The organism is Thauera chlorobenzoica, assembly GCF_001922305.1.
GTDB classification, from domain to species: Bacteria; Pseudomonadota; Gammaproteobacteria; order Burkholderiales; family Rhodocyclaceae; genus Thauera; species Thauera chlorobenzoica.
Map to the genome: position 1 here is coordinate 2759927 of NZ_CP018839.1, position 223658 is coordinate 2983584.

The following is a 223658-nucleotide window of genomic DNA, read 5'->3' on the forward strand; positions in this document are numbered from 1 at the left end:
TGCGCCCGACCGACTTCAACCGCTTCCAGGACAAGGTCCGCCAGGGGAACGCGCAGCTGTTCTTCTTCGGTTGGAACGCCGACTACCCCGACCCGGAGAACCTGCTGTTCCTGCTCCACGGCCCCCAGGGCAAGGTCAGGTTCAACGGCCAGAACGCGGCCAATTACGAGAACCCCGAATACGACGCGCTGTTCGAGCGCATGAAGGCGATGCCCGACAGCCCGGCCCGGCAGCGGATCATCGAGCGCATGGTCGCGCTGCTGCAGCACGATGCGCCGTGGGTGTTCGGCTTTCACCCGATGTCGTATTCGCTGCAGCACGGCTGGGTGGAGAACCGCAAGCCGGGGGCGATGGTGCGCAACACGATGAAGTACCAGCGTATCGATGTCGAGCGCCGCACCGCTGCGCGTGCGCAGTGGAACCGGCCGGCGCTGTGGCCGCTTGCCTTGCTCGCCTTGTTGCTCGCCGCGCTGGTTGCGCCGGCGCTGATCCACTGGCGGCGGCGCGAGGCGGCGACCGCGGCGCCGGCCGGCGTGGGGGAACGCGGGGGAGGGCGCTGATGCTGGCGTATCTGCTGCGCCGCGTGCTGTATGCGGTCCCGATCCTGATCGGGGTGAATCTGCTGACGTTCGTGCTGTTCTTCGTCGTCAATTCGCCCGACGACATGGCGCGCATGCAGATCGGCGTCAAGCGCGCAACGCCCGAGGCGATCGAGCGTTGGAAGGCCGAGCGCGGCTACGACAAGCCGATGTTCGTCAATGCCGAAGCGCATGGCAGCGCGCGCTTCACCGAAACGATCTTCTTCGACAAGTCGCTGCGCATGTTCGCGCTCGAGTTCGGCCGCGCCGACGACGGCCGCGACATCGGCCAGGAGATCCGCGACCGCATGGGGCCGTCGTTGGCGATCGCGCTGCCGACCTTCGTCCTGAGTCTGGTCGCTTCGATCAGCTTCGCCTTGCTGCTGGTGTTCTTCCGCTCCACCTATCTCGACTTCTGGGGGTGGTGCTGTGCGTGGCGATGATGTCGATCTCGAGCCTGTTCTACATCATCGGCGGGCAGTGGCTGGTGTCGAAGATGTGGGCGCTGGTGCCGATTTCGGGCTACGCGCCGGGGCTGGACGCGGCGCGCTTCCTGGTGCTGCCGGTGCTGATCAGCGTGCTCGCCGGGATCGGCTCGAGTGCGCGCTGGTACCGCACGATCTTCCTCGAGGAGATATCCAAGGACTACGTGCGCACCGCGCGGGCGAAGGGCTTGTCCGAACTCGCGGTGCTGTTCCGCCATGTGCTGCGCAACGCGCTGATCCCGATCCTCACCGGCGTCGTCGTCGTCATTCCGCTGCTGTTCATGGGCAGCCTGCTGGTGGAGTCCTTCTTCGCCATTCCGGGCCTGGGCAGCTACACGATCGATGCGATCAACGCCCAGGACTTCGCCGTGGTGCGGGCGATGGTATTCATCGGCTCGGTGCTGTACATCGTCGGCCTGGTGCTGACCGACCTCTCATATACGCTGGTCGACCCCCGGGTGAGGCTGGAATGAATCCGTCGATGGGCTTCCAGCCGGTGCTGTTGTGGACCGACCTGCTGCTGTTCGTGCTGATCGGCGTTGCGCTGCTGGGCGCGCTGCATGCGCGCCGCCAGCCGCCGCTGCGCGCTGCCTGGCACAAGGTGGGGCGGCGCCCTGCGGGGATGGCGGCGGCGACCGTGCTGCTCGTCTTCGTCGCACTCGGCGTGCTCGACAGCCTGCACTACCGGCCGCAACTGCCGCCGCTGCCCGTGCTCGATCCGGGTGCCGATGCGGCTTCGGCGGCGATCGGAAGCGGGGCGGAAATCGAGGATGGGGAAGAACGCCGGCGTGCGGGGGCACCGCCCGCTGCGGTGTATTCGACCGAGGTGCTGTCGCTCCTCGACGCCCTGCTGGCGCCGCTGCGCGTGCACACCGAGAAGACGTATTCGGCGCCGTTCGCATCGACCCTGTACCAGCGTGAAATCGTGCAGCTGGAAGATGGCCGGCAGATCCGCGACTACCCCCGCCTCGCGCACGGCAGCGCCCATCTCGCCGATCCGGAGGCGGAGCGTGCCGCCGACATCGCCACCCGGATGCTGGCCGCACTGGGCCAGGCGCTGCTCGCCTGGGCCGCGGTCGCCGTGCTGCTCGTCGGTCTGATCCGGCGCGGCAACGGGCTGGGCTGGGGCGAGACCGCGCGCGCCCTGGCCGCAGGGCGCACGGTGCTCGCCTGGCGCGCGGCGCTGCTTACGCTGGGCATCCTCGTGCTCATCGCCACGCTCTGCCTCCATCTTGCGCCGGCCTACCACGTGCTGGGGACCGACAAGGTCGGGCAGGACGTGCTCTACCTCGCGCTCAAGAGCGTGCGCACCGCGCTCGTGATCGGCACCCTGACGACGCTGGTGATGCTGCCCTTCGCGGTGGCGCTGGGAATCGCCGCCGGCTATCTGGGCGGCTGGGTGGATGATGCCGTGCAATATACATACACGGTGCTGAACGCGATTCCCGGCGTGCTGCTGATCGCTGCCGCAGTGCTGATGATGCAGGTCGTCATCGACACTCACCCGCAGTGGTTCGACACCGCCGCCGAGCGCTCGGATGCGCGCCTGCTGGCGCTGTGCCTGATCCTCGGCATCACCAGCTGGACCGGTCTCGCCCGCCTGCTGCGGGGCGAGACGCTGAAGCTGCGCGAGCTGGAGTACGTCCAGGCGGCGCGCGCCTTCGGGGTCGCCACGCCGGCCATCCTGCGCCGCCACATCCTGCCCAACGTCATGCACATCGTGACGATCGCGCTGGTGATGGATTTTTCCGGGCTGGTGCTGGCCGAGGCGGTGCTGTCCTACGTCGGTATCGGAGTCGATCCGACCACGATCAGTTTCGGCACCATGATCAACATGGCGCGCGCCGAGTTGGCACGCGAGCCGATGGTGTGGTGGTCGCTGGCGGCAGCCTTCGTGTTCATGTTCGTGCTGGTGCTGGCGGCGAACCTGTTCGCAGATGTCGTCCGTGATGCGTTCGACCCCCGCCGCTAGCTTCTGTCGGAGCCCCCGCAGAGCGGCGACCCAGAACCACGAGCGGGCACGGCGACTCTCACCGAAGGTGACTGCCCGCAGGCGGCAAGGGCTGCGGGCGGAAAGGCACGCGACCGGCCGATAAAATACATACAGGACATCCCCCGATGAGAGAGTTGAAGTTCGACAACCGCTTCGTCCATGAACTGCCGGGCGATCCGGAAAGCGGGCGCCATGTGCGCCCGGTGCATGAGGCCTGCTACTCCCGCGTCGACCCGCTACCGGTGCGCGCACCGGCGCTGCTGGCCTGGTCGCGCGAGGTCGGCGAGCTGCTCGGCCTCGATGAGACGGATGCGCGCAGCCGCGAGTTCGCCGAAGTATTCGCCGGCAACCGCCTGCTGCCCGGCATGGAGCCGTATGCCGCCTGCTATGGCGGCCACCAGTTCGGCAACTGGGCGGGGCAGCTCGGCGACGGGCGGGCGATCACCCTCGGCGAAGTGATCAACCGGCGCGGCGAGCGCTGGGAACTGCAGCTCAAGGGTGCGGGCCCCACGCCGTATTCGCGCCATGCCGATGGTCGTGCGGTGCTGCGCTCCTCGCTGCGCGAATTCCTCTGCAGCGAGGCGATGCATCACCTGGGGGTGCCGACCACGCGCGCGCTGAGCCTGGTCGGGAGCGGTGAAGAGGTGGTGCGCGACATGCTCTACGACGGTCACCCCCGCCCCGAACCGGGCGCGGTGGTGTGCCGGGTGGCGCCTTCCTTCATCCGTTTCGGCAGCTTCGAGATCTTTGCTTCGCGCGGCGAGGAAAGCGTGCTCGAGCGTCTGATCGACTTCACCATCGCACGCGATTTTTCCGGGTTGGCCGACGACACCGACCCCGCGTCGCGCCGCGTGCGCTGGTTCGAGGAGGTGTGCCGGCGCACCGCGCTGATGGTCGCGCACTGGATGCGGGTCGGCTTCGTGCACGGCGTGATGAACACCGACAACATGTCGATCCTCGGCCTGACGATCGATTATGGCCCCTATGGCTGGATCGACGACTTCGACCCCGACTGGACGCCGAATACCACCGACGCCTTCCACCGCCGCTACCGCTTCGGCGAACAGCCCCGGATCGCGCACTGGAACCTGTGGCAGCTGGCCAATGCGATCTATCCGGTGGTTCGGGATGTGGGCGCGCTCGAGCGCGGGCTCGCACTCTACGCCGAGGCGTACGAGGCCGAGCATCGCCGCCTGATGCGGGAGAAGCTCGGGCTGACACGGTGGCTGGACGGGGAAGAGGGTGGGGCCGGCGGCGCGGACGAAGCGCTGCTGGGCGATCTGCACCGCCTGCTGCGGGAAGGGGAAATGGACATGACCCTCTTTTTCCGCCGCCTGGCCGGGTTCGACCCCGCGGCGGTGCAGCCGGGGCTGTTCGACGACGTCTTCTACGATGCGGCCCGGCGCGAGGCGAGTGCCGGCGAGCTGGAGCGGTGGCTGCAACGCTATGCAGCGAGGGTGGACGGGGAGGGCGTTCCCCAGGCGCTGCGCAGTGAGCGCATGAACCAGGTCAATCCGCTCTATGTGCCGCGCAACTACCTTGCGCAGCAGGCGATCGACGCGGCCGAGGGCGGGGATCTGTCCGTGCTCGAGCAATGGCTCGAGGTGCTCCGCCGGCCTTATGTCGAGCAGCCGGGCGGCGAACGCTTCGCCGGGAAGCGCCCGGACTGGGCGCGGAACAAACCGGGCTGCTCGATGTTGTCGTGCAGTTCCTGAGCGCCGGGCGGCCGATGTCGCATCCGGCGGCCTTTCCGGGTTCGGGCCGGTGGTGCAGGGAGTAGTTCTTTCGGCCTAGGTATTGATGCAAAAACCTGCACAAAGGATCCGCTGGAAGAGGTATCCTTCACATCTATCCCTCGATAAACGGAGAATATTCGTGCCCAGCGCCGCCCTCAGACAGCCCGTCGAAGGCACCTATCATCTGCGCAGGATCGCCCCGCCGGTTTGCGTGCGCGATGCGCTGGCCGAAATGCCTATTCTGCGTGCGGTCGGTTCGGAAACGCTGGATCTGCTCGCCGATGGCGCGGAGTTCGTGTCGGTGACCTCGGGAGGGTCGATCTTCGAGCGCGAGTCCCTGCCGACGGGATTGTTCCTGGTCTATTCGGGGGCTGTCCGCCTGATGGCGCTCGGGCCCGATGGCCGTGCGCGCGCAGTCGAGATCTTCGAGCCCGGCGGCATGTTCGGTGAAATCGGGGTATTTACCGGTCAGCGCTACCGGACATGGACGCAGGCGGTGGGAAGGACGGTGCTCATCCATGTCCCATGCGAGCGTGTCGTGCAGGCGGTGGCGATCGACAATCCGCTCTCTAACCGCATGCTGTCGGCGGTGTGCGCACGGATCCAGCGCCTGGTCGACAGCATCGGGTGCACGTCCTCGGGGGCGGCGGCGGCGAGAGTGGCCTCCTACCTGCTCGAGCTCGATGAGCGCGCTGCGCGTCCGGAAGGGCCGCTGGTGCTGCCTGCGCCGAAGAACACCATCGCTTCCCTGCTCAATCTGACGCCGGAAACCCTGTCCCGGGTATTACGCAACATGAGCGACGAGGGCGTGCTCGTCGTCAGTGGCCGCCGCATCCGCATCCGCAGCCGGGCCCAATTGCGCCGGATGACGACACCCGACCCGGGTGCCGAAACGAACTGAGACGACATACTCCCCTGCATACCCACTTCGCCGGCCCGGGCTAGTCCGAAAGAACTAGTCCGGGCCGGCGAAGTGCTTTCCAGCTCCTGCTTTTGGTGAATGGCTCGCGCAGCGTTGTGCGTCTATCCTGCCGCGCAATGCCCTGGGAAGTCCCGGGCGGCGACAGGAGAGCGGAATCTATGGTTTCTCGCAAACGTCAGCAGTTATCGGTGCTCATCATGAGCACCTTTGCGTTTACGGTCTGTTTTGCAGCCTGGATGTTGTTTGCGGTAATCGGAATTCCGATCAAGGAAATCCTCGCCCTTAACGAAACCCAGTTCGGCCTTCTGGCGGCGACCCCGGTGCTGACCGGCTCGCTGATCCGCCTGCCGCTCGGCATGCTCACCGACAAGTACGGTGGGCGCATCGTGTTCTTCGTGCTGATGTTGTGCACCGTGCTGCCGATCTACATGATCTCGCAGGGCACCGAGTACTGGCATTTCCTTGTTGCCGGCTTGTTCGTCGGTCTGGCCGGCGGTTCCTTCTCGGTGGGGATCGCCTATTGCGCGCGCTGGTTCGAGCGCGAGAACCAGGGCTTTGCGATGGGCATCTTCGGTGCCGGCAACTCGGGGGCGGCGCTGACCAAGTTCGTCGCCCCGGCGATGGTGGTGGCTTTCGGCTGGCAGGTCGTTCCCCAGGTCTATGCGGTGGCGATGCTGATCACCGCTCTCGCGTTCTGGTTTTTCTCCTACGACGATCCGGAGCACCGGGTGCACTCGTCGGTGACCTTCCGCGATCAACTCCGGGTGCTGAAGGACCCCAGGGTGTGGAAATACTGCCAGTACTACTCCATCGTGTTCGGCGGCTACGTCGGGCTCGCGCTGTGGATGACCAAGTACTACGTGGCCGAATTCGGTCTGGGGATCGAGGTCGCGGCCTTGCTCGCGGCGTGTTTCTCGCTGCCGGGTGGCGTGCTGCGCGCCGTCGGCGGCTGGCTGTCGGACAAGTACGGTGCGCACAAGGTGACCTGGTGGGTGATGTGGGTGTCGTGGATCTGCCTGTTCCTGCTGTCCTACCCGCATACCGAATTCAGCGTCCGCACCGTCGATGGCGTGCGCAGCTTCGAGATTCACCACAACGTGTGGTTCTTCACCCTGCTGATGTTCATCGTCGGCGTGGCCTGGGCGTTCGGCAAGGCTTCGGTGTTCAAGTACATCTCCAACGAGTTCCCGCGCGACATCGGCGCGGTGTCGGGCATCGTCGGCCTGGTGGGCGGCATGGGCGGCTTCCTGCTGCCGATCATGTTCGGAGCGCTGCTCGATCTGACCGGCGTGCGCTCCAGCGCCTTCATGCTGCTCTACGGCGTGACCTGGGTGTCGCTGATCTGGATGTATCTCACCGAAGTTCGCCGCACCGACGTGCTGGACGGTCATGAGACCGCTCCGCAGCCGGTCAAGGCCTGAATCAAGCAAAGCAAAGACAACGAGGAGTCGGTTACATGAAAGCAGCGAACGCCGCCACTGCGGTAGCGCCGGTCAGCACCAGTTCGGTCGATATCGCCGACTGGCGCCCGGAGGACGAAGCCTTCTGGCGGGAGAAGGGAGCCCGGATCGCCAACCGCAACCTGTGGATTTCGATCCCCAGCCTGCTGTGCGGCTTCGCCGTGTGGCTGATGTGGGGGATCATCACGGTGCAGATGGCCAATGCCGGCTTCCCGTTCAAACCGGACGAGCTGTTCACCATTGCGGCCATCTCCGGCCTGTCCGGCGCCACGCTGCGTATTCCGGCGTCCTTCTTCATCCGCATCTGCGGCGGGCGCAACACGGTGTGGCTCACGACCGCGCTGCTGATGATTCCCGCTTTCGGCACCGGTGTCGCGCTCCAGGATACGTCTACGCCGCTGTGGGTGTTCCAGCTGCTGGCGCTGCTTTCGGGGATCGGTGGCGGCAACTTCGCCTGCTCGATGTCGAACATCAGCACCTTCTTCCCGAAGCGCCTGCAGGGGACCGCGCTCGGGCTCAATGCCGGCTTGGGCAACTTCGGCGTCACCACCATGCAGTTGCTGATCCCGGCGGTGATGACCGTCGCCCTGTTCGGTGCCTTCGGCGGCGATGCGATCCCGCTGGTGAAGGATTCGGCGACGCTGATCGGCAAGATCGCCGCGGGGACCCCGACCTGGGTCCAGAACGCCGGTTTCGTCTGGCTGCTGCTGCTGGTGCCGCTGGCGGTGATCGGCTGGTTCGGCATGAACAACCTGCTCACGGTGTCGCCCAACATCGGCTCGACCGGCGCGGCGATGAGCAAGATCGTGCTGTTCTACGGCATCGCGCTGGTGGTGTCGGCGATCGGCCTGTACCTCTACCTGCCCGCGCCGAGCGGCTCCGGCCTGCTTTCGGGCAACGGCATGTGGGTGGTGCTGCCGTTGGTGATCGTGGGCACGCTGTATGGCATGAAGGCGGTCGCCAGCGGCGAGATGAAGGCCAACCTGAACAAGCAGTTCGCGATTTTCGGCAACAAGCACACCTGGTCGATGACCGCGCTCTACGTGGTGACCTTCGGCTCCTTCATCGGTTTTTCGATGGCGCTGCCGCTGTCGATCACGGTGATCTTCGGCAACACCCACGTGTTCGACGCCGGCACCCAGGCCTGGGTCCATGCGAAGAACCCGAACGCACCTTCGGCGCTGATGTACGCCTGGATCGGCCCCTTCGTCGGCGCACTGATCCGTCCGGTGGGTGGCTGGATTTCGGACAAGCTGGGCGGTTCGATCGTCACCCAGTGGATTTCGATCGTGCTCGTCATCGCCTCGGCTGCGACCGGCTACGTGATGTTCCTCGCCTATCAGTCGGCGACGCCCGAAGAGCACTTCTTCACGTTCATGGCGCTGTTCGTGGTCCTGTTCGCTGCATCCGGGATCGGTAACGGCTCCACCTTCCGCACCATCGGCTTCGTGTTCGACCAGGATCAGCGCGGCCCGGCGTTGGGCTGGACCTCGGCGGTCGCGGCCTACGGTTCGTTCATCGCTCCGGTGGTCATCGGCGGCCAGATCAAGGCCGGCTCGCCGGAGAATGCGATGTACGGCTTCGCGGTGTTCTATGCCCTGTGCGTGGTCATCAACTGGTGGTTCTACCTGCGCAAGAACGCCTACATCCGCAACCCCTGAACACTTTCCACCCTTCGGATCACCGATCGCCCTTCCGCATCGGAACGACGACTTGAAAGGAGTAAACCATGAGTCATTTTCTCGATCGCCTGAGGTTTTTCGACAAGGTCAAAGACACCTTCTCGAACGGGCATGGCATCGTCACCAATGAAGACCGCAACTGGGAGGATGCCTACCGCAACCGCTGGCGCCATGACAAGGTGGTGCGCTCCACCCACGGTGTGAACTGCACCGGCGGTTGTTCGTGGAAGATCTTCGTGAAGAACGGCCTGGTGTCGTTCGAGATGCAGCAGACCGATTACCCGCGCACCCGTGAGGACCTCCCCAACCACGAACCGCGTGGCTGCCAGCGTGGCGCCTCGTTCTCGTGGTACCTGTATTCGCCGCACCGCATCAAGCACCCGATGATCCGCGGTCGCCTGCTCGATCTGTATCGTGCCGAGCGCAAGGCGGGCCGCGACCCGGTCGAGGCCTGGGAAGCGATCCAGAAGGATCCGGCCAAGCGCGACAAGTACGTGCACGTGCGCGGCCTGGGCGGCTTCGTGCGCACGAGCTGGGACGAGGTCACCGAGATCGTCGCCGCGGCCAACGTGTACACGATCAAGAAGTGGGGCCCGGACCGCATCTACGGCTTCTCGCCGATTCCGGCGATGTCGATGATTTCCTACGCTGCCGGCGCACGTTACCTGTCGCTGATCGGCGGCGCCTGTGGCTCGTTCTACGACTGGTACTGCGACCTGCCGGCGGCATCGCCCCAGGTCTGGGGCGAGCAGACCGACGTGCCGGAAGCGGCTGACTGGTACAACTCGACCTACCTGATCATCACCGGCGCGAACCTGCCGATGACCCGTACCCCGGACGCCCACTTCGCCACCGAAGTGCGCTACAAGGGCGCCAAGATCGTGTCGATGGCCCCGGACTACGCGGAATACGTGAAGTTCGCCGACCTGTGGATGCCGGTCAAGCAGGGCACCGACGCCGCCGCCTTCCTGGCGATGGGCCACGTCGCGCTGAAAGAGTTCTACATCAACAAGCAGGACCCGTACTTCCAGGAATACGCGCGCAAGTACACCGACCTGCCGATGCAGGTCGTCCTGCGCAAGCACGGCGAAGGCTACGTCAGCGACCGCAACCTGCGCGCCTCCGACTTCGACGGCAGCCTCGGCGAAGCCAACAACCCCGAGTGGAAGACCATCGTCTTCGACAAGAAGAGCGGCCGCTATATTGCGCCCAACGGCTCGATCGGTTTCCGCTGGGGTGAGGAAGGCAAGTGGAACCTGCTCGAGAAGGCCGGTGCCGAGCAGGGCGAGACCGAAGCCGAACTGTCGTGCATCGACAGCCGTGACGAGGTCGTCTCGGTGGGCTTCCCGCACTTCGTGCCGGGCGAGAAGGAACTGCTGTACCGCAACGTGCCGGTGCGTCGCCTGAAGCTGGCGAGCGGCGAAGAAGTGTTCGTCACCTCGGTGTTCGACATGCAGATCGCCCAGTACGGTATCGACCGCGGCCTCGGTGGCGGCAACGTCGCCAAGTCCTACGACGACGCCAGCGTCGCCTACACCCCGGCCTGGGCGGCGAAGCAGACCGGCGTCAAGGCCGCCGACCTCGAGCGTACCGGCCGCGAGTTCGCCGACAACGCTTCGAAGACCAAGGGCAGGTCCATGGTCATCATGGGCGCGGCGATCAACCACTGGTACCACAACGATCTTGCCTACCGCTCGATCATGAACCTGCTGCACATGTGCGGTTGCGTCGGTCAGACCGGCGGTGGCTGGGCGCACTACGTGGGTCAGGAAAAGCTGCGCCCGCAGGCCGGCTGGGCGCCGATCGCGTTCGCTCTCGACTGGCAGCGTCCGCCGCGCCACATGAACTCGACCTCCTACTGGTATTTCCACACCGACCAGTGGCGCTACGAGACCATCAACGCCGACGAGCTGCTGTCGCCGGCCGGCCCGAACCGCAACAAGGGTTCGTCGCTCGCCGACTACAACGTCAAGGCGGTGCGCATGGGCTGGCTGCCCTCGGCGCCGCACTTCAACCGCAACCCGATGGAGCTCGCCGCCGAAGCCGAGCGCGCCGGCGCCAGCGACGAGGCGAGCGTGTCGAAGTATGTCGTCGATCAGCTCAAGTCGGGCAAGCTCGATGTCGCCTTCGCCGACCCGGATGCCGAGGAAAACTGGCCGCGCAACCTGATCGTGTGGCGCGCCAACCTCATTGGCACCTCGGCCAAGGGCCACGAGTACTTCCTCAAGCACCTCCTCGGCGCCCAGAACGGCGTCATGCAGGAAGGCGGCGCCGGCAACAACTGCAAGGAAGTGAAGTGGCACGAGCACGGCCCCACCGGCAAGCTCGACCTGATGGTGGATATCAACTTCCGCCTGAACTCGACCGGCGCCTACTCCGACATCATCCTGCCGACGGCGACCTGGTACGAGAAGAACGACCTCAACACCACCGACATGCACCCGTTCATCCACCCGCTGGGTGAGGCGGTGACCCCGGGCTGGGAGTCGAAGTCCGACTGGCAGATCTTCCGCACCCTGGCGAAGACCTTCACCGGCCTTGCGGCCAAGCACCTGGGCACCCGCAAGGACATCGTCGCGCTGCCGATGCAGCACGACTCGGCACAGGAACTGGCCACGCCGATGGGGGTGGGCAAGGACTGGAAGCACGGCGAGTGCGAGCCGATCCCGGGCAAGACGATGCCGCTGATCAAGCTGGTGGAGCGCGATTACAGCCAGATCTACAACAAGTACATCGCGCTCGGCCCGCTGATGGTCAAGCTCGGCAACAACGTCAAGGGCATCGACTGGGATACCACCCAGGAGTACGAAGAGCTCAAGAAGTGCAACTACCCGGTGCAGGTTGAGGGTGTCTCGAAGGGCATGCCTTCGCTCGAAGAAGACATCTACGTCTGCGACTCGGTGATGCGCATGGCGCCGGAGACCAACGGCGAAGTGGCGCACAAGTCGTGGAGTGCGCTGTCGAAGAAGACCGGCATCGACCACCACCACCTGTACGCCGGCCGTCACGAGGACAAGATCACCTTCCGCGACATCGTCGCCCAGCCGCGCAAGATCATCACCGCGCCGACCTGGTCGGGGATCGAGTCCGAGACCGTGTCCTACACCGCCGGGTACACCAACATCCACGAGCACATCCCGTTCCGTACCCTGACCGGCCGTGCCCACTTCTACCAGGACCACGAGTGGTTCCTCGACTTCGGCGAAGGCTTCTGCGCCTACAAGCCGCCGGTCGACCTGAAGGCGCACGAGATGGTGCCCGACAGCGTGAAGAAGAAGCCGCACCTGACCCTGTCGTGGATCACCCCGCACTCCAAGTGGGGCATCCACTCCAGCTACCAGGACAACCTGCGCATGCTCAACCTGTTCCGCGGCGGCCCGTACGTCTGGCTGTCCGAGGACGAGGCGGCGAGCATCGGCATCAAGGACAACGACTGGGTCGAGGCGATCAACGGCAACGGTGCGACGGTGTGCCGTGCGGTGGTGTCGCAGCGCATTCCGCGCGGCATGGCGATCATGTACCACGCCCAGGAAAAGAACGTGAACGTGCCCGGCTCGAACACCACCGGCAAGCGTGGCGGCATCCTGAACTCGGTGACCCGCGTCATCGTCAAGCCGACCAACATGGTCGGCGGCTATGCGCAACTGTCCTACAGCTTCAACTACTACGGCACCGTCGGTTGCCAGCGTGACGAAGTCGTGGTGATCCACAAGATCGAGGACCAGGACATCGACTGGCTGGAGCGTCCGCTGACGCCTGAACGCGAAGCCCAGCGCAACCCGGTGGGTATCGGCAAGAAATAAGGAGCAAGGGTCGAGGTGCGGCGGGGACGCCCCGCTGCACCCCCCTCCGGGAATCCGCAAACGTAAGAGCTTTCGGGTGGGATCGGGCAGTCACGGGAATCCCGGCTGCCGGATGCTCGCCCCAGACTGGAGAAACACATGAAAATCCGCGCGCAATTCGCGATGGTGTTCAACCTCGACAAGTGCATCGGTTGCCACACCTGCTCGGTGACCTGCAAGAACGTGTGGACCAACCGCAAGGGCGTCGAATACGCCTGGTTCAACAACGTCGAGTCCAAGCCCGGCATCGGTTATCCGAAGGAATGGGAAAATCAGGAAAAGTGGAAGGGCGGCTGGACCAAGGTCAACGGCAAGCTCGAACTGAAGGCCGGCGGCCGGCTGAGGAAGATCGTGCAGATCTTCGCCAACCCCAACCTGCCGCAGATCGACGACTACTACGAGCCCTTCACCTACGACTACGCCCGTCTGCAAAACGCGCCGCTGTCCGAAGCGGCGCCGACCGCGCGCCCGGTGTCGCAGATCACCGGCGAGAAGATGGACAAGATCACCTGGGGGCCGAACTGGGAAGACGACCTCGCTGGTGAATTCGCCTCCCGTGCGCGTGACAAGAACTTCTCCAACATGGAGAAGGAAATGTACAAGCAGTTCGAGAACACCTTCCACCTCTACCTGCCGCGGATCTGCAACCACTGCATGAACCCGGCCTGTGTGGCTTCGTGCCCGTCGGGCGCGCTCTACAAGCGCGAGGAAGACGGTATCGTGCTCGCCGACCAGGACCGCTGCCGCGGCTGGCGGATGTGCATCTCCGGTTGCCCGTACAAGAAGGTGTTCTTCAACTGGGAATCGTCGAAGGCCGAGAAGTGCGTGGGCTGCTATCCGCGCGTCGAGAACGGTCTGCCGACGGTGTGCTCGGAGTCCTGCGTCGGCCGCATCCGCTACAACGGCATCATCCTCTACGATGCCGACAAGATCTCCGCCGCGGCCGGCACGGACAAGACCACCGACCTCTATCAGCAGCACCTGAGCATGTTCGTCGACCCGTTCGACCCGAAGGTCATCGAGCAGGCGAAGAAGGACGGGATCAGCGACGACTGGATCCTCGCCGCGCAGAAGTCGCCGATCTACAAGATGGCCGTGCAGTGGAAGATCGCCTTCCCGCTCCACCCCGAGTACCGCACCCTGCCGATGATCTGGTACGTGCCGCCGCTGTCGCCGGTGCAGTCGCAGATCGACCAGAAGTCGCTGCCGACCGAAGCCGACGGCGTCATCCCGAAAGCCTCCGCGATGCGCCTGCCGGTGCAGTACCTGGCCAACCTGCTGACTGCCGGCGAGGAAAAGCCGATCGTCGATGCGCTCAACCGCATGATCGCGATGCGTTCCTACCAGCGCTCGGTCCACGTCGAAGGCAAGGCCGATACCCGTGCGCTCGACGCGATCGGCATGACCGAGGGCATGGCGAAGGAAATGTACCGCTACCTCGCGATCGCCAACTACGAAGACCGCTTCGTCATCCCGACCTCGAAGGAAGAGATGCGCCTGGACGACTACTACGGATTCCAGGGCCAGGTCGGCTTCAGCTTCGGCAACGAGTCTTCGGTCGGTATCTCGCCGAACTCGCTGTTCCCCGAGCGCCGCAAGGACACGGTCGAGTCGCGCCTGATGGCTCCCAATGCCACCGAGCACGACGTCACCGGCGAGCACTACTGAAAAAGGAGTTGCAGCGATGCAAACCTACAAACTGCTGGCCGTACTGCTCGACTATCCGGGCGGCGAGATCATCGATGACCTGCGCAGCGCCGCCGCCGAGAAGGGCGGTGCGCTCGGGCTGGTCGAGTCGATCGACCGCGATCGGCTGTTTTCGGCCGGTGAGCATGCGCGTATCGCGGGCTTCATCGATTGGGCACTGGCCCAGGATCAGACCGAGCTCGAGGGCAGCTACGTCAAGACCTTCGATCTGACCCCCGAGCACAGCCTGCATCTGACCCACCATGTTTTCGGCGACGACAAGAACCGTGGTCCGGCGCTGATCGACCTGTCGGAGTACTACAAGTCGTTCGGTCTGCAGCACGACGAGCACGAAATTCCCGATTATCTGCCGATGATGCTGGAGTTCGTCTCGCAACTCGAGGAAACCGAGGCGCGGGTCTTCCTGACCGACGCCGTCAAGGTCTTCAACGTGCTGGCGTCCAACCTGGAAAAGGCGGAGAGCCCGTACGCCGCGCTCGTCCGCGTCATCGAAAACCACAGCTCGCTCGCCAAACTGGCAGCCTGAGGAGAGCAACATGTCTTTGACCAAACTGATTTTCGGGGTCTATCCCTATATCTGTCTGACCGTGTTCGTGATCGGCAGCTGGATCCGTTACGACAACGAGCAATACACCTGGAAGACCGACTCGTCGATGCTGCTGTCGAAGTCGGGCATGCTGGTGGCGAGCAACCTGTTCCACGTCGGCATCCTGATGATCTTCCTTGGCCACTTCGCCGGTCTGGTGCTGCCGCACGGCCTGTGGCTGGCGCTCGGCGTGTCCGACCTGACCCACCAGTGGATCGCGATCTGGGCCGGCCTGGTGTTCGGTACGATGTGCCTGCTCGGCGGCAGCTTCCTGTGGTATCGCCGCATGTACAACCCGCGCATCCGTCTCAACAGCCGCCGCAGCGACGTGTTCGTGATCACCTGGCTGATGATCACCCTGATCCTGGGGCTGAGCACGATTCCGTTCTCGATCGGTCATGCCAACAATGGTGATCCGGCGGTGATGCTGGCGCTGGCCGAGTGGGTCAAGAGCGTGCTGCTGCTGAACCCGCAGCCCGAGCTGATGGAGGTGGTCGATCCGATCTTCCGCGCCCACATCTTCTTCGGCATGACGGTGTTCCTGGTCTTCCCCTTCACCCGCCTGGTGCACATCCTGACCGCGCCGTTCAACTATCTGGGTCGCGCCTACCAGATCGTCCGGACCAAGCGTCGCGTCGAAGCACGTCAGTCCTGACCTTCCGCGCAGGCAGGGCAAGGCGCGCGGCGGATTTACCGTCGCGCGTCTTGCCTTTCGGGCTGTTTGGCCCTAGCTTGCGCGAATGAATTCGACTCAATCTACTTTGATGTTGCTGCGCGGCTCCGGGCTGTCGGTCAAGATTACGGCGATCCTGCTCGGTTTCTTCCTGGCCGCGCTGACCGCAATCGGACTGACGCTGTTTATTTCCTGGCACCTGGAAGGGGCCGCGGCGGCGATCAACGACGCGGGCAGCCTGCGCATGCGCATGTACCGGCTCGCCCACCATCTGGCCCGCACCGACGAGCTCGGCCAGATCCCTTCGGCGACGTTTGCCGTCGACCTCCGGCAGCGGGTGGACGAATTCGAAAACGTACTCGTCAATCTGCGCGCAGGCGACCCCAAACGCCCGCTCTTCCTGCCCCGGGACGACGGCATCCCGGAGGATGTCGAGCGTTTGTACGAAGACTGGCGGAAGCGCCTGCGCCCGATCCTCGAGGATGTCGTGAATACGCCGACACCGGCGATGCTTCACGCGAAGGCGCTTGACTTCGACGCCCAGGTCGCGGCCGCGGTGGCCACGATCGATGACATCGTGCTGCGCATGGAACACAGCTACGGGCGCAACACCAACATCCTGCGCGCGTCCCAGGTGGGGCTTGTGGTGCTGGCGGTGATCGGCACTTTCGTGCTGCTGCGCTTTTTCTTCCTGACCGTGATCCGGCCGCTTTACGAACTCCAGGTGGGCGTCAAGCGGATGGAAAAAGAAGATTTCGATGCGCGCGTGCCGGTGCTCGCCAATGATGAATTCGGCGAATTGTCCGTGGGCTTCAACCAGATGGCGGCACACCTCCAGGACCTCTATGCCACGCTCGAAGAGCGTGTGGATGCGAAGACGCGGAGCCTCGAAAGCCGGAATCGCGAGCTCAGGATCCTGTACGACATCGTCGGTTTCCTGCGTGAGCCCAACGACGTCGATTCCTTGTGCCGAGGCTTCCTCGAGCGCGTGCAGAAAACCATGGGAGCGACCGCGGGTTCGGCGCGCCTGCTCGATCTGGAGTCGCGCAATCTGTGCATGATCGTGCACGATGGCCTTGCGGATGATTTTCTCGACCGCGAGGAAGTGCTCGCGTGCGGCGAGTGCGCCTGCGGAGAAGTGGTGCAGGGGGGGCGTTCGTTGGCGCTGGATGTGCGTGAGGGAAGCCTCGACCTGACGCGCGACGCGTGCGCCCGCGCTGGGTTTCAGACCGTCTCGGCAACGTCGATCACGGCCAACAAGCGCCCGCTGGGGGTGTTCAACCTGTTTTTCGCGACCCCGACCTCGATCAGCGAACAGGATTCGCAGCTGCTCGAAACCCTCGGGCAGCAGCTGGGTATCGCGATCGAGAACCAGCGCCTTCATGCGCGTGAGCGCGAACTGGCGGTCTCCGAAGAGCGCAACCTGCTCGCACGCGAACTGCACGACTCGATCGCCCAGGGGCTGGCCTTCCTCAACCTGCAGGTGCAGATGCTGGAGCGCGCGCTGGCCGAAGACAAGGAACAGGATGTCCGCAATACGGTCGACATGTTGCGGCGCGGCATCCAGGAGAGCTACGAGGATGTGCGGGAACTGCTGGTGCACTTCCGCACCCGCGTCGAGCAGCAGGATCTGGATGCCGCGATCGCGGCGGCGCTGAGGCGGCTCGCCGAACAAACCGGCGTTGCCACCGATCTCGAGGTCCAGGGCGATGGTGCGCCGCTCGACCCCGAAGCCGAGACCCAGGTTCTGTACATCGTCCAGGAAGCGCTGTCCAATGTGCGCAAACACGCCAATGCGAGCTCGGTGTCGGTCAGCCTGCGTCGCGGGCGGCACGGGCTGTCGGTGACGGTGCGCGATGACGGGGTCGGCTTCGTCGAAGGGCAGGCGGTCAATGATGGTGGTGAAGCCCATATTGGCCTGCAGATCATGCGCGAGCGCGCGCTGCGGATCGGCGGCCACTTTGCCGTGCGCTCGTCGCCGGGGCGCGGAACCGAGCTGCGGCTGCAGCTGCCCAGGACCAACAACAAGGTAGCAGCATGAAGGCAAGCGCGATTCGTGTCCTCCTGGTCGATGACCATACGCTTTTTCGCAGCGGGATCCGCTCGTTGCTGCAGAGCTACCCGGAATTCGAGGTGGTGGGCGAAGCGGGCGATGGCCGTGAAGGCATCCACCTGGCCGCGCAGTTCCGGCCCGAAGTCGTGCTGCTCGATCTGAACATGCCCGGTCTGTCGGGGTGCGAGACGGCACGGCTGATCCTCGAGGAATCGCCCGAATCACGGGTGCTGATGCTGACCGTGTCCGAAGATGCCGACGACCTGATCGATACCCTGCGTGTCGGCGCCTGCGGCTATCTGCTGAAGAACATCCAGGCCGAGACACTGGTGTCCGCGATCAATACCGCGGCTCAGGGAGAATCGGTGGTGTCGCCACAGATGATGGGCAAGCTGCTCAACGGAGTGCGCGGCGCCGTCGCTCAGGAGCCGCGAGGGAGCGCGCGGATCGGGCGCATTGCTGCGGGCGCAGCGCAAGCGGCGGGGGTCGAAGGCGGGGATCTCGACAAGCTGTCGCCGCGCGAACGTGAAATCCTGCAGTACGTCGCCCGCGGTCAGAGCAACAAGGAAATCGCCCGTGCCCTCGACGTGGCTGAAAGCACGGTCAAGATCCACGTTCAGAACATGCTGCGCAAGCTCAATCTGAGCAGCCGGGTGCAGGCTGCCGTCTATGCGGTGGAAAACGGACTGGCGCAAACCCCCGATCTCTGACGGCTCCCGCCCGCTCTGCGCGTGGCTGCAGTGCGCAACCCCGGCGCACGGGCATTCAACGCAAGTGCGTGACCACTTCGTGAAACACGCCTTCGAGTTCCTTCAGCTCCTGGCGGTGACGATCGGCAATGCGGGCGACCAGAGCCTCTCCGGCCGTGGTCAGGTGCACTTCGACCGCGCGGCGATCTTCACGCCCCGGCCGGCGTTCCACCAGGCCAAGCTTTTCACAGCGGGAAATGAGTGACACCACGCCGTGCTGGTGCGCCTGCAGGCGCTCGGCCAGTTCCCCGACCTGAGCCCAATCGCGGCCGGGAAAGCCCTTGATCTGCAGCAGCAGCAGATACTGCAGGTTGGTGATGCCGTGGCGGCGGGTCAGCAGTTCGGAAAAACGCAGGAACTTGCGCAACTGATAGCGAAAGTCGGCGAGCGTTTCGAATTCTGCTTTTTCGAGTGGAATTTCCATGATGTCGAAATTTTAATCGTAGGGGGCCGGCTTGCGAAGCCGTCCTTGCATTTACATGGGTGAAGTCTAATATCAGAGTGTGATGTATCTATCTTGGGCGGTGCCTTACCGGGTTTCCGGCGGTACACCAAGAGCCGATTGGCGCAAGGAGGGCGTGATCATGAACCTGATGCAATTTCCGCAGATGCTGGTTTCAACTCACGCCGGCTGGGACGAGATCGAGCGTCGCCGGCCGGAGATGGGCACGATGTTCCTGCGCCTGGTGCTGCCGCTGTCCCTGCTGCCGCCGCTGATGATCCTGTACGCATCCACCGGCGTCGGTGCGAGCGTGTTTCCCGATGCCAGCCATGAAAACTGGCTGCTGGCGGCGATGCTTTTTTTTGTCGTCGAGCATCTTAGCGTCCCCCTGATGGCCGGATCGATCCGCGAGGCCGCGATCGCCAAGGGGGCAAGCGGTAATCTGCATGATGCCTACATGGTGGCGTCGATCTCTCCGGTGCCGCTGTGGCTGTCGTCGCTGGCGCTGTTTTTCGACCAGCCCTGGCTGGTGGTGATGTTCGCGCTGCTGGCACTGGCGGCATCGGGGGTGTTGGTTCATCACGGGGTCCGGCGTCTGCTGCGGGTGCGCGAGGACGTCGATGCCACCGATATGGCGGTGCAGGTGACCAGCCTCGGTGTGCTGGCGTGGCTGCTGCTGCTTGCCGTCGGTGTGCTGCCGTTGTGGCTGCTGTAAGGCTCAGGCCTTGACCCGCATCAGGCGCTGCTTTTCGCGCTCCCAGTCCTTTTTCTTCTCGTCTTCGCGCTTGTCGTGCAGCTTCTTGCCCTTGGCAAGCCCGATCTCCAGCTTGATGCGGCCCTTGACGTAGTGCAGGTCGAGCGGGACCAGGGTATAGCCCGCCCGTTCGACCTTGCCGATCAGGCGGGCAATTTCCTTTTTGTGTAGCAACAGCTTGCGGGTTCGCGTCGGATCGTGGCTGACATGGCTCGATGCCGTGGCCAGTGGCGTGATGTGCATGCCGAACAGGAAAATTTCCTCGTTGCGGATGATGACGTAGGATTCCTTGATGTTCGCACGGCCGGCGCGGATGGCCTTGACCTCCCAGCCCTCGAGGACGATGCCGGCTTCGTGCCTTCCCTCGATGGAGTAGTCGTGGTGGGCCTTGCGGTTCTCGATGATGCTCATGATGTGGAAATCCTTCGGACGCGGTGCGTGCCCTGCGGACGGGCATGCCTGCATGCGGTAGAATCGCGCATTTTAACAGCTCGGATGCGCCCTCGTTCTGTCCGATGCACACACCGCTCGACGATTGTTTCATGGCCGATGTCAAGAAGCTGGTACTGATCGAATTTACCCCCACGCAGATGTTCGAGCTTGTCGACCACTGCGAGGACTATCCCTCGTTTCTGCCTTGGTGCGGCGGCACCGAGGTCCGCGCGCGAACCGATACACTGACCGCGGCCACCATCCACATCAACTATCACGGGATCAAGGCGCATTTCAGTACGGAGAACACCAAACGTTACCCGACCGAAATGAAGCTGCGCCTCACCGATGGGCCCTTCACCCACCTTGACGGGCACTGGCTATTCACCCCGCTCGGCGATACCGCCTGCAAGATCGAGTTCAGCCTGCACTACCAGTTTTCCAGCAAGCTGCTCGAAAAAGTGCTGGGGCCGGTGTTCAATCACATCGCCAATACCTTCGTCGATTCCTTCGTCAAGCGCGCCGGGCAGATTTACGGAAGGGGATGAGGATGAGCACGATGGTCGATGTCGAAGTGGTGTATGCGCTGCCGCAGCGCCAGGAACTGGTGCAGGTCCGGGTACCCGAAGGTTCGACCGTGCACGATGCGATCGCGGCCTCCGGCCTGCTCGACAGGTATCCGGACATCGAACTCGAGCGGCGGAACAAGCTTGGCATTTTTTCCCGGCTGGTCAGGGCGGACGCCGAGGTGCGCGACCGTGACCGGGTCGAGATCTACCGTCCCCTGATCGCTGATCCGAAGGCAGTGCGCAAGAAACGGGCGGACGAAGGCAAGGTGATGAAAAAAGGCGGCGGCTCCGCCGAGGGCGAGAGCTGAACTCTGCGCGGCAGCGCGCAAGACCGCGCTGGAAAGCGCGCGCTCGGACCATCGGCGATCTCCGGATCGGGTCGCTTACATGGTGATGGGGGCCTCTGTATAATGCGGATTTGGTCGAAAGGAAAAAAACCATGCGAGTGATCCAGAAGGCGCTGACCTTCGATGACGTCCTTCTCGTTCCTGCCCACTCCACGGTTCTTCCGCGCGATGTGAGCCTGCAGAGCCAGGTCACGCGCCGCATCCGCCTCAACATTCCGCTGGTGTCCGCCGCGATGGACACCGTTACCGAAAGCCGCCTGGCCATCGCTCTGGCACAGGAGGGCGGCATCGGGGTGATGCACAAGAACCTGACCCCGGCCGAGCAGGCCGCCGAGGTGCACAAGGTCAAGCGCCACGAGTCCGGCATTCTCAAGGATCCGATCACGATCGCCCCGACGATGACGGTCGGCGAGGCGATTGCGTTGCAGCGTCAGCACCGCTTTTCCGGCGTGCCGGTGGTAGCCGGGGGAAAAGTGGTGGGGATCGTTACCAACCGTGACACCCGCTTCGAGACCCGGCTGGACCAGCAGGTGTCGGCGGTGATGACGCCGCAGGACCGCCTGGTCACCGTGCGCGAAGGGGCGAGCCTGGATGAGGCGCGGGAACTGCTCCGCGTGCATCGTCTCGAGCGCGTGCTGGTCCTGAACGATGCCGGAGAGTTGTGCGGGCTGATTACCGTCAAGGACATGATGAAGGCCACCGAGCACCCGCTTGCGGCCAAGGACGAGCAGGGCCGGCTGCGGGTGGCGGCCGCGATCGGGGTCGGCGAAGGCACCGAAGAGCGCGCCGAACGCCTCGCCGATGCGGGCGTCGACATGATCGTGGTTGATACCGCGCACGGCCATTCGCAAGGTGTGCTCGATCGCGTGAACTGGGTCAAGAAACGCTTCCCGCAGATCGAGGTCGTCGGCGGCAACATCGCCACTGCAAATGCCGCACGCGCGCTGGTCGATGTCGGCGCCGACGGGGTCAAGGTCGGCATCGGCCCGGGCTCGATCTGCACCACGCGCATCGTCGCCGGGGTCGGCGTGCCGCAGATCACCGCAATCGACAACGTGGCCAACGCGCTGGCCGGTAGCGGTGTGCCGATGATCGCCGACGGCGGCATCCGCTTCTCGGGCGACATCGCCAAGGCGATCGCAGCGGGGGCCGACGTGGTCATGCTGGGTGGCCTGTTCGCCGGCACCGAGGAAGCGCCGGGCGAGACCGTGCTGTTCCAGGGGCGTTCCTACAAGGCCTACCGTGGCATGGGCTCGCTCGGGGCGATGCAGAAAGGGGCGGCCGACCGTTACTTCCAGGACGAGAACACCGGCAACATCGACAAGCTCGTGCCTGAGGGGATCGAAGGTCGGGTTCCCTACAAGGGAGCGGTCACCGCCGTGATCCATCAACTCATCGGCGGGTTGCGCGCCTCCATGGGCTACCTCGGCAGTGCCGACATCCCGACCCTGCACGCGCGCGCCGAGTTCGTCGAAATCAGCTCGGCAGGCATGCGCGAATCCCACGTCCATGACGTGCAGATCACCAAGGAAGCGCCCAACTACCAGATCAGCTGATCGGCGCTGACCGCAACGACGGGCGGCTGTCACAGGCCGCCTTTCCTTTTTTCGACGCTGGAGACCTTCGCGCTCATGGCTCACCAGAAAATCCTCATCCTCGACTTCGGCTCCCAGGTCTCCCAGCTCATCGCCCGCCGGGTGCGCGAGCAGCAGGTGTATTGCGAACTGCATCCCTTCGATGTGTCCGACGAATTCGTGCGCGCTTTCGGCGCCCAGGGTGTGATCCTGTCCGGCGGGCCGAACTCGGTCTATGAAGCCGAAGACTGGCGCGCACCGCAGGCGGTGTTCGAACTTGGCGTGCCGGTGCTGGGCATCTGCTACGGCATGCAGACCATGGCCTCGCAACTCGGCGGCAAGGTCGAAAGCTCGGCTACGCGCGAGTTCGGCTACGCCGAGCTGCGCGCGCGCGGACACTCGAAGCTGTTCGAGGGCATCGAGGACCGCAGCAACGCCGAAGGCCATGGCCTGCTCGACGTGTGGATGAGCCACGGCGACAAGGTCACCGGGCTGCCGCCAGGCTTCAAGGTCATCGGCAGCAACGAATCCACCCCGATCGCGGCGATGGCCGACGAGGCGCGCGGCTTCTACGGCGTGCAGTTCCACCCCGAAGTCACGCACACGATCAAGGGCAAGGAGATGATCGCCCGCTTCGTGCACGACATCTGCGGCTGCGGCTGCGACTGGAACATGCCCGACTACATCGAGGAGGCGGTGCACAAGATCCGCGAGCAGGTGGGCGACGAGGACGTCATCCTCGGCCTGTCGGGCGGCGTCGATTCTTCCGTGGCGGCCGCCCTGATCCACCGCGCGATCGGCGACCAGCTCACCTGCGTGTTCGTCGATCACGGCCTGCTGCGCCTCAATGAAGGCCGGATGGTCATGGAGATGTTCGCCGGCCGGCTCCACGCCAAGGTGGTCCATGTCGATGCCTCCGGGCAGTTCATGGGGCACCTGAAGGGCGTCACCGACCCCGAGCAGAAGCGCAAGATCATCGGTCGCGAGTTCGTCGAGGTGTTCCAGGCCGAGGCCAGGAAGCTTCCGAACGCGAAGTGGCTCGCCCAGGGCACGATCTACCCCGATGTGATCGAGTCCGGCGGTGCCAAGAGCAAGAAGGCGCACACGATCAAGAGCCACCACAACGTCGGCGGCCTGCCCGAGACCCTCGGCCTGAAGCTGCTTGAGCCGCTACGCGACCTGTTCAAGGACGAAGTCCGGGAACTCGGGGTGGCGCTCGGCCTGCCGCACGACATGGTCTATCGCCATCCCTTCCCCGGCCCCGGTCTGGGGGTGCGCATCCTCGGCGAAGTGAAGCACGAATACGCCGACCTGCTGCGCCGCGCCGACGCGATCTTCATCGACGAACTGCGCGCCGCGGACTGGTACGACAAGACCAGCCAGGCCTTCGCCGTGTTCCTGCCGGTCAAGAGCGTGGGCGTGATGGGCGACGGTCGCACCTACGAATACGTCGTCGCGCTGCGCGCGGTGGAAACCCAGGACTTCATGACCGCGCACTGGGCGGAGCTGCCGCACAGTCTGCTGGGCAAGGTCAGCAACCGGATCATCAATGAAGTCCGCGGCATCAACCGCGTGGTGTACGACATCTCGGGCAAACCGCCGGCGACGATCGAGTGGGAGTGAGGTGGATTGAGATTGCCGTTATTAATCAACGAGATAGGCGTTTCTGTTGATAATTGCATGGCGACATCAACGGCGTATTGAGCGTCCGGAAGCTTTTGAAAATAAACAGCATTTTCACTACGTCCCGACAGTCTGCAGGTTGTCAAGGTCCGTCTTTTTGACGGTAAATCTGACGGCAAAGTCTGCCTTTGCCGCGCAGGAACCGGTTCGAGTCGTTCCCGGCTCGATGTCCGGTTACGCCATATTCACTGCGCAGTAAATATGTCCATGAGGCCACATCCTTTCCAGGATCGCCCCATTTGCTGAACAGTAATGCGCCAGTGGGGGCTTCATTCTTGGATCTGAAACAACATCCTGCAGTCCGAGTCGCAGCCAATGGATTTCGGCCTTGTCGATCGAACTTCGTCGCCTGAGACGAAGATCGCGCTGTTCCGGTCGCTGTTCCGCGGCCGCGAGGATGTGTACGCGCGGCGATTCGAGAGCCGGAGTACGGGCAAGTCCGGGTACGCTCCGGCCTGCGCCAATGAGTGGGTGCGCGGGGTCTGCGAGAAGCCGCGCATCAAGTGCGCCGCGTGTCCTCATCGCCGACTCCTTCCGCTGACCGACGATGTCATCCGCTGGCACCTGTCCGGCTGCGACCCTGCGGGCGAGCCCTTCGTCGCGGGTGTCTATCCGCTGTTCCCGGACGAAACCTGCGCCTTCCTCGCCGTCGATTTCGACAAGGCCGATTGGTGCGAGGATGTGAAGGCCTTTCTCGAAATCTGTCGTCGCGTGCACCTGCCGGCCGCGCTCGAGCGCTCCCGGTCCGGCCGGGGTGGACATCTCTGGCTGTTCTTCGAAGAAGCCCTTCCCGCGGCGCTGGCCCGACGACTCGGGTCCTGCCTGTTGACGGAAACGATGGAACGCCGCCCGGACGTCGGACTGGATTCCTACGACCGCCTGTTCCCGAATCAAGACATCCTGCCGCAAGGCGGATTCGGCAACCTGATCGCCCTGCCGTTGCAGAAGGGACCGCGCGAACAGGGCAACAGCGTCTTTGTCGATGACCTTCTCGAGCCTTGGTAAGCGCTCCACGAACCCCATCCTTACGTAGCCCCGGGTGAGTCCGCATGCTTCGGCTTCCGTTTTCCAGGGAGCACGAGCATGTCGGAGCGCAGCACGTTTTGGTTGTCGCACCTGTCGGCGATCGAGGCCGAGGGCATCACCACGAAGGCCTACGCCGAACGCGAAGGCCTGTCGCCGCAGGCGCTCTACCAATGGCGCAAGCGCCTGGTGGCCGGCGGACGGCCCAGCCGCGCCAAGCTTAGTGGATTCGTCCCGATCCAGATCGAACCTTCAGTGACGGCCCGCGCGGGCTGCACGGTGGTGATCGACGCGCAGCTGCGGGTCGAGTGCGCGACGTTGCCTGGCGTCGACTGGCTGGCCGCACTGTCGGCGGCGCTTGCCGAGCGGGGGCACTGATGCACCCGGGGCACAGCATCGGCGCGGTGTTTCTGTACCGGCCAGCGATTGACTTCCGCAAATCCATCGGCGGGCTGTCGGCGCTGGTCGAGCAGGAACTGGGGCTGAACCCGTTCGGCGAAGCGCTGTACCTGTTCATCAACCGCCGCCGCGACAAGCTCAAGGCGCTGTACTGGCACCGCAACGGCTTCTGCCTCTGGTACAAGCGGCTCGAAGCCGAGCGCTTCGCCTGGCCGGCGGCCGAGGCGAGCTCGCCCACCTGCACGCTGACGATGAAGGAGCTCGAGTGGCTGCTCGAAGGCTTCGATTTGTGGGCAGCAAAGCCACATAAAACGCTGCATTACCAATCAGTTACGTAGCGTGATCGGGTATAATTTCGGCATGCCACAGCGTACCGCCGCCCCTCGTTCGAATGCCACTGTCGGCGTGTGCGCGTCTGTCCTTCCCGCGCAGTTGCCCGACGATCCGGCGGTGCTCAAAGCCTTGTTGCTGGCACAGCAGCGTGCCTTCGAGACGCAACTCGCCGCCCAACTTACGGCCCAGTTCGAGACGCTTCGACTCGCGCAGGAAGCCACCATCAAGGCGCACGAGGCCGACCTCCAGAAAGTCGTCCATACCCGCGAAGTCGAACTCCAGAAAGCGTTCGATGCGCGTGAGATCGAGCTTCAGAAAGCGTTCGATGCCCGCGAGGCCGAACTGCAAAAAGCCTTCGAGGCCCGCATCCTCGAGCTCTACGAGCAGTTGCGCCTGGCGCGTCGGCGCATGTTCGGGCCCAGCAGCGAATCGCACGCGGGCCAGGGCTGGCTCTTCGACGAGGCCGAAGCGCTGGCCGCATCCGCGCCCGAGGCGGGCGACACCGCGACCTTGCCGCCGCCGGCCACCGAGCCGGCTGGCCAGACGCTCGCCGACACCGGCAAGAAGAAGGCGCGCGGCAAGCGCAAGCCCTTGCCGATCGAGCTGCCGCGCATCGACGTCGTCCACGACGTCCCCGAGGCCGAGCGCACCTGCGCCTGCGGCACGCCCATGGTCGAGATCGGCCAGGACGTCAGCGAACAGCTCGATATCGTGCCGATGCAGGTGCGTGTGCTGCGCCACATCAAGAAGCGCTACGGTTGCCCCAAGGGCGATCAGGCGCCGGTCAGCGCCCGCGCCCCGGCGCAGGTGCTGCCCAAGAGCAACGCGAGCAACGACCTGCTGGCGATGCTGCTCGTCACCAAGTACGTCGATGGGCTGCCGCTGGCGCGTTTCGAGTACGTGCTCGCCCGCGCAGGCGTGCTCGTGCCGCGCCAGACCCTGGCGCGCTGGGTGATCGGCACCGCGCAGGCGCTGCAGCCGATCGCCAACCTGATGCGCGACGTGCTGCTCGGGCATGACGTCATCCACATGGACGAAACCCCGGTCCAGGTGCTCAAGGAGCCTGGCCGGGCGGCGACCAGCAAGAGCCAGATGTGGGTCCAGCGCGGTGGCCCGCCGGGTAGGCCGGTGATTCTCTTCGAGTACGATCCGAGCCGCGCGCAGGCGGTGCCCTTGCGCCTGCTCGAAGGCTGGAAGGGGCATCTGATGGCCGACGGGCTCGAGAGCTACGGCGCAATTGCCTTCACCGAAGGGGTGACCCGGCTCGGTTGCTGGGTCCATGCACGCCGCCGTTTCGTCGACGCCGGCAAGGTGCTGCCCGAGGGCAAGCGCGGTCGTGCCCACGAAGCGCTGGCCCTGATCGGCAAGCTCTACGCCATCGAGAAGGAGGCGCGCGAACTGAGCGACGTCGAGCGTCTGGCGCTACGCCAGAGCCGAAGCCGTGCCGTCATCGGTGAGCTTCGCGGTTGGCTCGATCAGGTGCTCCCCACCGTGCCGCCCACCTCGGTGCTCGGCGGTGCCCTGGGCTACCTGCATCGGCAGTGGCCGCGACTGACGCGCTACCTCGAACGGGGCGATCTGCCGATCGACAACAACCCCGCCGAAAACGCCATCCGCCCCTTCGTCGTTGGGAGGAATTATGCGCGGTCGTCGATTATGCAAGCCCTTCGGCCTCGAGTGCTGTCCTCTACGGAGGGTCGCGTGCTCTGCTTTGCATAATTTCAGAGGCTTTCGAGGAACTTGAGGACGGCGTCAGTCGGACGATAGCGTTGGCGTTTCCCCGCCCCGGGCGGCGCGATGGTGGCCAGCGCACGCTCCTTCATGGCGAGATCGGCCTCGACGTATCCGTGAGTCGTGACTGGGCTTTCGTGCCCCAGCCACAGGGCGATGACAGTGAGATCGACGCCAGCCTGTAGCAAGTGCATTGCGGTCGTATGGCGCAATGTGTGTGGCGAGATGCGGCGACCTTGTAGTTGAGGACATCGTTCTGTCGCTTCACTGACCGCGAGGGCAAGCCGTTCAGCCACATTCGTGCGTGTCATCGGCAGGCCCTTGCGGGTCGGTACGAGTGGGTGCTCGGCCTTCAGATCCGCATACGCCAACCAACGTCGGATTTCGGCAGCTGTCTCTTTCCAGAGTGGGACGGTTCGTTGCTTGCGGCCTTTGCCATGCAGGCGCACCGATGAAGTGGTTGCGAGGGTGACGTCGGCGACCCGGATGCCGATCATTTCGGAGACGCGGGCGCCGGTGTTGTAGAGCAGCGTGAGCATCATCCGATCGCGCAGACCGCACCAGGTCGTGATGTCTGGCGCAGCGAGGAGCGCTTGAACCTCGTCGCGGGAGAGAAACCCGAGGAGGGGTTTCTCGAAACGCTTCATTGGGATCGCCAGGATCTGCTGCATGAGCTGCAAGGCTGGTGGGCATTGCAGCGCGACGTAATGGGCAAAGGCGCGAACGGCGGCCAACCGTGCATTGCGGCTGCGCACCGTATTACGACGCTCCGTTTCCAGATAGGTCAGAAAGTCGAGGGTCAGCGTCGAATCGAAGTCGTTCAGCGTTAGCTTCGCCGGCGGCGTTCCCCTTTCTCTTTCGGCATAGCCGAACAGCAACCGGAAGGTGTCGCGGTAGGCGGCAATCGTTCGCGGGCTGGCATTCTTCTGCTGTAACAACCGTTCGGCAAAGAACCGCTGGAGCAAGGAGGCGAATTCGGCGGGGTCGGTGAGCAAGGCGTTCATTGCGGTGCTCCCTCTGCGTAACGCTCGAAACGTTCAGCGGCGATGGCCATCAGTTCGGGAATGCCAGTGAAGTACCAGTAGGTATCGCTGACCTTCGCATGACCGATGTAGGTAGAGAGTGCCAGGACCGCTCGATCGACATCGATGCCTTGCTGGTAGAAGCGCAGCGTGGCACGCACGACGAAGGTGTGCCGCAAGTCGTGCAGTCGATGATGGGGATAGTCGCCACGAGGCTGCCAACCCAGTTGCCGGCACAGCGTCTGCAGTGCGTAGCGGATGGCTGCCTGATTGACCGCGTGGCCGTCGTCGCGCACAAAGAACCGGTCGCACAGCGGCCTGGGGAAGTGCGCCTCACGCAAGCTGGCGTACGCACGCAGGGCCTCGCAGACACTGGGGTGGAGCGGTACCAGACGCTGTTGATGGAACTTCGCTTCCCGGACGTGAAGAACGCCCGTGTCGAGGTCGATGTCACTGCGGCTCAACGCCAACGCCTCGGAGATACGCAGACCGCAACTTGCAAGCAAGCCAAAGACACAGCGGGAGGTGGCTGGCCGCATCCCACCCGGTGGAGGCAGGCCCTTGGCCGCCTCGAGCAGTGCAATCAACTCCGCCTCGCTATAGATGTGAGGGACCAAGCGCCGATGAGCCGGACCGAAGAGCGATTGCGGCGGAATCTCGGTGCGCGGATCGAGTTGCAGGCAGTATCGCGCGAAGCCCCGCAGCACCTCGATTCGACGCCCCCAGCTGAGTGGACTGGGGCGGCGAGAACGCTGGGCCCATTCGATCGCAAGGGCCACGGTCAGGTACTCTGCCGTTCCGAGCCCGTCGGCAAAGCGGGCAAACGAGATGAGCTGGGTTTCATCGATACTGAGCGCGAACCCATGACGGCGCCGATAGGCCAGGTACGCCTCGACTCGCGAGATCCAGGACACGGCGGCACTCATGATGTGCACCCCGGCCACGGCATCGCCACGGCACGTAGGCCAACCAGATCGACGCGGGCGTAGACACGTGCCGTATCGAGACTTTGGTGGCGCAGCAGATCGGCAATCTCCTTGATGGAGGCTCCCGCGCGATGCAAACGGGTCGCGGCCGTGCGCCGAAGAACATGGGTATTGCAGAACCGATCGCGCAGACCGCAGCGAACGAAGGCGCGGTTCATCGCATTGCGGATCGCCGGCACACCCAGAGGTCTATCGAACGGTGCACGATGCCGTACGAATAGCGCGCGATTCTGACTCTGCGTCGGCCGCCCCTCGCGCAGGTAGCGCGCAATCGCTTCACCGGTGACTGCGGGTAGCGGCAACTGCTGCACGCGTTTGCTCTTGGTGCCGCTGATCGTCAGCGTTGCCTGGCGCCAGTCCAAGGACTCCAGAGTGAGGTAGGTCACCTCCTGTCCGCGTAGCCCCAGATCAAGCAGGCAGCGCGCAATTGCGTAGTCGCGCAATCCGACTGGATCAGTGAGATCGAACGTGGCCAGGAAGGCTTCAAGTTCGGCGTCCGACAGGACTTTGGGCAAGGTGGTGCGTTGCCAATCCGCGACTCTTGGCAAGGCTGCAGCCAGCCCGGCGGTCGAGTCACCGAGCAGAGCCCGATAACGAAAGTAGCTGCGAAGGCTGTTGCATGCCGTCCGCAGCGATGCCGGCTGCAAGTGCGTGCTGAGTTCCGCGAAGAACTCATCCAACTGCACGCTGGCAATCTGCGACACCGTCGCTGCCCGGCTTCCGAACGCCCGAACCAGAAAGCAACCGACGATGTGTAGGCGTCGGTCGCAGGTGACGGGCGCGAGGCCGCAGGTGCTCGAGAGATACTGACCAAAGCGCTCCAGTTCAACCGTCACTGGATCTGTGAGCACAGCGGGCTGACTGGCCGGCAACAGCTTCAGGAGGTGGCGTAGCGCTGCCCCAGAACTCGCAACCGAGGCATAGCAGGGGACTGGACAGACACAGGTCGGCAGGTGATCGCGCAAGAAGCGCTCGACGAGCGACACAGCCTCCGGTGCCGACCATGCGATCGCGTCGCACGCCATCCAATGACAGAAATGGGCGAGGCAGCCGACGTAGCCGCGAATGGTGCGCTCGCCGTAGCGCTGGCCGCGCAGCGCTACGATGTACGGGTCAATGAGGTGACCGAGCGGGCCAGCGTCCAGCCAGTCGCGGCGAACCAGGGTCGCCAGGCACGGATCAGTGGGCATGATGTGCTCCTGTGGTGTTTGGGAACCACAGAGAACACGATCTTTTATGGCAAGTCGAAATGCGCCAGACAGCCCTACAAGCCCAGCCTATGTCAGGCGCAGACGGTATCTACAACCGAACCTTGCATAATCGAGGGCCGCGCATAATTCCTCTTATGCAAAGGTTGGCATAACATCAAGGCTTGGCTCTTCTCGGACACCCAGGCCGGCGCGCGTGCCAGCGTGCTCATCTACTCCCTGATCGAGACCGCCAAAGCCAACAACGTCGAGCCGTATCTGTGGCTGCGCCACGTGCTGCGCGCCTTGCCCACCGCCACCACCGTCGAACACTTCGAGGCCCTCCTGCCCTGGAATCTCAAGGCTGAGGAGTTGATCACAGCGTAGCGAGACGGGGAAGAATGGGGTTCGTGGAGCGCTTACGAGCCTTGGGCGGACCAGTGGGCGTTTCTTGCCAGCGCGCGGAGGATCGGCCGGGCTCAAGTCGAAGGCATAGTCCAGGACGCGGAGCGCCGCGGCCGCGTCCTCGGTGCGCGTCTACCGCCACCGGACGACGAAGAAGCACCGTGGACAGCACCGCCATCGCGCCGTAGCAGGGAAGCGCCGATCGTGGGTGAGCTACCGGAGGTGCTGGAGCTGGTGCTCGGCAATCAGATCTACATCGCCAAGGAAGGGCTGCATCCGGCGCTCCGGAACCGGCTGCTTCGCCTGGCGGCGTTTCAGAATCCGGAGTTCTACAAAGCGCAGGCCATGCGCCTGTCCACCTACGGCAAGCCGCGCGTCATCGCCTGTGCCGAAGATCATCCGCATCACATCGGTTTGCCGCGAGGCTGTCTCGACGATGTCTGCGCGACGCTGACCGATCTGCGCATTCGAATTGCCATGCGCGACGAGCGCCACGCGGGACGGCCTCTGCAGGTCCGCTTCGAGGGCGAGCTCCGACCCGAGCAAGAGACGGCAGCAGAGGCGCTGCTGGCGCACGACACCGGCGTGCTGGCCGCTACGACAGCGTTCGGAAAAACCGTGGTCGCGGCCTGGCTCATCGCAAGACGCAGCGTCAACACGCTCGTGCTCGTGCATCGACGGCAACTGCTCGACCAGTGGATCGAACGGCTCTCGACGTTCCTCGGCGTGCCGGCGAAGGCGATCGGCCGCATTGGCGGGGGACGAAGCCGACCGAACGGGCAGATCGACGTGGCCATCATTCAGAGCCTCGTCAGGGAAGGTGTCGTCGACGATCGCGTGGGCGAGTATGGCCACGTGATCATCGACGAGTGCCATCACCTGTCGGCGCCGGGCTTCGAGCAGGTGGCGCGCCAGGTCAAGGCGCGATATGTCCTGGGGTTGTCGGCGACCGTTGCCCGCAAGGACGGCCACCATCCGATCATCTTCATGCAATGCGGGCCGGTTCGCCATCGCGTGGATGCGAAAACGCAGGCGGCGAGGCGGCCGTTCGACCATTTCGTCATCGTGCAACCGACGGCATTCCAGCCAACCAGGGAAGCCGTCCCCGACAAGCGCGTCGAGTTCCAGTCCCTGTACCAGCAACTGATCGATGACGAGCGCCGCAGCCGTCGCATCTGCGAGGACGTCACCGAGTCGGTGCGCGGCGGCCGCTCGCCCCTCGTGCTGACGGAGCGCAACGATCACCTCGAACGCCTCGAGCAGGGCCTCGCGCCGAGCATCCCTCATCTGGTGGCGCTGCGTGCGGGGATGGGAAGGAAGCAGCGGCAAGCGATCGCCGACCGGCTGGCGGCCATTCCACCCGAGGAGGGCAGGGTCATCCTGGCAACGGGAAAATACGTGGGGGAAGGATTCGACGATCCGCGCCTGGACACGTTGTTTCTGACGCTTCCGGTGTCATGGCGCGGCACCGTCGCCCAGTATGCCGGCCGGCTGCACCGGCTTTACGACGGCAAGCGCGAGGTGCGCATCTACGACTACGCAGATCTCCACGTACCCATGCTGGCGCGGATGTTCGACCGGCGTTGCCGCTGCTACGAGGCGATCGGCTACACGGTTCGCTTGCCGGCGAGCGCCATCCTGGGATGGCCTGCCGATGTGCCGCTTCCTTCCGATCCGCTCTGGAAACGCGACTACTCGGGCAGCGTAAAGAGGCTCGTCCGCGACGGCGTCGACTTTCCGCTGGCAAGCCTGTTTCTCCACGCGGCGCGGACGGTGCCTTCGGAAGCCGAGGGAGCAGACCGGGCGCGCAGTGCATCCGAAGCGTTTCTCTACCGGCGCCTGGAAACCCTGCCCGAAACCAAGGGACGTTTCCGTCTCAACGTTCCGCTGCCGATCGCGTTCGATCTAAACCTGGATTGGCTGAAGGACAGGCCGCAGGAGGTCAGATTGTTCCGCTTGACAGGTTCTGTAACACGGAACATTATTGTGCATGATCCACTCGTTCGCATGTCCCGACACCGAGGCACTTTTCCACAGCCAAGTGGTGGCCCGGTTCAAGAACATCGAGCGGGTGGCGAGGCGTAAGCTGCTCCAACTGCATGCGGCCACCGAACTGGCGAGCTTGAGGATTCCTCCGGGCAACCAGCTCGAAGCCCTCAAGGGCGACCGCAAGGGGCAGCACAGCATCCGGATCAACGATCAGTGGCGCGTGTGCTTCGTCTGGCGCAAGGACGGCGCGCACCAGGTCGAGATCGTGGACTACCACTAGGAGCGGAACATGGCGAAATTGCTTGACGAAATCCACCCCGGCGAAATCCTGCTGGAGGAATTCATGAAGCCGATGGGCATCACGGCCCGTCAGCTTGCGGCCGACATCGACGTTTCTCCGAGCCGGATCAGCGAGCTTGTCCACGGCCGCCGGCCGATCACGGCCAACACCGCTCTGCGCCTCGGCTTGTACTTTGGCATGGAGCCGCGATTCTGGATGAACCTCCAGGCGGAGTACGACGTGCGGATCGCGGTGCGTGAGCTTCGAGACAAGATCATGCCGCGCATCCGGGTTTTCCACCCCGCCGCAGCGTGAGTCACCATTGTGCCGATGCCGCAGAGACCGTCGATGCAGTTCGATGCCACGAGCCGTTCAGTCCTCGGCCTTTGTCAGTTGGAACTTTCCTTTCCTGGTCGCAAGCGGGCCTTTACTTCGACGGCAGAAATGACGGTAGACGATTGGATGGGTGAGCGAGAAGCCAGATTTCACGCGGGTTTCGGGCCCTCGGAAATGATCGAGTGGGAGTAGAAGTAGAGCAAATTTATTATAAATCAATTGCTTGTGTTTGTTTTTGAATGATTCCTGCGTAATCATCAACAAGCAAGGTTTATATGGAAAGTCCCGCTCAGAAGAAGTAACGGTACCGGCATCGGTAGCGAAGTCCACTTTGGTAAGGCACCCGCTGAGAGTAACCGTGGTGCCGCCATTGGTGGCGAACCAGCACCTCTCTGGTATGACGTTTGCTCACATGCTGCAGAGGTGCTCGCGAGCGCCATGTCCGGAAAACATCTACACATTCCGGACATGCTGCTGCCATTCAAATGATCGGCCGTAGTTGATTCCCCGCGCGGCTTCGGCGGGCAGCTGTTAGCGGTTTGGCCGGACACGTTGCTGAAAGAGGTCGTCGCGCATGAACAAATCGAGAAAGCCGGGCGGCACCAGAACAACCCCACCCAAGGAACCGAAACTTTCCCGGACTCAGCTCCCGCCGGAAATCTCCGCCATTGAATGGCAGCAGCGGCTGCGCCGCCAGTTTGGCCGCGAGCAGGGATTCGGACTGGAGAATATCGGCGCGGAGCCGTTCTTTTCCGAGTTCCGCGTCAGCAACCCGCAGTCGAAGAGCAGCTATCGCGTAGCGATTCGCGGCAAACTGCCCGGCGACAACTATTGCGCCTGCCCGGACTATGCGACCAACGAGCTGGGCACGTGCAAGCACATCGAGTTCGTGCTCGCGAAACTCGAGAAGAAACGCGGCGCCAAAGCGGCCTTCGCGCGCGGCTACCAGCCGCCGTTCTCGGAGTTGTACCTGCGCAACGACGGTGGACGCGCGATCCATTTTCGCTCCGGCACGGATTGCCCGCCGGCCATCTCGAAGGCGGCCGGGCGGTTGTTCGACATGGTGCGCGACGGGATGCTGCCGCCGGAAAAGTTTGGTGCGCTGGAGCGTTTCGTCGCCGCCGTGGCCAAGAGCGGCCACGAGCTGCGCGCCTATGATGATGCCCTCGATTTCATCGCCGGCCGGCGCGATGCCGAGCGGCGCGGGAAGGCATTGGACGAACTCTTTCGCGACGGCAGCGACGATCCGCAGCTGAACAAGCTGCTCAAGGTGCCGCTCTACCCGTACCAGGCCGAAGGCGCCTTGTTCGCGGTGCGGGCGGGCAGGGCTCTGATCGGTGACGAGATGGGCCTGGGCAAGACCATCCAGGCGATCGCCGCGGCCGAGATTCTGGCGCGGCATTTCGGCGTGTCGAAGGTGCTGGTGATCTGCCCGACCTCGCTCAAGTACCAGTGGCAAAGCGAGATCGCGCGCTTTGCCGGGCGCGATTCACGGGTCATATCGGGCGGGCGCGCGCAGCGACAGAAGGACTATGCGCTGGACGAGTTCTGCAAGATCACCAACTATGAAAAGCTTCAGCCCGACCTCGATCTGATCGCCGCCTGGGGGCCGGAGCTGGTGATCGTCGACGAGGCGCAGCGGGTCAAGAACTGGAACACCATCGCCGCCCGCGCGCTGAAGCGCATCGACAGCCCCTACGCCGTGGTGCTCACCGGCACGCCGCTGGAAAACAAGCTGGAGGAACTCATCTCCATCGTCCAGTTTGTCGACCAGCACCGCCTGGGGCCGACCTGGAAGCTGCTGCACGAGCATCAGGTCAAGGACGAAGGCGGGCGTGTCACCGGCTATACCGGGCTGGACAAGATCGGCCAGACGCTGGCGCCGATCATGATCCGCCGCCGTAAATCCGAAGTCCTGATGCAGCTGCCGGAGCGCACCGATCAGAATCTGCTGGTGCCGATGACGGAAGCGCAGATGGTCTACCACCAGGAAAACGCCGACGTCGTGACCAAAATCGTGCAGCGCTGGCGCAAGACGAAGTTCCTCTCCGACAAGGACCAGCGACGGCTGACCTGCGCCTTGCAGAACATGCGCATGGCGTGCAACAGCACCTACCTGCTCGACCAGGAGAGCGACCACGGCGTCAAGGCGGATGAACTGGCGGCGCTGTTCGACGGCCTGTTCGAGCAATCCGGGGCCAAGGCGGTGGTGTTCAGCCAGTGGACGCGGACCCACGACATCGTGATCCGCCGGCTCGAAGCACGTGGGCTGGGCTATGTCAGCTTCCACGGCGGGGTGCCCTCGGAGAAGCGGCTGGCGCTGGTGGAGCGTTTCCGCGACGATCCCGCGTGCCGGGTGTTCCTCTCCACCGACGCCGGCGCCACCGGGCTCAACCTGCAACACGCCTCGATCCTGGTGAACATGGATCTGCCGTGGAATCCGGCGCTGCTCGAGCAGCGCATCGCGCGGATCCACCGGATGGGCCAGAAACGGCCGGTGCAGATCATCAATTTCGTCGCCAAGGGCACGATCGAGGAGGGCATGCTGTCGGTGCTGGCCTTCAAGCGCTCGCTGGCGGCGGGCATCCTCGACGGCGGCACAGGCGAGGTCGCGCTGGGCGGCTCGCGTCTGAACCGCTTCATGAAGGAGGTCGAGAACGTCACCGGCCATGTGGGCGAGGGCGAGGCCATGACGCCGGCCGAAGAGGTGGTGGGGGCGGGTGCGGCGGTTCCGGCGGAGTCCGAGGTGGTGATCGCAGGCGAAGTGGAGACAGGCGTCGGCGCTGACGGGACGGCGCCGCCGCAAATGGACGCCGATCCCTGGCGGGCTTTGGCGCAACTTGGCACGCAATTGGTTTCCGCATTGGTGGCGGCGAACGCCCCGGCCGCATCGGCGCATCCGTGGATCGAGCGGGATCCGGCGACCGGCGTGCGCAATCTCAAGCTGCCGCTACCGCCACCCGAAACGGCACGACGACTGGCCGATGCGTTTTCGGTGCTGGCGGACGCGTTGCGGGGGAAGGGGTGAGTGAGGTCGACGAACTGGACACCCCGGAAAGTCGGCTGCTCTCCATGGATCAAGCCGGCGTGTATCGGCTTGATCAGGTGCGCAGGTCATCGAGCAGCACGTCGGCGAGCCCTTCTTCTTCGATCGCCAGCCGTTCTGCGAGCATCGCGCCGGCGAGGGTGTCGTCCCACAGCGCGCTGACGGCGGCATCGTCGAGGGGGCGACCCGGACGCGGTGCGCCGATGACGGCGGCGCGATAGTCGGCTGTCGAGAAGCGCCACGGCCGGGCGTCGTGCTCACGGACCATCTGGTTGCCAATGCGCAGGCCCGGCCAGTCGAAGTCGCCATGGTATTGCAGCATCGCTCCGGCGGCACGCAATTGGGTGAGCAGGACGCGCTGGGCTGCGGCCGGCATGCCGTCGGTGCACACCAGCGGTGCACAGTTCGGCCCCAGCTGGTCGGCGGCGATCGCGAGCAGGTTCGGGTTCTCGCACACGAAGACCGGGCGGCCCACGACGGCCCAGGCCGGCGGCGATCGTACCAGGCTGCGTAGCGAGAAATAGGCCGGTTCGCCCGGTTCGGCCCCCGTCGGCCCGGGAAGGTTGAGGGTCAGCGCAGGCCGCGCCAGCTCATTAACCAGCACGCCGGCCGCGGCCCAGAGGTCCCGTACCCGGTCGGCGTCATCGTCAGGCGCGGCCCCATGGCGCAGGGCCGAGAGGACCAGCGTGGCGACCGGGCTGCCGCTGTCGAGCGCGTGCGCATCACCGAGCGTGGCCACGGCCAGTTGCGCGCGCGGGATGCCTGCTGCGGGCAGCCGTCGCAGCACCCGATCGGCGTCGCGCATGAGGCGAGTGCCGGCCTCGGGCCGGCTGCCACACAAGCGCTTCAAAAGCCCGAGCCCGGCGGATGTCTGAAGCGCCGAACGCAGGCCGGGGTGTTCGCACTCTTCGACCAGCTGTTGCCATTGCGAGCGAATCTGCAGGCGTTGGGCGGTCGTGTCGATGATTGGTCCGTCGAACTGCTCGAGCGCATCGCGCAAGGACGAGGCAAGACCCGCCCGGGTGAGGGCTGCGTCGATCTCTGCCACGTCGATCTGCATCGACCGCACGTGGCGCGCCGGTCGGCCGGAGAGCGCCGCGAGGGCGGCATGCTCGGCTTCGTTCAGCGAGCCCAGACGTAGAACGTCGGCCGGTGCGCCGCGCTCATAGCGTTGGCGCAGCCGCTTGCGCAGCCCAGCCAGGGCTTCGCCGCCCAGCAGTCGTTGCAGGCGGGCATCCATCGTCATTCAGGTGGAAAGCGTCGATCCGGGTCGTCCTCGTGCCGGCGCGCCCGGCCATCCCAGGTCCAGCGCGACACATGCACCGCGTCAATGCTCTCGCGCCGCTGCAACTGGCAGATCGCGACGCCGGGCAGCTCGGCATAACAGGCCCATTCACGCTCGCTGGTGATGACGAAATCGAGGTCGAACTCGCGGATCAGGCCCATGCAATGGGCGCGGGCGGCATCGTCAATGCCCGCAAAGGCTTCGTCGAGCAGCACCAGGCGGGGCGCAAAGGCGTAGCTGGCCTGGCTGTAGAAGCTCGACACGGCGGCGAAGAGCGGCACCGTCAGGCCGAGCGCGCGTTCGCCGCTCGAGGCCGGGCCGGAGAGCGGACGCCACTGCCCGTCCTGCCAGCGCTGGACGCGGAAGCGATGCCAGCGCCGGTAGTCGAGCGCCTGGGCGAGTTGCTCGAGCAGGCTGCCGCCGACCGCGTCGGCCTTCAGGCGTTCGGCGGCGATGCGCTGGTGCAGCATCTCGCCGACCACCCGCCGGTCCTCGGCCGACCACAGGTCGGTGCTGGTGTTGAGCAGGCGCTTGCGGGCGGCCTCCAGGCCCACCGGTGCACCTTCGCCGCCCTCGGGTAGCGGTTGCCACAAGAGGCGGAACTTGACCCCGGTGGACGTCGGGCGCCTGGAGAGCTCCTTGTTGATCGCATCGACCTGCCGCTCGGCTGCCTGCAGGAGCCGCTGGATCTCGGCGGCGATCTCGGCCTGGAGGTGGTTCTCGAGCAGGGTGCGCTCGCGCGCGGTCAACAGCTCGCGGCGCTGGGCGATCTCGGCAGCCAGTCGGGCAGTGAGCTGGTCGGGGCGCTCCGGACGGTTCTGGTAGATGACGCTGACGACCATGCCGTAGTCACTGGTGTCGGCCTGGGCCTGTTGGCCGAGCGCGGTCAGCGCGCGCCCGAGCTCGCCGTAGTCGTGCGAGATCTGGCTCTGGATGCGCGTCCAGGCTTCATCGTCGTCCACCACCTGTGCCAGGGCCTGCTCGGTGCGGCGGGCCAGCGTGAGCGCCGGCTCGATCGTCCACGGCGCACGCAGATCGGGCAGTTCGGCCTCGGGCAGCGCGGCGGAGAGCAGGCCGGTGGCGGCGAAGCCCTGCAGCTGGGTGATGGCGCGTTGGCGGGCCTCGGCGCGTTCCTGCAAGGTGGCGTCGGCGTCGAACACCTTCTGCTCGCCGCGGGCGCGTGCCTCGCCGGCGCTGCGCAGGGCTTCGCCTTCGGCCTTCAAGCGGCGCTCGCCGTCGCTCACGGCAGTGCGCGCCTCGCGCAGCCGCCGTTGCAGCTCATCGACCCGGGCGCCGATCGATTCGCGCAAGGTGGCGAGCCGCACCTGCGCCTCCTCGGCCTGCCGGCGGCGCTCGGCGAGCTGCTCGGCGCGCTGGCGTGCGTCGGCCTCGGTTTCCTGTGTGCGCTCTTGCTGGCGGGCCAGTTCGGTTGCCGCCAGGCGCAGTTCGTGCACGGCCTGGAAAAGCGCATGCAGGGTCTCGCCGAAGTGCAGCAGTGCGGCGCCGACGGCTTCCAGCGCCGCGGCATCGGTGGGCAGGCGCAGGTCGGCCGCGTCGGCTGCCAGCGCATCGCGGCGGCTTTGTAAGGCGTCGATGGCTGCGCGCAGCTGGCGGTCGGCTTCGTCGAGGCGGCTCTTCGCAGTCTGGAACTCGCGCTCGCGGGCGGCGGCGTCGGCGTGGGCGGCGCGCAGGCTCTCGTCGGACGGTGCACCCTGCCATTCGGTGGCCGCCCGCTCCTGCTGCCGCGCGAGCTCGGTCCGCGCGTCGGCGATCCGGCGTGATGCCTCGGCGATCTCGCGCAGCCGAAGGTCGATCTCGGCGAGCCGTCGCGCACGCGCGGCGGCGCGGGCGGCGTAGCCGATGTAGGTGGCCTGCGCCTTGCTCCAGCTCCCGGCCAGGGCGCCGAGGCGAAAGCGGCCGTCGGGTGCGATCCAGCCTTCGGCGCGGCTGTCGTCGTGCGCGGAGCAGGCGATGCCTTCGAGCAGGCGCGTCAGCAGCGCGGCGTCGATGGCGGGCGTGGCCGCGGCGGCGGATGGGGTGAGCCAAGCGGCGAGCGAGGCGCCCTGGCGTGGCCGTTCGATCCATTGGGTATCGTGCAGGGGCGAACCACCGTCGGCTGCCAGTAGGCGGCCATCGGGGGTGACCCAGGCGTCGAGGAGTCCCGCCGCCTCGAGCGCGGCTTCGAGGCCGGCACGTTGGACGGCGTCGACGTGCTCGCGAAAATCGACCAGCTGCCACAGCGGCGCACCGGCACGTTGCCGTCTGGCCTCGGCGTCGCGGGTGTGGGGCGGCGGCGGGGCGGCGTCTTCGCCCTGCGCGAGCCGCTCGTGCTCGGCGCGCAGCGTCGCCTGCTCGTCGTGCAGGATTTTCTGTGCGGCGAGATGCCCGGCGCGCTGCTGCGCCAGGTCGTCGGCGGCGCGCTGCTGGGCGGACGACAAGGCGGCACGGGCCGGGTTGTCACCTTGCAGGTTGGCGACCCACGAGGCCAGCGCGGGCAGCGGCGGCTCAGCCACCTGCAGCACCTGCAGGTTCGCGAAGTGCTGCTGCCAGGCCTCGACGACGTGGTTGCCTTCGGCCTCGACCGCGGCGTCGGCCGCGCTGCGGCGGGTGGCGGCGGCTTCGGCTTCGTCCAGTCGTTCGTCGCGGGCCTGTTGCCGGCTTGCGTGGGTGGCCTCGGCCTGCGCCACCTCGCGCACGCGGCGCTGTACCAGGGCGAGCTGTTCGCGTCGAATGAGCGTTGCCTGGCGCAGGTCCTTGCGGGCGGTGTCGAGGGGCAGGTCGCCGAGCGTCGCCAGCTCGGCGGCCGGGAGCGCCGCCAGCGGACTGACTCGCCACGGCTCGCCGATGCCGCTGGCCAGCGCCGCCGCGGCGACGCCCTCGCGTGCCGTGGCGAGCGACTCTTCGGCCTGTGAGCGGCGCGTGCCGCATTCGTCGAGCGCCCGCTGCTCGCGCGCGAGGCGGGCGGCCGCCTCGGCATTCATGCGCGTGGCGTCGGCGAGGTCGGCGGCCCGCGACTCGGCGTCGCGTTCGACCTGGGCGAGGCGATTCGCGTCCTTCATCGCCGGGTCGGACTGCAACTGGTCGAGCCGGGTGCGGGCGGCGAGCAAGGCGGCGTCGGCGGCATTGAGGCGGCCCTTCGCCTCCTCCGCGGCGTGCTGCGCGGCCTGCCAGGCAGTGCGGGCCTCGTTGAGGCTGCGGCTGGCGGTGTCATGGCCGCTCTGTGCGCTGCGCAGGCCACGGGCCTGCCGCCGCGCGTTGATCGCGGCGTAACGTTGGTAGCGCTGGGTGAACTGGCCGACGGCCTTCGCCAGCGCTTCGTAATCCTGCAGCTCGCGGCGGTACTCCTCGAGCTGGTTGAGCGCGTCGGCGACGTCGGTCAGCAGCTCGGCCGACAGCGGCGGCAGCGCCTCGGTCAGCGCGTCGGAGAGGTTGCCTTCGTCGGGTTTCTTGGACAGTTGCGGCTGGCGCAACTGGACCAGTGTGTCCATCAGGGCCGCATACCGCACGGTGCCGAGCTGGAACAGGCGCTCGTCGACCGCGCGGCGGTAGGCGGCGGTGTCGAAGACCTGGCCGTGCTCGTGCAATGCTTCTTTCAGTCGCTCGCGGGTGAGTACGTTGCGCGCCGAGCTGGTGAGCCACAGGTCTTCGCCGATGCGGCGCTTTTCGAGGACGAAGTACCACGCATCGACCTGCGCCCGCGCCGCCGCCGCCGAGAGCCCGCAGCCCAGCGTCAGATAGTCGGGCTCGCCATCGTCGGTGATGCGGCCGAACTCGATCCAGGCATAGCCGATGCGGCGGTCGAGCTTGCCGAGCAGCAGGTTCCACGCCATCTTCTTGCCGGCGTCGCCATCGGGTTCGATCCGCGAGGGCTTGAGCTGGGCATCGAACAGGAAGGGCAGGGTCAGCGACAGCACCTTGGACTTGCCGGTGCCGTTGTTGCCACGCAGCAGCAGGTGGCCATCACGGAACCAGAATTCCTCGCTGTCGTAGTGGAACAGCTCGACGAGGCCGAGGCGCAAGGGTTGCCAGCGGGCCAGCGTCGGCCGCGGCAGTGCAGGGCGAACGCCGGCCGTCGGGAGATCAGACGGGGTGTCGAGCAGGGTATCCAGTGTGTCCATGGGTCGGGTCTCAGTCCGGCGCCGGGCCGCCCCAAGCCGGACTGCGCCCCATCGGGGGGCAGCGCGGACGCGAAGCGGCAAGCGTGGGGGTACTCATCTCAGTCGAACAGGGTGCCGGTGGCGGCACGTGCAGCCGGTCTGAGCTCGGCCTCGCCGACGGCAAAACGCGCCAGCGCCGGCAAGGGGCGCACTTCCGCGCCGTCGCGTTCGAGCAGTTGAAGACGCTGCAGGCGTTCGAGCGCGGTCGCCGCCAACTCGTGCTCCGAGCCCGCTTCACGCGCGGATTTGCGCCAGAACTTGCCGAAGCGCTGGCGTGCGCCGGCGATGAATGCGGCGACTTCGTCGGTGTCCGCGCGGCCGGTCGTGTGCGCGGCGAGCAGTGCCCCCGGCTCGGAAGGATCGCTCGAGCCGCCCCCCGCGGGGGCCAGGTCGACCTTGGGGCGGCTCGGCGATCGACTTGAGAGGAACTCGGCCACGAGCAGGGTGACATGCGCTTCGGTGCCTTCGGTCGGCATCGCCACGTCGGTCAGCTCGCCGTCCTCGTCGGCCAGCGCCAGGCCCTCGGCGCGCTGTTCGGCGACCAGCCCGGTGGCGTCGCACAGCCGGGTGGCCATCGTGCCGCGCTGGTTCATGAAGTAGGCGCGCTGGTCGGCGTCGAGGCGGTCGAGGTAGATCACCGGATCGTCGAGCAGGCGGCGCGCCAGGTGGTGACGCAGCGCCGTGCGCCGGCCCTCGTCGCTGTCCGGCACCGGCTCTGCGACCAGCGCGGCGAGCCGCGCCTCGAGCGTGGCCGGAGCTTCGTCCGCGGGCCAGGTGGACGGGCCGCGCGATGCCGCGAGCACACCGGCCAGCACCCGCCGTTGCACGTCGTAGAGCGCGTCATGGAGACTGTCCGAGCCTTCGTGGCCGCCGTGTACGAAGCCCTCCTCATCACCGGCCACGCGATGCAGGACGCCGAGCTCGAGCAGCGTGCGGCACACCGCGACCAGTTCCCGCCGCTCGTGCTGCGCCTGGAGCGTGAAGCTGAAGCCCAGCGCGGCCAGCGCGGGGTCCGCGGCGAGGGCGAGCAGCCGGTCGCCGAGCACGCGCAGCGTGATCTGCGGGTCGGCGCGCTCCAGCACCGCGCAGGCCAGGCACAGCAACACATAGCGGCGGCGCTCGTAGCCGGGCAGCCCGCGGGTGGCGTCGTGCACATCGGCCGGGCGCTTGTACAGGCGCGCCGCATCGCGTTCGATATGCAGGGGCCAGCCGGCCTCGCGGACGAACCATTCGCGCAGCGCGTCGGCGTGGCGGCGCACGGCGGCGAATTCCGCGTGTGCCGGCGTCATCAGTGGGGTCAGCAGCAGGGCGCGCAGCGCGGCGGTGAACTCCTCGCGTTGATGGAGGGCCTGCTGCTGGCCGATCGCGGTGCTGTCGGTGCTCATCAGGGAGCGTGCGTGGCGGTGATCGTGATGCGGTGGTCGCGGCCGGCAAAGACGCCGGCATCGGTGACGACTTCGGCCCGGGTGTGCGCCTCCAGCGGCTCGAGGCGAATGCGCAGCAGGCCGTCGCCGGTCTGGCGTTCGACCACGTCATCGGGCGAGGATTGCGCCGTCAGCGCCTCGCCGAGCAGCGACAGGAGCAGCGCGAAGGCGTGCGGATCGAGGTGGCCGATCTCCGACAGGCGCGTCGTTCGACCGGTGGCCAGGCGCGCCCGCGCGGCTTCGACCTGCAGGTGTTCCTCCCGCAACTGGCGCGCGAGCAGGGCGCGCTCCTCGCTGCGCTCGCGCACCTTGGGCAAGGGGCCCCGCGGGGCGGCCTCGCCGTACTCGCGCAGGCGCGGATGGATGGCGAGCGGCGGCGCCTCGGCCCATGGCGTGGTGGCCGGCAGCTCATGGCCGGCACCCGGGTTCAGCGAGAAATGGCGGGCCGGATTGAGGGCGAAGGCGGTGCGCGCCAGGCGGTGCGCGTCGTCGTCGCTGCCGCAGCTCGCGAACCAGCCGGCGAGCACGCGGAAGTCGGCCGAGCGATCGCTGCGCCCGCTGCGCCGCTCATTGAGCGCCGCGACCGCGGCCAGCAGCTGCGGGATCGCCGCGCGTGCCTTCGAGCGCAGCACCTCGGCCTGCGGCGGTTCATGATGCGTGCTGACGAACCAGCCGCGCAGACCTCCCCAGCGTTCGCGCCAGGCCTGCTGGCGTTGCGCGAGCGCGTCGGCCTGCGCTTGTTCATCCCCGGGCGCGGCGTCGCGCGCCTCGCGCTGCGCGGCCGCCCATAGCAGCGAATCGATGCGCGGAGCGAGCTGCGCGATGTGCTGCGCGATCGCGCCGGAGCGCCCGACGAGGTCGCCGATGAAGCGTTCGAGGTAGTCGATCAGCCGCTGCTTGTAGGCCAGCACCGCGGCGGCATCGGCCTGCTGCAGCTCGATGCTGCGCGCCATGCCGGCCATGAAGGCCTGGGCGTTGTCGGCCAGGCCCTCGAACACGCGCACCAGATCGCGCAGGGTTTCGTGCACCTTCGCCGCGTCCGGCGTGGGTGCGCCGGCCAGCGCGAGCAGGGTCTTGAGGCGGCTCGCGATGTCTTCGAGCGCGACCGTCTGCAGTTCGGCCCGCCGGCCGAGCGCCGCGGCGAAGGCTGCGAGCGCGGTCTCGACCGCCTCGCCGCCATGGGACAACCGGTAGAGGAAGCGGGCGCGATAGAAGTCGCTGATGCTGGCGACGCGCGCGGTGTCGGGTTGCGCCTCGAGGTTGCCCCACTCGGCGAGCTGGGCGAGTGCGGCCTGGACCTCCTCGAGCCTCGGCACGCCATCGCTCCACCGGGCTTCGGCCAGCACCTCGTCGGGCCGCATGTGGAGCCTGAACTGGCGTTTTGCCGCGGCGAAGCTCGCCATGATGCTGCGGTAGATGCCGGCCTTGTCCGCACTGACGTGTCGGAACAGGTCGGCCGATGTGTCCGTAAGTGGCATGGGTTGGATTCAAGGGGAACTTCGTTCGATGTTGGCAACAATGCGAGCGGTTGTCGAGTATATGCGTTTGCACTACCGGGCTAGAACGTAGAAGCCGCTTGCGATAGTCCCAAAATGGAACCAGAGTGCCGCTGATGCGAATGATAGCCGTCTCCACCCTTCGAGACTTCTGGAAACTTCATCCGGACGCCGAGCAGCCTCTGAAGGCTTGGTTTGAGGAAGTGACCAAAGCGTCCTGGACCCGGCCATCGGACATCAATGCGCAGTACGGTAGCGCCAGCATCTTCAAGAACCGGCGCGTCGTTTTCAACATCAAAGGCAACGACTACCGGTTGATCGTGGCCATCGCCTACAAGCTGCAGGTTGTCTATGTGAAATTCGTCGGTACCCACAAGGAATACGACGAAGTTGATGACGCAGAAACCGCGGAAATGGTCTGAACGGCCATGGAGGAGCACATGGACATCCGTCCCATTCACACCGAAGTCGATTACAAGGCGACGCTGAAGGAAATTTCGGCCTTGATGGAGTCCGACTCCGATCCGGGCACCCCGGAGGGAGGCCGCCTGGATATCCTGACCACCCTGGTGCAAGCCTATGAAGCCAGGCACTTCCCCATTGGCGCACTGGATCCGGTCGAAGCGATCAAATTCCGGATGGAGCAAGGCGGCCTCTCGGTGAAGGATCTGGAGCCGTTCATCGGCCGGAGCAACCGTGTCTACGAAGTCCTGAACCACAAGCGCCCCTTGACACTGGGCATGATCCGTAGATTGCATCAAGGCCTGGGCATTCCGGCCGAGGTTCTGATTGCGGAGATCGCGGCGGGTTGACTTGATGATGTTGGTGTGAGGGGCATTGGCCTCGACGGTCGCGCCTAGCGAACGGCATGTTGACGGTAGCAGCGGAATGTTCACAAAGTACGGCCCCTGATACCGTCAGGTCATGCTTACTGAACGACCTGCCGGGTGAAGATGGGGGACGCCCGGACCGCAGGGGGCTCGAAATCGCCGCCGATCGTCAGTCCGCTCTGCAATTCTGCCGGCTCGGACGGGAGCGTGCATCGACCGGGGAGGGGGATGGTGGTGAAATACTGGTATGGCGTCCTGCGCGCATCCTTGCGCGTGTGGCTCGATGCGCAAGTCTTCATGCATGCTGCGGCGCTTGCCTTTTTTACCGTGTTCTCGGTGGCGCCGGTGATGATCGTCGCCGTCACCGTGGTCGGACTGGTGCTGGGCGAAAGCGCGGCGGAGGGGCGGATCGCCGAGCAGTTGCAGGCTGCGATCGGCCCCGGAGCCGCCGCCGCGGTCCAGACCGCGGTGGAAAACAGCCGCATCCAGCACAGCGGGTTGCTGCCGAGTCTGGCCGGGGTCGGGGCGATGCTGTTTGGCGCCACCACGGTGTTCTCGCAGATGCAGAATTCGCTCAATGCGATCTGGGGCGTCACGCCCCGGCCCACCCGCAGCAGCTTTTTCATTCATCTGAAAACCCGCCTGCTGTCGCTCGCGGTGGTGCTGGCGATCGGCTTCGTGCTGCTGGTCTCGCTGACCTTGAGCGTGCTGGTCCGGGCTGCGGTGGCGTTCGCCCAAGACTGGCTGCCGGTGCCCGCGCCTGTGGTGCTGGGGCTGGACTGGGGGATCTCGCTCGCGGTGGTGACCTTGCTGTTCGCGACGATCTTTCGCGTTCTGCCCGATGTCGTCCTGGGATGGCGCGACGTGCTGCTCGGCGCTTTCGTCACCGCACTGCTGTTTGCGATCGGCCGCGCCCTGATCGCGCTCTATCTGTCGACTACCGCCACCGCATCGACCTACGGCGCAGCCGGCTCGCTGGTGCTGTTGCTGTTGTGGGTGAACTACTCTTCGCTGATCCTGCTGTTCGGCGCCGCGTTCACGCGCGCGCACATGCAGGCGCGCGGCTGCAGGTTGCGCCCGCGCGCAACCGCGGTATGCGTGCATCATCTTCTTGTTGAAGACTGAGCGGACGGGCGGCGCGCCCGGGCGGGCGGGGACGCTCAGGCGGCTACGGTACTGCAGACCGGGAGCAGGGCCGCGGATTCCAGGGCGACGACCTCTCCGACCATGATCAACGCCGGCGCCTGGATTGCGGCTGCACGCACGGCGGCGGGCAGCTGTGCCAGGGTGCTGCGCACACCGTGCTGCGCCGGCGTGGTGGCGGCGTGGATCACGGCGGCAGGGGTGTCCGCAGGCAGGCCGTGGGCAATCAATTCGCGGCTGATGATCTCCAACGCTCCCAATCCCATGTAGATCACCACTGTCTGCTGTGGGCGGGCGAGTGCGTTCCAGTCCAGATTGACCGTGCCGTCCTTGAGGTGGCCGGTGGCGAATACCAAGGTTTGCGCATGTTCCCGGTGTGTCAGGGGAATGCCGGTTGATGCCGCGGCGCCCGCGGCAGCGGTGACGCCGGGCACGATTTCACAGCCCAGGCCGGCAGCCTGCAGCGCCTGCATTTCCTCTCCGCCGCGTCCGAAAATGAACGGATCTCCGCCCTTCAGGCGCACGACCTGCAGCCCCTCCCGTGCGAACTCTACCAGCAGGGCATTGATGCCGTCCTGGGGCAAAGCGTGGTTGCCGGCTTCCTTTCCGACATACACGCGTCGTGCCTGGGGGGGAATAAGCTCCAGGATGGCGGGGCCGACGAGGTGGTCGTAGACCACCGCTTCGGCATTGGAGATCAACCGGGCAGCCTTGAGTGTGAGAAGGTCGGGATCGCCCGGTCCTGCCCCGACCAGATAGACCTTTCCCGTCCGGGGGGAGAGCGCATGACAGGGCTTGTCCACCGCATCATTGCCCTGGGCGCGGCTGCGGTGAGTCAGGCTGAAGCTGCGCAAAGCGCGCGTGTTGCCGGCCGAAGGTGCTGCATGCGTGGTCGAAAGCGTGCCTGCGTACATGTGGAGTGACTCCGGCAGATCAAAGGGAAAGGCGGGTGCGCCTGAGAAATGTATCGATGGGAAAGACCCTGAGGCAGGAGCGCCCTTTCGACCGAACTTTATCCCCAGTGCCGATATTGAAAATTAACTCAGATCAAGGATTGCAAGGAGGCTGAAAAACCATACTGTCTTCACAGTGTTGAGTGTTGTGTTGTTTCACATCCCGCGTCGCTTAAGGAGAGGGAAATGCAAAACAAGAGCTTGATCGGTAAGACGTTCGCCATGGCGGTTCTGCCGCTGGCGATGGGTAGCGTCTGGGCGCAGAGCGCGCCGCAGATGACTGCCGAAGAGAAGGAGCAGGCGAAGCAGATCTATTTCGAGCGCTGTGCCGGCTGCCATGGCGTGCTGCGCAAGGGGGCGACCGGCAAGAACCTCGAGCCGCACTGGACCAAGACGATGCCCGATGGCACGAAGATGGAAGGCGGCACCCTCAAGCTGGGTACCGATCGTCTTGAGAAGATCATCGCCTACGGCACCGAAGGCGGCATGGTCAACTACGATGACATCCTGACCAAGGAAGAAATCAACCTGATGGCGCGTTACATCCAGAACGAGCCGCCGATCCCGCCCGAGTTCTCGCTGAAGGACATGAAGGACAGCTGGAAGCTGCTGGTTCCGGTTGCCGAGCGCCCGACCAAGCAGATGAACAAGGTCAACCTCAAGAACGTATTCGCGATCACCCTGCGCGACGCGGGCAAGCTGGCCCTGGTCGATGGCGACACCCACAAGATCTGGAAGATCCTCGACACCGGTTACGCGGTGCACATCTCGCGCCTGTCGGCCTCGGGGCGCTATGTGTACACGGTCGGCCGCGATGGCCTGACCACCATCATCGACATGTTCTACGAAGAACCGAAGACGGTCGCCACCGTGCGTCTGGGTTCGGATGCCCGTTCGGTCGATACCTCGAAGTTCAAGGGGTATGAGGACAAGTACCTGATTGGTGGCACCTACTGGCCGCCCCAGTACTCGATCATGGACGGCGAAACCCTCGAGCCGATCAAGATCGTGTCGACCCGTGGCAACACCGTTGATGGCGAGTACCACCCCGAGCCGCGCGTGGCCTCCATTGTGGCCTCGCTGACCAAGCCGGAATGGGTGGTGAACGTCAAGGAAACCGGCCAGATCATGTTGGTGGACTACACCGACATCAAGAACCTGAAGACCACCACGATCGAGTCCGCCAAGTTCCTCCATGACGGTGGCTGGGATGCATCGGGCCGCTACTTCATGGTCGCGGCCAACGCGTCGAACAAGGTCGCCGCGGTCGACACCAAGACGGGCAAGCTCGCCGCCCTGGTCGACACCGCCAAGATCCCGCACCCGGGTCGTGGCGCCAACTTCGTCCATCCGGAATTCGGTCCGGTGTGGTCGACCGGCCACCTGGGTGACGCCGTGGTGTCGCTCATCTCCACCGCTTCCGACGATCCGAAGTTCGCCAAGTACAAGGATCACAACTGGAAGGTCGTCCAGGAGCTGAAGATGCCGGGCGCCGGCAACCTGTTCGTGAAGACCCATCCGAAGTCGAAGAACTTCTGGGCCGACGCGCCGATGAACCCGGAGCGCGAGCTCGCCGAAGCCGTGTTCGTGTTCGATAAGGCCGACCTGAAGAAGGAGCCGGTCCGCCTGGACGTCGCCAAGGATTCAGGCCTGCCCGAGAGCAAGGCGATCCGTCGTGCCGTGCAGCCCGAGTACAACGAAGCGGGCGACGAAGTCTGGATCTCGCTGTGGGGCGGCAAGACCGACCAGTCGGCGATCGTGATCTATGACGACAAGACGCTGAAGGTGAAGAAGGTGATCACCGACCCCGCGATCGTCACTCCGACCGGCAAGTTCAACGTCTACAACACGATGCACGACGTCTACTGATCGGCCTCGTCGATCGTAGCCAGTAAAACCCCCGCGCCCAGGCGCGGGGGCTACGAGGGAAAAGCTCCATGTCAGATCGAAACGGCAACGACTCCAAACAAGAACAGCCCGGCGGATTGTTTGCCCGCCTGCGTCGTCCGTCCAAAATGTCGCTGGGCGGCCTTCTGGCCGCGGGTTTTGTCATCGGCATCCTCTTCTGGGGCGGTTTCAATACTGCGATGGAAGCGACGAACACCGAGAAATTCTGTATTTCGTGCCACGAGATGTATGACAATGTGTATACGGAGTACAAGGAAACGATCCACTACAACAACCGCACCGGAGTGCGCGCGACCTGCCCGGACTGCCACGTCCCCAAGGACTGGACGCACAAGATGATTCGCAAGATTCAGGCTTCGCGCGAAGTGTGGGGAAAGCTGACTGGCACCATCGATACGCGGGAAAAATTCGAGGCCAAGCGGCTGCAGCTTGCACGCAGCGAATGGAAGCGCATGAAGGCGGCCGATTCGCGCGAATGCCGCAACTGCCACAGCTTCGAGAGCATGAACACCGAGGTGCAGAAACAGCGTGCGCGCAAGCAGCATGAGATGGCGTTGGAAGACAAGATGACCTGCATCGACTGCCACAAGGGCATCGCGCATCACAAGCCCAATGGGATGACCGAAGCCGACGAGGAGTAAGATTCCCGTTGGCGAAGCACCGCCCAACCTAAGCACAGTGAGGAAATGACGATGAAGAAAACGATGATTGCCGGCGCCGTGGGCGCACTTCTTGCGATCGGTGCTGGTAGCGCTGTTGCCGCACCGGACTGGGGCAAGGTCGGGGCCAAGGAAATCACGCTTTTCTATCCGGGGGTGTCGCCGCTGGAGTGGATCCAGAAGGGCACCGAGCACGGTGGTGCACGGGCACTGAAGAAGGGTGAGACCTGCGCTGACTGCCATAGCGAAGAAGCCAGCGAGATGGGCAAGAAAATGGCGAGCGGGCAGAAGATCGAGCCCACTCCGATTGCCGGCAAGGCGGCGTTCATCCCGGTCAAGGTCCAGGCCACGCATGATGGCGAAAACCTCTATCTGCGCTTTGCCTGGAAGCAGCCTGCAGCCTCCGGCGCAGCGAAGATGGATGACAAGAACCCGGTCAAGATCGCGTTCATGCTCGAATCCGGCGGCAAGGTCGACCTCGCCGACCAGAGCGGTTGCTGGGCGACCTGTCATCAGGATTCGCGCACGATGCCGGGCGCCGATGACGCCAAGACCAAGTACGTGAAAGGCGGTTCGCTGGCCGAGGGCAAGTTCTACGATCTGTACCAGTGGCGCAGCGGCGAGAACAAGGGCTTCAACGGCCATGTTGCCGACAAGCGTGTGATGGAAGGCGGCAAGGCGCTGGTCAGTGCCGAAGGCAAGCGCGATGGCGACAACTGGTCGGTGGTGTTTACCCGCAAGCTCGCGGGGGGGGAGGGCGACGTCGCGCTCGAAGCGGGCAAGGCCTACAATTTCGGCCTCGCGATCCACGACGACAGTGCAGCGGGCCGCTTCCACCACGTTTCCCTTGGCTACAAGCTCGGCATCGATGCCGACGGGGATGTGAAGGCAGCCAAACAGTAAGCGTCAGCGCCGCCGTACTGTGCTTGTGATCATGGGAGTCCGGGTCAGACCGGATTCCCATTCGTGCTTTCCCGGAGTATGTTTCCTGGGGGTGCCCGCCAGCACCAGACCGAGGAGCCGAGACCATGAATCCAATGAGCCTGCGCACCGTGTCCGTCTGCGCATGGATGGCGCTCCTGTCCGGCCCGTTGCCGGCGGCCGAACGTGAAGTCGTGCTTTTGGGTTACCAGTTTTCTCCAGCGGAGTTGCGGATCAAGCGCGGAGACAAGGTCACTTGGGTCAACCAGGAAAAGCGCGTCAGCCACTCGGTCCTTTTCCTTGGGTCGGGCGAAGAGTCGGAGCGCTTCTTTCCCGGTGAGCGCTGGTCCCGCGTGTTCACGCTTCCCGGGCGTTACGAGTACCGCTGTGGCCCTCATCCCGAAATGCTCGGGGTGGTGATCGTCGAAGAGTGATGCCTCCCGCCCCTCTTCGGGGGCAACCCCTACGTGCGTAGGGTTGATTCGAGTCAAGGTTTCGCCCCGGGCAAACGCTCATCCTGTTTCCGAATGCAAAGCCGTCGGAAAGCAAGATGAAACTGCCTCCTCTCCTCGTTCATGTCGCCGTTTTCATCGGCGCGGCACTGGTTTCGGTCTACTCGGCCGCAGCCGATGCCCGCCTGGCGGAGCCCGATTCCGCCCGCCAGCGGGAGCTCGTCCATATCGTGCGCCAGGATTGCGGCTCCTGTCACGGCCTCACCTTGAACGGGGGGCTGGGGCCGGCGCTCACTGCCACTGCACTTTCCGACAAGCCGCTCGAGGGCCTGGTCGCCACCATCATCGGCGGCCGCCCCGGTACGCCGATGCCGCCGTTTCGCGGCATCGTCACCGAAACCGAAGCGCAGTGGATCGTCGATCAGCTGCGACGCGGCTTTCCGCCCGACACCGGCCTGCCGGCGGCGCAGGCCCTGAACTGAAGCGCGCTCACCTGCCTGCGGCGGCGTTGACCACCCGAGCAACGAATCCCCTGTCCTGACTTCCGGAGTCCGCATGACTGCCCGATCCACCCGTCTGGCGCCTCCCCTGCTGTGGAGCATTCTTCTGCCGGCCATCGTCCTTCTGCTGTCGGCCTGTTCGGCTACGGCGCCGGTGGCGCTGCGCGGCAGCGGTGATCTGGGTGTCGTCATCGAGCGTGCCGACGGCCGGGTCAAGATCATCGAGACGACCGCTCGCAGCGTGCTCGCCACCGTCGATGGATTGGGCGATCTGTCCCACGCCTCGGTGGTCTTCTCGCGCGATGCTCGTCATGCGTTCGTGTTCGGCCGGGATGGCGGGCTGACCAAGGTCGATCTGCTCGAAGCGAAGATCGTCGGCCGCGTGGTGCAGGCGGGCAATGCGATCGGCGGTTCGATTTCGCACGACGGCCGCCTGGTGGTGGTGCAGAACTACGAGCCGGGCGGGATCAAGGCCTTCGATGCGAATACCCTGGAGCTGCTCGCCGATGTGCCCGCGGCCAGCGAGGACGGGCGCCGCTCGAAGGTCGTCGGCCTGGCCGATCTGTCCGGGCAGCGCTTCATCTACTCCCTGTTCGAACTCGGGGAAATCCGCATCACCGACTTTTCCGATCCGCGCAAACCGCTCACGCAGCGTTTCGCCGGCGGCAAGCAGCCCTACGATGCGCTGGTCACGCCCGACGGCCGGCACTACATCGCCGGGCTGTTCGGCGAGGACGGGCTGGCCCTGGTCGATCTGTGGCAACCGGAGCTGGGCAGCCGCAAGATCCTCGCCGGCTACGGCCGCGGCGAGCAGCCACTGCCGGTGTACAAGATGCCCCACCTTCGGGGCTGGTCGGTGGCCGGCGGGCGCGCGTACCTGCCGGCGATCGGGCGCCACGAGGTGCTGGTGGTCGACACCGGGAGCTGGCAGGAAGTCGGCCGGATCGCGGTCAAGAGCCAGCCGGTGTTCGCGATGGCTCGCCCCGACGGGCGCGAGATCTGGGTGAACTTCGCTTTCCCGGACAACGGCTGGGTCCAGGTCATCGACACGCTCACCGGCCAGATCACCCATACCCTGCAGCCCGGGCGCGGCATCCTGCACATGGAGTTCCTCTCCAAGGGGAATGAGGTGTGGATGTCCGCGCGCGACGACAACCGTGTGCTGATCTACGACACCGCCACCAAGAAGCCGGTCGGTGGTTTCGACGCGAGCAGCCCGAGCGGCATCTTCTTCACCACGCGCGCGGCGCGGACGGGGTTCTGATGCCGCGCACCCTGTGTCTGCCCGCGGCGGTCGATGCCACCGCCTTTCGCCTGCTCAACGAATGGCAGCGCGGTTTTCCGCTCGAAGCGCGGCCGTTCGCGCGCATCGCCGAGGCGGTCGACGAAGATGAGGCGAGCGTGATCGCCGCCTATCGCCGGCTCGAGGCGCAGGGCCTGGTCAGCCGGGTCGGCGCCGTGTTCGCGCCGCGCCGCCTGGGGGCCAGCGCGCTGGCGGCGCTGGCGGCGCCGCCCGATCGCCTGGAGGCGGTGGCGGAGCGGGTGAGCCGGGAAGCGGCGATCAACCATAATTATCAGCGCGAGCACCGCTACAACCTGTGGTTCGTGGTCACCGCCGCGTCACAGGCCCATCTGGGCGAAATCATCGGCGGCATCGAGCGCGATACCGGGTGTGCGGTCATCGAGCTGCCGCTCGAGGAGGAGTTCCACATCGATCTCGGTTTCGACCTCAACGCGCAAGAGGCGGGTCGCGAACCCGGTTGCGCCGAGCGCCGGGAGCGGAGGGCGAAAACGGCGCTCCCCGACGAGCCGGGCGCGGGCCGGACCCTGTCCGAAGCCGAGCGCCGGCTGATCGCCACCTTGCAGCGCGGCCTCATGCTCGAGGCGCAGCCTTTTGCGCGTCTGGGGGCTGCGGTGGGGTTCGACGAGGCGGAAACCATCGAGTACATCCGGCAGTGGCAGGCCGAAGGGCTGATCCGCCGCTTCGGTGTCGTCGTGCGTCATCACGAGCTGGGGCTCGAAGCCAACGCGATGTGCGTGTGGGATATCCCCGACGCCGAAGTTTCCGCGCTCGGCCGCCGTCTTGCGGGCGAGGCCGCGGTCACGCTGTGCTACCGTCGCCGCCGCTCCCTGCCGGACTGGCCCTACAACCTGTTCTGCATGATCCACGGCAGTGCACGCGACGAGGTCCTCGCCGAACGCGCGGAACTCGCCCGTCGGCTCGGTCTCGACGCTTACCCCCATGGCGTGCTCTTCAGCTGCCGGCGGTTCAAGCAGACCGGTGCGCAGTACCTCGACAGCAAGGATCTTGCCCATGCCTGAGCCGCAATCCGGCGAATACGACGGGCGGCGGGCGGTGGCCGCCAGGCGTGCGCCCGACGACATCGACCGTCGTCTGATCAACGCCCTGCAGGGCGACTTCCCCCTCGATGAAACGCCGTTCGCACGCGTCGCTGCCGCCCTCGGCCTGTCCGAGGCGGAAGTCATCGGCCGCCTCCAGAGCCTGCTCGACGACCGCGTGCTGACCCGCTTCGGGCCGATGTTCCAGATCGAACGCATGGGCGGCGCCTTCTGCCTGGCGGCGATCGCGGTGTCCGAGGACCGATGGACGAGCGTGGTCGAAGCGGTCAATGCCTTTCCCGAAGTCGCGCACAATTACCGGCGCGAGCACCGCCTCAACATGTGGTTCGTCCTCGCCACCGAAACGCCCGACGGCATTGCCGGGGTCGCACGCCGGATCGAGTCGGCTACCGGACTGGCGGTGAACCTGTTCCCGAAAGAGCGGGAATACTTCGTCGAGATGAAACTGGAGGCCTGATGAACGCGTCCGATCTTTCCATCCTGATCGCCGCAGGCACCGAGGCAACGGCACCCGGCGCGCTCGCCACGGACGAGCTCGACCGTCGGATCGTGCTCGCCACCCAGGGCGGCCTGCCGCTGGCGCCGCGACCCTATGCGCTGGTCGCTGCCAGGCTCGGAATAAACGAGGATCAGGTGCGCGCCCGCCTCACCGCGATGCTCGCCGATGGCCGCATCCGCCGCATCGGTGCGGTGCCCAATCACTACGCGATCGGCTACACCGCGAACGGCATGAGCGTGTGGGACGTCGATGACGCGGTGATCGACGCCGCGGGCGAGCGGGTCGGGGCGCTGGCCTTCGTGACCCACTGCTACCGCCGTCCCCGCCATCTGCCGGACTGGCCCTACAACCTGTTCGCGATGGTCCACGCGGCCAGCCGCGAGGCCGCGCTGGCGCGGGTGGGGGAAATCGCCGCGCTGCTCGAGCGCGATTTCGGTGGCGCCTGCCGCGGCCACGACGTGCTGTTTTCGGCCGGCATCCTGAAAAAAACCGGGCTGCGCATCGGCGCCTGACGCCCTCCTTTCCGGGAGGGGCGCTCGCCCCCGCAGCCCGCTTCGCGCCCCCCTTGACCGGCATCATTTTTCTGCGCGCTCCGCTCGGCTGTAATCGCAGCAACCAGGAGGCTTTCATGTTCCGCATCTCGCACTTCATTCGCGAACTCGACCACCCCACCCCAGCGGGGCCGCGCCGTAATCCGCCCGGGCCGGTGGTGATCTGGAACCTGATCCGGCGCTGCAACCTGACCTGCGAGCACTGCTACTCGATCTCGGCGGACAAGGATTTCGCCGGCGAACTCGGTACCGCCGAAGTGTTCAAGGTGATGGACGAGCTCAAAGTCGCCCGCGTCCCGGTGCTGATCCTCTCCGGCGGCGAGCCCCTGCTGCGCCCGGACATTTTCGACATCGCCCGCCGCGCCAAGGCCATGGGGTTCTACGTCGGCCTGTCTTCGAACGGCACCCTGATCAACGAAACCAACATCGATGCCATCGACGCCATCGGCTTCGACTACGTCGGGGTGAGCCTGGACGGGATCGGCGCCACCCATGACCGCTTTCGCCGCAAGGAAGGCGCTTTCGCCGCCTCGATGCACGGCATCCGCCTGTGCCGCGAACGCGGGATCAAGGTTGGCGTGCGCTACACGATGACCGAAGGCAATGCCCACGACCTGCCCGCACTGCTCCGGCTGGTCGAAGACGAAGGCATCGACAAATTCTACTTCTCGCACCTGAACTACGCCGGACGGGGCAACAAGAACCGCGCCGGCGATGCCCGCCACCGCACCACCCGCGAAGCGATGGAGCGGCTGTTCGAAACCTGCCTCGAGTTGCACCGGCGCGGCATCGACAAGGATTTCGTCACCGGCAACAACGACACCGACGGCCCTTTCCTGCTGCACTGGGTGCAGCGCCGCTTCCCGGAGAAGGCCGCGCACATCGAGGCCAAGCTGCGCCAGTGGGGCGGCAACGCCAGCGGCGTGAACGTGGCCAACATCGACAACCTCGGCATCGTCCACCCGGATACGATGTGGTGGCATGTGCCGCTGGGCGATGTGCGCAAGCGCGCCTTCGGCGAGATCTGGAACGACCTGTCCAACCCCCTGCTCGCCGGCCTGAAGCAGCATCCGCGCAAGCTCGAGGGCCGCTGCGGCGCCTGTCGCTACCTGGAGATCTGCAACGGTAGCTCGCGTGTGCGCGCGGCACAGGTCACCGGTAACCCCTGGGCGGAGGACCCGGCCTGCTACCTTGATGACGACGAGATCGGCGTCAGCGCGCAAGACTACGGCGCCGAACGCGTGCGGACCACGCCCTGGAGCCGCGCGGGCAAGGTGTCGGCATGAAAGCGGCCGCGCCCCTGCTCGCCGGGCTGCTGCTGCTGGGCGGCGGCACGGCCGCGGAGCCTGCCGCCGCTGCGCCGTCGGCGAAGGCGCGGCCCGCCGAGGGCGCCGCTGCCGAGGCACTCCCTGCGGTGGCGCCGTCCCGGGTCGTGGACCTTTACCAGCAGCACTGCGCGGCCTGCCATGCACCCACCCGCTACGGCGCAATGGGGCCGGCGCTGCTCCCCGACAACCTCGCCCGCCTGCGCAAGGCCGAGGCCGTGAAGGTGATCGCCGAGGGCCGCACCGCCACCCAGATGCCGGGCTTCGCCGCACAGCTGAGCAAGGACGAGATCGCTGCGATCACCGACTGGATCTACACCCCGGTGGTCCCTGCGCCGCGCTGGAGCGAGGCCGATATCGCCGCTTCGCGCATCCAGCACGTCGATCCGGCCACGCTCTCCGACAAGCCGGTGTTCGAGGCCGATCCGCTCAACCTCTTCCTCGTGGTGGAGGCGGGCGATCACCACGTCAGCGTCCTCGACGGCGACAAGCTCGAGCCGATCCACCGCTTCCAGTCGCGCTTCGCGCTGCACGGCGGGCCGAAGTTCGCCGCCGACGGACGCTATGTGTTCTTCGCCTCGCGTGACGGCTGGATCACCAAGTTCGACCTGTGGAACCTCAAAGTGGTGGCCGAAGTGCGCGCCGGGATCAACACCCGCAACGTCGCCGCTTCGCCCGACGGTCGTCATGTCGCGGTGGCGAACTACCTGCCGCACAACATCGTGCTGCTCGACGGCGAGCTCAACCTGGTCAAGACGGTCGAGGCGGGTGACCGCGACGGCAAGCAGACTTCGCGGGTCTCGGCCGTCTACGATGCAAGTCCGCGCCAGTCTTTCATCGCCGCGCTGAAGGACGTGCCCGAGGTGTGGGAGATCAGCTACACGAAGGCGGTCGAGGACATCCCCACCGGCTTCATCCACGACTACAAGCAGCGCGAGGGCAGCTTCATCCCCGGCTACCTGAACCCGCGCCGCACGATCCTGGCCGAACCGCTCGACGACTTCTTCTTCACCCAGGATTACTCCGAGCTGATGGGGGCCTCGCGCGCAGGGGTGGGCCAGGTGGTGAATCTGGACGTGCGCAAGAAGATCGCCGACCTGCCGCTGGACGGCATGCCGCATCTGGGCTCGGGGGTGACCTGGGAATGGACCGATGCCGCGGGCAAGGTCCGCACGGTGATGGCCAGCACCAACCTGAAAGCGGCCGAAGTCACCGTGATCGACATGCAGAGCTGGGAAGTGATCCGCCGCATCCGCACCCGCGGCCCCGGCTTTTTCCTGCGCAGCCATCGCAGCAGCCCCTATGCTTTCGTCGATTCGATGATGAGCGCCGAGGCCAGGCACATCCTGCAGGTGATCGACAAGCGCAGCCTCGAAGTGGTCAAGGAGATTGCCGCCCCGCCGGGGCGGACGCTCGCCCACGTCGAATTCACCCGTGACGGCCGCCACGCGCTGGCCAGCCTGTGGGAAGACGAGGGCGCGGTGATCGTCTACGATGCGCACTCGCTGGACGAGATCAAGCGCCTGCCGATGCGCAAGCCGGTCGGCAAGTACAACGTCTGGAACAAGATCACGCGCGAGGAAGGCACCAGCCACTGATGGCGTCCGCCTGTGCCCGCACCCCCAATCGAATGAACGAGACAACACGATGGCCCTGATTCCGCTCGAAGAACCCACGACCAAACGCATTCCGCCCGAGACCTTCTCCCTGTGGGCGCTCGCCTTCCGCCCGCTCTACCTGCTTGCCGCGCTGTTTGCCGCGATTGCGATTCCGGTGTGGGCGATCGCCCATTCGGGCGGAATCGAGCTGCCGATCCCCGGGATGTGGTGGCATGCGCACGAGATGATCTTCGGTTTCGCCGTGGCGGTGATCATCGGTTTCCTGCTCACCGCCGGGCGCAACTGGACCGGGCTCGACACCCCCAGTGGCCGGCCGCTGATGATGCTCGCCGCGCTGTGGCTGGCGGGGCGGCTGGCGATGGCTTTCGGCAGCGGCGCCTGGGTCGCGATCGTCGATCTGGCCTTCCTGCCGGCGGCGGCGGCGGTGCTGCTGCGCGTGCTGGTGAAGGCGAAGAGCACGCGCAACTACTTCGTCGGTGTGCTGCCGGCGATGCTGGCGCTGGCGAACCTGTTCTTCCATCTGGCCGTGCTCGGGGTCATCGATGCCGACCCGCTGACGGCGATGCACCTCGCGCTGGGCCTGATCGTGGTGCTGGAGACGGTCATCGGCGGGCGGGTGATTCCGATGTTCACCTTCAATGGCTTGCGCGGTGTCAAGCAGTGGCGCGACATCCGCCTCGACTGGGCGGCGGCGATCGCTACCGGGGTGGCTCTGTTGCTGTGGGCGCTCGGTGCCGGTGCATGGGCGGGGCCGGTATCGTTGCTGGCGGCGCTGCTGCAGGCGGTGCGCCTGGGCGGGTGGAACCCGTGGGCGACGCGCGGCACGCCGCTGCTGTGGGTGCTGCACCTGGGCTACCTGTGGATTCCGCTCGGCCTGGCGCTCGTTGCGCTGGCGCAGTTCGGCGTCCTGCCGCGCTCGGCCGGCATCCATGCGCTGGCAATCGGGGCGACCGGGGGGCTGATTATCGGCATGATCACCCGCACCGCGCTGGGCCACACCGGGCGCATGCTGGTGGCGGGACCGATGGAAACCGCCGCCTATGCGCTGGTGCTGCTCGCGGCGCTGGTGCGGGTGCTCACCGTCGCCCTGATCCCGGCGGCCCAGGTCGGCGGGGTGCATGCCGCGGCGACGCTGTGGTCGCTCGGCTTCCTGGTCTATCTGTGGCGCTATGGACCGTTCCTGCTGCGTGCCCGGGTCGATGGCAAGGCCGGTTGAACGCATCCGCAGCCGCTCGATCGCACAAATGGAACGGGCCCCGCGGGGCCCGTTCCATTTTCCGGGGCGGGATCGGGGTCAGCCCAGGCTGCGGCGCAGCCGGCCGATGTCCGCAATGTGGATGGTGCGTCCTTCGACCTCGATCAGGCCGGCGTCGGTGAGTTCGTGGAGGATGCGGGAAAAGTGTTCCTGGGTCAGGTTCAGGCGTGAGGCGATCGTGCCCTTGCTGGTCGGCAGGCGGATCGAAACGCGCCCGCCGGCGAGGCTGTCGCCCGCGATCTCTTCCTCACGCAGCAGGTAGCCGATGATGCGTTCCCGTCCGGAGCGCAGGGAATAGCTCTCGACGTCGCCCATCAGGTGATGCAGGCGCTGGGCGAGACCGGCGATGATCTTGCGGCAGAACAACGGGTCGCCGGCCATCTCCTCGAAGAAGATCTGCTTGCCGATGTGGAGCAGGGTGGAGTCGGTCAGGGCCTGGGCCATCACCACGTAGGGGCGGTCCATGAACATCACCGCCTCACCGAAGCTTTGCCCCGGGCGCAGGATGTCGACGACCTTTTCATTGCCTTCCGCAGACGTGAACGCGAGCTTGATCTGGCCGTTCAGGATCAGGTGAAACCCGGAGCAGGCGTCGCCGCGGTGGAACAGGATCTCGCCTTTCCCGGCCTTGACTTCGCGGACACCACGGGCGAAGCGGGCGATGTCCTGGAATCCGAGACCGTTGAACAATGGCGCCTGGGACAGCAGGCGGCACAGGCGTTCGAGTTCGGGTGAGGACAGCGAGGAGGCGGACGGGGTGTCATGCGGCGCCCGCATGCAGGGCGGGGGGCTGCGATCCATCGGCTTAACGGGTGAGCTGGGCATAGAACATCGGCAGGCGGGCCGGCAGCTCGTCGGGTTGGCGGATCACGGCGAAGCCGGCGGGACCGAACAGGTGCGGCAGATAGCTGGCGCCTTCGCGGTCGATGGTGACGCAGAACGGCACGATCCCGCGCCCGCGCGCTTCGACGATCGCCACCCGGGTATCCTCGATGCCGTAGCGGCCGTCGTAGAGGTCGAGGTCGTTCGGTTTGCCGTCGGACAGGATGAGCAGGATGCGGCGGGCCGCCGTCTCCCTTTCCAGCAAGCTGGTGGCGTGGCGGATCGCGGCGCCGAGGCGGGTGTAGTACCCCGGCTTGATCGCCATGATGCGGCCGCGGGCGCGGTCGTCGAAGCGCTGGTCGAAGTCCTTCAGGCGGTGGAAGCGCACGTTGCTGCGCTTGACCGAGGAAAAGCCGCACAGGGCGAAGCGGTCGCCGGTGGCGAGCAAGGCTTCGCCGAACAGCAACAGGGCGTCGCGGATGACGTCGATGACGCGGGCCTCGGACGACACCCAGGCATCGGTCGAGAGCGATAGATCGGCCAGCGCCAGGCAGGCGAGGTCGCGCTCGCGTTTTTCCAGCGACAGGTACAGCTGGTCGGAGGGGTGGTGGCCGCTGGCGCGGTCGGTGGTGGCGCGCACCACCGCATCGATGTCGAGTTCGCTGCCGTCGGTCTGGGCCTTGAGCCAGCGCCGGCCCGGAGTGAGCGCGGCGAACTGGCGGTGCAGGCGGCGTGCGGTACGGCGCAGGTGTTCGGGCAGAGCACTGGGCGCGGCGCGCGGGTCGTGGGGGGAGGGCGCGAGCTCGTTGAGGCGGACGTGGTCCTCGCGCAGCAGGTCTTTGCGGTAGTCCCACTCCGGCAGCGGGATGCCTTCGCCGAGGACGACGTCGTCCTCGGCCGCCGAAGGCAGGTCGAGATCGAAACGCACCTTGGAGGCGACGCGCTCGCCGTCGCGGTTGAGCGTCAGGTGCTCCATGTTGGCGGCGGCATCGGCGGCATTGTCATCGGGCTCGTCGTCGGTGCTGCGCTTGACCTTGATGAATTCCGCAACCGACAACAGGCTTTCGGCGCGAAAGGGAATGATCATGCCGTGCTTCTCGGGCGCATTGTCCTCGCGCTCGACGCGGTGGGCCTGCCGGCTGGTGTCGCGCCCGGGTTTGCTGTTGCCGGCTTCGGCGTTTTCGGCGCCGCTTCCGGCGCCCGTACTGCCGGGCCGGGCGGCGTCGCGAAAGCCGCTCAGCCACAGCAGGACCGGCTGCGCGGCCTTGGCCTTGGGCGGCAGCGGGGGCAGGGCGGCGACGCTGCCCGGGGTCTGCAGGGCCTGGCGCAGCAGGCGCTCGCGCCCGGCTTCGGCCGGCGGCAGCCGGGCTGGATCCGGGCGCTGGCGGAGGAGGGCGTCGACCAGCCGGCGATAGCGCGTTTCGATGCCGGGCCAGCGCCTCAGGGCATGCAGCGTGGCACGCTGGTTGTCGCGCAGCTCGCGTGTGGCTTCAGCATCGAAAGCGCTTCCGGGCACGGCCGGGAGCTCGACATCGGCGGCGTCCTGCTCGGCATGGCCGGCGGCAAGGGCGGCCAGCCACAGGTAAAGATCCCGGTTCAGCGCCCGTTCGGGAAGAGCGTCGATTTCCGGCGGCAGGCGCAGGGTCGACAGATCCATGCGGCCGCGGGCAATCCGTTCGTCGGCGCCGGCGATGCGCTGCAGCAGACTGCGCCGGGCGCCGTGGCCATCGGCGGTGGCAGCGGCCACGCGCAGGCCGGGGTCACCGCCCAGGGCACGAAAGAACACACCGGCGACCTTCTCGACTTCCTTGAGCCTGACCGCGGCCTTGGGGAAGTGGCCGCCGGCGGCGCGGGTGATCAGACGGTGCCACAGCAGGCCTACGGTTTCTTCCATGGTTCAGCGTTCCTTCTGCGCCCGGAATCCGGCTTCGTTCTGGCGGGCGGCCTCGTCCGTAACCCAGGCGAGCAGCGGGCCGTCCGGATTGGTGTTCTGGGTCTGGGCGCAGGCGTCGATGCACTGCCGGCACTGGGTGCAGGTGAACATGTGGCGCTTGATGTTGCGCGGACGCAGGCGCATCGGGCAAACGGCATCACAGGCGGACTGGCGCTCGGGCAGGCAGCGGGCACAGTCGCTTGCACGCTCGCGGCGGAAGCCGACCACCATGGCGTTGCGGTTGGCCATCCAGGCCAGGCTCTGGAACAGCCCGACAGCGCACACGAAGCGGCAGAACAGGTGGCGGGCGAAGAGGAATTCCAGGCTCAGCACCGTGGTCGCAGCGGAGATGAAGATGAACTGGTTGCGGGTGAGTTCGGCGCGGAACAGGTTGCCGTAGACTTCGGCCGGCGGCAGCAGGTAGGTCAGCACCACCACCGCCCACAGGAAGGCGAACCCGACCGCAGCGGGGACGACGACGGCCCACCAGCGCACGTCCACCCGGGTGCGCGAACCGTCCGGCTTCCAGGGCGGCAGGCGGTGGCGTTCCCACACCGAAGGCTTGCCCGAGGCGCGCGCCATCAGCTTGTTGATCGTCTCGACCACCGAGAAGTGCGGGCACAGCCAGCCGCAGTACATGCGCCCCCATTTCCACGCCACCCACAGGACCACGCCGGCCACGGCGAACAGGGGCACGAACAGGCGGACGATGATGTTGATCCCGGCGAGGGTCGCCGACTCGCGCCCGGCGAGGAATTCGTCCAGCCCCAGGCGCCATTCCATGCCGAGCAGCCAGGCGTGATCGGCGTCGAGGTCGTAGCGGAACAGGTCGAATACCGGAGCGAGTACGAAGAGGGCGAAGAATGCGACCTGGACGGCCAGGCGCTGACGTTGGCGACTGCGCGGCTGAGCCGCTTCGGCACGGGCGATGGGGATGACGGCGCGCGTGCGCGCCGGCGCCCGGATGGCGGTGTCGGGCATGGCGGACTCAGGCGTCGTGTTCACGGGGACCGAAGACCGGATAGCGCCAGGCGCGTCCGTTGATGGCGCGTGCGAGCCCCATCATGCCGAGCAGGATCAGGGCGGAGTGGACGAAGGTGAAATACAGCACGCCGATCACCCAGGTCCATGGATTGTCGAAGCCGCCGAGCAGAAAGATGGCGATGCTGATCACCACCAGCAGCAAACCGCCCCAGATGCAGGTCCAGCCGGTCTGGCGCAGGTGGTTGCGGACCAGCGGATCGGGATGGTCGCGGTGTTTGACCCACAGCACCAGCAGGGCGAGGAAGGCGAGGCCGGGAAGCAGGATCAGGTTGGTCAGGAACAGCGCTTCCGCCGCCACCGCGAGCTGCGGGCCGGGCATCAGGTTCTTGAGGGGGTCGGGGCGCTCGATACTCATGATCTCGTGGGAACTGTTGTGCTGGCGCTCGATCCTCGGGCGGCGGAGGCGGCGCGGATTCAGCGACCGAAGGTGGCCGATACCACTTCCATCAGCCCTTCGGCGACTTCGGGATCATCGGTCAGGCTTTCGACAATGCCGACGCGACAGGCCGCGATCGGGTCCATACCATCCTTGATCAGGAGGCTAGCATAGACCAGCAGGCGGGTGCTCGCTGCTTCCTCGAGGTCACGATCCTTCAGCGCGCGCAATGCGCCGGCGATCGCCACCAGGCGTTTGGCGAGGTCGGGGGAGCAGGCGCTCTCTCCGATCAGCACCGCTTCTTCCTGCTCCGGGCGGGGGAAATCGAAGCGCACACTGATGAAGCGCTGCCGGGTCGACGGCTTCATGCCCTTCAGCAGGTTCTGGTAGCCGGGGTTGTAGGAAACCACCAGCATGAAGCTGGGCGGCGCTTCGAGTAGTTCGCCGGTGCGGTCGATCGGCAGAATGCGGCGGTCGTCGGCCAGCGGGTGCAGGACCACGGTGGTGTCCTTGCGTGCCTCGACCACTTCGTCCAGGTAGCAGATGCCGCCTTCGCGCACCGCGCGGGTGAGCGGGCCGTCGCACCACACCGTCCGCCCTTCGCCGATCAGGTGGCGGCCGACGAGGTCGGCCGCGGTCAGGTCGTCATGGCAGGCGACGGTATACAGCGGCAGGCCGAGGCGGGCCGCCATGTGGGTGACGAAGCGCGTCTTGCCGCAACCGGTGGGGCCCTTGATCAGCAGCGGCAGGCGATTCTTCCAGGCGTGCTCGAAGACCTCCACCTCGTCGCCGGCGGCCTGGTAGAAGGGGATGTCGAGGTGCGGCGTGCCGGGCTTCATTGTGCGAGTCCTTTCATGTAAGCGATGGCGATCACCGACCACACCAGGATGATCCAGCCCATGGTGATCGCGCGCCACAGCAGTGGCGCGTTGCGCAGTGCCATGAAATCGAGGATGACGACCGCGCCTTTCCAGAACGAGATCAGCGCCAGGGCGGCGACGACCCAGGTGCCGGTGAGGCCTTGCTCGCCCACGCCCCAGGTGAGGAAGGTGGCAGCGAGCAGCGTCACCCACAGCCAGGTGCTGCGTTGCGGGGTGCCGTGTGTGTTGGTGCTCATGGTCGGTCGCCTCAGTGAATGACGTAAACCAGCGGGAACAGGACCAGCCACACCAGATCCACCATGTGCCAGTAGGCGGCTCCGGTTTCCAGCCCGTTCATGTCGCCCGGGCGGTAGCGGCCCCGGCGGGCGCCGTTCCACATTGCGGTAAGGATCACCAGGCCGAGGATGACGTGCATGAAATGGAAGAAGGTCAGCGACAGGTAGAACATGTGGAACGGGCTGCTCGACAGGCTGATGTCGTGAGCGAAGGCCGCGGCGTACTCGGTGAGCTTGACCGCGATGAAGCCCAGTCCGGTGAAGATGGCCGCGAGCAGCCAGTTCGCTGCGGCGCGCGCGGCCATGCGCTCGGCGGCCTGGACCGCGCGCACGACGAAGTAGCTGGCGGTGAGCAGCAGCACCGTGTTCAGTGCGCCGGCGTTGCGGTTGAGCGCGGCCTGCTCGGCATCGAACAGTTCGAGGTTGTTCGCCCGGGTGAAGGCGTAGGCGGCGAAGAACACCCCGAACGCCAGCAGCTCCGCGAGGATGAAGAACCAGATCGCCAGGTCGCCGGCGAGGCGCGGGCTCTGCGCGTGCTCTGGAGCGTGTGCCGGCTCGGTGCAGTGCACTGGCGGCAGGACTGTATTTGTCTGTTCCATGCGCACCAGTCTAGGGAAGGGGAAAAGCTTTGAACTTGATCGCGGTTAATTGAGAGGCGGTCTCAAGCGGGCGGCACGCATGCGCGTCAGCCAGCAGCGGGTGACGTCGACCATGCGGTTGGCGAAGCCCCATTCGTTGTCGAACCAGATCATCAGGTTGAGCATCCGCGGTCCGACCATCCGCGTCTGCGCGCCGTCGACGATGGCCGAATGAGGGTCGTGGTTGAAGTCGATCGAGGCGTGGGGTTCGTCCGAGTACGCGATCAGCTGACGGTAACAGCCTTCGGCGGCGGCTCGCAGCGCGCGGTTCACCTCGCGCGCATCGATGTCGCGCGACAGCGTGAGCACCATGTCGATTGCCGATACGTTGTGGGTGGGAACCCGGATCGCCTTGGCCTGCACCCGGCCGGCGAGGCCGGGCAGCAGGCGCTCGATGCCACGCGCCAGGCCGGTCGAGACCGGAATGATCGACTGCATCGCCGAGCGGGTGCGGCGCAGGTCGGTGTGATGATAGCCGTCGATCAGCGGCTGGTCGTTCATCGCCGAGTGCAAGGTGGTCAGCAGCGCCTGCTCGACGCCGAACTCGCGTTGCAACAGATCGAGGACCGGCACGACCGCGTTCGTGGTGCATGAGGCATTCGATACCAGGCCCTCGCTGCCTTCGAGGGCCTGGTGGTTGATGCCGTAGACGATGGTCGCATCGACATCGGCGGCGCCGTTGCCCGGATGCGACAGCAGCAGGCGTGGGCAGCCGGCATCGAGAAAGCGTTGCAGTTCGATACGGCTGCCGTACTGGCCGGAACATTCGACGATGAGGTCGGGCTCGTATGCACCCCAGTCGACCGCTTCGGGCGTGGTCGCATGGGTGACGGCGATCGGTTTGCCGTTGATCAGCAGGCAGGCATTGCCTGCAGCAACCGGGGCGGGGAAGCGGCCGTGGGTGGAGTCGAAACGGGTGAGATAGGCGATGCCGGCGAGATCGGCGGGCTCGTTGATCGCGACCACCTCGAATTCATCCGCGACGCCGGCCTCGTGCAGGGCACGCAGGTAGCAACGCCCGATCCGGCCGTAGCCGTTGATGATGAGACGAAAAGGAGGCTCGGCAGCAGGGCGGGCGGATGCGGTGGGGCGGGATGTGGTCACGGTGGGCGGAGGCGAGTGCGACGGGACGAAGCTGTCATTCTATCGCGTGGCGCGCCCTCGCCGACGGTGCGCGCAGAGGTGCAGGCAGGAAGGGGACAAAGGAGAACAGGGGGAAGGGCGCACAGGGGGATGAGGAAAAATAAAAAAGGGCGGCTTTCGCCGCCCCAACCCCTTCCCCTGGTTTACCCAGGAGGCGTTACTTTTTCACGGGCGTGTCAGGAGTTCGCGCCCTTGAGCTCACCCTTCACGAAGAAACTGGCGAGATAGACCAGCAGGCCGATGAAGAACACCACGCCGGCCCATTCACGCATCCAGTAGAACAGCATCACCTGGTCCTGGGCGGCCATGAACGACAGCGGAGTGTCGGACACGCGCTGCAGCCATACCTGCAGGATGCCGGCGGCGGTCAGGAACAGGGTGATGAACACCATGGCGATGGTCATCAGCCAGAACGACCACATTTCCAGCACTTGCGCCTTGCCCGGGTTGGCGGCACGACCGCGCAGGATCGGCATCGCGTAGCTGATGATGGTCAGCACCACCATCACGTAGGCGCCGTAGAAGGCCATGTGACCGTGCGCGGCGGTGATCTGCGAGCCGTGGGTGTAGAAGTTCACCGGAGCCAGGGTGTGGAGGAAGCCCCACACGCCCGCGCCGAGGAAGGCCATCACGCCGGTGCCCAGCGCCCACAGCACGGCAGCCTTGTTCGGATGCTCGCGACGGCGGCGGTTCACCATGTTGAAGGCGAACACGGTCATGGCGAAGAAGGGAATCGGCTCCAGCGCGGAGAAGATCGAACCCCACCACTGCCAGTATTCCGGCGTACCGATCCAGAAGTAGTGGTGACCGGTACCGATCAGGCCGGTGACCAGCGCCAGGGTGATGATCACGTACAGCCACTTCTCGATCACTTCGCGGTCCACGCCGGTGACCTTGATCAGCACGAAGGCAAGCAGCGCAGCCATGATCAGTTCCCACACGCCTTCCACCCAAAGGTGCACCACCCACCACCAGTAGAACTTGTCGCGGACGAGGTTGACCGGGTTGTAGAAGGAGAACAGGAAGAAGATCGCCAGACCCCACAGACCCATCAGCAGCACGATGCTGATCACGGTCTTGCGACCCTTCAGCACGGTCATCGTGATGTTGAACAGGAAGGCCAGGGCGACGACGACGATGCCGATCTTGGTCACCAGCGGCTGCTCGAGGAACTCGCGGCCCATGGTAGCGAGGATGTCGTTACCGGTCGCCGAAGCCAGCGTGGCGTAGTCCACCAGCAGGTAGCCGAGGATGGTGGCAGCGCCCGCGACGAGGAAGACCCAGAACAGCGCCAGGGCCAGCTTCGGGCTGAACAGCTCGGTTTCCGTTTCCTCGGGGATGAGGTAGTACGCCGCCCCCATGAAGCCGAACAGCAGCCACACGATCAGCAGGTTGGTGTGGACCATGCGGGCCACGTTGAATGGAATCTCCGGGAACAGGAAGTCGCCGATGATGTACTGCAGGCCCATGATCAGACCGAAGATGATTTGCCCCACGAACAGCCCGATCGCCGCGATGAAGTAGGGCATGGCGACCGCTTGTGATTTGTATTGCATAAATTGATCCCCTTGTGTCTCCAGATTTGCGGTCAGCCTTCGATGTTCGGCGGCCAGTTGGCGGTGTTGATCTCGGAGGTGTATTTGAGGAACGCTACGATCTGGTCGAGCTCTTCATCGGTGAGGTGGAAGTTCGGCATCTGGCGACGGCCCGGGGCGCCGGTGGGCTGGGACATCATCCATGCCTTGATGAACTCCGGTCCGCGGCGCTTGTAGACGTTGCCGAGTTCCGGGGCGAAGTAGGCGCCTTCACCCAGCAGGGTATGGCAGCCCAGACAGTTGCGTGTTTCCCAGATGTGCTTGCCGGCGGCGACTTCGGGGGTGATGTTGTGCCGGTTGTCGCGATTCGGGAGTTCGCGTTCGGTGTCGAAGGTCAGCGCCACCAACAGGAGGAAGAAGAAGACCGTCCCCCCGTAGAAGATGTTTCGCGCCATGGATTTAGTAAAGATACCGCTCATGGAGTACTCCTCATCACTTGTCTCGTTTTTTCCGAAAAGGTGTCAATCTGTTGCCCGGTTTATGAAGGGGTACCGCTACCTACGGCAACGCCGATGGTAGGCGAATTTTCGGTGCCGGGACGGTATGTAACCATGATTTGTATCAAGTGGGTGGAGTGGAAATGGATGACGAGCGAACAATCATGCATATCGGGGGCGGCTTCGAGGATCGCTCCGTGCATATCCTGCATGCAGCCCGGGAAAGCGTTCCGGTGCGGACAGGGCGGATGAAACGCCGCCTGCTGGCCGCGTTCGCGGCCCTCGGCGCGAGCTTCGTGCTTCCCGGAAGGCTGGCCCGGGCGGTGGACGTGGCGGTGGATGTCGGCCATACGCTGGCCGCCCCCGGGGCGATCAGCGCCCGCGGACGGAGCGAATTCGAGTTCAACCGGGAGCTCGCGCAAGCGGTGGTCCGGGCCTTGCAGCAGCGCCGCTTCGACGTCGCCACCATCAATGCCGACGGACTCGTCCCCACCCTGCAGGCGCGGCCCCGGGCCGCAGGGGGGGCGCGTTTTTTTCTCTCCATCCATCATGACTCGGTCAACGCCGGCGAGCTCCAGCCATGGATCTGGGACGGGCGCCGGCTCGACTTCAGCGATGCTTTCGCGGGACATTCGCTGTTCGTGTCGCGCGCCAACCCGGATACCGCGCGCAGCATCCTGTGCGCACGCACGATCGGGGCCCGCCTGCAGCGCCTGGGCTTCGTTCCGACCCACAAGAACGAGCGCCGCCGCGCCTATGCTGACGAAGAGCATGCGGTGCATTACTACGATGAACTCGCGGTGCTGCGCCATGCTTCGATGGCTGCGGTGCTGTTCGAGGCCGGGGTGATCAAGAACCGCGAGGAGGAATTGCGCCTGCGCGATCCGGTGCTGCAGGCGCGTATGGCCGACGGCATCGCCACCGGGATCGCCGCCTGCCTGCGCAACGGCCTGCCCGCCGACGAGGAGGCGGGGGCGGACCGGGGCCCGCGCTGAGGTGGGGGGGCCTTCCCCGCCGCGCCGGGGGGTGCCGGGATTCACCTGGCGTGACCGGCCGGGAGTGGAAGCGTTGAGCGTGACGGCGCCGCTTTCAGGCCGCGGTGGCCCGCACGCACTCGCGCACCAGGGCCGGGCCGCGATAGACCAGGCCGCTGTAGAGCTGGACCAGCACGGCGCCGGCATCGATCTTGGCGCGCGCACCGGCGCCGTCGAGCACGCCGCCGGCGGCGATGATCGGCACCTCGCCGGCGAGCGCGCCGGCGAGCTGGCGGACGACCGCGGTGGAGGCGTCGAACACCGGCGCGCCCGACAGTCCGCCCTGCTCGTTGCCGTGGGGGAGGCCCTGGACCTTGTCGCGCGCGATCGTGGTGTTGGTGGCGATCACCGCGTCGATGCGGTGACGGCGCAGTGCGTCGGCGATGTTCACGATCTGGGCATCGTCGAGGTCGGGGGCGATCTTGAGGGTGAGCGGCACGTAGCGTCCGTGGGTGTCGGCGAGTCGTGCCTGTGCCACTTTCAGGCGGCCGAGGAGGTCGTCGAGCTCGGACTCGCCCTGGAGTTGGCGCAGGTTCTGGGTGTTGGGCGAGGAAATATTGACGGTGACGTAGCTCGCCTGCGCATAGACCTTGTCGAGGCAGGCAAGGTAGTCGTCGGCGGCGCGCTCGATCGGGGTATCGAAATTCTTGCCGATGTTGATGCCGAGAATGCCGCGGTATTTTGCCGTCCTGACATGGGCAAGGAGGGCATCGACGCCGTGGTTGTTGAAGCCCATGCGATTGATGATGGCGTGCGCTTCGGGCAGGCGGAACATGCGCGGGCGCGGGTTGCCCGGTTGCGGACGCGGGGTCACGGTGCCGATTTCGATGAAGCCGAACCCCATCCGTGCGAGGCCGTCGATGGCTTCGCCGTTCTTGTCGAGGCCGGCGGCAAGGCCGATGCGGTTGGGAAAGCGCAGGCCCATCACCTCGACCGCGGAGGCCGTTTCGGGCTTGCCCGGGGGCAGCAGACGGCCGGCCAGGGCGAGGGCGTGCAAGGTCAGTTCGTGGGCGGTTTCCGCATCGAGCGAAAACAGCAGCGGGCGGGCGATGTCGTAGAGCATCGGCGGATTGTAGCGATTCGGCGAAAGGGTTGCGACTGCCGCTCAGCCCGCGGCAAGCGGTCGCCACTCGCCTTCGCGTAGCGCTTCGAGTCCGCCGAAGCGGGCCTTGTAGGCCATTTTCGGGCTCTGCGCGATCCAGTAGCCGAGATAGACGTGAGGCAGGTGCAAGGCGCGGCAGGCCTCGATCTGCCACAGGATGCCGTAGGTGCCGAACGCCGTGCGCGCCAGATCGGGCTCGTAAAAGGTGTAAACGCTGGAAAGACCGTCGGAGAGACGGTCGATCACGCTCACCATGCGCAGGGTGTCGCCTTCGTGGAATACCACCAGACGGGTATCGACGTGGCTTTGCAGCAGGAAGTGCTCGTACTGCTCGCGGCTGTCCAGGTCCATCCCGCCCCCGGCGTGACGGGCGGCCTGGTAGCGCTGGTAGAGCAGGTAGTGCTCCTCCTCGAACCGAAGGGGCATTTCAGTCGCCTCCAGCCCGGCATGCCGGTTCCAGGCACGGCGCTGGCTGCGGTCGGGATGAAAGTGCTGCACCGGAATGCGCACCGGGACGCAGGCCTGGCAGTGGTCGCAATGCGGGCGATAGGTAAACACGCCGCTGCGCCGAAACCCCCGGCGCACGAGTTCGCTATACACCTGTGGGTCGATCAGGTGCCCGGGCGTGGCAACCTGCGAGCGCGCGCTGCGCTCGGGCAGGTAGGAACAGGCATACGGGGCCGTGGCGTAGAACTGGATCAGCGCATAGGGATAGTCCTGTCGCATGATGTGGGCCTGCGGGCAGTTCCGGTTTCGTTTCGTTCAGGGCCAGGCGAATCCGGCCGCCGCATCTGCCGGCCAGCGGCACGGAGGCGGGCCGAGCGGCGTCCAGTGCGCCAGCGCGCGGCAGAAGTCGGCCCGCGATATTTCCTCGGCGCCCATCGACAGCAGGTGCGAAGTCGTCATCTGACAATCGATCATGCCATATCCGCGCTCCGCGAGCAGGCGGGCGAGATGGGCGAGGGCGACCTTGGAGGCATCCGTTTCGCGGCAGAACATCGATTCGCCGAAGAACACCTTGCCCAGCGCCATGCCATAGAGCCCGCCGACGAGCCTGCCGTCGCGCCAGCATTCGACACTGTGGGCATGGCCTAGTTCGTGCATCCGCTGGTAGGCGGAGCGCATTTCGGGCGTGATCCAGGTCCCCAGCCCGGGGCCGCGCGGTGCGGCACAGGCTTGCATCACGGCGGCAAAAGCGGTGTCGAGGCGGACTTCGAAGGGCTGCCGGCGCAGTGTCCGGCGCAGCGTCCGGCTGATGTGGAGGCGTTCGGGGAGCAGGACCAGGCGTGGGTCCGGGCTCCACCACAGGATCGGCTCTCCGGGACTGAACCAGGGGAAGATGCCGTTGCGGTAGGCGAGGAGGAGCCATTCGGGGGCCAGCGAACCGCCCGCTGCGAGCAGGCCGTTCGGCTCGGCAAGTGCCTGTTCCAGCGGTGGAAAGGCCGGCTTGTCGCCGAGCCAGGGAATCATGTCCGGTCCGGTTGCAGTCGGCGCGCCTCGGGGTGGGCGGCGAGATCGAGTCCGGTGAGCTCATCCTGGAATGTCACCACGTGATCGACATCGAGGCGGATGCCGATGCGTTCGCCAATGGTGTGGTTGTGATGGCTGGGAACCAGCGACAGCACCTTGGCACCGCTGCTCAGGCGCAGCGTGTACAGGATGTCCGCGCCGCGAAAGGCTTTATGCACGATTTCGGCACGCAGCGGGCTGAGGTCGTCGTGGACGATGTCGTCCGGGCGCAGCAGCACATCGACGTCGCTGCCGTGGGTGCAGCCTCCACAGTCTTCGCCGCACACCAGCGGTGCGGTGCTGTTGAGCACGCCGAGCTCGACGCGCACTTCGCGGTCGTTGAGCACACGGCCGCGCAGGAAGCTGCCCTGGCCGATGAAGTCAGCGACGAAGCGGTTGGCCGGGCGGTGGTAGAGGTTGTACGGGGTATCCCACTGCTGGATGCGGCCCTCGTGCATGATGCCGATCTCGTCGGCGACGGCGAACGCTTCGTGCTGGTCGTGGGTGACGAGGATGGCGGTGGTCCGGGTTGCCTTGATGATGTCGCGGACTTCGTAAGACAGGCGTTCACGCAGCTCGACGTCGAGGTTGGAAAAAGGCTCGTCGAGCAGCAGCAGGCTCGGGCGCGGCGCCAGCGCGCGGGCCAGGGCGACGCGCTGCTGCTGTCCTCCGGACATCTCGTGGGGGTATTTGCCGCCCTGGCCGCCCAGCCCGACGAGGCCGAGAAGTTCATCGACGCGCGTCCGGCGGGCGGCGGCGCTTTCCCCGCGCAGGCCGAAGGCGATGTTTTCCGCCACCGAGAGGTGGGGGAACAGGGCGTAGTCCTGGAACACCATGCCGATGCGGCGGCGCTCCGGCGGCTGGGTGTAGGCGACGCTGCTGACGATGCTGCCGTCGAGGCTGATTTCGCCGGCGCGCAGGCGCTCGAAGCCGGCGATGCAGCGCAGCACCGTGGTCTTGCCGCAACCCGAGGGGCCGAGCAGGCAGCCGATGCGGCCGCGGTCGAGCTGCAGCGAGAGCTGGCGGACCACGAGGTGATCGCCGAAGGCGAGATCGATGTCGTTGAGCTGGAGATGTGACATGGGCGGGCTTGCGGCGCAGTGGATTCGTGTCGCCCGGGATTATTGCATCGAGGCGATTCAAATGCGATCAATTATAATTTGCCATCGAAAGGCGGGCGCCTGCCATCCGGCGCGCTCCACGACAACGGAAACGGAATGAATGCAAAGGGGGGGCAGGCCCGAGTGCGCCTGCAGGGGTCGACGCTGACATCGACGGCCGTGGTGATCGCAGCCCTGATCGCCGCACCGGTATTGTCGGTCTTTTCCAACGTCTTCATCGGTGGCACCAGCGCCACCTGGTCGCACCTGGCGGACACGGTACTGGGCGAGTTCCTGTTCAATACCGTGGTGCTGTGCATCGGCGTCGGCCTGGGCGTGGCCTCGATCGGAATCACCACCGCCTGGCTGACGACGATGCTCGATTTTCCCGGGCGGCGCTTTTTCGAATGGGCGCTGGTGTTGCCGCTGGCGGTACCGGCCTACGTGATGGCCTACGTCTATACCGACTTCCTGCAGTACGTCGGGCCGGTGCAGACGTGGCTGCGCGATACCTTCGAGTGGGGACGTGGAGATTACTGGTTTCCGGACGTGCGCACGGTGGGCGGGGCGGTGGCGATGTTCATGTTCGTCCTGTACCCCTACGTATACATGATCGCGCGCGCGGCTTTCCTCGAGCGCGCCGGTGGCATGCTCGAAGCCGGACGCTCGCTCGGGCTCGGCCCCTGGAGGTCGTTCTTCCGCGTCTCGCTGCCGCTGGCGCGGCCCGCCGTGGTTGCCGGCACGGCGCTGGCCCTGATGGAAACCCTGGCCGATTTCGGCACCGTGTCCTATTTCGGGGTGCAGACCTTCACCACCGGGATCTACCGTGCCTGGTTCTCGCTCGGCGACCGTATCGCCGCCGCCCAGCTGTCGGCCGCACTGCTCGCTTTCGTCGTCGTCGTGCTGACGCTCGAACGCATCAGCCGGGGGCGCGCACGCTTCAACAACACCTCGCGCCAGCACAGCCTTCCCGTGCGCCAGCGCCTGCCTTCGGCGCTCGGCCTGCTCGCCGCGTTTGCCTGCTTCATGCCCTTGCTGCTCGGCTTCCTGCTGCCCGGCGCGCTCCTGCTGGAGATGGCGTTTCTCGACGGCGATGCCCAGTTCGGTCCGCGCTTCGTGCACCTGGCGCGCAACAGCTTCGTCCTTGCCGCGCTGACGGCCCTGATCGCGGTGCTGCTTGCGATCGTCCTCGGCTATGCCGCGCGCCTGGCGCGCTCGCGCCTGCCGCAGGCGCTGAACCGGGTGGTCGGGCTGGGCTATGCGGTGCCCGGCTCGGTGATCGCGGTCGGGGTGCTGATTCCGCTGACGCGCCTGGACAACTGGCTTGCCCAGTCCTGGGAGGCGCTGTTCGGCACCAACCCGGGGCTGCTGCTGACCGGCGGCATCGCTGCCCTGTTGTACGCCTACCTGGCGCGCTTTCTCGCCGTGGCACTGCAGACCGTCGAATCCAGCCTGGGCAAGATCACGCCGAGCATGGACGATGCGTCGCGCAGCCTGGGGTTCGGCCGCTGGGCGACGCTGCGCCGGGTGCATGTGCCGATGCTGCGCGGGAGCCTGCTCACCGCCGGCCTGCTGGTGTTCGTCGATGTGATGAAGGAGTTGCCGGCGACGCTGGTGATCCGGCCGTTCAACTTCGACACCCTGGCCACCCAGGCCCACACCCTGGCTTCGGACGAGCGCCTGGCCGAAGCGTCCACCGCGGCGCTGATCATCGTCGCGGTCGGCCTGCTGCCGATGATCCTGATCTCGCGTCAGATCCTCGCCGTCCGGCGCAGGGCCTGAAGCCGCCTGGGGACGGCTTCCCCGGGGGAAGCCGTGTCCGCGCCGAAGCCGGGCCGGGGAGGGCGGCTTCGCGCCGCACTGCCGGTACCGTGCGCCGCCACTGGGTAGACGGGCGGCGCTGGATAAACGGACGGCGTTTCAATCCCGGCGTGTTCACGGAAACGGCCCCCGCATCCGGAAGACGCGGGGGCCGCTGCGCTCGTCGCCCCGCCGCTGCGGGCAGGGCCGATCAGACGCGATGCTCAGCGGTAGCCGGCGCGGTCGTAGACACGCTGGGCTTCGGCCACGGTCGCGGCGAGTTCGCCGATCGGCAGCGTGTCGGCCTTGAATTCACCGAGCTTGTTCAGCGCCGCATTGTCCACCTTGATGCCGGGCACCACCGGCCATTCGTTGTTGCCGTTGGCGAAATAGGTTTGCGCTTCGTCCGAGGCCAGGTACTCGAGGAACTTGACCGCAGCCTCCTTGTTCGGGGCGTGCTTGAGCATGCCGGCGCCGGAAATGTTGATGTGGGTGCCCCAGGTGGCCTGGTTCGGCCACACCGCCTTCACTTTGGCGATCACGGCCTGGTCTTCGGGTTTGTTCGAATTCATCAGGCGGGCAAAATAATAGCTGTTGGCGATCGCCACACCGCATTCCCCGGCCGCAACGGCGCGGATCTGGTCGGTGTCGCCGCCCTTGGGCGCGCGCGCGAAGTTGGCCACTACGCCGCTCGCCCATTTTTCGGTCGCCTCGGCACCGTTGTGCTTGATCATCGCCGCGCCCAGCGACAGGTTGTAGGGGTGGCTGCCGGAGCGGGTGCAGACCTGGCCTTTCAGCGCCGGCTCGGCGAGCTGCTCGTAAGTCTGGACCTGCTCGGCCTTCACCATCTCCGGGTTGAACACGATGATGCGGGCGCGGGTGGAGTAGGAGAACCAGTTGTCGGCACGCAGATGGGCGGGGATGCGGGCTTCCAGCGTGGCCGACTTCACCGCCTGGAAAATGCCGAGTTCATCGGCCTTGGCCAGGCGCGAAGCGTCGACGGTGATGAAGATGTCGGCCGGGCTGTTGGCGCCTTCGGTGCGTACGCGCTCGAGCAGTTCGTCTTCCTTGGCTTCGATGCGATTGATCTTGATGCCGGTCTGCTTGGTGAAGTTGCCGTAGAGCTGCTCGTCCGTCTGGTAATGGCGGGCGGAATAGATGTTGAGCTCGGCAGCGGTGGCGACGCTGGTCAATCCGATGGCGGACAGCAGGGAAGCGAGGACAGCTTTCTTGATCATGGTTGGTAGCCTTTGGCGAGTGATGGCGGGGTGATTTCTGGGCGTTGATATTAACGATAAAGATTTGCAGTTGCAAATAGTTCGCATTCGGTGCAGGATTAATGGGAACTGTTCTCAAATAAGAGGTTTGCATGAATGCACTGCTCGTTGGGGCCGACCGGCTCGGCAACATTCCCGATGTGCTCCGCACCTTCGGCATCCGGATCGCTGCGCATGTGAGCGGGCGCGATACCACCCACCAGCGGCGGAGCGCGCCGCTGCCGGCAGGCATCGGCGTGGTGATCCTGTTTACCGACTTCATCGGCCATAACGTCATGCAGCGCTTCCGCGACGCGGCCAGTCGCGAGGGGGTCATGGTGGTGTGCTGCCGGCGCTCGACCTGCGCGCTGCAGCAGGCGTTGGGAAAGCGTCTGGGCGAGGCATGTGCGGACTGCGCGGCCCCCTGCCGTCGCCGTCAGTGAACGCGGCGCCGGCAGGAGCAGGAAGGATGTGAGAGTGGTGCCGGAGCGCGCCGCGGGCGCGCTCAGTGGGTGCCGAGCAGGGCCCCGGATGCGCTCAAGCTGTGGTCATCCCCGAGCAGGCGGCGGGCGCCGTTGAAGCGCTGCGACCAGTAGCGCGAGGCGATGCTTTCCACCCGGACTTCGCCGCCGGAAGACGGCGCATGGACGAAGCGGCCGTCGCCCAGGTAAATGCCGACGTGCGAAAAGGCACGGCGCATCGTGTTGAAGAACACGAGATCACCGGGCTTGAGTTCCTGGCGGCCGATGCGGTCGCCCAGCGTGGCCATTTCGCGCGCCGTGCGTGGCAGGTCGAGGCCGACCGCGTTGCGGAACGCGTTCAGCACCAGGCCGCTGCAGTCGAGCCCGGTCGAGGGTGAGGTGCCGCCGAAGCGGTAGCGGATCCCGAGGTAGGACAGTGCTTCATCGACAAGCTGCTCGGCGGCGGTGGCGTATTCATCCAGAGCCGAAACTGCGATCGCCGTATCCTGGTTCGCCGGGCCGGCCTGGGTCGCGTGGGCGACGGGGGACAGCAAAAGGGCGAGGGCGAGGAGGAGGGGCCGGGAAAGCATTCGGCGCAATATACGCAAGCGTTTCAAGGATGTAAATGGAAAAAGCGACTTCGAAGCGGGTTCCCTGAATGGACCTTCAGTGTCGGAGCGCGGGAACGCCGGCCCCTCGCCGGTGCGGGGTGTGCCGCAGCGGCGCTGCTGCGCTCAGAGACTCCACTTCTGCCGGGATGCCCGCTCGATGTCCGCAAGCGCCCGCGGGGTCGCTGCGCCGAGCGTCAGCGCGCGCGCCTGGGCGGCGAGGAGGAGCTGGGCGATCGCCCAGGCGTCGCCCAGGGCATGGTGGCGCTGGAAGGTTTCGATGCCGAAGCTGCTCATCCAGTCGGCGAGGCGGGCCGGGCGCGCGAAGCGGTCCTGGAACAGGGCGGGCAGGATGAAGTAGAGATCGATCCACGGCAGCTCGGGAGTGATCCCGAGGTGGGCCTGGAGGGCGCGCTCGAGCATGCTGCGGTTGAAGCCCGCATTGAATGCGATCAGCGGCGAGTTGGCGAACAGGCTGAACAGGCCTGCGAGGGCATCGGCCGGCGCGGGCTGGAGCGGTGCATAGTAGGCGTCCTGGGGATGAATCAGCCCGCCATCGACCGCCAGGCCACCAACCGCCAGCAGGCGGTCGGAATCCAGGTCGAGCCCGGTGGCCTCGGTGTTGACGACCGCATAGCGGGTCTCGAAATGCGGGCGGTCGAGTTCGGGCGGGGGCAGCTGCCGCCATTGCCTGAGCCGGGACTGTGCTTCCGCGCTCAGCGGCGGCTGGTTGCCGCGCGCGGCAATGAGGCGCGACAGCCAGCTCATAGCTGATAGTCCAGCTTGAGCCGCAATTGCAGCTTGCGCGCCTGACGGAACGCTTCCTTCAGGATGCGGCGGTCGAGTTCGTTGAGGGTGTCGGGGTCGATGCGGTTGTCGCCCGGTGCGTCGTGCTCGGTTTCCAGGTGCTGGGCGCGCAGGCGCAGCAGCTGGATGAAGTGGAAACCGTCGATGATCGCGGCCACCTCCTCGGCGCTGACGCCCATCTTCACGCTGGCTTGGCGCAGGCGCTGCACCGTGCTGCTGGAGTCGACCCCGGTGCGTAGCGCGAGGATGCGCGCGACATCGACGAACAGGCGCGCGCCGGATTTCTTGAGGTCGATGCAGCCGTCGTCCTCGAGGACGAAATCGCGGATCCGCCCCAGCGGTGGCATTACCTGCAAGGCGTTGACCGCCATCATCCGCAGGAAGGCGGAATTGCCCTTGACCGTCTTGTTGAGCCAGCTGCGCAGCTGGTCGCCGAGCTGCTCGTTGCCGTACAGGACACGGAAATCGAAGAAGATCGAAGCGTTGAGCAGGGCCTGGGGGTCGGGCTCGCGAATCCAGGCGCCGAAGCGCGATTTCCATTCTGCGGGGGTCAGGCACAGCTCGGGGTTGCTGGCCATGATGTTGCCTTTGCACAGGGGAAAGCCACAGGCGGCCAGATTGTGGTTGACCGTCTTCGCGAACTCGATCAGGCGCCGCCGGATCGGCTCGCCGTCCTGGCGCTCGGGGCTGCGCCAGATAATGCCGTTGTCCTGGTCGGTGGACAGCGTCTGCTCGTGCCGGCCTTCCGAGCCGAACGCGATCCAGCCGAAGTCGATGCCGACCAGATCGTGTTCTTCGAGGGCGAGGCCGATGATGCGCCGGGTCAGGGCGTCGTTGAGTGCGGAGATGAACTGGGTGAGCTGTTCGGCGCCGATGCCCTGGGCGATCAGGTTGAGCGCGAGCTGGCGGATGTCCCGGCTCGCGCGCTGCAGCGCCGCGATGTCGGCGGCGTTTTCGATGCCGGCGCGGATCTGGCGCAGGCTGATGCGCTGCAGGGCGAACAGATCGCGCTCGGACACCACGCCCTTGAGCCGGTTTTCGGTGTCCACGACCAGCAGGTGGCGCACGCCGTGGGTCGCCATCTCGAGTGCCGCATCGTAGGCCGACGCGGTGGCGGCGAGCTGGTGGGGGTTGGCGGTCATCAGTTCGCCGATCGGGCGCGAGAGGTCGAACCCGGCCAGGATCACCCGCGGCAGCAGGTCGCTCTGGGTCAGGACGCCGACCGGATGGCGCTCGTCGTCGACGACGACCATGCATCCGAGGCGCTGCAGGTCCATCTGCTCGAGCGCGCTGCGGGTCGACGTCTCCGGGGTGACGAACACCGGCGCCTTCTTGACCAACTGGCCGAGCGGAGTGGTCATGGTCTGCTGTTCGGCCGCACGCTGGGCGAAGGTGGTCTGCAGCTGCTGACGGGACTGGGTCAGCAGGCTGGCGATGTACTGGGTGCAGAACAGGTGGAACACCGGGCTCATCTGCATCAGCTGGAGGAACTCGTCGGCACTGATCTGGTAGCAGAAGCTGTCTTCGGCCGCGGTGTAGGCGTTGGTCGAGGGCCGACGTGCCGAGATCGCGCCGATCGGAAAGCATTCGCCCGGCCCCAGCGACAGGCTGGCATATTCGGTAACGACGGCGGCACCAGTCTGGCGCGCCTGCACCTTGCCCCGCTGCACGATGTAGAAATGCCTCGGAACGCCCATTTCGGGCGTCAGGATGTCGGCGCCGCGCGGGTGGAAGGCGAGCACCGCATGCTCGGCGAGAAAGGCGAGCGCTTCGGCCTCCATGCGATTGAACGGAGAGAAGTTGCGCAGGAAATCCGTGCTGGCGCCCACCAGCAGATCGGTAGCAAGAGAGCTCATTGGCAGAGGCCGTCTTCAGAGTACTTCGGCGGCATGGTCGGCGAGGCGTGAGCGCTCGCCGCGCTGCAAGGTGATATGGCCGGAATGGGCCCAGCCCTTGAAGCGGTCGACGACGAAGGTCAGGCCGGACGAACCTTCGGTCAGATAAGGGGTGTCGATCTGGGCGATGTTGCCCATGCACACCACCTTGGTGCCGGGGCCGGCGCGGGTGATGAGGGTTTTCATCTGTTTCGGCGTGAGGTTCTGCGCTTCGTCGATGATCAGGAACTTGTTCAGGAAGGTGCGCCCACGCATGAAGTTCAGGCTCTTGATCTTGATCCGGCTGCGGATCAGGTCGCGCGTGGCCGCCCGCCCCCAGTCGCCGCCTTCGCCGGTGGTGCCGTTGAGCACGTCGAGGTTGTCTTCGAGCGCGCCCATCCACGGCGCCATCTTCTCTTCTTCGGTGCCGGGCAGGAAGCCGATGTCCTCGCCTACCGGGACGGTGACGCGGGTCATGATGACTTCGCTGTAGCGCTTCGATTCCAGGGTCTGGGTCAGGCCCGCGGCAAGCGTCAGCAGGGTCTTGCCGGTGCCGGCCTGGCCGAGCAGGGTGACGAAGTCGATCTCCGGGTTCATCAGCAGGTTCAGCGCGCAGTTCTGCTCGCGGTTGCGTGCGGTGATTCCCCAGATGTTGTTCTTGCTGTGGCTGTAATCGACCAGGGTCTCCAGCACCACGCTGCGCCCGTCCTTTTCCTTCACCCAGGCCTGCAGCGGGTTGTCGCCGTCCTGGAAAACGAACTCGTTGACCAGCAGGTCGGGGGTGAGCGGGCCGCTGAGCCGGTAATAGGTGTGGCCTTCCTCCTTCCACGACTCCATGCCGCGGCCGTGGGTATCCCAGAAGTCGGCCGGCAGCTCGAGGGTGCCCGAGTACAGCAGGTCGCTGTCCTCGAGCACCTTGTCGTTGAAGTAATCCTGCGCGGCAAGGCCGAGGGCACGGGCCTTGATGCGCATGTTGATGTCCTTGGAGACGAGGATCACCTCGCGCCCGGGGAACTTGTCGACCAGATGCATCACCACGGCGAGGATCTGGTTGTCGCCGCGCGCAGTGGGCAGGGCCGCGGGCAGGCGCACGTCGATCGCTTCGGTCTGCAGGTGCAGGCGGCCGCTGGCCTGGCCGTGGGAGAGGGTTCCGAGCGCGATCCCATTCTCGATGCCGTCGACGGCCGAACTGACGATCTCGTCGAGCATGCGGCTGGCCTGGCGGGTATTGCGCGCGACTTCGCTGGTGCCCTTCTTGTTGTTGTCCAGTTCCTCCAGCGTCATGATCGGCACGTAGAGGTCGTGCTCCTCGAAGCGGAACAGGCTGGTGGGGTCGTGCATCAGCACGTTGGTGTCGAGGACGAAGAGCTTGCAGGGGGGATGCTTCCCGTGCGTGCCGCGTTTCGCTGTCGAAGCGCTGGCGGAAGTCGGGGCGGAGGCGGTCTTGCGGGTCGCGGGCATGTCGGAGCGGTCCGGTGAGGCAGCCGGGGCTGCGGAAACAGGGAATGCGGTTACAGCGCCTGCGCGGCGGCGAGCACTTCCTCGGCATGGCCGGGCACTTTCACCCCGCGCCACGCGCGGGCGATGTTGCCTTCGGCGTCGATCAGGAAGGTGCTGCGTTCGATGCCGCGCGATTGCTTGCCGTACATGTTCTTCAGCTTCATCACGCCGAAGGCTTCGCAGGCCGTCTCTTCAGGGTCGGAGATCAGCTCGAAAGGCAGCTCGAGCTTGGCCTTGAAACTTTCGTGGCTTTTCAGGCTGTCGCGGCTGACGCCGAACACCGTGCAGCCTGCCGCGCTGAAGGTGGCGTGGAGGCTGCCGAAATCACGTGTTTCGTTGGTACAGCCCGGGGTGTTGTCCTTGGGATAGAAGTAGATCACCAGCTTGCGTCCGCGCAGTGCGGACAGGGTGACGGTGTTGCCGCCGGTGGCGGGAAGACTGAAGTCGGGGGCGGGAGTTGTGCTCAAGTCCGGTCTCTCCTGCGAAGTTATCCTGCGTGGCCTCGGCCGCCGGATTGCCATGCGGGTCGATTTACCCGCAGTGGCAAGAGCGAGGGGCGAGGGCGAACTCGGTCCGTGGCCAGAGTAGCCGAAGCGCATGCGCGCTGACAATGCCCGGCGCCGCGCCGCCGCGGCGGTGCGTGCGCGGAGGCGGGCTGTGGGGGTGGCTGCGGGGGTGCGTCACGCGGCCCGCTCGTGGAGCAGCGCCAAGGCGACGGCGCGGCCTTCGCCGACCAGGATGTTGTAGGTCCGGCAGGCCGCGGCGAAATCCATGAACTCGAAGCCGATGCGCGCCTCGACCAGCGGGCGCAGCAGCTGCGGCTGAGGGAAGCGCTGGCGGCGGCCGGTGCCGACGATCAGGATCTGCGCCCCGAGCCCGGCGGCCGTGGCCAGGTCGGCTTCGGTGAGGCCGGTCAGGTCGCCGCCGGCCGCCGGCGCCCAGTCCGTGACAATGCGGCTGGCGGTGAGCAGGAGGTTGCCCTCGTGGCGTTGCTTGTCGATCATCACGTGGTCGTCGCCGTAACCGGTGACGACGTGGGTGTTGGCGGGGTTGTCGAGGTAGAGCTTCATGGCGCGGATCCGGTCGGTCGGGGAAAGGCCCGGCGGAAAAGTAGGGCGGGAGGGGGAAGAAGGCGAAGGGGGCGAAGGGGGCAATTCAAGGCGGAAGAGGGGGTAATCCAAGGCGAAATTGCCGCAGTGCGGCAGCGGGGCTAAGATAACAATCTTTTGCGGCCGGGGGAAAACCCGGGCGCTCCTTCATTTTTCCATCACTCAGGAAAGACGGCCATGAAAGCGGTGAAGACACTCGAACTCGCAACGGTATCGCCGGAACCGGAGATCATCGCCGAGGCGGGCGCCGCCGCGAATCGTCCGATCCGCAAGTCGGCCAAGCTCGCCGAGGTCTGCTACGACATCCGCGGCCCGGTGCTGACCCGCGCCAAGCAGATGGAGGACGAAGGGCACAAGATCATCAAGCTCAACATCGGCAACCTCGCCGCGTTCGGCTTCGATTCTCCCGAAGAGATCCAGATGGACATGATCCGCAACCTGCCCAACGCGGCGGGTTACTCGGATTCGAAAGGAATCTTCGCCGCGCGCAAGGCGGTGATGCACTACACCCAGGAAAAGGGCATCAAGGGCGTCGATATCGAGGACATCTACATCGGCAACGGCGTCTCCGAGCTGATCGTGATGGCGATGAACGCGCTCCTCGACGCCGGCGACGAAGTGCTCGTGCCGGCGCCCGACTACCCGCTGTGGACCGCGGCGGTGAGCCTCTCCGGGGGCAAGCCGGTGCATTACCTGTGCGACGAAACCCGCGACTGGATGCCCGATCTGGCCGACATGCGCGCCCGGATCACGCCCAATACCCGCGCCATCGTCATCATCAACCCGAACAATCCGACCGGGGCGGTGTATCCGGATGCGGTGCTCAAGGAGATCGTCGCCCTCGCGCGCGAGCACGACCTCATCCTGTACGCCGACGAGGTCTACGACAAGGTGCTGTACGACGGCGTCGAGCACACTTCGCTGGGGGCGCTGTCGGGCGATGTGCTGACCATCATCTTCAACGGCTTGTCGAAAAATTACCGCTCCTGTGGTTACCGCGCCGGCTGGATGGTGGTGTGCGGCGACAAGCGTCGCGCCCACGACTACATCGAAGGCCTCAACATGCTCGCTTCGATGCGCCTGTGCGCCAACGTGCCCGGCCAGTACGCGATCCAGACCGCGCTCGGGGGCTACCAGAGCATCGACGACCTGGTCGCCGAAGGCGGGCGCATGCGCCGCCAGCGCGATCTCGCGTGGGAGCTGATCACCCGGATCCCGGGGGTCAGCTGCGTCAAGCCCAAGGCCACGCTGTACATGTTCCCGCGCCTAGACCCCAAGGTCTATCCGATCGAGGACGACCAGGCCTTCATCGCCGAACTGCTCGAGGAGCAGCGCGTGCTGCTGGTGCAGGGCTCGGGCTTCAACTGGCCGCATCCCGACCACTTCCGGCTGGTCTTCCTGCCGCACGAGGACGACCTGCGCGACGCCATCGAGCGCGTGGCGCGCTTTCTCGAACACTACCGCAAGCGCCACGGCACCTGAGGTCCAGGCCCGAAGCTTGCAGTTCCACTCCACTCCTTACTGAAACCACGGAATTCACTGCATGAAACCGATCAATGTTGGCCTGCTGGGCATCGGTACCGTCGGCGGCGGCACCTTCACCGTTCTCAAACGCAACGCCGAGGAAATCACCCGCCGCGCCGGGCGTCCGATCCGCATCACCACGGTGGCCGACAAGAACCTCGAGCTTGCGCGCCGGGTCACCGGCGGTGAGGTGAAACTCTCCGACGATGCTTTCGCGGTGGTCGCCGACCCCGAGATCGACATCGTCGTCGAGCTGATCGGCGGTTACGGTGTGGCCCGCGAGCTGGTGATGAAGGCGATCGAAAACGGCAAGCACGTGGTCACCGCCAACAAGGCGCTGCTCGCGGTGCATGGCAACGAGATCTTCGCCGCGGCGCAGAAGAAGGGCGTGATGGTGGCCTTCGAGGCCGCGGTCGCCGGTGGCATCCCGATCATCAAGGCGCTGCGCGAAGGTCTCACCGCCAACCGCATCGAATGGCTGGCCGGGATCATCAACGGCACCACCAACTTCATCCTCTCCGAAATGCGCGACAAGGGCCTGCCCTTCGCCGAGGTGCTGAAGGAGGCGCAGGCGCTGGGGTATGCCGAAGCCGACCCGACCTTCGACATCGAGGGCGTCGATGCCGCGCACAAGGCGACGATCATGAGCGCGATCGCCTTTGGCATCCCGATGCAGTTCGACAAGGCCTACATCGAGGGCATCAGCAAGCTCGATGCGGTCGACATCGCCTACGCCGAACAGCTCGGCTACCGCATCAAGCTGCTGGGCATCGCGCGCCGGCGCGACGAAGGCATCGAGCTGCGCGTGCACCCGACGCTGATCCCGGCCAAGCGCCTGATCGCCAACGTCGAAGGGGCGATGAACGCGGTGCTGGTGCAGGCCGACGCGGTCGGCGCGACGCTGTACTATGGCAAGGGCGCCGGCGCCGAGCCGACCGCCTCGGCGGTGATCGCCGACCTCGTCGACGTCACCCGCCTGCACACCGCCGATCCCGAGCACCGCGTGCCGCATCTGGCGTTCCAGCCCGACCAGGTGCAGGACATCCCGGTGCTGCCGATCGAAGATGTGGTCACCTCCTACTACTTGCGCATGCACGTCGAAGACAAGCCCGGCGTGCTTGCCGACATCACCCGCATCCTCGCCGACAGCGGCATCTCGATCGAGGCCCTGATCCAGAAGGAAGCCGCCGAGGGCGAGTCGCACACCGACATCATCCTGCTCACCCACCAGACCGTGGAAGGCAAGGCCAATGCGGCGATTGTCCGGATCGAGGCGCTGCCGGTGGTGCAGGGCAGGGTCACCCGCCTGCGCATGGAAAGCCTTTGAGCGTGCATCGCTGAGCGGGACGATACCGCTGCAACCGGAGCCGCGCCCGAGGGCGCGGTCTTTCGATCTCCGGCGCGTCGCCAGGGCGGCCGCGCCGCAGGCCGGACTTTGAACGGAAACCGTGCGATGAGCACTACGATCGACCAGCTTTTCATCGGCCGCGTCCAGCCCATACTGCCCGAGGGAGGACCGACCGGGATCTACAAGGCGGCGGTTGCCGGCCGGGTGATGCTGACCCCCACCGGACTGCAGGGGGACGAGCAGGGCGACCTGCGCCATCACGGCGGGCCGCACAAGGCGCTGCATCACTACCCGGTGGAGCATTACGCCCTGCTTGTTCAGGAATGGCCGCACTGCGCAGGGCTCGCCGGCGCCGGCGTGCTGGGCGAGAACATCAGCACCCGCGGGCTCACCGAGCACGAAGTGTGCATCGGCGACATCTACCGTATCGGCGAGGCGCGGGTGCAAGTCAGCCAGCCGCGCTCGCCGTGCTGGAAGATCGACCACCGGCTGAACGCCGACAAGGCCTCGCGCTTTGTCGAGGCGGCCGGCATTACCGGCTGGTATTACCGCGTGCTCACGCCTGGCACGATCGCAGCCGGCGACCGGATCGAGCTCGAAGAGCGCCCGAACCCCTGGCTGAGCCTGGCGCATTACTGGGACAGCATCACCGCGCACCGCCCCGATCCAGCCCTTTTCCGCCGCATCGCCGAGGCTCCCGGGCTGGCTCCGGACAAGGCCGAGCGCTGCCGCGAGCGCGCGGCGTGGCTGGAAAAGAACGGAGCCTGAGCGGGCCGCGCTCGTTCAGGAAGGGGTATGCTCTTCAAGCTGGTCGTTTTCATCGGCATCCTGATCATCATCGCCGTGCTCGGCATGCGCGCCCATGCGGTGTCGATCCGCAGTTTCGAGGCGCGGCGGGTGCAGGACGCGCGCTTGCCCGAGGATGCCGGGCCAGGCTGAACCCCAACCGAGGAGGAGAGATCATGCCGGATCATGTTTATAAGCTCGTCGAAATCGTCGGTTCGTCCCATGAAGGCACGGACGCGGCGATCCGCAATGCGATCGAAACCGCGGCCAAGTCGATCCGCCACATCGACTGGTTCGAAGTGGTCGGAACACGTGGCCACATCGTCGATGGCAAGGTCGCGCATTTCCAGGTCACACTGAAGGTCGGTTTCCGCCTCGAGACGGACTGATTGTCTGCCGGGGCGGTCCGGAGGGTCGGCGAGTTCGATAGAATCCGGGGTTTGCGCTCCGGCGCATGTATCGACAATGCCACCCTCGAGGACTGCTCCGTGAAGTACATCTCCACCCGCGGCCATGCCGGCCAGCCCGCCAACCCCGAGTTCTGCGACATCCTGCTCGGCGGACTGGCGCCCGACGGCGGGCTCTACCTGCCCGAAACCTACCCGCAGGTGACGCGCGCCGAGCTCGATGCCTGGCGCAGTCTGTCCTATGCGGAGCTGGCGTTCGCCATCCTGTCGAAGTTCATCACCGATATTCCGCCGGCCGACCTGAAGGCGATCTGCGACAAGACGTATACCGCCGACGTGTATCGCCACGTGCGCCAGGGCGACCGTGCGGCCGACATCACACCGGTGCACTGGCTGGAAGAGGGGCGTCTCGGCCTGCTCGAACTGTCGAATGGTCCCACGCTCGCCTTCAAGGACATGGCGATGCAGCTGCTCGGCAACCTGTTCGAGTACGTGCTGGCCAGGCGCGGCGAAACCATCAACATCCTCGGCGCGACCTCGGGCGACACTGGCTCGGCCGCCGAGTACGCGATGCGCGGCAAGCACGGGGTGCGTGTGTTCATGCTCTCGCCGCACGGGCTGATGAGCCCGTTCCAGCGTGCACAGATGTACTCGCTCCAGGACGAGAACATCTTCAACATCGCCGTCACCGGGATGTTCGACGACGCTCAGGACATCGTCAAGGCGGTCTCCAACGACCACGCCTTCAAGGCGAAGTACAAGATCGGTGCGGTCAACTCGATCAACTGGGCGCGGGTCGCGGCGCAGATCGTGTATTACTTCAAGGGCTATTTCGCGGCGACGAAGAGCAACGACGAGCAGGTCGCGTTCTGCGTGCCTTCGGGCAACTTCGGCAACATCTGCGCCGGCCACATCGCGCGCCGGATGGGCCTGCCGGTGGCGAAGCTGATCCTCGCCACCAACGAGAATGACGTGCTCGACGAGTTCTTCCGCACCGGGGTCTATCGTCCGCGCAAGGCCGCCGAAACCCATGTGACTTCGAGCCCGTCGATGGACATCTCGAAGGCGTCGAACTTCGAGCGCTTCGTCTTCGATCTGCTCGGCCGCGACCCCCAGAAAGTCGCCGCGCTGTGGGCCGAGGTCGATGCCGGGCGGGCGTTCGACCTGTCGGCTTCGCCCGAATTCGCCGCCATCGCCGAGTTCGGTTTCGTTTCCGGCGCCAGCCGCCACGCCGACCGCCTGGCGACGATCCGCAAGGTCTTCGACCAGTACGGGGTGATGATCGACACCCATACCGCCGACGCGCTCAAGGTGGCCTGGCAGCACGAGGCCGGGGTCCCGGTGCTGGTGCTGGAGACCGCGCTCGCGGTGAAATTCGCCGAAACCATCCGCGAGGCGCTGGGGCGCGAACCGGAACGTCCGGCAGATCTCGAAGGTATCGAGAGCCTGCCGCAGCGCGTCGAGGTGATGGCGCCGGATGCGGACGCGGTCAAGCGCTTCATCGTCGACCGCGTCGGCGCGTAACGCCCCGGGCTGGCGCAACCGCGCCGGCCGGGCCGTTCCCGTCCCGCCGCCGGCCCGGAGAAAACTCAGCGCGCCTGTTCGGGCAGCACGATATTGACTTCGAGCACCTCGAAGTTGTCCTGCTTGTCGAGCTGGACCTTGATGTCGTCGGGGTTGACCGCGACATACTTCGAAATCACCTCGATCAGCTCGCGCTGCAGCGCGGGCAGGAAGTCTACGGTCGGGCTGCCGCCTGCGCGTTCGTGGGCGATCAGCAGGGACAGGCGGTTCTTCGCGATTTCTGCGGTCTTCTTCTTTTCGCCGAACAGGCGGGTGAGCAGGGACATCTCACTTGCCTCCGAACAGGCGCTTGATCAGGCCGGGTTTTTCGTAGCTGACGAAGCGCAGCGGGCGGTCTTCGCCGAGGAAGCGGCTGATCACGTCGGCGTAGGCCTCGGCGACATCGGTGCCCTTGAGGTGAATGGCCGGGGTGCCCTGGTTGGAGGCGTGCAGCACCGACTCGGACTCGGGGATGACGCCTATCAGCGGCACCCGCAGCAGTTCCTGCACGTCCTTGTAGGAGAGCATTTCGCCTTCTTCGACGCGCTTGGCCGAGTAGCGGGTGAGTAGCAGGTGCTCCTTGACCGGCTCGCCGCCATCGCGCGCCCGCTTCGATTTGGACTGCAGGATGCCGAGGATGCGGTCGGAGTCGCGCACCGAGGAGACTTCGGGGTTGGTGGTGACGATCGCCTCGTCGGCGAAGGTCAGTGCCATCACCGCCCCACGCTCGATGCCCGCGGGGGAGTCGCACACCACATACTCGAAACCCAGGTGCTCGAGCTCTTCGAGCACTTTCTCGACCCCTTCCTCGGTCAGCGCGTCCTTGTCGCGCGTCTGCGAGGCGGGCAGGACGAACAGGTTGTCGCAGTGCTTGTCCTTGATCAGCGCCTGGTTGAGGCGGGCCTCGCCATTGACGACGTTGACCAGGTCGTACACCACGCGGCGTTCGCAACCCATGATCAGATCGAGGTTGCGCAGGCCGACGTCGAAATCGATGACTGCGGTCTTGAAGCCGCGCAGCGCCAGTCCCGAGGCGAAGGCTGCACTGGTGGTGGTTTTTCCGACGCCACCCTTGCCGGACGTTACGACGATGACTCTCACGGTTTCCCCTTGTGCATGATCTGTGCTTGCGGCTCAGTCGAGCTTGAGCGCTTCGATGTTGAGTGTGTGTTCGACGCCGACCAGCCGCACCAGAGCGGGTTTGCCGGCGAAGTCTTTGGCGATGCCGGACTCGAAGGTGCGATAGACGCCGGCGATCGAGACGAGCTCGGGGCCGAAATCGCTCGTCAGGATGCGTGCCGCCTGGTCGCCCTGGGCGCCGGCGATGGCGCGCCCGCGCAGCGGACCGTAACAGTGGATACTGCCGTCGGCAATGACTTCGGCCCCGGGGCTGACGCCGCCGAGAAGCACGAGGTCGGTGCCGCGGGCGTAGACCTGCTGTCCGGAGCGCAGCGGGCGGTCGACGAACATCGTCGGCGGAGCCGAGGCTGGCGCTGGAGGAGCGGCCGTGGTGGGGGCCGCAGCGGCAGGCTCGGGGGCTGGTTTTGCCGCCGGGGACGTTGTCGAAGCAGGGCGGTCATGTCCCGGCCGTGCGGATAATTGTGCACTGTCGAGCAGGGCGAGCCCGGCCTGACGGGCACTGGCGCAATGAGCTTCGGCGAGCCGGGTGATTCCGATCGGCTGAAGGCGATAGCGCCGCAGCAAGGACTGCAGGCCGGCCCAGTCGATGCGGTCCGGCAGTTCGCCAAGAGTGCCGAAATCGAGGATCACGGGCTCGCCGTTGAAGAAATCCGGCATGCCGCCGAGCATCTTGTGCAGCGCATCGGCGAGCGCGGCGGGTTCAGCTACTTGCAGTACGGCGACGGTTGCGCCCAGGGTCGTGTTGCGGAACTCGATCGGACGGGCGGGCGCGGTAGCGGGCATGGACGGAAAGGGCTTTAAGTTCAGGGGAGTGTACTGATCGGCAGGGGTTCCGGCAAGCCGCGGCCGCCATGCCGCGGCGATCGCCCCGGCGGTGCCCGAGTACGCCCTCCGGGCCGCGCCGTCCGGCGTTCGAGCTGGCGTCAATGGAGGGTCGGCGGATGGAACAGCGCGTCGACGTCGGTGGCGTCGAAACGGTAGCTGTGGTTGGAGAGGTCGTCGTGGACGAGGATCTCGCCGTGCTCGGCGAGGATCGCGCGCACTTCGTCTTCGCCCAGCGCGCGCAACATCGCTGCGACCTTGGCCGGATCGGCAGGCCAGTCGTGGGTGACCGGGCGGGCGTCGAACAGGCGGACGTTTTCCTCCGCGAACAGGCGGCGCAGGATGTCGTGCGCCTCGAGTCCGAGCAGCTCGTCGCTGCGCACGGTGTGGGCGAGCTGGTGCACGCGCGACCAGCCGTCGAGATCCTTCTGGTCGGCGCCCGGCAGCTTCTGCACGAACAGGGCCACTGCGGCCTCCTGGTTGCACGCCAGCCACAAGCCGGCCGGTTGCTGCTCCGACTGGGCGAGGTAGTGCTGGAAAATTTCCGCAATGCTGCCGCCTTCGAGTGGCACCAGGCTCTGGTACGGCTGCGCCAGCCCGGGAATGTCGAGCGATAGCTGCAGGCGGCCGTCGCTGATCAGCTCATCCGGTGCATCTTCGGCGAGCACCCGATCGGCCTTTGCATAACCGCGCAGGTTGAGGGTTTCGGTGCAGTCGACGACGAGCAGGCTGAGCGGACCGTGGCTGCTGAGCTGGACGGTGAGGCGGCCAGGCTGCTTGAGGTTGCCGGCGATGACTGCGGACACCGCGCTCATCTCGCCGAGCAGGCGGGCGACCGGTGCCGGGTAGCCGCGGCCGGCCTGCATGGCCTGCCAGACATCGGTCAGGCGCACGATGGCGCCGCGGATGTCGAGATCTTCGAGCAGGAAGCGCTGAATATAGCTGGAAGGAAGAGGGGCGCTCATGGCTTGTTTCCGGCGAAGACGGCGGCGAAGCGTTCGGGGTCGAGACCGACGACGAGTTCGCCGGTGGCGGCCTCGATCAGCGGGCGGCGGATCAGGCTGGGGTGGGCCTGCATCAGCGCGATCGCCGCTGCTTCGCTGGAGATCGTCTGCTGCTCGGGGGAGAGCCTGCGCCAGGTCGTGCCCCGCTTGTTGACCAGCGCTTCCCAGCCGAGACGTTCGCACCAGCGCTGCAGGGTGGCGGTGTCGATGGCGGATTTCTTGTAGTCGTGGAAGCGGTAGGCGACACCGGCGCCTTCGAACCAGGCGAAGGTTTTTTTCATGGTGTCGCAGTTCTTGATTCCGTGGATCACGGCTTGCATCGCACTCTCCATCTGTTCGCGCCGTCCCTTACTTGCTGCTGCGCGCGCGTGCGAAAGCCTCCGCGAGCGCGCCGCCCGCGGCGGGAGTGCCCTGATCGCGGCGCCTTGCAGGCGGGGTGTGCGGTTTGTCGCTGGTGGCGGGCAGGCGGCCGTCTCCGTTGCGGGGCGGGCGACGGTCGCCGTCGCGGTGCGCTGGTTGACGGGCTTGACCGGCGCCGCGGTCGCGCGTCTCGGGGCGCGCGGCGGCGGGACCTTCGCTGCGGCGCGCTGCGGTGTCGTCGCCCAGGCGCATGGTCAGTGCGATGCGTTTGCGCGCAGCGTCCACCTCCAGCACCTTGACCTTCACCACCTGGCCGGCCTTGACTACGCTGTGCGGGTCCTTGACGAAGGTGTTCGACAGCGCCGAGATGTGCACCAGGCCGTCCTGATGCACGCCGATGTCGACGAAGGCGCCGAAATTGGTGACATTGGTGACCACGCCTTCGAGCAGCATGCCCGGCTGCAGGTCCTTCAGCGTCTCGACGCCGTCGCGGAAGCTGGCGGTGCGGAACTCCGGGCGCGGGTCGCGGCCGGGCTTTTCCAGCTCGGCGAGGATGTCCTGCACGGTGGGCAGGCCGAAGCGCGCGTCGGTGAACTCGGCGGGCTTGAGCGACTTGAGGAAGCTGCCGTTGCCCATCAGCTCACGCACGCTCTTCTGCACCCGGGCGAGGATGCGCTCGACCACCGGATAGGCCTCCGGGTGCACCGAGGACGCATCGAGCGGGTTGTCGCCGCTCGGGATGCGCAGGAAGCCGGCGGCCTGCTCGAAGGTCTTGGGCCCCAGGCGCGGCACGCCCTTGAGCGCATCGCGGCTGCGGAACGGGCCGTGGGCGTCGCGGTAATCGACGATGTTGGCGGCAAGCGTCGAACTGAGGCCGGAGATGCGCGCCAGCAGCGGCACGGAGGCGGTGTTGACGTCGACGCCGACGGCGTTCACGCAGTCCTCGACCACGGCGTCGAGGCTCTTCGCCAGCCGGCCCTGGTTGACGTCGTGTTGGTACTGGCCGACGCCGATCGACTTGGGGTCGATCTTGACCAGCTCGGCGAGCGGGTCCTGCAGGCGGCGGGCGATCGACACCGCGCCGCGCAGGCTGACGTCGACGCCGGGGAACTCGCGCGCGGCGAGTTCGGAGGCGGAATACACCGAGGCGCCCGCTTCCGACACCATGACCTTGGTCAGGCGCAGCTCGGGCTGGCGCTTGAGCAACTCGGCGACGAGCGCATCGGTCTCGCGCGAGGCGGTGCCGTTGCCGATCGCGATCAGCTCGGCGGAGTGCTTCTTCGCCAACGCGGCGATCGTGGCGAGCGCCGATTCGCGGTCGCGGCGCGGCTCGAAGGGGTAGACCGTGGCGGTGTCCACGAGCTTGCCGGTCGCATCGACCACGGCGACCTTGACCCCGGTGCGGATGCCGGGGTCGAGCCCGATCGTGGCGCGCGTGCCGGCGGGCGCGGCGAGCAGCAGGTCCTTCAGGTTGCGGGCGAAGACGCGGATCGCCTCGTCCTCGGCGCGCTCGCGCAGCTCGCCCATCAGTTCGAGTTCGAGGTGGATCGAGATCTTCACGCTCCACGCCCAGCGCACCGTGTCGGCGAGCCAGCGGTCGGCAGGCCGGCCCTGGTTGCGGATGCCGAAGCGGGCGGCGATGCGGCCTTCGCAGGGGTGGGGCGCATCCGCGTCGGCGCGCTCGACCTCCAGCGCCAAGCGCAGCACGCCCTCGTTGCGCCCGCGCAGCAGCGCCAGCGCACGGTGCGAGGGGAGGGTGGTGATCGGCTCCTTGAAGTCGAACCAGTCGCGGAACTTGGCGCCTTCGGCTTCCTTGCCCTCGATTACGCTGGAGCGCACTTCGCCATGCTCGTGCAGATAGCTGCGCAGCTCGCCGAGCAGGGCGGCGTCTTCGGCGAAGGTCTCCATCAGGATCTGGCGCGCGCCGTCGAGCACGCTCTTCACGTCGGCGAAGCCGGCCTCGGCGTTGAGGTAGTTCGCCGCCTCCGTCTCGGGCTCGAGCGTCGGATCGGCGAGCAGCGCTTCGGCGAGCGGGCCGATGCCGGCCTCGCGCGCGATCTGCGCCTTGGTGCGGCGCTTGGGCTTGTAGGGCAGGTAGAGGTCTTCGAGGCGCTGCTTGGTGTCGGCGTCCTCGATCTCGGCGCGCAGTGCGGCGCTGAGCTTGCCCTGTTCCTCGATCGAGGCGAGCACGGTGGCGCGGCGCTCTTCCAGCTCGCGCAGGTAGCCGAGGCGCTCTTCGAGCGTGCGCAGCTGGGTGTCGTCCAGCCCGCCGGTGACTTCCTTGCGGTAGCGCGCGATGAAGGGGACGGTGGCGCCGTCGTCGAGGAGCTGGACGGCGGCGATGACCTGGCGCGGCGAGACGCCGAGCTCGTCGGCGATGCGGTGTTCGATCGGGGGCAGCATCGGATAGGGAGGAAAAGGCAGAAGCGGAGGGCTGGATGGTGCAGCAAGCGCCGGCCAGCGACAAGCATTCGGTACCGCGCGGGGGCGACAGGCCCGCTGACGGCGGACTCCTGCCGGTGCCCCGTGGCGAATGAAAGACGGCTGCGCAGGTGCGGGGGCCGTCCCTTACAGTGCGACCAGGGTCTGTCGCCCCCACCAGCTTTCGCCGGCGTCCACGCGTACCGGTCGGTGGGCGGCCGCGGCCTCGACACAGAGCATGCGGCGAAAACCGTCGGCGGGCAGGTCGGCGATCGTGGCGCTGCGCTCGACCCAGGGGTTCCATACCACGACGTCGCTGAAGCCGTCGGCGTTGACGCCGAGGCTGCGGTCGTATTCGCGCAGCAGCAGCGGGCGCTTGACGTCATGGTAGATGCGGTCGGTTTCGGCTTCGATCAGCAGCACATCGCCGCTGTCGCGCCGGGTACGGCCGGCGTCGACCTGGTCGTGGTAGGTATAGCCGTGCAGGCCTTCGAGGCGGGACTGCTCGACCTCGCGCACGGCCAGATAGGTATGCAGCGCCGCGGTGAATTCGAGCGCTTCGCTGCCGGTGTTCTCGACCTCGAGTTCGAGATCGAGCCGGCTGTCCTCGATCAGGATGCCGAGTTCGGCCCAGAACGGGTACGGCCACAGCGCGCGGGTCGCGTCGCTGTCGCTCAGGGTGAGGGTGACGAGGGCGAAATCCTTTCCGCTGCGCTCGGCTGTGAGCGACCAGCTGATGGTGCGGGCAAAACCGTGCCGGGGCAGCGGACCGAGTTCGGCGAACTGCGGAAAGCACACCGGGACGCCGCCGCGGATCGCCGCGCTGCCGTCGAAGCGGGCCAGCGGGCTGAGATACAGCCGTTCTTCACCGCCGGGCGGGATCCACGACAACACCTGGGCACCGTGCAGGCTGACAATCGCCCGGGCACCGGCGGCGGTGACGAGGTGCAATGCGGGCTGGCCGTGAAAGTCGATATGTTCGATCAGGGAAGGCATGGATCAGTCCTGCAGCGACAGCACGCCGAGTTTGACCGAGCTGTCCTCGGGATCGTTGCTGATCACGAAGCCCAGCTTGTGCACGAACTTCAGCATGCGCTCGTTGTTGGCGAGGAAAACGCCGTTCATGTAGGAAATGCCGCGGCTGCGCGCGGTCTCGATGAGGACGCCCATGAGCTTGCGCGCCAGCCCGCGATGCTGCCAGTCGTCGGCCACCACCACGGCGAACTCGCAGGATTCGCCGTCGGGATTGACCGCGTAGCGGCAGACGCCGATTTCCTTCTCCCGCCCGTCCGCTTCCAGCGTGGCGAGGAAGGCCATCTCCCGGTCGTAGTCGATCTGGGTCAGGCGCGCGACCATTGCCGGCGGCAGCTCGCGCATCGTGTTCATGAAGCGGTAGTACTTCGTTTCGGCCGACAGACCGCGGACGAATTCGATTTCGAGTTCGGCGTCTTCGGGCTTGATCGGGCGGATCGTCACCACCGTGCCGTCGGGCACCGTCCACGTGTTGATCAGGTGCGAAGGGTAGGGGTGGATCGCCATGTGGTCATAGCGATCGGCGGTTGGCGATACGTTGTCGACCATGATCCGGGCATCGACCGCGACGACGCCGTGCTCGTCCACGATCAGCGGGTTGATCTCCATCGCAGTGATCCACGGCAGCTCGCAGACCATTTCCGAGACCCGCAGCAGCACCAGTTCGAGCGCGCCCATGTCGATCGCCGGCATGTTGCGGAATTCGCCCAGGCGTGCCGAGATCCGTGTCGAGCGGATCATGTCCCTGACCAGGAAGCTGTTGAGCGGCGGCAAGGCGACGGCGATGTCGCGGTTGTCCTCGACCAGGTTGCCGCCTTCGCCGAAGGCGATCGCGGGGCCGAACACCGGGTCGCGCTTGACGCTCACCACCAGCTCACGGCCGTTGCGCTTCTGGATCATCGGCTCGATGGCAATGCCGTTGATCTCGGCGTCGGGCCGCACCCGCTTCACCTCGTCGATGATTTCCTGGTAGGTCGAGCGTACCGCGGCGAGGCTGCGGATGTTCAGGCGCACCCCGCCGACTTCGGACTTGTGAGCGATGCTCGGTGAATCGATCTTCATCACGATCGGCAAGCCGATCTCGGCCGACAGCACCATCGCCTCGGCCGCTGAGCGGGCGACCACGGTCTGCGCGATGGGGATGCGGAAGGCGGCCAGCAGCGCCTTCGATTCCATCTCGTTGAGCTTGCTGCGACGCTCGGACAGCGCCATCTCGATCACCAGGCGGGCGCTTTCGATCGACGGCGGCGACAGGTGCGACAGCGAGGACGGCGTCTGCATCAGCAGCTTCTGGTTCTGGTAATAGGCGGAAATGTGGCTGAACAGCTCCACCGCCGGCTCCGGGGTGCGGAAATGGGGGATGCCGGCGGCGGTGAAGCGGTGGCGTGCCTCGCCGACCAGGTCTTCGCCCATCCAGCAGGTGACCACCGGCTTGTCGGCGGTCTTTTCGAGCTCGATGACGACATCGGCAACGCCGGTCGGGTCGCTCACCGCCTGCGGTGTCAGCAATACCAGCACGCCGTCCACGTTCGGCCCTTCGAGGACCGCCTTGAGGGCGTGGCGATAGCGTTCGGGGCCGGCGTCACCGAGGATGTCGACCGGGTTGCCGCGCGACCAGCTTGCGGGCAGCCCGGCATTGAGCTTCTCCAGGGTGGAGTCGGCGAACTCGGCGAGGGGGATGCCGATGTCTGCGGCGCGGTCGGCCGCCATCACGCCCGGCCCGCCACCGTTGGTGATGATCGCCAGGCGGTTGCCGCGCGGGCGGAAGTGCGAGAACAGCGCGTTGGCGGCGGCGAACAGCTGGCCCATGTTGTACAGGCGGATCACGCCGGCGCGGCGCAGCGCGGCGTCGAACACCGCGTCGTCGCCCATCGGCGCGCCGGTGTGGGACAGGATCGCGCGCGAGGCGTCGGGGTGGCGCCCGGCCTTGATCAGCAGCACCGGCTTGACCCGGGCCGCCGCGCGCAGCGCGCTCATGAAGCGGCGGGCGTCGCGCACGCCTTCGACGTAGAGGAAGATGCTCTCGGTGCGCGGGTCGGAGATCATGTATTCGAGCACTTCGCCGAAGTCGATGTCCGACGACGAGCCCAGCGACACCACCGCCGAAAAGCCGACGTTGTTGGGCTTGGCCCAGTCGAGGATCGCCGCGCACAGGCCGCCGGACTGCGAGATCAGGCCGATGCTGCCCTTGAGCGCGCTGGCGTGGGCGAAGGTGGCGTTGAGGCCCAGTTGCGGGCGCATGATGCCCAGGCAGTTGGGGCCGAGCAGGCGGATGCGGTGACGGTGGGCGGCATCGACGACCTGGCGCTCGAGCAGCTCGCCGCGCGGGCCGGCTTCGGAGAAGCCCGCCGACAGCAGGATCGCCGCCTTCACTCCGGCACGGCCGCAGGCGTCGATGATCGCCGGCGCCTTCTCGGCGCGCACCGCGAGCGCGACCAGGTCCAGGCGCTGCGGCACGTCCTCGACCGACTTGTAGCAGGCCACCCCATGCACGCTCTCGTGCTTGGGATTGATCGCGAACAGCTTGCCCTTGTACCCGGCCTCCAGCATGTTGCGGATGAGCACGCTGCCGAGGGCGTTCTCACGTTCGCTGGCGCCGATGATGCCGACGGAGCGGGGCTCGAGCAGCGGGGTGAGGTAGTGCTTGTCTTTCATGGTGTGGCTCTGGATGGGCTCTGGGGATATCGGGCGCAGGCCCGCACGATGACATACGTCCAATTTTTCTTCGAATTTTTCAATAATGCCCGATTATATACTGCAGTGCACAATCGATTGCTGTCCGATTCCGCTCATGTCGCGCGCCGGGGTGCGGAGCGGCCTCGGCTAGAATCGGGGCATTCTCTTCAACGCGAATCCGTCTACAGGGCATTGCACCGATGATCGAGCACCACACTTCCAGTGCGCTCACGCCTTCGGCCTGGGTCACCCGCTTCGCCTCCCTGATCGCGCCCGCCGGACGGGTGCTCGACTACGCCTGCGGCAGTGGCCGCCATGCACGCTGGCTGGCGCAGCACGGTTTCCGCGTCGACGCGGTCGACCGTGACGGCATCGCCCTGCAACTGCTGCAGGGCCTGCCCCGGCTGGAAACGCGAGAACTCGACCTCGAAGGTGAGGACTGGCCTTTCGAGCGCGCCGGCTACGACGGCGTGGTGGTCTGCAATTACCTCTACCGGCCGCGCTTCGATGCCATGCTGGAGCTGCTGCGGCCGGGCGGAGTGCTGATCTACGAAACCTTTATGGCCGGCAACGAGCGCTTTGGCAAGCCGAGCCGCCCCGACTTCCTGCTCCAGCCCAACGAGCTGGTGCATCGCCTGCGGGACAACTGGACCATCGTCGCGTTCGAGCAGGGCGAAATCCGGACCCCGCGCGCCGCGGCCGTGCAGCGGGTGTGCGCGATCAAGGGCAGGGCGCTGGCCGTGCTGCCCTGAGTAACCTTACCCGGTCTGCTCGAGGATGCGCTGTGCCAGCGCCCGGATGCCTTCGGGCCCGAGATCCGTCGTCTCGATACGGGGGGCCTCGCCGTAGCCGAGGTAGTTGCCGTGCTGGGAGCGCCGGTAAAGGGGGTCGTAATGCAGGTCGATGAGTTCGCCGAATAACTCCGGGAGGGCGCCGGCATCGGCCATCGCCTGCCAGCGTGCCAGTGTCTCCCGGCTCTGGAGTTCGCGCAGGCGCAGCAGGTTGTGCTTGAGGGTGGCGATGTCCTCACCCAGATAGGCATAGTCGCGCACCAGGAAGTCGAGGCGGGCATCGCGGCTGGCGTCGATCATGACGCAGGGCGCGCGCCGCATCGTCAGGATCAGCGCCTCGGGCACGAACAGCAGGCCGATCTTGCGGCTTTCGGCTTCCACATAGACCGGGCGCGCCGGATCGATGGCCTGCAGCCGGGTAAACAGCCTCGTCTCGAAATGCTTCTGTGAAGGCTGGGGGCGATCGGGAAGCGCCCCCAGCACCGAACCCTTGTGTGCGGCGAGGTCTTCGAGATCGAGCGTCTGCGCGCCGAGCGCGGCGAGCGCGTCGAGCACCCGGGTCTTGGCGCTGCCGGTCGGGCCGCAGACGATGCGCAGCTGCAACTGCGGGGCGATGCGCTCGGTCTCGGCGATCACGAGGTGGCGGAATGCCTTGTAGCCGCCTTCGAGCTGGCAGGCATCCCAGCCCACCATGCGCAGCCAGGTGGTGAACGAGCCGCTGCGCTGGCCGCCGCGCCAGCAATACACCAGCGGCCGCCAGTTCTTGGGTTTATCCTTCAGGCAGGTCTGCAGGTGGTGGGCGATGTTGGCTGCGACCAGCGCGCCGCCGACGCGCCGTGCCTCGAACGCCGATCGCTGCTTGTAGATCGTGCCGACGACGACGCGCTGCGCGTTGTCGAGCACGGGCAGGTTCACCGCCCCCGGCAGGTGGTCGGTGGCGAATTCCGCGGGCGTGCGCGCATCGATGATCTCGTCAAATCCGGACAGCTGTGCTACGGTCGCGACGCCTTTCTGCATGGTTTTTCCGGGCGCGCGGCGCGTGGCCGGCACAGCCCTTCACTCCTTTCCGACGATGAATGAAATCAAACTGACCCAATTCTCCCACGGCGGCGGATGCGGCTGCAAAATCGCCCCGGGGGTACTCTCCGAGCTGCTGGCGAAAATGCCGCCAGGAGTGGTGCCGCCCGAACTGCTGGTGGGGACCGATACCGCCGACGACGCGGCAGTGTACAAGCTCAACGAGCGCCAGGCGATCGTCGCCACCACCGACTTCTTCACCCCGATCGTGGACAACGCGCGCGACTTCGGCCGCATCGCCGCCACCAACGCCTTGTCCGACGTCTATGCGATGGGCGCCACACCGATCCTGGCGCTGGCCGTGGTGGGCATGCCGCTCGACAAACTGCCGCCCGAAGTCATCGGCGAAATCCTGCAGGGCGGCGCCGAAGTCTGCCGCGCCGCCGGCATCCCGATTGCCGGCGGGCATTCGATCGACGTCCTCGAGCCGATCTACGGCCTGGTCGGGCTGGGCGTCGTCGATCCGGCCCGGGTCCGCACCAATGCCGGCGCACACGCCGGAGACGTGCTGATCCTGTCCAAGCCGCTCGGCATCGGCATCCTGTCGGCGGGGCTCAAGAAAGGCCGGCTCTCCGCCCACGGCTACGCCGAAATGCTGCGCTGGACGACGACCCTCAACCGTGCCGGCGCGCACCTGGCCGACATCGACGGCGTGCATGCGGTGACCGACGTCACCGGCTTCGGCCTCGCCGGCCATCTGCTCGAGATGTGCCGCGGCGCCGGACTCGGCGCGGCGCTGCAGTTCGACCGCCTGCCGGTGATCGCGGAAGCGCTGGCGCTGGTTCAGGCCGGCGTCGCCACCGGCGCCTCGGAGCGGAACTGGGCGAGCTACGGCGAGGCCATCGATCTGGCGGACACGGCGCCCGAGTGGCAGCGCAGGCTGCTCACCGACCCGCAGACTTCGGGCGGGCTGCTGATCGCCTGCGCACCGCAGGCGGTCGACGCGGTGCAGGCGGCGATCCTGGCCGAGCAGGGTGAAGCCGGCGCCGTGATCGGCACGATGGAGGCCGGTCCGGCGCGTGTCGGCATCGCCTGAACGGGGGGCGCGGTCGGTGTATTTTCTACGCGGGGGCGGGCAAGCTTACCTTTCCGCCCTGCGCTTGGCGGTATGCCGCGGCGCGAGCAAGGGCTCAAGCCCCTGCCACACCGTTTCGAGCACGAGCGCCTGGGCCTCGGCGTTGGGATGGATGCCGTCGGCGAGGAACAGCTCGGGTCGATCGGCAAAGCCTTCCAGCAGAAAGGGGACCAGGGCCACGTCTTCGTTCCGGGCGACGTCGGCATAGGTCTGGGCGAAGCGTCGGGTATAGGCCGGGCCGTAGTTCGGCGGCATCTGCATGCCGATCAGCAGGACCCGGGCGCCGCTCTCCCGGGCGGTGGCGATCATCGCCTGCAGGTTGTCGGCGAGCAGCTGCGGGCGCAGCCCGCGCAGGCCGTCGTTGGCGCCGAGTTCGAGGATCAGGATTTCGGGCTGATGCTGTTCGAGGGCTTGCGGCAGCCGAGAGCGCCCGCCGGCCGAGGTTTCGCCCGAGATGCTTGCGTTGACCACCGTGTGGCGGAACCCTTCGTCCTGCAGGCGCGTCTGCAACAAGGCCGGCCATGCCTCTCCGCGGCGCAGGCCGTAGCCGGCCGACAGGCTGTCGCCCCACACCAGGATCGTTGCGGCGTGGGCCGTGCCGGCGAACAACACGATGAAAAAGAAGGTAGCGATGGATCGTAGCAAGGTCGAAGTCTCCATTCCGGTCGTCGAAGTCGACGGCCTGTGCCGTCAGGTCGAGCTGGCCGATGGCCATGGGGATCTGCACATTCTGCAGGATGTCAGCTTTGCCGTCGCGGCGGGCGAGTCGGTGGCGGTGATCGGCGCCTCGGGGTCGGGCAAATCGACGCTGCTGGGATTGCTCGCTGGGCTCGATGTTCCCACGGCCGGTTCGGTGCGCCTCGATGGCATCGACCTGTTCGCGCTCGACGAGGACGCGCGCGCCGCGCTGCGCGGCGAAACGATCGGCTTCGTCTTCCAGTCCTTCCAGCTGTTGCCCGCCCTGACCGCGCTGGAGAACGTGATGCTGCCGCTGGAACTGGCCGGCGCTGCCGACGCGAAGGCGGTGGCGATGCAGTGGCTGGAGCGGGTCGGGCTGGGAGGGCGGCTGCGCCACTACCCGAAGCACCTGTCCGGCGGCGAGCAGCAGCGTGTGGCGCTGGCGCGCGCCTTCGCCCCCGGACCCCGGCTGCTGCTCGCCGACGAGCCGACCGGCAACCTCGATGCCGAAACCGGGCAGGCGATCATCGAACTGATCTTCGCCCTCAATCGCGAGGCGGAGACGACCCTGATCCTGGTGACGCACGACGAGTCGCTCGCGCGCCGCTGCAAGCGGGTGCTGCGCATGAGCGCCGGGCGCCTGGCCGAGACCACGGTACGCTGAGCGCGGCGCGGCAGCCGGGTTGCACCGCGCGCCGGCTGTGCGTCGGTTTCGCCCCGTATCCTGCGGTCGGTGGCGGCGGGCTCAGCTACCGTCGCCGAAGAGGTCGAGGATGCCGTCCAGCCCGCTGTGATCGAGGCAGCAATGGGCGACGTCGCGCAGCACTGGCTTGGGACGGAAGGCGACGCCGAAGCCGGCCGCGCGCAGCATTGGGATGTCGTTGGCGCCATCTCCGGCGGCGATCACCTGGTCCTCGGCGAGGCCGAGTTCATCGCGCACGCGCTGCAGGTGGGCGGCTTTCGCCGCACCGTCGACGATGTCGCCGACGATGCGACCGGTGAGCCGGCCGTTGGCGACTTCGAGCGCGTTGGCGTAGGCGTGATCGAAGCCGAGCCGTGCCTGCAGGCGCTCGGTGAAGTAGGTGAAGCCGCCCGAAACGAGCATGGTGCGAAGCCCCGCCCGCTGCAGGCCCTGGAGCAGGCGTTCGGCGCCGGGGTTGAGCTGCAGGCGCTTTTCGTACACCTCGCCAAGGGCGCTCTCGGGCAGCCCCGCGAGCAGCGCCACGCGGCGGCTCAGCGACTCGCGGAAATCAATCTCGCCCTGCATCGCCGCCTCGGTGATCGCCGCCACCTCGGCCTTCAGCCCCTGCATGTCGGCGATCTCGTCGATGCATTCGATGTTGATCAGGGTCGAATCCATGTCGGTGACGAACAGGCCGAAATCGGCCAGGCGGCGCCCTTCGGGCAGCCAGGCGTGGTCGAGCCGGGCCTCGGCGCAGGCGGCGAGCAGCCCTTCGTGGGGGCGGGCGCCGGAAAGGCGGAAGGAGCGCGGCGTGATCTGCTCGACCGCATGGGCGCCGGTGAGCGTGGCGATGCGCTCGAGCGCGGCGCGGTCGACGTCGCGGGCAAGGACCACCAGGTTCATGCGCTGCGCTCCCGCTGCGGCAGGGCGGTGCGCAACACCGCGGCGGCGTTGCGGATCATCTCTTCGGTGGTGTCCCAGCCGACGCAGGCGTCGGTGACCGAGCAGCCGTACCTGAGCTGGCCGAGGTCGGCCGGAATCGGCTGGTTGCCCGCTTCCAGGTTGCTCTCGACCATCAGGCCGATGATCGACTGGTTGCCTTCGCGGATCTGGTGCATGACGTCCTTCATCACCAGCGGCTGAAGCTCGGGCTTTTTCCACGAGTTGGCGTGCGAGCAGTCGACGACGATGTTCTTCGGCAGCTTGGCCTTGGCGAGCGCCTGTTCGGCGAGTGAGATCGACACCGTGTCGTAGTTCGGCCGCCCGCCGCCGCCGCGCAGCACGACGTGGCCGTAGCGGTTGCCGCGGGTGCGGGTGATTGCCGACTGGCCTTCGCTGTTGATGCCGAGGAAGCTGTGCGGGCTGGCGGCCGAGATGATGGCGTTGATGGCGACGTCGAGATCGCCGTCGGTGGCGTTCTTGAACCCGACCGGGGTGGACAGGCCGGACGCCATCTCGCGGTGGGTCTGCGATTCGGAGGTGCGCGCGCCGATCGCGGTCCACGAGATCAGGTCGCCGTAGTACTGCGGCGCGATCGGGTCGAGCGCTTCGGTGGCGGTGGGCAGGCCGAGCTCGCAGACGTCGAGCAGGAACTTGCGCGCGCGCTCCATGCCGATGTCGATGCGGAAGGAATCGTCCATGAAGGGGTCGTTGATGAAGCCCTTCCAGCCGGTGGACGTGCGCGGCTTCTCGAAATACACCCGCATCACCAGCAGGAGACTGTCGGCGACCTCGTCGGCGAGCGCCTTCAGCCGGCGCGCATAGTCCAGGCCGGCCTCCGGATCGTGGATCGAGCATGGCCCGACCACCACGAACACGCGTGGGTCCTTGTGGTCGAGGATGTCCATCACCGCCTTGCGACCGGCCACCACCGAAGCCGCCGCCCGCTCGGTGAGCGGCACGCGCGCCTTGATTTCGTCCGGCGAGGGCATGTGGTCGAAGGCGACGACGTTGAGGTTTTCGGTCTGGGTGAGCGGCATTGCGGGGACTCCGGTTACGGCCAGGGAAACGGGTAATTGTAACTCCCGCAGCGGGGAGTGGTCGTGGCGATGTGAGCGTCGCGGAACGGCACGAGGGCCGGCGATCGGGCGCGAGGCCGTGAGGTGGGACCGCCCCCGGGGGACGGCCGCGGGCTAGAATTCCGCCAAATTATTCCGAACAGGAGCCTGTCGATGCCCGAACGCTGCGCCTGGTGCGGCAACGATCCGCTCTATGTCGCCTACCACGACACCGAATGGGGCGTGCCCAGCCATGACGATCGCCACCTGTTCGAGATGCTGGTGCTCGAAGGCGCGCAGGCAGGGTTGAGCTGGCTCACCATCCTGAAGAAGCGCGAGCACTACCGGCGTGCGTTCGACGGCTTCGATGCCGAGCGCGTCGCCCGTTACGGGGCGGAGGAGGTCGCCCGCCTGCTCGCCGATCCCGGCATCGTGCGCAACCGGCGGAAGGTGGAGGCGGCCATCGCCAATGCGTGCGCGACGCTGGCGGCGCACGAGCGCTTCGGTTCGCTCGATGCGTTTCTCTGGCGCTTCGTCGACGGCGTGCCGCGCGACGGCCGGCGCAGGATGGCAGCCGACGTCCCCGCCGAGACGACCGAGTCACGGGCGATGAGCGCCGAATTGAAACGGCTGGGGTTCCGCTTCGTCGGACCGACCGTGTGCTACGCCTTCATGCAGGCGGTGGGGATGGTCGATGATCACGTCGAGAGCTGTTTCCGCCACGCCGGGATCCGGTTATGAAGGTTCATCGGAGGGGCCAACCCAGAACAGTGGATTGTGTGCGATTTCCCATAGATAACCGTCAGGATCGGAAAAGTACCCTGCATAGCCACCCCACTCCGTCTTGCTGGCGGTCTTTGTGACCACCGCTCCAGCCGAGGCAGCCTGGGACATTACCTGGTCGACTTCGCGCTCTGAATTTACATTGTGCGCCAGAGCGAACCCAGCGAAGCCCCCCGAGGCTCCATCTACCTGCGCATCTGCCGCTAGAGCATCACGGCCGTACAAGCTCAGCCATGTGCCGTTCAAAGTAAAAAAGGCCACTTCCGGCGGAGAGTCCATTCGAGGAAAGCCAAGACCCCTTTCATAAAACTCAATCGAACGCTGCAAGTCACTCACGCCCAATGTAATCATGCTAATCCGTGGTTTCATGACTCCCTTCCCGCATAACGTAGAGCTGACCGGCGCTGCGCGGCCTCATCGCGCAGCGCCCAGCGACCGAAGGGAGCGAGGTCGAGCGACCTGTTAGCAGGATGTTGATTTAATAGGTTTTCCAGCATCCATGCGGGTTGTGAGGCTGATATAATTACATCTGCATTAAGAAACTGATTATTCTCATGCGCGGCATCGACCATAAACAGAACGCCCTGTTCAGCTACGTCAATATCGAAGACCGCATTGACCGGGATCATCCGTTGCGCCGGATCAAAACGCTGGCCGATATGGTTCTGCGCACGATGTCGCCGCAATTCGATGCGTTGTATGCCGATGGTGGCCGCCCGTCGATTGCACCGGAACGCTTGTTGCGGGCGTCGCTGTTGCAATGTCTGTTTTCGATTCGCTCGGAGCGTGCGCTGGTCGAGCATATCGATTTCAACATGATGTTCCGGTGGTTCGTCGGCATGACGCTGGACGAGCCGGTCTGGGATCACTCGACGTTCAGCGCCAATCGCGAGCGGCTCCTCAAGGAGAGCGTGATGCGCGAGTTCTTCGGTGGCGTGGTGGCGATCGCCGAATGGGCCGAGCTGGTGTCGGACGAGCATTTCAGTGTCGACGGCTCGCTGTTGCGGGCGTGGGCCTCGCACAAGAGCATGATGGCCCGGGACGGCTCCGACGAGCCGCCCGGACCGGATCAGGGACGCAACCCCGAGGTGGACTTTCGCGGCAAGAAGCGCTCGAACAAGACGCACGTCTCGCGCACCGACCCGCAGGCCCTGCTCGCCAGCAAGGGCGGCGGCGTGGCGTACCTGAGCTACACCACGCATGCGTTGGCCGAGAATCGTCACGGTCTGATCGTCGATGTCCACACTACGACCGCCACCGGAACCGCTGAGCGTGAGGCGGCGTTGGTGATGGCCAGGCGCAGCATCAAGCCCGGCAATTCGGCGCACAAGCCGACGCTGGCGGCCGACCGGGGGTACGACACCGCCGAGTTCATCGCCGCGCTCGAGCCGCTGGGCATTGCCCCGCATGTCGCGGCCAAGGTCAAGGGCAGCGCCGTGCCCAATGAGGTGAAGTCGTCCCCCGGTTACGCGGTCAGCCTGCGCCGACGCAAGATGATCGAAGAGGCCTTTGGCTGGGCGAAGGATATCGGCACGCTGCGCCATGCGATGGCGCGTGGGCTGGATCGAATCCGTGCGCATGCGTTGCTCAATTTCTCGGCTTATAACCTGACGAGATTGGGCAATCTGCTGGCGCCGTAATTCGCGGGCGCCCTGGCGCCCTGCGGATGGGAAACGTTGTAGTCGAAAAACCATGTCTTTGCGGCGACAGGAGCGCTGCTGATTTGCGGTAGCACAATCGACGGAAAAGTCAGCTTGAATCGGCATGATCACGGGGAAAGCGGGCGATTTTCAAAGTCGATTTTTCCCCGGGGACTGGAAACCGAAGGTGAACCCGAGATTTTCAACACCCTGTTAGGTCCACTGCTACGCAGTTGCACGCTTGTAGGCATCCACAATCCCCTGGTGGAAATACTTTCTGCATGTCGCCTGCTGTCATGAGGTGGGATTACACAAATGAACGGAGCCCGTCACAGCCATTTCGCTTTCCTGAAGCGCCACCACAGGAAGGCGCTCGTGCCTGCGATCGTGGCGATGCCGAAGGGGTAGCCGTACTGCCACTCGAGCTCGGGCATGTGGGCGAAGTTCATGCCCCAGATGCCGGCGAAGGCGGTGGCGACGGCGAAGATCCCGGCCCAGGCGGCGAGCCGCTTGGCGATCTCGGTCTGGTCGATGGCGACCATCGACAGGTTGACCTGGATTGCGGTGACGATGGTGTCGCGGATGCTGTCGAGCGAGGCGTTGAGCCGGGTCAGGTGGTCGTACACGTCTCGGAAGTAATGCCGGCTGTTGGCGCAGACTTCGGGCACGCGGCCGCTGTGCAGCTTGCCGGCGGCTTCCATCAGCGGCGTCACCGCATGCTTGAGGAGGGTGACCTTGCGTTTCAGGCGATACAGCCGGCGGATGCTGGAGTGCGCCGCGCCCTTGGTGAAAATGCGTTCTTCGAGCGCTTCGAGCTCGGATTCGAGGCCTTCGATGACCGGGAAGTAGCGATCGACGACGGCGTCCATCAAGGCGTAGAACACGTAGCCCGCGCCTTTCGCGAGCATTTTCGGCTCGCGCTCGCAACGGCGGCGCACGTCGAGAAAGCCGCGCTCGCTGCGGTTGCGCACCGACAGGATGTAGTTGGCGCCGACGAACACGTGCACTTCGCCGACTTCGAGGACGCCGTCCTTGTCCTCGATGAGGTGCATCACCGCGAACAGCTCGTTCTCGTATTCCTCGACTTTCGGGCGCTGGTGGCCGTGGTGGGCGTCTTCGACGGCGAGTTCGTGGAGGCCGAACTCCGCTTTCATCTGCGCGAGTTCCTCGGCCGTCGGGTCCTTGAGCGCGACCCAGATGAAGGTGTCGGCGCGCTGCAGGTAGTCGCTGATCGCCGCGACCGGGATGTCTGCGAGCTTGCGCCCGTGCTGGTAGGCGGTGCAGTTGATGAGCATGGCAAGCAGGCCCGGCGAGGACGCCGTCAGTAGGCGCCGGTCGGGGCGTCCGCCGTTTGCGGGCCGGGGGCGGGAGCGATGTCGCGCAGCAGCCGGCCGGGGTTTTCCCGGTCGTCGATGATCAGCATTTCCGCCTGGGCGGCGGTGACCGGACGCGAATACAGGAAACCCTGGGCGAATTCGGCCCCCAGTCCGCGCAGCAGCGCTTCCTGGGCGGGGAGTTCGACGCCCTCGCAGACGACTTCGCGGCCCAGCTTGTGGGCGAGGTTGAGGATGGTTTCGACGAAGCTGCGGTCGGCCGCCCGGTCGTGAACGTGGCGGATGAAGGAGCGGTCGACCTTCAGGGTGTCGATCGGCAGACGGTGCAGGTAGGACAGCGAGGAATAGCCGGTGCCGAAGTCGTCGAGCATCAGTTTGAGCCGGGTGCGCTTGAGGGCGGCCATCAGCTCGATCGCGCGATCACCGTCTTCCATCGCCGCGCTTTCGGTGATCTCGAGCTTCAGGTGGCGCGGGGAAAGTCCGCTCTCGCGCAGGGTGCGGCGGATCTCCGGCAGCAGGTCGGGGTGGGTGAGCTGGCGTGCGGACAGGTTGACGCTGACGGTCAGCGCCGGGCGGCGCGGGAAGGCGAGCTGCCAGCGGCGCATCTGGGCGCATGCGGTGTCGAGCATCCAGCGCCCGATGGGGACGATCAGGCCGCTGTCTTCGGCCAGCGGGATGAATTCGGCGGGGGAAATGAGCCCGCGGTCGGGGTGGTTCCAGCGCACCAGTGCTTCGAAGCCGACCAGCCGGGTGTCGCGCAGACGCACGATCGGCTGGTAATAGGCTTCGAATTGATTGCGCTCGAGCGCACGGCGCAGATCGAGCTCGAGGTCGAGCCGGCGCAGGGCTTCTTCGTGCATGCCGCGGTCGAACATCGCATAGCCGCCGCCGCCCTGGGTCTTGGCCCGGTTCATCGCCAGGCTGGCGTCGCGGAGCATGACGTCCGGGTGGTCGTAGTGGGAATTGTTCAGCGTCATTCCCGCCGACATGCTGGCGAAGACTTCATGTTCGTGCAGGTGGAAAGGCAGGACGCAGCTTTCCTGCAGGCGCTTGATGACCCGCACCGGGGAGGTGGGGTCCTTGATGTCTTCGAGCAGGATGCCGAACTCGTCGCCGCCGAGGCGCGCGATCATGTCGGTCGGCCGGGTGGAGCGGCGCAGCAGGTTGGCGATCTCGATCAGCAGCAGATCGCCGATGCGGTTGCCGAGGCTGTGGTTGATGACGCTGAAGCGGTCGATGCCGCAGTGGATGACGGCGAACTGGAGCTGCTTGTTGCGCTGGGCGCGTTGCATCGCATGATTGACGCGGTCGAGGAACAGGCCGCGGTTGGGCAGGCCGGTCAGTCCATCGACGAAGACTTCCGGCAGCCGGGCTTCGTGCTCCGACAGGTTCACCCCGGTCTCGTGCGCCGAAGCGTAGAACAGCATGTGGTCGGGGTCGAAGCTGACGCTCCACGCCAGGCCGACATAGGTGCCGTCGCTTCTGCGACAGCGGCACGAAAAGCGCACCGTCGACAACTCGTCGCCGATGCGGCACAGGCGGTCGATCATGTCCTCGCGGTCGAGTTCGTGCACGACCTCGATGAACGGGTGCCAGCGCAGTGCGTCCTGACCGAGGCCGAGCACTTCCTGCCATGACTCGCTCATCATCTGGATCACCCAGTTCTCGTCGAGAACCATCAGCAGGGCACCCGGCAGCCTGAAAAACGCACTTTCGACAGGAAAGGCCTGCGGAGGTTTTCGATAAACGGACATCATGGGCAGTTACTCGGTGGTTTTTCCAATGATACGGGGCTGAGCGGGGTTCAGTGAACGTATGTTCATCAAGTCCGGACCGCTTCGAGCAATTCGCGCACCGCCTTCACCCGCTCTTTCAGATCGGGCAGGCCGGCGCGGCGGATAAGTTTTTCCGGGCCCGCCATCCTGGTGTTGCGGTCCTTCTGGACCAGAAAGATCACCTTCACCGGGTCGATCGGGGCGTCCTTGGCGAACTGCACGCTGATCTGCGCCTCCGAGGCGTCGAGCTTGTGCACGCCGAAGGCCTTCACCAGCATGCGCAGGCGGTGGGTCTCGATCAGCGCCAGGGTCTGCGGCGGCAGCTCGCCGAAACGATCGATCAATTCCTCCTGCAAATCGCGCAGCTCGTCCTCGGTGTCGCAGTTGGCCAGGCGCTTGTACAGCGTCAGGCGCTCCTGCACGTCGGGGCAGTAGTCGGTGGGCAGCAGCGCCGGGGTGTGGAGGTTGATCTCCGACACCACCTCGAGTGGCTGGCTCAGGTCGGGCTCCTTGCCCGCCTGCAGGTCCTTCACCGCGCGCTTGAGCATCTCGGTGTACAGGCTGAAGCCGACCTGCTGGATTTCGCCGGACTGGTTTTCGCCCAGCACCTCGCCCGCGCCGCGGATCTCGAGGTCGTGCATCGCGAGGTAGAAGCCGGAGCCGAGCTCGTCCATCATTGCGATCGCTTCGAGGCGCTTCTGCGCCTGCGCCGTGGGCTTGGCGTGGGCGTCGGTGAGCAGGTAGGCGTAGGCCTGGTGGTGGCTGCGTCCGACCCGGCCGCGCAGCTGGTGGAGCTGGGCGAGGCCGAAGCGGTCGGCGCGGTGGATGATGATGGTGTTGGCGGTGGGGATGTTGATGCCGGTCTCGATGATCGTCGAGCACAGCAGCAGGTTGGCGCGCTGCTGGGTGAAGTCGCGCATCACGCGCTCGAGCTCGCGCTCGGGCAGCTGGCCATGGCCGACGACGATGCGCGCCTCGGGCAGCAGCTCCTCGAGCTCATTGCGCATGTTGTCGATGGTGTCGACCTCGTTGTACAGAAAGTACACCTGGCCGCCGCGCTTGAATTCGCGCAGCACCGCCTCGCGGATGATGCCGCGGCTGGCGCGCTGGACGAAGGTCTTGATCGCCAGGCGCTTTTGCGGCGCGGTGGCGATCACCGAGAATTCGCGCAGGCCTTCCATCGCCAGGCCGAGCGTGCGCGGGATCGGGGTGGCGGTCAGGGTCAGGATGTCGACCTCGCTCCTGAGCGCCTTCAGTGCCTCCTTCTGGCGCACGCCGAAGCGATGCTCCTCGTCGATGATGACCAGCCCGAGGCGCTTGAACACCACGTCCTTCTGCAGCAGGCGGTGGGTGCCGATGATGATGTCGACCTTGCCTTCGCCGAGCAGCTGCAGCGCCTCGGCCTGCTCCTTGGCGGACTTGAAGCGCGACAGTTCGGCGAGCTTGATCGGCCAGTCGGCGAAGCGGTCGGCGAAGGTCTGGTAGTGCTGCTCGGCGAGCAGGGTGGTCGGGCACAGCACCACCACCTGCTTGCCGTCGGCCACCGCGATGAAGGCCGCACGCAGCGCCACTTCGGTCTTGCCGAAGCCGACGTCGCCGCACACCAGGCGGTCCATCGGCCGCCCCGACTTCATGTCGGTGACGACAGCGTCGATTGCGGCCTGCTGGTCCGGGGTGGTCTCGAAGCCGAAGCCTTCGGTGAAAGCCTCGAGGTCGTGCTGGCGGAAGTCGAAGCGGTGCCCCGGGCGCGCCGCGCGCTGGGCGTAGAGCGCGAGCAGCTCGGCGGCGGTGTCGCGCACCTGCAGCGCTGCCTTCTTCTTCGCCTTCTCCCATTGCCCGGAGCCGAGCCGGTGCAAGTCCACGCCTTCCGGGTCGGCACCGGCGTAGCGGGTGATCACGTGCAGCTGCGCCACCGGCACGTAGAGCTTGTCGCCGCCGTTGTATTCCAGGTGGAGGAACTCGGTGTCGCCCTCGCCGAGGTTCATGTGGATGAGGCCGAGGTAACGGCCGATGCCGTGCGACACATGTACCACCGGGTCGCCGAGCTTGAGCTCGGAGAGGTCGCGCAGCCAGCCTTCCATGGTCGCCGCCTTGCGGCTGTCGCGGCGACTGCGGCTGCGGGCGGTGGCGGCGTAGAGTTCGGCCTCGGTCAGCACCGCCAGCCTGGCCGCCGGCAGCACGAAGCCGCGCGCGAGCGGAGCGATGCCCAGCGCCACCGGGCTGCCGGTGTTGAGAAAGGCCGCGAAGTCGGTCGTCGGCTCGGGCTTCACGCCGTATTCGGCAAAGAACTCGGCCATCGTTTCGCGCCGGCCGGGCGAGTCGGCGAGGAGCAGGATGCGGCCGCCGGCCTCGTCGATGAAGCTATCGATGAAGGCCTTGAGCCGGTGCAGCGGGTCGGAGGACTTGCGCTCGACGGCGACCTCGGGGGCGGGCAGGGCGAGCGCGGCGGCATCGCGATCGGCGCTGTCCACCGTGCCCGCCGCTTCGCCCGCGGCGGTGCCGCCGCCCGCTCCGGCGCCGTGCCGGGTGTCGCGCTCGGCGCCGATGTCGAGGCGCGGGCGGCGCTTGAGCGCGATGAAGAAGGCTTCGTCGCTGAGAAACAGCTGTTCGGGCGGCAGCACCGGGCGGCTGCGGTCGCCTTTGAGCAGGTCGTGGCGCGAGCGGGTGTCGCGCCAGAACTCGGCAATCGCCGCGGGGACGTCGCGGTGCAGCAATACCGGGGTGTCGGCGGGCAGGTAGTCGAGCAGGGTCGCGGTATCGTCGAAGAACAGCGGCAGGTAGTACTCGATGCCGGCGGGGGCGATGCCGTTGGAAATGTCCTTGTAGACCGCCGCGCGTGTCGGGTCGCCTTCGAAGGTCTCGCGGAAGCGGCTGCGAAAGCGGGTGCGCCCGGCTTCGTCGAGGGGGAATTCGCGCGCCGGCAGCAGGCGGATTTCCTTCGTCGGGTAGACGGTGCGCTGGGTATCGGGGTCGAAAGTCCTGATGCTCTCGACTTCGTCGTCGAACAGGTCGATGCGGAAAGGCAGTGGCGAGCCCATCGGGAACAGGTCGACGAGGCCGCCGCGCACCGAGAATTCGCCGGGGCTGACCACCTGGGTGACGTGGGCGTAGCCAGCGAGTGCCATCTGCGCCTTGAACTGCTCGCCATCCAGCCGCTCGCCCTGCTTGAGGAAGAAGGTGTAGGCGGCGAGATAGCTCGGCGGCGCCATCCGGTAGAGCGCGGTCGAGGCCGGTACCAGCACGACATCGGCTTCGCCGCGGCTCAGCGCGTACAGCGTCGCCAGGCGCTCGGAGATCAGGTCCTGGTGCGGGGAGAAGCTGTCGTAGGGCAGGGTTTCCCAGTCCGGCAGCAGGTGCAGGCGCAAGGCCGGTGCGACCCAGGCGATTTCATCCACCAGGCGCTGGGCATCGAGCGGGTTGGCGGTGACCACCAGCAGCATCCGCCCGCGGGCGGCGAGCTGGGCGATCGCCAACGCGTCGGCAGAGCCGGCCAGCGGCGGTAGCTCGAGGCAGGCGCCGGGCTTGGGCAGGGGCAGGGTGGCGAGGTGGACGAGGAGGGCGTCGAGCGGGCTTGGCATCGGGGGAGTTCATCTGCGGCAAGAGGGCGTTCGCCCGCGGCGCGGGGCTGCGGCGAGGAGCGCAATTATCCCGCAAACCGCGCCTGCGCGCCCTTCGCCACGCGAGGATCGCGGCAATCGAAGCGGCAGCGCGGTTGTTGCCGCGGCAAGGCTGGGGGGGAATTCAGGGGCGACGGTGGATCGCGACCGGAATCCGGCGCGCGCCGAAGGCCTTGTCCACCGCTGCGCCGACTGCGCCGTAGCGCCCCGCGAGTACGGTGCCGCAGTGCGGGCAGGCACCCCGGGCGTCGAGCCGGTAACTGCGGATCTCGTACCAGTCGCGCACGATCAGGGCTTCACCGCAGCCGGTGCAGCGGGTGGTGTCGCCGTCGATGTCGTGCACGTTGCCGGTGTAGACGTGCTGCAGGCCGCTATCGAGGGCGATGCGCCGCGCGCGACGCAAGGTGTCCGGTGGGGTGGGCGGAAGGTCGTCCATCTTGAAATCCGGATGGAAGGCGCTGAAGTGCAGCGGTACGTCGGCGCCGAGTTCCCTGCGCACCCAGTTGGACAAGGCAGTGAGTTCTTCGTCCGAGTCGTTGTGGCCGGGAATCAGCAAGGTGGTGAGCTCGACCCACACATCGGTTTCGTGCCGCAGCCAGCACAGGGTGTCGAGCACCGGCTGCAGGTGGGCGCCACACAGCTTGACGTAGAAGTCGTCGGTGAACCCCTTCAGGTCGACGTTGGCCGCATCCATCCGCGAAAAGAAGTCCCTGCGTGCCAGCTCGGTGATGTAGCCGGCGGTGACCGCGACCGTCTTCAGGCCGGCGGCGTGGCAGGCGTCGGCGACATCGATCGCATACTCGGCGAAGATCACCGGGTCGTTGTAGGTGAAGGCGACGCTGTGGCAGCCCCAGTGCTGTGCGGTGGCGGCGATTTCCTGTGGCGAGGCGGCGTCCATCAGCGTGTCGATATCGCGCGACTTGGAGATGTCCCAGTTCTGGCAGAACTTGCACGCCAGATTGCAGCCGGCGGTGCCGAAGGAGAGGACGCTGCTGCCGGGGTAGAAGTGGTTCAGCGGTTTCTTCTCGATCGGGTCGATGCAGAACCCCGAGCTGCGCCCGTAGGTGGTCAGCAGCATGTCCTCGCCTTCGCGCATGCGCACGAAGCAGGCGCCGCGCTGGCCGGGATGCAGCTTGCAGTAGCGCGGGCACAGGTCGCACTGGTAGCGGCCGTCGTCGAGCGCATGCCAGTAGCGGGCGGGATGGCGGCTGCCGGTGTCGGCGGTCGGCGAGGGGGAAGTCTTCATGGACGGTCGCTCCGGCTCGGGTGGGCGCAGGCGGGAAGGGCGCTCAGGAATGGGCCTGTTCGCTCTCCTTCCATTTCTGCACGTGGTAGCGGGCGGCCATCAGTTCCACCACCTCGCGGTTGGTGGGCAGGCCGGCCTTGTGCTTGAGCGCGTTGAGGAAGGCGCGCGGCTCGGGAAGCTGTTCCCACACCTGGGGCAGGAAGGTGGCGCTGCTGCAGCCCGAGAACAGGATCAGGCCGTCTTCGAAGGGGCGCAGCTGAGCGAGCAGTTCTTCTTCACCGAAAAAGTCGATGAACTCGGGCTCGGACAGCACCGAGACTTCGATCGCAATGCCGTCGAGCTCCTCGCCGGTGAGGGGCGGAAAGCGTGAATCCTTGCTCGCCGCGGCAATGGCGTTGGTCATCACGTCCTCTCCCAGCGGGTGCGAGCGCCGCAGGCTGCCGATGCAGCCGCGCAGCTGGCCGTCCCGGAGCAGGGTGATGAAGGAAGCGCCGCGCTCATGCAGGCGGGTGTCGTCCGGCACCTCGGGAGCGGGGGCGAGCCCGAGACGGTGGGCAATCGCCGCGCGGGCGAGCTTGAGCAGGATGGGGCCGAGGTCAGTGTCGGGCATGGTTGGGGTGCTCCGTGTCGGAAAAGGCGATGCTGGTGTAGCCGACCACCCGCGTCCGGTCACCGGCGGTATCGCCGGAATTGCGCAGGTCGAGCAGCTGGGGTTGAAGGTGATGGCGGCGAGCAGCGAGGACCAGGCCGTTGATTGGGGTGGCGCCGCACGCCTGCTCGTGATCGATGCCGTCGTGCAGGGTAAGGACTGCTTCGACGGTGGCCCGGTCGGTCCACTGGGCCTCGCGGTAAGGATGGTAATGAGACAGGTCGGAGCTGACGACGATCAGGGTTTCCGGCCCGCCCCACAGCGCCTCGAGCAGTTCTGCAACCGCCGCTGCGGGGGCGTCGCCGACCAGCAGCGGGACGATCTCGAAGCGTTCGAGCACCACCTGGAGGAAGGGGAGCTGGACTTCCAGGCAGTGCTCGAGGGCGTGGGGGCGGTCATCGACCTGCACATCCGGCCTGGCCTGCAGCGCCAGCCAGTCCGCCTGCGACAGGGACACTTCCCCCAGCGGCGTGGCAAAAGTCTGAGCCGCGGGCAGGGCGAAGCCGCGCACCGCCATCCGATGGGTGGGGCCGAGCAGCACCACCCGCCGGATGCGCTCGCGCAGCGGCGCGAGCAGGCTGTAGGCGCTCGCCGCGACCGGCCCCGAGTAGATGTAGCCGGCATGGGGGACGATGACGGCCTTGGGCATCGGCGCGGCTTCGAGCGGGACTGCGGTGGCCAGCAGCTCGGCGAGCTGGGTGCGCAGCACGCGCTCGTCGTGCGGATAGAACAAGCCGGCAACCGCGGCCGGGCGAATCGAAGCGGCAGCCATGTGTGCAATTCCTGCCTTCAAGTCTTCGGGGGAAACGACGATGCAATTATAGGATGCCGCTTGCGCGATGCAGGTTCCGCGTCGGGGCGCCATTGTACGCGGTGCTGCAGGGCGAAGCGGTGCCCCCTGATGCAGCCGGACCTGCGCCGGGAGAGGCCGTGCGGGGAACTGACGCGGCGCTCGCTCCCCGGCTAGAATCGGGCCATGCAGACCTTCCATCCTCGTCACTTCGCCATCGTCCCGGCGGCCGGCAGCGGTTCGCGCATGGGGGCGGTGCGCCCCAAGCAGTATCTGCCGCTGCTCGGGCGGCCGTTGATCCACCATGCCCTTGCCACGCTGTGCGCTGCGCCGGCGATCGACAAGGTCTTCGTCGTGCTCTCGGTCGATGATGCCGAGTGGGCGCGACACGACTGGAGCGCGCTCGGCTCCAAGCTGGTGCCGCTGTTCTGCGGCGGGGCGACGCGCGCCGACAGCGTGCTCGGTGGCCTGCGGGCGATCGCCGACGAAGCGGCGCAGAGCGACTGGGTGCTGGTGCACGATGCAGCCCGCCCCTGCCTGGCATCCTGGCACATCGACAAGCTGATCCGCGAGCTGGCTGGCGAGGAGGTCGGCGGACTGCTCGCGGTACCGGTTGCCGATACCCTCAAGCGCGCCGACGAACAGCGCCATGTCGTCGAAACCGTGGCGCGCGACAGCCTGTGGCAGGCGCAGACGCCGCAGATGTTCCGCTACGTGATGCTGCGCCGTGCGCTCGAAACCGCCCGCGAAGTCACCGACGAAGCCAGTGCGATCGAGATGGCGGGGCTGCGTCCGCGCCTGGTGCAGGGCGATGCGACCAACCTGAAAGTGACCTATCCGCTCGATCTTCACCTGGCCGAGTGGATCCTGCACAACCGCCGGGGCTGAACCCATGAACTTTCCTTTCCGCATTGGCCAGGGCTTCGATGTCCATGCCCTGGTTCCGGGGCGCCCGCTGATCATCGGCGGAGTGACGATTCCCTTCGCCTACGGTCTGCTCGGTCATTCCGACGCCGACGTGCTGTTGCATGCGCTCACCGATGCCCTGCTCGGTGCAGCCGGCCTGGGTGACATCGGCCGCCTTTTTCCCGACACCGATCCCGCCCATGCCGGAGCGGACAGCCGGGTGCTGCTGCGCGAAGCCTTTGCCCGCGTGCGCGCGGCCGGCTGGGCGGTCGTCAATATCGACGCCACGGTGATCTGCCAGGCGCCGCGCATCCTGCCGCACGCGGCGGAAATGGCGGCCAACATCGCGGCCGACCTCGGAATCGATGCCGCAGCGGTGAACATCAAGGGCAAGACAACCGAGAAGCTCGGCTTTACCGGCCGTGGTGAAGGCATCGCGGCCCAGGTGGTCGCCATGCTTGGATGCACGGGTGAGCCTTGAACGGACAGACGATGCCCGAGGCGCTTCTGCTTCCGCCCGTCCCGGCCCGTCGGCGGGTGTTCTTTGCGCTGTGGCCCGATCACGCGACCGCGGGGGTATTGCACAGCAGGGCGCAGGCGCTGTGGACGGCCTGCGGCGGGCGCTTGATGCGCCGCGATACCTTGCACCTGACGCTGGCCTTTCTGGGCGAAATTCCCGGTGCGGCGCTCGATCGGCTGCCGCGGGTGGCGGCGCAGCTCGAAGGCACGCCATTTACCCTGGAACTGGACCGGGTGGGGAGTTGGCACGGTCACCGCATCGTGTGGCTGGCGCCGAAAAATATCCCGCCCGCGCTGACGGCGCTGGTCGGGAGGCTCGGTTCGGCCCTGAACGCGGAAGGTTTCGAACTCGAAGCGCGCCCCTTTTCACCCCATGTCACCCTGGTGCGCAATGCCCGTGGCGCACCGCCGGCCACCGAAGCGGAGGCGGTGCACTGGCCCGTTGCCGCCTTTTCCCTGCTGGAGTCGGTCCACCGTTCGGGGGTGGCTGCTTATCGCCTGCTGGGGACTTGGCCGCTGGCCGGGGAATGAACCCCGGGCGGAAAAGACTCCGAAGCGTCGCGCCCCAGACGGTGCAAAAGGAAAACGGGGCGCACAGCGCCCCGTCCATTCTGGGCGTGTTCTGCGAACCGCCCGGTCTCCTGCGCGGAGACATCATTGTCGTGAAAGTGCTTCCATCAGAGAGAGGAATGCATCCTGGTCGATAGAGTCAAACACACCCTCCTGCAAAAAGGGCTGCCACGGCCCTGGATCATCACATGGCTCAGAGCAGGATTGCCGACCCGAGCCGAGCGCCGAGTTCGTTCTCTGGGGTCTTGGTGTAGTCCTTTTCGAAACGGTCGGTGATCAACTGCGCAGTTGGCCCGTCGATGACCGTGTTCAGCATGCCCATGAAGGCGGGCGGAGCGACCAGGATCGCACGCCTGAACGCATTGGCCGCACGTCCCTGGTACAGCTCCTGGGCGATCTGGTGGGCGAATACCTTGGCTTCATGGTGCTTGGGCAGCGTCTGGGGCTGCATCGATCCGCCCCCCGAACCGTTCGCTGCCATGGCGCCAGATCGGTCGGTGACGAGGTCGGCATTTTTCTGTCTGCTCTCGGGATGGATCAGTTCCTTCACCAGCGTCAGCCCCTTGTTGGGGCCGAGGTTCGCGTAGAGCTTCGCCAGGCTGGCGTTGGCAACCAGAATCCAGGTTATGGCCATGTGACACCCTCCATTGCTAGAAAAACCGCACTACCACGACGGGTATGGCGTGGGTGTGGTGGAAGCAGCTGCACTTTCAGCTTAGCCATTCCCCCGCACTCTGCCAATTGCAATTGTTGCCGCATGGTGAGATTTGTTTTTGCTGGCCGGGAATACAACCGACGGGAAAACCAGAAAATTCCCGTCGGCAGGCGCCTGGGGGCGTTCATGCCCTGTCTCCGTGCGGGTAGCGTGTCGCGGCGGCCGGATCGAGCCCGTAGAACAGGCGCAATTGCTTGTAGACGGCGGGGAAGCGGTCGCGCAGCGGGGCCGGGCATTCGAAGAAGGTCTCTGAGACGACGGCGAAGAATTCGCCCGGATCTTCGGCCGCATAGGGATCGATCACGGTCTCCACGCCGCGCTCGACTTCGGCGCAGAACGCATCGAAGGCTTCACCGAACGCCGCAGCCCAGGCGCTGCGCGACATGCCGGCGCGCAGGCGGGGCAACCCGTCGACACCGCCGTTTTCCATGTCGAGCTTATGGGCGAACTCGTGGATGACCACATTCACTCCGGGCGGGTGGGCGCCCTCGTCGAACCAGGCCACCAGCACCGGGCCGCCCTCCCAGGCTTCGCCCAGCACTTCGTCCTCGTATTCGTGGACCACGCCGGCTTCGTCGAACTCGCGCCGCGGGATGACGAAATCGCCGGGGTAGACGACGATGCCGACCCAGCCGGCGTAAGCCTCGAGGCCGATATCGAGTACCAGCAGGCAGGCCTGGAGCGCGATCGACAGCAGGATGTCGTCGTTCAGGTGCAGCCCGCGCGCGCCGTGGAACTGTTTGCACGCAAGGAACTCGAGCGCCAGCGCGCGCAGGCGGGTGCGCTCGGGCGGGGTCAGGAAGTCAAGAAAGGGCAGCGTGCGCTCGACCCTGTCCCACTGTTCAGCGGGGACTTCGGCTGGGTCGCGTCGTTCCAGCCCCAGCCAGCGTTGGATCCATTTCAGCATCGAATGGGGGTTCGTCGTTGTGTACGAGGTGTCGTCTCTGGCTGCGGATGATCGCACAGCAGGCCGCGGGAGAACGCGCCGGTGGCGGGGGCGGGCGGGGGGCGGCCCGATATGGGATAATCCGCCGCCATGGTCTCCGTCACTCATGCCATTTCCCAGGGCGATACCGCGCCCCCGATCGAACTGCTTGCCGCCGGCCTGGACGAAGTCGAGCGGGGCCGCATCGAGGCCGCGCTCGACTGGATCGCGACGCTCTACGAAGGCAAGGCACTCGGCACCGGCGAGTCGACCTGGACCCATGCGATCGGGGCCGCGCTGATCAGCGCCTCGCTGCGCCTGGATGTCGAAACGCGCCTGGCGGCGCTGCTGTTCGCCGTTTGGGACATGCTCGAGCATCCGGGCGAAGAGCTCGGCAAACGCTTCGGGCCGGCGGTGGCCGGGCTGGTGCATGGGCTGCACCGGCTCAACGGCCTGCGCGTGATCACGCGCATGACGGCAACGGCGAGCGCGCCCGAGATCCGCGCCCAGAACGAAGTGCTGCGCAAGATGCTGCTTGCCATGGTCGAGGACATCCGCGTGGTGCTGGTGCGTCTGGCCTCGCGCACCCAGACCTTGCGCTACTACGCCGACCAACCCGCCAACCAGCCCGCCGCAGGCTGCATCGAAATCGCCCGCGAGAGCCTCGACATCTACGCTCCGCTCGCCAACCGGCTCGGCGTGTGGCAGATCAAGTGGGAACTGGAGGACCTGTCCTTCCGCTTCATCGAGCCCGAGACCTACAAGCGCATCGCCAGGATGCTCGACGAGCGCCGGGTCGAGCGCGAACAGTTCATCCACGACGCCATCGAGCGCCTCGCCAACGAGCTTGCCGCGGCCGGGGTCAAGGCTGAAATCAGCGGGCGACCGAAGCACATTTACAGCATCTACAACAAGATGCGCAAGAAGCGGCTCGACTTCTCGCAAGTGTTCGACATCCGCGCCCTGCGCGTGCTCGTCGGCGAGATCAAGGACTGCTACACCGTGCTCGGCGTCGTGCACCAGATCTGGCAGCCGATCCCGAAAGAATTCGACGACTACATCACCAAGCCCAAGGGCAACAACTACCAGTCGCTGCATACCGCGGTGCTCGCCGGCGACGGCCGCGCGCTCGAGGTGCAGATCCGCACCCAGGCCATGCACAAGCACGCCGAACTCGGCGTGGCGGCGCACTGGCGCTACAAGGAAGGCGCCAGGAGCGGTAGCGACTACGACGAGAAGATCGCCCTGCTGCGCAAGCTGCTGTCGTGGCGCGACGAGGTCGCCGATGCCGCGCACTGGGCGGAGCAGTACAAGCGCGCTTCGCTCGACGACACGCTGTACGTGCTCACCCCGCAGGGCAGGGTCGTCGACCTGCCGCGCGGTGCCACCCCCGTGGACTTCGCCTACCGCCTGCACACCGATCTCGGCCACCACTGCCGCGGGGCCAAGATCGACGGCCACCTGGTGCCGCTCAACACTGCGCTGGAAAACGGGCAGACGGTCGAGATCGTTGCCGCCAAGGAAGGCGGGCCGTCGCGCGACTGGCTCGACCCGCGCCAGGCTTACGTGGCGACTTCGCGCGCGCGCTCGAAGATCAGGCAGTATTTCGCCCAGCTCGACGAGGAAGAGCTGCTCGCGCGCGGGCGCAGCTTCGTCACCCGGGAAATGCAGCGCGACGGCCACGCCCAGGCCAACATCGACGGGCTCGCCGAGCGCCTGGGTTTTCGCAACGCCGAAGCGCTGTTTCTCGCCGCCGGCCGTGGCGAAGTCGGCCCGCGTGCGCTGCAGGTGGCCTTGCGCGAAGGCGCTGCACCGCCGGCGGAGCCGGCGGCGGAAACCGGTTTCGTCGTCGGCCGCAGCCGCTCGGGGGACAATTCCGACAAGATCCTGATCGTCGGCGTGGGCAAGCTGATGACTTCGCTGTCGCGCTGCTGCAAGCCTGCGCCCCCCGATGCGATCGAAGGCTTCGTCACCCGCGGGCGCGGGATCTCGATCCATCGCATCGACTGTGGCGATTTCCAGCAGCTCGCCCGGGCCCACCCCGAGCGCGTGATCGCCGCCGAGTGGGGCGAACAGGGCGCGGACAGTCGCGATGCGCTCTACCAGGTCGACATCAACGTTCAGGCCGGCGACCGCCAGGGGCTGCTGCGCGACATTTCCGACGTGCTCTCGCGTGAGAAGCTCAACGTCATCGCGGTCAACTCGCTGACCAAGAAGGGCACGGCCTACATGCGCTTCACCATGGAAGTGCGCGGGATCAAGCAGGTGCAGCGGGCGATCACGCTGATCCGCGAGGTGCCGGGGGTGATCGACGCCCAGCGCCGCTGAGCCCGGTGCCCGCCGCGGCGCGCGGGAGGCGGTGCCGCCTTCCGCTGCGCGGACGAAAAGCTCAGCTGCTTGCCGCGAGTTCCTTGAGCAGGATCAGCTGTGCCGCGCGGCGAATGCTGCGCGGGTTCTTGCGGCGATAGCTGCCGTCGGCCTGCATGTCCCAGGCCTGGCAGTTGTCGCCGAGATAGGGGCGCAGGCCCTCCTTCATCACCCGGCGCTTGAGGCGGGGATCGAGCACCGGGAAGGCGATCTCGATGCGGCGGAAGAAGTTGCGGTCCATCCAGTCCGCGCTCGACAGGTACATCCGGTCTTCGCCGTCGGCGTGGAAGTGGAAGATGCGGTGATGCTCGAGAAAGCGCCCCACCACCGAGCGCACCCGGATGTTGTCCGACAGTCCGGGCACACCCGGGCGCAGTGCGCAGGGGCCGCGGATGATGAGGTCGATCTCCACCCCGGCCTGCGAGGCAGCGTAGAGCGCCTCGATGGTTTCCGGCTCGAGCAGGGCGTTCATCTTCGCCAGGATGCGCCCGCGCCGGCCCCCGCGGGCGATCTCGGCCTCACGCCCGATCGCGGCCACGACCTTGGGCTGCAGCGTGAACGGCGACTGCCACAGGTGGCGCAGCTCGGTCGCCTTGCCCAGGCCGGTGAGCTGCTTGAACACTTCGGCGACGTCCTCGCCGATCTCCTTGTTGCAGGTGAGCAGGCCGAAGTCGGTGTAGAAGCGCGTGGTGCGCGGGTGGTAGTTGCCGGTGCCCATGTGCATGTAGTGGCGCAGGCCGTCCTCTTCGCGGCGCACCACCATCAGCAGCTTGGCGTGGGTCTTGTAGCCGAACACGCCATAGACGACGTGGGCGCCGACTTCCTCGAGGCGGTTGGCGAGGGTGATGTTGGCTTCTTCGTCGAAGCGCGCCATCAGTTCGAGGACGACGGTGACTTCCTTGCCCTTTTGCGCCGCACGGGCCAGATGCTCCATCAGCACCGAGTCGGTGCCGGTGCGGTACACGGTCATCTTGATCGCCAGCACGTGGGGGTCGTCGGCCGCCGCACGCAGCATCTCGATCACCGGCGCGAAGCTCTGGAACGGGTGATGGAGCAGGATGTCCTGGCTGCGGATGGCGGCGAAGATCTGCTGGCGCTTTTCCAGGGCCTTGGGCAGGCCGGGCACGAAAGGCGGGTATTTCAGGTCGGCGCGCTCCACCCAGTCGGGGATCTGCATCAGGCGCACGAGGTTGACGATGCCCGGGGCGCGGTACAGGTCGTCGCCATCGAGGTGAAAGTGCTGCAGCAGGAAGGAGGCCATGTCCACCGAGCAGTTGTCGGCGACCTCGAGCCGCACTGCGCCGCCGAACTGGCGCTGCTGCAGTTCGCCCTTCAGCGAGGCGCGCAGGTCCTTGACTTCTTCCTCGTCGAGAAACAGGTCCGAGTTGCGCGTGACCCGGAACTGGTAGCAGCCCAGTACGTGCATGCCACTGAACAGTTCGCCGACATGGGCGTGCAGCACCGAGGACAGGAAGACGAAGCCGTATTCGTGCTCGCAGATCTCGCGCGGCAGCCGGATCACGCGCGGCAAGGCCCGCGGCGCCTGCACGATGGCGGCACCCGAGTCGCGGCCGAAGGCATCGCGCCCTTCGAGCTCGACGGCGAAGTTCAGGCTCTTGTTGAGCACGCGCGGGAAGGGGTGGGCGGGGTCGAGGCCGATCGGCGTCAGCACCGGCATCACTTCGTTCAGGAAGAACGTGCGGATCCAGGCCCGCTGCGCTTCCGACCACTGGTTGCGGCGCAGGAACACGACGCCTTCCTGCTCCAGTGCGGGCAGGATATCTTCATTGAGCAACTGGTACTGGCGGGCGATGATGGCGTGCACTTCGCGGCTGACGCGCTCGAGCAGCTCGGTCGGAGAAATCCCGTCTTCGCCCGACTTGCGGCTGCCGACGCGGATCTGTTCCTTGATGCCGGAGACCCGGATCTCGAAAAACTCGTCGAGGTTGCTGGAAACGATGCACAGGAAGCGCAGACGTTCGAGCAGTGGCACGGTCGGGTCGGCAGCCTGGGCGAGGACGCGGCGCTGGAACTGGAGCAGCGAAAGCTCGCGGTTGATGAAGTGATCGGCAGGATAGTAGTGGTCGTTTCTCATGGCGGTTCCGGCGTGGGTGGGCGCGAGTCGGCATCAATGATTATGTGACAGTTTTACTGCATGTTCATGACAGCTGCCGCGCACGAATATCGGCCAGGCGTATCGGAGCGGATTCGCGCCCGGCGCTCCTGCTCTGCAGCCGGGCGGGAGGCGGGGGAGCAGGGGGCCGATGGTGCTAAAATCGCCCCCTTCGGCGCCGGCGGCGTCCTCCGAATTGCGATGATGCGAGATCTAATTGCGGCCATCGATCTGGGCTCGAACAGCTTCCGTCTGCAGGTCGGCCGTATCGTCAATGACCAGATCTACCCGCTCGACGGCCTGAAGGAAGCGGTCCGGCTGGCGGCCGGTTTGTCGCCGGACAAGAAGCTCGACCTCGCCGCGCAGCAGCGCGGGGTTGCGGCGCTGCTGCGGTTTCATGAACGCCTGCACGATTTCGCCCCGCAGCGGGTGCGCGCGGTGGCGACCAACACCTTGCGCGTGGCGAAGAACGCCCCCGAGTTCCTGATCCGTGCCGAGGCGGCGCTGGGCTTTCCGATCGAGGTCATCGCCGGGCGCGAGGAAGCGCGGCTGATCTACGTCGGCGTTGCCCATACCCTGCCCGATCCGCACCGCCAGCAACTGATCGTCGACATCGGCGGAGGTTCGACCGAGTTCATCATCGGCAAGAGTTTCGAGCCCGTGCTGCTGGAGTCGCGCTACATGGGCTGTGTCGGCTTCAGCCTGCGTTTTTTCCCGGAAGGGCGGATCGACAAGCGCAGCCTGAGGGACGCCGAGCTCGCCGCGCGGCGCGAGCTGCAGACCATCGTCCAGGCCTACCGCGAGGCCGGCTGGGAAGAGGCGGTGGGTTCCAGCGGAACGGCCAAGGCCTTGCTCGAAATCCTCGAACAGAACGGTTTTTCCAGCGGCGGCATCACCCGCGACGGGCTTGAGAAGCTGAAGGCGGTGCTGCTGCGCGCGGGGCGGCTCGATGCGCTCGAGCTCGCCGGACTCAAGGGCGATCGCATTCCGGTGATCCTGGGCGGACTGTCGATCATGAGCGCGGTGTTCAAGGAGTTCGGCATCGAGCGCATGGTGTTCTCCGAAGGCGCGCTGCGCCTGGGCGTGCTCTACGATCTGCTCGGGCGCTACCACCACCACGATCTGCGCGACGCCACGGTGTCGGCCTTCGTTCGCCGCTACGGCGTCGATCCGCGCCAGGCACAGCAGGTCGCCGACACCGCCTGCCACCTGCTCGGCCAGCTCGAGCCGGAAATGGCCGACCCCGAGCACCTCGACCGCCGCTTCCTGCGCTGGGCTGCCCTCCTTCATGAGATCGGCATTTCAGTGGCGCATTCGAGCTACCACAAGCACAGCGCCTACATCGTCGCCAACGCCGACATGCCGGGTTTTTCACGGATGGACCAGGCCCGCCTGGCGCGCCTCGTGCTGTCCCACCGCGGCAAGCTCGAGCGGGTCTCGTCGATCGACGCCGACAGCGTGGACTGGCTGCTGGTCGCCTGCCTGCGGCTGGCGGTGGTGGTCCATCGTGCCCGCGATGCGCGCGGCATCCCGCCGCTCGAAATGCGCCGCGAGGGCAGGGGGTTTTCGGTGAATACCCCGGCCAGCTGGCTGCAGAAGCTGCCGCTGACGGCCGCGGCGCTCGAGGAAGAGCGCCGCCAGTGGGTCGCGCTCGGGCGCGGACTGTACGTGCGCGCGCTGGGCGCGCGCAGCGCGGCGGCCTGAACCGCAATGAGCACCATGGCCGCGGGCATCGATAACGGGATCGTCATCGACCGTGCCGCGGGGACGGTGCGCCTGGCCGGCGAGTGGACCCTGAGGGCGTTGTCCGTGCGGCTTGCCGCGCTGCGGCGCGAGCTGGCGACGGCGCAGGGCTGTGCGCACTGGTCGCTGTCCGCGGTCGATCGCCTCGACAGCTTCGGCGCCCTTCTGCTGTGGCGCGCCTGGGGGCGGCGATGGCCGGCGCAGGTGGACCTGAGCGAGGCCCACCGCGCCGCCATCGAGCGCGTCGCCCGCGCTGCGGCGCGCCCGCTCGTGCTCGCGTCCGCGTTCACGATCGCGGACGCGGTGGGGATGCTGGGCGCGGCGATCCTCGGCCTGGCAGTCCATCTGCGCGATTTCGTCGCCCTGCTCGGCCAGCTCCTGCTCGATCTGCTGCACCTCGTCCGCCATCCGCGCGAATGGCCGATGCTGGAAATTTCGGCCAACCTCCACAAGGTCGCGGTCAAGGCGATGGCGGTGACCGCGCTGGTGGGCTTTCTGATCGGCGTCGTGCTGTCCTATCTGTCGGCCCTGCAGCTGAAGATGTTCGGCGCTGACACCTTCATCGTCAATATCCTCGGCCTGGGCATCATCCGCGAGCTCGGGCCGGTGCTGGTGTCGGTGCTGGTGGCGGGACGCTCGGGGTCGGCGATGACGGCCCAGCTGGGGGTGATGCGCGTTACCGAGGAAATCGATGCGCTCGCGGCGATGGGCATTTCGCGCTCGCTGCGCCTGGTGCTGCCCAAAGTGATCGCACTGACGCTGGCGATGCCGCTGCTGGTGCTGTGGACCTCGGCGGTGGCGCTGCTCGGGGGCTGGCTGTCGGCCTGGATCGAGCTCGACCTGTCGTTCCGCTACTTCATCGATGCCTTGCCCGATGCGGTGCCGGTGGCGAACCTGTTCATCGGCCTGTCCAAGGGGGCGGTGTTCGGCTTGCTGATCGCCCTCATCGCCTGCCATTTCGGCCTGCGCGTGCAGCCCAACACCGAGAGCCTGTCGGCCAACACCACGGCCTCGGTGGTATCGGCGATCACGGTGGTGATCCTGGTCGATGCGATCTTCGCGATCGCCACCCGTTCGATCGGGATTCCGGGATGAGCGCCGGCCGGCCGCAGGGCGCTCCGGTGGTCTCGCTGCGTGGCGTGGTGACGCGCTTCGGCGCCAACGTGGTGCACCAGGGGCTCGACCTGGACATCGAGGCCGGCGAGATTGTGGCCCTGGTGGGCGGCTCGGGCAGCGGCAAGACGACCTTGCTGCGCCATGTCATCGGCCTCACCCGGCCGGCCGCGGGCGAAGTGCGGCTGTTCGGCGAAGCGCTGCACGCCGGCACGGTGCACGAGCGCATCGCGCGCCAGCGCCGCTGCGGCGTGCTGTTCCAGCAGGGGGCGCTGTTTTCCGCGTTTACCGTGGGCGAAAACATCGCCTTTCCGCTGCGCGAGCTCGGCATCGTGCACGAGGATGAAATCCGCGACCTCGTCGCCCTGAAGCTGGCGATGGTCGAAATGGAGCCCGAGCACGCGCGGCTGATGCCGGCCGAGCTCTCCGGCGGAATGGTCAAGCGCGCGGCCCTCGCCCGTGCGCTGGCGCTCGAGCCCGAGCTGTTGCTGCTCGACGAACCGACTGCGGGTCTGGACCCCGACCGCAGCGCCGCCTTCGTGCGTCTGATCCTGGCGCTGCGCGGCGAACTGGGGCTGACCGTGGTGCTGGTCACGCACGACCTCGATACCCTGGCGGCAATGGCCACCCGGGTGGCGGTGCTGGCCGACAAACACATCCTGAGTTATGCCACGCTGGAAGACACGCTGAAGCTCGAGCATCCGTTCATCGAGCGCTTCTTCCATGGAGAACATGGTCGCCGGGCTCTGGCCCGGGCACAGGGAGGTCGCTGATCATGGAAAACCGAGCCCACGCCCTTGCGGCGGGCCTGTTCGCACTCGTCCTCGGGGCCGCGCTGCTGGGCGCCCTGTGGTGGTTCTCGGACGAGCGCGAGCCGATGCGCGATCTGGTCCTCGTCGCCCGCGGCGACATCAACGGCCTCGGCCCCCAGGCCCGGGTGCGTTACCGCGGGCTGGCGGTCGGGACGGTGAGCGCGGTGCGCATCGACCCGCGCGCCCCGCACGACATCCTGGTCCATGTCCGCGTCGCCGAGGATCTGCCGCTGACCCGGGGAACGCGCGCCACCCTCGGCACGATGGGGGTGACCGGGCTGGCCTACGTCCAGCTCGACGATCGCGGCGAAGACCCGGTGCCGCTCGCCGGCACCGCCGACGCCCCGCCACGGATTGCGCTCGAGCCCGGCCTGCTCGACCGGATCGCGGAGCGGGCGCTCGCGGCAGTGGACCGTTTCGATACGGTCGGCGCCCAGGTTGCGCAAATGTTCGACGCTGAAAATGCCGCCCGTCTGCGCGCGACCCTGCAGCGCCTGGAGTCGGCTGCCGAGGGCATGGACCGCAGCTTTGCCGATGTGCCGGAAACGCTCCGGGCGCTGCGCGCAGTGCTGAGCCCGGCCAACCTCGCCAGCCTGAAGGCGACCCTGGGCAATCTCGAGCAGGCCAGTGCCGAGGCTACGCCGGCGGTGGTCGAGCTGCGCGGGCTGCTGGCCCGCATCGAGCACATGACGGTGCGCCTGGACGAGGCGGCGACGGCCACCAGCAGCGGCCTGATCGATGGCACCTTGCCGCAGCTCAACGCGCTGCTGCGCGAACTGACCGCGACTTCACGCAGGGTCGGGCGCCTGGTCGAGGAGGTGGAGAGCACCCCGCAGGTCCTCCTGACCGGCCGGGCGGCGCGCGAACCGGGGCCGGGAGAGGCCGGCTTCGGTTCGCTCCCACGCTGAGCATTGACATTCGACACGGACAGCAAAAAGCATGATCTCAGGCCTATTTCCAGAATTTCCCCGCCTGCGCGGCATCGTGATCGGTCTTGGGGTGGCCGCCGCGCTGGCCGGCTGCAGCGGCCTGAATCTGAAACCCCCGCCGATGGCCTTCTACGATCTGGGCCTGGGCGCGCCGGCCGGGCTCGATCCGCGCCTTGCGCCGCTGCGCATCGAGGTCGCGGCCCCGCCTTGGCTGGCAAGCAGCGCGCTGCAGTACCGCTTGCAATGGGATGACCCCCTGCGCCGGCGCAGCTACGCCGAAAGCCGCTGGGTCGCCCAGCCTTCCGACATGCTGGCGCTGGCCTTGGAGCGGGCGCTGAAACCCGGCGGCAGCGGTAATCGCTGCCGTTTGCAGATCGAGGTGGACGAATTCGTCCAGGTGTTCGACAGTGCCGAACGCAGCCGGGTGGAGGTGGTGCTGCGCGCCGGGCTGGTGCCGCCACGCAGCGACGAGGCCCTGGCGCAGGGCGAATTCCGCGCTGCCGTGCCGGCGCCGAGCGGCGATGCGGTCGGCGGCGTCGGCGCATTCCGGACCGCGGCGGATCGGCTCGCCGGCGAGCTGGCCGGCTGGATCGCGACGCTTCATCGCGCAGGGTCGCCAGTGGACGCGGACGCGCGCTGCCGGGGCTGAGCGCCGGCAGCGCCGGGGGCGATGGCCGCACATACGACAGGAAAGGAGGAGAGGATGAGCGGGAGCGGAAGTTCGCCCTACGATGTGGGGCTGGAGCGCAATGCCGCCAATTACGTAGCGCTCACGCCGCTGACCTTCATCGAGCGCAGCGCCGCGGTCTATCCGCAGCGGCTCGCCGTGATCCACGGGCGGCGGCGCCATACCTGGGCCGAGAGCTTCGCCCGCTCGCGGCGCCTGGCTTCGGCGCTGAAGCAGCTCGGCGTCGGCCGCAACGATACCGTGGCGGTGATTCTCAACAACACGCCCGAGATGTTTGAATGCCATTTCGGCGTTCCCGCCTGTGGCGCGGTGCTCAACACCATCAACACCCGGCTCGACCCCGAGGCCGTCGCCTTCATCCTCGCCCACGCCGAGGCGAAGGTGCTGCTGGTCGATCGCGAATATTCGCCGGTGGTGAAGAAGGCGCTCGCCCTCGCCGGGCGCAGCGGCCTCGTCGTGATCGATGTCGACGACCCTGAATACGCCGGCCCGGGCGAACGGCTGGGGCGGATCGATTACGAGACGCTGCTCGCCAGCGGCAGCGAGGACTTCGTCTTCGAGCCGCCGGCCGACGAGTGGGATGCGATCTCGCTGAACTACACTTCGGGCACCACCGGCGACCCGAAGGGGGTCGTATACCACCATCGCGGCGCCTATCTCAACGCCTTGTCGAACATCGTCTCGTGGGGCATGCCGCCGCACGCGGTCTACCTGTGGACGCTGCCGATGTTCCATTGCAACGGCTGGTGTTTCGCGTGGTCGATGGCGGCCAACGCGGGCACCAACGTCTGCCTGCGCCGGGTCGATCCGCGCCTGATCTTCGACGCCATCCGCGCGCATCGCGTCACCCACTACTGCGGCGCGCCGATCGTGCATTCGATGCTGGCGAATGCGCCCGCGGCCTGGCGCGAGGGGATCGACCATACCGTGCATGGCCTGGTCGCCGCCGCACCGCCGCCGGCCGCGGTGATCGAGGGCATGGCGAAGATCGGCTTCGATCTCACCCACGTCTATGGCCTGACCGAAACCTATGGTCCGGCGGCGGTGTGCGCCAAGCACGACGAATGGGCCGATCTGGCGCTGTCCGAGCAGGTCGCCCTCAACGGCCGCCAAGGCGTGCGCTACCACGCCCAGGAAGCGATCACGGTGATCGACCCCGACACCATGGAGCAGGTGCCGCGCGACGGCCGGACCATGGGCGAAGTCATGTTCCGCGGCAATCTGGTGATGAAGGGCTACCTGAAGAGCCCGCGGGCGACCGCCGAGTCGTTCCGCGGCGGCTGGTACCACACCGGCGATCTGGGGGTGCTGCAGCCCGACGGCTACGTCAAGATCAAGGACCGCGCCAAGGACATCATCATCTCGGGCGGAGAGAACGTGTCATCGATCGAAATCGAGGACGTGCTCTACCGCCATCCCGCGGTGATGGCCGCGGCGGTGGTCGCGCTGCCCGACGGGAAGTGGGGCGAAGTGCCCTGCGCCTTCGTCGAACTGCGCGACGGGGCCGAAGCGGACGCCGCGGCGCTGCTCGCCCATTGCCGTGCCCACCTGGCCGGGTTCAAGATGCCGAAGAAGGTCGTCTTCGGCGCGTTGCCCAAGACCTCGACCGGCAAGATCCAGAAGTTCATGCTGCGCGAACGGGCGAAGTCGGCGAGCGCGTTCGACTAGCGTTCAAGGGCGAGTGATGCCGAGCCTCCGATGCTGATCGACACCCACGTCCATCTCGATGCAGCCGAGTTCGATGACGATCGCGCGGCGGTGATTGCCGCGGCCCGTGCCGCCGGCGTGGACGGCTTCGTCGTGCCTGCGATCGGGGCCGACAACTTCGATGCGGTGGCGGCGCTGGCTGCGGCCCGCAGCGATACCGCGTGTGCACTCGGCATTCATCCCCTGTACGTGATGCAGGCCCGTGCGGAAGATCTCGATGTGCTCGACCAGCGCCTGGGCGAAGGGCGTGCGCTGGCGGTGGGCGAGATCGGCCTCGACCATTTCGTGCACGAGGCCGATCCGGCACGCCAGCTCGAATTCTTTGTTGCCCAGCTCGGCCTTGCGCGCAAGCATGGCCTGCCGGTGATCCTGCACGTACGCCGCGCGATCGATCCGATTCTCAAGCAGCTGCGCCGCATTGCCGTTCCCGGGGGCATTGCCCATGCCTTCAACGGCAGCCGCCAGCAGGCCGAGATGTTCATTGCCCTCGGCTTCAAGCTCGGCTTTGGTGGTTCGATGACCTTCGCCGGCTCGACGCGGATCCGCGCGCTCGCGGTCAGCCTGCCGCTGGAGGCGATCGTGCTCGAGACCGATGCGCCCGACATCCCGCCGGCCTGGGGGCAAGGGCAGCGCAATACGCCCGCAAACCTGCGGGCCTATGCCGAACTGCTCGCCGGGCTGCGCGGCCTTTCCGTGCAAGAAGTCGTCGCCGCCACCGGGCGCAACGCCAGCGCCGCGCTCGGCGGCTGGAAGCCGTGCTGACCCGGGCTCAGGCCGGAGAAGGGGCTCTGGCGGCCCCCGAGCGTGCGATCAGGTCGGCGATGTCGCGCTTGAGCCGGGCGATGTCGCTGTCGAAGCGATCGTAGATCATCAGCGACACGCCGAATACGTAGGCGTAGAGCAGCATGCAACGGCTGGACGCTTCCTCCATCGGCACCCCGCAGGCGAGGAACAGCTCACGCGCGCAGCGCAGACGGACATCGTCGACTTCGGCGACGATCGCTGCGGCCTGGGCGTCGCGGCGCGCCCAGTCGCGCACCGCGAGTTCGATCATCATCCCGCGCCGGCTGCGGCTGGCGCCGTACACGTCGATGACATGGTAGATCTGCTCGAGCTCTCTCCCCGGCTGGGCCCGCGTCTGCTTGCGGATGTCGCGGATGCGCCCCTCCTGCCAGTGGTGCAGCACCCCCATCAGCAAATCGCGGCGATCGGCGAAGTGCCAGTAGAAGCTGCCCTTGGTGACCTTGAGCCGCTTGGCGAGCACTTCGACGCGCAGCCCGGCGATGCCTTCCTCGGCGAGGACTTCGGTGGCGCCCGCGACCCAGGCATCGCGATCGAGCTGCACCCGCGGTTTTTTGGCTGTTTTTTCCATACGGTATAGTATTGACGATTCCTTCACCATACGCTACCGTATGTATCCATACCGACAAGTATGGACGCGACGCTGGGGAAGGTGCGCGGCGCAGCGCGCGGCAAGCCGGCGGTGCAATAAAAAAATTTGAGTACAGCGCGTTCGTCGATGCGGCGGCCCGGAGTGAAAATGCCTGAGCAAAAGGAGCACACAACTTGAAGATCCTGGTACCTGTCAAACGCGTGGTGGACTACAACGTCAAGGTGCGCGTGAAGGCCGACGGCAGCGGCGTGGACATCGCCAACGTCAAGATGAGCATGAACCCGTTCGACGAGATCGCGGTGGAAGAGGCGGTGCGGCTGAAGGAAGCCGGGGTGGCGAGCGAAGTGGTGGCGGTGACCTGCGGCCTCGGCGCGTGCCAGGAAACCCTGCGCGCGGCGATGGCGATCGGTGCCGACCGCGGCATCCTGGTCGAGTGTGGTGAACTGAGCGACGTCGAGCTGCAGCCGCTGGCGGTGGCCAAGCTGCTGAAGGCGGTGTGCGACAAGGAAGCGCCGCAGCTGGTGATCTGCGGCAAGCAGGCGATCGACGACGACGCCAACCAGACCGGGCAGATGCTGGCGGCGCTGGCGGGCTGGCCGCAGGCGACCTTCGCCTCGAAGCTGGTGCTCGAAGGCGGCCGTGCGCAGGTCACGCGCGAGATCGACGGCGGGCTGGAAACCCTGTCGGTGAGCCTGCCGGCGGTGGTCACCACCGACCTGCGCCTCAACGAGCCGCGCTACGCCACTCTCCCCAACATCATGAAGGCGAAGAAAAAGCCGCTCGACACGGTCAAGCCGGCCGAGCTGGGCGTCGATGTGGCGCCGCGCCTCACCACGCTGAGCGTGTCCGAGCCGCCCAAGCGCAGCGCGGGCGAGCGCGTCGCCGACGTCGCGCAGCTGGTCGACAAACTGAAGAACGTAGCGAAGGTGATCTGAACATGCCGATTCTCGTCATTGCCGAACACGACAACCATTCGATCAAGGCCGCCACCCTCAACACCGTGAGCGCGGCGGCGAAGCTGGGCACGCTGCTGGCCACGGACATCCACGTCCTGGTGGCCGGTGCCGGCTGCGGCGCGGCGGCCGAGGCGGCGGCGAAGATCGCCGGCGTGGCCAAGCTGCGGGTGTGCGATGCGCCGCACTACGAGGCGCAGACCGCGGAGAACGTCGCCGAGCTGGTGCAGGGGCTGGCCGGCGACTACAGCCACGTCCTCGTGCCGGCCACCTCGGCGGGCAAGAACATGCTGCCGCGGGTGGCGGCGCTGCTCGGCGTTGCCCAGATCAGCGACATCGTCGCGATCGAAGCGGCCGATACCTTCGTGCGTCCGATCTACGCCGGCAACGCCCTCGCCACGGTGAAGAGCGCCGATGCGATCAAGCTCATCACCGTGCGCACCACCGCGTTCGATGCCGCCGCTGCAGCGGGCGACGCCGCCCCGATCGAGGCGGTCGCTGCCGCCGCCGATCTGGGCGTTGCCGCCCTGGTCGGGCGCGAGATCACCAAGAGCGCCCGCCCCGAGCTGGGGGCGGCGAAGATCATCGTCTCCGGCGGTCGCGGCCTGGGCAGCGGCGAGAACTACCACGCCCTGCTCGAGCCACTCGCCGACAAGCTCGGCGCCGCGCTCGGCGCCAGCCGCGCCGCGGTCGATGCCGGCTACGTGCCTAACGACTACCAGGTCGGCCAGACCGGCAAGATCGTCGCCCCCCAGCTCTACATCGCAATCGGCATCTCGGGCGCGATCCAGCACCTGGCCGGGATGAAGGACTCGAAGGTGATCGTGGCGATCAACAAGGACCCCGAAGCGCCGATCTTCCAGGTCGCCGACTACGGCCTGGTCGGCGACCTGTTCGAGATCGTCCCCGAACTGGTGCGCTCGCTTTGAGCACCCCGGGAAACAGCTTTGCCGTTTCCGCCCCCCCCGAGGGGGACAAGAAAACCTGGGGTGGCCCCAGGTTTTCCTGAGAGGGCAGAAGCCGGAAAAGGGCGGTAACACAGTGCTCCGCCAGGAAGCCCCACCGCCCCCTCCGGTGGGCGCCCGATCCGGCGTACGGCACTTGCCACCGGTGCCGGAAATCCGATTCACCATCTTCTGGAGTGATTCCACTCATGAGCAATTACAGCGCGCCTCTCCGTGACATGCGGTTCGTGATGCGCGAACTCGCCGGCCTCGACGAGATCACCCGGCTACCGGGCAACGAGGACGTCACTCCCGACCTGGTCGATGCCATCCTCGAGGAGGCCGACAAGTTCGCCGCCGGCGTTCTCGCGCCGTTGAACCGCAGCGGTGACCAGCATGGCGCCAGATGGCACGACGGTGAAGTGACCACTGCGCCGGGCTGGAAGGAGGCCTACCGCCAGTTCGCCGAGTCGGGCTGGACCGCCGTGGCCTGCGATCCACAGCATGGCGGGCAGGGCTTGCCGAAGCTGGTGTCGACCGCGGTTATGGAAATGTGGAAGTCGGCCAACATGGCCTTCTCGCTGTGCCCGATGCTGACCACGGGCGCGATCGAAGCCCTGATGCTGCGCGGCTCCGACGCGCAGAAGGCGATGTATCTGCCGAAGATGGTGTCGGGTGAATGGACCGGCACGATGAACCTGACCGAACCCCAGGCGGGCTCCGACCTGGCCGCGGTCCGTACCCGCGCCGAGCCGCAGGCCGATGGCAGCTACCGGCTTTTCGGGCAGAAGATCTTCATCACCTACGGTGAGCATGATCTCACCGACAATATCGTCCATCTCGTACTCGCCCGCCTGCTGGGCGCTCCCGAAGGGGTGAAGGGGATCTCCCTGTTCGTCGTGCCGAAGTACCTGGTCGATGCCGGCGGCAATCTGGGTGCGCGCAACGATGTGCGCTGCGTGTCGATCGAACACAAGCTCGGGATCCACGCCAGCCCGACCTGCGTGCTCGCCTTCGGCGATCAGGGCGGTGCGATCGGCACCCTGGTGGGCGAACCGAACCGCGGTCTCGAGTACATGTTCATCATGATGAACGAGGCCCGCTTCGCGGTCGGCATGGAAGGCCTGGCCCTGTCCGAGCGCGCTTATCAGCATGCCTTGCAGTATGCGCGGGAGCGCGTCCAGGGTACCGAGGCCGGAGTGCGTGGCGGCCCCAAGGTCAGCATCATCCGCCACCCCGACGTGCGCCGGATGCTGATGTCGATGAAAAGCCAGACCGAGGCGATGCGCGCACTGGCCTACGTCGTCGCCGCCGAGACCGACAAGGCGCACCACCACGTCGATGCCCAGGAGCGTGCGTGCAGCCAGGCGTTCGTCGATCTGATGATTCCGGTGGTGAAAGGCTGGCTGACGGAAAACGCGTTCGAGATCGCCTCGACCGGCGTCCAGGTGCACGGCGGCATGGGCTTCATCGAGGAGACCGGCGCGGCGCAGCATCTGCGCGACGCCCGCATCACCTCGATTTACGAGGGCACGACGGCGATCCAGGCCAACGATCTGATCGGGCGCAAGATCGCCCGTGACGGTGGCGCGGCCATCGGTGCCGTGATGCAGCGGATGCGTGCGGTCGAAGCCGAGCTTGCTGCGGTCGGCGACGAATCCTTCGCCGCCATCCGCCGTGCGCTGGGCAGCGGGATCGCTGCGCTCGAGGAAGGTGTGGCCTACCTCCTCGCCACCTACGACCAGGACATCAAGGCCGCCTCGGTCGGGGCCGTTCCCTTCCTCCGGCTGCTCGGCATCGTCGCCGGTGGCTGGCAACTGGCCCGCGCCGCGCTGGCGGCCCGGCGCAGGCTCGAAGCCGGCGAGGGCGAGGCGGATTTTTACCGGGCGAAGATCGTCAGCGCGTGCTTCTATGCCGACCACGTCATGGCACAGGCGCCCGGCCTGGCCTACACGGTGGCGAAAGGGGCGGCGGGCGCGCTCGCCCTCGACGAAACGCAGTTCTGAAGCGCCGCACCGGCGGGTGACGATTGCCGCTTCCGCCGCCGTCGAGCCGAACCCCGCGTTGTCCGCGCCGCCGGTCCTGCGGCCGGTAGTGGCCGATTGCCTGCACGGAAAAAAACGGCGCCGGACCCGATGCGGGGCCCCGGCGCCGATCCTTCCCGCCGTGGCGGGAGAGGCGCGGTCGGGCTTATTCGACCTTGGCCTTCTCGCGCAGCGACTGGATGTGCTTTTCCACTTTCTGCTGCTGCAGGCGTTGCTGCAGTTGCGGCTTGACTTCGTCGAGCGGGGGCGGCTGCACGTCGCGCATATCGTCGAGCTGGATGACGTGGTAGCCGAAGTCGCTCTTCACCGGAGTGGCGGTGTATTTGCCTTTTTCCAGCTTCACCATGGCATCGGAGAAGGGCTTCACGAACATGCCCGGGTTGCTCCAGCCCAGTTCCCCGCCGCGATCCTTGGAGCCGGGATCGAGCGACTCCTTGGCGACTTCTTCGAACGGCGTGCCGTTCTGCAGGCGGGCGATGATCGCCTTGGCCGCGGTTTCGGTTTCGACCAGGACGTGGCGCGGCTTGTATTCCTTGCTGCCCAGGCGCGCCTTGATGGTTTCGTACTCGGCCTTCAGCTCGGCGTCGGAGACCGGGTTGGCGCGCACATACTCCTGCAGATAGGCGCGGATCAGGATCGCCTGGCGGGCCATGTCCATCTGGGCCTGGACTTCGGCCTTCTTGTCCAGCCCCTTGCCGGTCGCGGCCTGGCCCAGGATTTCACGGCGGATCAGCTCTTCGCGGACCGCTTCGTTCAGCTCCGCGCTGTCCGGCGTGCCCTGGGCGCGCTGCTCGGCGAGCATGGTTTCGGCGCGCGAGGCCGGAATGGCGACGCCATTGACCTTCGCCACCGGATCGGCTGCGAGCGCAGGCCAGGCGAGAAAACCGGCAAGCAGGGTGACGGCGAGACGGCTCGGAAACAGTTTCATCGAGTATTCCTCAGGGGGTAGATTGCTTTGCGGCCTCGGTGGCCGAAAAGGCGCGAATGGCCAGGGCGTGGATGTCTTTTTTCATCATCCCGCCCAGTGCCTGGTAAATCATGCGGTGACGGGCCACCGTGCCGTGCCCTTCGAATGCGGCGGACACCAGGGTCAGGCGGTAGTGCCCGCCACCGTCGCGGGCGCCGGCATGGCCGGCATGCAGTGCGCTGTCGTCGCCGACCTCGATCAGCTCGACCGGAAAGGCGGAGCAGAGCGTCGCGCGGATGCGTTCGGCCACTTCGGCGCTCACGGCAGGACCTTCCTGAATGGACGGACAGAGGTGCGAGCGAACACGCCTTGCCTGGCGTAAGGGTCTTCGGCGAGCCAGTGTTCGGCGCTGGCGAGCGAATCGAATTCGGCGACGACCAGGCTGCCGGCAAAACCGGCCGGGCCGGGGTCGGGGGAGTCGATCGCCGGCATCGGTCCGGCCAGCAGCAGGCGGCCTTCGTCGCGCAGCGCCTCGAGGCGGGCGAGGTGCTCGGCACGTACCGCGAGGCGGGTTTCCAGCGTCCCCGGCGCGTCCTCGCCGATCAGGGCGTAAAACATCAATGGCTCTCCTCTTCGAGATGGCGGGACAGGTAGAACCCCTGGCCCAGCACGAATGCCAGCATCAGGCCGATGCCGCCGAACAGTTTGAAATCGACCCAGGTTTCTTCGCTGAAGTTGTAGGCCACGTACAGGTTGAGCAGGCCCATGGCGATGAAGAAGCCCGCCCATGCCAGGTTCAGCCGCCCCCATACCGGATCGGGAAGGCGGATCTGCGCCTCGAGCATGTTGCGGATCAGGTTGCGGTGCAGCAGGGCGGCCGAGCCGAGCAGCACACTGCCGAACAGCCAGTACAGCGCGGTCGGCTTCCACTTGATGAAGGTGGGGTTGTGGAAGAACAGGGTGGCGCCGCCGAACACGGTGATGATCGCCAGGCTCACCCACAGCATGGTGTCGACCCTGCGGTGGCGCAACCAGACCAGCACGATCTGCAGCGCGGTTGCGGCGATGGCGACGGCGGTGGCGATCAGGATCGGCGCCTGGGTGACGGTGATCCCGTCGCCGAGCCAGCCGCTGAGCAGCGCATGCGCAGCTTCCGGGTGGGCCCCGCCGAGCTTGTACGCGGCGAAGAAGAGGATGACCGGCAGAAGGTCGAAGAGGAATTTCATGTGGCGGGATTATAGCGGGTGTCGGTTCCGGCGGCGTCCGGCAGATTGAGGATGGCGCGCAAGCCGCCGCCCGGGCGCGGCAGGAGATCGAGCCGGCCGTGGTGGGCACGCATCACCCGGTCCACGATGGCCAGGCCGAGCCCCGCGCCCTTGGTGTTGCTGCGTGCCGCTTCGAGCCGGGTAAAGGGGTGGCGCATGCGTTCGACCTGGTCTTCGGGAATGCCCGGACCGCGGTCGGCGACCTCGATGCAGGCGAAGCCCTCATGTTTGCCGATATCGACGTCGAGCGGGCCGTCGTCGCCCGCGTAGCGCAGCGCGTTGTCGATCAGGTTGGCGAGGGCGCGGCGCAGCGGCAGCACGTGGGCAGCCACTTCGAGGCGGCCCGCGCCGAGGATGCGGATGTCGATTCCGCGCAGGCGGTAGGGTTCGGTGACCTCATGCACAAGCCGCACCAGGTCGACCCGCTGCAGTGCCTGCTGCGGCTCGCCCCGGCCGAAATCGAGGAACTGGCCGATGATCCGGTCCATCTCCTCGATGTCGGCGACCATCGCCGAGACTTCGCTCGCCGGCGCGCCGGACATCTCGATGCCCAGGCGCAGGCGGGCGAGCGGCGTGCGCAGGTCGTGGGATACCCCGGCCAGGATCAGCGCGCGGTCGGCGTCGTTGCGTGCGAGGTCCCCCGTCATGCGGTTGAAGGCACGGGCGACGACGGCGATCTCCTGGGCTCCGGACTCCTCGATCAGCGGCGGTGTGCGTCCGCTGCCGATCATGTTGGCGGCGCGCGCGAGCTGGCGCAGCGGGGCGCTGACCCGCGACACGATCAGGTAGGCGCCGAACAGCGCCGCCACCAGCGCGCCGCCCGCCCAGCCCAGCCAGCCGAAGGTATCGGGGTTGTCGATGCGTTCGGGCGGCAGCATCACCCAGTATTCGTCTTCCTCGTCTTCGGGGTGAAGGCGGAAGCTGACCCAGAAGCCTTCGAGCGTCTTCCACTTCGATGCGAAGCGGGTGTGCCCGCCGAGCTGGCGGCGGACGTCGGCCATCAGCAGGCGCAGGGGGCGGGTGTCGTCGAGCGCGACCAGTTCGTCGCTGGCCTCGGCGGGATAGATGCGGATGCCCTCGAGCGCGGCGAGTTCGATCAGCAGGTCGGTCCGGCGTTCGATGTCGGCGTTGATCAGCGCGGTACGGGTGAGGTTGACCACCGAGACCACCATCTGCGCCACATCCCGCGCCCGCGCCGGCTCCTGCATGTAGCGGAAGATCTGCGACCACGCCCCGAGGGCCAGGGTCAGCAACAGCGCGACCAGCAGGAAGGTCTGCCACAGCAGCGTGCCGGGCAGCACGCGCGCGAGCAGGCGGCCCGGCGCGGGCAGGCGGGAAAGGGTCTGACCCCCGGGCATCGGAGCTTCAGTCGCCGGTCGCCACCGGCTCCTGGCCACCGTTCGCCGCACGCGGGTCTTCAGGCACGAATACGTAGCCGAAGCCCCATACGGTCTGGATGTAGCGCGGCTTGGCGGGGTCGTCTTCCACCAGCTTGCGCAGGCGCGAGACCTGGACGTCGATGGCGCGATCGAACACGCCGTATTCGCGCCCGCGCGCCAGTTCCATCAACTTGTCGCGCGACAGCGGCTGGCGTGGATGGGTGAGCAGCACCTTGAGCAGGGAAAACTCCCCTGTGGTGAGCTGGATTTCTTCCCCGCCGCGGGTCAGGGTGCGCGTACCCAGGTTCACCGCCACCTGGCCGAAGCTGACGATCTCGTCCTCGGGCGTCGGTGCCCCGGGCAGGGTCTGCGGCTGGCGCCGCATCACCGCCTGGATGCGGGCGACGAGTTCGCGCGGATTGAACGGCTTGGCGATGTAGTCGTCCGCTCCCATCTCGAGCCCGACAATGCGGTCGACGTCGTCGCCCTTGGCGGTGAGCATGATGATCGGGATGGGATTGTCCGCCGCCCGCAACCTGCGGCAGATGGTCAGTCCGTCTTCGCCCGGCAGCATCAGATCGAGCACGATCAGGTCGAAATGTTCGCGGTGCAGGGCGCGATCCATCAGCGGCGCTTCGCCAACCGCCTTGACGCTGAACCCTTGTTCCTGAAGGTAGCGCGACAGCAGTTCGCGCAGGCGTGCGTCGTCATCGACGACGAGGATCCGATAGCGTGTTTTCTGATTCATGGCGAGAATCCTACCCTTGCTCCCGCAGCCTTTCCAGCGCTCCGCAGCAAACACGATGCGGGTCGTGGGTAACGCTTCGTAAGAGCGCCGGCCGGAAGCAATATCGACTTACAAAGCGGACTTCCACGGGCCCTCGGGGACTACCCACGAAATCCGTATTGCCGTATGTTCGGGAACAACTTCGGAGGTCTCCCGCGCCCCGTGTCCTTTCCACCAGCGTTCTTTCCACCTTGTCCGGCCTGATCCAGCGCCTTGTGCGTTCCCTCTTCTGAAGTTTCCCTTGCCGCCATGTCTGCCCCTGCCGCCTCCGCCCGCTCGCCTTCCGTGCCCCTCCTGGGAGGGATGCTCGCCGCAGTGTTCGCCACCTTCGTCGCGATCGCGCCGGCACACGCTGAGCCATCGGGGCGGGAGAGCCCGCACGCGGAGATCGAAACCTCGGCCCACCCGTCGCGGGCCGGCGATTTGCGCCATGTGCTGAATTCGGGCAGGGAGATCGAAGCGGCACCGCGGAGCCGGCGCCCGAGCAAGGACGAGCGCGAAGCGCTGCATCGCGATCTGCGCAGCGCCATGCAGGACGTTTACGGTGAACCGCCGCGCGCACGCGGCCGGCGCTGAACGGGCTGCGAATCCACGCCGAGCCGGTAGAATACCGGCACCATGAAAGTACTCGCGATCGAAACCGCCTGCGAACAGGGCAGCGTAGCCCTGCTCTACGAGGGCGAACTGCTGTCGCGCCGCATCGAAGGGGCGAAAAACCATTCCGCAGCGGTGCTGCGCGATATCCGCGAACTGCTGGGCGAGGCCGGCCTGGTGCCGGCGCAGCTCGACGCGGTTGCCTTCGGCGCCGGGCCGGGCGCGTTTACCGGCCTGCGCCTGGCTTGCGGCGTGGCCCAGGGGCTTGCGCTGGGGGCTGGTCTGGGGGTCGCAGCCATCTGCAGCCTGCAGGCGCTTGCGCTGCAGATCGAGGCGGCGCGCGTGTTCGTCGCCACCGACGCCCGCATGGGCGAGGTCTATCACGCAGCCTTTGTGCGCGACGCCGAAAACGAGCCCCAAGCGGTGACCGGGATCCGCTGCTGCGCCCCCGGGGAGGTCGTGCTCCCCCCCGGGCGCTGGAATGCGGCCGGATCGGCATTCGCGGCATGGCCGGAAGCCTTGCGCCAGCGTTTTGACGACCGCCTCGATACCTGTCTGCCATTGCTGCTGCCCGATGCCGCCGAAGTGGCCCGCCTCGCCGTGCGCAGGGTGGAGCAAGGCGCCTTGCTCGCCCCCGAACATGCTGCGCCCCTTTATGTGCGCGACAAGGTCGCCCTGACCACCGCCGAACGGCTCGCCCGCGGAGGCCGCGCCTGATGACGCTGTCGCAGGCGGTGTTGCGGCCGATGCGGGGCGAGGATCTCGACTGGGTCTGCGCGCGCGAAACCGAGCTCCACGCCTTCCCGTGGACGCGGGGCAATTTCAACGATTCGCTGGCGGCCGGCCACGAGCTGTGGGTCTGGGGGGCGGAGCATGGCCCGGATCCGGCGCCGCTCGGTTATGCAGTGGTGCGGCGCGCGGCCGACGAAGCCGAGTTGCTCGACATCGGCGTGGCGCATCACGCCCAGGGCCGGGGAGTGGGGCGCGCGCTGCTCGCACGTCTGATCGATCATGCGCGCGAACATGGCGCGACCCAGTTCTTTCTCGAGGTGCGGCCGTCGAATGCCGCCGCGCTCGCCCTCTACCGCAGCGCCGGCTTCGAGGCGGTTGGCCGCCGGCGCGGCTATTACCCTGCCGCTCAAGGGCGCGAGGACGCCCTGGTGATGAGGCTGGCACTGTGATCGCCGGGCGGGCGCCTTCGCGCCGTGCCGCGGTGCTGCGCGAGATGGGGCTGGGGCCGCTGTGGCGGCTGCGCACGCACGGCACGCCGCGGCCTGAAGAGGGTGCAGGCGAGGGGATGGACGCGAGAACTGGGGAGAGGACCGGCGACAGGGCAGGTGAAGCCTTCCCCGACGCGGCGGCGCTGGTGGCGGAGGCGACTCATGCGCTCGCGGCGGGGGCGTCCACGCCGCAGCCCGGCACCGCTTCGTCCGCAACCCTCGCCCCAGTCCTGCCCCCGCAACAGCATGCTCCGCAGCGCCGGAGGGCGCCGGCCGTGGCCGGCGAAGCCTCTCCCCACGCCGACTCCACGCGCAATGCGCGCATCGCCACGCTGGGGTGGGACGCGCTCGAAGAGGACATCCGCCAGTGCCGTGCCTGCGTGCTGTGCGAACGGCGCCGGCAGGCCGTGCCCGGCGTCGGTGATCGACAGGCGCGCTGGATGCTGGTCGGGGAGGGGCCAGGGGCCGAAGAGGACCAGCGCGGCGAACCTTTCGTCGGCCAGGCCGGTCGCCTGCTCGACAACATGCTGGCGGCGCTCGGCCTGCGGCGGGGAGAGGATGTCTATATCGGTAATGCGGTGAAGTGCCGCCCGCCGCACAACCGCACCCCGGAGGGCGCCGAACTGGCCGCCTGCCGGCCTTACCTGGAGCGCCAGATCGCCCTGGTCCAGCCACGCCTCCTGGTGGCGCTCGGGCGCCCGGCGGCGCAGGCCCTGCTCGATCGGGAAATCGCCATTTCGGCCGCGCGCGGCAAGCTCTTCGATCATGCCGGCGTGCCGGTGGTGGTCACCTATCACCCCGCCTACCTGCTGCGCAACCCGCGCGACAAGGCCAAGGCCTGGGAAGACCTGTGCTTCGCGCGCCGGTTCATGGCGGGTACGGCGGCGAACGGCTGATTCGCGGCGGCGGGGTCTCTTTCTGCCGGCTTCTCAAGAAAACACAGGGCCGCCCCAAGTTTTCTTGTCCCCCTCGGGGGGGTGGAAACGGCAAAGCCGTGTCCTGGGGGCGCTCAATGCGTGGAGTGTTCGTCGAGCAGGGCGACGTCGTCGAATTCGCGCTGGTTGGCTTCGTGGCGACGCTTGATCGCCAGCATCGTACCGGCCACGAAGAGGCCGAACAGACCGATGACGATGTCGATCGACAGGCCGGCCATGAGCAGCAGCGCGTAGGTGCCGGTCATCACCAGGATGGACAGGTTCTCGTTGAAGTTCTGCACCGCGATCGAATGGCCCGCCCCCATCAGGATGTGGCCGCGATGCTGCAGCAAGGCGTTCATCGGCACCACGAAGAAACCCGCCAGTCCGCCGACCAGTACCATCAGCGCCATCGCCATCCACGCTTCGGTGATGCCCACCATCGCGATCACGCCCACGCCCATCGCGATGCCGAGCGGGATCACCCGCACCGCGCGGCGCAGCGAGATGTAGCGCGCCGCGAGCACCGAGCCGGCGGCGACGCCCAGCGCGACCACCCCCTGCAGCATCGACGCCTGCGACAGGTTCATCCCCAGGCTGTGCTCCGCCCACTTGATCACGATGAACTGGAGCGTGGCGCCCGCCCCCCAGAACAGGGTGGTCACCGCCAGCGAGATCTGGCCGAGCTTGTCGCGCCACAGCAGGCGCAGACAGTGGTTGAAGTCGTGGATCAGGTACAGCGGGTTGCTCTTGAGCGGCTTGTGATCGACCCCGGTGTCGGGGATGTAGGCATTGAAGGCCGCGGCGATCAGATACAACGTGCCGATGACCAGCACGGCTGCTTCGAACGCCGTATCGGCGAGAGGCAGCTCCAGCGCCATCAGCGCATCGCCGACGTCGTTGCGGATCATCGCTCCCCCCATCATCGTGCCGATAATGATCGCCGCCACGGTGAGGCCTTCGATCCAGCCGTTGGCCAGCACCAGCAGGCGGTGCGGCAGGTACTCGGTGAGGATGCCGTATTTGGCCGGTGAATAGGCGGCCGCGCCGAGACCGATGACCGCGTAGGCGAACAGGGGGTGGGTGCCGAGAAAGAGCATCAGGCAGCCGCCGATCTTGATCGTGTTGCTGATCAGCATCACCCGCCATTTCGGCATCGAGTCGGCAAACGCACCGACGAAGGCAGCCAGGCCGACGTAGGACAAGGTGAAGAAAAGCTTCAGCAGCGGCTCGTACTCGGACGGCGCGGCCATGTCGCGCAGCAAGGCGATGGCGACGATCAGCAAGGCATTGTCGGCGAGCGCGGAAAAAAACTGCGCAGCCATGATGATGTAAAAGCCTAGCGGCATCGTCCAGGATCCGGAGTATGGCAACTCGAGTTCGGAGGCCGGTTTATATCATGAAGCCGTGCTCGCGGTGATTGACTGCGCGCAAGAGCGCTGCAGGAGAATCCGGCCGCGCCACGTCGTTACCCGGATGAGATATTCACGGAGCCGGGTTGACGGGATCGCGCAAAGCGTAAGTTTTGTGCTTTAATTGGCAATAAATCATACTTATCCACACCAAATGGCAGATCGTAGACTTCAGGTGTTCCACGCGGTGGCCAAGCATGGGTCATTCACCCGCGCCGCCGAGCACCTTCACATGACCCAACCGGCGGTCACGTTCCAGATCAAGCAGCTCGAAGAGCATTTCGACACCCGCCTGCTCGACCGCGGCCACGGCAAGATCACCCTGACCACGGCCGGCGAGCTCGTGCTGGCCTACGCCGAACGGATCCTCGGGCTGTCGGCCGAGCTCGACTCGCGCGTCTCCGAACTGACCGACGAGCTCGCCGGCCAGATCAAGATCGGCACCAGCACGACCATCGCCGCCTACTGGCTGCCGCAGATCCTGGAAGGCTTCAAGCGGCGCTACCCGCGCGTCCTGCCGCGGGTGCTGGTCGGTACCTCCAAGCTCACCGAAGACCGCGTCGCGGCGCGGGAACTCGACATCGGCCTGATCGAGATCGCCACCGAGCAGCATGCGATCGAGCGCCACAGTGCGGCGCGTGACGAACTCCTGGTGATCTGCCGCCCCGACCATCCGCTGGCGCGGTTCGAGCGCCTGAGCGCGAAGGATCTGGTCGGATATCCCTTCATCGACCGCGACCCCGGGAACGGCATCCGCCAGATCGCCGACGAGTTCTTCGAGACGGCCGGGATCGCCGGCAGCGAGATCACGCTGTGCGCCGAACTGGGCAGCCTGGCCGCAATCAAGCAGCTGGCCGCGGCCGGGCTGGGATTCGCGATCGCGTCCCGGCGCGCGATCCGGCGCGACGTCGAAGAAGGACGCCTGGCCGCGGTGCCGCTCGAGCCGCGTACTTATACGCCGCTCGAAGTGATCGTCCCGCGCGACAAGTTCCGCTCGCGCCTGATCACCGCCTTCGCCGACTACGCCTGCGAACAGTTCGCCCTCATCGCCGAGCAGGAAGAGCGCGAGCAGTAAGGCTGCCCATGGCCAAACCCAAGAGCGCCTTCGTGTGCACCGAGTGCGGTGCGCAGGCCCTGCGCTGGCAGGGCCAGTGCCCGCAGTGCCAGGCCTGGAACACACTGGTGGAGACGCTGCTGGAGCCCGCCACACCTGCCGCCGGCAGCCGTTTTGCCGCGCTCGCCGGGGTCTCCGGCCGCCTGCAGCCCCTTGCCGCGCTGGCGCCGCGCGAAGAACCGCGCCAGCCCACCGGGCTGGACGAGTTCGACCGCGTGCTCGGCGGCGGCCTGGTCGCCGGTGGGGTCGTGCTGATCGGCGGCGACCCCGGGATCGGCAAGTCCACGCTGCTGCTGCAGGCACTTTCCAACCTCGCCGGCCTGCCCGCTACCGACGGCGGCAGCCCGGCGGACGGCGGCGTGGTCTATGTCAGCGGCGAGGAATCGGGCGAGCAGGTCGCATTGCGCGCCCAACGCCTGCAGCTGCCGCCATCGACGCTGCAGATGCTGGCCGAGATCAACCTCGAGCGCATCCTGCACAGCCTGCGTGAAGCCCGCCCCCGGGTTGCGGTCATCGATTCCATTCAAACCGTTTATTCCGAAGCTCTGCAATCGGCCCCCGGTTCCGTCGCCCAGGTGCGCGAATGCGCGGCCCAGCTCACCCGCTTCGCCAAGCAAAGCGGCACCAGCCTGATCCTGGTCGGCCACGTCACCAAGGACGGCACGCTCGCCGGGCCGCGCGTGCTCGAACACATCGTCGACACCGTGTTGTATTTCGAAGGCGACTCCCATTCGAGCTTCCGCCTGATCCGCGCATTCAAGAACCGCTTCGGCGCGGTCAACGAGCTGGGCGTGTTCGCGATGACCGAGCGCGGCCTGCGCGGCGTCTCCAACCCTTCGGCGCTCTTCCTGTCGCAGCACTCGCAGCAGGTCGCCGGCAGCTGCGTGCTGGTGACGCAGGAAGGCACGCGTCCGCTGCTGGTCGAGATCCAGGCCCTCGTCGACAGCGCACAAAGCCCCAACCCGCGCCGCCTGTCGGTCGGCCTCGAGCCGACCCGGCTGGCGATGCTGCTCGCGGTCATGCACCGCCATGCGGGGATCGTCTGCTTCGACCAGGACGTGTTCGTCAACGCCGTCGGCGGGGTCAAGATCGCCGAACCGGCAGCCGACCTGGCGATCCTGTTCGCGATCCACTCTTCGCTGCGCGACCGCCCGCTGCGCCGCGGCCTGGCGGTGTTCGGCGAAGTCGGCCTCGCCGGTGAAATCCGTCCCGCGCCGCGCGGCCAGGACCGTCTGCGGGAAGCCGCCAAGCTCGGCTTCGACACCGCCATCGTGCCGCGCGCCAATGCCCCCAAGCAGGCGATCGAAGGCCTCCGCGTGATCGCCGTGGAGCGTGTCGACGAGGCGCTCGAGCAGCTGCGCACGCTCGACTAGCATGGCCCCCGGCGCCTGCCGGAAGCCGGGTGCGGAGCCTTCCGCGCACGCGCCGGCACAGTCGATCGTGAAGGCGGAGCCCCTGCCGCGCGGGACGCCGGGATGCGCGGGGCCGCGCCGTGTTGTGCGCCCGCCCGCCAGGCCTTAGACTCGCCGCCCCGTCGATCGGCATCGTTTCGCATGTCTGCGCCTGCGCCCACCTCCGGCTGTTTCGCCCTCCTCGATGATTGTCACGCCAGCCCGGCACAGCCGAGCAGCCGCCTGTATACCGGCTTCGTCCGGGAGCGGCGTTGCACCGACCCCGTTGCCCTCGAAGAAGTCTGGGCCGGGGTCGCGGGCGACATGACCGCCGGCCTGCACGCAGTGCTCGTCGTGGATTACGACTGGGGCCGTGCGCTGGAGCGGCACACGGGCGCATCCTCCGCTCCGCCTCTGTCGCGATCGCCGGAGGGGACGGGAGCGCAGGCGGGCCATCAGGCGCCGGCCGCATCTGCCGGAGCCCTGCGCGTGCTGCTGTTCGCTGGCTGCAGGTCGCTGACGCAGGCCGAAGTCGACGCCTGGCTCGCCGCCCAGGAGGCCGCCGCGACCGGCGCCTGCACACAGACCGGGCCGGGCGCGGCAGGGACGCTGGCGCTGCAGCCGGGCATCGACCGGGCGGCGTTCGACGCGGCGTTCGCCCGCATCCACCGCGCCATCGAAGCCGGCGAGACTTATCAGCTCAACTACACGTACCAGTTCGGGGTCCGCGCCTTCGGTGCACCGGCCAGCCTGTATCGCCGCCTGCGCAGCCGCCAGCCGGTGGCGTATGGAGCGTGGATCGCCCTTCCTGACGAGGTCCCATTTCCGCCCTCCGGGGCGGGCGCTGCCGGGAGCGCGCAGCCGCTGCGCCACATCCTGTCGTGCTCCCCCGAGCTTTTCGTGCGCCATGCCGGCGGGCGCCTGCTGGCCCGGCCGATGAAGGGCACGGCGGCGCGCGGCGGTGATGCCGAGGCGGACGCACGGGCGGCCCGCAGCCTTGCCGCCGACTCCAAGAACCGCGCCGAAAATCTGATGATCGTCGATCTGCTGCGCAACGACATCGGGCGGATCGCGTGCACCGGCTCGGTGACCGTGCCCGCCCTGTTCGACGTCGAGCGCTATGCCACGGTGCTGCAGATGACCTCGTCCATCGAGGCCGCGCTGCCTGCCGACACCGGCTTCCCGGCCGTGCTGCGCGCGCTGTTTCCCTGCGGTTCGATCACCGGCGCGCCGAAGCGGCGCACGATGGAGCTGATCGACGCCCTCGAAACCGGCCCGCGCGGGCTGTACACCGGCAGCATCGGCTGGATCGAGCCGCCGCCGCCGGGCCGCGCCTGCGGCGATTTCTGCCTCTCGGTGGCGATCCGCACGCTGTGCCTGGGCGAGGCGCAGGCCGACGGTCTGCGACCCGGCCAGCTCGGCGTCGGTGCCGGGATCACCATCGACAGCCGCGCCGCCGACGAATTCGACGAGTGCCGGCTGAAGGCGCGCTTCCTCTCCGCTCTCGACCCCGGCTTCAGCCTGTTCGAGACGATGCGGGTCTCGCCCGCCGGCGAGATCCCCCTGCTCGACCCGCACCTCGCCCGGCTGGAGTCAAGCGCCGCGGCGTTCGGCTTTGCTTTCAACCGCGCGGCGATCCTGCACGCGCTCGCTGCCCGCAGCAGCGCCGACCCGGCGGGGCAGCCGATGCGTCTGCGTCTGGCGCTGTTCAAGGACGGGCGCAGCGAGATCGTGCTCGCCCCGCTCGAAGAGCTGCCGCCGGGGCCGGTCGGGGTGCGGCTCAGTGAACTGCCGATCGATGGGCGCGACTTCTTCCTGCGCCACAAGACCAGCCTGCGTGCCCGCTACGACGCCGCGGTGGCGCAGGGGGCGTTCGACGTGCTGTTCCACAACCACGACGGCGAGCTCACCGAAGGCGGGCGCAGCAACGTCTTCGTGTGCATCGACGGCGAGTGGCGGACGCCGCCGCTGCAGGCCGGGGTGCTGCCGGGGGTGATGCGCGCGCGCCTGCTCGCCGATCCGCGCTGGCAGGCGCGGGAAGCGCCGCTGCGCGTGGCCGACCTCGAGCGCGCGCAGCGGATCGTGCTGTGCAATGCGTTGCGCGGGCCGCTACCGGCGGTGCTGCGACGCTGAAACAGCGCGTGCGGGAGGGGCCGCGGGCGCCTTCCCGGGCGAGGGCTTCAGGCCGGCTGCGCGAGCCAGCGTCGCGCCCAGCCCAGGGCCGCATCGAGATGGGTCAGGGCCTCGTCCCCCGGGGGCTGGCCGAGTTCCCACTGGCGGCCGGCGATCGCCAGCAGCCAGGCGGGCGGCGGCGGGCCTTCGAGCTCGCGGTACACCGCGAGCAGGGTCGCGGGCGACAGCGCGTGCGAGGTGAAGCCGAAGCCGGCCGCGGCCGCCGGCGCCAGCGGTGACACGGCAAAAGGCGCGGTGGCGTCGACCGTGGCGTCGACGAACAGCACGCGGCTGCGGTTGCGCAGGTCGAGCACATGCTCCACCTGGAGCTGGAAGTCGGTCAGGCATTCCACTCCCACCAGCCCCATCGCCTCGACTGCTTCGGCGAACCGCGGCCCGAGGGCATCGTCGCCGCGGCTCGGGTTGCCCCAGGCGAAGACCAGCGTGGGCGCGTTCACCGGACCGCCCCCTGGCTACTATGCGCGCGCCTTCCCGGGGGCGATGGGGGTTTCCCTTCGGGCGGCCGTGCGGGCGCGCTCATGCCGGGGCGCGCAGCCTGCGTTCGAGTTCGGTGCCGCCGGCGTCGACCAGCACCACTTCGAGCGGCATCTTGCCGAGCGCGTGGGTGGCGCACGACAGGCAGGGGTCGAAGGCGCGGATCGCCACCTCGATGTGATTGAGCAGTCCCTCGGTGAGCGTGCGGCCGTCGAAGTACTGGCGGGCCACTTCGCGCACCGCGGTGTTCATCGCCTGGTTGTTGTGGGTGGTCGAGACGATCAGGTTGGCCATGCTGACAAGATCGTCGTCGCCGACTTCGTAGTGGTGGATCAGGGTGCCGCGCGGCGCCTCGATGACGCCGACGCCGCTGCGCCGGCGCGCGCCGCTCGTGACCAGCTCGCCGCCTTCGAGCGCATCGTCGTGCAACAGGGTTTCGATCGTCTCGGCGGCGAACAGCATTTCGATCATCCGCGCCCAGTGGTAGGCGAGCGGGGCGTGGATCGGCGCGCCGTCGCCGTGGGCGAGAAATTCGCCGCGCTCGGCTTCGGCGAGCGGGGTCGGGATGCGGTCGCAGACCTGCAGCCGGGCGAGCGGGCCGACCTTGTACCAGCCGTGCTCGGGGCCGAGCGCGCCGAGGTAGGGAAACTTCATGTAGGTCCAGGGCTTGACCGCCTCGGTGATCAGGCTGGCGTAGTCCTGGACATCGACCTGGTCGTACAGCATCGCGCCGTCGGCGTCGCGCACGCGCAGCGCTCCGTGGTAGAGGTCGAGGCTGCCGTCGGCGGCGACCTGGCCCATGAAGCCGGAGCGGAAGTGGCCGAAGCGGTCGTAGAGCGCCGGGTCGCTGCGGTGCAGGCGCTTCACCAGCGCCACCGCCTCGCGGCTCCAGGCGATGACCTGGCCGAGGTCGCGGCGCAGCTCGGCGCGCTCGGCCGCGCTCAGCGCGCGGTTGACTCCGCCCGGCACCGAACCCGTGCCATGGACGCGCTTGCCGGCGGTGAGGCGGATGACTTCCTGGCCGTACTTGCGCAGCAGGATGCCTTTGCGGGCGATGTCCGGATAACGCTCGAGCACGCCGACGAGGTTGCGCCGCCCGGCGTCGGCGTCGAAGCCGAACAGCAGGTCAGGCGAGGACAGGTGGAAGAAGTGCAGCGCGTGCGACTGCAGGATCTGGCCGTAGTGCATCAGCCGGCGCATGGCTTCGGCGGTGGGCGTGAGGTGCTCGGCGCCGAGCACGCGGTCGAGTGCCTTGCTCGCCGCAAGGTGGTGCGAGACCGGACAGATCCCGCACAGGCGCTGCACCAGCACCGGCACTTCCCAGTACGGCCGGCCCTCGATGAAGGCTTCGAAGCCGCGGAATTCGACGATGTGCAGGCGCGCCTGATGGACGCGGCCCTGTTCGTCGAGAAGCAGGGTGACCTTGCCATGGCCTTCGACCCGCGACACCGGATCGATGGCGACGCGGCGCAGGGTTTCGGGCGGGACGGCAGCGGTTTCGAGGTCGGGGCGCATGGTCGTGGCGAAGAGTCGGGTTGCAGGCGAGGGGGCGGGCGGCACGGTTCGGGTGTTGCGCCGTCGGCCGCGGCGCGACCTCAGTCGTAGCGCAGCAGCGGACCGTCGAGCCGGGGCGGACGGCCGGCGATCAGGGCGCCGAGAAACTCGCGGAAGGCGTCGGCCGAGGGCGGGCAGCCGGGCAGGAAGTGGTCGACATGGACGAGCTCGTGCACCGGGCGGACCTTGTCGAGCAGCAGCGGCAGTTCGGGATCGTCGGGAATCGTGCTGCCCGCGGCGAGGCCGCGGCCGTCGCGGTAGACCTGGTGCAGGATCGCGCCCAGCGCGAGGTGGTTGCGCTGCGCCGGCAGGCCGCCGTTGATCGCGCAGGCGCCGACCGCGACCAGTACCTTGCACTGGCGGCGGAATTCGTGCAGCATATGGATGTTCTCGGCGTTGCACAGCCCGCCTTCGATGAGGCCGAGGTCGCAGGGACCGCAGTGCTTGAGATCGGTCAGCGGCGAGCGGTCGAATTCGATGTGTTCGAGCAATTCGAGCAGATCCTCGTCGATGTCGAGCAAGGACATGTGGCAGCCGAAGCAGCCGGCCAGCGAGACCGTGGCGACCCGCAGCTTTGCGCTCATTGTCCTTTCTCCACCGCTGCGGCGGCGCCGGTGCCGCCGCCGGCCTGTTCGAGGTCGCAGGTGCGCGCACCGATCGGAACCGCGAAGCCCACCCGTTTGTGCAGGATCGCCCCCACCGGGCACACGCTGGCGGCACGGTCGGAGGCCGCGAAAGCGGTGTCGGCGAGACGCCCGGAAGGGGCGCCGACCACCAGGTGGGCCTGTACGCCGCGGCCGGCGATGGCGAACACGTCCTTGCCGTCGAGGTCACGGCTGGCGCGCACGCACAACTCGCACAGGATGCAGCGGTTGAAGTCGATCAGCACGTCGGGGTGGGAGGCGTCGAGCGGACGGTCGGGGTAGAAGTGCTCGAAGTGCGGATCGCGCATGCCGAGCCGGTAGGCGGTGCTCTGCAACAGGCAGTTGCCGCTCTTCTCGCACGCCGGGCAGAAGTGGTTGCCCTCGACGAACAGCAGCTGCAGTAGCGTGCGCCGGGTGGCGTCGAGCTCCGCACTGGCGTTTTCCACCTTCAGGCCGGCCGCCGCGAGCGTGGTGCAGGCCGCCACTTCACGCCCGCCGCAGCGCACGATGCACAGCCGGCACGAGCCATGGGCGCTGAAATCGGGATGCCAGCACAGGTGCGGAATGTACTTGCCCGCTGCGCTGGCGGCCTGGATCAGGGTCTGGCCGGGCGAGAACGGGATCGCCTCGCCGTCGAGGAAGAAGATGTCGCTCATCGCAGCGGTTCGTCGGGGATGGTGTCGGGATCTGGATGGAAGTGGGTTCGCGGGTCGTCGTGGCCGGTGGCCTGCCGTGCCGGCTCGAGTGCGGCGTCGAGGTCGAAAGCGGGAACGAAGCCGTCGGTGCGCAAGCGGCGGCTGAAGGCCGGGCGGAACTTGTCGACGATGTCGGTGAGCGCCCGCGCCGCCGTGCTGCCTAGGCCGCAATGGCTGGCGCTGCGCATCAGACAGTGCATCGCCGCGAGCTCGTCGAGGTCGTCGGCGGTGCCCCGGCCGGCAGCGATCCGGTCCATCCGGCGGCGGTTCACTGCGGTGCCGACACGGCACGGAGTGCAGAAGCCGCAGCTTTCGTGGGCAAAGAAATCGACGAAGGCGTGCGCGACTTCGAACAGGTCGCGGCCCTGGTCGAAGACCATGAAGGAGCCGCCGGTGGACACGTCCTCGAAGGCGATGCGGCGGCCGAACTCGGCCGCTGCCAGGCAATGGCCGGCGGCGCCGGCGATCTGCACCGCCTGCGTCGCCCGCGCACCGCAATCGGCCAGGACCTCGGCGACGGTGACGCCGAACGGATATTCGTAGATCCCCGGCCGATCGACGTCGCCCGACACCGACAGCAGCTTGGTGCCGCTCGACTGCGCGGTGCCCACGGCACGGAAGGCCTCGCCGCCGTGCACCGCGACGAGACAGGCGAGGGCGAGGGTTTCGACGTTGTTCACCGTGGTCGGCTGGTCGCGATAGCCGCGGCTCACTGGAAAGGGCGGGCGGATGCGCGGCCGGCCGGGGCGGCCTTCGAGCGACTCGAGCAGCGCCGATTCCTCGCCGCAGACATAGGCGCCGGCGCCGAGGTGGATCTCGATGTCGAAGTCGAAGCCGCGGCCGAGGATGTCCGTGCCGAGCAGGCCCTGGCGGCGACGCTCGGCGAGCAGCGCCTCGAGCGGGGCGAGCAGGTGGCGGTATTCGCCGCGCAGGTAGATGAAGCCGCGGCGCGCGCCGACGGCGTGGGCGGCGATGCCCATGCCGTCGATGACGAGCTGGGGGAAATCGCTCAGCAGCACGCGGTCCTTGAACGTGCCCGGCTCGCCTTCGTCGGCGTTGCACACCACGTAGTGCGCCTCGCCGGGCGCGGCGCGGCAGGCCCGCCACTTCGCCGCCGTCGGATAACCGGCGCCGCCGCGCCCGCGCAGGCGCGAAGCTTCGATCTCGGCCAGCAGGCCCTCGGGGCTGCGGGCGAGGGCGGCGGCCAGCGCCTCGCCGGGGGCGAGGCCGGCGCCGAGCAGGGCGTCGCGGCGGCGGAGGTTGGGCTCGATGCGGAACCACTCCGCCGGCCAGTCATCGACCGCGACCCCGCGCCGGATCAGTTCGGCCATCGGCGCCACGCGCTCGGGGCACATCCGTGACAGTGCGCGCTGGTTGACGAGCAGCGCCGGCCCCTGGTCGCACAGCCCGGTGCAGGAAGTGGTGCCGACGCGGACCCGGCCGTCCCCGGCGGGCAGGCCGGGGGCCAGCCCCAGTGCCCGGCACAGGGACGCAGCCAGCGCCGGGCCGCCCTGCATGCGGTCGGTGATGTTGTCCGCGAACAGGACGTCGTAGGCGGGCGCCGGGCCGGTGCGCAGCAGGCTGTAGAAGCTCGCGGTGGCCACAACCCGGGCCAGCGGCAGGGCGAGTGCGGAGGCGATCCGTTCGAGCAGGGCCGGCGGCAGGTGTCCGGCCCGCTCCTGCGCCTGGCGCAGGATCTGCAACAGCCGCCGCGGGTCGTGGCGGTTGGCGGCGAGAATCGGCTCGAGTTCGGCGTCGCTCATGGCCGTGGGGGCGTGGGCAGAATCCGCTCGGCCCGGCCCGCCGCATCCTGCGGTTTGCGGATCCGCCGGGCGATCAGCGAGGCCAGCACCAGGCCGGAGAGCGAAGCGGCCCCGGTGACGGCCCAGGTCCAGTGCCAGCCCCCGCTCAGCGCCGCCACCCAGGCGATCAGCGGTGGCCCGAGGAACTGGCCAGTCGAGGACCACTGCTGCATCCAGCCTACCGTCGCCGAGACCGTCCGCTCGCTCGGCGCCACCTGGACGGCGAGCGAGAACAGGGCGCCGGGAATCAGGCCGCCGATCGCCGAGAACAGCAGCACCGCCACGTAGCGCACGGCGAACAGCCCGTCGAACGCACTTCCGAACGCGACCACCGTCCCCAGCGCCATGGCGATGAATGCGCCGTGGAGGATCTGGCGGGCCTGGATGCCATGGTGGAGCAGGCGGCCGGCGGCGACATTGCCGACAACGTTCACCAGGCAGACGAGTGCGGTCAGCGCGCCGCCGAGTCCGCTGTCGAGCCCGGCCTGGTCGTAGATCGAGGGGAGAAAGCCGACCACCCCCAGCCACTGGCTGGAATACATCGCAAAGCACAGGGCGACCAGCCAGGGACCGCTGCTGCCGAGGGTCAGGCGCAGGCGCTGGCGCCAGTCGTCGGTGGCGGCCGCGGCCGCTGCTGCAGGCTCGGCTGGCACGGCGGCACGACGCGAGCGGTCCGAAGGCACGCTCCGCCACAGCCACAACGCCATGCCGAGCGATGAGGCGGCGAGCAGCCACCACCAGCCTTGCCAGCCCACCGCGGCCATCACCCACGGAGCGCAGAACAGGGCGAGCGCGGTGCCGATCCCCATGTAGCCGCCCCACATGCCCAGGTACAGCGCCAGCCGCTGCGGCGGTACCAGCGCGCGCAGCAGCGCCGGCGCGGGCAGCACCGTGAGCAGGAAGCCGAAGCCTTCGACTGCCCGCAGTCCGAGCAGCATCGGCGCATCCTGCGCCAGGCCTCCGGCCGCGCTCGCGAACGCGAGCACGCTCAGCCCGATCAACATGCTGCGCCGCAGGCCGAGCCCTTCGACGGCGATGCCGGCGAGCAGCCCCAGCGCCATCCCGGCGAACTGCACCAACGACAGCAGGAAGCCGGCCTGGAGCAAGGTGACGCCGAGCGCCTCGCGCAACACCGGAATCGCCGGCGGTAGCTTGCCGACATGCAGTGCGGCGCCGATGCCGACGAGGATCACGACGAGCGCGGGCGCCCCCTTCGGAAAAACCTGTGTTGCCTTCATTCTCGATGCGCCACGCCTGATCAACCGGGAAAGTCTAACAGTACCATCGGCACCGCCCCGGCGGCGCGCCCGAAGCTACGACGTTCGAATGATTTCGCCGGTATCGGGCAGAAAACGCAGGGACTGCAAACGCCGATCCTGTGGTCGTGACGGGAGGGGCAGTCGAGTATCATCGACCATGGGCGCAGGGCCCGGAGCCGGATCGCAGCATGGACCAGGAGGCCGAAAATGAGGTGTGACAGCAGCCCGCATGCGGGCCGGACGGACATCGCGCAGGAGCATCCCGGCTGATGCTCTGGCAAGCCATCGGTGCGGCGCGCGATCTTTCCCGTGCCCATGAAATCGCTTCCGTCCTGATCCATTACGGCTTCAGCGATCTGGTGCGGCGGGTCGGCCTGGGCAAGGTCCTCGAGCGCGCAGGCCGGGTGCTGCACTGGCGCACACCCGAGGAGTTCGCCCACCTCGAGCCGCCGGAGCGGGTCCGGCGCGCGCTCGAAGAGCTCGGCCCCACCTTCATCAAGCTCGGTCAGGTGCTCGCCACCCGCGTCGATCTCTTCGCGCCGGAATGGATCGCCGAGTTCGGCAAGCTGCAGGATGCCGCGCCGGCGGCAGCGTTCGATCACATCCGCGCCCAGCTCACAGAGGACCTCGGCCAGGCGCCGGAAGCCGTGTTCGCCGAGCTCGAAGCCGAGCCCCTGGCGGCGGCCTCGCTCGCCCAGGTCCATCGGGCGCGGCTCGCCGACGGGCGCACGGTCGTGCTCAAGGTGCGCCGCCCCGGCATCCGCCCGCGGGTCGAGGCCGACCTCCACCTCCTCGCCCGCCTGGCCGAGCTCCTCGAAGCCGAAGCTTCCGAGTTGCGCCGCTACCGGCCGCGCGAAGTGGTGCGCGAATTCACCCTGTCGTTGCGCCGCGAACTGGACTTCGCCGCCGAATGCCGCAACGCCGAGCGTATCGCGGCAAATTTCGCCGGCCACCCCGAAGTCGTCATTCCGGCGATCCACTGGAACTGGTGCGGCGAGCGCCTGAACGTCCAGGATTACGTCGCCGGCATCGCCGGGCGCAACCTCGCCGCGCTCGATGCCGCCGGCCTCGACCGCAAGCTGCTCGCCCGCCGCGGCGCCGCGGCGGTGCTCAAGATGATGCTCGAGGACGGCCTGTTCCATGCCGACCCGCACCAGGGCAACGTCTTCTACCTGGCGGGAAACCGCATCGCCTTCATCGACTTCGGCATGGTTGGGCGCCTCACCGAAGAACGCCGCCACGAAGTCGCGGTGATGCTGTTCGGGCTGGTGAGCGGCGACTCGGAAGCGGTTGCCGACGTGCTGCTCGAATGGCGTAGCGGCGACGAAGGCGACAGCGCCGCCGACCCCGAGCGCCTGCGCCGGGACATCGACGCCTTCGTCGATCAGTACAAGGGGGTGCCGCTCAAGCGCCTCGATCTCGGCGCGATGCTCTCCGACCTGATGAGCCTGCTACGTGAGCACGGCCTCGCCTTGCCGCCGGAGCTGTCGCTGCTGGTCAAGGCCTTCATCACCCTCGAAGGCATGGGGCGCCAGCTCGACCCGGATTTCGACATCGCCGCCGAAGCCCGACCGCTGCTGCAGCAGGTCCTGCTCGCGCACCGTTCACCGGCCGCTGCCGCCCGCCGTGGCTGGCGCAGCCTGGGCGACGCACTCGGACTGCTCGCCGGTCTGCCGCAGGACCTGGGCGGCCTGCTGCGCGCCGGGCGGCGCGGCAGGCTGCGGCTGCAGATCGACGTGGTGTCGCTCGCGCAGGCGGTCGACCAGCTCGACCGTGCGATCAGCCGCATGACCATCGGCATCGTCACCGCGGCGCTGATCATCGGCACCGCGATCCTGATGACGGTGGTACGCGACCCGGCGCTGGCCGGGCTGCGCACCTTTGGCCTGCTCGGCTTCCTCGGCACCGTGTTCGGCGGACTGTGGGTGCTGCTGTCGATCTGGCGCAGCGGCCGGCGCTAACCCGGACCCGCCCGGTGCGGGCTGGAGGCTCGGCCGTGGATGACAATGTGGTCGGCGTTGGGCATGATCCGGGCGATGCCGGCGCTGTCGGCGGGCAAGGTGGCGGAGGTATTGGGCAGGATTGCCGCTGCGTCCTCACGCTGCCGGGGGAGGGCAGAGCATGATCGATCAGGTCGCGGAAAGGATCGCCCGCCGGGTGATTCTCGGCCTCTTGCTGGGTGGACTGCTGGCCCTGGGCTACGCGGTGCTGCATCTTTTCATCGTCCCGGTGGCCTGGGCGGTGATCATCGCCTTCGCCACCTGGCCCCCCTACCGCCGCCTGCGCGCCCGAATGCCGCTGCGCCCGGGGTTGGCCGCGCTGATCATGACCCTGCTGCTGACCGCGGCCTTCGTCCTGCCCGCCCTGTGGCTGGTGATGCTGATGCGCAGCGAGGTGGGGGTGGTGATCGCAGCGGCAACCGAGCTCCTCAAGCAGGATGCGCCCCCGTTGCCGGATTTCATCCGCACGCTGCCGTGGCTGGGCGATTTCCTCCAGGGCTTGATCGGCCAGATCGCCGGCGATCCCGAAGCCTTCCGCGGGCAGGTGAGCGAGTGGGTCAGGCAGGGGGCCGACCGGGCGGTGGCCCTGATCGGCGATGTCGGGCGCAACGCGGCCAAGTTCGGCTTTGCCCTGATCACGGTGTTTTTCCTCTATCGGGATGGCGACCGGGTCCTGGTGCAGGTTCATCGCGTGCTGCACCGCTTCCTGGGCGTGCGCGTTGATCCCTACCTGGCGGCCGTCGGCGGGATGACGAAGGCGGTGGTGTGGGGGTTGGTGATCACTGCGCTGGCGCAGGGCCTGGTCGCCGGCCTCGGCTACTGGTGGGCCGGGCTGCAGGCGCCGGTACTGCTCGGTGCGGTCACCGCGCTGATCGCGATGGTTCCGTTCGGGGCGCCCCTGGTCTGGGGGTCGGCCAGCCTCTGGCTGCTGGCCGAGGGCGACATGCTGGGCGGGATCGGGCTGCTGCTGTGGGGCGCCCTGGTCGTGAGCTGGGTGGACAACCTGGTCCGTCCGCTCGTCATCAGCAATGCCACCCGGATTCCGTTCCTGCTGGTGATGTTTGGGGTCCTCGGCGGGCTCGCCGCCTTCGGCCTGGTCGGCCTGTTCCTCGGCCCCGTCGTTCTCGCGGTGTTGATGGCGGTATGGCGGGAATGGATCGAGGAAGCCGAGCTGTAGCTCGTTAAGGTGCCGTTAATATAAAGTTAAGCATATGTATATAAAAGGAAAAGTCGTCCAGGCGTAAGCCCCCTGTAAGCCTTCCGGCATAACGTGCGCCGCACCGGGCCTTGCCCGTTCCGTTCGTCGACGCAGGAGGGAGACATGAAAAACGATCTGGCGGAAAAGATTGCCGCCAACCCCAAGTATCAAATGCTGGTCAGGACGCGGTCGCGTTTCGGCTGGACGCTCACCGCGGTGATGATGCTCGTCTATTACGGCTACATCGCCATCATCGCCTTCGACAAGGAACTGTTTGCCGCTCGACTCGGAGCGGGAGTGACGACGGTCGGCATTCCGGTTGGTCTCGGGGTGATCTTCTTCACCATCCTGATCACCGGGTTCTACGTGCGCCGGGCGAACTCCGAGTTCGACCGCCTGACCCGCGAGATCGTCCAGGAGAGCGCCAAATGAGCGCCCGTCATCCCCTTGCGGCAGGCGCCGCGCTGCGTGCCGCGGCACTTGCGGCGACGCTCGGCCTGCTGTCCTCGGCGGTGCTCGCCGCCGGCGGCGATCTCGGCCAGGCCGAAAAGCAGGCCACCAACTGGACGGCGATCCTGATGTTCGGCGTGTTCGTCGTGTTCACCCTGTTCATCACCAAGTGGGCGGCGGCGAAGACCAAGTCGGCGGCCGACTTCTACACCGCCGGCGGCGGCATCACCGGTTTCCAGAACGGCCTGGCGATCGCCGGCGACTACATGTCGGCGGCGTCCTTCCTCGGCATCTCCGCCGCGGTGATGATGAACGGCTACGACGGGCTGATCTACTCGATCGGCTTCCTGGTCGGCTGGCCGGTGATCACCTTCCTGATGGCCGAACGCCTGCGCAACCTGGGCAAGTTCACCTTCGCCGACGTCGCCGCCTACCGCTTCAGGCAGACCCCGATCCGCGCCTTCGCCGCCTCGGGCACGCTGGTCGTGGTCGCCTTCTACCTGATCGCGCAGATGGTCGGCGCCGGTCAGCTGATCAAGCTCTTGTTCGGCCTCGAGTACTGGATGGCGGTGGTCATCGTCGGCGCGCTGATGATGGTCTACGTCCTCTTCGGCGGCATGACCGCGACCACCTGGGTGCAGATCATCAAGGCCTGCCTGCTGCTCGCCGGAGCAAGCTTCATGGCCTTCATGGTGCTGCTCGCCTACGGCTTCTCACCCGAGGCGATGTTCGCCGACGCGGTGCGGATCAAGGTCGAAACCGCGATCGCCGGGGGCAAGAGCGCGGAAGACGCTGCCACCATCGGCCAGGCGATCATGGGTCCGGGCTCCTTCATCAAGGATCCGATCTCGGCGATCTCCTTCGGCATGGCGCTGATGTTCGGCACTGCCGGCCTGCCGCACGTGCTGATGCGTTTCTTCACCGTGCCCGACGCCAAGGAAGCGCGCAAGTCGGTGTTCTGGGCGACGACCTGGATCGGCTACTTCTACATCCTGACCTTCATCATCGGCTTCGGCGCGATCGTGCTGGTGTCGACCAACCCGGACTTCCTCGATGCCAGGGGGGGGCTGATCGGCGGTGGCAACATGGCGGCGATCCACCTCGCCAACGCGGTCGGCGGCAACGTCTTCCTCGGCTTCATCTCCGCGGTCGCGTTCGCCACCATCCTCGCGGTGGTGGCCGGGCTGACCCTGTCGGGCGCCTCGGCGGTGTCGCACGACCTCTACGCCACGGTGTTCAAGAACGGCAACGCCGACTCGGCGTCCGAGCTGCGGGTGTCGCGCATCACCACGGTGGTGCTGGGCATTGTCGCCGTGGTGCTGGGGATCGCGTTCGAGAAGCAGAACATCGCGTTCATGGTGTCGCTCGCCTTCGCCATCGCCGCTTCGGCCAACTTCCCGGTGCTGTTCATGTCGGTGCTGTGGAAGGACTGCACCACCCGCGGCGCGACCATCGGCGGCTTCATCGGCCTCGCCACCGCCGTGGCCCTGACCGTCGTCTCGCCGTCGGTGTGGGAAGCCACGCTCGGCAATCCGGCCGGCTCGGCGCTGTTCCCCTACGCTTCGCCGGCGCTGTTCTCGATGGCAGCGGGCTTCATCGGCATCTGGCTGTTCTCGGTCCTGGACCGCAGCGCCCGTGCCGCCGAAGATCGCGCCGGCTACCTGGCGCAGAAGGTGCGTTCGGAGACCGGCATCGGCGCGGCCGCCGCGTCCAGCCACTGAGTGTCGCACCCGGCGCCCGGAACCGGCGCCGGCTCGATTCGCGGGGCGGTGGGCGAAAGCTCACCGCCCCGCGTCGTTCACGCGTGGCAGCCGGACCCGGACCTGGGTACCGCGGCCGTGCACAGCGCTTTCGATGACGATGCTGCCGCGATGGCTGCGGACGATTTCGCGCGCGATCGACAGCCCCAGGCCGCTGCCGCTCGCGTGCGCGCCGGGGTGGCGGTAGAAGCGCTCGAACACCCGTTCGCGGACCGCCTCCGGAATGCCCGGGCCGTCGTCGATGACACTGAGCTCGACTTCGTTCTCGCTGCCCGCGCAATGCAGGGTGACGCGGCCGCCGGGCGCGGTGTATTTGAGTGCGTTGTCCATCAGGTTGGCGATCAGCTCCTGCAGCAGGGTGGGGTCTCCGGCGACGACCGCCGGCCGGCGGTGGATGCCGAGGTCGATGTCGCGCTGGTCGGCGATGCGCAGCCAGTCCTCGACCATGTCGTCGATCAGGCCGTCCACCGCCACCGGGGTCGAGGTTTCGACCAGGCGGCCGCCGGCCTCGGCGCGCGCCAGTGCCAGCAACTGGTTGGCAAGGCGGGTAATACGCCGCACCGAGTGCCGCAGCCGGCTCCTCGCTTCGTCGTCGAACGGCCTCGACTCCAGCAGTTCGAGCTGCATCTGCAGCCCAGCCAGCGGCGTGCGCAGTTGATGGGCGGCATCCTGCAGGAACTCGCGCTGCTGTGTGCTGAAGTCGCGCAGGCGACCGAAAAGGACGTTGAGGGCGGCGACGAGCTCACCGATCTCGTCGGGCACCGTGGCAGGGTCGATCGGCGACAGGTCGGAACCCGAACGCTTGCGCAGCGAGCCGGCGAGGCGCTCGAGCGGTGCCAGCCCCGACGGAATGCCAAAGCGGGCAGCGACCGCCGCGGCCAGCAGCAGCAGCACTCCGGCCGAAACGAAGCCCAGCACCAGCCGATCCATCGCCTCGCGCCGCTTGTCGAGGGTCTCACCGACGGTGACGTAGACCCCGTGCCGTTCCAGTCTGCGATAAAGCCGCACCGCGCGCAGGGCCTGCCCGTGGTGCAGGAGGTCGCGGAAGATCGGTTTTGCCGACGGCGGGCGCGGCGCGGCCGCACCCTCGTCCTGGCCCGGCGACTGATAGGGAACGGGGAGGGCGGAAAGCTCGTCGATTTCATCGAGTTGCGGCAGGTCGGCATCGCCTCCGAGGTGGCGGCCCTGTTCGTCGCGCACGCGGAAGAAGATCTCGTCTTCGGTATCGGTGCGCAGCATCACCACCGCCTCCGGCGACAGCCCGAGCGCGAGCCCGTCCGGCACCGGGCGGACGTGGGTCGCGACCCCGTGCGCGAGGTTCACCAGGTTCTGGTCGTAGGCGCGGTTGACGACGGTCTTGGCCGTGCCGTAGGCGATCGCGCCGGCCGCCAGCAACAGCAGCGCGGTCGGTCCGGCGAGGGTGTGCAGCAGGTTGTGGCGGAGGCTAGGCGGTGCCGTCACGCGGCCCCCTGGCGTGCTCGAGCCGGTAACCGAAACCGCGCACGGTGCGAATCAGCACACCGGCCGCCTCCAGCCGCGGACGCAGACGCGAGACATAGACTTCGAGCGCGTTGCCGCTGCCTTCGCCCTGCAGGCGTTCGCGGGCGACCGTGCGGCCGTCGGCACGCACCAGGGCTTCGAGCAGCTCCCATTCGCGCCCGGTCAGCATCAGCGGCGCGCCGGCGAGCGTTGCCAGCCGGCCTTCGCCATCGAGCGCCAGAGGGCCGAAGCTCAGCCCGGCCGTCGTGGTGCTGCCGCCGCGGCGCACAACGGCGCGCATCCGCGCGGTGAGCTCGGCCAGCTCGAAAGGCTTGAGCAGATAGTCGTCGGCACCGAGGTCGAGCCCGTAGATGCGGTCGTCGAGCGCATCGCGCGCGGTGATCAGGATCACCGGCAGCGCCTGGCCGCGATCGCGGATGCGGCGTACCACCTCGTAGCCTCCGAGGCCGGGGAGGCCGACATCGACCAGGGCGAAATCGAAGCTCCGCTGCTGCAGCAGCCGGTCGGCCTGCATGCCGTCGCTCTCCAGCGTCACGCTGTCGCCCTGGCCACGCAGGAATTCGGTAATTCCGGCAGCCAGCGCGGGGTCGTCCTCGACAAGCAGGATCTGCATGATGTCCTCATCGGTTCTCGGTCTCGCCGCCGGCAATTTGTCTCGCGTGCGGCAGCGCAGCCGCAATCGTAGCGCGCCCCGCGGCGGGCGAACACCGCCCGCGCTGCGCGCGCCGGGACCGGTGCGGTAGCGGCCCCGCATTCCGGAAGGCGGGAGGGAAGAGGTATGATCATCCGGTGTCCACCCCCGTCCGGGGGACGCCCCGGCCAAGCGTATGCCGCACGACCTCCCACTCGATATCCCGCTCGATGCCGGTCAGATCGAGGCGTTCCTGATCGCGACCGGGATCGGCCTGCTGATCGGACTCGAACGCGAGCGCGTGCCATCGGCGCGCGCCGGCTTGCGCACTTTCGCCCTGGTGGGGATGTTCGGCGCATTGACCGCGATGCTCGGCCAGCAACTGAACAGTTTCGCCCCTTTCGTGGCCGGGTTGCTGATCGTCGCACTGATGATCATCACCGCCTATCTGCGCCATCCCGACCCGTCCGATCCCGGCACCACTTCGGTCGCCGCCCTGGTGGTGTGTTACTGCTTCGGGGCCGCAACCTGGTTCGGCCATGCCCAGCTGGCGGTGATGCTGGCAGTGGCGACGACCGTGCTGCTGTACTTCAAGGCCCAGTTGCGCGGGATCGCGAGCCGGCTCGACGGCCGCGACTGGATCTCGATCCTGCAGTTCGGCGTGCTGTCGCTGGTCATCCTGCCGATCCTGCCGAACGAGGAGTTCGGCCCCTACGGCGCGCTCAATCCGCACCAGATCTGGTGGATGGTGGTCCTGATCTCCGGCGTGGGCCTGGCCGGCTACGCGGCCTTGCAACTTGTCGGCGTCCGTTACGGCTCGGTCTTCGTCGGCATTTTCGGTGGCCTGGCTTCGAGCACCGCGACGACGATGGTGTATGCCCGCCAGGCCAATGAATCACCGGCGCTGACCGCGACTGCGGCACTGGTGATCGTGGTGGCAAACCTGGTGATGGTGCTGCGGGTCGGCGTGATCGCGGCCGTGGTCGCACCCGGAGTCGTGCGTTCGCTGCTGCCGGTGGTGCTCCCCGGCCTCGTCTTCGGGGTGCTGGGCGCGGTGTGGCACTGGCGGCGGCTGCTCGAACGCGGGGAAGCGGTGCTGCCGGCGACGAACAACCCCACCGAGCTCAGGACGGCGCTGGGCTTCGGCGCACTCTATGCGCTGGTCCTGCTGTGCGCGGCCTGGCTGTCGGACTTCGCCGGCAACCGCGGGCTGTACGTGCTCGCCCTGGTGTCGGGCCTGACCGATGTCGATGCAATCACCTTGTCGAGCCTGCGGCTGTTCTCGCTGGAACGCCTCGAGCTGGTGCCGACCGTGATCGCGATCGGGATCGCGATGATCGGCAACCTCGGCTTCAAGCTTGGCATGGCGGTCGCGATCGGGGGCCGGGCCCTGGGACAGAAGGCGGCCGCCGGGATGGGGGCCGTGGCCCTGGGGCTGGGCAGCGGAATGGTCTGGGTCGGGCTGCGGGGCGCCGCGCTTTGAATCCGCAAGCCCTGCGCCGGGGACGTGCGCGGGTCAGCTGCACTCGATCAGCGCGATGACATCGCCTTCGTTGACGGGCTGGTACTCGCCGACCCGCACTTCGGTGATCACGCCCTCGTAAGGGCAGGGGATGTCGAGTGCCACTTTGCCGGTTTCGAGCACGATCAGGGTATCGTCGCGCGCGACCCGGTCGCCCACCGCGATCAGCACGCTCTGGACGATGATGTCGCCGTTGGCGCAATTGCCGCAGCTGCTCCAGCATTCGGGATACTTCGGAACCCTGATTCCCACGGCTGAAAGCATCGAACGCTCCGCGGTCGTGTAAAGCGTGGACTATACGTCCGCCCACCCCGCCCGAGGAGCGTTCCCGGTTTCCGTTCGATGCTTTCCGGCCTTGCCCGGCCCGCCGTGCCGCTGCCCGAAACCCGCCTCGCAACCTGGAAAGGCGGGCAGGGGGCGTCAGTCCACTTCCATCTTGCCGCTTTCGGCAGCAAACGCCAGGTTCTTCTTCTCGATCGGGGCATGCCGCGCGCTGCGCCCGACCAGCGAGATCGCCAGGCCGGCAACCACCCCGGGAACGGCGAAGGCGAGGAAGTTCATCTGCAGCGGCAGTTCCGCCGCCATCAGCATGCCGCCCAGGATCGGGCCGAGGATCGCGCCCATGCGCCCGACGCCCGAGGCCCAGCCCAGGCCGGTGGAGCGGATGTGCATGGGATAGTACTGGGCGACGTAGGCGTACAGCAGGATCTGCGTGCCGATCGTGGTCGCACCGGCGATGGCGACCACGCCATACAGCACCACGGTCGGGTTCTTGAAGCCGAGCAGGCTGATCGAGACCGCGGCGATGGCGAAGAACACCGTCAGCACGCGGCGCAGGTGCAGGCGGTCGGCGATCCAGCCGCCGCCGATGGCGCCGAAGATCGCGCCGAAGTTGAGCACCAGCAGGAAGCCCAGGCTCGAGCCCAGCGCGTAGCCGGCCGAGTTCATCAGCTTCGGCAGCCAGGAGCCGAGCGCGTACACCATCAGCAGGCAGCAGAAGAAGGCCACCCAGAAGCTCACCGTGCTCAACAGCCGGCCCTCGGTGAACAACTGCCCGAGCGAGCCTTTCTGTCCCTTCGCGGCCTCGATCACGAAGCGGTCGCCCGGCTGCGCGCGGAACGACGGCTCGACCCGGGCCAGCATCCGGCCGGCTTCATCCTCGCGTTGGTCACGGACCAGGAAGCCGACCGACTCGGGCAGGAAGCGCAGGATCACCGGCAGCAGCAAGAGCGGGATGATGGCGACGAAGAACAGCGACTGCCAGCCGAAATTCGGCAGCATGTAGATGCCAAGCCCGGCCGACAGCATGCCGCCGACCGCATAGCCGCTGAACATGATCGCCACCAGCGTGCTGCGCATCTTGCGCGGTGCGTATTCGCTCATCAGCGCGACCACGTTGGGCATCACCCCGCCGATGCCGAGCCCGGCAAGGAAGCGGCACACGCCGAATTCGAACGGATTGCGCGCGAAGCCGTTGATGAAGGTGAAGCCGCTGAACAGGACCACGCAGATCGCGATCGCCCTCTTGCGCCCGATGCGGTCGGACAGCGGGCCGAAGATCAGCGCTCCGAACATCATGCCGAACAGCGCGTAGCTGCCGAGGGCCCCGGCCTGCAGCGGCGGCAGCTGCCATTCCTGCATCAGCCTGGGCAGGACGACGCCATAGATCACGAGATCGTAGCCGTCGAAGATGATGATCAGTGCACACCAGAACAGTACGGTCCAGTGGAATCGGTTGAACTTCGCTTCATCGATGATCTTGTTGACGTCTACGGCTCTCATGCGAACTCCGGGTTCTGTTTTCGAGATGTGGCCGAGGCGGGGGTATCACGGAAACAAATACCGCCTCATTCGGAAGTTGAATGCTCGTTCATTAGATATGGGGTGTCAATGAAGGTATCAGTAATTTTTTTATATAACGATCAACAAATAAATAAATAACAAGCCCTGAAAAGCCTCTCTGCATCGACTTCTCTTTCTGTCCGGACTGAATTCGGTCGACAACACCCGTTTTTTCGAGGCACCTTGAAAATATAGTTGGAAATCAATCAATCCTGTTTATTTGTATACATGAATACAGATAAATTTTGCGAATTGTTTGGTGTCGAACGATTTTTCGGCTTTTTTATGGCGTTCTTTTGATAAATATCAACCTGTTGTGAAGATTGGCAAAACTTCCGGTAGCGGTGATTGACCGCCATTCTGTCGAGTTGTATACATCTACCTGTCGGAGCCGGTCGGCGCCTGGCGCTTCAAAAGCCGTATCGACGGCTTTCCGGTCGCAATCACTCTCAGCGGGAGTCTGTATACGATGTACTCGGTGCGTCTCTGGTCGGTTCGCAATGCTCGCGCGCTGCATCGGCTGTATGCCTTCTTCTCGCGCCTGGCACCCCGGCTCGCGCCGCTGGTGCGACGCATCGGCGTGCAGCATGTCGAAACCGTGCTGCGCCCCCTCGAACAGGGGGCGAAAAACGTCTTTTTCGACTGCCGGATGTGCGGCCAGTGCGTGCTGTCCTCGACCGGCATGGCCTGTCCGATGAACTGCGCCAAGCAGATGCGCAACGGCCCGTGCGGCGGGGTGCGCGCCGACGGCCACTGTGAAGTCGAGCCCGGGATGCGCTGCGTCTGGGTGGAGGCGACCGAAGGCACGAAGCGCATCGCCGCGGACCACCTCGCCCATCCGACGCCGCTGCTGCCGGCAATCGACCAGCGCCGCCGGGGACGTTCGACCTGGCTCGAAGTCGTCCATGGGCGCCCGGCGCCGGTGTTCCAGCCCCCGGTGGGCGAGCGCATCACCCCCGAGGGCGAGCAGAGCCAGTTCGAGCGCAGCTGCGCTTCGGGACGCCCCGTGGTGACGGTCGAGATCGCCCCGCCGGATTCGGCCGATCCGGCCGCGCTGCTGGCGCGCGCCGAACTGTTCCGCGGCCTCGTCGATGCGATGAACATCACCGACGGTGCCGGCGGCAACTGCCACATGTCGAGCGTGGCGGCCTCGGCGATCCTTGCCACCCACGGCTTCGAGCCGGTCTATCAGATCGCCTGCCGCGACCGCAACCGGATCGCGATCCAGGGCGACCTGCTCGGCGCCGCCGCGCTCGGCGTGAAGAACATCCTGTGCCTGACCGGCGACGACGTCAGCCGCGGCGACCATCCGCAGGCCAAGCCGGTGTTCGACCTCGACGCTGTGTCGCTGCTGCATGTGGCGCGCGGCATGTGCGACCGCGGCGAATTTGCTTCCGGACGCAAGCTCGAACAGGCGCCCGACCTTTTCATCGGCGCCACCGTCAATCCCTTCGTGCCCCCTTATGTGGACCGGGTCGCCAATCTCGAAAAGAAGATCCGCGCCGGGGCACGCTTCATCCAGACCCAGTTCTGCTTCGACGTCGAGCGTTTTGCCGACTTCATGACCGAGGTACGCCGCCGCGGCCTGCACCGCCAGGCGCACATCCTCGTCGGCGTGGGCACGCTCGGTTCGGCGAAGGCCTTGCGCTGGATGGCGAACAACGTCCCCGGGGTGTGCATCCCGGAAGCCTTGCTCGCCCGCATCGAGGCCGCGCCCGACCAGAAGGCCGAAGCGAAACAGGTGTGCATCGAGATCATCCGCGCGGTGACCGCGATCGAAGGCGTGGCCGGGGTCCATCTGATGGGCCACCGCAACGAAGCGGTGCTCGCCCGCATCATCGTCGATGCCGGCCTGCGCGCGCCGCCGCCCACCATGGATGAGGCCGATCCTGCCGCCGCCCCGGCGACGTCGCGGCGGGCTGCAGCGTGACACTTGAATGACCGACAAACCGAAGGAGGAGACACCATGAGTGAACAGGACATTTTGAACGCCCTGGAAGGCGAAGAGCGCGAGCTGGTCGAGTGGCTGGCCGACATGAACGAGGACGACGCCCTGGCGCTGGCCAGGCGCATGCTGCTCGAAGACAGGAAGAGTCCGCTGCGCGTGCTCGAACTGTGCCGGATGGCGATGGATATCGTCGGCAAGCGCTTCGAGGAAGGTGAATACTTCCTCCCCGAGCTGGTGCTCGCCGGCGAGATGCTCGAACTGGTGGGGGGCATCGCCAAGCCGCTGCTGGTCGACGGCGAGGGCGAAGGCACGAAGAAGCTCGGCCGCGTGCTGGTGGGCACCGTGCAGGGCGATCTCCACGACATCGGCAAGAACATCGTCAGCTTCATGCTCGACATCAACGGCTACGAGGTCAAGGACATCGGCATCGACGTGCCGGTCGCTACCTTCGTCGACGAGGTGCGCAGCTTCAAGCCCGACGTGGTGGCGCTGTCCGGCTTCCTGACCCTGGCGTTCGATTCGATGAAGGAGACGGTCGAAGCGTTCGAGAAGGAAGGGCTGCGCGACCAGTTCAAGATCATGGTCGGCGGCGGCCAGATCGACGAGACCGTGCGCGCCTACACCGGCGCCGACGGCTTCGGCGTCAATGCGGTGGAGGCGGTCAACCTGTGCAACCGCTGGCTGGGGGTGGCGGCATGAACGCGCCGATCGAACCGAGCGCCGCCGCCCAGGTGGCCTACGACGAACGCTGGCAGCGCATCCTCGACTGCGTCGCGCTGAAGCAGCCCGACCGCATGCCGACCGCGTTCTACGCCACCTTCTGGCTCGCCAAGAAATACGGCGGCATCAGCTGCAAGGAGCTGATGTACGACTACGAACAGACCAAGGAACTGGCCGAGCGCGCGGTGCTCGAATTCGAGCCCGACGCCTGCGCGCCGATCGTCGCCGCAGTGGCCTCGGGACGCTCGCTCGAGGCGATCGGCTTCAAGCAGCTGCAGTGGCCCGGCCACGGCGTCGACGAGAACCAGCCGTTCCAGTACCTCGACCGCGAGTACATGCTGGCCGACGAGTACGACGAGTTCCTGTTCGATCCCACCGGCTTCTACCTGCACAAATACCTGCCGCGGGTGGCGAGCGCCTTCGAAGGCATCGACCAGCTGCCGATCTTCCCCGGACTGCATTACTTCCGTCTCATCAACGGCATCCGCCCGTTCGCCAAGCCCGAGCTGCGCGCCAGCCTGGAGCGCATCATCCGTGCCGCCGAGGAGGTGGAGACCTTCGCCGCCCACGGCGCCGACTTCAACGCCCGCATCAAGGCCCACGGCTTCCCGCTGATCAACGGCGTCAATGCGGTGTCGCCCTACGACTTCATTGCCGACTACTTCCGCGGTGCCACCGGCATGATGAAGGACCTCTACCGCAACAAGGACAAGCTGCTCGCGCTCCTCGACAAGGCCTCGATCTTCCTCACCCGGCAGACCATCACCACCGCCCAGGCCTCCGGCCACCCGATCGTGATGATCCCGATCCACTGGGCACCGGACGCCTTCATGTCGGACAAGCAGTTCCAGACCTTCTGGTGGCCGCCGTTCCGCAAGATGCTGATCGGCCTGATCGACGCCGGCCTGATCCCGATGCCGCTGTGGGAAGCCGACTGCACCAAGCGCCTGGAGACGATCCGCGACGTGCCCGCGGGCAAGTGCATCTACTGGTTCGAGCGCACCGACATGGTCAAGGCCTTCGAGGTGCTCGGCGACGTGGTCGCGCTGCGCGGCAACCTGTCGCCGTCGCTGCTGACCACCGGGCGGCCGGAAGAAGTCGATGCCGCGGTCAAGCATCTGGTGGACAACGTCTGGAACAAGGGCGGCAAGCTGATCCTCGACGCCGCCTTCGGCATTCCCGACGAGACCCCGGTCGACAACGTGCGCGCGATGTACGCCGCCGCGCGCAAGTACGCCGGCTGAAGCACGCGCGCGCCTGGAGTCCGCCACCATGTCCGCCCCGAGCTGCGCGAGCCTGCTGCGCCAGCTGCCCCCGCCGGCGCCCGACGAGCGCCCCGGAGCGCAGCGCCGGCGCGCGGCGGCGCTCGACGAAGTGTGCGCCGAGGCGCTCGTCGAGCCCGCCTGGCGCGCCCGCATCGTCGCCCTCGACGCTCCGCCGGGGGCGACCCTGCGCGCCGGCGGCCAGTGCCTGCATGCCCCGCGCCTGGTGCCGGCCGCGGGCCGGCTCACCGCCCTCGGGGCGGTCGCATGCACGCTCGGGCCGCGCCTGGAAGCGCGCGTGCGGGCCCATTTCGCCGCCCGCCGCCCGGCCGCCGCGCTCGCCCTCGACGAGCTGGGCACCGCGCTGCTGTTCGCGCTCATGCGCCACGCCCAGGACCGCCTGGTGGCGCAGGCCGCCCGTCGCGGCCTGAGCGTGGCCGGCGAGCTCGCCGCGGGCGACCCCGGCCTCGCGCTCGATGCCCAGGCCACCGTGCTGCAGCTTGCCGACGGCGCCGCGATCGGGATGCACGCCAGTGCCGCGGGCGCGCTGCATCCGCTCAAGTCGTGCACCAGCGTGCACGGGGTCGGCATCGCGCTCCCCGCCAGCGCCTGGTCGCGCTGCGACGACTGCCCCTCGGCGCCGCGGTGCACGATCGCGCGCCGGCGCAAGGAGATCCCCGCATGAACCGCAGCCAGGAGCACGCCCCCGCCGCGGACGCGGCGCCCGGGTCAAACCTCCCCGCGGACGCGGCGCCCGAGTCCGGCCGTCCCGCCGACTCCGGCGCCCCCGACGCGCCCAACGCGTCCTACCGCCTGTATTTCCCCCAGCTCGAACGCGAGATCGCCTGCGCAGCGGGCGAGAGCCTGTTTCACGCCGCCCGCCGCCACGGCGTGCGCATCGTCGGCGCCTGCGGCGGGCGCGGCACCTGCGCGAGCTGCATGGTGCGGGTCAGCGCAGGCGCGCTGCGCCCGCTCGAAGGGCGCGGCGCGCCTGCGTTCGAGATCGAGCTCGACGAAGCCGGGCACCCGCTCAACCCGCGGCGCTGGATGCGCGCCTGCCGCATCGGCGCGCGCAGCGACTGCACCGTCGAGATCGGCGCACGTTCGCTGGCGCCGGTGGTGCGCGCCGAGGAAGAAAGCGCGCTCGCCGACGAAGACGCCGGTTTTACCCTCACTCTCGACCCCGCCGTCCGGGCGCACGAGCTCGACCTCCCCACGCCCAGCCTCGCCGACGATCGCGCCGATGCCGACCGCGTGCTCGAGGCCTGCCTCGAGCATGAAGCGCACGCAGCCGGGCAGCGGACGACTCCGGCTGCGCAAGACGCCGCCACCCCCGCAGCGCCCCCGCACGCGCTCACCGTCGCCCCCGCCGCCACCGCCGAGCTCGCCGCGGTGCTGCGCGCCGGCAGCGGCCCCCGTTGCCGCCTGCGCGCCTGGCAGCGGGGCGGGGCGCTGATCGCATTCGCCCCGAGCGGGCGGCGCAGCCTGGGGCTCGCGGTCGATCTGGGCACCACCAACCTCGCCGCCTTCCTCGTCGATCTGGACGACGGCCGCACGCTCGCCCGCCTCGGCGTGGAGAACCCGCAGACCGCCTGGGGCGCCGACCTGGTGAGCCGCATCGACCATGCGGGCAGCGATCCGAAGGTCGCCGAAGCCCTGCGCGCTGCCGCACTTGAGGCGATCGATGCGCTCGCCCACGACCTGTGCGCCAGCATCGGCCAGCGCCCGCAGGACATCGTCGATGTCGCCGTGTGCGGCAACACCGCCATGCACCACCTGCTGCTCGGCCTGCCGGTGCGCCAGCTCGGGCGCGCGCCCTTCGTCGCCGCGCTGCGCGACAGCGTCGACCTGAGCGCGCGCGAGCTCGGGCTCGCCGTCGCCCCCGGCGCCTGGGTCCATGTCGCCCCCAACATCGGCGGCTTCATCGGCGGCGACCACGTCAGCGCGCTGCTCGCCACCGCCTCGCGCTGGCGCGAGCATGGATGCGCGCTGGTGATGGACATCGGCACCAACACCGAGATCAGCCTCATCCACCACGGCCGCCTGTGGTCGGCGTCCTCGCCCTCGGGGCCGGCGCTCGAAGGCGGGCACATCGGCTGCGGCATGCGCGCGGCCGAAGGCGCGATCGAGAAGGTCACCGTCGACGGCGGGCGTCTGGCGGTGCGCACCATCGGCGGCGGTGAGGCGGTCGGGCTGTGCGGCTCGGGCGTGCTCGACACCGTGGCCGCGCTGCGCCGCGGCGGCCTGCTCGATGCCCGCGGCCGGCTGTGCGCCACCCACCCGGACATCGTCACCGCTGAAGGCGGCCAGCGTGCCGCCCGGCTCGCCCCCGACGTGCTGTTCACCCAGGCCGACGTGCGCGCGGTGCAACTGGCCAAGGCCGCGATCCGCAGCGCGACCGAGCTGCTGCTGGCCGAAGCCGGGCTCGCCGAGGACGCGATCGAGTGCTTCATCCTCGCCGGCGCCTTCGGCGCCTACCTCGACATCGACAGCGGCATCGACATCGGCCTGTTCCCGCCGCTGCCGCGCAGCCGCTTCGTCCAGGTCGGCAACGCCGCCGGGCAGGGCGTGCGCCGCCTGCTGCGGTCGTGCGCCGAGCGCGACCGCGCGCGCGAACTGGCGCGCACCACGCAGGCGTGCGCGCTCAACGCGCGTGCCGATTTCCAGCGCAGCTTCCTCCGCCACATCGGCTTTGCCGTGCCCCCCGAACCCTCCGAGGCCGCCGCAACGACGGCCTGCGCCATCCCCAGCACCGTCACTGAAGAGAGTCCGTCATGACTGAAAGCACCATCAGCGAAACCAACCGCTTCGGCATCCGCATCATCGGCGAGCGCATCAACCCCGGCTTCAAGAGCACGCGCGCGATGTTCGAGGACAAGGACCTCGCCGCCATCCAGGCGCTCGCGCTCAAGCAGGTCGAGGCCGGCGCCTTCGCCCTCAACGTCAACATCGGCCCGCAGGCGATGACCGACCGCGCCTTCCTGGTCGACGTGATCCGCGCCATCCAGGACGTGGTCGCGGTGCCGCTGTCGTTCGACGTGCCCACCGCCGAGCTCTTCGCGCTGTGCCTCACCACCTACGACCGTACCCGCACCGGCGGCGAGCTGGCGATCGTCAACTCGATCACCGAACACCGCTGGGAAGCGATGCAGCTCTACCGCGACCTGCCGTTCCGGGTCATGGTGATGGCCTCCGAGCGCGTCACCGACGGCGTGGCGAAGAACAACAAGACCGCCGAGGACATCGCCGCCACCGCGCGCCGTGCGGCGCTGCGCCTGCGCGACGAGTACGGCATGGCGCTCGATCACGTCTTCGTCGACCTGTCGGTGAGCGCGATCATCGCCGACACCGAGGGCCTGAACCGCGCCACCCTCGACGCGGTGCGCCTGATCGGCGCCGACCCGGAGCTCAAAGGCCTGCACATGATGGGCGGACTGTCCAACATCGGCCAGCAGCTCCCGCCCAAGGCCGCCGACGGTTCGGACCTCAAGCACGGGCTGGAGAACGCCTTCCTCACCCTGGCGGTGCCGCACGGCTTCGACACTGTGCTCGGCACCCCGTGGCGCGGCTATGCGCCGCTGGCCGAGGACGACTACGTGCTCACCGCCTACCGCAACTTCCTCGACACCACCGGCAGCAACGCGCTGCGCGCGGTGCGCAAGCTCTACAAGGCCTGACCATGACCCCGACCGATCGCTTCGCCGTCGTCGCCGACGGCTGGTTCGACGGCGAGCGCCTGCACGCGCACGGCCCGTTCACCTTCCGCATCGAGGAGGGGCGCATCGCCGACATCGCCGCCGGCGACTTCGGCGCCACCCTCGCCACCCAGGGGATGGAGGTCGTGCGTGGCGGCTTTCTGATGCCCGGGCTGGTCGATGCCCACGTGCACCTGTTCCTCGACGGCGCCCCGACCGACGGCGCCCAGCGCGCCGCCCACCTCAAGAAACCGGTCGAGGACCTGGTCGACGCCGCCCGCGCCAGCGCCCGCCAGGCGCTCGCCTGCGGCGTGACCCTGGTGCGCGACGCGGGCGATCGTCACGGCATCAACCACCGCCTCCGCGACGAAGCCGCCCACACCCCGGGCCTTGCCCAGGTGCGCTCGGCCGGGCTCGGGGTCAAGCGCCCCAAGCGCTACGGCGCCTTCATGGCGCGCGACGTCGCCGACGACGCCGCGATCCGCGACTCGGTGCGCGAATTGGCCCGCGACAGCGACGAGATCAAGCTGATCCTGACCGGGATCATCGACTTCGACGCCGGCGCAGTCACCGACGAGCCGCAGTTCGATCTCGCCGCGGCACGCCTGGTGGTCGACACCGCGCGCGCCTGCGGGCGCACCACGATGGTCCACTGCAGCGGCGCGGCCGGACTGGAGATCGCCGCCCGCGCCGGAGTCGGCTCGATCGAGCACGGCTTCTTCATGCGCCGCGACCTGCTTGCGCTGATGGCCGAGCACGACGTCGCATGGACGCCGACCTTCTGCCCGGTGCATTTCCAGTGGGCGCAGCCCGCGGCGGTGGGCTGGTCGGCACAAACCGTGGGCAACCTGCGCCGCATCCTCGACGAACATGCGCGCCACCTGCTGATCGCCCGCGAGCTGGGGGTGCGCCTGCTGCTTGGCACCGACGCCGGCAGCATGGGAGTCGAGCACGGCCACGCGGTGCACGAGGAGATCGCGCGCTACCTCGAGGCGGGCCTGACCACCGCCGAGGTGCTGCAGGCCGCCACCGCCACCGCCCGCCGCCACTTCGGCCATCCCCATCCGCGCCTCGAACGCGGCGCGCCCTTCGATGCGCTGCTGCTCGAACGCTCGCCGTTCGAGGACATCGGCGCGCTGCGCACGCCCTTGCACGCGTGGGCGGCGACGGCAGGCGCGGGGATCGGGGTGACATGAGATGCGCATGGCGGCATGACCCGGGCGGGGGCGAGCGCAGCCGCTGCCGCAAACGGAGGCGAAACGTGTGCCGGATGCAGGAAGGGGGCTGCCGAGGCTCATGCGTTGCTCTGTCGGCTGGCTGTTGGCTGGCTTGACGGGTCGGTGCCGGCCTTCTAGAATGCGCGCTCTTTGTCGGAAGGGCGGTTAGCTCAGCGGTAGAGCACTGCCTTCACACGGCAGGGGTCACTGGTTCGATCCCAGTACCGCCCACCAGTAAACTCAATTACTTACTGAGCCTTCCGCAAAGCCGCACGGGAACCATACGGAAAAGGTTTTCCACAAGGGGCGATTAACTCAGCGGTAGAGTGCCACCTTCACACGGTGGAAGTCAGTGGTTCGATCCCACTATCGCCCACCAGAACACCTGCAAAAAGCCAGTTCTTGCGAACTGGCTTTTTGCTTTTCAAGCCGAACTTTGGCCTGCCGGGAGATCACCCCGGTGATACTCAGGCTTTCAACACTTCGGTACAGAACACGGCCGGCGTCAGGATGCGGGTGCGGCCCAAGTGGCCGCGCTGCAGCAGGCCAGCCCGGCGATCGCCGGTCACCAGATAGTCCGCGTTGCCCACGCCGGCCATGGCCAACAAGAAAGCATCGTCTGGGTCGTCCGCCTCGAAATGGTGCGGCAACTGCTCCAGCACGAGGGCCCGCTGCAGGTTGTTGATCATCACCCCCACCTTGACAGGTTGCAGCACCGCCTGCAGCTTGGGGTAACGGCTGGCGCGGCGGATTTCCTCAAGTTGCGCGCGGGAGGTTACGAGCTCGAAGCGCGCGCTGCGCCAGGCACGGTAAATCGCATCTGGTGCCCCGTGTGGCGAAATCAGCGCACTGAACAGGATGTTGGTGTCGAGCACCACCCGCATTACTGCGCCCTGGCCCAGTCAAGCGCCTCGTCAACCATCGCGGCAAGATCCGCCTCGCTTACGCCAGCGCTGGCGGCCTTGGCTTCCTCTACGCTCAGTTCCAGAATGTGCGCCCGCACCGCTTCTTCGATGAAGCGCGACAGATCGCCCTTGCGCCCGCCGCCCTGGCTTGCTAGAAACATCCGCAATGCCTGGTCGGTTTCGGTGGAGACCGCCACGTTCCAACGTGTGCTTGCCATCTTTGACTCCTGAGATCGGTGTTTATGCGTTCAATTGTGCCACGATACCAGCCTCTCGTCACTGCGCACCTCGTCCTGCAGGCGCTAACATCCTCCACCACCGTTACCGATCAAGGAGTGAGCGTGACCGATCCCGCTGGAACCGAGCGCAGCCCGTGGGCTGTCTTTCTGATCTTTCTTCGGCTGGGGCTGACTTCTTTCGGCGGCCCGGTTGCCCACCTGGGCTACTTCCGCGACGAATTCGTCACCCGGCGGCAGTGGCTGAGCGAGCGCAGCTACGCGGATCTGGTTGCCCTCTGCCAGTTCCTGCCGGGGCCGGCCAGTAGCCAGGTGGGGATCGCGCTCGGGCTGTGCCGCTCCGGTTATGCCGGAGCCTTGGCCGCGTGGGCGGGGTTCACCTTGCCGTCGGCGATTGCCCTGATCCTGTTCGCGCTGGGCATCGCCGGTTACGGCGAGGCGGTGCCGTCCGGCGTGCTGCACGGCTTGAAGGTGGTGGCCGTGGCCGTCGTCGCCCAGGCGGTATGGGGCATGGCCCGCAATCTCTGCCCGGACGCGCCGCGCATCACCCTCATGGCGGCCGCGACCTGCGTCGTTCTGCTGCTGCCGTCGGCCTGGGGGCAGGTGGGCGTGATGGCGGTCGCGGCGCTCGTCGGCCTCGTGCTGTTCAAGCCGCAGCAGGGTTTGGCGCATGACGCACTGCCGACCGTGGTCGGGCACCAGGCGGGCCTGTTCTGGCTGACGCTGTTCCTTGCCTTGTTGATCGGATTGCCGCTGCTGTCGGCCTTGTTCCCGAGTCGGGCGCTGTCGCTGGTGGATGCCTTCTACCGCGCCGGGTCGCTGGTGTTCGGTGGCGGGCATGTCGTGCTGCCGCTGCTGCAAGCCGAAGTCGTGCCGGGCGGCTGGGTCGGCAACGAGTCCTTTCTGGCGGGCTATGGCGCGGCGCAGGCCGTCCCGGGGCCGCTGTTTACCTTCGCCGCGTTTCTCGGCGCCTCGATGAACGATTCCCCCTCCGGCTGGCTGGGCGGGGTGATCTGCCTGCTGGCGATCTTCGCGCCATCCTTCCTCCTGGTCGTGGGCGCATTGCCGTTCTGGGAGCGCCTGCGGCGCAACGTCCGCACCCAGGCCGCACTCTCGGGGATCAATGCGGCGGTGGCCGGCCTGCTGCTGGCGGCGCTCTACCAGCCGGTATGGACCAGCGCGATTCACGCACCACAAGACTTCGGCCTGGCGCTGGTGGCGCTGGTCGCGCTGATGTTCTGGAAACTGCCGCCGTGGCTGGTCGTGATCGGCAGCGGGGCCGCGGGATGGTTGCTGAGCGCGGCGTAGGTCGAGCCATTGCGGCTCGAGCTCGATCCGCCGCTCAAACGCCGGGAAGCAGTCCGTGCAGCCGTGGCAGGTCGGCGGGCAGATCGACGTCGTGGACGGATGGAAACGACGCCACCGTCCACCCGAGACGGCCGATCCGACGCAGCGTCTCGCGTGCGACGACGTCGGTGCTCCAGGGCATGGCGGTGAACAGCAGGGGATGAAAGCGCCGGATCGCCAGCAACGCGTAGCCGCCATCGGCGCTCGGCACAAGGGCGGCATCGTGCTCGTGCAGCGCCGCGGCGGCGGCCTGCAGATGCGTCGGGGTCAATTCGGGGCAATCCGTGCCGATCAGTATCGCCGTCTCGCCTGCCGCAATCGTGCGTTGCGCTGCACGCGCCAGGCGGGCGCCGAGATCGCCTTCGCCCTGTTCACTCCAGTCGAGTCCGGCGGGAAGATCGAGCGTCGGCCAAACCGGGTGCTCGGGCGCCGGGGTGACACAGAGCTCGACCGCGCCCAGCCGGGCCTCGAGCGCCGTCCGCACGGTGCGTTCGAGCAGGCGCCGGGCGAGCCGGGCGGCCCCATCGGCGCCGAGCGCCGGAATCAGCCGGGTCTTGGCGAAGCCCGCGATCGGCGCTTTGACGATGATGACGATGCGGGCCGGGCTCATCGCCGGTAGGCCCGCGCCAGTTCGCTCGCCGGCCGTCCCCGCCAATAGGCCCAGCGCAGCCGCCACATCAGGAAGATGGTTCGCCAGACGCCGTGCGTTTCCCAGCGCCGGCCCAAAGTCGTGACCTTGCTCGTGCTGCAGGCGGGGGGCGATTGCGCACGCAGGCGCCGGGACATCTCGATATCCTCCATCAGCGCCAGATCGGGAAAGCCGCCGGCGGTGCGATAGGCTTCGCGGGTCATGAACATGGCCTGGTCGCCGGTGGCGATTCCAGTCAACCGCGAGCGCCAGTTGATCATCGAGGCAACGACCTTCAGCATCGCCGGGCGCCCGGCAATCCGCACGTCGAAGCGCCCCCATACCCGGCCAGCATGGAGGCACGAGCCGATCCGGGAGATCGCGTCCGCCGGCAAGGTGGTATCCGCATGGAGGAACAGCAGGACTTCGCCGGAGGTGTGTGCCGCGCCTGCGTTCATCTGCCGGGCACGGCCTGGTTCAGCCGTGATCGACGGCAAGCCCGCGAGCCGCGCCAGTGCAGGCGTGCCGTCCACGCTGCCGCCATCGACGATCAGCACTTCCACCCCCTGGCGCATAAGCGGGGCGAGATGCGCGCCCAGGGCGGCGATTGTCCGTGCCTCGTTCAGCGCGGGAACGACGATCGAAATCTTCATCGCGGCCATTCTCCTTGCCGATCCCGGCGCGGCTTGTTCAAGCGCCATTGGTGGAAACGCCCCACCCATTGCAGCAGCTTTTGCGGCGCGTGGGCGCGTTTCCATTCGCCGGCGGCATATTTGTTGGCTTCGGCGAGCGTCGGATAAACGTGGATGGTCGCGAGGATCTTGTTCAGGCCCAGCCCGTGGCGCATGGCGAGGACGTATTCGGCGAGGAGGTCGCCCGCATGTTCGCCGACAATGGTAACGCCGAGGATCCTGTCCTTGCCCGGCACGGTGAGGATCTTGACGAAACCGTGCGCCTCGCCATCGGTGATCGCGCGGTCGAGATCCTCGATGCCGAAGCGGGTGACTTCGAACGGGATGCCGCGCTTGCCGGCCTCCTGCTCGTTGAGGCCGACGCGCGCCACTTCCGGATCGACGAAGGTGGCCCACGGCACCGCCGAGTAGTCGACACGGAACGTCCTGAACGGCGCGAACAGCGCATTCACCGCCGCATACCAGGCCTGGTGGGCGGCGGTATGCGTGAACTGATACGGGCCGGCGACGTCGCCGGCGGCGTAGATGTTGGGGTAACGGGTCTGCAGGTAGTCGTTGACCGCCACCGTATGCCCGGTCGGGATGCCCAGTTCTTCCAGGCCATAGCCCTCGAGGCAGGCCGCGCGGCCGACGGCGACGAGCAGTACGTCGAAGGGGATGCGGACCTCCTGGCCCCGGTGTTCGGCGACCAGGATCTTCTCGCCCGCGGCGACGATGAAGCGTTTCGCCGCATGTCCGGTGCACAGCACGAGCCCTTCGGCGCGAAACCGTTGCATGACGATTTCCGACACCTCCACGTCCTCGCGCGGCAGGATGCGCTCGCCCCGCAGCAGCATCGTCACGCTGGCACCGAAGCGGGCGAAGGTCTGCGCCAGCTCCGCGCCGATCGGTCCGCCGCCGAGCACGAGCAACCGGCGGGGCAGTTCGCGCAGGTTCCAGATCGTGTCCGAGGTGAAGTAGCCGACGTCGTCGATGCCGGGGATGGGCGGCACCGAGGGGCGCGCCCCGGCGGCGATGATGATGCTGCGCGTGGTCAGCGTCTCGCAGCCGCCGTCGCGGCGGGTGATCTCGACGGCCCAGGGCGAGACGATCTTCGCCCGGCCTTCGATCACCTCGACGCCGAGGCCGGTGTAGCGCTCGATCGAGTCGTGCGGCTCGACGGTCTTGATGATCGACTGCACGCGCGCCATCACCTCGGCGAAGTCGAACTCCGCGCGCGCGTCGCGAATGCCGAACTCGTTGGCGCGCCGGATGTGCGACAGCAGCTTCGCCGAGCGGATCAGCGCCTTCGAGGGCACGCAGCCGGTATTGAGGCAGTCGCCGCCCAGCTTGTGTTTTTCGACCAGCGTCACCCTGGCCTTCACCGCCGCGGCGATGTAGCTGCTCACCAGCCCCGCCGCGCCGGCGCCGATCACGACCAGGTTGCGGTCGAAAGTCGCCGGTTTCTTCCATCCGGCATAGACCTTGCGCGCCTTGACGAAGGCGACGAGCTTCTTCGCCAGCAGCGGGAAAACCCCGAGCAGGGCGAAGGAGGCCAGCAGGGCGGGGGACAGGATGGCGCCGGCCGAGTCGATCTGCGCGAGCTGAGTGCCGGCGTTCACATAGACGATGGTGCCGGCGAGCATGCCGAGCTGGCTCACCCAGCAAAAGGTCCAGCTGCGGATCGGCGTCAGCCCCATCACCAGGTTGATGACGAAGAAGGGGAACAGCGGCACCAGACGCAGCGTGAACAGGTAGAAGCCGCCGTCCTGGTCGATGCCCGCGTTGATCGCACGCAGGCGTTCGCCGAAGCGGGCTTGCACCGCGTCGCGCAGCACGAAGCGGGCGGCGAGAAAGGCCAGCGTCGCGCCGATCGTGGAGGCGAAGGACACGATCAGCACGCCCCAGCCGAGGCCGAAGATCGCGCCTGCCGCGAGCGTCATGATCGCCGCGCCGGGCAGCGACAGCCCGGTGACGGCGACGTAGAGGGTGAAGAAGAGCAGCGCCGCGGCGAGCGGGTGCGCCTCACGCCAGGCCTCGATGGCGCCCTGCTGCGCCTTGAAGAAATCGAGACTGAAGTAGCGCCCGAGATCGAAGGCGAAGAAAAGGACGATCGCAAGGACGAGCGCGGCGAGCAGTACAAGTCGGCTGTGCTTCATGCTGTGGGCCCGGTCGGTTCATGGCTGGCGCAAGCGCCGCGGATGGCTTGGTCGTGCGCCCGATCACACATCATCACCGCCTTGCGTTCGCCGGCAGCGCCTCGCGCCACTCGAAGAGCACGTATTCCGAGGCCTCGGCGTCGGCGAGGGCCTGGCGCATCATCCCGGGGTCGGCGGGGAGGCCGTTGCCGCTCAGCACGCCGCGATAAAAGTCGGCGTAGAAAGCATCGGGTTCGACGCGCACGCGATAGACGAGTGCGACCGCCTCGCGGCGCAGGGGCGCGTCGTAGCCCAGAACGGCTTCGGCTCCCGGCAACAGGCGGGTATCGGACAGCTCCGCGGCGAGATCCGGGCTCACTTCGCGGGCGATGCGCTGGCTGCGCAGGGTGCCGGCGAGCGGGCGGGCGCGGGCATCGACCTGGAACGCTTCCATCGTCACCCGCGGCGTGACGTAGGTCGGGAAGGCGTGGCCGGTGCCGGTATTGACGACGCGCAGCCGCCCGCCGAGACGTCCGGCGCGCGCTTGCGCCGGCTCCGCTTCGATCGTGACCCCCGCGGCCGTCATCTGCGGGTCGTGGATGCCGCGCCACAGATGGCGCCGATCCGGCATGTGGCACGATTGGCAGCTGCGTCCCTCGCGCGCGGCGGGGCTGGCGCGCCACTCGGCGTAGGTGTTCTCGAGCAGCTTGCCGTTGAGGGCGTAGCCGTCCTCCTCGAACTGGTGACAGGCGGCGCAGAAGCGGCTGTCGGCAAAGGCAGAGGTCGCCCGCCAGCCGTCGTGCGGCAGGCCGGCCCCGACAGGCGCAACCGAGCCGTCCCGGCGCGGCGGGCCATAACGGACGTGCCCGCGCACATGGCAGCCGGCGCAGGTCAGTCCCTGTTCGTGCCCCCGGCCGCCCGGCTGCTTGCGGATCGCGGCGACCAGCGACGAGGCCTGCTCGGCGAGCGGTGCGTGGCAGCGCAGGCAGGACTGGTGTTCGTGGTCCGCCTCGGGGGCCATCGCGAGGAGCTGGCCGAGCACGCCGGGCCCCATCGCCCGGGCGTGGTAACTCGTGCGCCAGTCGTCGAATTGCACCGCATGGCAGCTCCCGCAGGCGGCCGGATCGAGCGTGGCCTCCTGCGGGGAAAACCGCGCGGGTGCTTCGCCCTGTGGCGCGAGGGGGCGCTGCCAATGGCGGGCGAGAAACCCCCCGCTGTCGGCGACCGCCAGGCCCGGCAGGAGCGCCAGCAAGGCGATGAGGAACCCGTGCCGGCTCCGCATTTACGCAGCCACCCGCGGCACGTCCGCTCCAGCCCCCATCACTTCTTCGCCGCGCAGGGGTTCATCGCTGCGCAGGGGTTTTTCGCCGCGCAAGGATTCTTCGCTGCGCAAGGGTTCTTCGCTGCGCAAGGGTTTTTTGCGGCGCAGGGGTTCGCGGCGGCACAAGGATTCGTACCGGTAGCGACGAGCATGGGCATGGCTTTCGAGGGCGCGATGCCATCCGGCGCCGCCTGCACGGCGGCAGGCATGCCGAGCGCGGCGCTCAGGACGGCGGCGGAGAACAGCGTGCTCAATGTCTGACGGGGGTGGCTCGTTTTCATGGTCGGATCCTCTTTGTCGATGGGCGTGACCGTGGACGGTTCCGGTGGTCACAGCACTTGGTCGTCGGGAGGGGGCGAATCCTTACGCCGGCATGCACTCAGCGTGGATCGCTCCCGCGGCGTGCGGGAGAGGTGGTTCGAGTAGTTGCTCAGCGTCTTCATAGCATTTCATTCTCCTTCTGGTTGATCATGTCGTGCGTCCGTCGGGCAGCGCTGCAAGTATCTGCGAGAGCGGGGCACGGGCGGCGGCGTCCTGCACGACCCGCGCTCCTCCTCGATTCGCCGCCCGGGCCACGGCAGAAGCGACAAAGGAAAACGAGGGGCAGATCTGCGATGGCTCCCGATGGAGGTAGGCATGCGACACCGTCTTCTTCGCCTTGCCGGCGCGATCTGCGCATTCATTCGTGGCGATGGTCGCGAGGATTCTGGCAGGCCGGTGTAAGGTTTGCCCCGTCCGTCCGACTAGTCACACGAATCCACCAGACGCTTGCGCAAGGAGCCCTCGATGCACCCCACCTTTCCGCTGCTCGCGGCGACGGACTTCCCCCGCATCCGTCGCGGCCGGATCGAAACCCTGCAGGTGAACCTCGGCTACCGCTGCAACCAGTGTTGCGTGCATTGCCACGTCGATGCCGGGCCGAAGCGCACCGAGGAGATGTCGGGGGCGACCGTCGACGCGGTGATCGACTTCATCGACGCCAGCCCGACGCTGGCGACGTTCGACCTGACCGGCGGCGCGCCGGAGCTGAACGCGCACTTTCGCCGCCTCGTGCGGGCGGCGCGGGGGCGCGGGCTGCGCGTCATCGACCGCTGCAATCTGACCATCCTCGAGGAGTCCGGCCAGGAAGATCTGGCGACCTTCCTGGCCGCACAGGGGGTGGAGATCGTCGCCTCGCTGCCCTGCTATCTGGCGGACAACGTCGACCGCCAGCGGGGCAAGGGCGTCTTCGGGACGAGCATCCGTGCGCTGCAAAGACTCAACGCCCTGGGCTACGGCGAGGACGGCAGCGGGCTGACCCTGAACCTCGTCTACAACCCGCAGGGGCCGGTGTTGCCGCCACCGCAGGCGTCGCTCGAGCGCGCGTACCGGGAACACCTCGGCGCCGGGTTCGGCATTCGCTTCAACCAGCTGTTCGCACTCGCCAACATGCCGATCAAGCGCTTCGGCAGCACGCTGGTGTCGAAGGGGCAGTTTGCCGGCTACATGAGGATGCTGCGCGACGCGCACCGCGCCGACAACCTCGCCGCGGTGATGTGCCGCAGCCTCATCAGCGTCGACTGGCAGGGCTATCTGTACGACTGCGACTTCAACCAGCAGCTCGAACTGCCGATCGCGGCCGTCGGCCATCCGCGCCTGCACCTCCGCGACGCGACCGCCGCGACGCTCACCGGCGGCGCCATCCGGGTGGCCGACCACTGCTACGGCTGCACGGCGGGGAACGGCTCGAGCTGTGGCGGGGCGCTGGCCGACGGCCGCGCCGATGCCGCGGTTCGCGCCGCGTGACGGCTGGGCTCGACGATGCCCGCCCTCCGACACAGGGGAAGCACGCCATGCATGACATCGTGAAGGACTACTACGGCAAAGAGCTGCAAGGCAGCACCGACCTGCGCACCACCGCCTGCTGCGATGCGAGCCAGATGCCGGCGTGGCTCAAGCCGCTGCTGGCGAAGGTCCATCCCGAGGTGCTGTCGCGCTACTACGGCTGTGGCCTGGTGTGCCCGCCGCTGCTCGAGGGCTGCCGCGTGCTGGACCTGGGCAGCGGCGCGGGGCGCGACGTGTATGTGCTGGCTCAGCTGCGCGTGATAGTCGAAACCATGCGCCAGTGCGGGCTTGACGACCTCGAAGTAGGGTGAAACGTCGAAATCGCGCGGTGCGAACAGGCTGTGGTGGCGGATGTGCAGGATCTCTTCCATGCAGTCCGGGCACATCGGGTCGCCCGTGGAACGTTGTGTCACGATGGGCAGGATCGGATAGCGCACGGACTGAAAAGCCTGCGCGATCAGCGTCGAGCAGATCGCGCGCGTCGGGTCCGCGCTGCCCAGAGCGATCATCCGCCGCCGGAATCGCTGCGGCACCGGTGGGGTCGGCAGCAGGTAGCGTGCGAGGTCGATCACATTGCGCAAGTCGTACTGGTGGCCGATCCGCTCGGTGACATAGCAGATAACGCGGCGGCAGTCTTCTTCGCTCAGGCCTCGGGGACGGCAGATGCGGCTGTGAAGCCCGGCGAATTCGCCGACATCGACGCTGCGCACGCCCTCGACGACATCGGCTTCGACGAAGCAGTGCCCGTCAGGCGCCCGCCCGTGCAGGGCGTCGCCGACGAAAAGCGCCGCGTGCGACCAGGTCGATTGGGTCAGGTATTTCACCGCGGTGCTGATCCGCGAGTGGCCTTCGACCAGGAGCACGTCGCCCGGGCGCAGGCAGGCGAGAAGTTCGTCCGGTGGGGTGGGGCGGGATGTGCCGTGAACATGCACCGGGCGGCTGAGCGTGCGCCCGAGCCAGTGGCCGATGCGGTTGAATATCGGTCCCATCATGCTGTTCCCGGAGATGGGCCGCCAGGCTCAGCGCCCTTCGTCGGCGCCGCCTTCGCGCCGCCGCCGCGTCGCCTTGCGCAGGAAGACCATGTGCTTGCCGTAGTTGGTGCAACCCAGGCACATCATGGTGTGCACCTTGAGCGTGAACCGCTCGCGCAGCGTCAGCGTGCGCTCGAACCCTTCGGACATGAGGCGGGTCACCTCCTTGCAGCTGATCATTGGATGGCCTCCCCCTGGAACCAGCGATTTTCAAGACATTCGCGCAAGCCGAGGCGGGCGCGGTGGAGGATCACCCAGCAGTTGCTGCGGGTGATCCCCAGTTGCTGGCAGATCTCCCCCGTTTCCAACTCGAGAAACTCGCGCATCATATAGACGCGGGCGATCTGCGCGGGCAGGTTGTCGAGGCAGGCGTCGAACACCGCCCAGAACTCTTTCTGCACAAAGGATGCATCCGGGTCGGACCAGGTGGCGGGGCGGTCGTCCGGGTTCCAGAAGCCGCGCTCGTCGAAGAGCGCGTCGAAGTCTTTCAGGTCGGCATCACCGCGGCTGTCGACGAGATCGGCGCCGCAGACTTCGCGCGACGAGGCGCGGATGTGATCGACGATCTTGTTGCGCAGGATCGCGAACATCCAGGTCTTGAAGCTCGCACGACCGGCAAAGCTCCGCGCGCTGTTCATCGCCGCGATGAGGGCTTCCTGCACCATGTCCTCGGCCGCGCCCGAATCGCGCAGCTGGAGCTGCGCAAAACGCAGCATGTCGCGCCGGATGGCGATGAGAAATGGATCGTCCCAGGATATTTCCGCGGGGCGGGTGCCCTCATGCTTCATCGATCGCTCCTCCCGGACGGCGGTTGATATTCCTCCCCGCCTTCCACGAGGGCGGCGAGAAACCGATCGACCGACAGCGGCAGGTAGCCGGTGATCTCGAGCGTACGATCTTCGAACACGTCCTGCTCCGGGTGCGCGCGCAAGTGTGCGCCGATGACCGCATCCCGGTGCCGGAGCAGGCCTTCGATCCATGGTCGGTACAAGCGCAGCATCGCTCCCAGCCAGCGGTTCGCCGGCCAGGAAGGCCAGGCGTGATCGATCTCGAAGCGCCCGAGCATCCGGATGACGTCCGCTGCGGGGTACCAGGTTTCACCGGTGACCCAGCGATTGCAGGAGAACAGGCCGATCGGCTCGCCCCAGGCGTCCATCGAGATGGCGACCAGATGGCTGATCGCATCGTCCCCCGTCGGCCGGATTCCGCCCGCCTGGGCGAAGGCCTGTGGCGCCACCCCCGCAGGCATGCCCCCGGCACGGAGGAAGGTGTGGAAGTGCCCGTGCTCGATGCTGCCGCGGTGGGCGTGATAGTAGTACTGGGCGTGCGTCTCGGCGTCGAAGACGTCGTCGCGTGGATAGTGCTCCATCTCGACGAACTCGCCCTGGCCGCGCAGGACTTCGCCGACCACATTGAGCCCGGCCTTGGCGAGCACCCGGCGGCACTCGAGCACTTCCTGCCCGGCCGCAAGCAGTGCGTGGCGGGTGGTCGGACCGAGATCCTCCAGTCCGGGCAGGAAACCGGCCAGCTCCGGCTCCCGCACGGCCGCACCGCCCGGTGAGCGGGCGACCGTAGCAGCAGAGGAAGGCGTGGCATTCATCGCTTCGCTGCGCAAGGATTCTTCGCCGCGCAGGGATTCTTCACCGCACAAGGATTCTTCGCCGCGCTCGGGGTTTTTGCCAGATGCGCCTTGAAACCTTTCTGTTCCTCTTCCATGTAGGCCACCAGCGCGGCGAGATCCTTCGATTTCCAGTCCAGCGCCTTGCCTGCCATCGGCGTGACGATGCACAACTGGACCATCTCGTCGAGATGGATCTGCTTCATGCCGTACATTCCGGAAGCCATCTCCACCTTGTGCGGGTAGGGCTGGGCGAAGCTTTCGTTGTAGGCGGCATAGCCGGTGTGGCAGCTCGCGCAGGAGAGCTGGTTCGTCGACAGGCGGGTGTCGGAAAAGAGCTTCTCGCCGGCGGCGACCAGTTCGGCACGGGCGCCCTGGTACGGTTTGTAGCCGGCGGGGCGCTGGCTCGCCTTGGCCGCACAGGGGTTCTTCGCCGCGCACGGGTTGGCGGCGCTCGATGCCGGGGTGCCTGCCGCACATGGGTTTGCCTGCGCGAGTGCCGCGAGCGGCATCCCCAGTGCGGCGCTCACCAGCCCGGCGGAAACCGTTGCGATGGCGGTACGGCTCGTGTTGACGTATTTCATGGACTGCCCCTCCGTTGTCATGTGGAACTGTCTGGCACGACAGACCGTCCGCTGATGCGGATGGTCAGGGGATTGGTCGTACGGCTTGGCGGAACCTTACATGGGCTCGATCGAAAAGCGGCCCGGCTTGCACCGGGCCGACCGGAGTCGCAGCGTTGCCGCCGGGATCCGCCCCCGAGCTCAAGGACCATACATCTCGAGCAGACGGCTCTGCCCGTCGAACGCCGATTTCTGCACCTGGGACTTCGCCGCGCTGGCGGATGCCGTGGTGTTCTGCGGGCAGTCGCCGGCATGGGCCGGCATCGCTGCGATCGCGGCGAATGCAAAAAGCATTGCGACGGCGGCAAGCTTGTAGGTCGTGGCTTTCATGGCTGTCTCCTTTGTCAGGGGCGAGCGGCTTGTGCGCCTCTCTGATGAATGAGTCGTATGGCGCGCAGCAGCCTTACACGCCCGACGCCCATTCTTCCTCCTGCCCCCTTCAACTCAGCGTCGGATTCAATGTAGTTCATCCTCCGCCCAGAAACGAAGGGGGTGATGAGCAAGGTGCAAAACCGTTCAGGTCGTGTAAGGATTACCCGGTTCGTCCGATTATCGAAAGACCGCAATACGATAACGACCGCTCGCGAGGACTCCCGGATGCACCCGACCTTTCCGCTGCCCGCCGTCACCGACTTTCCCAGGATCCGCCGTGGGACGATCGATACAACCCTGCAGGTCAATCTCGGCTACCGCTTCAACCAGCTGTTCACGATCGCCAATATGCCGATCAAGCGCTTCGCCAGCGCGCTGGTATCGAAAGGGCAGTTCGCCGGCTACCTGAAGACCCTGCACGAGGCGCACCGCGTCGACAAGCTCGCGGCGGTGATGTGCCGCAACTTGGTCAGCGTCGACGGGTGGGGGGCCACGACGGGCGGACCAGCGCGGCGCGGGGTGGCGGGAGCAGGGCGGTGAGTTCCCCCCGCTGCGTGCAGTTCGCACCCGAAGCCCCGGCGCGGATCCGGGCCGAACTGCTCGCCGGCCTGAGCGCGCCGGTGGCGACGATCGCGCCGAAATACCTGTACGACGCGCTCGGCGCGCGGCTCTTCGCGGCGATCACCGTACTGCCCGAGTACTACCCGACACGCACCGAGGCGGCGATCTTCGCTCGATACCTGTCGGAAATGGCCGCACTCCTCGGCCCCGCCGCAACCCTGGTCGACCTCGGCGCGGGCAACTGCGAGAAGGCCGAACGCCTGTTCGCGGCCTTGGGCGTGCGTCGCTACGTCGCCGTCGATATCTCGGTGGACTACCTGCATGCGTCGCTGGAACGGCTTCAGCGCCATCATCCGGCGATCGCAATGCTGGGCGTGGGGCTCGATTTCACCCGTTCGCTGTGCCTGCCACCGGAGGCCGGCGACGGCCCGCGCACGTTGTTCTACCCGGGCTCGAGCATCGGCAACTTCACCCCCGGTGAGGCTCTGGCCCTGCTGCGCCAGGTGCATGCCGAATGCCGCGGTGGGGCCTTGCTGATCGGCGTCGATCTGGTCAAGGCGCGCGACCTCCTCGAAGCGGCCTACGACGACCCGCTCGGCGTCACCGCCGCGTTCAACCGCAACCTGCTGCGCCATGTCAACCGGCTGGCGGGGACCGACTTCGACCTCGCCGACTGGCGCCATGTCGCCTTCTTCAACGCGCAGCGGTCGCGCATCGAAATGCACCTGGAAGCGCTGCACGACACGACCGTGCGCTGGGCCGAAGGCGAGCGCCGCTTTGCCGCCTCCGCCCGCATCCACACCGAGAACTCGTACAAATGGCGCGTCGACGACTTCGCCGCACTGCTCGCCGCGGCGGGGTTTTCGGCGTCGCGCCACTGGTGCGATGCGCGCGGCTGGTTCGCGGTGTTCGCCGCCCATGGCTGAAACCGCAATGCGATCTCCGGCGCTAGAGCGCGCAGCTGCGAAAGCCGCTGTAGAGGTCGTTGCGCTCGGGAGTGAAGTAGTTGCGGTAGCGCGGATGCGCCATGCGCGGGCTGGTCGCCCGGCTCGCGCCGCGCAGCACGTAGCGCTCGCCGAACCACGGCGCCGAGTAATCGCGGTAGGGGTGGGGGGCGAAGCCGGGGTAGGGGGCGAAGCGGCTGGCGGTCCATTCCCAGACCTGGCCCCAGCGAAACCCCGGCTGGGTCAGCGCGGCGAGTTCCCACTCGGCTTCGCTCGGCAGGCGGCGCCCCGCCCAGCGGCACCAGGCGTCGGCTTCGTCCCAGCGCAGATGCACGGCCGGGGCGTCGAGCGCCAGCGCCTCCCAGCGGCCGAACACGCAGCACTGCCAGCTCCCATTCTGGCGGCGCAGATAGCGCGGCGGCGCGGCACCGGTCTGGTCGACGAAAGCCAGGTAGCGGCGCCAGCTCACCACCTCGGCATCGATCTCGAAGGCCGGCAGCGCGACTTCGTGCGCGGCGAGCTCGTTGTCGAAGGCAAAGCCGTCGCCGTGCCAGCCGAGTGTCCAGCGCTGTGCCGGGACGCTCAGTGCGCGGGGCTCCGGCACGCCACCCGCCGGCCCGGACAGCGTCTCGGGCCACGCACCGGACAACGTCCCGGGCAGCGGAATATCGAGCGCCTGCGCCATGTAGATTCCGGCTTCGCCGTGCATGTCCTCGTGAAACAGCGCGAGGCGGAAAAAATACAGCGCCGCATCGATCTCCGGGGTGGCGGCGAGCAGGGCCAGCGTCTGCACCAGGCCCGCGGCCAGATAAGCGCGGGTCGCGGCCAGATCGGGCAGCTCGAGCTGCCAGCGGGTCGCATGTGCAACCGTGCTCGAGTCGTACAGCGCATCGGCCCCGGGCAGCCGCCCGGCGGGGCGCTGATGGTCGGGGTCGCAGGCGATGCCCATCGCGCGCTGCCGGTTGCGCGCGATCCAGTAGTCCTGGAACCAGCCGACATGCCCGGCTTCCCAGCGTGGCGGGTTGAGCTGGGGCGAATACGGAATCGTCAGCCCTTCGCCGAGGGCGGCGGCGTAGGCGTCGAGCAGCGCCAGGGTGCGTGCGCGGCTGTCGGCAAGCGCGGCGGCGAGGAGGCGGCGGCCACCGCGGCGGGCGGCTTCGGAGCGGGCAGGGGCGAGGTTCATGGCGGGAGCGGGGGGCGATGACCGGTGCCCCGAGTATGCCGCAACTGGTGATCGTCAGTCCGGCACTGCGCGATGCCAACAACGGCAACTGGCAGACGGCGCGGCGCTGGCAGCGCCACCTTGCCGGCGTCTGCCGCGTGCGCATCGTCAAGGCCTGGCCCGATGCGCTCGCTGCCGGCGACGCTGCGATGATCGCGCTCCATGCGCGGCGTTCGGCCGAAGCGATCGCGGCCTGGGCCGGCGCCCACCCGGGCAAGGGCCTCGCGGTGGTGCTCACCGGCACCGACCTGTATCGCGACATCGCTGCCGACGCCGCGGCGCGGCATTCGCTCGATCTCGCCCAGGCGCTCGTCGTGCTGCAGGAACGCGCACCGCTGGCGCTGCCGGATGCGGTGCGCGCCAAGGCCCGGGTGATTTTCCAGTCCACCACGGCGCGCAAGGTGCTGGCGAAGTCATCGCACCATCTGCGGGCGGTGATGGTCGGCCACCTGCGCGAGGAAAAGTCGCCGCAGACCCTGTTCACCGCCGCACGGCTGCTCGCCGGGCGGGACGACCTCTTCATCGACCACATCGGCGCTGCACTCGATCCGGCGCTCGGCGAGGCCGCGCGGGCGACGATGGCGGCGGCGCCGAACTACCGCTGGCTCGGGGGCCGGCCGCACGAGGCGGTGCGCCGCCACATCCAGCGCGCGCATCTGCTGATCCACGCCAGCTGCATGGAAGGTGGCGCGCACGTCGTGATGGAGGCGGTCGCGAGCGGCACGCCGGTGCTCGCGTCGCGCATCGACGGCAACGTTGGCATGCTCGGCGCCGATTACGCCGGCTACTTTCCCTGGGGCGATGCCGAAGCGCTGGCGACGCTGCTGCTGCGCTGTCGCGAATCGGTCGCAGGGGAGGGTGGCGGACTGATGGCGCAACTGGCCGCACAGTGCCGCCAGCGTGCGCCGCTGTTTGCACCGGAGCGCGAGCGCGCCGCGCTGCACCGGCTGCTCGGCGCGCTGCTGCAAGCTGCGGGAAAGGCGTGAATGCAAACCGCGAGGACGAACACCGCGGGCACCGCCGCCGGGACCGACGCCGCACCCCGGCGGGGCGCTCGAACCGGTTCGGCTTCTGTTATAACGACAGCCCCCCGGCGGCGTGCCGCATCCTTGCGCCCCTGCGGAACCGTAACCGGAAAATGGAGAGCCCGATGATTCCGATGTCCCGCCTGATGTCCCGCTGCGCGCTCGCGCTTTCGCTGATGCTCGGCGCCGCTGCCGCCCACGCCCAGGTTTTGCGCGTGTCGGCGATCCCCGACGAGGCGCCGACCGAGCTGCAGCGCAAGTTCAAGCCGCTCGGCGACTATCTGGAGAAGGAGACCGGTCTCAAGGTGGTGTTCACTCCGGTCAGCGACTACGCCGCGGTCGTCGAAGGCCTGGCGGCAAAGAAGATCGACCTCGCCTGGCTTGGCGGCTTCACCTACGTGCAGGCCAGGCTGCGCACCCAGGGCGAGGCGCTGCCGATCGTCCAGCGTGCCGAAGACGAAGTGTTCACCAGCAAGTTCATCGTCCCCGCCGACAGCCCGGTCAAATCGCTTTCCGAGCTCAAAGGCAAGACCTTCGCCTTCGGCTCGCCGTCGTCGACCTCCGGGCACCTGATGCCGCGCTTCTTCCTCCTCGAGGACGGCATCGACCCCGACAAGGATTTCACCCGCATCGCCTTCTCCGGTGCGCACGACGCCACCGTCGCCTTCGTCGCCTCCGGCCGTGCCGAAGCCGGCGTGCTCAACGCCTCGGTGATGGACAAGCTGCTCGAGAAGGGCGACGCCAACGCCAGCCGGGTCCGGGTCATCGCCACCACGCCGCCGTACTACGACTACAACTGGACGGTGCGCCCGGGGCTCGATCCGGCGCTGCGCGAGAAGATCGCCAACGCCTTCCTCAAGCTCGACCCGGCCGACCCAGCGCACAAAGAGCTGATGGCGTTGCAGCGCGCCTCGAAGTTCGTGCCCACCACCAGCGCCAATTACGACGGCATCGAGCGCGCGGCGCGCAGTGCCGGGCTGATCAAGTAGGCGCCCGCGGAGCACAGGCATGGGATTCGAGCTCGAGGGCGTCGGCCTGACCCACGGCAACGGTTTTCGCGCGCTGCAGCGGATCTCGCTGCGCGCCGTCCGCGGCGAGCGGGTCGCGGTGATCGGCCCCTCGGGCGCGGGCAAGACCAGCCTGATCCGGCTCCTCGGCACCGCGCTGCGCCCCTCCGAAGGACGCCTTGAGGTCCTCGGCGCCAACCCCTGGCGCTTGTCGGCCGGCGCGCTGCGGCGCTTGCGCGCGCGCATCGGCACGATCCACCAGAGCCCGCCGATCCCGCCGCGGCTGCGCGTCGTCACCGCAATCCACGCCGGCCGGCTCGGCCGCTGGCCGGCGTGGAAGGGCCTGCTGTCGCTGCTCTATCCGGTCGACATCGGCGGGGCGCAGGCGGCGCTGGCGCGCGTCGACCTCGCCGACCGCCTGTTCGAGCGCTGCGACCGGCTCTCGGGCGGCCAGCTGCAGCGCGTCGGCATCGCCCGCGTGCTCTATCAGCAGCCCGACCTGATCCTCGCCGACGAGCCGGTTTCCGCGCTCGACCCCGCGCTTGCCGACGCCGCGCTCGGCGAGCTGGTCGCTGCATCCGGGCACAGCGGCGCCAGCCTGTTCGCCTCGTTGCACGCAGTGGACCTGGCACTGAAGTGGTTTCCGCGCATCGTCGGCTTGCGCGGCGGCGAGGTCGTGTTCGATCTGCCAACCGCCCGCATCACCGATTCGATGCTGCACGAACTCTACGCCACCGAGGGCGAGCTGCTGCCGCTGCAAGCGAGGGATGCCCCGGCCCGCGCCACCGCCGATGCCGATGCACAGCCGGCGCCTGTGCGCCTGGACAACTGCCGCGGACGTTGACATGAGCGCACCGGCCAAAACGCTTCCGCCGCCCGATCGCGACCCCGCCGCACGCGCGCGCCTGGGGTGGACGCTGGTCGCGCTGGTGCTGCTGTGGCCGCTGCTGGTGCTCGCCGAGTTCCGTCCCTGGGTGCTGTTCGAGCCCGGCAATCTGCATGTCATGGGCCGTTTTGTCGGCGGCTTCCTGCCCCCGGCAAGCTCGGCCGAATTCCTCGGCTACCTCCTCGAGGCGACGCTGGAGACGATGGCGATCGCCACCGCCGGCATCGCGCTCGCGCTGCTGCTGGCGGTGCCGCTGTCGATCCTGAGCACCCGCGCGCTGGCGGTGGCGGCGATCGGTCCGGGGCCGGGGCGGCTCGGCGGCAGCATGCTGCGTGCCACCGGGCGGGCGGTGCTGACTTTCCTGCGCGCGGTTCCCGAGATCGTCTGGGCGTTGATGTTCGTGCGCGTGCTCGGGCTCGGGCCGGCGGCCGGCGTACTCGCGCTGGCGATCACCTACGGCGGCATGCTCGGCAAGGTCTACACCGAAATTCTCGAGTCGACCGACACGCGCCCGGCGCGGGCGATCCTCGAAGCCGGCGGCGGGCGCTTTGCCGCCCTCGCTTACGGGCTGCTGCCCAACGCCGCGCAGGAGCTGACTTCGTACACCGTGTATCGCTGGGAATGCGCGGTGCGCGCCTCGGTGATCATGGGTTTCGTCGGCGCCGGCGGGCTCGGGCAGCTGATGGACCAGTCGATGAAGATGCTCAACGGCGGCGAAGCGGCGACGATCCTGCTCGTCTTCCTCGTCCTGGTGCTGTTCGCCGACGCCCTGAGCGCGGCCCTGCGCCGGGCGCTCGCATGAACACGCCAGCACGCGGCACGGGCATCCGGGCATTCCCGGCGAGGCCGGGGCCGGGCGGCGAGGGCGGGCGATGAACGGGACGCGCGAGCCCTGCGCGCCGCCGCGCGGCGCAGCCGACTTCTGCCTGAGCTGCGTGCTCACTACGGCCCTGGTCGTGGCCGCGGTGGCGGGGAGCTTCGCCTATCTCGGGATCGACTTCGCCGCGTTCTTTTCGGCCGGCGCGGCGGCCGACATGGGGCGCTTCGCGGCCTCGTTCTTCCCCCCCGACCTGGAACCGGAGTTCCTGCGCAAGACCGCCTATGGCGCCATCCAGACCTTCGCCGTGGCCTTGATCGGCACGCTGCTCGCCGCCGCCGCTGGACTGCTCATCGCACTGCCGGCGGCGGGGCGCCACGGCACCGCCGCCGGCCGGCTGGCGCGCTTCGCCCTCAATCTGCTGCGCAGCGTGCCCGAGCTGGTGTGGGCGACGCTGATGGTGCTGGCCGCCGGGCTCGGCCCTTTCGCCGGCGTGCTGGCGCTGGCACTGCACACCACCGGCGTGCTCGGCCGGCTGTTCGCCGAGGCGATCGAGAACGCGCCGCCGCAGCCCGAGCAGAGCCTCCGGGAAGCCGGCAGCGGCGGCGTGGCGGCCTTCGTCTACGGCACGCTGCCGCTGGTGTGGGCGCAAGCCGTAGCCTACGGACTCTACCGCCTGGAGATGAACATCCGCATGGCTGCGGTGCTCGGCTTCGTCGGCGCCGGCGGCCTCGGCCAGATGCTGTACTTCCACCTGTCGATCTTCCAGCAGGCGCAGGCCGCGACGGTGCTGATCGCAATGCTGGCGCTGGTGCTCGCGGTCGATACGCTGAGCGACCGCCTGCGCGGGTGGATGGGGTAGACCCAACACGATAAGTGCATACGATTATTGCATGTATGTCGGAAACCATTTGTTTAGCGACAATTGCCTTAACAGGGTGTTGAAAATCTCGGGTTCACCTTCGGTTTCCAGTCCCCGGGGAAAAATCGACTTTGAAAATCGCCCGCTTTCCCCGTGATCATGCCGATTCAAGCTGACTTTTCCGTCGATTGTGCTACCGCAAATCAGCAGCGCTCCTGTCGCCGCAAAGACATGGTTTTTCGACTACAACGTTTCCCATCCGCAGGGCGCCAGGGCGCCCGCGAATTACGGCGCCAGCAGATTGCCCAATCTCGTCAGGTTATAAGCCGAGAAATTGAGCAACGCATGCGCACGGATTCGATCCAGCCCACGCGCCATCGCATGGCGCAGCGTGCCGATATCCTTCGCCCAGCCAAAGGCCTCTTCGATCATCTTGCGTCGGCGCAGGCTGACCGCGTAACCGGGGGACGACTTCACCTCATTGGGCACGGCGCTGCCCTTGACCTTGGCCGCGACATGCGGGGCAATGCCCAGCGGCTCGAGCGCGGCGATGAACTCGGCGGTGTCGTACCCCCGGTCGGCCGCCAGCGTCGGCTTGTGCGCCGAATTGCCGGGCTTGATGCTGCGCCTGGCCATCACCAACGCCGCCTCACGCTCAGCGGTTCCGGTGGCGGTCGTAGTGTGGACATCGACGATCAGACCGTGACGATTCTCGGCCAACGCATGCGTGGTGTAGCTCAGGTACGCCACGCCGCCGCCCTTGCTGGCGAGCAGGGCCTGCGGGTCGGTGCGCGAGACGTGCGTCTTGTTCGAGCGCTTCTTGCCGCGAAAGTCCACCTCGGGGTTGCGTCCCTGATCCGGTCCGGGCGGCTCGTCGGAGCCGTCCCGGGCCATCATGCTCTTGTGCGAGGCCCACGCCCGCAACAGCGAGCCGTCGACACTGAAATGCTCGTCCGACACCAGCTCGGCCCATTCGGCGATCGCCACCACGCCACCGAAGAACTCGCGCATCACGCTCTCCTTGAGGAGCCGCTCGCGATTGGCGCTGAACGTCGAGTGATCCCAGACCGGCTCGTCCAGCGTCATGCCGACGAACCACCGGAACATCATGTTGAAATCGATATGCTCGACCAGCGCACGCTCCGAGCGAATCGAAAACAGACATTGCAACAGCGACGCCCGCAACAAGCGTTCCGGTGCAATCGACGGGCGGCCACCATCGGCATACAACGCATCGAATTGCGGCGACATCGTGCGCAGAACCATATCGGCCAGCGTTTTGATCCGGCGCAACGGATGATCCCGGTCAATGCGGTCTTCGATATTGACGTAGCTGAACAGGGCGTTCTGTTTATGGTCGATGCCGCGCATGAGAATAATCAGTTTCTTAATGCAGATGTAATTATATCAGCCTCACAACCCGCATGGATGCTGGAAAACCTATTAAATCAACATCCTGTTAAATCATCCGCGCTTGTGGATTTACCTGAACAGGTATAAATTACCACCATGGTCAACGAAGAAAGACCGCTCGAATGGATCGCGAGCAGCTACAAGGATCTGATGGCGTTGCCGCCCGACGTGCGTCGGCGTGACACAGGAGCTACGAGATGGAAAAACGAATCATTGAAGGCGTCGAGGTTCAGCGCAGCTCGGGCAACGTCTTCGCCGACCTTGGACTTCCCGACGCCGAGAAACTGAAGATCAAGACCGGCCTGGTGCTCGAGATCAGGAAGGCGATGCGTGCTCTCGGGCTGACGCAACAGGCGGCGGCCAAGCGCATGGGCATCCCGCAACCGAAGGTGTCGGGCATGATGCGCGGCGACTTCACCAACTTGTCCGAGCGCAAGCTGATGGATTGCTTGAATCGCCTCGGCTATGACATCGAGATCAAGGTGCGGCCGGCGTCCGAGCCGGTCGGACATCTGACGCTCGCAACCACCTGACCGGAGCGCCCGATGGCTGCCCGCATCACCGACGCAGAATGGGACAAGCGGTCCTCCGAGAATTTCGAGACGCATTCGCTGCTGCGCGCGGTCGATGCCATGGACGTGCTGCGCGACGACTGATTGCGGCGGGTGTCTGTCCTTTCCAGCTACATGCAGTGTGCCGGGTGCTTAGGCGTCCGCAGTGCGAGGTGGCCGTAAACCGTATGCAGCGTGTATTGCAGTTCGAGCCCGACGAATCAGCCGTCGAAGCCTAACTTTACATAATGCACATTATCGCGCTTTTCTGGGGGCGCATACGACGCGCCCTAGCGGCAGCGCTGGCCGACAACCGGAGTGCACGGGCTGTGTATAATGCGCTCCGCTTTTGCATCGGCCAGCTATGCGGGGATGGCGGAATTGGTAGACGCACTGGATTTAGGTTCCAGCGCCGCAAGGCGTGAGAGTTCGAGTCTCTTTCCCCGCACCACACCCTGAACGGCTGCACCTTGCCTGCCGCGGCTCCTGGATTTCGCCGGAGCGTTCTCCGGCAGGCAATTCCGATCTCCGGGCCGGTCAGCCCAGAATTTCGCGCAGCATTCTTTCCACGCCCTGCCGCCAGTCCGGCAGGTGCAGTCCGAACGCCGCGCGCAGGTGCCGGGTGTCGAGCCGCGAGTTGAGCGGCCGGGCGGCGGCGACCGGATAGTCGGCGCTGGCGATCGGCGCGATTTCTTCCACTTTCAATGCGACGCCAAGGCGGCGCGCCTGCTCGATGACGAACCCGGCGTAGCCATGCCAGCTGGTCTCGCCGCCGGCGGCCAGGTGGTAGGTGCCGGTGAGCACGGGGTTGCGCAGCACGGCGCGGATTGCATGCGCGCTGACATCGGCGATCAGTTCGGCGCCGGTGGGGGCGCCGATCTGGTCGGCGATCACGGTCAGGCGTTCGCGCTCGGCGGCCAGGCGCAGCATGGTGCGGGCAAAGTTGCCGCCGCGCGCAGCATGGACCCAGGAAGTGCGGAAGATCAGGCGGCGGCAGCCGCTGGCGCGGATCGCCTCCTCGCCTTCGAGCTTGGTCCGGCCATAGACCGACAGCGGGGCGGTGGGCGAATCTTCCTGCCAGGGCTGCTCGCCGCTGCCGTCGAACACGTAGTCGGTCGAGTAATGCACCAGCAGCGCATCGTTACGGGCCGCCGCCCGGGCGAGCACGTCGACCGCGGCGGCGTTGATCGTGTACGCGAGCGCCGGCTCGGCTTCGGCCTTGTCGACCGCGGTGTAGGCCGCAGCGTTGACGATGACGCCGGGCGCGAGCCGGTCCACGGTGGCGGCGAGCCCGTCGAGATCGGTGAGATCGCCGCACAGCCGAGCGCCCTCCCCCGGCCTCATCCCCTCCTCCACGGCGCCGTGGCGATCGAGCGCGATCAGCTCGCCGAGCGGTGCCAGCGCACGCTGCAGTTCCCAGCCGAGTTGGCCGTTCTTCCCCAGCAGCAGGATCGTCATTGCCGCGCCTCGCGCGCCGCGTAGTTGCGCGCCACCCAGTCACGGTAGGCGCCGCTTTGCACGTTGGCCACCCAGCGCGGGTTGTCCAGATACCACTGCACCGTCTTGCGGATGCCGGTGGCGAAGGTCTGCGCCGGTTTCCAGCCCAGCTCGCGCCCGATCTTGCGCGCATCGATGGCGTAGCGGCGGTCGTGTCCGGGGCGGTCGGTGACGTGGGTGATCAGGCGCGCGTAGCCGCCGGCGGCGTCCGGGCGCAACTCGTCGAGCAGCGTGCACAGGCTGTGGACGATGTCGAGGTTGGCGATCTCGTTCCAGCCGCCGACGTTGTAGGTCTCGCCCACCCGGCCGCGCGCGAGCACCGCGCGGATCGCGCTACAGTGGTCGCCGACGTACAGCCAGTCGCGCACGTTGAGGCCGTCGCCGTAGACCGGCAGCGGCTTGCCGGCGAGGGCGTTGACAATCATCAGCGGAATCAGCTTTTCCGGGAACTGGAAGGGGCCGTAGTTGTTCGAGCAGTTGGTGGTCAGCACCGGCAGGCCGTAGGTGTGATGCCAGGCGCGCACCAGGTGATCGCTCGCGGCCTTGCTCGCCGAATACGGGCTGTTGGGCTCGTAGGTCTTGGTCTCGGTAAACGCTGGGTCGTCCGGGCCGAGCGAGCCGTACACCTCGTCGGTGCTCACGTGCAGGAAGCGGAAGGTTTCGCGCTCGTCTTGCGGCAAGGCGGACCAGTAGGCGCGTGTTGCTTCGAGCAGGGTGAACGTACCTTCGACGTTGGTGCGGACGAACGCGGCCGGGCCGTGGATCGAGCGGTCGACGTGGCTTTCGGCGGCGAAATGCACAACTGCCCGGGGACGGTGCGCGGCGAACAGGCGCTCGAGCAGCGTGCGATCGCAGATGTCACCATGGACGAAGCGATGCCCGGGATCACCCTCCACGCCCGCCAGGGTCTCGAGGTTGCCGGCATAGGTCAGCGCGTCGAGGTTGAGCACCGGCTCGCCGCCGCCGGCGAGCCAGTCGAGCACGAAATTTGCACCGATGAAGCCGGCGCCACCGGTCACGAGGATCACGATCTTGCTCCTGCGCTGATTGGAAAGGGCGGGATTATCGCACCGCGAATGAAGGACGTCATGCAGGCAGGATCGGTGCTGTCACCAGCAACGGCCAGCGCTACATCCCCAGGCGCTCGGCGTAGCCGGTCATCTCCAGGTAGCCTTCGCCGATCTCCACCTCCACGCCCTGCGCTTCGACCTGGTACAGGCGCACCGCGCCTTCCCAGTAGATCGCTCCGGTCGACGCCTGGCTGTCGAGTTCCTGGTCGTCCATCAGCGGGCGCAGCAGCAGGCGGCGGCCGTCGTCCAGATCGAGCGCCCACTCGACCGGATACTCGGTCCCGGTCCGCGGCGAGCGCCAGCGCCGCAGCGGGGTGAAGCGCAGCGCGCCGGGGGCGAAGGTACGCCGTTCGCCCCCGGCGCCGGTCTCGGTGCCGGCGTGCCACAGTGCGCCACCGGCGTGGTCGCGCATCTGGAACGCCATCAGCGCGCCGCCATCGTGCAGGTTGATCCCGATCCAGTCCCAGCCGCGTGCGCCGGCGGGCAGGATCTCGCTCGACCACTCGTGATCGAGCCAGGCATGGCCGCTCACCGCGAACGCCGCCCCGTCCAGGCGCAGGCTGCCGCGGACCGCGAGCTGCGGCCGGCTGTAGTAGTAGCTGGCGTTGCGCGGATCGGGGGCCTTCTGGCTGAAGCCGTGCTCGCCGTTTGCCACCGGCGCCCGCGCCGCGGCGAACTCGAGCTCGAAGGCGAAGTCCTCGGCGCTGATCCGGCTGCGATAGACGGTCGGCCAGCCTGGCCCTGCCTGCTGGCCGGGGGGCGGCGCATCCGCAGCGTCGCCCGGGTCGATCGCAGCGCCCTTCCGTGCAGCGGCTGCATCCACCCCCTGCCCTGCGCCGGCGACACTCAGGAACCAGTCGTCGAGCTGCACCCCGGTGTGTCCTTCGCGCGCTTCGACCAGCCCGGGATAGGCGCGTGCCGCCCGTTCGGCATGGCGCAGGCGGCCGCTCGCCGGGTCGGCGACGGCGGCGTGGGCGAGGATCAGCTGGCGCGGCGCGAAGCGGCTGGGGTTGTCCTCGCCGATGCGGGTGCGCACGCGGAAGAAAGTGAGCTGAAAGCCGCGCTCGGTCCCGGCGGCATCGCGCAGCCAGCCGGTGATGTACCACCATTCGGTGCGGTACTCGGGATGGGCGCCGAAGTCGTGGGGAAAGGACAGCGCACCGCCACGGACGACCGCTGGATAGGCCGCCGCAGGCGCTGCCTGCGCCGCTTCGGCGCGCGCCGCGCCCGGCGCCAGCGCCCAGAGCACGATCCAGAGCAGTACGCTCGATGCGCCGGGCAGAATGCGCAATAACCGCTTCATCACTTTTTCCGCTCCATCACCCTTGCGACTCGCTCACCAGTCCGCCTTCACCGCCAGCACCGCCGAGCGCTGCATCGCCTGCCGCCCGGCAAGGCGGGCGACGACCGCGGCGAGCCCGACCAGGCTCGCGCTGAAGACCCCCAGCGCGGCCCACGGCACGGCCAGCTCCATGCTCCAGTGAAAGCTCTGACGGTTGATGACCTCGACCAGCACCCAGGCGATCGCCCCGCCGCCGATCAGCCCGGCGAGCACGCCCAGGCCGGCAGTCAGTGCGCCTTCGGCAGCGATCAGGCGGCCGATCTCGGTTCGCGTCAGGCCGAGGTGGCGCAGCATGCCGAACTCGCCCTGGCGGGTGGTGGCGAGCGCGGCGAAGGTGGTGGCGATGCCGAACAGGCCGATCAGCACCGCCACCGCTTCCATCAGGTAGGTGATCAGGAAGGTGCGGTCGAAGATCCGCAGGCTCACCGCGCGGATCTCGCCGGGCAAGGCGATGGCGAGATGCCCGGCGCCGAAAAGGGTGCGCAGGGTCTCGGCAACGGCTTGCGGATCGATGCCGGGATCGAGGCGGATCGCGGCGTCGTTGGCCCGGGTGTCGCCGGTCAGGACGGCGTAATCACGGCTGTCGATCAGCGCCGCGCCATGCTGGCGGGCATAGTCGCGCCAGATCCCGGCAACGGTGAAGCGCTGCAGGCGGCCGCCCAGCGGCAGCTCGAAGATCGCCCCGGGCCGCAGCGCATGACGGTCGGCCGCCGCTTCCGAAACCCACACCGGCGGCAGCTCGCTGGCCGCGGGCGGATCCAGCGACCCCGCGACCAGCGGCAGCCCCCAGTTGCCGCGGGCCGGACGAGCGAGGACGCTGAACAGCGGCTCCGATTCGGACAGGCGCAGATTGATCAGGCGGGTGGTATCGACGCTGGCGACGCCGGCGATCGAGCCGATCCGGGCCAGCACCTGCGGATCGAGGTAGCCGCTGCTGCCCGAGGACGACGCGCGCACGTACAGGTCGGCCGGCAGCACCTGGGTCAGCCATTCATCGACCGACACCCGGAAGGAGCTGACCATGATCGCCATCGACACCGCCAGCGCGACGCTGGCCACTACCCCGGCGCCCGCCACCACCGCCTGGCCGGGAGAGGCGCTCAGGCGCGCATGGGCCAGGCGCCACAGCGCGCCCCGCCCCCGCCCCAGCAAAGGCAGCACGGCGCGGGCCAGTGCCGGCAGGGCCGTCACCGCTGCCGCCAGGGCGAAGGCCACCGCGCCATAGCCGCCCAGCGGAATGCCGCCGACCGGCGGCAGCAGGCAGGCCAGCGCCCCCAGCGCCGCCAGCACGGCGACGCGGACCCCGTGCCCCCGGCCCGGCGCCAGGCCGGCGCGCACGCTCTCCTCTGCACGCAGCGCGCGCGCCGGCGCCACGCGCCCGGCCTCGCGCGCCGGCAGCCAGGTTCCGGCCGCCCCGGCGAGCACCCCCAGCAGCAAATAGCCCAGGCTCAACACCGGATCGAAGCTCGACTCGGGGGCCAGGCCGCGAAAGAAGCCTGCCCCCAGGTCGCCGCCGACCAGGCGGAACGCGCCTGCCGCCAGGGCATGGCCGAGGGCGACGCCGAGCCCGCCGCCGATCAGTCCGAGCACCACGCCTTCGGCGAGCAGGCCGCGCATCAGCTGGCGCCGCTCCAGGCCGAGGGCGCGCAGCAGGGCAAACTCGCGCCGCCGCCGGGCCACCGACAGCAGCTGGGTGGAGAACACCAGGAAGCCGCCGGTGAGCAGCGCGATCGCGGCGAGCAGGGTCAGATTGACCCGATAGGCGCGCGACAGCGTGCCGACCTCGCCGGCCGCGGCTTCCGGCACGCGCAGTGCGAGCCCGGGCGGGAGCAGCGGCGACAGCGAACCGATCGCCGCCTGCGGTGTCACTCCCGCGGCCAATGTCAGGTCGATGCGGCTGAGCACGCCGATGCGCTCGAAGTGCTGCTGCGCCCCGGCGATGTCCATCACCCCCAGCACTCCGCCCGCGCCCGGCACCCGGCCGGCCAGTCGCAGGCGAAGCGGGCGCAGCCCGGACTGGGTGAGCAGGAGGCCGTCGACGATCGCCGGCGGCTGCAGCGCGCCGGTCGCTGCGGGCAAGGCCTGCGACAGCCGCGTGTATGCCTCGTCGGTGAGGAACAGCGCATCGGGCTGGAGCGCGGCCAGGCGGCGCCCTGCCCCGGCGTCGCGCTCTTCGTCAGCTCGTGGCAACAACCCGGGCTGCACCCGGGCGAGGCGAAACAGGTCGACGCCGAGGATCCGCAGGTTGTCGCTGCGCCCCGGCAGGCGGGCCTCGATTTCGAGCACCGGGCTGGCGGCGGCGACTTCGGCCCGCAGCGCCAGCACCGGATAGATCGCCTCGTCGAAACCTTCGCGCGGGCCGACCAGTTGCAGATCGGCCTCGCCCGCGAGCAGCCGCATGCCACGCCCGAACTCGTCCAGCGCCGCACTGTGAATGAGCTGCACCGCCAGTCCCAGGGCCACCCCGAGTGCGATCGCAAGCAAGGACAGCGCGGTCGCCAGCCGCCGGCGCAGCAGGCTGGCGAGGAACACGCGCTGCAGGCGGGGGGCGAGTGCCATCCCGGTCACGATGCGGCGATCGATGCGGTGATGTCGCGCAGGCCCGTCGGCCCCAGCTCCAGCACCCGGTCGGCGCGGGCGGCGGCCAGGCGCGAGTGGGTCACCAGCACGCCGGCGGCACGGCTGTCGCGGATCTGGCCAAGGAGCAGGTCAAGCACATCGGCCGCGCGCCCGGGGTCGAGGTTGCCGGTGGGTTCGTCGGCCAGCACCAGCTTCGGCCGATGCACCAGGGCGCGGGCGATCGCCACCCGCTGCAGCTCGCCCCCCGACAGCTGCTGCGGCACGTCACCGGCGCGCGCGCCGAGGCCGACGCGCGCGAGCATCGCGCGCGCCTGCGCTTCGGCCTGCGCATCCGGCACCTGCAGCAGCCACAGCGGCAGGGCGACGTTCTGCATCAGGCTCAGGTGCGGCAGGATGTGGAACGCCTGGAACACGAAGCCATAGTGGCTGCGCCGCAGGCGGGTCATCGCATCGTCGTCGAGGTGGTCGATGCGCTCCCCATCGACCCGGATCTCGCCGCCATCGACCGGCTCCAGCCCGGCGATGCAGTTGAGCAGCGTGGACTTCCCCGAGCCCGACTCGCCGACGACCGCCACACATTCACCGTCGGCGACCGCCAGCGACAGGCGCTCGAACAGCACCCGCGGTGGCGGCCCGGGGAGCGTGCGGGCAAGGTCGGTGAGCTGGAGCATGCGTCGATCCTCGTCTGGGTGCGGACGCTGCCATTCCAGCAGAATCATCGCCGCAGGTACAGGATGGAGGCCGGAATGTCGACATCGGGGACAAGCCCGGCCAGCCGCAGCTCTTGACTTTGCCGAGGCGCAACCTACACTCGCGCTCCATCAAGGGGAGTAGCTTTTCACGCTGCAGCGTCGTCATCACGGCAGGATTGTCGCCAGACAATCGCCCGGTGCTGCAGGCAACGATTTCGTTGCAAGCGAGACCTTGCCCAAGGGCAAGGTCCGTGCACGCAAGCCAGATGCAAGGGTCTGTGTCCTTCGGGAACAGGCCCTTTTGTTTTGAGCGGAGCACGCAATGGAATCGATCGGAACGTGGTGGATGTGGGCGGCCTTTGCCGCCATCGTGGTGACGATGCTGCTGGTGGATCTGTTTGCCTTCGGCGGCGGCAGGCAGCACCGGGTGTCGTTGAAGGAAGCGGCGGGCTGGTCGCTCGCCTGGGTGACGGTCTCGCTGCTGTTCGCCGGCGGGCTGTGGTGGTATCTCGACCACACGCTGGGACGCACCATCGCCAACGAGAAGGCGCTCGCCTTCGTCACCGGCTACCTGGTCGAGAAGTCGCTCGCGGTGGACAACGTCTTCGTCTGGATGATGATCTTCAGCTTTTTCGCGGTGCCGCTCGAGTTGCAGCGCCGCGTGCTGCTGTACGGCATCGTCGGCGCGATCGCGCTGCGCACGATCATGATCTTCGCCGGCAGCTGGCTGATCACCGAGTTCCACTGGATCCTCTACCTCTTCGGCGCTTTCCTCGTCGTCACCGGGATCAAGATGGCGTGGTTTTCCGAGCACGATCCCGATCTCGAGAAGAACCCCTTCATCCGCTGGATCCGCAACCATTACCCGGTCACCGAGAAGCTCGAAGGCGAGCGCTTCTTCGTGATGCGCGACGGCGTGCGGATGATGACGCCGCTGTTCCTCGCCCTGGTGCTGGTCGAGATCTCCGACGTGATCTTCGCCGTCGACAGCATCCCGGCGATCTTCGCGATCACCACCGACCCCTTCATCGTGCTGACCTCGAACCTGTTCGCGATCCTCGGCCTGCGCGCGATGTACTTCCTCCTCGCCGACCTCGGCGACCGCTTCGAACTGCTCAAGTACGGCCTCGCCGCAATCCTGGTCTTCATCGGCACCAAGATGCTGATCGTCGAGTGGGTGAAGATTCCGGTGCCGGTGTCGCTCGCGGTGGTCGCCACGATCCTCGCGTGTGCGGTGGCCGCGAGCCTGTGGTACGCCGCGCGCAAGGCGAAAACACTGCGCTGAAGCGAGTCGGATCGCCGCCCCGGCGAGGGGGGCACCTGAACGCCGGCCGGGCCGCAGGCGTGCGGTGCGGCTCATGCGGTACGGTATACTCCGCGGCCTTGTCTCCCCCTCCTCCTCATCCGTTCTTCACCGGCCTGCGGTGAGCCTTCCCCCTTCCACCCGATGCCGGTCGAGCACTACGAGAACTTCCCCGTCGCCTCCCTGTTGCTGCCGGCCCGCTTGCGCGAGCCGGTGGAGGCGATCTATGCCTTCGCGCGCAGCGCCGACGACATCGCCGACGAAGGCGACGCGCCCGGCGTGGCGCGCCTGGCGCGGCTGCACGACTACCGCCTCGCGCTCGAAGCCTGCGCTCACGGCATCGCGGTGAAGGACGCCGCGCTGGCGCCGATGTTCGAGCGCCTGGGGCGCGCGATCCGCGCTCACAAGCTGCCGCTGCAGCACTTTCGCCACCTTCTCGACGCCTTTTCCCAGGATGTCGGCAAAACCCGCTACCGCGACTTCGACGAGCTGCTCGACTACTGCCGGCGCTCGGCCAACCCGGTCGGCCGCCTGATGCTGTGCCTGTACGGCGAAGCCACGCCGGACAAGCTGCGCCACTCGGATGCGATCTGCACCAGCCTGCAGCTGATCAACTTCTGCCAGGACGTCGCCATCGACCTCGCCAAAGGCCGGATCTACCTGCCGCAGGACGACATGGCGCGCTTCGGGGTCGACGAAGCCCGCCTCGCGGAGCTGGCGCATGACGCCCGCCGGGCGCCCGCCGCCCGATCGCGCGCGGACAGGGACTGGCGGGCGCTGATGGCCTTCGAAGTGCACCGCGCACGCACGATGATGCTCGACGGCGCCGCGCTCGCGGGCGGACTGCCCGGGCGCATCGGCTGGGAGCTGCGCCTGGTGGTGGTGGGCGGGCTGCGCATCCTCGAACGCATCGAGGCGGTTGATTACGACGTTTTCCGGCGGCGCCCGAAGCTGGGGGCCGGCGACTGGCCGCGGCTGGGCTGGCGTGCCCTCCATTACGGACGACTCACATGAACCCGCACGACTACTGCCAGGACAAGGCCGCCCAGAGCGGCTCCAGCTTCTACTACAGCTTCATGTTCCTGCCCGCCGAGCGGCGCCGGGCGATCACCGCCCTGTACGCCTTCTGCCGCGAGGTCGACGACGTCGTCGACGAATGCCACGACCCCGCACTCGCGCAGAGCACGCTCGAGTGGTGGCGGCAGGAAGTCGACCGCATCTACGCCGGCACCCCCACCCATCCGGTCGGCCAGGCACTGCAGGACGTGCTCGGCCGCTTCCAGCTGCCGCGCGAGCAGCTGCTCGAGATCATCGACGGCATGGCGATGGACCTGACGCAGACGCGCTATGCCGACTTCAAGGCCCTGCAGCTCTACTGCTACCGGGTGGCGAGCGTGGTCGGCCTGCTCGCGGCGGAAATCTTCGGCTACCAGGACCGCCGGACGCTGAAGTACGCCCACGATCTCGGCATGGCCTTCCAGCTCACCAACATCATCCGCGACGTCGGCGAGGACGCCCGCCGCGGCCGCATCTACCTGCCGGTCGAGGATCTGCAGCGCTTCGGTGTGCCGGCGAAGGATCTGCTCGAGGCCCGCCACTCGGACGCCTTCCGTGAGCTGATGGCATTCCAGGCCGGGCGCGCCGAGCATTTCTACGATCAGGCCTTCGCCCAGCTGCCCAAAATCGACCGCAAGGCCCAGCGCCCCGGGCTGGTGATGGCGGCGATCTACCGCACCCTGCTGCGCGAGATCGCCGCCGACGGCTTCCAGGTCCTCGATCGCCGCACTTCGCTGACGCCGCTACGCAAGGTGTGGCTGGCCGGCACCACCTGGTTCAAGGGCTGAGGCCGATGCCCGCGGTCGCCGTCATCGGCGCCGGCTACGCCGGGCTGGCGTGCGCGGTGGAACTGGCGCGCGCCGGCGTGCAGGTGACGGTGTTCGAGCGCTCGCACACCCTCGGCGGGCGCGCGCGCGTGGTGCACAAGGACCACCACTGGCGGGTCGACAACGGCCAGCACATCCTGCTCGGCGCCTACTCCGAGCTCACCCGCCTGCTGCGCCTGTGCGGGGTGTCGCCGAAGCAGCTCGCCCACCTGCCGCTGACCCTGCACGTGCCCGGCCGCCTGCGCCTGCAGGCGGCGGCGCTGCCTGCCCCGCTGCACCTGGCGGTCGGCCTGCTGCGGGCGAAAGGGCTGAGCTGGGCCGACCGGCTGGCGATGCTGCGCCTGATGCACTGGCTCAAGCGCCACGCCTTTCGCGTGCCGCCGGGCATGACCGTCGCCGGCCTGCTGCGCGAAACCCGGCAGACACCGCTGCTCGATACCCTGGTGTGGGAGCCCTTGTGCGTGGCGGCGCTGAACACGCCGGTCGCCGAAGCCGACGCCCAGGTCTTCGCCAACGTGCTGCGCGACAGTCTCGCCGCCGGCGCGGCGGCAAGCGAGCTGCTGCTTCCGCGCACCGATCTGTCCGAGTTGTTTCCGGTGCCGGCGGCGCGTTACCTCGCCACCCGGCGCGGCCGGCTGCGCACCGGCAACGCGATCGAGGCGATCCGCCCGGTCGAAGGCGGATTCCGCCTCGACGGCGACCCCGGCGGCCAGCCCTGGCCCCAGGTCGTGCTCGCCACCGCGCCCTACCACGCCGGCGCCCTGCTCGCCTCCACCGGCGCCTGCGACCGCCTCGCCGCACAGATCGACGCCCTCCCGCACGAGCCGATCGTCACCGTCTATCTCGCCCTGGGCAAGGGACAGCGCCTGCCCGAACCGATGATCGGCCTGGTCGGCGGCACCGCCGCCGAACCGGCGCAATGGGCCTTCGACCGCGGCCAGCTCGGCGGCCCCGAAGGGCTCATCGCCTGCGTCATCAGCGCCCACGGCGCGCACGAGGCGCTGCCCCGCGACGAACTGATCCTCGCCGCCCATGCCCAGCTCGAGCGCCAGCTCGGCCGCCGCCTGCCGGCGCCCGAATGGTCGCAGCTCATCATCGAAAAGCGCGCCACCCTCGCCTGCCGCCCGGGCATCATCCGCCCCGCCATCCGCACTCCGCTGCCCGGGCTGTGGCTGGCCGGCGACTACATCGACTCGGACTACCCGGCAACACTGGAGTCGGCGGTGCGCTCGGGCGTGGCCTGCGCCGCCGCCATCCTCGCAAGAATCCGCAACGGCAGCGGAGGGTGATCACCGGATTCGGTATTGCGATGGCCAAACCCGGTCAGGGGGAAGCGCCACTTTAACGCCGGCCCACCCTTCTGCCCGGGCGCGAAGTTGCCTGCGCTCCGGACGGGTCATCGCCAGGCAGAGAGGCTACCTCTGCATCCAATCCTGCTCGCTGGCAGCGATCAACGCGTTCCAGTCGTCGGGTGGATTGCCCCGCCCCAGCATCTTCTCGAAGACCGCATGCGGGTCGGACTTGCTACCCGCCGATCGCAGGGTCTGCTCATCGTTCACCCAGGCGTAGACGATCACCTTGGCCTTCGAGTCATAGCGGAAGAACAGACGGAACCGCCGTCCGATCTTCGCGCGCCGCCAGTGCCGATAGGCAGGACCCAAGGTGTTGCCCTGACGGAACTCGTCGCGCGCCGGATCGCTCGGCACGGCATCGATGATCAACTGGCTCAGCGCGCGGAACAACTTGACGTTGGCGTTGCCAGCGCCCCCCTGTGGGTCATTCCGCTCCGCTCGCTGCGCCGCCGCGTGCAGTTTGCGCAGCTGCCCGGCCACCCCTTCGTGGAACAGCAGTGTCCAGCCGTGGCGCTCCATCAGAGCGCCACGTCGCCGTCGATCTCTTCATCAAGGTTCACGGCATGGCCGGCATTGGCCAACATCGCGCGGGCGAGATCGTCCGGCAAGGACTGCAGGTGCCTTCCGGCGCGGATGTCGGCTTCCAACAGCCCAAGGAGCGCACCGATTGCCGGGTCTTCATGCGCGCTCTCGGCGCGCGTGACGACGACTTCGCCGCCGCGCAGTTCGAATGCCACCTTGCCGCCGGTATCAACCCCCAGCGCCTGCCGGATCGACTTGGGCAGGGTGATCTGTCCCTTCGACGTGAGCGTGGCGAGTTCGTGGATGCTGGACATGACCAGGCTCCTCTTCTCTATGGTGACGCCCTAAAGTAAGGATTATTCCTTACCCTGTCAATCGGCGAACGTTTGGCCACATCCTGATTCAACGCATCGAGCCTGAAATGATGTGGGTTGGATGGATGTGAGCTTGTCCCCGTTTGATGAACGCCATCAGGGGCACGGCGGCCCAAGGTCCGCCCGTCGAACCGGTATGCGTATCGGCCTATACTTGCGCCTCCCCACGCCCCTCCGACACCGATGAGAATTCTCACCTACTCCGGACTCGACACCAGCCGCGTCCGCACCGCCTACGACAAGGTCTGCGCCGCCATCGCCAGGGGTGATTTCCGCGCCGCCCAGGTGAAGAAGCTGCGACACGGTTCCGCGCATGGTGCCTACTACCGCGCACGCCTGAACGATGCCGACCGCCTGCTGTTCACCCTGCTGCGCCACGGCGACGAAGTCTGCGCCCTGATGCTGGAGGTGATCGCCCACCACGCCTATGACAAGTCGCGCTTCCTGCGTGGCGCCGCCATCGACCTCGATCAGCTCGACGAGGGCGAGGACGCGCTCGCCGAGGCCGAGCTCGCCGCCGTGCGCACGGCACCGCCAATCCGCTACCTGCACCCCGGGCACGGCACCGTCCATCTGCTCGACAAGCCCCTGTCCTTCGACGACGCTCAGGAAGCCGTCTATCGCCGCCCGCCACCGCTGATCGTGGTCGGCAGCGCAGGCAGCGGCAAGACCGCACTCACGCTGGAAAAGCTCAAGCATACCGAAGGCGAGGTGCTCTATGTCACCCACTCCGCCTATCTCGCGCAGAGCGCGCGCGACCTCTACTACGCCCACGGCTTCGAGCATCCGGGGCAGGATGCGGTGTTCCTGTCGTACCGCGAGTTCGTCGAGTCGATCCACGTCCCGGGCGGGCGCGAGGCCCGCTGGCGCGACTTCGCCGCCTGGTTCGCGCGCATGCGGCAGGCCTTTCGCGACCTCGATGCCCACCAGGTGTTCGAGGAGATCCGCGGCGTCATCACCGCGGCGGCGAGCGGCGTGCTCGGGCGCGACGAGTACCTCACGCTCGGCGTGCGCCAGTCGATCTTTCCCGCCGGCGAGCGCGGACGGCTCTACGACCTGTTCGAAAAATACCGTGCCTGGCTCGGCGAGGCCGGCCTCTACGATCTGAACCTCGTCGCCCACGCCAGCCGCACGCTGGCCGCGCCGCGCTACGACTTCGTCGTCGTGGACGAGGTCCAGGACCTCACCCCGGCCCAGCTCGCGCTGGTGCTCGCCACGCTGAAGAAGCCGGGCCATTTCCTGCTGTGCGGTGATTCGAACCAGATCGTCCATCCCAACTTCTTCTCCTGGAGCCAGGTCAAAACGCTGTTCTGGCGCGACGCCGAGCGCGCCCGCAGCCAGGAGCTTGCGGTCCTCACCGCCAACTTCCGCAACGGCCGCGAGGCGACGCGGGTCGCCAACACCCTGCTCAAGATCAAGCACCGGCGCTTCGGCTCGATCGACCGCGAGAGCAACTTCCTCGTCGACGCGGTCGGCGGTGAGGCTGGCAAGGTCGCGCTGGTGGCGGACAAGGACGCCGCGGTGCGCGAGCTCGACCGCAGCAGCCGCCAATCGACCCGCTTCGCCGTGCTGGTCATGCGCGACGAGGACAAGGCCGCCGCCCGCGCCCGCTTCGCCACCCCGCTGCTGTTCTCGATCCACGAGGCCAAGGGCCTCGAGTACGAGAACATCGTGCTCTACCGCTTCGTCTCCGACAACCGGCGCGAGTTCGACGACATCGCCGCCGGCGTCGACCGTTCCGATCTCGCCGCCGACACCCTCGAGTACCGCCGCGCCCGCGACAAGGACGACAAGTCGCTGGAGGTCTACAAGTTCTTCGTGAATGCCCTCTACGTGGCACTGACCCGCGCCACCCGCAACCTCTATCTGGTCGAGTCGGATACCGCACACCCCCTGTTCGGCCTGCTGGCGCTCGCCAGTGGCGCCGCGCCCAAGGTCGATGCGGTCAAGTCGTCGCTGGAAGACTGGCAGAAGGAAGCGCGCAAGCTCGAGCTGCAGGGCAAGCAGGAGCAGGCCGACGCCATCCGCCGCGACATCCTGCGCCAGACGCCGGTGCCCTGGCCGGTGATGGACGAGGCGCGCCTGCGCGAACTGCTGCAGAAGACCTTCGTCGACAAGGCGCCCGGCGGCAAGCACAAGCAGCAGCTCCACGAATATGCCGTGTGTTTTGAAGAGCCCGAGCTCGCGCTGCATCTCGTCAACGACGCCCGCTTCGACGCCGCGGCCAAGTACGCGCAGCAGCTCACCACCCTCGGGCGCAAGAGCTGGGTGGGCTATTTTCAGCGCAACTTCAAGGACATCCTGCGCCAGTGCGACCAGCACGGGGTCGAGCATCGCCTGCCGATGAACCAGACGCCGCTGATGGCGGCCGCCGCCGCCGGCAACGTCGCCCTCGTCGACGCCCTGCTCGAGCGCGGCGCGAGCCTCTCGGCCGCCGATCACTACGGCTGGAACGCGCTCCATTGGGCGCTGCGCGAGGCCTTCCGCGACCCCGCCTACGCGCGCGGGCCCTTCGCTGCCGTGTACGAGCGCGTCGCCCCGTCCACCTTCGACGTCAACACCGGCGAGCGCCTGGTGCGCCTCGACCGCCATCACGCCGAATACCTGCTCTTCCACACCCTGTGGACGCTGTTCCGCAGCCGCTTCACCACGATGCTGCGCAAGCCGAACAAGGCCGCCTTCGAGACCGCCGACATCCTCGAGGCCTGGCAGCACCTGCCCGCCGCGGTGCTGCGCCCGGAGCGCAACAAGCGCGCGCATCTGTCCAGCGTGCTGTCGCGCAACGAGGTCGCGCGCGACTACGCCTACAACCGCAAGCTGTTCCGGCGCATCGCCCAAGGCTGGTACCAGCTCAACCCGCAGCTGCTGGTGCGTCGCGACACACGCGAAGGGGACGGCGAAGCCTGGCAGCCGGTCTTCGGCGCGCTCAACCTGCCCTTGATCGGCGACTTCGTCCGCATGGACGCCTACCGCCCGCTCCAGGCGCTGGCCCAGGCCGCGGGGGTCGCTGTGGCGGAGCTGCCCCTGCTCAAGGCCGGACGTATCCTTCAGGCCCGCGAGGCCTTGCAAGCCCAGGAGGAGGCCATGCGCCGGCGCGAGGCCGAACGCCAGGCCCCCGCCGCGGCCTCGCAACACACCGCCGCCCGCCCCGTCGCCCCCGCGCCGTGGGGCACGCCCCGGGCCCGGGCGCAGGAGATCGAGCGCATCCGCGCCGAGATCGCCGCACGCCATGCGCCCAAACCGACAGAGAAGAAATAACCGTCATCCCGGGTCGACGCCCACCACGACCGGCCGCGCCGGGGCGGGCGGGGCCAGGTGGTGGAGGATCGGGACGAGCATCGCCGCCCCCAGGCGTTTGCTGCGCGCGCCGTCCCAGCCGACCTCGCCGTCGGGCAGCAGCGCGTTGTCCTTGAACGGCATTTCCAGCGTCAGCGACACGCAGCCGAAGCGGTGTGCGACCCACTTGCTCGCCAGGCTCAGCAGTTCATCGCCGAAGCGTCCCGGCCGGTAGCCTTCGAGGGTCTGGAAGTCGGGACTCGCGGCGGCGAAGGCTTCGACGAAGCGGGCCTGGGCGGCCGCCATCGCGGCGGAAAAACCGGGGACTTCCTCCGCGGTGGAAAAGAATACGTAGGGCAGCGCCTCATCGCCGTGGATGTCGAGGAACAACACGCAGCCGGTGCGCTCCATTTCCGCGCGCACGGCGAACACTTCCGGGCTGGCGGCGGGGTCGGGCGCACGCCATTCGCGGTTCAGGTTGCGCCCCGCGGCGTTGGTGCGCAGGTTGCCGCGCACCGCGCCGTCCGGGTTCATGTTGGGCACGATGTAGAGCACGGCCTGCTCCCGCACCCGCCGCGCTACCGGGTCGGCGCGCTCGAGCAGACGCTCGAGCAGGCCCTCGGCGAACCATTCGGCCATCGTCTCGCCCGGATGCTGGCGGGCGATGATCCACACCGGCACGCGCCCGGGGGCGGGGCGGCCGACCACGACGACGTCGAGGTCGCGCCCGTCCACCGTATTCCCCAGGTTGCGCACGCAGGCATGGGGCGAGTGCTCGACCCGGCCGAGGAGCTCGAGATGGCGCTCATGCGAGTAGGGTTCGAAGTAGGCGTAGTAGATGCTGTCGCGTTCGGGCGTGTGCTCGACGATCAGCGTGCCGTCCTCGTAGCGGGTGGTGGGGATGCGGAACCAGTGGCGGCGGTCGTAGGAGGCCACGCAGCGATAGCCCGGCCAGCCGTCCGGGTAGGCGGCGTCGGCGGCGTTGTCGAACACCATGCGCAGCGGCGTGCCGGCGGCACCGGAGAGGCGGAAATGGAACCACTGGCGGAAATCGGCGGCATTGTCCTGGCGCAGGCGCAGGTGGATGTCCTGTGGATCGTCGAGGCGGACGACCTCGATCGCACCGGAATCGAAGCATGAGCTGATCTTCATCGGCCTCATTCCTCGCGGCGGCGGAACACCAGGGTGTCGGCGTCCGACGCCGCGGCGGCGAAAGCGTAGCCTTCGCTGGCGAAGCCTTTCAGCGCCTCGACCTCGTCGATGCGCTGGCGGATCACGAAGCGGCTCATCAGGCCGCGCGCGCGCTTGGCGTAGAAGCTGATGATCTTGTAGCGCCCGCCCTTCCAGTCCTCGAACACCGGGGTCACGATCCGGCCGGCGAGTTTCTTGCGCTGCACCGACTTGAAGTATTCGTCGGAGGCGAGATTGAGCAGGACGCGCTCGCGCCCGGCCGCTTCCTCGCCGGCGAGCAGGCGGTCGAGCGCGGCGGTGATGCGCTCGCCCCAGAACGCGTACAGGTTGCGGCCGCGGGCGGTGGCAAGCTTCGTCCCCATTTCCAGACGGTAGGCCTGCATCAGGTCGAGCGGGCGGAGCACGCCATACAGCCCGGAGAGGATGCGCAGATGGTCCTGTGCCCAGGCCAGGTCCGCCTCCGACAGGCTGGCGGCATCGAGGCCTTCATAGACATCGCCGTTGAAGGCGAGCACCGCCTGCTTGGCGTTGTCCGGGGTGAAGGGGCGCGACCAGCTCGCATAGCGGGCGACGTTGAGGCTGGCGAGCGCATCGGAGAGCGACATCAGCTCGGCGACCTGGGCCGGCGAGCGCTCGCGCAGCACCTCGATCAGTTCGGCGGCATCATCGAGGAAATCGGGCTGGGTAAAGCACGCCGTCGTCGGCGGGGTCTGGTAGTCGAGTGCCTTGGCGGGAGAGAGGACGAGGATCATGGGTTCCGTGGCGAAGGGAAAGGCAGCGAGAAAGGGCAGTGGATACGGGCGGCGGCAATGTGGAAGACGGCAATGCGGACGACGGTAATGTTAACGCGAATCGCGCACGGCCCCCTGCGCGCACGCCCCGGCGCTCACCCGGCGCGGCGGAACGGCAGATGGCGTGCCGCATCGTCGCGGTAGGCGGCGACGCCGGCCGCCTGGCGGGCGAGGTGGGGGGCGACGATGCGCCGGATCGCGGGGTCCGGAATCCAGTGCGCGGAGCGCACCCGCTGCGGCACGAAGCCGCGGGCGATCTTGTGCTCGCCGCCGGCGCCGGGCTCGAAACGCACGAGCCCCTCGCGCAGGCAGTAGTCGATGCCGCGATAGAAGCACAGCTCGAAGTGCAGGCTGTCGACCGCGCGGCTCGCCCCCCAGTAACGGCCGAACAGGGTGTCGGCGCTGCGAAAGCACAGCGACAGCGCGACCGGAACCTCGCCGTCGGCGGCGGTAAACACCACCATCCGCTCGTCCAGCGCCGCGGCCAGGGCCGCCAGGCATTCGGCGCTGAACGCGGCGTGGTTGCCGAAGCGCTCGAACGTCGACCGGTACAGCGCATGCAGCGCCGGCCACTCGTCGGCGCGGATCTCACCGCCGTGGCGCACCTCGATGCGCAGCCCGGACTGGGCCGCACGCCGCCGCTCGGCGCGCACCTTGCGGCGCTTCTCGGCGGAGAAGGACTGGAGGAAACCGTCGAAATCGCCGAAGCCGGCATCCGCCCAGTGGAACTGCACGTCGTGCGACACGAGCAGGCCGGCCGCTTCGAGGGTGGCGACATCGTCCGCTGCGGCGAGGGCGACGTGCCAGCTCGACCAGCCCTGCCCGGCAACCAGCGCCTGCGCCGCGCGGATCAGCGCGCGGCGCACCGCACCGGCGTCGGCACTGCGCGGCGCAACCAGCAGCCTCGGCCCCGCGACCGGCGTGTATGGCACCCCGGAGATCAGGCGCGGGTAGTAGTCCCGCCCGAAGCTCTCCCATACCGGACGCCAGCTCCAGTCGTAGATGAAGTCGCCGTGCGAATGCGATTTCAGGTACAGCGGCAGCAGGCCGACGACCCGGTTGTCCTCGGTCGCAAGCAGGTGGAGCGGCTGCCAGCCCGTCTCCGGGGCGACCACGCCGCTGGCTTCGAGGATGCGCAGGAAGTCGGCATTCAGGAACGGGTCGCCGGGCGCGGCGAGCTCGCCCCAGGCCTCGGCAGGAATCCCGGCGGCGCTGCCGGCGATGCGGACGTTCGGTTCGGTCATGGGCCTCAAAGGGTGCGGCGGAGCGGTGGCCCGATTGGACCGCACAGCGGCGAAACGTTCCAGCCCCGCCCGGCAAGGCCCGGCAGCGATTCCCGGGCCGGATGCGCGGTGTCCGCTGCGGATGGTCCGATTTGACACCTTTTCCCCGATTGCCCAACATGGATGCCCCTCGTTCCCGGCATCGCGCTTTTCCCCTCATGCTCCGCTCCGACGATCTGCTGGCCCGCTCGCTCGCCGCCGTCTGGCACCCGTGCACGCAGATGAAGCACCACGAGGCCCTGCCCCTGGTGCCGATCGTCGGCGGCGAAGGTGCGTGGCTGATCGATGCCGACGGCCGCCGCCTGCTCGACGGCATCAGCTCGTGGTGGGTGAACCTGTTCGGGCACTGCAACCCGCGCATCAACGCCGCGCTCAAGGACCAGCTCGACACCCTGGAGCATGTGATGCTCGCCGGCTTCACCCATCCGCCGGTGGTCGAGCTGTCCGAACGCCTTGCCGCCCTCACCGGCCACCGCCTGGGCCATGCCTTCTACGCCTCGGACGGCGCCTCGGCCACCGAGATCGCGCTGAAGATGAGCGTGCACTACTGGCGCAACCACGGTGAGGCGGGCAAGAACCGTTTCCTCAGCCTGGCCGGCAGCTACCACGGCGAGACCGTCGGCGCGCTCGCGGTCACCGACGTCGCCCTGTTCCGCGACGCCTACGCGGCGCTGGTGCGCGGCGGCGGCACCGTGCCCTGCCCCGACGCCCGCCTCGCCGCGGACGGCGAACCGGCCGCCGAGGTGGCGCGGCGCGCGGCGGCGGCGCTCGAAGCCCATCTCGACGCCCACCACGCCGAGACCGCGGCGCTGATCGTCGAACCCCTGGTGCAGGGCGCCGCCGGGATGGTGATGTACGACGCCGAGTACCTGCGCCTGGCGCGCGCACTGTGCGACCGCTACCGGGTGCACCTGATCGCCGACGAGATCGCCGTCGGCTGCGGGCGCACCGGCACCTTCTTCGCCTGGGAGCAGGCCGCCGCACCCGGCGCCGGCACGGCGGGCGGCTGGCCCGACTTCCTGTGCCTGTCGAAAGGCATCTCCGGCGGCTATCTGCCGCTGTCGCTGGTGCTGAGCTCGGATGACATCTACCAGGCCTTCTACGACGAGCACACGGCGCGCGCCTTCCTCCATTCCCATTCCTACACCGGCAACCCGCTGGCCTGCCGCGCGGCGCTCGCCACCCTCGACATCTTCACCGCCGACGGCGTGATCGAAGCCAACCGCAGCCGCGCCCGCCTGCTCGGCGACGCCGTGCGCGCGCGCTTCGCCGACCACCGCGCGGTGCGCCACCTGCGCCAGTGCGGAATGATCGCGGCCTTCGACGTCGCCGGCGCCCCACCCGACTTCGCCCGCCGCTTCTTCGCTGCCGCCCTCGAACAAGGCGTGCTGCTGCGCCCGATCGGCGACACGGTGTATTTCATGCCGCCCTACATCGTCGATGCGGACGACATCGACCGCCTCGCCGATGGCGCCGCCGCCGCCCTTGCCGCGGCGCTGGCGTGAACGCCCGGTGGAGCCGCACATGAGCCTGCGCGACGACCTCCATGCCGGCCTCGCGGCGCTCGAGCGCGACGCCCTGCGCCGCCGCCGGCGCCGCAACACCCTGCCGTGCGCCCCGCACGCGCAGGTCGACGGCCGCGCCCTGCTTGCCTTCGGCAGCAACGACTACCTCGGCCTCGCCGCCGAGCCGGCGCTCGCCGCTGCGCTCGCCGCCGGCGCGCAGCGCTTCGGCACCGGCGCCGGAGCCTCGCACCTGGTCACCGGCCACCACGCGGTGCACGACGAACTGGAAACCGCGCTCGCGCGTTTCGTCGGCGCCGAGCGCGCACTGTATTTTTCCACCGGCTACATGGCCAACAGCGGCGTGCTGCCGGCCCTGCTCGGACGCGGCGACGCGGTGTTCGCCGATCGCCTCAACCACGCCTCGCTGGTCGATGGGGCGCTGCTGTCGCGCGCCGAACTGCACCGCTACCCCCACCTCGACCTCGCCGCGCTCGACACCCTGCTCGAACGCAGCAGCGCCCGCCGCAAGGCCATCGTCACCGACGCCGTGTTCAGCATGGACGGCGACGTCGCGCCGCTGCCCGCGCTGCTCGAACGCGCCGCCCGCCACGACGCCTGGCTGATCGTGGACGATGCCCACGGTTTCGGCGTGCTCGGCCCGCAGGGACGCGGCACGGTCGCCGAAGCCGGCCTCAGCGTTCACCCCGAAGCCTGGCGCATCGTGCTGATCGGTACCCTCGGCAAGGCCGCCGGGGTGGCCGGCGCCTTCGTCGCCGGCGAGGCGACGCTCGTCGAATGGCTGCTGCAGAAGACGCGCACCTACATTTTCACCACCGGCGCCCCGCCCGCGCTCGCCCATGCGCTGCTCGAAAGCCTGCGCCTGATCGAGGCCGGCGATGGCCGCCGCGCCCATCTGAACCGCCTGATCACCCTCTTCCGCACGCGCGCCCAGCTACAGCGCTGGCGCCTGCTACCCTCGCGCACGCCGGTCCAGCCGGTGGTGATCGGCGACAACGACGAAACCCTGGCGGTATCGGCGGCGCTGGAAGCCGCCGGCTTGTGGGTGCCGGCGATCCGCCCGCCCACCGTCCCCACCGGCAGCGCCCGGCTGCGGATCTCGCTGAGCGCAGCGCATCGCGAGGACGAGGTGATCCGCCTCGCCGACACCTTGTGCGAACTGGAAAGGCAGCTCGCATGAGCTCGTCCGCACGGCCGCCCGAAGGGAAGCGCTTCCCTCCCCGGGGGAGGTGCTCGCATCGCGCCAGGAGGGCCGTCCGGTGAACCGCGTTCCCGTGTCCTCCCCGCCGCTTCCTTCCACCGCGGTTTGCGCCTCGCCGCCGTCTTCTTCCGCAGCGCTGGTGCTGCTCCATGGCTGGGCGATGTCGCCGGCGGCGTGGGCGCCGCTGCAGGCGCAGCTCGGCGCGCTGCCGACCCTGGCGCCCGCCCTGCCCGGCCATGGCACCGGCGCGCCGCGCCCGCAGGCACCCGGACTGGCGGGGTGGTCGGATGCGCTTGCCGCCACCCTGCCGCAGGGCGCCGCAGGTGCCATCGTGGTCGGGTGGTCGCTGGGCGGGCTGCTCGCGCTCGAACTGGCCCACCGTTATCCCGAGCGTGTCGCCCGCCTGGTGCTGATCGGCGCCACTGCGCGCTTCGTCGCCGACGAGTCGGGCTCGCCCGGCCTCGACGCGGAGGTGGTGGAGGGGTTTCGCCGCGGCTTCGCGACCGACCCCGCCGCCACGCTGAAGCGCTTCATCGCCCTCCAGTGCCTGGGCGAGGCCGACCGGCGCCGCACCCTGCAGGCGGTCGGCGCCGCCCTTGCCCCGGATTCGGACCACGCCCCCCCCGACCCGGTGCTGGCCGACGGGCTGGCGATCCTCGCCGACAGCGACCTGCGCCCGCAGCTCGGCGCAATCCGCCAGCCCTGCCTGATCATCCACGGCGAGCACGACGCGCTGATGCCCTTGGCCGCCGCGCAAGCGCTGGCCGCGGCCCTGCCCGCCGCCGAACTGCGGGTGCTCGACGGCAGCGGCCATGCCCTGCCGCTGTCGCGCCCCGCCGACTGCGCCCGGCTGATCGGGGCGTTCCTGCGATGAGCCGGCCTCAGCCCTTGCCCCCCTCCCCGGCCACGCCTGCACCCGCACACGCGCGCCGGCATGCGATCCGCACCGCCTTCGAGCGCGCCGCCGCCCGCTACGATGCCGCCGCCCATATCCAGCGCGAGACCTGCAGCCGACTGACCGCGTTCGGCACCGGCTTCGACCGCAGCCTCGCCCTCGCCCCCGGCGCCCGGGTGCTCGACGCCGGCTGCGGCACCGGCTTCGGCCTGGCCGCCCTCGACCGGCTGTGCCCCGGCACCCACCGTATCGGCGTCGACCTCGCCCCCTCGATGCTCGCCCACGCCCGGCAGCGCGCAGGGCGAACCGACGACGTCCCGGCGGGCGATCCGGAGGCCGCGGCTTTCCTGCCGCTGTGCGCCGACCTCGAACACCTGCCGCTGGCCCGCGCCAGCCTCGCCCTGGTGTGGTCCAGCCTGGCGCTGCAGTGGTGCGCGCCGCGGGCGGCGCTGGCGGAAATCGCGCACGTGCTCGCCCCCGGCGGCCTGGCCCTGATCGCCACCCTCGGCCCGCACACCTTGCGCGAGCTGCGCGAAGCCTTCGCCGCGATCGACGAGCACCGCCACACCATCGATTTCCATGCGCCCGCGCACTGGAGTGCCGCCGCCACCGGCTGCGGCCTGCAGGTGGAAGGGGTGGAGAATGTCGCCCTGCAGGCCTGCGCCCCCGACCTACGCCGCCTGCTCGGGGACATCAAGGCGATCGGCGCCGCCACCGTCGACGGCGAGCGCCGCCGCCGACCGCTCGGACGTGCGGCGTGGGCGAGGCTGGAAGCGCACTACGAGCGCCATCGCCGCGCCGATGCCCAGCTGCCGGCCACCTACGACCTGATCCTGCTGGCGTTGCGCAAACCCTGAGCCGTGGCCGTACCTTGCCCTGCCCCCCGCCCGGGCGTACCCGCATTCCGCCCCCGAGGCACCGCCGCACCGGACCGGCGCCGCCCGGTCTCTGGCCCCCGCCTCACCCCCGCTTCCGATCCGATCGCCCAACCAAAGAGCCCGCTGTCATGAGCACCGAAAAACCCGCCCGCGCCTGGTTCATCGCCGGCACCGACACCGGGATCGGCAAGACCTTCGCCACCTGCGCGCTGCTCCATGCCGCCCGCAGCCGCGGGAAAACCGCCCTCGGCATGAAGCCGGTGGCCGCCGGTGCGCTGCGGATCGGCGACGAATGGATCAACGAGGACGCCGCCGCGTTACGCGCCGCCGGCAGCTTCGACCCCGGCCTGGCGCTACTCAACCCCTGCTGCCTGCGTGAGCCGATCGCCCCCCACCTCGCCGCCGCCGAGGAAGGCGTGCACATCACGCTGGCGCCACTCCTTGCCGCCTTCGATGCGCTGCGCCGGCAGGCCGAGGTGGTGCTGGTCGAAGGCGTGGGCGGCTTTCGCGTGCCTTTTGCCGCGGATTACGACAGCGCCGACCTCGCCGTCGACCTCGGCCTGCCGCTGATCCTGGTGGTCGGCATGCGCCTGGGCTGCCTCAGCCATGCGCTGCTCACGGTCGAAGCCATCGCCCACCGCGGCCTGCCCCTGGCGGGCTGGATCGCCAACCACGTCGATCCCGCGATGCTGCGCCCGGAGCAGAACGTCGCCGCGCTGGAAGAACGCATCCCCGCACCGCTGCTGGGCCGCCTGCCCTGGTGCGCGGACGGCGACCCACGACAGGCGGCAAGCAGCCTGCGTCTGCCGGACTGACGGGAGGCCATTGCCGAAGCCCTGCTGCAGCGTCGCCACCAGCCGGTACAGCGGCCGGTGCAGTGGTCGGGTGTGGTTGGGTGTGGTTGGGTGTGGTTGGGTGCGGTTGGGTGCGGTTGGGTGCGGTTGGGTGCGGTCGGTGTGCCCGGCATGGCCCAGGCCGCAGCTGCAGTCGGGGCACGCTCAGGCGGCAAGCCCGGTTTCGACCCGCAAGACGGGGGAATCAGCCGGGAACGCGGTCGCGCAGCACCGTGCGCTGGCGGCGCTGTTCGAACAGGCATACGGCGACCGCGGCGCCGACGTTGAGCGATTCGATGCCGCCCGCCATCGGGATCAGCACGCGCTGGTCGGCGGCGGCGAGCAGCGCGGGCGACAGCCCCTGGCCTTCGGCGCCGAACAGCCAGGCGACGGGGCCGGCGAGATCGAGCGCATACAGCGGCCGGGCGCCCTCGCCCAGCGCCGTCGCCAGGCGGCGGCCGGGATAGGCGGTGAGTCGGGATATGGCGTCGGTGTGCTCTTCGATCCGCAGCATGA

General features: G+C 67.5%; 204 protein-coding genes, 3 tRNA genes and 2 pseudogenes (2 of these 209 running past the window's edge). 113 read left to right on the forward strand and 96 right to left on the reverse strand.

What is annotated here, in order from left to right; translation table 11 throughout:
• From Tchl_RS12800 to Tchl_RS12860, 13 genes and pseudogenes are all read left to right on the forward strand, one after another.
• Window positions 1-560 carry the end of an ABC transporter substrate-binding protein gene (locus Tchl_RS12800; protein ID WP_075149721.1) on the forward strand. The gene continues 1651 nt to the left of window position 1, outside the view, so 560 of the gene's 2211 nt are visible here — the last part of the coding sequence; its start codon lies beyond the left edge, outside the window; it ends in the stop codon at window positions 558-560.
• Window positions 560-1536 (forward strand): annotated as a pseudogene (locus tag Tchl_RS12805) (ABC transporter permease). The gene Tchl_RS12800 and the pseudogene Tchl_RS12805 overlap by 1 nt, the downstream one beginning before the upstream one ends.
• A gap of 8 nt (window positions 1537-1544) precedes the next feature.
• Window positions 1545-3035 (forward strand): ABC transporter permease, encoded by a 1491-nt coding sequence (locus tag Tchl_RS12810; RefSeq protein ID WP_075148745.1) that lies wholly within the window; start codon window positions 1545-1547, stop codon window positions 3033-3035.
• Window positions 3036-3181: 146 nt separating this feature from the next.
• Window positions 3182-4771: a protein adenylyltransferase SelO gene (locus tag Tchl_RS12815; RefSeq protein ID WP_075148746.1), complete on the forward strand. Its 1590-nt coding sequence runs from the start codon at window positions 3182-3184 to the stop codon at window positions 4769-4771.
• Window positions 4772-4931: 160 nt separating this feature from the next.
• The gene (locus tag Tchl_RS12820) at window positions 4932-5693 is read left to right on the forward strand and encodes a Crp/Fnr family transcriptional regulator (protein ID WP_232311584.1); all 762 of its coding nucleotides are present in this window, start codon (window positions 4932-4934) and stop codon (window positions 5691-5693) included.
• A gap of 218 nt (window positions 5694-5911) precedes the next feature.
• Entirely contained in the window at window positions 5912-7135 is a 1224-nt protein-coding gene (locus tag Tchl_RS12825; protein WP_268810522.1) for an MFS transporter, read from the forward strand.
• A gap of 35 nt (window positions 7136-7170) precedes the next feature.
• Window positions 7171-8835 (forward strand): MFS transporter, encoded by a 1665-nt coding sequence (locus tag Tchl_RS12830; RefSeq protein ID WP_075148748.1) that lies wholly within the window; start codon window positions 7171-7173, stop codon window positions 8833-8835.
• Window positions 8836-8903: 68 nt separating this feature from the next.
• Window positions 8904-12659: a nitrate reductase subunit alpha gene (locus Tchl_RS12835; RefSeq protein WP_075148749.1), complete on the forward strand. Its 3756-nt coding sequence runs from the start codon at window positions 8904-8906 to the stop codon at window positions 12657-12659.
• Window positions 12660-12797: 138 nt separating this feature from the next.
• Window positions 12798-14366 carry a nitrate reductase subunit beta gene (gene narH, locus Tchl_RS12840; RefSeq protein WP_075148750.1) on the forward strand — a complete coding sequence of 523 codons (1569 nt, stop codon included), beginning with the start codon at window positions 12798-12800 and terminating at the stop codon, window positions 14364-14366.
• A 16-nt stretch (window positions 14367-14382) separates the two neighbouring features.
• On the forward strand, window positions 14383-14931 hold the full coding sequence (gene narJ / locus Tchl_RS12845; protein ID WP_075148751.1) for a nitrate reductase molybdenum cofactor assembly chaperone: 549 nt from the start codon (window positions 14383-14385) through the stop codon (window positions 14929-14931).
• A 10-nt stretch (window positions 14932-14941) separates the two neighbouring features.
• Window positions 14942-15646, forward strand: a complete 705-nt coding sequence (narI, locus tag Tchl_RS12850) for a respiratory nitrate reductase subunit gamma (RefSeq protein ID WP_075148752.1) — start codon at window positions 14942-14944, stop codon at window positions 15644-15646.
• Between the two features lie 85 nt (window positions 15647-15731).
• The gene (locus Tchl_RS12855) at window positions 15732-17705 is read left to right on the forward strand and encodes a type IV pili methyl-accepting chemotaxis transducer N-terminal domain-containing protein (protein ID WP_232311586.1); all 1974 of its coding nucleotides are present in this window, start codon (window positions 15732-15734) and stop codon (window positions 17703-17705) included.
• A complete protein-coding gene (locus tag Tchl_RS12860) occupies window positions 17702-18427 on the forward strand; it encodes a response regulator (RefSeq protein ID WP_075148754.1) in 726 nt (241 codons plus the stop codon). Before Tchl_RS12855 ends, Tchl_RS12860 begins: the two co-directional genes overlap by 4 nt.
• A gap of 55 nt (window positions 18428-18482) precedes the next feature.
• Here Tchl_RS12860 and Tchl_RS12865 read toward each other — a convergent pair whose 3' ends face one another.
• A complete protein-coding gene (locus Tchl_RS12865) occupies window positions 18483-18890 on the reverse strand; it encodes a MarR family winged helix-turn-helix transcriptional regulator (protein ID WP_075148755.1) in 408 nt (135 codons plus the stop codon).
• Window positions 18891-19050: 160 nt separating this feature from the next.
• Between Tchl_RS12865 and Tchl_RS12870 the strand changes: the two genes are divergently transcribed.
• Complete coding sequence (locus tag Tchl_RS12870; RefSeq protein ID WP_075148756.1) at window positions 19051-19623, forward strand: YIP1 family protein; 573 nt, start codon at window positions 19051-19053, stop codon at window positions 19621-19623.
• Window positions 19624-19626: 3 nt separating this feature from the next.
• Here Tchl_RS12870 and smpB read toward each other — a convergent pair whose 3' ends face one another.
• Window positions 19627-20073 (reverse strand): SsrA-binding protein SmpB, encoded by a 447-nt coding sequence (gene smpB, locus Tchl_RS12875; protein WP_075148757.1) that lies wholly within the window; start codon window positions 20071-20073, stop codon window positions 19627-19629.
• Between the two features lie 131 nt (window positions 20074-20204).
• Here smpB and Tchl_RS12880 point away from each other — a divergent pair, with 131 nt between their 5' ends.
• From Tchl_RS12880 to tnpC, 8 genes are all read left to right on the forward strand, one after another.
• A complete protein-coding gene (locus Tchl_RS12880; RefSeq protein ID WP_075148758.1) occupies window positions 20205-20642 on the forward strand; it encodes a type II toxin-antitoxin system RatA family toxin in 438 nt (145 codons plus the stop codon).
• A 2-nt stretch (window positions 20643-20644) separates the two neighbouring features.
• On the forward strand, window positions 20645-20971 hold the full coding sequence (locus Tchl_RS12885; RefSeq protein WP_075148759.1) for an RnfH family protein: 327 nt from the start codon (window positions 20645-20647) through the stop codon (window positions 20969-20971).
• A gap of 131 nt (window positions 20972-21102) precedes the next feature.
• Window positions 21103-22566 (forward strand): IMP dehydrogenase, encoded by a 1464-nt coding sequence (guaB, locus tag Tchl_RS12890; protein ID WP_075148760.1) that lies wholly within the window; start codon window positions 21103-21105, stop codon window positions 22564-22566.
• Between the two features lie 75 nt (window positions 22567-22641).
• Complete coding sequence (gene guaA / locus Tchl_RS12895; RefSeq protein ID WP_075148761.1) at window positions 22642-24207, forward strand: glutamine-hydrolyzing GMP synthase; 1566 nt, start codon at window positions 22642-22644, stop codon at window positions 24205-24207.
• Between the two features lie 375 nt (window positions 24208-24582).
• Entirely contained in the window at window positions 24583-25272 is a 690-nt protein-coding gene (locus Tchl_RS12900; RefSeq protein WP_075148762.1) for a TOTE conflict system archaeo-eukaryotic primase domain-containing protein, read from the forward strand.
• A 78-nt stretch (window positions 25273-25350) separates the two neighbouring features.
• Window positions 25351-25668, forward strand: coding sequence for an IS66 family insertion sequence element accessory protein TnpA (gene tnpA, locus Tchl_RS12905; RefSeq protein WP_075148763.1), 318 nt, complete (start codon window positions 25351-25353; stop codon window positions 25666-25668).
• Window positions 25668-26027 carry an IS66 family insertion sequence element accessory protein TnpB gene (gene tnpB, locus Tchl_RS12910; RefSeq protein WP_083945234.1) on the forward strand — a complete coding sequence of 120 codons (360 nt, stop codon included), beginning with the start codon at window positions 25668-25670 and terminating at the stop codon, window positions 26025-26027. The genes tnpA and tnpB overlap by 1 nt, the downstream gene beginning before the upstream one ends.
• Window positions 26028-26049: 22 nt before the next feature.
• Window positions 26050-27741, forward strand: a complete 1692-nt coding sequence (tnpC, locus tag Tchl_RS12915; RefSeq protein WP_234997716.1) for an IS66 family transposase — start codon at window positions 26050-26052, stop codon at window positions 27739-27741.
• Between the two features lie 2 nt (window positions 27742-27743).
• Here the strand turns inward: tnpC and Tchl_RS12920 are convergent, their stop codons facing one another.
• Genes Tchl_RS12920 through Tchl_RS12930 form a run of 3 tightly spaced genes read right to left on the reverse strand, consistent with a single transcriptional unit; the run spans window position 27744 to window position 30951 of the window.
• A complete protein-coding gene (locus Tchl_RS12920; RefSeq protein WP_075148764.1) occupies window positions 27744-28757 on the reverse strand; it encodes a site-specific integrase in 1014 nt (337 codons plus the stop codon).
• Window positions 28754-29701, reverse strand: coding sequence for a tyrosine-type recombinase/integrase (locus tag Tchl_RS12925; protein WP_075149724.1), 948 nt, complete (start codon window positions 29699-29701; stop codon window positions 28754-28756). The genes Tchl_RS12920 and Tchl_RS12925 overlap by 4 nt, the downstream gene beginning before the upstream one ends.
• The gene (locus Tchl_RS12930) at window positions 29698-30951 is read right to left on the reverse strand and encodes a site-specific integrase (protein ID WP_075148765.1); all 1254 of its coding nucleotides are present in this window, start codon (window positions 30949-30951) and stop codon (window positions 29698-29700) included. The genes Tchl_RS12925 and Tchl_RS12930 overlap by 4 nt, the downstream gene beginning before the upstream one ends.
• 177 nt (window positions 30952-31128) lie before the next feature.
• Between Tchl_RS12930 and Tchl_RS12935 the strand changes: the two are divergent.
• The 5 genes and pseudogenes from Tchl_RS12935 to Tchl_RS12955 all read left to right on the forward strand — a co-directional run.
• Window positions 31129-31335, forward strand: a pseudogene (locus tag Tchl_RS12935) (transposase domain-containing protein); the annotation flags it as partial.
• Between the two features lie 222 nt (window positions 31336-31557).
• On the forward strand, window positions 31558-33438 hold the full coding sequence (locus tag Tchl_RS12940; RefSeq protein ID WP_198158954.1) for a DEAD/DEAH box helicase: 1881 nt from the start codon (window positions 31558-31560) through the stop codon (window positions 33436-33438).
• Window positions 33425-33622 (forward strand): type II toxin-antitoxin system RelE/ParE family toxin, encoded by a 198-nt coding sequence (locus Tchl_RS12945; RefSeq protein WP_269745422.1) that lies wholly within the window; start codon window positions 33425-33427, stop codon window positions 33620-33622. The genes Tchl_RS12940 and Tchl_RS12945 overlap by 14 nt, the downstream gene beginning before the upstream one ends.
• Before the next feature lie 9 nt (window positions 33623-33631).
• On the forward strand, window positions 33632-33937 hold the full coding sequence (locus Tchl_RS12950; RefSeq protein WP_075148768.1) for a HigA family addiction module antitoxin: 306 nt from the start codon (window positions 33632-33634) through the stop codon (window positions 33935-33937).
• A gap of 595 nt (window positions 33938-34532) precedes the next feature.
• Entirely contained in the window at window positions 34533-36986 is a 2454-nt protein-coding gene (locus tag Tchl_RS12955) for a DEAD/DEAH box helicase (RefSeq protein ID WP_075148769.1), read from the forward strand.
• A gap of 73 nt (window positions 36987-37059) precedes the next feature.
• Here Tchl_RS12955 and Tchl_RS12960 read toward each other — a convergent pair whose 3' ends face one another.
• The 4 genes from Tchl_RS12960 to Tchl_RS12975 form a co-directional block, all read right to left on the reverse strand.
• Window positions 37060-38244, reverse strand: a complete 1185-nt coding sequence (locus tag Tchl_RS12960; protein WP_232311588.1) for a TIGR02679 family protein — start codon at window positions 38242-38244, stop codon at window positions 37060-37062.
• 2 nt (window positions 38245-38246) lie between these two features.
• Complete coding sequence (locus tag Tchl_RS12965) at window positions 38247-42407, reverse strand: TIGR02680 family protein (protein WP_075148771.1); 4161 nt, start codon at window positions 42405-42407, stop codon at window positions 38247-38249.
• A gap of 98 nt (window positions 42408-42505) precedes the next feature.
• Window positions 42506-43831 carry a TIGR02678 family protein gene (locus tag Tchl_RS12970; RefSeq protein WP_075148772.1) on the reverse strand — a complete coding sequence of 442 codons (1326 nt, stop codon included), beginning with the start codon at window positions 43829-43831 and terminating at the stop codon, window positions 42506-42508.
• Window positions 43831-45348, reverse strand: coding sequence for a TIGR02677 family protein (locus tag Tchl_RS12975; RefSeq protein WP_075148773.1), 1518 nt, complete (start codon window positions 45346-45348; stop codon window positions 43831-43833). Before Tchl_RS12975 ends, Tchl_RS12970 begins: the two co-directional genes overlap by 1 nt.
• Before the next feature lie 134 nt (window positions 45349-45482).
• Here Tchl_RS12975 and Tchl_RS12980 point away from each other — a divergent pair, with 134 nt between their 5' ends.
• The 3 genes from Tchl_RS12980 to Tchl_RS12990 all read left to right on the forward strand — a co-directional run bounded on the left by Tchl_RS12980 (window position 45483) and on the right by Tchl_RS12990 (window position 47321).
• Complete coding sequence (locus Tchl_RS12980) at window positions 45483-45788, forward strand: type II toxin-antitoxin system HigB family toxin (RefSeq protein ID WP_075148774.1); 306 nt, start codon at window positions 45483-45485, stop codon at window positions 45786-45788.
• An 18-nt stretch (window positions 45789-45806) separates the two neighbouring features.
• Window positions 45807-46178 (forward strand): helix-turn-helix domain-containing protein, encoded by a 372-nt coding sequence (locus Tchl_RS12985; protein ID WP_075148775.1) that lies wholly within the window; start codon window positions 45807-45809, stop codon window positions 46176-46178.
• Between the two features lie 246 nt (window positions 46179-46424).
• Window positions 46425-47321 (forward strand): YihY/virulence factor BrkB family protein, encoded by an 897-nt coding sequence (locus tag Tchl_RS12990; RefSeq protein ID WP_075148776.1) that lies wholly within the window; start codon window positions 46425-46427, stop codon window positions 47319-47321.
• Between the two features lie 35 nt (window positions 47322-47356).
• Here the strand turns inward: Tchl_RS12990 and cobA are convergent, their stop codons facing one another.
• Window positions 47357-48253, reverse strand: coding sequence for a uroporphyrinogen-III C-methyltransferase (cobA, locus tag Tchl_RS12995; RefSeq protein WP_075148777.1), 897 nt, complete (start codon window positions 48251-48253; stop codon window positions 47357-47359).
• Between the two features lie 225 nt (window positions 48254-48478).
• Here cobA and Tchl_RS13000 point away from each other — a divergent pair, with 225 nt between their 5' ends.
• From Tchl_RS13000 to Tchl_RS13055, 12 genes are all read left to right on the forward strand, one after another.
• A complete protein-coding gene (locus Tchl_RS13000; protein WP_075148778.1) occupies window positions 48479-50161 on the forward strand; it encodes a nitrite reductase in 1683 nt (560 codons plus the stop codon).
• A gap of 68 nt (window positions 50162-50229) precedes the next feature.
• Window positions 50230-50841: a NapC/NirT family cytochrome c gene (locus Tchl_RS13005; RefSeq protein WP_075148779.1), complete on the forward strand. Its 612-nt coding sequence runs from the start codon at window positions 50230-50232 to the stop codon at window positions 50839-50841.
• Window positions 50842-50886: 45 nt separating this feature from the next.
• Window positions 50887-51762, forward strand: a complete 876-nt coding sequence (locus tag Tchl_RS13010) for an ethylbenzene dehydrogenase-related protein (RefSeq protein ID WP_075148780.1) — start codon at window positions 50887-50889, stop codon at window positions 51760-51762.
• A 125-nt stretch (window positions 51763-51887) separates the two neighbouring features.
• Window positions 51888-52214 carry a cupredoxin domain-containing protein gene (locus Tchl_RS13015; protein ID WP_075148781.1) on the forward strand — a complete coding sequence of 109 codons (327 nt, stop codon included), beginning with the start codon at window positions 51888-51890 and terminating at the stop codon, window positions 52212-52214.
• 116 nt (window positions 52215-52330) lie between these two features.
• Window positions 52331-52714: a c-type cytochrome gene (locus Tchl_RS13020; protein ID WP_075148782.1), complete on the forward strand. Its 384-nt coding sequence runs from the start codon at window positions 52331-52333 to the stop codon at window positions 52712-52714.
• A 73-nt stretch (window positions 52715-52787) separates the two neighbouring features.
• The gene (locus Tchl_RS13025; RefSeq protein WP_075148783.1) at window positions 52788-53996 is read left to right on the forward strand and encodes a cytochrome D1 domain-containing protein; all 1209 of its coding nucleotides are present in this window, start codon (window positions 52788-52790) and stop codon (window positions 53994-53996) included.
• A complete protein-coding gene (gene ahbB, locus Tchl_RS13030; protein WP_075148784.1) occupies window positions 53996-55054 on the forward strand; it encodes a siroheme decarboxylase subunit beta in 1059 nt (352 codons plus the stop codon). Before Tchl_RS13025 ends, ahbB (Tchl_RS13030) begins: the two co-directional genes overlap by 1 nt.
• A complete protein-coding gene (locus Tchl_RS13035; protein WP_075148785.1) occupies window positions 55047-55550 on the forward strand; it encodes an Lrp/AsnC family transcriptional regulator in 504 nt (167 codons plus the stop codon). The genes ahbB (Tchl_RS13030) and Tchl_RS13035 overlap by 8 nt, the downstream gene beginning before the upstream one ends.
• Window positions 55550-56104 (forward strand): siroheme decarboxylase subunit beta, encoded by a 555-nt coding sequence (gene ahbB / locus Tchl_RS13040; RefSeq protein ID WP_160113130.1) that lies wholly within the window; start codon window positions 55550-55552, stop codon window positions 56102-56104. The genes Tchl_RS13035 and ahbB (Tchl_RS13040) overlap by 1 nt, the downstream gene beginning before the upstream one ends.
• Before the next feature lie 116 nt (window positions 56105-56220).
• Window positions 56221-57429, forward strand: coding sequence for a heme d1 biosynthesis radical SAM protein NirJ (gene nirJ, locus Tchl_RS13045; protein WP_075148786.1), 1209 nt, complete (start codon window positions 56221-56223; stop codon window positions 57427-57429).
• On the forward strand, window positions 57426-59066 hold the full coding sequence (locus Tchl_RS13050) for a nitrite reductase (RefSeq protein ID WP_075148787.1): 1641 nt from the start codon (window positions 57426-57428) through the stop codon (window positions 59064-59066). The genes nirJ and Tchl_RS13050 overlap by 4 nt, the downstream gene beginning before the upstream one ends.
• Before the next feature lie 49 nt (window positions 59067-59115).
• A complete protein-coding gene (locus Tchl_RS13055; RefSeq protein WP_075148788.1) occupies window positions 59116-60303 on the forward strand; it encodes an NnrS family protein in 1188 nt (395 codons plus the stop codon).
• Window positions 60304-60381: 78 nt separating this feature from the next.
• Here the strand turns inward: Tchl_RS13055 and Tchl_RS13060 are convergent, their stop codons facing one another.
• The 10 genes from Tchl_RS13060 to Tchl_RS13105 form a co-directional block, all read right to left on the reverse strand.
• Window positions 60382-61119 carry a Crp/Fnr family transcriptional regulator gene (locus tag Tchl_RS13060; RefSeq protein WP_103893831.1) on the reverse strand — a complete coding sequence of 246 codons (738 nt, stop codon included), beginning with the start codon at window positions 61117-61119 and terminating at the stop codon, window positions 60382-60384.
• Window positions 61120-61147: 28 nt separating this feature from the next.
• Window positions 61148-63058 (reverse strand): nitric oxide reductase, encoded by a 1911-nt coding sequence (locus Tchl_RS13065; RefSeq protein WP_075148790.1) that lies wholly within the window; start codon window positions 63056-63058, stop codon window positions 61148-61150.
• Between the two features lie 3 nt (window positions 63059-63061).
• Window positions 63062-64078, reverse strand: a complete 1017-nt coding sequence (locus Tchl_RS13070; protein WP_075148791.1) for a 4Fe-4S binding protein — start codon at window positions 64076-64078, stop codon at window positions 63062-63064.
• Between the two features lie 7 nt (window positions 64079-64085).
• Window positions 64086-64496, reverse strand: coding sequence for a hypothetical protein (locus Tchl_RS13075; protein ID WP_075148792.1), 411 nt, complete (start codon window positions 64494-64496; stop codon window positions 64086-64088).
• A 59-nt stretch (window positions 64497-64555) separates the two neighbouring features.
• A complete protein-coding gene (locus Tchl_RS13080; RefSeq protein WP_075148793.1) occupies window positions 64556-65356 on the reverse strand; it encodes a CbbQ/NirQ/NorQ/GpvN family protein in 801 nt (266 codons plus the stop codon).
• Window positions 65353-65634, reverse strand: coding sequence for a cytochrome C oxidase subunit IV family protein (locus Tchl_RS13085; protein WP_075148794.1), 282 nt, complete (start codon window positions 65632-65634; stop codon window positions 65353-65355). Before Tchl_RS13085 ends, Tchl_RS13080 begins: the two co-directional genes overlap by 4 nt.
• A gap of 11 nt (window positions 65635-65645) precedes the next feature.
• On the reverse strand, window positions 65646-66272 hold the full coding sequence (locus tag Tchl_RS13090) for a cytochrome c oxidase subunit 3 family protein (RefSeq protein ID WP_075148795.1): 627 nt from the start codon (window positions 66270-66272) through the stop codon (window positions 65646-65648).
• Between the two features lie 45 nt (window positions 66273-66317).
• Window positions 66318-67415, reverse strand: coding sequence for a type I glyceraldehyde-3-phosphate dehydrogenase (locus Tchl_RS13095; RefSeq protein ID WP_232311589.1), 1098 nt, complete (start codon window positions 67413-67415; stop codon window positions 66318-66320).
• Window positions 67416-67630: 215 nt separating this feature from the next.
• A complete protein-coding gene (locus tag Tchl_RS13100; protein ID WP_075148796.1) occupies window positions 67631-69010 on the reverse strand; it encodes a cbb3-type cytochrome c oxidase subunit I in 1380 nt (459 codons plus the stop codon).
• 32 nt (window positions 69011-69042) lie between these two features.
• Window positions 69043-69468, reverse strand: a complete 426-nt coding sequence (locus Tchl_RS13105; protein ID WP_075148797.1) for a c-type cytochrome — start codon at window positions 69466-69468, stop codon at window positions 69043-69045.
• A gap of 266 nt (window positions 69469-69734) precedes the next feature.
• Between Tchl_RS13105 and Tchl_RS13110 the strand changes: the two genes are divergently transcribed.
• Window positions 69735-70481, forward strand: coding sequence for an N-acetylmuramoyl-L-alanine amidase family protein (locus tag Tchl_RS13110; RefSeq protein ID WP_083945235.1), 747 nt, complete (start codon window positions 69735-69737; stop codon window positions 70479-70481).
• A 94-nt stretch (window positions 70482-70575) separates the two neighbouring features.
• Here Tchl_RS13110 and Tchl_RS13115 read toward each other — a convergent pair whose 3' ends face one another.
• The 4 genes from Tchl_RS13115 to Tchl_RS13130 are packed head-to-tail and all read right to left on the reverse strand — an operon-like array spanning window position 70576 to window position 74213.
• Window positions 70576-71583, reverse strand: coding sequence for a quinone-dependent dihydroorotate dehydrogenase (locus Tchl_RS13115; protein WP_075148798.1), 1008 nt, complete (start codon window positions 71581-71583; stop codon window positions 70576-70578).
• A gap of 42 nt (window positions 71584-71625) precedes the next feature.
• Complete coding sequence (locus tag Tchl_RS13120; RefSeq protein ID WP_075148799.1) at window positions 71626-72348, reverse strand: arginyltransferase; 723 nt, start codon at window positions 72346-72348, stop codon at window positions 71626-71628.
• Window positions 72349-72384: 36 nt separating this feature from the next.
• Window positions 72385-73092 carry a leucyl/phenylalanyl-tRNA--protein transferase gene (gene aat / locus Tchl_RS13125; RefSeq protein ID WP_075148800.1) on the reverse strand — a complete coding sequence of 236 codons (708 nt, stop codon included), beginning with the start codon at window positions 73090-73092 and terminating at the stop codon, window positions 72385-72387.
• Window positions 73089-74213 carry an ABC transporter ATP-binding protein gene (locus tag Tchl_RS13130; RefSeq protein WP_075148801.1) on the reverse strand — a complete coding sequence of 375 codons (1125 nt, stop codon included), beginning with the start codon at window positions 74211-74213 and terminating at the stop codon, window positions 73089-73091. Before Tchl_RS13130 ends, aat begins: the two co-directional genes overlap by 4 nt.
• Before the next feature lie 135 nt (window positions 74214-74348).
• On the opposite strand from Tchl_RS13130, the gene Tchl_RS13135 reads away from it, so the two are divergent.
• Window positions 74349-76013, forward strand: coding sequence for an ABC transporter permease (locus Tchl_RS13135; RefSeq protein ID WP_075148802.1), 1665 nt, complete (start codon window positions 74349-74351; stop codon window positions 76011-76013).
• 242 nt (window positions 76014-76255) lie between these two features.
• On the opposite strand, the gene Tchl_RS13140 is transcribed toward Tchl_RS13135, so the two are convergent.
• Window positions 76256-77269: a Fe(3+) ABC transporter substrate-binding protein gene (locus Tchl_RS13140; protein WP_075148803.1), complete on the reverse strand. Its 1014-nt coding sequence runs from the start codon at window positions 77267-77269 to the stop codon at window positions 76256-76258.
• Window positions 77270-77400: 131 nt separating this feature from the next.
• Between Tchl_RS13140 and Tchl_RS13145 the strand changes: the two genes are divergently transcribed.
• Window positions 77401-77730 (forward strand): DUF2325 domain-containing protein, encoded by a 330-nt coding sequence (locus tag Tchl_RS13145; RefSeq protein WP_075148804.1) that lies wholly within the window; start codon window positions 77401-77403, stop codon window positions 77728-77730.
• 62 nt (window positions 77731-77792) lie between these two features.
• Here Tchl_RS13145 and Tchl_RS13150 read toward each other — a convergent pair whose 3' ends face one another.
• The 6 genes from Tchl_RS13150 to Tchl_RS13175 form a co-directional block, all read right to left on the reverse strand.
• A complete protein-coding gene (locus tag Tchl_RS13150; protein ID WP_075148805.1) occupies window positions 77793-78338 on the reverse strand; it encodes a C40 family peptidase in 546 nt (181 codons plus the stop codon).
• A gap of 144 nt (window positions 78339-78482) precedes the next feature.
• Complete coding sequence (locus Tchl_RS13155) at window positions 78483-79124, reverse strand: 3'-5' exonuclease (protein ID WP_075148806.1); 642 nt, start codon at window positions 79122-79124, stop codon at window positions 78483-78485.
• Window positions 79121-81019, reverse strand: a complete 1899-nt coding sequence (locus Tchl_RS13160) for a DUF294 nucleotidyltransferase-like domain-containing protein (protein ID WP_075148807.1) — start codon at window positions 81017-81019, stop codon at window positions 79121-79123. Before Tchl_RS13160 ends, Tchl_RS13155 begins: the two co-directional genes overlap by 4 nt.
• Before the next feature lie 15 nt (window positions 81020-81034).
• Complete coding sequence (locus Tchl_RS13165; protein ID WP_075148808.1) at window positions 81035-82498, reverse strand: PhoH family protein; 1464 nt, start codon at window positions 82496-82498, stop codon at window positions 81035-81037.
• A 50-nt stretch (window positions 82499-82548) separates the two neighbouring features.
• Entirely contained in the window at window positions 82549-83004 is a 456-nt protein-coding gene (locus Tchl_RS13170) for a peroxiredoxin (protein ID WP_075148809.1), read from the reverse strand.
• A gap of 213 nt (window positions 83005-83217) precedes the next feature.
• Window positions 83218-83607 (reverse strand): Mth938-like domain-containing protein, encoded by a 390-nt coding sequence (locus Tchl_RS13175; protein WP_075148810.1) that lies wholly within the window; start codon window positions 83605-83607, stop codon window positions 83218-83220.
• A gap of 216 nt (window positions 83608-83823) precedes the next feature.
• Between Tchl_RS13175 and Tchl_RS13180 the strand changes: the two genes are divergently transcribed.
• From Tchl_RS13180 to thrC, 6 genes are all read left to right on the forward strand, one after another.
• The gene (locus tag Tchl_RS13180) at window positions 83824-85128 is read left to right on the forward strand and encodes a pyridoxal phosphate-dependent aminotransferase (protein WP_075148811.1); all 1305 of its coding nucleotides are present in this window, start codon (window positions 83824-83826) and stop codon (window positions 85126-85128) included.
• 61 nt (window positions 85129-85189) lie between these two features.
• On the forward strand, window positions 85190-86497 hold the full coding sequence (locus Tchl_RS13185; RefSeq protein WP_075148812.1) for a homoserine dehydrogenase: 1308 nt from the start codon (window positions 85190-85192) through the stop codon (window positions 86495-86497).
• 126 nt (window positions 86498-86623) lie between these two features.
• Window positions 86624-87286, forward strand: coding sequence for an MOSC domain-containing protein (locus Tchl_RS13190; protein WP_075148813.1), 663 nt, complete (start codon window positions 86624-86626; stop codon window positions 87284-87286).
• Between the two features lie 27 nt (window positions 87287-87313).
• Window positions 87314-87457, forward strand: coding sequence for a hypothetical protein (locus Tchl_RS18000; RefSeq protein WP_198158955.1), 144 nt, complete (start codon window positions 87314-87316; stop codon window positions 87455-87457).
• 23 nt (window positions 87458-87480) lie between these two features.
• Window positions 87481-87693, forward strand: a complete 213-nt coding sequence (locus tag Tchl_RS13195) for a dodecin (RefSeq protein WP_075148814.1) — start codon at window positions 87481-87483, stop codon at window positions 87691-87693.
• Window positions 87694-87792: 99 nt separating this feature from the next.
• Window positions 87793-89235, forward strand: a complete 1443-nt coding sequence (thrC, locus tag Tchl_RS13200; RefSeq protein WP_075149728.1) for a threonine synthase — start codon at window positions 87793-87795, stop codon at window positions 89233-89235.
• 65 nt (window positions 89236-89300) lie between these two features.
• On the opposite strand, the gene minE is transcribed toward thrC, so the two are convergent.
• The 8 genes from minE to Tchl_RS13240 form a co-directional block, all read right to left on the reverse strand.
• Window positions 89301-89561 carry a cell division topological specificity factor MinE gene (minE, locus tag Tchl_RS13205; RefSeq protein ID WP_075148815.1) on the reverse strand — a complete coding sequence of 87 codons (261 nt, stop codon included), beginning with the start codon at window positions 89559-89561 and terminating at the stop codon, window positions 89301-89303.
• Between the two features lies 1 nt (window position 89562).
• Window positions 89563-90375, reverse strand: a complete 813-nt coding sequence (gene minD / locus Tchl_RS13210) for a septum site-determining protein MinD (protein ID WP_075148816.1) — start codon at window positions 90373-90375, stop codon at window positions 89563-89565.
• Window positions 90376-90408: 33 nt separating this feature from the next.
• Window positions 90409-91197 (reverse strand): septum site-determining protein MinC, encoded by a 789-nt coding sequence (gene minC / locus Tchl_RS13215; protein ID WP_075148817.1) that lies wholly within the window; start codon window positions 91195-91197, stop codon window positions 90409-90411.
• A gap of 140 nt (window positions 91198-91337) precedes the next feature.
• Window positions 91338-92201, reverse strand: coding sequence for an Hsp33 family molecular chaperone HslO (hslO, locus tag Tchl_RS13220; protein ID WP_075148818.1), 864 nt, complete (start codon window positions 92199-92201; stop codon window positions 91338-91340).
• Window positions 92198-92560, reverse strand: coding sequence for an ArsC family reductase (locus Tchl_RS13225; RefSeq protein ID WP_075148819.1), 363 nt, complete (start codon window positions 92558-92560; stop codon window positions 92198-92200). Before Tchl_RS13225 ends, hslO begins: the two co-directional genes overlap by 4 nt.
• Window positions 92561-92588: 28 nt before the next feature.
• On the reverse strand, window positions 92589-95003 hold the full coding sequence (locus tag Tchl_RS13230; RefSeq protein WP_075148820.1) for a Tex family protein: 2415 nt from the start codon (window positions 95001-95003) through the stop codon (window positions 92589-92591).
• Window positions 95004-95168: 165 nt separating this feature from the next.
• Window positions 95169-96017, reverse strand: coding sequence for a D-hexose-6-phosphate mutarotase (locus Tchl_RS13235; protein ID WP_075148821.1), 849 nt, complete (start codon window positions 96015-96017; stop codon window positions 95169-95171).
• A 3-nt stretch (window positions 96018-96020) separates the two neighbouring features.
• Window positions 96021-98708, reverse strand: coding sequence for a bifunctional acetate--CoA ligase family protein/GNAT family N-acetyltransferase (locus Tchl_RS13240; RefSeq protein WP_075148822.1), 2688 nt, complete (start codon window positions 98706-98708; stop codon window positions 96021-96023).
• A gap of 221 nt (window positions 98709-98929) precedes the next feature.
• Between Tchl_RS13240 and Tchl_RS13245 the strand changes: the two genes are divergently transcribed.
• Complete coding sequence (locus Tchl_RS13245; protein WP_075148823.1) at window positions 98930-99481, forward strand: class I SAM-dependent methyltransferase; 552 nt, start codon at window positions 98930-98932, stop codon at window positions 99479-99481.
• Window positions 99482-99487: 6 nt separating this feature from the next.
• Here Tchl_RS13245 and mnmH read toward each other — a convergent pair whose 3' ends face one another.
• Window positions 99488-100537 carry a tRNA 2-selenouridine(34) synthase MnmH gene (gene mnmH, locus Tchl_RS13250; protein WP_075148824.1) on the reverse strand — a complete coding sequence of 350 codons (1050 nt, stop codon included), beginning with the start codon at window positions 100535-100537 and terminating at the stop codon, window positions 99488-99490.
• A 55-nt stretch (window positions 100538-100592) separates the two neighbouring features.
• Here mnmH and selD point away from each other — a divergent pair, with 55 nt between their 5' ends.
• Complete coding sequence (gene selD / locus Tchl_RS13255; RefSeq protein ID WP_075149729.1) at window positions 100593-101633, forward strand: selenide, water dikinase SelD; 1041 nt, start codon at window positions 100593-100595, stop codon at window positions 101631-101633.
• Between the two features lie 45 nt (window positions 101634-101678).
• On the opposite strand, the gene Tchl_RS13260 is transcribed toward selD, so the two are convergent.
• Complete coding sequence (locus tag Tchl_RS13260) at window positions 101679-102332, reverse strand: arylesterase (RefSeq protein WP_075149730.1); 654 nt, start codon at window positions 102330-102332, stop codon at window positions 101679-101681.
• Here Tchl_RS13260 and Tchl_RS13265 point away from each other — a divergent pair.
• Window positions 102304-103014 carry an ABC transporter ATP-binding protein gene (locus Tchl_RS13265; RefSeq protein WP_075148825.1) on the forward strand — a complete coding sequence of 237 codons (711 nt, stop codon included), beginning with the start codon at window positions 102304-102306 and terminating at the stop codon, window positions 103012-103014. The two genes, Tchl_RS13260 and Tchl_RS13265, sit on opposite strands and share 29 nt — an antisense overlap.
• Before the next feature lie 81 nt (window positions 103015-103095).
• Here Tchl_RS13265 and serB read toward each other — a convergent pair whose 3' ends face one another.
• Window positions 103096-103935 (reverse strand): phosphoserine phosphatase SerB, encoded by an 840-nt coding sequence (gene serB, locus Tchl_RS13270; protein ID WP_075148826.1) that lies wholly within the window; start codon window positions 103933-103935, stop codon window positions 103096-103098.
• A complete protein-coding gene (locus Tchl_RS13275) occupies window positions 103932-105011 on the reverse strand; it encodes a 3-deoxy-7-phosphoheptulonate synthase (RefSeq protein WP_075148827.1) in 1080 nt (359 codons plus the stop codon). Before Tchl_RS13275 ends, serB begins: the two co-directional genes overlap by 4 nt.
• A 192-nt stretch (window positions 105012-105203) precedes the next feature.
• Here Tchl_RS13275 and Tchl_RS13280 point away from each other — a divergent pair, with 192 nt between their 5' ends.
• The gene (locus tag Tchl_RS13280; RefSeq protein WP_075148828.1) at window positions 105204-105770 is read left to right on the forward strand and encodes a DNA-3-methyladenine glycosylase I; all 567 of its coding nucleotides are present in this window, start codon (window positions 105204-105206) and stop codon (window positions 105768-105770) included.
• Here Tchl_RS13280 and Tchl_RS13285 read toward each other — a convergent pair.
• Window positions 105765-106181, reverse strand: coding sequence for a VOC family protein (locus Tchl_RS13285; protein WP_075148829.1), 417 nt, complete (start codon window positions 106179-106181; stop codon window positions 105765-105767). The genes Tchl_RS13280 and Tchl_RS13285 overlap by 6 nt on opposite strands.
• A 185-nt stretch (window positions 106182-106366) precedes the next feature.
• Here Tchl_RS13285 and Tchl_RS13290 point away from each other — a divergent pair, with 185 nt between their 5' ends.
• The gene (locus tag Tchl_RS13290; protein ID WP_075146924.1) at window positions 106367-107452 is read left to right on the forward strand and encodes an IS5 family transposase; all 1086 of its coding nucleotides are present in this window, start codon (window positions 106367-106369) and stop codon (window positions 107450-107452) included.
• 329 nt (window positions 107453-107781) lie between these two features.
• Here Tchl_RS13290 and corA read toward each other — a convergent pair whose 3' ends face one another.
• The 6 genes from corA to amrB form a co-directional block, all read right to left on the reverse strand.
• Window positions 107782-108747 (reverse strand): magnesium/cobalt transporter CorA, encoded by a 966-nt coding sequence (corA, locus tag Tchl_RS13295; RefSeq protein WP_075148830.1) that lies wholly within the window; start codon window positions 108745-108747, stop codon window positions 107782-107784.
• Between the two features lie 26 nt (window positions 108748-108773).
• Window positions 108774-110465, reverse strand: a complete 1692-nt coding sequence (locus Tchl_RS13300; RefSeq protein ID WP_232311590.1) for a putative bifunctional diguanylate cyclase/phosphodiesterase — start codon at window positions 110463-110465, stop codon at window positions 108774-108776.
• A 143-nt stretch (window positions 110466-110608) separates the two neighbouring features.
• Window positions 110609-114139: a transcription-repair coupling factor gene (mfd, locus tag Tchl_RS13305; protein WP_075148832.1), complete on the reverse strand. Its 3531-nt coding sequence runs from the start codon at window positions 114137-114139 to the stop codon at window positions 110609-110611.
• A gap of 163 nt (window positions 114140-114302) precedes the next feature.
• Window positions 114303-115424: an AmmeMemoRadiSam system radical SAM enzyme gene (gene amrS / locus Tchl_RS13310; protein ID WP_075148833.1), complete on the reverse strand. Its 1122-nt coding sequence runs from the start codon at window positions 115422-115424 to the stop codon at window positions 114303-114305.
• Between the two features lie 43 nt (window positions 115425-115467).
• The gene (amrA, locus tag Tchl_RS13315; protein ID WP_075148834.1) at window positions 115468-116034 is read right to left on the reverse strand and encodes an AmmeMemoRadiSam system protein A; all 567 of its coding nucleotides are present in this window, start codon (window positions 116032-116034) and stop codon (window positions 115468-115470) included.
• A complete protein-coding gene (gene amrB / locus Tchl_RS13320) occupies window positions 116021-116845 on the reverse strand; it encodes an AmmeMemoRadiSam system protein B (RefSeq protein WP_075148835.1) in 825 nt (274 codons plus the stop codon). Before amrB ends, amrA begins: the two co-directional genes overlap by 14 nt.
• Before the next feature lie 204 nt (window positions 116846-117049).
• Between amrB and ispD the strand changes: the two genes are divergently transcribed.
• Genes ispD through thpR form a run of 3 tightly spaced genes read left to right on the forward strand, consistent with a single transcriptional unit; the run spans window position 117050 to window position 118819 of the window.
• Window positions 117050-117751, forward strand: a complete 702-nt coding sequence (gene ispD / locus Tchl_RS13325) for a 2-C-methyl-D-erythritol 4-phosphate cytidylyltransferase (RefSeq protein ID WP_075148836.1) — start codon at window positions 117050-117052, stop codon at window positions 117749-117751.
• A gap of 4 nt (window positions 117752-117755) precedes the next feature.
• Window positions 117756-118250 (forward strand): 2-C-methyl-D-erythritol 2,4-cyclodiphosphate synthase, encoded by a 495-nt coding sequence (ispF, locus tag Tchl_RS13330; RefSeq protein WP_075148837.1) that lies wholly within the window; start codon window positions 117756-117758, stop codon window positions 118248-118250.
• An 11-nt stretch (window positions 118251-118261) separates the two neighbouring features.
• On the forward strand, window positions 118262-118819 hold the full coding sequence (gene thpR, locus Tchl_RS13335) for an RNA 2',3'-cyclic phosphodiesterase (protein ID WP_075148838.1): 558 nt from the start codon (window positions 118262-118264) through the stop codon (window positions 118817-118819).
• A 232-nt stretch (window positions 118820-119051) separates the two neighbouring features.
• Here the strand turns inward: thpR and Tchl_RS13340 are convergent, their stop codons facing one another.
• On the reverse strand, window positions 119052-119492 hold the full coding sequence (locus Tchl_RS13340; RefSeq protein WP_075148839.1) for a host attachment protein: 441 nt from the start codon (window positions 119490-119492) through the stop codon (window positions 119052-119054).
• Between the two features lie 205 nt (window positions 119493-119697).
• Window positions 119698-120480, reverse strand: coding sequence for a M90 family metallopeptidase (locus tag Tchl_RS13345; protein WP_075148840.1), 783 nt, complete (start codon window positions 120478-120480; stop codon window positions 119698-119700).
• A 129-nt stretch (window positions 120481-120609) separates the two neighbouring features.
• Here Tchl_RS13345 and Tchl_RS13350 point away from each other — a divergent pair, with 129 nt between their 5' ends.
• Window positions 120610-122826 carry a RelA/SpoT family protein gene (locus tag Tchl_RS13350; RefSeq protein ID WP_075148841.1) on the forward strand — a complete coding sequence of 739 codons (2217 nt, stop codon included), beginning with the start codon at window positions 120610-120612 and terminating at the stop codon, window positions 122824-122826.
• A gap of 61 nt (window positions 122827-122887) precedes the next feature.
• Here the strand turns inward: Tchl_RS13350 and ppk1 are convergent, their stop codons facing one another.
• On the reverse strand, window positions 122888-124960 hold the full coding sequence (gene ppk1, locus Tchl_RS13355; RefSeq protein WP_075148842.1) for a polyphosphate kinase 1: 2073 nt from the start codon (window positions 124958-124960) through the stop codon (window positions 122888-122890).
• A 219-nt stretch (window positions 124961-125179) separates the two neighbouring features.
• Here ppk1 and ppx point away from each other — a divergent pair, with 219 nt between their 5' ends.
• From ppx to Tchl_RS13390, 7 genes are read left to right on the forward strand one after another with little or no spacing between them, the layout of a single operon-like run.
• Window positions 125180-126682, forward strand: a complete 1503-nt coding sequence (ppx, locus tag Tchl_RS13360) for an exopolyphosphatase (protein ID WP_075148843.1) — start codon at window positions 125180-125182, stop codon at window positions 126680-126682.
• A gap of 15 nt (window positions 126683-126697) precedes the next feature.
• Window positions 126698-127816, forward strand: coding sequence for an ABC transporter permease (locus Tchl_RS13365; protein WP_075149731.1), 1119 nt, complete (start codon window positions 126698-126700; stop codon window positions 127814-127816).
• Window positions 127813-128607 carry an ABC transporter ATP-binding protein gene (locus Tchl_RS13370; RefSeq protein WP_075148844.1) on the forward strand — a complete coding sequence of 265 codons (795 nt, stop codon included), beginning with the start codon at window positions 127813-127815 and terminating at the stop codon, window positions 128605-128607. Before Tchl_RS13365 ends, Tchl_RS13370 begins: the two co-directional genes overlap by 4 nt.
• Window positions 128608-128609: 2 nt before the next feature.
• Window positions 128610-129554, forward strand: coding sequence for an MlaD family protein (locus tag Tchl_RS13375; protein ID WP_075148845.1), 945 nt, complete (start codon window positions 128610-128612; stop codon window positions 129552-129554).
• 31 nt (window positions 129555-129585) lie between these two features.
• Window positions 129586-130224: an ABC-type transport auxiliary lipoprotein family protein gene (locus Tchl_RS13380; protein WP_232311591.1), complete on the forward strand. Its 639-nt coding sequence runs from the start codon at window positions 129586-129588 to the stop codon at window positions 130222-130224.
• 54 nt (window positions 130225-130278) lie between these two features.
• Entirely contained in the window at window positions 130279-131931 is a 1653-nt protein-coding gene (locus Tchl_RS13385; RefSeq protein ID WP_075148846.1) for an acyl-CoA synthetase, read from the forward strand.
• Between the two features lie 30 nt (window positions 131932-131961).
• Window positions 131962-132732: a TatD family hydrolase gene (locus tag Tchl_RS13390; protein WP_075148847.1), complete on the forward strand. Its 771-nt coding sequence runs from the start codon at window positions 131962-131964 to the stop codon at window positions 132730-132732.
• Between the two features lie 7 nt (window positions 132733-132739).
• On the opposite strand, the gene Tchl_RS13395 is transcribed toward Tchl_RS13390, so the two are convergent.
• Complete coding sequence (locus Tchl_RS13395) at window positions 132740-133342, reverse strand: TetR/AcrR family transcriptional regulator (protein ID WP_075148848.1); 603 nt, start codon at window positions 133340-133342, stop codon at window positions 132740-132742.
• 194 nt (window positions 133343-133536) lie between these two features.
• Here Tchl_RS13395 and Tchl_RS13400 point away from each other — a divergent pair, with 194 nt between their 5' ends.
• From Tchl_RS13400 to Tchl_RS13410, 3 genes are all read left to right on the forward strand, one after another.
• Window positions 133537-134298 carry an electron transfer flavoprotein subunit beta/FixA family protein gene (locus tag Tchl_RS13400; RefSeq protein ID WP_075148849.1) on the forward strand — a complete coding sequence of 254 codons (762 nt, stop codon included), beginning with the start codon at window positions 133537-133539 and terminating at the stop codon, window positions 134296-134298.
• Between the two features lie 2 nt (window positions 134299-134300).
• A complete protein-coding gene (locus Tchl_RS13405) occupies window positions 134301-135245 on the forward strand; it encodes an electron transfer flavoprotein subunit alpha/FixB family protein (RefSeq protein WP_075148850.1) in 945 nt (314 codons plus the stop codon).
• Between the two features lie 224 nt (window positions 135246-135469).
• Window positions 135470-137266, forward strand: coding sequence for an acyl-CoA dehydrogenase (locus Tchl_RS13410; RefSeq protein WP_075148851.1), 1797 nt, complete (start codon window positions 135470-135472; stop codon window positions 137264-137266).
• 184 nt (window positions 137267-137450) lie between these two features.
• Here Tchl_RS13410 and Tchl_RS13415 read toward each other — a convergent pair whose 3' ends face one another.
• From Tchl_RS13415 to ompR, 6 genes are read right to left on the reverse strand one after another with little or no spacing between them, the layout of a single operon-like run.
• The gene (locus Tchl_RS13415) at window positions 137451-138233 is read right to left on the reverse strand and encodes a peptidylprolyl isomerase (RefSeq protein WP_075148852.1); all 783 of its coding nucleotides are present in this window, start codon (window positions 138231-138233) and stop codon (window positions 137451-137453) included.
• A 10-nt stretch (window positions 138234-138243) separates the two neighbouring features.
• Window positions 138244-138534: a BolA family protein gene (locus Tchl_RS13420; protein WP_075148853.1), complete on the reverse strand. Its 291-nt coding sequence runs from the start codon at window positions 138532-138534 to the stop codon at window positions 138244-138246.
• Complete coding sequence (locus Tchl_RS13425) at window positions 138531-138830, reverse strand: YciI family protein (protein WP_075148854.1); 300 nt, start codon at window positions 138828-138830, stop codon at window positions 138531-138533. The genes Tchl_RS13420 and Tchl_RS13425 overlap by 4 nt, the downstream gene beginning before the upstream one ends.
• Complete coding sequence (locus Tchl_RS13430) at window positions 138830-139438, reverse strand: septation protein A (RefSeq protein ID WP_075148855.1); 609 nt, start codon at window positions 139436-139438, stop codon at window positions 138830-138832. Before Tchl_RS13430 ends, Tchl_RS13425 begins: the two co-directional genes overlap by 1 nt.
• Window positions 139435-140835, reverse strand: coding sequence for an ATP-binding protein (locus Tchl_RS13435; RefSeq protein WP_075148856.1), 1401 nt, complete (start codon window positions 140833-140835; stop codon window positions 139435-139437). Before Tchl_RS13435 ends, Tchl_RS13430 begins: the two co-directional genes overlap by 4 nt.
• A gap of 7 nt (window positions 140836-140842) precedes the next feature.
• Entirely contained in the window at window positions 140843-141604 is a 762-nt protein-coding gene (gene ompR / locus Tchl_RS13440; RefSeq protein WP_075148857.1) for an osmolarity response regulator transcription factor OmpR, read from the reverse strand.
• 354 nt (window positions 141605-141958) lie between these two features.
• On the opposite strand from ompR, the gene Tchl_RS13445 reads away from it, so the two are divergent.
• From Tchl_RS13445 to Tchl_RS13460, 4 genes are read left to right on the forward strand one after another with little or no spacing between them, the layout of a single operon-like run.
• A complete protein-coding gene (locus Tchl_RS13445; protein ID WP_157110117.1) occupies window positions 141959-142219 on the forward strand; it encodes a hypothetical protein in 261 nt (86 codons plus the stop codon).
• Between the two features lie 42 nt (window positions 142220-142261).
• Window positions 142262-142954 carry a tRNA (adenosine(37)-N6)-threonylcarbamoyltransferase complex dimerization subunit type 1 TsaB gene (gene tsaB, locus Tchl_RS13450; protein WP_075148859.1) on the forward strand — a complete coding sequence of 231 codons (693 nt, stop codon included), beginning with the start codon at window positions 142262-142264 and terminating at the stop codon, window positions 142952-142954.
• Window positions 142954-143418: a ribosomal protein S18-alanine N-acetyltransferase gene (rimI, locus tag Tchl_RS13455; protein WP_075148860.1), complete on the forward strand. Its 465-nt coding sequence runs from the start codon at window positions 142954-142956 to the stop codon at window positions 143416-143418. Before tsaB ends, rimI begins: the two co-directional genes overlap by 1 nt.
• Window positions 143415-144353 carry a uracil-DNA glycosylase gene (locus Tchl_RS13460; protein WP_408646108.1) on the forward strand — a complete coding sequence of 313 codons (939 nt, stop codon included), beginning with the start codon at window positions 143415-143417 and terminating at the stop codon, window positions 144351-144353. Before rimI ends, Tchl_RS13460 begins: the two co-directional genes overlap by 4 nt.
• Before the next feature lie 113 nt (window positions 144354-144466).
• On the opposite strand, the gene lplT is transcribed toward Tchl_RS13460, so the two are convergent.
• Window positions 144467-145720: a lysophospholipid transporter LplT gene (lplT, locus tag Tchl_RS13465; protein WP_075148861.1), complete on the reverse strand. Its 1254-nt coding sequence runs from the start codon at window positions 145718-145720 to the stop codon at window positions 144467-144469.
• Between the two features lie 217 nt (window positions 145721-145937).
• Between lplT and Tchl_RS13470 the strand changes: the two genes are divergently transcribed.
• The 3 genes from Tchl_RS13470 (at window position 145938) to Tchl_RS13480 (ending at window position 150421) form a co-directional block, all read left to right on the forward strand.
• Complete coding sequence (locus tag Tchl_RS13470; RefSeq protein WP_075148862.1) at window positions 145938-146858, forward strand: LysR family transcriptional regulator; 921 nt, start codon at window positions 145938-145940, stop codon at window positions 146856-146858.
• Window positions 146859-146866: 8 nt separating this feature from the next.
• On the forward strand, window positions 146867-148270 hold the full coding sequence (gene radA / locus Tchl_RS13475; protein WP_075148863.1) for a DNA repair protein RadA: 1404 nt from the start codon (window positions 146867-146869) through the stop codon (window positions 148268-148270).
• 180 nt (window positions 148271-148450) lie between these two features.
• Window positions 148451-150421, forward strand: a complete 1971-nt coding sequence (locus tag Tchl_RS13480) for a chorismate-binding protein (RefSeq protein ID WP_075148864.1) — start codon at window positions 148451-148453, stop codon at window positions 150419-150421.
• A gap of 47 nt (window positions 150422-150468) precedes the next feature.
• Here the strand turns inward: Tchl_RS13480 and Tchl_RS13485 are convergent, their stop codons facing one another.
• The 6 genes from Tchl_RS13485 to Tchl_RS13510 form a co-directional block, all read right to left on the reverse strand.
• The gene (locus Tchl_RS13485) at window positions 150469-150918 is read right to left on the reverse strand and encodes a hydrogenase maturation protease (protein ID WP_075148865.1); all 450 of its coding nucleotides are present in this window, start codon (window positions 150916-150918) and stop codon (window positions 150469-150471) included.
• Window positions 150919-150997: 79 nt separating this feature from the next.
• Entirely contained in the window at window positions 150998-152470 is a 1473-nt protein-coding gene (locus Tchl_RS13490) for a Ni/Fe hydrogenase subunit alpha (RefSeq protein WP_075148866.1), read from the reverse strand.
• Between the two features lie 80 nt (window positions 152471-152550).
• Complete coding sequence (locus Tchl_RS13495; RefSeq protein ID WP_075148867.1) at window positions 152551-153093, reverse strand: NADH-quinone oxidoreductase subunit B family protein; 543 nt, start codon at window positions 153091-153093, stop codon at window positions 152551-152553.
• Window positions 153090-153809, reverse strand: a complete 720-nt coding sequence (locus tag Tchl_RS13500; RefSeq protein ID WP_075148868.1) for a 2Fe-2S iron-sulfur cluster-binding protein — start codon at window positions 153807-153809, stop codon at window positions 153090-153092. Before Tchl_RS13500 ends, Tchl_RS13495 begins: the two co-directional genes overlap by 4 nt.
• Window positions 153806-155611, reverse strand: a complete 1806-nt coding sequence (locus Tchl_RS13505) for an NAD(P)H-dependent oxidoreductase subunit E (protein WP_075148869.1) — start codon at window positions 155609-155611, stop codon at window positions 153806-153808. Before Tchl_RS13505 ends, Tchl_RS13500 begins: the two co-directional genes overlap by 4 nt.
• Window positions 155608-156888, reverse strand: coding sequence for an MFS transporter (locus Tchl_RS13510; protein WP_075148870.1), 1281 nt, complete (start codon window positions 156886-156888; stop codon window positions 155608-155610). Before Tchl_RS13510 ends, Tchl_RS13505 begins: the two co-directional genes overlap by 4 nt.
• A gap of 290 nt (window positions 156889-157178) precedes the next feature.
• Between Tchl_RS13510 and Tchl_RS13515 the strand changes: the two genes are divergently transcribed.
• From Tchl_RS13515 to Tchl_RS13530, 4 genes are all read left to right on the forward strand, one after another.
• The gene (locus Tchl_RS13515) at window positions 157179-158870 is read left to right on the forward strand and encodes an ABC1 kinase family protein (RefSeq protein ID WP_075148871.1); all 1692 of its coding nucleotides are present in this window, start codon (window positions 157179-157181) and stop codon (window positions 158868-158870) included.
• 160 nt (window positions 158871-159030) lie between these two features.
• A complete protein-coding gene (locus Tchl_RS13520; RefSeq protein ID WP_075148872.1) occupies window positions 159031-160086 on the forward strand; it encodes an AI-2E family transporter in 1056 nt (351 codons plus the stop codon).
• A gap of 144 nt (window positions 160087-160230) precedes the next feature.
• Window positions 160231-160539, forward strand: coding sequence for a DUF485 domain-containing protein (locus Tchl_RS13525; RefSeq protein ID WP_075148873.1), 309 nt, complete (start codon window positions 160231-160233; stop codon window positions 160537-160539).
• Window positions 160536-162278 carry a cation acetate symporter gene (locus Tchl_RS13530; protein ID WP_075148874.1) on the forward strand — a complete coding sequence of 581 codons (1743 nt, stop codon included), beginning with the start codon at window positions 160536-160538 and terminating at the stop codon, window positions 162276-162278. Before Tchl_RS13525 ends, Tchl_RS13530 begins: the two co-directional genes overlap by 4 nt.
• Window positions 162279-162338: 60 nt before the next feature.
• On the opposite strand, the gene Tchl_RS13535 is transcribed toward Tchl_RS13530, so the two are convergent.
• On the reverse strand, window positions 162339-163778 hold the full coding sequence (locus tag Tchl_RS13535; RefSeq protein ID WP_075148875.1) for a sensor histidine kinase: 1440 nt from the start codon (window positions 163776-163778) through the stop codon (window positions 162339-162341).
• The gene (locus Tchl_RS13540; RefSeq protein WP_075148876.1) at window positions 163762-164430 is read right to left on the reverse strand and encodes a response regulator transcription factor; all 669 of its coding nucleotides are present in this window, start codon (window positions 164428-164430) and stop codon (window positions 163762-163764) included. The genes Tchl_RS13535 and Tchl_RS13540 overlap by 17 nt, the downstream gene beginning before the upstream one ends.
• Before the next feature lie 214 nt (window positions 164431-164644).
• Here Tchl_RS13540 and Tchl_RS13545 point away from each other — a divergent pair, with 214 nt between their 5' ends.
• Entirely contained in the window at window positions 164645-165931 is a 1287-nt protein-coding gene (locus Tchl_RS13545; protein ID WP_075148877.1) for an MgtC/SapB family protein, read from the forward strand.
• A 33-nt stretch (window positions 165932-165964) separates the two neighbouring features.
• Here Tchl_RS13545 and Tchl_RS13550 read toward each other — a convergent pair whose 3' ends face one another.
• Window positions 165965-166234, reverse strand: coding sequence for a biotin/lipoyl-containing protein (locus Tchl_RS13550; RefSeq protein ID WP_075148878.1), 270 nt, complete (start codon window positions 166232-166234; stop codon window positions 165965-165967).
• Window positions 166235-166390: 156 nt separating this feature from the next.
• Window positions 166391-167752 carry an MFS transporter gene (locus tag Tchl_RS13555; RefSeq protein WP_075148879.1) on the reverse strand — a complete coding sequence of 454 codons (1362 nt, stop codon included), beginning with the start codon at window positions 167750-167752 and terminating at the stop codon, window positions 166391-166393.
• A gap of 529 nt (window positions 167753-168281) precedes the next feature.
• Here Tchl_RS13555 and Tchl_RS13565 point away from each other — a divergent pair.
• From Tchl_RS13565 to Tchl_RS13605, 9 genes are all read left to right on the forward strand, one after another.
• Window positions 168282-169742 (forward strand): methylenetetrahydrofolate reductase C-terminal domain-containing protein, encoded by a 1461-nt coding sequence (locus tag Tchl_RS13565; RefSeq protein WP_083945236.1) that lies wholly within the window; start codon window positions 168282-168284, stop codon window positions 169740-169742.
• 36 nt (window positions 169743-169778) lie between these two features.
• Window positions 169779-170459: a cobalamin B12-binding domain-containing protein gene (locus tag Tchl_RS13570; protein WP_075148880.1), complete on the forward strand. Its 681-nt coding sequence runs from the start codon at window positions 169779-169781 to the stop codon at window positions 170457-170459.
• Entirely contained in the window at window positions 170456-171724 is a 1269-nt protein-coding gene (locus Tchl_RS13575; protein WP_232311592.1) for a uroporphyrinogen decarboxylase family protein, read from the forward strand. Before Tchl_RS13570 ends, Tchl_RS13575 begins: the two co-directional genes overlap by 4 nt.
• A gap of 28 nt (window positions 171725-171752) precedes the next feature.
• The gene (locus tag Tchl_RS18005; RefSeq protein ID WP_075148881.1) at window positions 171753-172427 is read left to right on the forward strand and encodes a hypothetical protein; all 675 of its coding nucleotides are present in this window, start codon (window positions 171753-171755) and stop codon (window positions 172425-172427) included.
• Window positions 172424-174520: an ASKHA domain-containing protein gene (locus Tchl_RS13585; RefSeq protein ID WP_075148882.1), complete on the forward strand. Its 2097-nt coding sequence runs from the start codon at window positions 172424-172426 to the stop codon at window positions 174518-174520. The genes Tchl_RS18005 and Tchl_RS13585 overlap by 4 nt, the downstream gene beginning before the upstream one ends.
• Entirely contained in the window at window positions 174517-175419 is a 903-nt protein-coding gene (locus Tchl_RS13590) for a dihydropteroate synthase (RefSeq protein WP_232311593.1), read from the forward strand. Before Tchl_RS13585 ends, Tchl_RS13590 begins: the two co-directional genes overlap by 4 nt.
• 2 nt (window positions 175420-175421) lie before the next feature.
• Entirely contained in the window at window positions 175422-176633 is a 1212-nt protein-coding gene (locus tag Tchl_RS13595) for an amidohydrolase family protein (protein WP_075148883.1), read from the forward strand.
• A gap of 180 nt (window positions 176634-176813) precedes the next feature.
• A tRNA-Val gene (locus tag Tchl_RS13600) sits at window positions 176814-176888 on the forward strand.
• Between the two features lie 70 nt (window positions 176889-176958).
• Window positions 176959-177033 (forward strand) — tRNA-Val (locus Tchl_RS13605).
• A gap of 88 nt (window positions 177034-177121) precedes the next feature.
• Here the strand turns inward: Tchl_RS13605 and Tchl_RS13610 are convergent.
• Together Tchl_RS13610 and Tchl_RS13615 are read right to left on the reverse strand one after the other, a co-directional pair.
• Window positions 177122-177538: a putative toxin-antitoxin system toxin component, PIN family gene (locus tag Tchl_RS13610; RefSeq protein WP_075148884.1), complete on the reverse strand. Its 417-nt coding sequence runs from the start codon at window positions 177536-177538 to the stop codon at window positions 177122-177124.
• On the reverse strand, window positions 177538-177777 hold the full coding sequence (locus Tchl_RS13615) for a ribbon-helix-helix domain-containing protein (RefSeq protein ID WP_075148885.1): 240 nt from the start codon (window positions 177775-177777) through the stop codon (window positions 177538-177540). Before Tchl_RS13615 ends, Tchl_RS13610 begins: the two co-directional genes overlap by 1 nt.
• Window positions 177778-177900: 123 nt before the next feature.
• Between Tchl_RS13615 and chrA the strand changes: the two genes are divergently transcribed.
• Window positions 177901-179103 (forward strand): chromate efflux transporter, encoded by a 1203-nt coding sequence (chrA, locus tag Tchl_RS13620; RefSeq protein ID WP_232311594.1) that lies wholly within the window; start codon window positions 177901-177903, stop codon window positions 179101-179103.
• A 34-nt stretch (window positions 179104-179137) separates the two neighbouring features.
• On the opposite strand, the gene Tchl_RS13625 is transcribed toward chrA, so the two are convergent.
• The 4 genes from Tchl_RS13625 to Tchl_RS13640 all read right to left on the reverse strand — a co-directional run bounded on the left by Tchl_RS13625 (window position 179138) and on the right by Tchl_RS13640 (window position 183861).
• Window positions 179138-179752 carry a TIGR04282 family arsenosugar biosynthesis glycosyltransferase gene (locus tag Tchl_RS13625; RefSeq protein WP_075148887.1) on the reverse strand — a complete coding sequence of 205 codons (615 nt, stop codon included), beginning with the start codon at window positions 179750-179752 and terminating at the stop codon, window positions 179138-179140.
• Entirely contained in the window at window positions 179749-180423 is a 675-nt protein-coding gene (locus Tchl_RS13630) for a TIGR04283 family arsenosugar biosynthesis glycosyltransferase (RefSeq protein WP_075149737.1), read from the reverse strand. The genes Tchl_RS13625 and Tchl_RS13630 overlap by 4 nt, the downstream gene beginning before the upstream one ends.
• Complete coding sequence (locus Tchl_RS13635) at window positions 180420-182600, reverse strand: FAD-dependent oxidoreductase (protein ID WP_075148888.1); 2181 nt, start codon at window positions 182598-182600, stop codon at window positions 180420-180422. Before Tchl_RS13635 ends, Tchl_RS13630 begins: the two co-directional genes overlap by 4 nt.
• A 73-nt stretch (window positions 182601-182673) precedes the next feature.
• Window positions 182674-183861: a multiheme c-type cytochrome gene (locus Tchl_RS13640; protein ID WP_075148889.1), complete on the reverse strand. Its 1188-nt coding sequence runs from the start codon at window positions 183859-183861 to the stop codon at window positions 182674-182676.
• On the opposite strand from Tchl_RS13640, the gene Tchl_RS17795 reads away from it, so the two are divergent.
• Window positions 183847-184161: a hypothetical protein gene (locus tag Tchl_RS17795; RefSeq protein WP_157110118.1), complete on the forward strand. Its 315-nt coding sequence runs from the start codon at window positions 183847-183849 to the stop codon at window positions 184159-184161. The genes Tchl_RS13640 and Tchl_RS17795 overlap by 15 nt on opposite strands.
• A gap of 525 nt (window positions 184162-184686) precedes the next feature.
• Complete coding sequence (arsS, locus tag Tchl_RS13650; RefSeq protein WP_075148891.1) at window positions 184687-185685, forward strand: arsenosugar biosynthesis radical SAM (seleno)protein ArsS; 999 nt, start codon at window positions 184687-184689, stop codon at window positions 185683-185685.
• Here arsS and Tchl_RS13660 read toward each other — a convergent pair.
• The 6 genes from Tchl_RS13660 to Tchl_RS13685 form a co-directional block, all read right to left on the reverse strand.
• The gene (locus tag Tchl_RS13660) at window positions 185601-186716 is read right to left on the reverse strand and encodes a YiiX/YebB-like N1pC/P60 family cysteine hydrolase (RefSeq protein WP_232311595.1); all 1116 of its coding nucleotides are present in this window, start codon (window positions 186714-186716) and stop codon (window positions 185601-185603) included. The genes arsS and Tchl_RS13660 overlap by 85 nt on opposite strands.
• A 27-nt stretch (window positions 186717-186743) precedes the next feature.
• Entirely contained in the window at window positions 186744-186935 is a 192-nt protein-coding gene (locus Tchl_RS13665) for an anti-sigma factor family protein (protein WP_075148892.1), read from the reverse strand.
• Window positions 186932-187543, reverse strand: a complete 612-nt coding sequence (locus Tchl_RS13670; RefSeq protein WP_075148893.1) for a sigma-70 family RNA polymerase sigma factor — start codon at window positions 187541-187543, stop codon at window positions 186932-186934. Before Tchl_RS13670 ends, Tchl_RS13665 begins: the two co-directional genes overlap by 4 nt.
• The gene (locus tag Tchl_RS13675) at window positions 187540-188355 is read right to left on the reverse strand and encodes a DUF6969 family protein (RefSeq protein ID WP_083945315.1); all 816 of its coding nucleotides are present in this window, start codon (window positions 188353-188355) and stop codon (window positions 187540-187542) included. The genes Tchl_RS13670 and Tchl_RS13675 overlap by 4 nt, the downstream gene beginning before the upstream one ends.
• On the reverse strand, window positions 188352-188957 hold the full coding sequence (locus Tchl_RS13680; protein ID WP_075148894.1) for a cytochrome c peroxidase: 606 nt from the start codon (window positions 188955-188957) through the stop codon (window positions 188352-188354). The genes Tchl_RS13675 and Tchl_RS13680 overlap by 4 nt, the downstream gene beginning before the upstream one ends.
• A gap of 180 nt (window positions 188958-189137) precedes the next feature.
• The gene (locus Tchl_RS13685; protein ID WP_075148895.1) at window positions 189138-189326 is read right to left on the reverse strand and encodes a hypothetical protein; all 189 of its coding nucleotides are present in this window, start codon (window positions 189324-189326) and stop codon (window positions 189138-189140) included.
• Between the two features lie 267 nt (window positions 189327-189593).
• Here Tchl_RS13685 and Tchl_RS13690 point away from each other — a divergent pair, with 267 nt between their 5' ends.
• The gene (locus tag Tchl_RS13690; protein ID WP_075148896.1) at window positions 189594-189908 is read left to right on the forward strand and encodes a DUF3641 domain-containing protein; all 315 of its coding nucleotides are present in this window, start codon (window positions 189594-189596) and stop codon (window positions 189906-189908) included.
• Window positions 189905-190855 (forward strand): L-histidine N(alpha)-methyltransferase, encoded by a 951-nt coding sequence (egtD, locus tag Tchl_RS13695; protein ID WP_075148897.1) that lies wholly within the window; start codon window positions 189905-189907, stop codon window positions 190853-190855. The genes Tchl_RS13690 and egtD overlap by 4 nt, the downstream gene beginning before the upstream one ends.
• Before the next feature lie 22 nt (window positions 190856-190877).
• On the opposite strand, the gene senA is transcribed toward egtD, so the two are convergent.
• Entirely contained in the window at window positions 190878-192056 is a 1179-nt protein-coding gene (senA, locus tag Tchl_RS13700; protein WP_075148898.1) for a selenoneine synthase SenA, read from the reverse strand.
• Window positions 192057-192091: 35 nt separating this feature from the next.
• Here senA and senB point away from each other — a divergent pair, with 35 nt between their 5' ends.
• The 5 genes from senB to phnE all read left to right on the forward strand — a co-directional run bounded on the left by senB (window position 192092) and on the right by phnE (window position 196692).
• Window positions 192092-193081 carry a selenoneine biosynthesis selenosugar synthase SenB gene (senB, locus tag Tchl_RS13705; RefSeq protein WP_075148899.1) on the forward strand — a complete coding sequence of 330 codons (990 nt, stop codon included), beginning with the start codon at window positions 192092-192094 and terminating at the stop codon, window positions 193079-193081.
• Between the two features lie 164 nt (window positions 193082-193245).
• Complete coding sequence (locus tag Tchl_RS13710; RefSeq protein WP_083945238.1) at window positions 193246-194109, forward strand: putative selenate ABC transporter substrate-binding protein; 864 nt, start codon at window positions 193246-193248, stop codon at window positions 194107-194109.
• A 19-nt stretch (window positions 194110-194128) separates the two neighbouring features.
• The gene (locus Tchl_RS13715; RefSeq protein ID WP_075148901.1) at window positions 194129-194971 is read left to right on the forward strand and encodes a phosphonate ABC transporter ATP-binding protein; all 843 of its coding nucleotides are present in this window, start codon (window positions 194129-194131) and stop codon (window positions 194969-194971) included.
• Window position 194972: 1 nt separating this feature from the next.
• The gene (locus Tchl_RS13720; RefSeq protein WP_075148902.1) at window positions 194973-195815 is read left to right on the forward strand and encodes a PhnE/PtxC family ABC transporter permease; all 843 of its coding nucleotides are present in this window, start codon (window positions 194973-194975) and stop codon (window positions 195813-195815) included.
• A 70-nt stretch (window positions 195816-195885) separates the two neighbouring features.
• Window positions 195886-196692, forward strand: coding sequence for a phosphonate ABC transporter, permease protein PhnE (phnE, locus tag Tchl_RS13725; protein WP_083945239.1), 807 nt, complete (start codon window positions 195886-195888; stop codon window positions 196690-196692).
• 285 nt (window positions 196693-196977) lie between these two features.
• Here phnE and Tchl_RS13730 read toward each other — a convergent pair whose 3' ends face one another.
• A complete protein-coding gene (locus Tchl_RS13730; RefSeq protein WP_075146924.1) occupies window positions 196978-198063 on the reverse strand; it encodes an IS5 family transposase in 1086 nt (361 codons plus the stop codon).
• Between the two features lie 239 nt (window positions 198064-198302).
• Between Tchl_RS13730 and Tchl_RS13740 the strand changes: the two genes are divergently transcribed.
• Complete coding sequence (locus Tchl_RS13740; RefSeq protein ID WP_075148903.1) at window positions 198303-198638, forward strand: helix-turn-helix domain-containing protein; 336 nt, start codon at window positions 198303-198305, stop codon at window positions 198636-198638.
• 384 nt (window positions 198639-199022) lie between these two features.
• Window positions 199023-199107, forward strand: a tRNA-Leu gene (locus tag Tchl_RS13750).
• Window positions 199108-199193: 86 nt separating this feature from the next.
• Here the strand turns inward: Tchl_RS13750 and rfbD are convergent.
• From rfbD to Tchl_RS13775, 5 genes are all read right to left on the reverse strand, one after another.
• Window positions 199194-200114, reverse strand: a complete 921-nt coding sequence (rfbD, locus tag Tchl_RS13755; protein WP_075148904.1) for a dTDP-4-dehydrorhamnose reductase — start codon at window positions 200112-200114, stop codon at window positions 199194-199196.
• Window positions 200111-201181 (reverse strand): dTDP-glucose 4,6-dehydratase, encoded by a 1071-nt coding sequence (gene rfbB / locus Tchl_RS13760; protein WP_075148905.1) that lies wholly within the window; start codon window positions 201179-201181, stop codon window positions 200111-200113. Before rfbB ends, rfbD begins: the two co-directional genes overlap by 4 nt.
• A gap of 100 nt (window positions 201182-201281) precedes the next feature.
• Window positions 201282-202526, reverse strand: coding sequence for a lipocalin-like domain-containing protein (locus Tchl_RS13765; RefSeq protein WP_075148906.1), 1245 nt, complete (start codon window positions 202524-202526; stop codon window positions 201282-201284).
• Window positions 202527-202559: 33 nt separating this feature from the next.
• Complete coding sequence (locus Tchl_RS13770; protein ID WP_075148907.1) at window positions 202560-205124, reverse strand: ABC transporter permease; 2565 nt, start codon at window positions 205122-205124, stop codon at window positions 202560-202562.
• Window positions 205125-205129: 5 nt separating this feature from the next.
• A complete protein-coding gene (locus Tchl_RS13775; protein ID WP_075148908.1) occupies window positions 205130-205816 on the reverse strand; it encodes an ABC transporter ATP-binding protein in 687 nt (228 codons plus the stop codon).
• 343 nt (window positions 205817-206159) lie between these two features.
• On the opposite strand from Tchl_RS13775, the gene Tchl_RS13780 reads away from it, so the two are divergent.
• The 4 genes from Tchl_RS13780 to hpnE all read left to right on the forward strand — a co-directional run bounded on the left by Tchl_RS13780 (window position 206160) and on the right by hpnE (window position 210312).
• The gene (locus Tchl_RS13780; RefSeq protein ID WP_075148909.1) at window positions 206160-207122 is read left to right on the forward strand and encodes a TerC family protein; all 963 of its coding nucleotides are present in this window, start codon (window positions 206160-206162) and stop codon (window positions 207120-207122) included.
• Between the two features lie 162 nt (window positions 207123-207284).
• Window positions 207285-208154 (forward strand): squalene synthase HpnC, encoded by an 870-nt coding sequence (hpnC, locus tag Tchl_RS13785; RefSeq protein ID WP_075148910.1) that lies wholly within the window; start codon window positions 207285-207287, stop codon window positions 208152-208154.
• Window positions 208151-208984 carry a presqualene diphosphate synthase HpnD gene (hpnD, locus tag Tchl_RS13790; protein ID WP_075148911.1) on the forward strand — a complete coding sequence of 278 codons (834 nt, stop codon included), beginning with the start codon at window positions 208151-208153 and terminating at the stop codon, window positions 208982-208984. The genes hpnC and hpnD overlap by 4 nt, the downstream gene beginning before the upstream one ends.
• Before the next feature lie 5 nt (window positions 208985-208989).
• A complete protein-coding gene (hpnE, locus tag Tchl_RS13795) occupies window positions 208990-210312 on the forward strand; it encodes a hydroxysqualene dehydroxylase HpnE (protein WP_075148912.1) in 1323 nt (440 codons plus the stop codon).
• A gap of 126 nt (window positions 210313-210438) precedes the next feature.
• Here the strand turns inward: hpnE and Tchl_RS13800 are convergent, their stop codons facing one another.
• A complete protein-coding gene (locus Tchl_RS13800; RefSeq protein ID WP_075148913.1) occupies window positions 210439-210894 on the reverse strand; it encodes a type II toxin-antitoxin system YhaV family toxin in 456 nt (151 codons plus the stop codon).
• Window positions 210894-211211: a type II toxin-antitoxin system PrlF family antitoxin gene (locus Tchl_RS13805; RefSeq protein ID WP_075148914.1), complete on the reverse strand. Its 318-nt coding sequence runs from the start codon at window positions 211209-211211 to the stop codon at window positions 210894-210896. Before Tchl_RS13805 ends, Tchl_RS13800 begins: the two co-directional genes overlap by 1 nt.
• A 243-nt stretch (window positions 211212-211454) precedes the next feature.
• Here Tchl_RS13805 and Tchl_RS13810 point away from each other — a divergent pair, with 243 nt between their 5' ends.
• On the forward strand, window positions 211455-214529 hold the full coding sequence (locus Tchl_RS13810; protein ID WP_075148915.1) for an ankyrin repeat domain-containing protein: 3075 nt from the start codon (window positions 211455-211457) through the stop codon (window positions 214527-214529).
• Between the two features lie 3 nt (window positions 214530-214532).
• Here Tchl_RS13810 and Tchl_RS13815 read toward each other — a convergent pair whose 3' ends face one another.
• The 3 genes from Tchl_RS13815 to Tchl_RS13825 form a co-directional block, all read right to left on the reverse strand.
• Window positions 214533-215699 (reverse strand): M14 family metallopeptidase, encoded by a 1167-nt coding sequence (locus tag Tchl_RS13815; RefSeq protein WP_075148916.1) that lies wholly within the window; start codon window positions 215697-215699, stop codon window positions 214533-214535.
• 5 nt (window positions 215700-215704) lie between these two features.
• Window positions 215705-216490, reverse strand: a complete 786-nt coding sequence (gene yaaA, locus Tchl_RS13820; protein ID WP_075148917.1) for a peroxide stress protein YaaA — start codon at window positions 216488-216490, stop codon at window positions 215705-215707.
• A 134-nt stretch (window positions 216491-216624) separates the two neighbouring features.
• Window positions 216625-217773: a GNAT family N-acetyltransferase gene (locus tag Tchl_RS13825; protein WP_075148918.1), complete on the reverse strand. Its 1149-nt coding sequence runs from the start codon at window positions 217771-217773 to the stop codon at window positions 216625-216627.
• Window positions 217774-217970: 197 nt separating this feature from the next.
• Between Tchl_RS13825 and Tchl_RS13830 the strand changes: the two genes are divergently transcribed.
• The 5 genes from Tchl_RS13830 (at window position 217971) to bioD (ending at window position 223124) form a co-directional block, all read left to right on the forward strand.
• The gene (locus tag Tchl_RS13830; RefSeq protein ID WP_075148919.1) at window positions 217971-219317 is read left to right on the forward strand and encodes an adenosylmethionine--8-amino-7-oxononanoate transaminase; all 1347 of its coding nucleotides are present in this window, start codon (window positions 217971-217973) and stop codon (window positions 219315-219317) included.
• 19 nt (window positions 219318-219336) lie between these two features.
• Entirely contained in the window at window positions 219337-220515 is a 1179-nt protein-coding gene (gene bioF / locus Tchl_RS13835; RefSeq protein WP_075149740.1) for an 8-amino-7-oxononanoate synthase, read from the forward strand.
• A 79-nt stretch (window positions 220516-220594) separates the two neighbouring features.
• Window positions 220595-221410, forward strand: coding sequence for an alpha/beta fold hydrolase (locus Tchl_RS13840; protein ID WP_075148920.1), 816 nt, complete (start codon window positions 220595-220597; stop codon window positions 221408-221410).
• Window positions 221407-222288: a methyltransferase domain-containing protein gene (locus Tchl_RS13845; protein WP_075148921.1), complete on the forward strand. Its 882-nt coding sequence runs from the start codon at window positions 221407-221409 to the stop codon at window positions 222286-222288. Before Tchl_RS13840 ends, Tchl_RS13845 begins: the two co-directional genes overlap by 4 nt.
• Before the next feature lie 149 nt (window positions 222289-222437).
• Window positions 222438-223124: a dethiobiotin synthase gene (gene bioD, locus Tchl_RS13850; RefSeq protein WP_075148922.1), complete on the forward strand. Its 687-nt coding sequence runs from the start codon at window positions 222438-222440 to the stop codon at window positions 223122-223124.
• Window positions 223125-223347: 223 nt separating this feature from the next.
• On the opposite strand, the gene Tchl_RS13855 is transcribed toward bioD, so the two are convergent.
• On the reverse strand, window positions 223348-223658 hold the 3' end of the coding sequence (locus Tchl_RS13855) for a TrmH family RNA methyltransferase (protein WP_075148923.1). Its footprint extends 496 nt past the window's final position; only the last 311 of its 807 coding nucleotides appear in the window; its start codon lies off the right edge, out of view; it ends in the stop codon at window positions 223348-223350.

What these genes read in the sequence shown, in the direction of transcription:
- Tchl_RS12810 (WP_075148745.1), top strand. Translation starts at nt 1,545, where the DNA reads ATGGGCTTCCAGCCGGTGCTGTTGTGGACCGACCTGCTGCTGTTCGTG.
- Tchl_RS12815 (WP_075148746.1), top strand. Translation starts at nt 3,182, where the DNA reads ATGAGAGAGTTGAAGTTCGACAACCGCTTCGTCCATGAACTGCCGGGC.
- Tchl_RS12825 (WP_268810522.1), top strand. Translation starts at nt 5,912, where the DNA reads ATGAGCACCTTTGCGTTTACGGTCTGTTTTGCAGCCTGGATGTTGTTT.
- Tchl_RS12830 (WP_075148748.1), top strand. Translation starts at nt 7,171, where the DNA reads ATGAAAGCAGCGAACGCCGCCACTGCGGTAGCGCCGGTCAGCACCAGT.
- Tchl_RS12835 (WP_075148749.1), top strand. Translation starts at nt 8,904, where the DNA reads ATGAGTCATTTTCTCGATCGCCTGAGGTTTTTCGACAAGGTCAAAGAC.
- narH (WP_075148750.1), top strand. Translation starts at nt 12,798, where the DNA reads ATGAAAATCCGCGCGCAATTCGCGATGGTGTTCAACCTCGACAAGTGC.
- narJ (WP_075148751.1), top strand. Translation starts at nt 14,383, where the DNA reads ATGCAAACCTACAAACTGCTGGCCGTACTGCTCGACTATCCGGGCGGC.
- narI (WP_075148752.1), top strand. Translation starts at nt 14,942, where the DNA reads ATGTCTTTGACCAAACTGATTTTCGGGGTCTATCCCTATATCTGTCTG.
- Tchl_RS12855 (WP_232311586.1), top strand. Translation starts at nt 15,732, where the DNA reads ATGAATTCGACTCAATCTACTTTGATGTTGCTGCGCGGCTCCGGGCTG.
- Tchl_RS12860 (WP_075148754.1), top strand. Translation starts at nt 17,702, where the DNA reads ATGAAGGCAAGCGCGATTCGTGTCCTCCTGGTCGATGACCATACGCTT.
- Tchl_RS12865 (WP_075148755.1), bottom strand. Translation starts at nt 18,890, where the DNA reads ATGGAAATTCCACTCGAAAAAGCAGAATTCGAAACGCTCGCCGACTTT.
- Tchl_RS12870 (WP_075148756.1), top strand. Translation starts at nt 19,051, where the DNA reads ATGAACCTGATGCAATTTCCGCAGATGCTGGTTTCAACTCACGCCGGC.
- smpB (WP_075148757.1), bottom strand. Translation starts at nt 20,073, where the DNA reads ATGAGCATCATCGAGAACCGCAAGGCCCACCACGACTACTCCATCGAG.
- Tchl_RS12880 (WP_075148758.1), top strand. Translation starts at nt 20,205, where the DNA reads ATGGCCGATGTCAAGAAGCTGGTACTGATCGAATTTACCCCCACGCAG.
- Tchl_RS12885 (WP_075148759.1), top strand. Translation starts at nt 20,645, where the DNA reads ATGAGCACGATGGTCGATGTCGAAGTGGTGTATGCGCTGCCGCAGCGC.
- guaB (WP_075148760.1), top strand. Translation starts at nt 21,103, where the DNA reads ATGCGAGTGATCCAGAAGGCGCTGACCTTCGATGACGTCCTTCTCGTT.
- guaA (WP_075148761.1), top strand. Translation starts at nt 22,642, where the DNA reads ATGGCTCACCAGAAAATCCTCATCCTCGACTTCGGCTCCCAGGTCTCC.
- Tchl_RS12900 (WP_075148762.1), top strand. Translation starts at nt 24,583, where the DNA reads ATGGATTTCGGCCTTGTCGATCGAACTTCGTCGCCTGAGACGAAGATC.
- tnpA (WP_075148763.1), top strand. Translation starts at nt 25,351, where the DNA reads ATGTCGGAGCGCAGCACGTTTTGGTTGTCGCACCTGTCGGCGATCGAG.
- tnpB (WP_083945234.1), top strand. Translation starts at nt 25,668, where the DNA reads ATGCACCCGGGGCACAGCATCGGCGCGGTGTTTCTGTACCGGCCAGCG.
- tnpC (WP_234997716.1), top strand. Translation starts at nt 26,050, where the DNA reads ATGCCACAGCGTACCGCCGCCCCTCGTTCGAATGCCACTGTCGGCGTG.
- Tchl_RS12920 (WP_075148764.1), bottom strand. Translation starts at nt 28,757, where the DNA reads ATGAACGCCTTGCTCACCGACCCCGCCGAATTCGCCTCCTTGCTCCAG.
- Tchl_RS12925 (WP_075149724.1), bottom strand. Translation starts at nt 29,701, where the DNA reads ATGAGTGCCGCCGTGTCCTGGATCTCGCGAGTCGAGGCGTACCTGGCC.
- Tchl_RS12930 (WP_075148765.1), bottom strand. Translation starts at nt 30,951, where the DNA reads ATGCCCACTGATCCGTGCCTGGCGACCCTGGTTCGCCGCGACTGGCTG.
- Tchl_RS12950 (WP_075148768.1), top strand. Translation starts at nt 33,632, where the DNA reads ATGGCGAAATTGCTTGACGAAATCCACCCCGGCGAAATCCTGCTGGAG.
- Tchl_RS12955 (WP_075148769.1), top strand. Translation starts at nt 34,533, where the DNA reads ATGAACAAATCGAGAAAGCCGGGCGGCACCAGAACAACCCCACCCAAG.
- Tchl_RS12960 (WP_232311588.1), bottom strand. Translation starts at nt 38,244, where the DNA reads ATGGATGCCCGCCTGCAACGACTGCTGGGCGGCGAAGCCCTGGCTGGG.
- Tchl_RS12965 (WP_075148771.1), bottom strand. Translation starts at nt 42,407, where the DNA reads ATGGACACACTGGATACCCTGCTCGACACCCCGTCTGATCTCCCGACG.
- Tchl_RS12970 (WP_075148772.1), bottom strand. Translation starts at nt 43,831, where the DNA reads ATGAGCACCGACAGCACCGCGATCGGCCAGCAGCAGGCCCTCCATCAA.
- Tchl_RS12975 (WP_075148773.1), bottom strand. Translation starts at nt 45,348, where the DNA reads ATGCCACTTACGGACACATCGGCCGACCTGTTCCGACACGTCAGTGCG.
- Tchl_RS12980 (WP_075148774.1), top strand. Translation starts at nt 45,483, where the DNA reads ATGCGAATGATAGCCGTCTCCACCCTTCGAGACTTCTGGAAACTTCAT.
- Tchl_RS12985 (WP_075148775.1), top strand. Translation starts at nt 45,807, where the DNA reads ATGGACATCCGTCCCATTCACACCGAAGTCGATTACAAGGCGACGCTG.
- Tchl_RS12990 (WP_075148776.1), top strand. Translation starts at nt 46,425, where the DNA reads ATGGTGGTGAAATACTGGTATGGCGTCCTGCGCGCATCCTTGCGCGTG.
- cobA (WP_075148777.1), bottom strand. Translation starts at nt 48,253, where the DNA reads ATGTACGCAGGCACGCTTTCGACCACGCATGCAGCACCTTCGGCCGGC.
- Tchl_RS13000 (WP_075148778.1), top strand. Translation starts at nt 48,479, where the DNA reads ATGCAAAACAAGAGCTTGATCGGTAAGACGTTCGCCATGGCGGTTCTG.
- Tchl_RS13005 (WP_075148779.1), top strand. Translation starts at nt 50,230, where the DNA reads ATGTCAGATCGAAACGGCAACGACTCCAAACAAGAACAGCCCGGCGGA.
- Tchl_RS13010 (WP_075148780.1), top strand. Translation starts at nt 50,887, where the DNA reads ATGACGATGAAGAAAACGATGATTGCCGGCGCCGTGGGCGCACTTCTT.
- Tchl_RS13015 (WP_075148781.1), top strand. Translation starts at nt 51,888, where the DNA reads ATGAATCCAATGAGCCTGCGCACCGTGTCCGTCTGCGCATGGATGGCG.
- Tchl_RS13020 (WP_075148782.1), top strand. Translation starts at nt 52,331, where the DNA reads ATGAAACTGCCTCCTCTCCTCGTTCATGTCGCCGTTTTCATCGGCGCG.
- Tchl_RS13025 (WP_075148783.1), top strand. Translation starts at nt 52,788, where the DNA reads ATGACTGCCCGATCCACCCGTCTGGCGCCTCCCCTGCTGTGGAGCATT.
- ahbB (WP_075148784.1), top strand. Translation starts at nt 53,996, where the DNA reads ATGCCGCGCACCCTGTGTCTGCCCGCGGCGGTCGATGCCACCGCCTTT.
- Tchl_RS13035 (WP_075148785.1), top strand. Translation starts at nt 55,047, where the DNA reads ATGCCTGAGCCGCAATCCGGCGAATACGACGGGCGGCGGGCGGTGGCC.
- ahbB (WP_160113130.1), top strand. Translation starts at nt 55,550, where the DNA reads ATGAACGCGTCCGATCTTTCCATCCTGATCGCCGCAGGCACCGAGGCA.
- nirJ (WP_075148786.1), top strand. Translation starts at nt 56,221, where the DNA reads ATGTTCCGCATCTCGCACTTCATTCGCGAACTCGACCACCCCACCCCA.
- Tchl_RS13050 (WP_075148787.1), top strand. Translation starts at nt 57,426, where the DNA reads ATGAAAGCGGCCGCGCCCCTGCTCGCCGGGCTGCTGCTGCTGGGCGGC.
- Tchl_RS13055 (WP_075148788.1), top strand. Translation starts at nt 59,116, where the DNA reads ATGGCCCTGATTCCGCTCGAAGAACCCACGACCAAACGCATTCCGCCC.
- Tchl_RS13060 (WP_103893831.1), bottom strand. Translation starts at nt 61,119, where the DNA reads ATGCGGGCGCCGCATGACACCCCGTCCGCCTCCTCGCTGTCCTCACCC.
- Tchl_RS13065 (WP_075148790.1), bottom strand. Translation starts at nt 63,058, where the DNA reads ATGGAAGAAACCGTAGGCCTGCTGTGGCACCGTCTGATCACCCGCGCC.
- Tchl_RS13070 (WP_075148791.1), bottom strand. Translation starts at nt 64,078, where the DNA reads ATGCCCGACACCGCCATCCGGGCGCCGGCGCGCACGCGCGCCGTCATC.
- Tchl_RS13075 (WP_075148792.1), bottom strand. Translation starts at nt 64,496, where the DNA reads ATGAGTATCGAGCGCCCCGACCCCCTCAAGAACCTGATGCCCGGCCCG.
- Tchl_RS13080 (WP_075148793.1), bottom strand. Translation starts at nt 65,356, where the DNA reads ATGAAGCCCGGCACGCCGCACCTCGACATCCCCTTCTACCAGGCCGCC.
- Tchl_RS13085 (WP_075148794.1), bottom strand. Translation starts at nt 65,634, where the DNA reads ATGAGCACCAACACACACGGCACCCCGCAACGCAGCACCTGGCTGTGG.
- Tchl_RS13090 (WP_075148795.1), bottom strand. Translation starts at nt 66,272, where the DNA reads ATGGAACAGACAAATACAGTCCTGCCGCCAGTGCACTGCACCGAGCCG.
- Tchl_RS13100 (WP_075148796.1), bottom strand. Translation starts at nt 69,010, where the DNA reads ATGCAATACAAATCACAAGCGGTCGCCATGCCCTACTTCATCGCGGCG.
- Tchl_RS13105 (WP_075148797.1), bottom strand. Translation starts at nt 69,468, where the DNA reads ATGAGCGGTATCTTTACTAAATCCATGGCGCGAAACATCTTCTACGGG.
- Tchl_RS13110 (WP_083945235.1), top strand. Translation starts at nt 69,735, where the DNA reads ATGAAACGCCGCCTGCTGGCCGCGTTCGCGGCCCTCGGCGCGAGCTTC.
- Tchl_RS13115 (WP_075148798.1), bottom strand. Translation starts at nt 71,583, where the DNA reads ATGCTCTACGACATCGCCCGCCCGCTGCTGTTTTCGCTCGATGCGGAA.
- Tchl_RS13120 (WP_075148799.1), bottom strand. Translation starts at nt 72,348, where the DNA reads ATGCGACAGGACTATCCCTATGCGCTGATCCAGTTCTACGCCACGGCC.
- aat (WP_075148800.1), bottom strand. Translation starts at nt 73,092, where the DNA reads ATGATTCCCTGGCTCGGCGACAAGCCGGCCTTTCCACCGCTGGAACAG.
- Tchl_RS13130 (WP_075148801.1), bottom strand. Translation starts at nt 74,213, where the DNA reads ATGTCACATCTCCAGCTCAACGACATCGATCTCGCCTTCGGCGATCAC.
- Tchl_RS13135 (WP_075148802.1), top strand. Translation starts at nt 74,349, where the DNA reads ATGAATGCAAAGGGGGGGCAGGCCCGAGTGCGCCTGCAGGGGTCGACG.
- Tchl_RS13140 (WP_075148803.1), bottom strand. Translation starts at nt 77,269, where the DNA reads ATGATCAAGAAAGCTGTCCTCGCTTCCCTGCTGTCCGCCATCGGATTG.
- Tchl_RS13145 (WP_075148804.1), top strand. Translation starts at nt 77,401, where the DNA reads ATGAATGCACTGCTCGTTGGGGCCGACCGGCTCGGCAACATTCCCGAT.
- Tchl_RS13150 (WP_075148805.1), bottom strand. Translation starts at nt 78,338, where the DNA reads ATGCTTTCCCGGCCCCTCCTCCTCGCCCTCGCCCTTTTGCTGTCCCCC.
- Tchl_RS13155 (WP_075148806.1), bottom strand. Translation starts at nt 79,124, where the DNA reads ATGAGCTGGCTGTCGCGCCTCATTGCCGCGCGCGGCAACCAGCCGCCG.
- Tchl_RS13160 (WP_075148807.1), bottom strand. Translation starts at nt 81,019, where the DNA reads ATGAGCTCTCTTGCTACCGATCTGCTGGTGGGCGCCAGCACGGATTTC.
- Tchl_RS13165 (WP_075148808.1), bottom strand. Translation starts at nt 82,498, where the DNA reads ATGCCCGCGACCCGCAAGACCGCCTCCGCCCCGACTTCCGCCAGCGCT.
- Tchl_RS13175 (WP_075148810.1), bottom strand. Translation starts at nt 83,607, where the DNA reads ATGAAGCTCTACCTCGACAACCCCGCCAACACCCACGTCGTCACCGGT.
- Tchl_RS13180 (WP_075148811.1), top strand. Translation starts at nt 83,824, where the DNA reads ATGAAAGCGGTGAAGACACTCGAACTCGCAACGGTATCGCCGGAACCG.
- Tchl_RS13185 (WP_075148812.1), top strand. Translation starts at nt 85,190, where the DNA reads ATGAAACCGATCAATGTTGGCCTGCTGGGCATCGGTACCGTCGGCGGC.
- Tchl_RS13190 (WP_075148813.1), top strand. Translation starts at nt 86,624, where the DNA reads ATGAGCACTACGATCGACCAGCTTTTCATCGGCCGCGTCCAGCCCATA.
- Tchl_RS18000 (WP_198158955.1), top strand. Translation starts at nt 87,314, where the DNA reads ATGCTCTTCAAGCTGGTCGTTTTCATCGGCATCCTGATCATCATCGCC.
- Tchl_RS13195 (WP_075148814.1), top strand. Translation starts at nt 87,481, where the DNA reads ATGCCGGATCATGTTTATAAGCTCGTCGAAATCGTCGGTTCGTCCCAT.
- minE (WP_075148815.1), bottom strand. Translation starts at nt 89,561, where the DNA reads ATGTCCCTGCTCACCCGCCTGTTCGGCGAAAAGAAGAAGACCGCAGAA.
- minC (WP_075148817.1), bottom strand. Translation starts at nt 91,197, where the DNA reads ATGCCCGCTACCGCGCCCGCCCGTCCGATCGAGTTCCGCAACACGACC.
- hslO (WP_075148818.1), bottom strand. Translation starts at nt 92,201, where the DNA reads ATGAGCGCCCCTCTTCCTTCCAGCTATATTCAGCGCTTCCTGCTCGAA.
- Tchl_RS13225 (WP_075148819.1), bottom strand. Translation starts at nt 92,560, where the DNA reads ATGCAAGCCGTGATCCACGGAATCAAGAACTGCGACACCATGAAAAAA.
- Tchl_RS13230 (WP_075148820.1), bottom strand. Translation starts at nt 95,003, where the DNA reads ATGCTGCCCCCGATCGAACACCGCATCGCCGACGAGCTCGGCGTCTCG.
- Tchl_RS13235 (WP_075148821.1), bottom strand. Translation starts at nt 96,017, where the DNA reads ATGCCTTCCCTGATCGAACATATCGACTTTCACGGCCAGCCCGCATTG.
- Tchl_RS13240 (WP_075148822.1), bottom strand. Translation starts at nt 98,708, where the DNA reads ATGAAAGACAAGCACTACCTCACCCCGCTGCTCGAGCCCCGCTCCGTC.
- Tchl_RS13245 (WP_075148823.1), top strand. Translation starts at nt 98,930, where the DNA reads ATGATCGAGCACCACACTTCCAGTGCGCTCACGCCTTCGGCCTGGGTC.
- mnmH (WP_075148824.1), bottom strand. Translation starts at nt 100,537, where the DNA reads ATGCAGAAAGGCGTCGCGACCGTAGCACAGCTGTCCGGATTTGACGAG.
- selD (WP_075149729.1), top strand. Translation starts at nt 100,593, where the DNA reads ATGAATGAAATCAAACTGACCCAATTCTCCCACGGCGGCGGATGCGGC.
- Tchl_RS13265 (WP_075148825.1), top strand. Translation starts at nt 102,304, where the DNA reads ATGGATCGTAGCAAGGTCGAAGTCTCCATTCCGGTCGTCGAAGTCGAC.
- Tchl_RS13260 (WP_075149730.1), bottom strand. Translation starts at nt 102,332, where the DNA reads ATGGAGACTTCGACCTTGCTACGATCCATCGCTACCTTCTTTTTCATC.
- serB (WP_075148826.1), bottom strand. Translation starts at nt 103,935, where the DNA reads ATGAACCTGGTGGTCCTTGCCCGCGACGTCGACCGCGCCGCGCTCGAG.
- Tchl_RS13275 (WP_075148827.1), bottom strand. Translation starts at nt 105,011, where the DNA reads ATGCCGCTCACCCAGACCGAAAACCTCAACGTCGTCGCCTTCGACCAC.
- Tchl_RS13280 (WP_075148828.1), top strand. Translation starts at nt 105,204, where the DNA reads ATGCCCGAACGCTGCGCCTGGTGCGGCAACGATCCGCTCTATGTCGCC.
- Tchl_RS13285 (WP_075148829.1), bottom strand. Translation starts at nt 106,181, where the DNA reads ATGAAACCACGGATTAGCATGATTACATTGGGCGTGAGTGACTTGCAG.
- Tchl_RS13290 (WP_075146924.1), top strand. Translation starts at nt 106,367, where the DNA reads ATGCGCGGCATCGACCATAAACAGAACGCCCTGTTCAGCTACGTCAAT.
- corA (WP_075148830.1), bottom strand. Translation starts at nt 108,747, where the DNA reads ATGCTCATCAACTGCACCGCCTACCAGCACGGGCGCAAGCTCGCAGAC.
- Tchl_RS13300 (WP_232311590.1), bottom strand. Translation starts at nt 110,465, where the DNA reads ATGGTTCTCGACGAGAACTGGGTGATCCAGATGATGAGCGAGTCATGG.
- mfd (WP_075148832.1), bottom strand. Translation starts at nt 114,139, where the DNA reads ATGCCAAGCCCGCTCGACGCCCTCCTCGTCCACCTCGCCACCCTGCCC.
- amrS (WP_075148833.1), bottom strand. Translation starts at nt 115,424, where the DNA reads ATGAAGACTTCCCCCTCGCCGACCGCCGACACCGGCAGCCGCCATCCC.
- amrA (WP_075148834.1), bottom strand. Translation starts at nt 116,034, where the DNA reads ATGCCCGACACTGACCTCGGCCCCATCCTGCTCAAGCTCGCCCGCGCG.
- amrB (WP_075148835.1), bottom strand. Translation starts at nt 116,845, where the DNA reads ATGGCTGCCGCTTCGATTCGCCCGGCCGCGGTTGCCGGCTTGTTCTAT.
- ispD (WP_075148836.1), top strand. Translation starts at nt 117,050, where the DNA reads ATGCAGACCTTCCATCCTCGTCACTTCGCCATCGTCCCGGCGGCCGGC.
- ispF (WP_075148837.1), top strand. Translation starts at nt 117,756, where the DNA reads ATGAACTTTCCTTTCCGCATTGGCCAGGGCTTCGATGTCCATGCCCTG.
- thpR (WP_075148838.1), top strand. Translation starts at nt 118,262, where the DNA reads ATGCCCGAGGCGCTTCTGCTTCCGCCCGTCCCGGCCCGTCGGCGGGTG.
- Tchl_RS13340 (WP_075148839.1), bottom strand. Translation starts at nt 119,492, where the DNA reads ATGGCCATAACCTGGATTCTGGTTGCCAACGCCAGCCTGGCGAAGCTC.
- Tchl_RS13345 (WP_075148840.1), bottom strand. Translation starts at nt 120,480, where the DNA reads ATGCTGAAATGGATCCAACGCTGGCTGGGGCTGGAACGACGCGACCCA.
- Tchl_RS13350 (WP_075148841.1), top strand. Translation starts at nt 120,610, where the DNA reads ATGGTCTCCGTCACTCATGCCATTTCCCAGGGCGATACCGCGCCCCCG.
- ppk1 (WP_075148842.1), bottom strand. Translation starts at nt 124,960, where the DNA reads ATGAGAAACGACCACTACTATCCTGCCGATCACTTCATCAACCGCGAG.
- ppx (WP_075148843.1), top strand. Translation starts at nt 125,180, where the DNA reads ATGATGCGAGATCTAATTGCGGCCATCGATCTGGGCTCGAACAGCTTC.
- Tchl_RS13365 (WP_075149731.1), top strand. Translation starts at nt 126,698, where the DNA reads ATGGCCGCGGGCATCGATAACGGGATCGTCATCGACCGTGCCGCGGGG.
- Tchl_RS13370 (WP_075148844.1), top strand. Translation starts at nt 127,813, where the DNA reads ATGAGCGCCGGCCGGCCGCAGGGCGCTCCGGTGGTCTCGCTGCGTGGC.
- Tchl_RS13375 (WP_075148845.1), top strand. Translation starts at nt 128,610, where the DNA reads ATGGAAAACCGAGCCCACGCCCTTGCGGCGGGCCTGTTCGCACTCGTC.
- Tchl_RS13380 (WP_232311591.1), top strand. Translation starts at nt 129,586, where the DNA reads ATGATCTCAGGCCTATTTCCAGAATTTCCCCGCCTGCGCGGCATCGTG.
- Tchl_RS13385 (WP_075148846.1), top strand. Translation starts at nt 130,279, where the DNA reads ATGAGCGGGAGCGGAAGTTCGCCCTACGATGTGGGGCTGGAGCGCAAT.
- Tchl_RS13390 (WP_075148847.1), top strand. Translation starts at nt 131,962, where the DNA reads ATGCTGATCGACACCCACGTCCATCTCGATGCAGCCGAGTTCGATGAC.
- Tchl_RS13395 (WP_075148848.1), bottom strand. Translation starts at nt 133,342, where the DNA reads ATGGAAAAAACAGCCAAAAAACCGCGGGTGCAGCTCGATCGCGATGCC.
- Tchl_RS13405 (WP_075148850.1), top strand. Translation starts at nt 134,301, where the DNA reads ATGCCGATTCTCGTCATTGCCGAACACGACAACCATTCGATCAAGGCC.
- Tchl_RS13410 (WP_075148851.1), top strand. Translation starts at nt 135,470, where the DNA reads ATGAGCAATTACAGCGCGCCTCTCCGTGACATGCGGTTCGTGATGCGC.
- Tchl_RS13415 (WP_075148852.1), bottom strand. Translation starts at nt 138,233, where the DNA reads ATGAAACTGTTTCCGAGCCGTCTCGCCGTCACCCTGCTTGCCGGTTTT.
- Tchl_RS13425 (WP_075148854.1), bottom strand. Translation starts at nt 138,830, where the DNA reads ATGTTTTACGCCCTGATCGGCGAGGACGCGCCGGGGACGCTGGAAACC.
- Tchl_RS13430 (WP_075148855.1), bottom strand. Translation starts at nt 139,438, where the DNA reads ATGAAATTCCTCTTCGACCTTCTGCCGGTCATCCTCTTCTTCGCCGCG.
- Tchl_RS13435 (WP_075148856.1), bottom strand. Translation starts at nt 140,835, where the DNA reads ATGCCCGGGGGTCAGACCCTTTCCCGCCTGCCCGCGCCGGGCCGCCTG.
- ompR (WP_075148857.1), bottom strand. Translation starts at nt 141,604, where the DNA reads ATGAATCAGAAAACACGCTATCGGATCCTCGTCGTCGATGACGACGCA.
- tsaB (WP_075148859.1), top strand. Translation starts at nt 142,262, where the DNA reads ATGAAAGTACTCGCGATCGAAACCGCCTGCGAACAGGGCAGCGTAGCC.
- rimI (WP_075148860.1), top strand. Translation starts at nt 142,954, where the DNA reads ATGACGCTGTCGCAGGCGGTGTTGCGGCCGATGCGGGGCGAGGATCTC.
- lplT (WP_075148861.1), bottom strand. Translation starts at nt 145,720, where the DNA reads ATGCCGCTAGGCTTTTACATCATCATGGCTGCGCAGTTTTTTTCCGCG.
- Tchl_RS13470 (WP_075148862.1), top strand. Translation starts at nt 145,938, where the DNA reads ATGGCAGATCGTAGACTTCAGGTGTTCCACGCGGTGGCCAAGCATGGG.
- radA (WP_075148863.1), top strand. Translation starts at nt 146,867, where the DNA reads ATGGCCAAACCCAAGAGCGCCTTCGTGTGCACCGAGTGCGGTGCGCAG.
- Tchl_RS13480 (WP_075148864.1), top strand. Translation starts at nt 148,451, where the DNA reads ATGTCTGCGCCTGCGCCCACCTCCGGCTGTTTCGCCCTCCTCGATGAT.
- Tchl_RS13490 (WP_075148866.1), bottom strand. Translation starts at nt 152,470, where the DNA reads ATGCGCCCCGACCTCGAAACCGCTGCCGTCCCGCCCGAAACCCTGCGC.
- Tchl_RS13495 (WP_075148867.1), bottom strand. Translation starts at nt 153,093, where the DNA reads ATGAGCGCAAAGCTGCGGGTCGCCACGGTCTCGCTGGCCGGCTGCTTC.
- Tchl_RS13500 (WP_075148868.1), bottom strand. Translation starts at nt 153,809, where the DNA reads ATGAGCGACATCTTCTTCCTCGACGGCGAGGCGATCCCGTTCTCGCCC.
- Tchl_RS13505 (WP_075148869.1), bottom strand. Translation starts at nt 155,611, where the DNA reads ATGAGCGACGCCGAACTCGAGCCGATTCTCGCCGCCAACCGCCACGAC.
- Tchl_RS13510 (WP_075148870.1), bottom strand. Translation starts at nt 156,888, where the DNA reads ATGAAGGCAACACAGGTTTTTCCGAAGGGGGCGCCCGCGCTCGTCGTG.
- Tchl_RS13515 (WP_075148871.1), top strand. Translation starts at nt 157,179, where the DNA reads ATGCTCTGGCAAGCCATCGGTGCGGCGCGCGATCTTTCCCGTGCCCAT.
- Tchl_RS13520 (WP_075148872.1), top strand. Translation starts at nt 159,031, where the DNA reads ATGATCGATCAGGTCGCGGAAAGGATCGCCCGCCGGGTGATTCTCGGC.
- Tchl_RS13525 (WP_075148873.1), top strand. Translation starts at nt 160,231, where the DNA reads ATGAAAAACGATCTGGCGGAAAAGATTGCCGCCAACCCCAAGTATCAA.
- Tchl_RS13530 (WP_075148874.1), top strand. Translation starts at nt 160,536, where the DNA reads ATGAGCGCCCGTCATCCCCTTGCGGCAGGCGCCGCGCTGCGTGCCGCG.
- Tchl_RS13540 (WP_075148876.1), bottom strand. Translation starts at nt 164,430, where the DNA reads ATGCAGATCCTGCTTGTCGAGGACGACCCCGCGCTGGCTGCCGGAATT.
- Tchl_RS13545 (WP_075148877.1), top strand. Translation starts at nt 164,645, where the DNA reads ATGCCGCACGACCTCCCACTCGATATCCCGCTCGATGCCGGTCAGATC.
- Tchl_RS13550 (WP_075148878.1), bottom strand. Translation starts at nt 166,234, where the DNA reads ATGCTTTCAGCCGTGGGAATCAGGGTTCCGAAGTATCCCGAATGCTGG.
- Tchl_RS13555 (WP_075148879.1), bottom strand. Translation starts at nt 167,752, where the DNA reads ATGAGAGCCGTAGACGTCAACAAGATCATCGATGAAGCGAAGTTCAAC.
- Tchl_RS13565 (WP_083945236.1), top strand. Translation starts at nt 168,282, where the DNA reads ATGTACTCGGTGCGTCTCTGGTCGGTTCGCAATGCTCGCGCGCTGCAT.
- Tchl_RS13570 (WP_075148880.1), top strand. Translation starts at nt 169,779, where the DNA reads ATGAGTGAACAGGACATTTTGAACGCCCTGGAAGGCGAAGAGCGCGAG.
- Tchl_RS13575 (WP_232311592.1), top strand. Translation starts at nt 170,456, where the DNA reads ATGAACGCGCCGATCGAACCGAGCGCCGCCGCCCAGGTGGCCTACGAC.
- Tchl_RS18005 (WP_075148881.1), top strand. Translation starts at nt 171,753, where the DNA reads ATGTCCGCCCCGAGCTGCGCGAGCCTGCTGCGCCAGCTGCCCCCGCCG.
- Tchl_RS13585 (WP_075148882.1), top strand. Translation starts at nt 172,424, where the DNA reads ATGAACCGCAGCCAGGAGCACGCCCCCGCCGCGGACGCGGCGCCCGGG.
- Tchl_RS13590 (WP_232311593.1), top strand. Translation starts at nt 174,517, where the DNA reads ATGACTGAAAGCACCATCAGCGAAACCAACCGCTTCGGCATCCGCATC.
- Tchl_RS13595 (WP_075148883.1), top strand. Translation starts at nt 175,422, where the DNA reads ATGACCCCGACCGATCGCTTCGCCGTCGTCGCCGACGGCTGGTTCGAC.
- Tchl_RS13610 (WP_075148884.1), bottom strand. Translation starts at nt 177,538, where the DNA reads ATGCGGGTGGTGCTCGACACCAACATCCTGTTCAGTGCGCTGATTTCG.
- Tchl_RS13615 (WP_075148885.1), bottom strand. Translation starts at nt 177,777, where the DNA reads ATGGCAAGCACACGTTGGAACGTGGCGGTCTCCACCGAAACCGACCAG.
- Tchl_RS13625 (WP_075148887.1), bottom strand. Translation starts at nt 179,752, where the DNA reads ATGAGCCCGGCCCGCATCGTCATCATCGTCAAAGCGCCGATCGCGGGC.
- Tchl_RS13630 (WP_075149737.1), bottom strand. Translation starts at nt 180,423, where the DNA reads ATGAAGATTTCGATCGTCGTTCCCGCGCTGAACGAGGCACGGACAATC.
- Tchl_RS13635 (WP_075148888.1), bottom strand. Translation starts at nt 182,600, where the DNA reads ATGAAGCACAGCCGACTTGTACTGCTCGCCGCGCTCGTCCTTGCGATC.
- Tchl_RS13640 (WP_075148889.1), bottom strand. Translation starts at nt 183,861, where the DNA reads ATGCGGAGCCGGCACGGGTTCCTCATCGCCTTGCTGGCGCTCCTGCCG.
- arsS (WP_075148891.1), top strand. Translation starts at nt 184,687, where the DNA reads ATGCACCCCACCTTTCCGCTGCTCGCGGCGACGGACTTCCCCCGCATC.
- Tchl_RS13660 (WP_232311595.1), bottom strand. Translation starts at nt 186,716, where the DNA reads ATGATGGGACCGATATTCAACCGCATCGGCCACTGGCTCGGGCGCACG.
- Tchl_RS13665 (WP_075148892.1), bottom strand. Translation starts at nt 186,935, where the DNA reads ATGATCAGCTGCAAGGAGGTGACCCGCCTCATGTCCGAAGGGTTCGAG.
- Tchl_RS13670 (WP_075148893.1), bottom strand. Translation starts at nt 187,543, where the DNA reads ATGAAGCATGAGGGCACCCGCCCCGCGGAAATATCCTGGGACGATCCA.
- Tchl_RS13675 (WP_083945315.1), bottom strand. Translation starts at nt 188,355, where the DNA reads ATGAATGCCACGCCTTCCTCTGCTGCTACGGTCGCCCGCTCACCGGGC.
- Tchl_RS13680 (WP_075148894.1), bottom strand. Translation starts at nt 188,957, where the DNA reads ATGAAATACGTCAACACGAGCCGTACCGCCATCGCAACGGTTTCCGCC.
- Tchl_RS13685 (WP_075148895.1), bottom strand. Translation starts at nt 189,326, where the DNA reads ATGAAAGCCACGACCTACAAGCTTGCCGCCGTCGCAATGCTTTTTGCA.
- Tchl_RS13690 (WP_075148896.1), top strand. Translation starts at nt 189,594, where the DNA reads ATGCACCCGACCTTTCCGCTGCCCGCCGTCACCGACTTTCCCAGGATC.
- senA (WP_075148898.1), bottom strand. Translation starts at nt 192,056, where the DNA reads ATGAACCTCGCCCCTGCCCGCTCCGAAGCCGCCCGCCGCGGTGGCCGC.
- senB (WP_075148899.1), top strand. Translation starts at nt 192,092, where the DNA reads ATGCCGCAACTGGTGATCGTCAGTCCGGCACTGCGCGATGCCAACAAC.
- Tchl_RS13710 (WP_083945238.1), top strand. Translation starts at nt 193,246, where the DNA reads ATGATTCCGATGTCCCGCCTGATGTCCCGCTGCGCGCTCGCGCTTTCG.
- Tchl_RS13715 (WP_075148901.1), top strand. Translation starts at nt 194,129, where the DNA reads ATGGGATTCGAGCTCGAGGGCGTCGGCCTGACCCACGGCAACGGTTTT.
- Tchl_RS13720 (WP_075148902.1), top strand. Translation starts at nt 194,973, where the DNA reads ATGAGCGCACCGGCCAAAACGCTTCCGCCGCCCGATCGCGACCCCGCC.
- phnE (WP_083945239.1), top strand. Translation starts at nt 195,886, where the DNA reads ATGAACGGGACGCGCGAGCCCTGCGCGCCGCCGCGCGGCGCAGCCGAC.
- Tchl_RS13730 (WP_075146924.1), bottom strand. Translation starts at nt 198,063, where the DNA reads ATGCGCGGCATCGACCATAAACAGAACGCCCTGTTCAGCTACGTCAAT.
- Tchl_RS13740 (WP_075148903.1), top strand. Translation starts at nt 198,303, where the DNA reads ATGGAAAAACGAATCATTGAAGGCGTCGAGGTTCAGCGCAGCTCGGGC.
- rfbD (WP_075148904.1), bottom strand. Translation starts at nt 200,114, where the DNA reads ATGACGATCCTGCTGCTGGGGAAGAACGGCCAACTCGGCTGGGAACTG.
- Tchl_RS13765 (WP_075148906.1), bottom strand. Translation starts at nt 202,526, where the DNA reads ATGAAGCGGTTATTGCGCATTCTGCCCGGCGCATCGAGCGTACTGCTC.
- Tchl_RS13770 (WP_075148907.1), bottom strand. Translation starts at nt 205,124, where the DNA reads ATGGCACTCGCCCCCCGCCTGCAGCGCGTGTTCCTCGCCAGCCTGCTG.
- Tchl_RS13775 (WP_075148908.1), bottom strand. Translation starts at nt 205,816, where the DNA reads ATGCTCCAGCTCACCGACCTTGCCCGCACGCTCCCCGGGCCGCCACCG.
- Tchl_RS13780 (WP_075148909.1), top strand. Translation starts at nt 206,160, where the DNA reads ATGGAATCGATCGGAACGTGGTGGATGTGGGCGGCCTTTGCCGCCATC.
- hpnC (WP_075148910.1), top strand. Translation starts at nt 207,285, where the DNA reads ATGCCGGTCGAGCACTACGAGAACTTCCCCGTCGCCTCCCTGTTGCTG.
- hpnD (WP_075148911.1), top strand. Translation starts at nt 208,151, where the DNA reads ATGAACCCGCACGACTACTGCCAGGACAAGGCCGCCCAGAGCGGCTCC.
- hpnE (WP_075148912.1), top strand. Translation starts at nt 208,990, where the DNA reads ATGCCCGCGGTCGCCGTCATCGGCGCCGGCTACGCCGGGCTGGCGTGC.
- Tchl_RS13800 (WP_075148913.1), bottom strand. Translation starts at nt 210,894, where the DNA reads ATGGAGCGCCACGGCTGGACACTGCTGTTCCACGAAGGGGTGGCCGGG.
- Tchl_RS13805 (WP_075148914.1), bottom strand. Translation starts at nt 211,211, where the DNA reads ATGTCCAGCATCCACGAACTCGCCACGCTCACGTCGAAGGGACAGATC.
- Tchl_RS13810 (WP_075148915.1), top strand. Translation starts at nt 211,455, where the DNA reads ATGAGAATTCTCACCTACTCCGGACTCGACACCAGCCGCGTCCGCACC.
- Tchl_RS13815 (WP_075148916.1), bottom strand. Translation starts at nt 215,699, where the DNA reads ATGAAGATCAGCTCATGCTTCGATTCCGGTGCGATCGAGGTCGTCCGC.
- yaaA (WP_075148917.1), bottom strand. Translation starts at nt 216,490, where the DNA reads ATGATCCTCGTCCTCTCTCCCGCCAAGGCACTCGACTACCAGACCCCG.
- Tchl_RS13825 (WP_075148918.1), bottom strand. Translation starts at nt 217,773, where the DNA reads ATGACCGAACCGAACGTCCGCATCGCCGGCAGCGCCGCCGGGATTCCT.
- Tchl_RS13830 (WP_075148919.1), top strand. Translation starts at nt 217,971, where the DNA reads ATGCTCCGCTCCGACGATCTGCTGGCCCGCTCGCTCGCCGCCGTCTGG.
- bioF (WP_075149740.1), top strand. Translation starts at nt 219,337, where the DNA reads ATGAGCCTGCGCGACGACCTCCATGCCGGCCTCGCGGCGCTCGAGCGC.
- Tchl_RS13845 (WP_075148921.1), top strand. Translation starts at nt 221,407, where the DNA reads ATGAGCCGGCCTCAGCCCTTGCCCCCCTCCCCGGCCACGCCTGCACCC.
- bioD (WP_075148922.1), top strand. Translation starts at nt 222,438, where the DNA reads ATGAGCACCGAAAAACCCGCCCGCGCCTGGTTCATCGCCGGCACCGAC.